The organism is Antiquaquibacter oligotrophicus (assembly GCF_020535405.1).
Classification (GTDB): domain Bacteria; phylum Actinomycetota; class Actinomycetes; order Actinomycetales; family Microbacteriaceae; genus Rhodoglobus; species Rhodoglobus oligotrophicus.
Map to the genome: position 1 here is coordinate 858,521 of NZ_CP085036.1, position 227,122 is coordinate 1,085,642.

The 227,122-nt window shown below is 65.9% G+C and carries 223 protein-coding genes, 3 tRNA genes and 1 riboswitch (2 of these 227 cut by a window edge); of the genes, 102 read left to right on the plus strand and 124 right to left on the minus strand.

The genetic code is table 11. From position 1 onward, the window contains the following. The 6 genes from LH407_RS04215 to LH407_RS04240 all read left to right on the plus strand — a co-directional run. A protein-coding gene (locus LH407_RS04215; protein ID WP_322132545.1) for a zinc-dependent alcohol dehydrogenase crosses the window boundary here: on the plus strand, nt 1–699 show its 3' portion. Its footprint begins 324 nt before the window's first position; the window shows 699 of its 1,023 coding nt (coding positions 325–1,023); its start codon lies off the left edge, out of view; its stop codon occupies nt 697–699. Continuing rightward, on the plus strand, nt 696–1,451 hold the full coding sequence (locus LH407_RS04220; RefSeq protein ID WP_322132544.1) for an SDR family oxidoreductase: 756 nt from the start codon (nt 696–698) through the stop codon (nt 1,449–1,451). The genes LH407_RS04215 and LH407_RS04220 overlap by 4 nt, the downstream gene beginning before the upstream one ends. Then, complete coding sequence (locus tag LH407_RS04225; RefSeq protein ID WP_322132543.1) at nt 1,448–2,077, plus strand: bifunctional 4-hydroxy-2-oxoglutarate aldolase/2-dehydro-3-deoxy-phosphogluconate aldolase; 630 nt, start codon at nt 1,448–1,450, stop codon at nt 2,075–2,077. The genes LH407_RS04220 and LH407_RS04225 overlap by 4 nt, the downstream gene beginning before the upstream one ends. After that, nucleotides 2,074–3,009, plus strand: a complete 936-nt coding sequence (locus LH407_RS04230; RefSeq protein WP_322132542.1) for a sugar kinase — start codon at nt 2,074–2,076, stop codon at nt 3,007–3,009. The genes LH407_RS04225 and LH407_RS04230 overlap by 4 nt, the downstream gene beginning before the upstream one ends. Nucleotides 3,010–3,081: 72 nt before the next feature. Beyond that, complete coding sequence (locus LH407_RS04235; RefSeq protein ID WP_322132541.1) at nt 3,082–4,248, plus strand: mandelate racemase/muconate lactonizing enzyme family protein; 1,167 nt, start codon at nt 3,082–3,084, stop codon at nt 4,246–4,248. A gap of 26 nt (nt 4,249–4,274) precedes the next feature. Further along, nucleotides 4,275–5,048, plus strand: a complete 774-nt coding sequence (locus tag LH407_RS04240) for a FadR/GntR family transcriptional regulator (RefSeq protein ID WP_322132540.1) — start codon at nt 4,275–4,277, stop codon at nt 5,046–5,048. Nucleotides 5,049–5,071: 23 nt separating this feature from the next. On the opposite strand, the gene LH407_RS04245 is transcribed toward LH407_RS04240, so the two are convergent. The 6 genes from LH407_RS04245 to LH407_RS04270 all read right to left on the minus strand — a co-directional run bounded on the left by LH407_RS04245 (nt 5,072) and on the right by LH407_RS04270 (nt 9,604). Next, complete coding sequence (locus LH407_RS04245; protein WP_322132539.1) at nt 5,072–5,401, minus strand: L-rhamnose mutarotase; 330 nt, start codon at nt 5,399–5,401, stop codon at nt 5,072–5,074. Further along, nucleotides 5,398–6,288, minus strand: a complete 891-nt coding sequence (locus tag LH407_RS04250; RefSeq protein WP_322132538.1) for a carbohydrate ABC transporter permease — start codon at nt 6,286–6,288, stop codon at nt 5,398–5,400. The genes LH407_RS04245 and LH407_RS04250 overlap by 4 nt, the downstream gene beginning before the upstream one ends. Next, a complete protein-coding gene (locus LH407_RS04255) occupies nt 6,275–7,219 on the minus strand; it encodes a carbohydrate ABC transporter permease (protein ID WP_322132537.1) in 945 nt (314 codons plus the stop codon). The genes LH407_RS04250 and LH407_RS04255 overlap by 14 nt, the downstream gene beginning before the upstream one ends. A gap of 26 nt (nt 7,220–7,245) precedes the next feature. Continuing rightward, nucleotides 7,246–8,604: an ABC transporter substrate-binding protein gene (locus LH407_RS04260; protein ID WP_322132536.1), complete on the minus strand. Its 1,359-nt coding sequence runs from the start codon at nt 8,602–8,604 to the stop codon at nt 7,246–7,248. Between the two features lie 126 nt (nt 8,605–8,730). Next, nucleotides 8,731–9,141: a VOC family protein gene (locus tag LH407_RS04265; RefSeq protein ID WP_322132535.1), complete on the minus strand. Its 411-nt coding sequence runs from the start codon at nt 9,139–9,141 to the stop codon at nt 8,731–8,733. 64 nt (nt 9,142–9,205) lie between these two features. Beyond that, nucleotides 9,206–9,604: a PPOX class F420-dependent oxidoreductase gene (locus LH407_RS04270; protein ID WP_322132534.1), complete on the minus strand. Its 399-nt coding sequence runs from the start codon at nt 9,602–9,604 to the stop codon at nt 9,206–9,208. A 96-nt stretch (nt 9,605–9,700) separates the two neighbouring features. Between LH407_RS04270 and LH407_RS04275 the strand changes: the two genes are divergently transcribed. The 4 genes from LH407_RS04275 to LH407_RS04290 all read left to right on the plus strand — a co-directional run bounded on the left by LH407_RS04275 (nt 9,701) and on the right by LH407_RS04290 (nt 16,014). Continuing rightward, complete coding sequence (locus LH407_RS04275; RefSeq protein ID WP_322132533.1) at nt 9,701–10,225, plus strand: PadR family transcriptional regulator; 525 nt, start codon at nt 9,701–9,703, stop codon at nt 10,223–10,225. A 70-nt stretch (nt 10,226–10,295) separates the two neighbouring features. Further along, the gene (locus tag LH407_RS04280; RefSeq protein ID WP_322132532.1) at nt 10,296–11,924 is read left to right on the plus strand and encodes an ABC1 kinase family protein; all 1,629 of its coding nucleotides are present in this window, start codon (nt 10,296–10,298) and stop codon (nt 11,922–11,924) included. A 336-nt stretch (nt 11,925–12,260) separates the two neighbouring features. Further along, nucleotides 12,261–15,593 carry an ExeM/NucH family extracellular endonuclease gene (locus LH407_RS04285; protein WP_322135035.1) on the plus strand — a complete coding sequence of 1,111 codons (3,333 nt, stop codon included), beginning with the start codon at nt 12,261–12,263 and terminating at the stop codon, nt 15,591–15,593. 67 nt (nt 15,594–15,660) lie between these two features. Continuing rightward, a complete protein-coding gene (locus LH407_RS04290) occupies nt 15,661–16,014 on the plus strand; it encodes a DUF2200 domain-containing protein (protein WP_322132530.1) in 354 nt (117 codons plus the stop codon). 272 nt (nt 16,015–16,286) lie between these two features. Here the strand turns inward: LH407_RS04290 and LH407_RS04295 are convergent, their stop codons facing one another. Further along, entirely contained in the window at nt 16,287–16,742 is a 456-nt protein-coding gene (locus LH407_RS04295) for a hypothetical protein (RefSeq protein WP_322132529.1), read from the minus strand. Nucleotides 16,743–17,421: 679 nt separating this feature from the next. Between LH407_RS04295 and LH407_RS04300 the strand changes: the two genes are divergently transcribed. Together LH407_RS04300 and LH407_RS04305 are read left to right on the plus strand one after the other, a co-directional pair. After that, nucleotides 17,422–19,059, plus strand: a complete 1,638-nt coding sequence (locus LH407_RS04300) for a DUF262 domain-containing protein (protein ID WP_322132528.1) — start codon at nt 17,422–17,424, stop codon at nt 19,057–19,059. Nucleotides 19,060–19,155: 96 nt separating this feature from the next. Beyond that, nucleotides 19,156–20,529 (plus strand): hypothetical protein, encoded by a 1,374-nt coding sequence (locus LH407_RS04305; protein ID WP_322132527.1) that lies wholly within the window; start codon nt 19,156–19,158, stop codon nt 20,527–20,529. Between the two features lie 39 nt (nt 20,530–20,568). On the opposite strand, the gene LH407_RS04310 is transcribed toward LH407_RS04305, so the two are convergent. The 5 genes from LH407_RS04310 to LH407_RS04330 all read right to left on the minus strand — a co-directional run bounded on the left by LH407_RS04310 (nt 20,569) and on the right by LH407_RS04330 (nt 24,441). Next, nucleotides 20,569–20,640, minus strand: a tRNA-Arg gene (locus LH407_RS04310). 258 nt (nt 20,641–20,898) lie between these two features. Then, nucleotides 20,899–21,636: a CHAP domain-containing protein gene (locus tag LH407_RS04315; RefSeq protein WP_322132526.1), complete on the minus strand. Its 738-nt coding sequence runs from the start codon at nt 21,634–21,636 to the stop codon at nt 20,899–20,901. Nucleotides 21,637–21,904: 268 nt separating this feature from the next. Then, nucleotides 21,905–22,402, minus strand: a complete 498-nt coding sequence (locus tag LH407_RS04320) for an HNH endonuclease (RefSeq protein ID WP_322132525.1) — start codon at nt 22,400–22,402, stop codon at nt 21,905–21,907. Nucleotides 22,403–22,741: 339 nt separating this feature from the next. Then, entirely contained in the window at nt 22,742–23,533 is a 792-nt protein-coding gene (locus LH407_RS04325; protein ID WP_322132524.1) for a C40 family peptidase, read from the minus strand. A gap of 218 nt (nt 23,534–23,751) precedes the next feature. Continuing rightward, nucleotides 23,752–24,441: a metal-dependent transcriptional regulator gene (locus LH407_RS04330; RefSeq protein WP_322132523.1), complete on the minus strand. Its 690-nt coding sequence runs from the start codon at nt 24,439–24,441 to the stop codon at nt 23,752–23,754. A 40-nt stretch (nt 24,442–24,481) separates the two neighbouring features. Between LH407_RS04330 and serC the strand changes: the two genes are divergently transcribed. Beyond that, entirely contained in the window at nt 24,482–25,582 is a 1,101-nt protein-coding gene (serC, locus tag LH407_RS04335) for a phosphoserine transaminase (RefSeq protein ID WP_322132522.1), read from the plus strand. On the opposite strand, the gene LH407_RS04340 is transcribed toward serC, so the two are convergent. Beyond that, nucleotides 25,579–25,944: a hypothetical protein gene (locus tag LH407_RS04340; protein ID WP_322132521.1), complete on the minus strand. Its 366-nt coding sequence runs from the start codon at nt 25,942–25,944 to the stop codon at nt 25,579–25,581. The two genes, serC and LH407_RS04340, sit on opposite strands and share 4 nt — an antisense overlap. 164 nt (nt 25,945–26,108) lie before the next feature. On the opposite strand from LH407_RS04340, the gene LH407_RS04345 reads away from it, so the two are divergent. Then, entirely contained in the window at nt 26,109–26,348 is a 240-nt protein-coding gene (locus LH407_RS04345) for a DUF2530 domain-containing protein (RefSeq protein ID WP_322132520.1), read from the plus strand. 3 nt (nt 26,349–26,351) lie between these two features. On the opposite strand, the gene LH407_RS04350 is transcribed toward LH407_RS04345, so the two are convergent. Together LH407_RS04350 and LH407_RS04355 are read right to left on the minus strand one after the other, a co-directional pair. Continuing rightward, nucleotides 26,352–26,888 (minus strand): DUF3027 domain-containing protein, encoded by a 537-nt coding sequence (locus LH407_RS04350; protein WP_322132519.1) that lies wholly within the window; start codon nt 26,886–26,888, stop codon nt 26,352–26,354. Beyond that, a complete protein-coding gene (locus LH407_RS04355; RefSeq protein WP_322132518.1) occupies nt 26,881–27,261 on the minus strand; it encodes a cold-shock protein in 381 nt (126 codons plus the stop codon). Before LH407_RS04355 ends, LH407_RS04350 begins: the two co-directional genes overlap by 8 nt. A 79-nt stretch (nt 27,262–27,340) precedes the next feature. Between LH407_RS04355 and LH407_RS04360 the strand changes: the two genes are divergently transcribed. Genes LH407_RS04360 through LH407_RS04370 form a run of 3 tightly spaced genes read left to right on the plus strand, consistent with a single transcriptional unit; the run spans nt 27,341 to nt 31,106 of the window. Further along, nucleotides 27,341–27,604: a multidrug ABC transporter ATPase gene (locus tag LH407_RS04360; protein WP_322132517.1), complete on the plus strand. Its 264-nt coding sequence runs from the start codon at nt 27,341–27,343 to the stop codon at nt 27,602–27,604. Further along, the gene (locus tag LH407_RS04365) at nt 27,591–29,432 is read left to right on the plus strand and encodes a helicase-associated domain-containing protein (protein WP_322132516.1); all 1,842 of its coding nucleotides are present in this window, start codon (nt 27,591–27,593) and stop codon (nt 29,430–29,432) included. The genes LH407_RS04360 and LH407_RS04365 overlap by 14 nt, the downstream gene beginning before the upstream one ends. Nucleotides 29,433–29,462: 30 nt before the next feature. Next, nucleotides 29,463–31,106 (plus strand): DNA repair helicase XPB, encoded by a 1,644-nt coding sequence (locus LH407_RS04370; protein ID WP_322132515.1) that lies wholly within the window; start codon nt 29,463–29,465, stop codon nt 31,104–31,106. Between the two features lie 62 nt (nt 31,107–31,168). Here LH407_RS04370 and LH407_RS04375 read toward each other — a convergent pair whose 3' ends face one another. Next, a complete protein-coding gene (locus LH407_RS04375; RefSeq protein ID WP_322132514.1) occupies nt 31,169–31,693 on the minus strand; it encodes a DUF1697 domain-containing protein in 525 nt (174 codons plus the stop codon). A 105-nt stretch (nt 31,694–31,798) separates the two neighbouring features. Between LH407_RS04375 and LH407_RS04380 the strand changes: the two genes are divergently transcribed. From LH407_RS04380 to LH407_RS04390, 3 genes are read left to right on the plus strand one after another with little or no spacing between them, the layout of a single operon-like run. After that, complete coding sequence (locus LH407_RS04380) at nt 31,799–32,488, plus strand: response regulator transcription factor (protein ID WP_322132513.1); 690 nt, start codon at nt 31,799–31,801, stop codon at nt 32,486–32,488. 9 nt (nt 32,489–32,497) lie between these two features. Next, nucleotides 32,498–34,195: a sensor histidine kinase gene (locus LH407_RS04385; RefSeq protein ID WP_322132512.1), complete on the plus strand. Its 1,698-nt coding sequence runs from the start codon at nt 32,498–32,500 to the stop codon at nt 34,193–34,195. Between the two features lie 38 nt (nt 34,196–34,233). Beyond that, entirely contained in the window at nt 34,234–34,524 is a 291-nt protein-coding gene (locus LH407_RS04390) for a WXG100 family type VII secretion target (protein WP_322132511.1), read from the plus strand. 56 nt (nt 34,525–34,580) lie between these two features. On the opposite strand, the gene groL is transcribed toward LH407_RS04390, so the two are convergent. Beyond that, nucleotides 34,581–36,212 carry a chaperonin GroEL gene (gene groL, locus LH407_RS04395; protein ID WP_322132510.1) on the minus strand — a complete coding sequence of 544 codons (1,632 nt, stop codon included), beginning with the start codon at nt 36,210–36,212 and terminating at the stop codon, nt 34,581–34,583. A gap of 130 nt (nt 36,213–36,342) precedes the next feature. Between groL and LH407_RS04400 the strand changes: the two genes are divergently transcribed. Continuing rightward, nucleotides 36,343–36,999: a hypothetical protein gene (locus LH407_RS04400; RefSeq protein WP_322132509.1), complete on the plus strand. Its 657-nt coding sequence runs from the start codon at nt 36,343–36,345 to the stop codon at nt 36,997–36,999. A 21-nt stretch (nt 37,000–37,020) separates the two neighbouring features. On the opposite strand, the gene LH407_RS04405 is transcribed toward LH407_RS04400, so the two are convergent. The 3 genes from LH407_RS04405 to LH407_RS04415 all read right to left on the minus strand — a co-directional run bounded on the left by LH407_RS04405 (nt 37,021) and on the right by LH407_RS04415 (nt 38,285). After that, complete coding sequence (locus LH407_RS04405) at nt 37,021–37,224, minus strand: cold-shock protein (RefSeq protein ID WP_322132508.1); 204 nt, start codon at nt 37,222–37,224, stop codon at nt 37,021–37,023. 167 nt (nt 37,225–37,391) lie between these two features. Continuing rightward, entirely contained in the window at nt 37,392–37,973 is a 582-nt protein-coding gene (locus tag LH407_RS04410) for a LytR C-terminal domain-containing protein (RefSeq protein WP_322132507.1), read from the minus strand. Between the two features lie 12 nt (nt 37,974–37,985). After that, entirely contained in the window at nt 37,986–38,285 is a 300-nt protein-coding gene (locus tag LH407_RS04415; RefSeq protein WP_322132506.1) for a DUF3263 domain-containing protein, read from the minus strand. Between the two features lie 135 nt (nt 38,286–38,420). Here LH407_RS04415 and LH407_RS04420 point away from each other — a divergent pair, with 135 nt between their 5' ends. Next, entirely contained in the window at nt 38,421–39,515 is a 1,095-nt protein-coding gene (locus LH407_RS04420; protein WP_322132505.1) for a heme/hemin ABC transporter substrate-binding protein, read from the plus strand. Between the two features lie 346 nt (nt 39,516–39,861). On the opposite strand, the gene LH407_RS04425 is transcribed toward LH407_RS04420, so the two are convergent. Together LH407_RS04425 and LH407_RS04430 are read right to left on the minus strand one after the other, a co-directional pair. Further along, nucleotides 39,862–45,018, minus strand: a complete 5,157-nt coding sequence (locus LH407_RS04425) for an HtaA domain-containing protein (protein ID WP_322132504.1) — start codon at nt 45,016–45,018, stop codon at nt 39,862–39,864. A 117-nt stretch (nt 45,019–45,135) separates the two neighbouring features. After that, nucleotides 45,136–45,603, minus strand: a complete 468-nt coding sequence (locus LH407_RS04430) for a GNAT family N-acetyltransferase (protein WP_322132503.1) — start codon at nt 45,601–45,603, stop codon at nt 45,136–45,138. Nucleotides 45,604–45,654: 51 nt separating this feature from the next. Here LH407_RS04430 and msrB point away from each other — a divergent pair, with 51 nt between their 5' ends. The 6 genes from msrB to LH407_RS04460 all read left to right on the plus strand — a co-directional run bounded on the left by msrB (nt 45,655) and on the right by LH407_RS04460 (nt 48,203). Then, nucleotides 45,655–46,056 carry a peptide-methionine (R)-S-oxide reductase MsrB gene (gene msrB, locus LH407_RS04435; RefSeq protein WP_322132502.1) on the plus strand — a complete coding sequence of 134 codons (402 nt, stop codon included), beginning with the start codon at nt 45,655–45,657 and terminating at the stop codon, nt 46,054–46,056. Between the two features lie 7 nt (nt 46,057–46,063). After that, nucleotides 46,064–46,615 (plus strand): nitroreductase family protein, encoded by a 552-nt coding sequence (locus LH407_RS04440; RefSeq protein ID WP_322132501.1) that lies wholly within the window; start codon nt 46,064–46,066, stop codon nt 46,613–46,615. 46 nt (nt 46,616–46,661) lie between these two features. Continuing rightward, nucleotides 46,662–46,735, plus strand: a tRNA-Thr gene (locus LH407_RS04445). A gap of 56 nt (nt 46,736–46,791) precedes the next feature. Beyond that, nucleotides 46,792–47,388 (plus strand): DUF998 domain-containing protein, encoded by a 597-nt coding sequence (locus tag LH407_RS04450; RefSeq protein WP_322132500.1) that lies wholly within the window; start codon nt 46,792–46,794, stop codon nt 47,386–47,388. Nucleotides 47,389–47,403: 15 nt separating this feature from the next. Then, nucleotides 47,404–47,817, plus strand: a complete 414-nt coding sequence (locus tag LH407_RS04455; protein WP_322132499.1) for a DUF5684 domain-containing protein — start codon at nt 47,404–47,406, stop codon at nt 47,815–47,817. A 119-nt stretch (nt 47,818–47,936) separates the two neighbouring features. After that, entirely contained in the window at nt 47,937–48,203 is a 267-nt protein-coding gene (locus LH407_RS04460; protein ID WP_322132498.1) for a DUF1905 domain-containing protein, read from the plus strand. Nucleotides 48,204–48,224: 21 nt separating this feature from the next. Here the strand turns inward: LH407_RS04460 and LH407_RS04465 are convergent, their stop codons facing one another. The 6 genes from LH407_RS04465 to LH407_RS04490 are packed head-to-tail and all read right to left on the minus strand — an operon-like array spanning nt 48,225 to nt 54,623. Beyond that, nucleotides 48,225–49,625 carry a sensor domain-containing diguanylate cyclase gene (locus tag LH407_RS04465; RefSeq protein ID WP_322132497.1) on the minus strand — a complete coding sequence of 467 codons (1,401 nt, stop codon included), beginning with the start codon at nt 49,623–49,625 and terminating at the stop codon, nt 48,225–48,227. Continuing rightward, the gene (locus LH407_RS04470; protein WP_322132496.1) at nt 49,622–50,416 is read right to left on the minus strand and encodes an alpha/beta fold hydrolase; all 795 of its coding nucleotides are present in this window, start codon (nt 50,414–50,416) and stop codon (nt 49,622–49,624) included. Before LH407_RS04470 ends, LH407_RS04465 begins: the two co-directional genes overlap by 4 nt. A 38-nt stretch (nt 50,417–50,454) precedes the next feature. Further along, entirely contained in the window at nt 50,455–51,108 is a 654-nt protein-coding gene (locus tag LH407_RS04475) for a dihydrofolate reductase family protein (RefSeq protein WP_322132495.1), read from the minus strand. Between the two features lie 38 nt (nt 51,109–51,146). Beyond that, the gene (locus LH407_RS04480; protein ID WP_322132494.1) at nt 51,147–51,917 is read right to left on the minus strand and encodes a hypothetical protein; all 771 of its coding nucleotides are present in this window, start codon (nt 51,915–51,917) and stop codon (nt 51,147–51,149) included. Beyond that, entirely contained in the window at nt 51,914–53,572 is a 1,659-nt protein-coding gene (locus LH407_RS04485) for an FAD-dependent oxidoreductase (protein ID WP_322132493.1), read from the minus strand. Before LH407_RS04485 ends, LH407_RS04480 begins: the two co-directional genes overlap by 4 nt. Nucleotides 53,573–53,618: 46 nt before the next feature. Beyond that, nucleotides 53,619–54,623, minus strand: a complete 1,005-nt coding sequence (locus LH407_RS04490; protein WP_322132492.1) for an Rv2578c family radical SAM protein — start codon at nt 54,621–54,623, stop codon at nt 53,619–53,621. Between the two features lie 122 nt (nt 54,624–54,745). Between LH407_RS04490 and LH407_RS04495 the strand changes: the two genes are divergently transcribed. Together LH407_RS04495 and LH407_RS04500 are read left to right on the plus strand one after the other, a co-directional pair. Then, nucleotides 54,746–55,588, plus strand: a complete 843-nt coding sequence (locus LH407_RS04495) for a glycosyltransferase (RefSeq protein ID WP_322132491.1) — start codon at nt 54,746–54,748, stop codon at nt 55,586–55,588. Beyond that, entirely contained in the window at nt 55,585–56,400 is an 816-nt protein-coding gene (locus tag LH407_RS04500; protein ID WP_322132490.1) for a putative ABC transporter permease, read from the plus strand. The genes LH407_RS04495 and LH407_RS04500 overlap by 4 nt, the downstream gene beginning before the upstream one ends. Here the strand turns inward: LH407_RS04500 and LH407_RS04505 are convergent. The 3 genes from LH407_RS04505 to LH407_RS04515 are packed head-to-tail and all read right to left on the minus strand — an operon-like array spanning nt 56,397 to nt 57,852. Next, entirely contained in the window at nt 56,397–56,711 is a 315-nt protein-coding gene (locus LH407_RS04505) for a hypothetical protein (protein WP_322132489.1), read from the minus strand. The genes LH407_RS04500 and LH407_RS04505 overlap by 4 nt on opposite strands. Then, nucleotides 56,708–57,310, minus strand: coding sequence for an Asp23/Gls24 family envelope stress response protein (locus LH407_RS04510; RefSeq protein WP_322132488.1), 603 nt, complete (start codon nt 57,308–57,310; stop codon nt 56,708–56,710). The genes LH407_RS04505 and LH407_RS04510 overlap by 4 nt, the downstream gene beginning before the upstream one ends. Next, entirely contained in the window at nt 57,307–57,852 is a 546-nt protein-coding gene (locus LH407_RS04515; RefSeq protein WP_322132487.1) for an RNA polymerase sigma factor, read from the minus strand. Before LH407_RS04515 ends, LH407_RS04510 begins: the two co-directional genes overlap by 4 nt. Nucleotides 57,853–57,974: 122 nt before the next feature. On the opposite strand from LH407_RS04515, the gene LH407_RS04520 reads away from it, so the two are divergent. The 7 genes from LH407_RS04520 (at nt 57,975) to LH407_RS04550 (ending at nt 62,267) form a co-directional block, all read left to right on the plus strand. Beyond that, nucleotides 57,975–58,397, plus strand: a complete 423-nt coding sequence (locus LH407_RS04520; protein WP_322132486.1) for an Asp23/Gls24 family envelope stress response protein — start codon at nt 57,975–57,977, stop codon at nt 58,395–58,397. Next, on the plus strand, nt 58,394–58,582 hold the full coding sequence (locus LH407_RS04525) for a hypothetical protein (protein WP_322132485.1): 189 nt from the start codon (nt 58,394–58,396) through the stop codon (nt 58,580–58,582). The genes LH407_RS04520 and LH407_RS04525 overlap by 4 nt, the downstream gene beginning before the upstream one ends. 14 nt (nt 58,583–58,596) lie before the next feature. After that, nucleotides 58,597–58,890 (plus strand): hypothetical protein, encoded by a 294-nt coding sequence (locus LH407_RS04530; protein WP_322132484.1) that lies wholly within the window; start codon nt 58,597–58,599, stop codon nt 58,888–58,890. Further along, a complete protein-coding gene (locus LH407_RS04535; RefSeq protein WP_322132483.1) occupies nt 58,887–59,453 on the plus strand; it encodes a hypothetical protein in 567 nt (188 codons plus the stop codon). Before LH407_RS04530 ends, LH407_RS04535 begins: the two co-directional genes overlap by 4 nt. Continuing rightward, nucleotides 59,450–59,998 (plus strand): hypothetical protein, encoded by a 549-nt coding sequence (locus LH407_RS04540; protein WP_322132482.1) that lies wholly within the window; start codon nt 59,450–59,452, stop codon nt 59,996–59,998. Before LH407_RS04535 ends, LH407_RS04540 begins: the two co-directional genes overlap by 4 nt. Nucleotides 59,999–60,026: 28 nt before the next feature. Beyond that, the gene (locus tag LH407_RS04545) at nt 60,027–60,200 is read left to right on the plus strand and encodes a CsbD family protein (RefSeq protein ID WP_322132481.1); all 174 of its coding nucleotides are present in this window, start codon (nt 60,027–60,029) and stop codon (nt 60,198–60,200) included. 273 nt (nt 60,201–60,473) lie between these two features. Next, entirely contained in the window at nt 60,474–62,267 is a 1,794-nt protein-coding gene (locus LH407_RS04550) for an LPXTG cell wall anchor domain-containing protein (RefSeq protein WP_322132480.1), read from the plus strand. A gap of 49 nt (nt 62,268–62,316) precedes the next feature. Here LH407_RS04550 and LH407_RS04555 read toward each other — a convergent pair whose 3' ends face one another. From LH407_RS04555 to LH407_RS04565, 3 genes are read right to left on the minus strand one after another with little or no spacing between them, the layout of a single operon-like run. Further along, nucleotides 62,317–63,474 carry an SLC13 family permease gene (locus LH407_RS04555; protein ID WP_322132479.1) on the minus strand — a complete coding sequence of 386 codons (1,158 nt, stop codon included), beginning with the start codon at nt 63,472–63,474 and terminating at the stop codon, nt 62,317–62,319. 27 nt (nt 63,475–63,501) lie between these two features. Further along, complete coding sequence (locus LH407_RS04560; RefSeq protein WP_322132478.1) at nt 63,502–63,948, minus strand: hypothetical protein; 447 nt, start codon at nt 63,946–63,948, stop codon at nt 63,502–63,504. Between the two features lie 37 nt (nt 63,949–63,985). Further along, entirely contained in the window at nt 63,986–64,903 is a 918-nt protein-coding gene (locus LH407_RS04565) for a DsbA family protein (RefSeq protein WP_322132477.1), read from the minus strand. A 216-nt stretch (nt 64,904–65,119) separates the two neighbouring features. Here LH407_RS04565 and LH407_RS04570 point away from each other — a divergent pair, with 216 nt between their 5' ends. From LH407_RS04570 to LH407_RS04585, 4 genes are read left to right on the plus strand one after another with little or no spacing between them, the layout of a single operon-like run. Then, entirely contained in the window at nt 65,120–66,214 is a 1,095-nt protein-coding gene (locus tag LH407_RS04570; RefSeq protein ID WP_322132476.1) for an ABC transporter ATP-binding protein, read from the plus strand. A 57-nt stretch (nt 66,215–66,271) separates the two neighbouring features. After that, nucleotides 66,272–67,543, plus strand: a complete 1,272-nt coding sequence (locus tag LH407_RS04575; protein ID WP_322132475.1) for a DUF4032 domain-containing protein — start codon at nt 66,272–66,274, stop codon at nt 67,541–67,543. Between the two features lie 47 nt (nt 67,544–67,590). Then, the gene (locus tag LH407_RS04580; protein ID WP_322132474.1) at nt 67,591–67,935 is read left to right on the plus strand and encodes a PadR family transcriptional regulator; all 345 of its coding nucleotides are present in this window, start codon (nt 67,591–67,593) and stop codon (nt 67,933–67,935) included. A 1-nt stretch (nt 67,936) separates the two neighbouring features. Then, complete coding sequence (locus tag LH407_RS04585; RefSeq protein WP_322132473.1) at nt 67,937–69,301, plus strand: permease prefix domain 1-containing protein; 1,365 nt, start codon at nt 67,937–67,939, stop codon at nt 69,299–69,301. Here the strand turns inward: LH407_RS04585 and rlmB are convergent, their stop codons facing one another. Together rlmB and cysS are read right to left on the minus strand one after the other, a co-directional pair. Beyond that, on the minus strand, nt 69,302–70,297 hold the full coding sequence (gene rlmB / locus LH407_RS04590) for a 23S rRNA (guanosine(2251)-2'-O)-methyltransferase RlmB (protein WP_322132472.1): 996 nt from the start codon (nt 70,295–70,297) through the stop codon (nt 69,302–69,304). Beyond that, complete coding sequence (gene cysS / locus LH407_RS04595; RefSeq protein ID WP_322132471.1) at nt 70,294–71,706, minus strand: cysteine--tRNA ligase; 1,413 nt, start codon at nt 71,704–71,706, stop codon at nt 70,294–70,296. The genes rlmB and cysS overlap by 4 nt, the downstream gene beginning before the upstream one ends. A gap of 93 nt (nt 71,707–71,799) precedes the next feature. On the opposite strand from cysS, the gene LH407_RS04600 reads away from it, so the two are divergent. Beyond that, a complete protein-coding gene (locus LH407_RS04600) occupies nt 71,800–73,035 on the plus strand; it encodes a hypothetical protein (protein ID WP_322132470.1) in 1,236 nt (411 codons plus the stop codon). 3 nt (nt 73,036–73,038) lie between these two features. Here the strand turns inward: LH407_RS04600 and ispD are convergent, their stop codons facing one another. Then, the gene (gene ispD, locus LH407_RS04605) at nt 73,039–74,169 is read right to left on the minus strand and encodes a 2-C-methyl-D-erythritol 4-phosphate cytidylyltransferase (RefSeq protein WP_322132469.1); all 1,131 of its coding nucleotides are present in this window, start codon (nt 74,167–74,169) and stop codon (nt 73,039–73,041) included. A gap of 75 nt (nt 74,170–74,244) precedes the next feature. After that, nucleotides 74,245–74,727 (minus strand): CarD family transcriptional regulator, encoded by a 483-nt coding sequence (locus LH407_RS04610; RefSeq protein ID WP_322132468.1) that lies wholly within the window; start codon nt 74,725–74,727, stop codon nt 74,245–74,247. A 98-nt stretch (nt 74,728–74,825) separates the two neighbouring features. Here LH407_RS04610 and LH407_RS04615 point away from each other — a divergent pair, with 98 nt between their 5' ends. Continuing rightward, on the plus strand, nt 74,826–75,314 hold the full coding sequence (locus LH407_RS04615; protein WP_322132467.1) for a hypothetical protein: 489 nt from the start codon (nt 74,826–74,828) through the stop codon (nt 75,312–75,314). A gap of 3 nt (nt 75,315–75,317) precedes the next feature. Here the strand turns inward: LH407_RS04615 and LH407_RS04620 are convergent, their stop codons facing one another. After that, nucleotides 75,318–75,998 (minus strand): response regulator transcription factor, encoded by a 681-nt coding sequence (locus tag LH407_RS04620; protein WP_322132466.1) that lies wholly within the window; start codon nt 75,996–75,998, stop codon nt 75,318–75,320. Between the two features lie 2 nt (nt 75,999–76,000). Beyond that, the gene (locus LH407_RS04625; protein WP_322132465.1) at nt 76,001–77,149 is read right to left on the minus strand and encodes a sensor histidine kinase; all 1,149 of its coding nucleotides are present in this window, start codon (nt 77,147–77,149) and stop codon (nt 76,001–76,003) included. A 164-nt stretch (nt 77,150–77,313) separates the two neighbouring features. Between LH407_RS04625 and phoU the strand changes: the two genes are divergently transcribed. Further along, a complete protein-coding gene (gene phoU, locus LH407_RS04630) occupies nt 77,314–77,967 on the plus strand; it encodes a phosphate signaling complex protein PhoU (RefSeq protein WP_322132464.1) in 654 nt (217 codons plus the stop codon). A 16-nt stretch (nt 77,968–77,983) separates the two neighbouring features. Next, nucleotides 77,984–78,910, plus strand: coding sequence for an alpha/beta fold hydrolase (locus LH407_RS04635; protein ID WP_322132463.1), 927 nt, complete (start codon nt 77,984–77,986; stop codon nt 78,908–78,910). Here LH407_RS04635 and LH407_RS04640 read toward each other — a convergent pair. Then, complete coding sequence (locus LH407_RS04640) at nt 78,907–82,332, minus strand: TM0106 family RecB-like putative nuclease (RefSeq protein ID WP_322132462.1); 3,426 nt, start codon at nt 82,330–82,332, stop codon at nt 78,907–78,909. The two genes, LH407_RS04635 and LH407_RS04640, sit on opposite strands and share 4 nt — an antisense overlap. A gap of 115 nt (nt 82,333–82,447) precedes the next feature. After that, nucleotides 82,448–83,659, minus strand: a complete 1,212-nt coding sequence (locus tag LH407_RS04645) for a sugar phosphate isomerase/epimerase family protein (RefSeq protein WP_322132461.1) — start codon at nt 83,657–83,659, stop codon at nt 82,448–82,450. A 215-nt stretch (nt 83,660–83,874) separates the two neighbouring features. Between LH407_RS04645 and LH407_RS04650 the strand changes: the two genes are divergently transcribed. After that, complete coding sequence (locus LH407_RS04650; RefSeq protein ID WP_322132460.1) at nt 83,875–85,224, plus strand: L-serine ammonia-lyase; 1,350 nt, start codon at nt 83,875–83,877, stop codon at nt 85,222–85,224. A 13-nt stretch (nt 85,225–85,237) separates the two neighbouring features. Here LH407_RS04650 and LH407_RS04655 read toward each other — a convergent pair whose 3' ends face one another. Continuing rightward, the gene (locus LH407_RS04655) at nt 85,238–86,263 is read right to left on the minus strand and encodes an SDR family oxidoreductase (protein WP_322132459.1); all 1,026 of its coding nucleotides are present in this window, start codon (nt 86,261–86,263) and stop codon (nt 85,238–85,240) included. 126 nt (nt 86,264–86,389) lie between these two features. Here LH407_RS04655 and LH407_RS04660 point away from each other — a divergent pair, with 126 nt between their 5' ends. After that, nucleotides 86,390–87,292, plus strand: coding sequence for a helix-turn-helix domain-containing protein (locus LH407_RS04660; protein ID WP_322132458.1), 903 nt, complete (start codon nt 86,390–86,392; stop codon nt 87,290–87,292). A gap of 11 nt (nt 87,293–87,303) precedes the next feature. Here LH407_RS04660 and LH407_RS04665 read toward each other — a convergent pair whose 3' ends face one another. Next, nucleotides 87,304–88,623 carry an HNH endonuclease signature motif containing protein gene (locus tag LH407_RS04665; protein ID WP_322132457.1) on the minus strand — a complete coding sequence of 440 codons (1,320 nt, stop codon included), beginning with the start codon at nt 88,621–88,623 and terminating at the stop codon, nt 87,304–87,306. A gap of 80 nt (nt 88,624–88,703) precedes the next feature. Beyond that, a complete protein-coding gene (locus LH407_RS04670) occupies nt 88,704–89,399 on the minus strand; it encodes a hypothetical protein (protein WP_322132456.1) in 696 nt (231 codons plus the stop codon). Nucleotides 89,400–89,755: 356 nt separating this feature from the next. Between LH407_RS04670 and LH407_RS04675 the strand changes: the two genes are divergently transcribed. Continuing rightward, nucleotides 89,756–90,922, plus strand: coding sequence for an RtcB family protein (locus tag LH407_RS04675; RefSeq protein WP_322132455.1), 1,167 nt, complete (start codon nt 89,756–89,758; stop codon nt 90,920–90,922). Nucleotides 90,923–90,963: 41 nt separating this feature from the next. Here the strand turns inward: LH407_RS04675 and LH407_RS04680 are convergent, their stop codons facing one another. Together LH407_RS04680 and LH407_RS04685 are read right to left on the minus strand one after the other, a co-directional pair. Continuing rightward, entirely contained in the window at nt 90,964–93,576 is a 2,613-nt protein-coding gene (locus LH407_RS04680) for an N-6 DNA methylase (RefSeq protein WP_322132454.1), read from the minus strand. A gap of 116 nt (nt 93,577–93,692) precedes the next feature. After that, on the minus strand, nt 93,693–94,913 hold the full coding sequence (locus LH407_RS04685; protein ID WP_322132453.1) for an exonuclease domain-containing protein: 1,221 nt from the start codon (nt 94,911–94,913) through the stop codon (nt 93,693–93,695). Between the two features lie 131 nt (nt 94,914–95,044). Between LH407_RS04685 and LH407_RS04690 the strand changes: the two genes are divergently transcribed. The 5 genes from LH407_RS04690 to LH407_RS04710 all read left to right on the plus strand — a co-directional run bounded on the left by LH407_RS04690 (nt 95,045) and on the right by LH407_RS04710 (nt 97,864). Continuing rightward, nucleotides 95,045–95,497 (plus strand): hypothetical protein, encoded by a 453-nt coding sequence (locus LH407_RS04690; protein WP_322132452.1) that lies wholly within the window; start codon nt 95,045–95,047, stop codon nt 95,495–95,497. A 181-nt stretch (nt 95,498–95,678) separates the two neighbouring features. Continuing rightward, nucleotides 95,679–96,065: a hypothetical protein gene (locus LH407_RS04695; protein ID WP_322132451.1), complete on the plus strand. Its 387-nt coding sequence runs from the start codon at nt 95,679–95,681 to the stop codon at nt 96,063–96,065. A gap of 45 nt (nt 96,066–96,110) precedes the next feature. Beyond that, nucleotides 96,111–96,923: a GIY-YIG nuclease family protein gene (locus tag LH407_RS04700; protein ID WP_322132450.1), complete on the plus strand. Its 813-nt coding sequence runs from the start codon at nt 96,111–96,113 to the stop codon at nt 96,921–96,923. A 141-nt stretch (nt 96,924–97,064) separates the two neighbouring features. Then, on the plus strand, nt 97,065–97,595 hold the full coding sequence (locus LH407_RS04705; protein WP_322132449.1) for a hypothetical protein: 531 nt from the start codon (nt 97,065–97,067) through the stop codon (nt 97,593–97,595). Between the two features lie 71 nt (nt 97,596–97,666). After that, complete coding sequence (locus tag LH407_RS04710) at nt 97,667–97,864, plus strand: PspC domain-containing protein (protein ID WP_322132448.1); 198 nt, start codon at nt 97,667–97,669, stop codon at nt 97,862–97,864. A 1-nt stretch (nt 97,865) separates the two neighbouring features. Here LH407_RS04710 and LH407_RS04715 read toward each other — a convergent pair whose 3' ends face one another. Continuing rightward, on the minus strand, nt 97,866–98,213 hold the full coding sequence (locus tag LH407_RS04715) for a hypothetical protein (RefSeq protein ID WP_322132447.1): 348 nt from the start codon (nt 98,211–98,213) through the stop codon (nt 97,866–97,868). A 92-nt stretch (nt 98,214–98,305) separates the two neighbouring features. Here LH407_RS04715 and LH407_RS04720 point away from each other — a divergent pair, with 92 nt between their 5' ends. Beyond that, on the plus strand, nt 98,306–98,494 hold the full coding sequence (locus tag LH407_RS04720; protein ID WP_322132446.1) for a hypothetical protein: 189 nt from the start codon (nt 98,306–98,308) through the stop codon (nt 98,492–98,494). On the opposite strand, the gene LH407_RS04725 is transcribed toward LH407_RS04720, so the two are convergent. From LH407_RS04725 to LH407_RS04745, 5 genes are read right to left on the minus strand one after another with little or no spacing between them, the layout of a single operon-like run. Then, complete coding sequence (locus tag LH407_RS04725) at nt 98,495–98,896, minus strand: PIN domain-containing protein (protein ID WP_322132445.1); 402 nt, start codon at nt 98,894–98,896, stop codon at nt 98,495–98,497. Continuing rightward, entirely contained in the window at nt 98,896–99,141 is a 246-nt protein-coding gene (locus tag LH407_RS04730; RefSeq protein WP_322132444.1) for an AbrB/MazE/SpoVT family DNA-binding domain-containing protein, read from the minus strand. The genes LH407_RS04725 and LH407_RS04730 overlap by 1 nt, the downstream gene beginning before the upstream one ends. Before the next feature lie 45 nt (nt 99,142–99,186). Further along, complete coding sequence (locus tag LH407_RS04735) at nt 99,187–99,930, minus strand: phosphoglyceromutase (protein ID WP_322132443.1); 744 nt, start codon at nt 99,928–99,930, stop codon at nt 99,187–99,189. Between the two features lie 3 nt (nt 99,931–99,933). After that, nucleotides 99,934–100,077, minus strand: a complete 144-nt coding sequence (locus tag LH407_RS04740; protein WP_322132442.1) for a hypothetical protein — start codon at nt 100,075–100,077, stop codon at nt 99,934–99,936. After that, nucleotides 100,074–100,757 (minus strand): SDR family NAD(P)-dependent oxidoreductase, encoded by a 684-nt coding sequence (locus LH407_RS04745; RefSeq protein ID WP_322132441.1) that lies wholly within the window; start codon nt 100,755–100,757, stop codon nt 100,074–100,076. The genes LH407_RS04740 and LH407_RS04745 overlap by 4 nt, the downstream gene beginning before the upstream one ends. A gap of 174 nt (nt 100,758–100,931) precedes the next feature. Here LH407_RS04745 and LH407_RS04750 point away from each other — a divergent pair, with 174 nt between their 5' ends. Continuing rightward, nucleotides 100,932–101,696, plus strand: a complete 765-nt coding sequence (locus LH407_RS04750) for a methyltransferase domain-containing protein (protein WP_322132440.1) — start codon at nt 100,932–100,934, stop codon at nt 101,694–101,696. Between the two features lie 4 nt (nt 101,697–101,700). Here the strand turns inward: LH407_RS04750 and LH407_RS04755 are convergent, their stop codons facing one another. Together LH407_RS04755 and LH407_RS04760 are read right to left on the minus strand one after the other, a co-directional pair. Further along, nucleotides 101,701–102,261, minus strand: coding sequence for a hypothetical protein (locus LH407_RS04755; protein WP_322132439.1), 561 nt, complete (start codon nt 102,259–102,261; stop codon nt 101,701–101,703). 49 nt (nt 102,262–102,310) lie between these two features. Further along, nucleotides 102,311–102,868, minus strand: a complete 558-nt coding sequence (locus LH407_RS04760) for a TetR/AcrR family transcriptional regulator (protein ID WP_322132438.1) — start codon at nt 102,866–102,868, stop codon at nt 102,311–102,313. Nucleotides 102,869–102,995: 127 nt separating this feature from the next. Between LH407_RS04760 and LH407_RS04765 the strand changes: the two genes are divergently transcribed. Then, nucleotides 102,996–104,450 (plus strand): MFS transporter, encoded by a 1,455-nt coding sequence (locus tag LH407_RS04765; protein WP_322132437.1) that lies wholly within the window; start codon nt 102,996–102,998, stop codon nt 104,448–104,450. Nucleotides 104,451–104,621: 171 nt separating this feature from the next. Here the strand turns inward: LH407_RS04765 and LH407_RS04770 are convergent, their stop codons facing one another. The 4 genes from LH407_RS04770 to LH407_RS04785 all read right to left on the minus strand — a co-directional run bounded on the left by LH407_RS04770 (nt 104,622) and on the right by LH407_RS04785 (nt 107,826). Further along, the gene (locus LH407_RS04770) at nt 104,622–105,764 is read right to left on the minus strand and encodes an FUSC family protein (protein WP_322132436.1); all 1,143 of its coding nucleotides are present in this window, start codon (nt 105,762–105,764) and stop codon (nt 104,622–104,624) included. 6 nt (nt 105,765–105,770) lie between these two features. Next, nucleotides 105,771–106,832, minus strand: a complete 1,062-nt coding sequence (gene ygfZ, locus LH407_RS04775; RefSeq protein WP_322132435.1) for a CAF17-like 4Fe-4S cluster assembly/insertion protein YgfZ — start codon at nt 106,830–106,832, stop codon at nt 105,771–105,773. Next, entirely contained in the window at nt 106,825–107,418 is a 594-nt protein-coding gene (locus LH407_RS04780; RefSeq protein WP_322132434.1) for an FABP family protein, read from the minus strand. The genes ygfZ and LH407_RS04780 overlap by 8 nt, the downstream gene beginning before the upstream one ends. Nucleotides 107,419–107,571: 153 nt before the next feature. Beyond that, nucleotides 107,572–107,826: a hypothetical protein gene (locus LH407_RS04785; protein WP_322132433.1), complete on the minus strand. Its 255-nt coding sequence runs from the start codon at nt 107,824–107,826 to the stop codon at nt 107,572–107,574. 51 nt (nt 107,827–107,877) lie between these two features. Here LH407_RS04785 and LH407_RS04790 point away from each other — a divergent pair, with 51 nt between their 5' ends. The 9 genes from LH407_RS04790 (at nt 107,878) to LH407_RS04830 (ending at nt 117,404) form a co-directional block, all read left to right on the plus strand. Then, nucleotides 107,878–108,564, plus strand: coding sequence for a response regulator transcription factor (locus LH407_RS04790; RefSeq protein WP_322132432.1), 687 nt, complete (start codon nt 107,878–107,880; stop codon nt 108,562–108,564). A gap of 108 nt (nt 108,565–108,672) precedes the next feature. Beyond that, a complete protein-coding gene (locus tag LH407_RS04795; protein ID WP_322132431.1) occupies nt 108,673–108,972 on the plus strand; it encodes a GIY-YIG nuclease family protein in 300 nt (99 codons plus the stop codon). A 462-nt stretch (nt 108,973–109,434) separates the two neighbouring features. After that, nucleotides 109,435–111,609: an RNA degradosome polyphosphate kinase gene (locus tag LH407_RS04800; protein WP_322132430.1), complete on the plus strand. Its 2,175-nt coding sequence runs from the start codon at nt 109,435–109,437 to the stop codon at nt 111,607–111,609. Next, nucleotides 111,606–112,532, plus strand: a complete 927-nt coding sequence (locus tag LH407_RS04805) for an NUDIX hydrolase (RefSeq protein ID WP_322132429.1) — start codon at nt 111,606–111,608, stop codon at nt 112,530–112,532. Before LH407_RS04800 ends, LH407_RS04805 begins: the two co-directional genes overlap by 4 nt. Nucleotides 112,533–112,667: 135 nt before the next feature. Then, a complete protein-coding gene (locus tag LH407_RS04810; RefSeq protein WP_322132428.1) occupies nt 112,668–113,753 on the plus strand; it encodes a phosphate ABC transporter substrate-binding protein PstS in 1,086 nt (361 codons plus the stop codon). Between the two features lie 153 nt (nt 113,754–113,906). Beyond that, complete coding sequence (gene pstC, locus LH407_RS04815; RefSeq protein WP_322132427.1) at nt 113,907–114,845, plus strand: phosphate ABC transporter permease subunit PstC; 939 nt, start codon at nt 113,907–113,909, stop codon at nt 114,843–114,845. After that, nucleotides 114,845–115,924, plus strand: a complete 1,080-nt coding sequence (gene pstA, locus LH407_RS04820) for a phosphate ABC transporter permease PstA (RefSeq protein ID WP_322132426.1) — start codon at nt 114,845–114,847, stop codon at nt 115,922–115,924. The genes pstC and pstA overlap by 1 nt, the downstream gene beginning before the upstream one ends. Before the next feature lie 29 nt (nt 115,925–115,953). Beyond that, entirely contained in the window at nt 115,954–116,733 is a 780-nt protein-coding gene (gene pstB / locus LH407_RS04825) for a phosphate ABC transporter ATP-binding protein PstB (protein ID WP_322132425.1), read from the plus strand. Nucleotides 116,734–116,738: 5 nt separating this feature from the next. Beyond that, a complete protein-coding gene (locus LH407_RS04830; protein ID WP_322132424.1) occupies nt 116,739–117,404 on the plus strand; it encodes a winged helix-turn-helix domain-containing protein in 666 nt (221 codons plus the stop codon). Here the strand turns inward: LH407_RS04830 and LH407_RS04835 are convergent. Continuing rightward, nucleotides 117,394–118,374: an SRPBCC family protein gene (locus tag LH407_RS04835; RefSeq protein ID WP_322132423.1), complete on the minus strand. Its 981-nt coding sequence runs from the start codon at nt 118,372–118,374 to the stop codon at nt 117,394–117,396. The genes LH407_RS04830 and LH407_RS04835 overlap by 11 nt on opposite strands. Nucleotides 118,375–118,402: 28 nt before the next feature. Then, nucleotides 118,403–118,741 (minus strand): ArsR/SmtB family transcription factor, encoded by a 339-nt coding sequence (locus tag LH407_RS04840; RefSeq protein ID WP_322132422.1) that lies wholly within the window; start codon nt 118,739–118,741, stop codon nt 118,403–118,405. 130 nt (nt 118,742–118,871) lie between these two features. Between LH407_RS04840 and pstS the strand changes: the two genes are divergently transcribed. Next, the gene (gene pstS, locus LH407_RS04845; RefSeq protein WP_322132421.1) at nt 118,872–119,945 is read left to right on the plus strand and encodes a phosphate ABC transporter substrate-binding protein PstS; all 1,074 of its coding nucleotides are present in this window, start codon (nt 118,872–118,874) and stop codon (nt 119,943–119,945) included. A gap of 409 nt (nt 119,946–120,354) precedes the next feature. On the opposite strand, the gene LH407_RS04850 is transcribed toward pstS, so the two are convergent. Next, nucleotides 120,355–122,154, minus strand: coding sequence for a cytochrome c biogenesis protein DipZ (locus tag LH407_RS04850; protein ID WP_322132420.1), 1,800 nt, complete (start codon nt 122,152–122,154; stop codon nt 120,355–120,357). Nucleotides 122,155–122,270: 116 nt separating this feature from the next. On the opposite strand from LH407_RS04850, the gene LH407_RS04855 reads away from it, so the two are divergent. After that, on the plus strand, nt 122,271–122,918 hold the full coding sequence (locus LH407_RS04855; protein ID WP_322132419.1) for a fasciclin domain-containing protein: 648 nt from the start codon (nt 122,271–122,273) through the stop codon (nt 122,916–122,918). A gap of 333 nt (nt 122,919–123,251) precedes the next feature. Here LH407_RS04855 and LH407_RS04860 read toward each other — a convergent pair whose 3' ends face one another. The 3 genes from LH407_RS04860 to LH407_RS04870 form a co-directional block, all read right to left on the minus strand. Further along, nucleotides 123,252–124,058, minus strand: a complete 807-nt coding sequence (locus LH407_RS04860; RefSeq protein ID WP_322132418.1) for an anti-sigma factor — start codon at nt 124,056–124,058, stop codon at nt 123,252–123,254. Then, a complete protein-coding gene (locus tag LH407_RS04865) occupies nt 124,055–124,660 on the minus strand; it encodes a sigma-70 family RNA polymerase sigma factor (protein WP_322132417.1) in 606 nt (201 codons plus the stop codon). Before LH407_RS04865 ends, LH407_RS04860 begins: the two co-directional genes overlap by 4 nt. 292 nt (nt 124,661–124,952) lie before the next feature. Beyond that, nucleotides 124,953–125,582: a DNA-directed RNA polymerase subunit beta gene (locus LH407_RS04870; RefSeq protein WP_322132416.1), complete on the minus strand. Its 630-nt coding sequence runs from the start codon at nt 125,580–125,582 to the stop codon at nt 124,953–124,955. A gap of 139 nt (nt 125,583–125,721) precedes the next feature. On the opposite strand from LH407_RS04870, the gene LH407_RS04875 reads away from it, so the two are divergent. After that, nucleotides 125,722–127,038, plus strand: coding sequence for a GNAT family N-acetyltransferase (locus tag LH407_RS04875; protein ID WP_322132415.1), 1,317 nt, complete (start codon nt 125,722–125,724; stop codon nt 127,036–127,038). A gap of 34 nt (nt 127,039–127,072) precedes the next feature. Continuing rightward, a tRNA-Lys gene (locus LH407_RS04880) sits at nt 127,073–127,145 on the plus strand. Nucleotides 127,146–127,914: 769 nt separating this feature from the next. Here LH407_RS04880 and LH407_RS04885 read toward each other — a convergent pair. Further along, nucleotides 127,915–129,051 carry a TIR domain-containing protein gene (locus tag LH407_RS04885; protein ID WP_322132414.1) on the minus strand — a complete coding sequence of 379 codons (1,137 nt, stop codon included), beginning with the start codon at nt 129,049–129,051 and terminating at the stop codon, nt 127,915–127,917. A gap of 389 nt (nt 129,052–129,440) precedes the next feature. On the opposite strand from LH407_RS04885, the gene LH407_RS04890 reads away from it, so the two are divergent. Further along, complete coding sequence (locus LH407_RS04890; RefSeq protein ID WP_322132413.1) at nt 129,441–129,659, plus strand: hypothetical protein; 219 nt, start codon at nt 129,441–129,443, stop codon at nt 129,657–129,659. Between the two features lie 21 nt (nt 129,660–129,680). Here the strand turns inward: LH407_RS04890 and LH407_RS04895 are convergent, their stop codons facing one another. From LH407_RS04895 to LH407_RS04920, 6 genes are all read right to left on the minus strand, one after another. Beyond that, entirely contained in the window at nt 129,681–130,328 is a 648-nt protein-coding gene (locus LH407_RS04895; RefSeq protein ID WP_322132412.1) for an NAD(P)H-dependent oxidoreductase, read from the minus strand. Continuing rightward, complete coding sequence (locus LH407_RS04900) at nt 130,325–130,759, minus strand: MarR family winged helix-turn-helix transcriptional regulator (RefSeq protein ID WP_322132411.1); 435 nt, start codon at nt 130,757–130,759, stop codon at nt 130,325–130,327. Before LH407_RS04900 ends, LH407_RS04895 begins: the two co-directional genes overlap by 4 nt. Nucleotides 130,760–130,985: 226 nt before the next feature. After that, nucleotides 130,986–131,753: an isocitrate lyase/PEP mutase family protein gene (locus LH407_RS04905; RefSeq protein ID WP_322132410.1), complete on the minus strand. Its 768-nt coding sequence runs from the start codon at nt 131,751–131,753 to the stop codon at nt 130,986–130,988. After that, nucleotides 131,750–132,250 carry a hypothetical protein gene (locus LH407_RS04910; protein WP_322132409.1) on the minus strand — a complete coding sequence of 167 codons (501 nt, stop codon included), beginning with the start codon at nt 132,248–132,250 and terminating at the stop codon, nt 131,750–131,752. Before LH407_RS04910 ends, LH407_RS04905 begins: the two co-directional genes overlap by 4 nt. After that, nucleotides 132,247–132,717, minus strand: a complete 471-nt coding sequence (locus LH407_RS04915) for a hypothetical protein (RefSeq protein WP_322132408.1) — start codon at nt 132,715–132,717, stop codon at nt 132,247–132,249. The genes LH407_RS04910 and LH407_RS04915 overlap by 4 nt, the downstream gene beginning before the upstream one ends. Continuing rightward, nucleotides 132,710–134,374, minus strand: a complete 1,665-nt coding sequence (locus LH407_RS04920) for a YncE family protein (protein ID WP_322132407.1) — start codon at nt 134,372–134,374, stop codon at nt 132,710–132,712. The genes LH407_RS04915 and LH407_RS04920 overlap by 8 nt, the downstream gene beginning before the upstream one ends. Before the next feature lie 95 nt (nt 134,375–134,469). On the opposite strand from LH407_RS04920, the gene LH407_RS04925 reads away from it, so the two are divergent. Beyond that, nucleotides 134,470–135,105, plus strand: a complete 636-nt coding sequence (locus LH407_RS04925; RefSeq protein WP_322132406.1) for a hypothetical protein — start codon at nt 134,470–134,472, stop codon at nt 135,103–135,105. A 67-nt stretch (nt 135,106–135,172) separates the two neighbouring features. Here LH407_RS04925 and LH407_RS04930 read toward each other — a convergent pair whose 3' ends face one another. Beyond that, nucleotides 135,173–136,036, minus strand: coding sequence for an alpha/beta hydrolase fold domain-containing protein (locus LH407_RS04930; RefSeq protein WP_322132405.1), 864 nt, complete (start codon nt 136,034–136,036; stop codon nt 135,173–135,175). A gap of 112 nt (nt 136,037–136,148) precedes the next feature. Next, on the minus strand, nt 136,149–137,150 hold the full coding sequence (locus tag LH407_RS04935) for an aldo/keto reductase (protein ID WP_322132404.1): 1,002 nt from the start codon (nt 137,148–137,150) through the stop codon (nt 136,149–136,151). Nucleotides 137,151–137,242: 92 nt separating this feature from the next. Between LH407_RS04935 and LH407_RS04940 the strand changes: the two genes are divergently transcribed. Further along, the gene (locus LH407_RS04940) at nt 137,243–137,839 is read left to right on the plus strand and encodes a TetR/AcrR family transcriptional regulator (RefSeq protein ID WP_322132403.1); all 597 of its coding nucleotides are present in this window, start codon (nt 137,243–137,245) and stop codon (nt 137,837–137,839) included. Nucleotides 137,840–137,946: 107 nt separating this feature from the next. On the opposite strand, the gene LH407_RS04945 is transcribed toward LH407_RS04940, so the two are convergent. Continuing rightward, a complete protein-coding gene (locus LH407_RS04945; protein WP_322132402.1) occupies nt 137,947–138,756 on the minus strand; it encodes a Cof-type HAD-IIB family hydrolase in 810 nt (269 codons plus the stop codon). An 80-nt stretch (nt 138,757–138,836) separates the two neighbouring features. Here LH407_RS04945 and LH407_RS04950 point away from each other — a divergent pair, with 80 nt between their 5' ends. Next, nucleotides 138,837–139,847 carry an aminotransferase class V-fold PLP-dependent enzyme gene (locus LH407_RS04950; protein WP_322132401.1) on the plus strand — a complete coding sequence of 337 codons (1,011 nt, stop codon included), beginning with the start codon at nt 138,837–138,839 and terminating at the stop codon, nt 139,845–139,847. Here LH407_RS04950 and LH407_RS04955 read toward each other — a convergent pair. The 3 genes from LH407_RS04955 to LH407_RS04965 all read right to left on the minus strand — a co-directional run bounded on the left by LH407_RS04955 (nt 139,844) and on the right by LH407_RS04965 (nt 142,233). Further along, nucleotides 139,844–140,194: a GntR family transcriptional regulator gene (locus LH407_RS04955; protein ID WP_322132400.1), complete on the minus strand. Its 351-nt coding sequence runs from the start codon at nt 140,192–140,194 to the stop codon at nt 139,844–139,846. The two genes, LH407_RS04950 and LH407_RS04955, sit on opposite strands and share 4 nt — an antisense overlap. Beyond that, entirely contained in the window at nt 140,191–141,045 is an 855-nt protein-coding gene (locus LH407_RS04960) for a hypothetical protein (protein WP_322132399.1), read from the minus strand. The genes LH407_RS04955 and LH407_RS04960 overlap by 4 nt, the downstream gene beginning before the upstream one ends. 225 nt (nt 141,046–141,270) lie before the next feature. Next, nucleotides 141,271–142,233, minus strand: a complete 963-nt coding sequence (locus LH407_RS04965; protein WP_322132398.1) for an NAD-dependent epimerase/dehydratase family protein — start codon at nt 142,231–142,233, stop codon at nt 141,271–141,273. Between the two features lie 74 nt (nt 142,234–142,307). Between LH407_RS04965 and LH407_RS04970 the strand changes: the two genes are divergently transcribed. The 5 genes from LH407_RS04970 to LH407_RS04990 all read left to right on the plus strand — a co-directional run bounded on the left by LH407_RS04970 (nt 142,308) and on the right by LH407_RS04990 (nt 149,341). Next, the gene (locus LH407_RS04970) at nt 142,308–142,631 is read left to right on the plus strand and encodes a metalloregulator ArsR/SmtB family transcription factor (RefSeq protein WP_322132397.1); all 324 of its coding nucleotides are present in this window, start codon (nt 142,308–142,310) and stop codon (nt 142,629–142,631) included. A 40-nt stretch (nt 142,632–142,671) separates the two neighbouring features. Continuing rightward, a complete protein-coding gene (locus LH407_RS04975; RefSeq protein WP_322132396.1) occupies nt 142,672–142,845 on the plus strand; it encodes a hypothetical protein in 174 nt (57 codons plus the stop codon). Nucleotides 142,846–142,996: 151 nt separating this feature from the next. Continuing rightward, nucleotides 142,997–143,287, plus strand: a complete 291-nt coding sequence (locus LH407_RS04980) for a hypothetical protein (protein WP_322132395.1) — start codon at nt 142,997–142,999, stop codon at nt 143,285–143,287. 2 nt (nt 143,288–143,289) lie between these two features. Then, nucleotides 143,290–143,874: a hypothetical protein gene (locus LH407_RS04985; protein WP_322132394.1), complete on the plus strand. Its 585-nt coding sequence runs from the start codon at nt 143,290–143,292 to the stop codon at nt 143,872–143,874. Nucleotides 143,875–144,148: 274 nt separating this feature from the next. Further along, a complete protein-coding gene (locus LH407_RS04990; RefSeq protein ID WP_322132393.1) occupies nt 144,149–149,341 on the plus strand; it encodes a cell wall-binding repeat-containing protein in 5,193 nt (1,730 codons plus the stop codon). Between the two features lie 99 nt (nt 149,342–149,440). Here the strand turns inward: LH407_RS04990 and LH407_RS04995 are convergent, their stop codons facing one another. From LH407_RS04995 to LH407_RS05015, 5 genes are all read right to left on the minus strand, one after another. Continuing rightward, a complete protein-coding gene (locus tag LH407_RS04995; RefSeq protein WP_322132392.1) occupies nt 149,441–150,778 on the minus strand; it encodes an LLM class flavin-dependent oxidoreductase in 1,338 nt (445 codons plus the stop codon). After that, complete coding sequence (locus tag LH407_RS05000; RefSeq protein WP_322132391.1) at nt 150,775–152,088, minus strand: O-acetylhomoserine aminocarboxypropyltransferase/cysteine synthase family protein; 1,314 nt, start codon at nt 152,086–152,088, stop codon at nt 150,775–150,777. The genes LH407_RS04995 and LH407_RS05000 overlap by 4 nt, the downstream gene beginning before the upstream one ends. 92 nt (nt 152,089–152,180) lie before the next feature. Next, nucleotides 152,181–153,260, minus strand: coding sequence for a VIT1/CCC1 transporter family protein (locus LH407_RS05005; protein ID WP_322132390.1), 1,080 nt, complete (start codon nt 153,258–153,260; stop codon nt 152,181–152,183). Between the two features lie 169 nt (nt 153,261–153,429). After that, entirely contained in the window at nt 153,430–154,353 is a 924-nt protein-coding gene (locus LH407_RS05010; RefSeq protein WP_322132389.1) for an aldose 1-epimerase family protein, read from the minus strand. Next, the gene (locus LH407_RS05015) at nt 154,350–155,111 is read right to left on the minus strand and encodes a DeoR/GlpR family DNA-binding transcription regulator (protein ID WP_322132388.1); all 762 of its coding nucleotides are present in this window, start codon (nt 155,109–155,111) and stop codon (nt 154,350–154,352) included. The genes LH407_RS05010 and LH407_RS05015 overlap by 4 nt, the downstream gene beginning before the upstream one ends. A 57-nt stretch (nt 155,112–155,168) precedes the next feature. Here LH407_RS05015 and galT point away from each other — a divergent pair, with 57 nt between their 5' ends. Next, on the plus strand, nt 155,169–156,272 hold the full coding sequence (gene galT / locus LH407_RS05020; RefSeq protein ID WP_322132387.1) for a galactose-1-phosphate uridylyltransferase: 1,104 nt from the start codon (nt 155,169–155,171) through the stop codon (nt 156,270–156,272). Nucleotides 156,273–156,297: 25 nt separating this feature from the next. Next, nucleotides 156,298–157,455, plus strand: a complete 1,158-nt coding sequence (galK, locus tag LH407_RS05025; RefSeq protein ID WP_322132386.1) for a galactokinase — start codon at nt 156,298–156,300, stop codon at nt 157,453–157,455. An 84-nt stretch (nt 157,456–157,539) separates the two neighbouring features. Here the strand turns inward: galK and LH407_RS05030 are convergent, their stop codons facing one another. The 4 genes from LH407_RS05030 to LH407_RS05045 form a co-directional block, all read right to left on the minus strand. Further along, nucleotides 157,540–161,040: a cell wall-binding repeat-containing protein gene (locus tag LH407_RS05030; RefSeq protein ID WP_322132385.1), complete on the minus strand. Its 3,501-nt coding sequence runs from the start codon at nt 161,038–161,040 to the stop codon at nt 157,540–157,542. Nucleotides 161,041–161,479: 439 nt separating this feature from the next. Beyond that, on the minus strand, nt 161,480–162,361 hold the full coding sequence (locus tag LH407_RS05035) for a bifunctional methylenetetrahydrofolate dehydrogenase/methenyltetrahydrofolate cyclohydrolase (RefSeq protein WP_322132384.1): 882 nt from the start codon (nt 162,359–162,361) through the stop codon (nt 161,480–161,482). Then, a complete protein-coding gene (gene glyA / locus LH407_RS05040; protein ID WP_322132383.1) occupies nt 162,361–163,644 on the minus strand; it encodes a serine hydroxymethyltransferase in 1,284 nt (427 codons plus the stop codon). The genes LH407_RS05035 and glyA overlap by 1 nt, the downstream gene beginning before the upstream one ends. 28 nt (nt 163,645–163,672) lie before the next feature. Continuing rightward, a riboswitch (ZMP/ZTP riboswitch) is annotated at nt 163,673–163,757 on the minus strand. A gap of 17 nt (nt 163,758–163,774) precedes the next feature. Next, complete coding sequence (locus tag LH407_RS05045; RefSeq protein WP_322132382.1) at nt 163,775–164,188, minus strand: Lrp/AsnC family transcriptional regulator; 414 nt, start codon at nt 164,186–164,188, stop codon at nt 163,775–163,777. A 70-nt stretch (nt 164,189–164,258) separates the two neighbouring features. Between LH407_RS05045 and LH407_RS05050 the strand changes: the two genes are divergently transcribed. Then, nucleotides 164,259–164,888, plus strand: coding sequence for a LysE family transporter (locus LH407_RS05050; RefSeq protein WP_322132381.1), 630 nt, complete (start codon nt 164,259–164,261; stop codon nt 164,886–164,888). A gap of 4 nt (nt 164,889–164,892) precedes the next feature. Here LH407_RS05050 and LH407_RS05055 read toward each other — a convergent pair whose 3' ends face one another. Further along, a complete protein-coding gene (locus LH407_RS05055) occupies nt 164,893–166,140 on the minus strand; it encodes an MFS transporter (RefSeq protein WP_322132380.1) in 1,248 nt (415 codons plus the stop codon). A 102-nt stretch (nt 166,141–166,242) separates the two neighbouring features. Between LH407_RS05055 and purU the strand changes: the two genes are divergently transcribed. The 7 genes from purU (at nt 166,243) to LH407_RS05090 (ending at nt 172,402) form a co-directional block, all read left to right on the plus strand. Beyond that, nucleotides 166,243–167,100 carry a formyltetrahydrofolate deformylase gene (purU, locus tag LH407_RS05060; protein WP_322132379.1) on the plus strand — a complete coding sequence of 286 codons (858 nt, stop codon included), beginning with the start codon at nt 166,243–166,245 and terminating at the stop codon, nt 167,098–167,100. Further along, entirely contained in the window at nt 167,097–168,227 is a 1,131-nt protein-coding gene (gene nagA, locus LH407_RS05065) for an N-acetylglucosamine-6-phosphate deacetylase (RefSeq protein WP_322132378.1), read from the plus strand. The genes purU and nagA overlap by 4 nt, the downstream gene beginning before the upstream one ends. A gap of 88 nt (nt 168,228–168,315) precedes the next feature. Beyond that, entirely contained in the window at nt 168,316–168,789 is a 474-nt protein-coding gene (locus LH407_RS05070) for an FMN-binding protein (protein ID WP_322132377.1), read from the plus strand. A gap of 12 nt (nt 168,790–168,801) precedes the next feature. Then, nucleotides 168,802–169,653, plus strand: a complete 852-nt coding sequence (locus LH407_RS05075) for an FAD:protein FMN transferase (RefSeq protein ID WP_322132376.1) — start codon at nt 168,802–168,804, stop codon at nt 169,651–169,653. Then, nucleotides 169,650–171,158, plus strand: coding sequence for an FAD-dependent oxidoreductase (locus LH407_RS05080; protein ID WP_322132375.1), 1,509 nt, complete (start codon nt 169,650–169,652; stop codon nt 171,156–171,158). Before LH407_RS05075 ends, LH407_RS05080 begins: the two co-directional genes overlap by 4 nt. A gap of 130 nt (nt 171,159–171,288) precedes the next feature. Continuing rightward, nucleotides 171,289–171,717 (plus strand): Hsp20/alpha crystallin family protein, encoded by a 429-nt coding sequence (locus LH407_RS05085; protein WP_322132374.1) that lies wholly within the window; start codon nt 171,289–171,291, stop codon nt 171,715–171,717. 112 nt (nt 171,718–171,829) lie between these two features. Then, nucleotides 171,830–172,402 (plus strand): YdeI/OmpD-associated family protein, encoded by a 573-nt coding sequence (locus LH407_RS05090; RefSeq protein WP_322132373.1) that lies wholly within the window; start codon nt 171,830–171,832, stop codon nt 172,400–172,402. 101 nt (nt 172,403–172,503) lie between these two features. On the opposite strand, the gene LH407_RS05095 is transcribed toward LH407_RS05090, so the two are convergent. Further along, the gene (locus LH407_RS05095) at nt 172,504–173,718 is read right to left on the minus strand and encodes an NADP-dependent isocitrate dehydrogenase (RefSeq protein WP_322132372.1); all 1,215 of its coding nucleotides are present in this window, start codon (nt 173,716–173,718) and stop codon (nt 172,504–172,506) included. Nucleotides 173,719–173,823: 105 nt separating this feature from the next. Between LH407_RS05095 and LH407_RS05100 the strand changes: the two genes are divergently transcribed. Further along, complete coding sequence (locus LH407_RS05100) at nt 173,824–174,276, plus strand: GNAT family N-acetyltransferase (RefSeq protein WP_322132371.1); 453 nt, start codon at nt 173,824–173,826, stop codon at nt 174,274–174,276. A gap of 17 nt (nt 174,277–174,293) precedes the next feature. After that, nucleotides 174,294–174,599: an MGMT family protein gene (locus LH407_RS05105; RefSeq protein WP_322132370.1), complete on the plus strand. Its 306-nt coding sequence runs from the start codon at nt 174,294–174,296 to the stop codon at nt 174,597–174,599. 4 nt (nt 174,600–174,603) lie between these two features. On the opposite strand, the gene ddaH is transcribed toward LH407_RS05105, so the two are convergent. Further along, nucleotides 174,604–175,815 (minus strand): dimethylargininase, encoded by a 1,212-nt coding sequence (ddaH, locus tag LH407_RS05110; protein WP_322132369.1) that lies wholly within the window; start codon nt 175,813–175,815, stop codon nt 174,604–174,606. A gap of 115 nt (nt 175,816–175,930) precedes the next feature. Beyond that, nucleotides 175,931–178,984, minus strand: a complete 3,054-nt coding sequence (locus LH407_RS05115) for a fibronectin type III domain-containing protein (protein ID WP_322132368.1) — start codon at nt 178,982–178,984, stop codon at nt 175,931–175,933. Nucleotides 178,985–179,129: 145 nt separating this feature from the next. Here LH407_RS05115 and LH407_RS05120 point away from each other — a divergent pair, with 145 nt between their 5' ends. Beyond that, nucleotides 179,130–179,834: a DUF1345 domain-containing protein gene (locus LH407_RS05120; RefSeq protein WP_322132367.1), complete on the plus strand. Its 705-nt coding sequence runs from the start codon at nt 179,130–179,132 to the stop codon at nt 179,832–179,834. Between the two features lie 12 nt (nt 179,835–179,846). Here LH407_RS05120 and LH407_RS05125 read toward each other — a convergent pair whose 3' ends face one another. From LH407_RS05125 to sucC, 9 genes are read right to left on the minus strand one after another with little or no spacing between them, the layout of a single operon-like run. Beyond that, nucleotides 179,847–179,993: a hypothetical protein gene (locus LH407_RS05125; protein ID WP_322132366.1), complete on the minus strand. Its 147-nt coding sequence runs from the start codon at nt 179,991–179,993 to the stop codon at nt 179,847–179,849. A gap of 55 nt (nt 179,994–180,048) precedes the next feature. Further along, complete coding sequence (locus LH407_RS05130; RefSeq protein WP_322132365.1) at nt 180,049–180,759, minus strand: hypothetical protein; 711 nt, start codon at nt 180,757–180,759, stop codon at nt 180,049–180,051. Nucleotides 180,760–180,793: 34 nt separating this feature from the next. Further along, nucleotides 180,794–182,398 carry a bifunctional phosphoribosylaminoimidazolecarboxamide formyltransferase/IMP cyclohydrolase gene (purH, locus tag LH407_RS05135; protein ID WP_322132364.1) on the minus strand — a complete coding sequence of 535 codons (1,605 nt, stop codon included), beginning with the start codon at nt 182,396–182,398 and terminating at the stop codon, nt 180,794–180,796. Beyond that, the gene (gene purN / locus LH407_RS05140; RefSeq protein WP_322132363.1) at nt 182,398–182,982 is read right to left on the minus strand and encodes a phosphoribosylglycinamide formyltransferase; all 585 of its coding nucleotides are present in this window, start codon (nt 182,980–182,982) and stop codon (nt 182,398–182,400) included. The genes purH and purN overlap by 1 nt, the downstream gene beginning before the upstream one ends. Before the next feature lie 9 nt (nt 182,983–182,991). Further along, nucleotides 182,992–184,203, minus strand: coding sequence for a cell division protein PerM (locus LH407_RS05145; RefSeq protein ID WP_322132362.1), 1,212 nt, complete (start codon nt 184,201–184,203; stop codon nt 182,992–182,994). 10 nt (nt 184,204–184,213) lie between these two features. Further along, nucleotides 184,214–184,696, minus strand: coding sequence for a hypothetical protein (locus LH407_RS05150; RefSeq protein WP_322132361.1), 483 nt, complete (start codon nt 184,694–184,696; stop codon nt 184,214–184,216). 44 nt (nt 184,697–184,740) lie between these two features. After that, a complete protein-coding gene (locus tag LH407_RS05155; protein WP_322132360.1) occupies nt 184,741–186,291 on the minus strand; it encodes an alpha/beta hydrolase in 1,551 nt (516 codons plus the stop codon). A 41-nt stretch (nt 186,292–186,332) separates the two neighbouring features. Then, nucleotides 186,333–187,223 (minus strand): succinate--CoA ligase subunit alpha, encoded by an 891-nt coding sequence (sucD, locus tag LH407_RS05160; protein WP_322132359.1) that lies wholly within the window; start codon nt 187,221–187,223, stop codon nt 186,333–186,335. Between the two features lie 15 nt (nt 187,224–187,238). After that, nucleotides 187,239–188,402 (minus strand): ADP-forming succinate--CoA ligase subunit beta, encoded by a 1,164-nt coding sequence (sucC, locus tag LH407_RS05165; protein ID WP_322132358.1) that lies wholly within the window; start codon nt 188,400–188,402, stop codon nt 187,239–187,241. Nucleotides 188,403–188,542: 140 nt separating this feature from the next. On the opposite strand from sucC, the gene LH407_RS05170 reads away from it, so the two are divergent. After that, nucleotides 188,543–189,298, plus strand: a complete 756-nt coding sequence (locus LH407_RS05170; protein ID WP_322132357.1) for an oxygenase MpaB family protein — start codon at nt 188,543–188,545, stop codon at nt 189,296–189,298. Here LH407_RS05170 and LH407_RS05175 read toward each other — a convergent pair. Then, nucleotides 189,295–191,592 (minus strand): ATP-dependent helicase, encoded by a 2,298-nt coding sequence (locus LH407_RS05175; RefSeq protein ID WP_322132356.1) that lies wholly within the window; start codon nt 191,590–191,592, stop codon nt 189,295–189,297. The two genes, LH407_RS05170 and LH407_RS05175, sit on opposite strands and share 4 nt — an antisense overlap. A 274-nt stretch (nt 191,593–191,866) precedes the next feature. On the opposite strand from LH407_RS05175, the gene LH407_RS05180 reads away from it, so the two are divergent. Next, the gene (locus LH407_RS05180; RefSeq protein ID WP_322132355.1) at nt 191,867–192,721 is read left to right on the plus strand and encodes an endonuclease domain-containing protein; all 855 of its coding nucleotides are present in this window, start codon (nt 191,867–191,869) and stop codon (nt 192,719–192,721) included. A 130-nt stretch (nt 192,722–192,851) separates the two neighbouring features. Here the strand turns inward: LH407_RS05180 and LH407_RS05185 are convergent, their stop codons facing one another. The 9 genes from LH407_RS05185 to LH407_RS05225 form a co-directional block, all read right to left on the minus strand. Next, nucleotides 192,852–193,331 (minus strand): hypothetical protein, encoded by a 480-nt coding sequence (locus tag LH407_RS05185; RefSeq protein WP_322132354.1) that lies wholly within the window; start codon nt 193,329–193,331, stop codon nt 192,852–192,854. Continuing rightward, complete coding sequence (locus LH407_RS05190) at nt 193,328–194,056, minus strand: hypothetical protein (protein ID WP_322132353.1); 729 nt, start codon at nt 194,054–194,056, stop codon at nt 193,328–193,330. The genes LH407_RS05185 and LH407_RS05190 overlap by 4 nt, the downstream gene beginning before the upstream one ends. 39 nt (nt 194,057–194,095) lie before the next feature. Further along, nucleotides 194,096–194,560 (minus strand): hypothetical protein, encoded by a 465-nt coding sequence (locus tag LH407_RS05195; RefSeq protein ID WP_322132352.1) that lies wholly within the window; start codon nt 194,558–194,560, stop codon nt 194,096–194,098. Continuing rightward, complete coding sequence (locus LH407_RS05200; protein WP_322132351.1) at nt 194,560–196,098, minus strand: S1C family serine protease; 1,539 nt, start codon at nt 196,096–196,098, stop codon at nt 194,560–194,562. The genes LH407_RS05195 and LH407_RS05200 overlap by 1 nt, the downstream gene beginning before the upstream one ends. Before the next feature lie 314 nt (nt 196,099–196,412). Then, nucleotides 196,413–196,544, minus strand: a complete 132-nt coding sequence (locus LH407_RS05205; RefSeq protein ID WP_322132350.1) for a hypothetical protein — start codon at nt 196,542–196,544, stop codon at nt 196,413–196,415. A gap of 75 nt (nt 196,545–196,619) precedes the next feature. Continuing rightward, nucleotides 196,620–197,294, minus strand: coding sequence for a response regulator (locus LH407_RS05210; protein ID WP_322132349.1), 675 nt, complete (start codon nt 197,292–197,294; stop codon nt 196,620–196,622). Then, nucleotides 197,291–199,333 (minus strand): sensor histidine kinase, encoded by a 2,043-nt coding sequence (locus tag LH407_RS05215; protein ID WP_322132348.1) that lies wholly within the window; start codon nt 199,331–199,333, stop codon nt 197,291–197,293. The genes LH407_RS05210 and LH407_RS05215 overlap by 4 nt, the downstream gene beginning before the upstream one ends. Continuing rightward, the gene (locus tag LH407_RS05220; protein WP_322132347.1) at nt 199,330–201,360 is read right to left on the minus strand and encodes a sensor histidine kinase; all 2,031 of its coding nucleotides are present in this window, start codon (nt 201,358–201,360) and stop codon (nt 199,330–199,332) included. The genes LH407_RS05215 and LH407_RS05220 overlap by 4 nt, the downstream gene beginning before the upstream one ends. 90 nt (nt 201,361–201,450) lie before the next feature. Further along, entirely contained in the window at nt 201,451–202,410 is a 960-nt protein-coding gene (locus tag LH407_RS05225) for a glycerophosphodiester phosphodiesterase family protein (protein ID WP_322132346.1), read from the minus strand. Between the two features lie 17 nt (nt 202,411–202,427). Here LH407_RS05225 and LH407_RS05230 point away from each other — a divergent pair, with 17 nt between their 5' ends. The 3 genes from LH407_RS05230 to LH407_RS05240 are packed head-to-tail and all read left to right on the plus strand — an operon-like array spanning nt 202,428 to nt 204,125. Next, nucleotides 202,428–202,763 carry a DUF4190 domain-containing protein gene (locus LH407_RS05230; protein WP_322132345.1) on the plus strand — a complete coding sequence of 112 codons (336 nt, stop codon included), beginning with the start codon at nt 202,428–202,430 and terminating at the stop codon, nt 202,761–202,763. Continuing rightward, on the plus strand, nt 202,753–203,286 hold the full coding sequence (locus tag LH407_RS05235) for a hypothetical protein (RefSeq protein ID WP_322132344.1): 534 nt from the start codon (nt 202,753–202,755) through the stop codon (nt 203,284–203,286). The genes LH407_RS05230 and LH407_RS05235 overlap by 11 nt, the downstream gene beginning before the upstream one ends. Before the next feature lie 32 nt (nt 203,287–203,318). Continuing rightward, a complete protein-coding gene (locus tag LH407_RS05240) occupies nt 203,319–204,125 on the plus strand; it encodes a Bax inhibitor-1/YccA family protein (RefSeq protein WP_322132343.1) in 807 nt (268 codons plus the stop codon). A gap of 183 nt (nt 204,126–204,308) precedes the next feature. On the opposite strand, the gene guaA is transcribed toward LH407_RS05240, so the two are convergent. Genes guaA through LH407_RS05275 form a run of 7 tightly spaced genes read right to left on the minus strand, consistent with a single transcriptional unit; the run spans nt 204,309 to nt 211,907 of the window. Then, on the minus strand, nt 204,309–205,883 hold the full coding sequence (guaA, locus tag LH407_RS05245) for a glutamine-hydrolyzing GMP synthase (RefSeq protein WP_322132342.1): 1,575 nt from the start codon (nt 205,881–205,883) through the stop codon (nt 204,309–204,311). Beyond that, complete coding sequence (locus LH407_RS05250) at nt 205,880–206,305, minus strand: DUF3817 domain-containing protein (RefSeq protein WP_322132341.1); 426 nt, start codon at nt 206,303–206,305, stop codon at nt 205,880–205,882. Before LH407_RS05250 ends, guaA begins: the two co-directional genes overlap by 4 nt. Nucleotides 206,306–206,309: 4 nt before the next feature. Next, nucleotides 206,310–207,083 carry an SURF1 family protein gene (locus LH407_RS05255; protein ID WP_322132340.1) on the minus strand — a complete coding sequence of 258 codons (774 nt, stop codon included), beginning with the start codon at nt 207,081–207,083 and terminating at the stop codon, nt 206,310–206,312. After that, the gene (locus tag LH407_RS05260) at nt 207,080–208,483 is read right to left on the minus strand and encodes a cation:proton antiporter (RefSeq protein WP_322132339.1); all 1,404 of its coding nucleotides are present in this window, start codon (nt 208,481–208,483) and stop codon (nt 207,080–207,082) included. The genes LH407_RS05255 and LH407_RS05260 overlap by 4 nt, the downstream gene beginning before the upstream one ends. Before the next feature lie 2 nt (nt 208,484–208,485). Next, on the minus strand, nt 208,486–209,016 hold the full coding sequence (locus tag LH407_RS05265) for a cation:proton antiporter regulatory subunit (protein WP_322132338.1): 531 nt from the start codon (nt 209,014–209,016) through the stop codon (nt 208,486–208,488). Nucleotides 209,017–209,067: 51 nt separating this feature from the next. Continuing rightward, entirely contained in the window at nt 209,068–210,783 is a 1,716-nt protein-coding gene (locus tag LH407_RS05270) for a glycerol-3-phosphate dehydrogenase/oxidase (RefSeq protein WP_322132337.1), read from the minus strand. 2 nt (nt 210,784–210,785) lie between these two features. Beyond that, complete coding sequence (locus tag LH407_RS05275) at nt 210,786–211,907, minus strand: GuaB3 family IMP dehydrogenase-related protein (RefSeq protein WP_322132336.1); 1,122 nt, start codon at nt 211,905–211,907, stop codon at nt 210,786–210,788. 69 nt (nt 211,908–211,976) lie between these two features. On the opposite strand from LH407_RS05275, the gene LH407_RS05280 reads away from it, so the two are divergent. Next, a complete protein-coding gene (locus LH407_RS05280; protein WP_322132335.1) occupies nt 211,977–214,247 on the plus strand; it encodes a rhamnan synthesis F family protein in 2,271 nt (756 codons plus the stop codon). Nucleotides 214,248–214,263: 16 nt separating this feature from the next. Here LH407_RS05280 and LH407_RS05285 read toward each other — a convergent pair whose 3' ends face one another. Beyond that, a complete protein-coding gene (locus LH407_RS05285) occupies nt 214,264–215,361 on the minus strand; it encodes a glycosyltransferase family protein (RefSeq protein WP_322132334.1) in 1,098 nt (365 codons plus the stop codon). 26 nt (nt 215,362–215,387) lie between these two features. Further along, complete coding sequence (guaB, locus tag LH407_RS05290) at nt 215,388–216,890, minus strand: IMP dehydrogenase (protein WP_322132333.1); 1,503 nt, start codon at nt 216,888–216,890, stop codon at nt 215,388–215,390. 188 nt (nt 216,891–217,078) lie between these two features. Here guaB and LH407_RS05295 point away from each other — a divergent pair, with 188 nt between their 5' ends. From LH407_RS05295 to LH407_RS05310, 4 genes are read left to right on the plus strand one after another with little or no spacing between them, the layout of a single operon-like run. Next, nucleotides 217,079–218,407 (plus strand): branched-chain amino acid ABC transporter permease, encoded by a 1,329-nt coding sequence (locus LH407_RS05295; RefSeq protein ID WP_407650638.1) that lies wholly within the window; start codon nt 217,079–217,081, stop codon nt 218,405–218,407. Nucleotides 218,408–218,420: 13 nt separating this feature from the next. After that, a complete protein-coding gene (locus LH407_RS05300) occupies nt 218,421–219,404 on the plus strand; it encodes a branched-chain amino acid ABC transporter permease (protein ID WP_322132332.1) in 984 nt (327 codons plus the stop codon). Then, nucleotides 219,394–220,365 carry an ABC transporter ATP-binding protein gene (locus LH407_RS05305; protein ID WP_407650639.1) on the plus strand — a complete coding sequence of 324 codons (972 nt, stop codon included), beginning with the start codon at nt 219,394–219,396 and terminating at the stop codon, nt 220,363–220,365. Before LH407_RS05300 ends, LH407_RS05305 begins: the two co-directional genes overlap by 11 nt. Further along, nucleotides 220,362–221,123, plus strand: a complete 762-nt coding sequence (locus tag LH407_RS05310) for an ABC transporter ATP-binding protein (RefSeq protein ID WP_322132331.1) — start codon at nt 220,362–220,364, stop codon at nt 221,121–221,123. The genes LH407_RS05305 and LH407_RS05310 overlap by 4 nt, the downstream gene beginning before the upstream one ends. Nucleotides 221,124–221,268: 145 nt before the next feature. Here the strand turns inward: LH407_RS05310 and LH407_RS05315 are convergent, their stop codons facing one another. From LH407_RS05315 to groES, 4 genes are all read right to left on the minus strand, one after another. Further along, nucleotides 221,269–222,531, minus strand: coding sequence for an ABC transporter substrate-binding protein (locus LH407_RS05315; protein WP_322132330.1), 1,263 nt, complete (start codon nt 222,529–222,531; stop codon nt 221,269–221,271). Between the two features lie 150 nt (nt 222,532–222,681). Continuing rightward, the gene (locus LH407_RS05320) at nt 222,682–223,908 is read right to left on the minus strand and encodes an ABC transporter substrate-binding protein (RefSeq protein ID WP_322132329.1); all 1,227 of its coding nucleotides are present in this window, start codon (nt 223,906–223,908) and stop codon (nt 222,682–222,684) included. 78 nt (nt 223,909–223,986) lie between these two features. Further along, entirely contained in the window at nt 223,987–224,922 is a 936-nt protein-coding gene (gene rarD, locus LH407_RS05325; protein WP_322132328.1) for an EamA family transporter RarD, read from the minus strand. A gap of 97 nt (nt 224,923–225,019) precedes the next feature. Further along, nucleotides 225,020–225,316: a co-chaperone GroES gene (gene groES, locus LH407_RS05330; RefSeq protein ID WP_322132327.1), complete on the minus strand. Its 297-nt coding sequence runs from the start codon at nt 225,314–225,316 to the stop codon at nt 225,020–225,022. A 132-nt stretch (nt 225,317–225,448) separates the two neighbouring features. Here groES and LH407_RS05335 point away from each other — a divergent pair, with 132 nt between their 5' ends. Continuing rightward, nucleotides 225,449–226,627, plus strand: coding sequence for a class I SAM-dependent methyltransferase (locus LH407_RS05335; RefSeq protein WP_322132326.1), 1,179 nt, complete (start codon nt 225,449–225,451; stop codon nt 226,625–226,627). Here LH407_RS05335 and LH407_RS05340 read toward each other — a convergent pair. Next, nucleotides 226,624–227,122, minus strand: partial view of a DUF4190 domain-containing protein gene (locus tag LH407_RS05340; protein ID WP_322132325.1) — the 3' portion only. Its footprint extends 47 nt past the window's final position; the window shows 499 of its 546 coding nt (coding positions 48–546); its start codon lies beyond the right edge, outside the window; its stop codon occupies nt 226,624–226,626. The genes LH407_RS05335 and LH407_RS05340 overlap by 4 nt on opposite strands.

Consider the following 227,122-nt stretch of genomic DNA (forward strand, 5'->3'; position numbering starts at 1 on the left):
TTCGTGGGAATCGACTCCCCCGGCTCTCTCCAGGAGCGCTGGAACGTCTCGGCCGACCTCCTCGTAGCGGTACCCGACGACCTCTCGCTCGAGAACGCGGCGCTCGCCGAGCCCGTGGCCGTCGCCGTCCACGACGTGCGGCGGTCGGAGCTGAAAGCTGGCGACCACGTCGTTGTTCTCGGCGGCGGACCCATCGGTGTGCTCATCGCCTCTGTCGCCCGCTCCGAGGGAGCCATCGTCGCCGTGAGCGAACCGGAGCCCCAGCGCCGCGAGCAGATCGCGCGACTCGGATTCGAGACGATCGACCCGCGCGAGGTTGACGCCGCCGAGTGGGTGACCGCCTGGACGGACGGCGCGGGCGCCGACGTCGTGTTCGAGGTATCGGGTGCGCCGGCGGCAGTGCTCGCCGCGACCGGGCTCGCCAAGGTCCGCGGAACCATCGTGGTTGTCGCCATTCACCCCACCCCGCGCGAGATCGACCTGCAGCGTGTGTTCTGGCGTGAGCTGCGCATCCTCGGTGCACGCGTGTACCAGCGCACCGACTTCGAGCGCGCCATCGAGCTGCTCCGCGACGGCACTATCCCCGTCGACGAGGTCATCAGCAAGATCGTTCCGCTCGATCAGATCTCCGACGGCGTCTCCGACCTGGAGAACGGCCGCGCGCTCAAGGTTCTCGTTGAGATCGGCGGTGCGGCATGACCGGCGCGTTCGACCTGAGCGGGCGCCTCGCCGTCGTCACCGGCGCGCGCCGCGGCATCGGCTATGCGATGGCGGATGCCCTCGCCGAAGCCGGTGCAGACATCATCGGTGTGAGCGCCTCCCTCACCGACGAGAGCGACATCGCCACCCAGGTGCGCTCGCGCGGGCGCAGCTTCGAGGCGATCTCGTGCGACTTCGCGGATGCCTCGGCCGTGGCATCCCTCGCAGAGTCCCTCGCCGCACGACCGATCGACATTCTCGTCAATAACGCAGGCACCATCCGTCGCGCGCCAGCAGCCGAGCACCCGCAGGAGTGGTGGGACGAGGTGCTGCAGGTTGACCTCACGAGCCCCTTCGTGCTCACCAAGGCGATCGGCGCCGGGATGCTCGAGCGCGGGTACGGCAAGGTCATCTTCACGGCGTCCCTGCTGTCGTTCCAGGGTGGCATCACGGTACCGGGTTACGCGGCCGCGAAGTCCGGCATCGCGGGGCTCACGAAGGCGCTCGCCAACGAATGGACGCAGCGCGGTGTCACCGTCAACGCCATCGCACCCGGGTACATCGCGACCGACAACACACAGGCACTGCAGGATGACCCCGACCGCTCGGAGGCGATCCTCTCCCGTATCCCCGCCGGGCGATGGGGTCGCGCGAGCGACCTCGCCGGGGCGACCGTGTTTCTCGCGGCGCCCGCATCCGACTACGTCTCGGGCATCACGCTCCCGGTCGACGGCGGCTGGTTGGGGCGATGAGTAGCCTCGGCGCTCTCGCGGGACACCGCATCGTGCCGGTGATCGTCATCGACGACGCGGGAGCGGCAGCAGACCTCGCCCACGCACTATCGGAGGGCGGGATCGGATGCGCCGAGGTGACGTTTCGCACGAACGCGGCAGCCGACGCGATCGCCGCCATGGCAGCCATCGAGGGTTTCACTGTCGGCGCCGGAACGGTGATCTCGAGCGAGCAACTGCACGCCGCTCGCGACGCGGGCGCAACGTTTGTGGTGAGCCCCGGGTTCGATGCGGGACTCGTCGATGAGACCCGGTCTCTCGGACTCGGCGTACTCCCCGGCGTCGCCACGGCGAGCGAGACGATGGCCGCCGTGAATGCCGGGTTCGACGCGGTCAAGTTCTTTCCGGCCGATCGCCTCGGCGGGCTCGCCACCATTCGCGCGCTCGCCGCGCCCTTCCCCGGTATCGGGTTCGTGCCGAGCGGCGGCGTGACGGCCGCCACCGCCCCCGAATACCTCGCAGACCCCGCGGTGCCCGCCGTCAGCGGGTCGTGGATGGCGTCGCGCGCTCACCTCGAGGCACGAGACTTCGCCACGATTGCCCGACTGAGTGCCGAAGCCACACGCGCGATCGGCGTTCGACCGTGAGCGGCGTCGTCACACTCGGCGAGACCATGGGTCTGCTCGTGGCCGAAAACCCGGGGCCGCGTCCCACCGGGTTCAGACTCGGCATGGGTGGGGCGGAAAGCAACCTCGCCATCGGACTCGCGCGACTCGGGGTCGAATCCACGTGGATCGGCAGACTCGGATCTGACAGCACCGGTGACCTCATCGCGCGAGAACTGCGCGCCGAAGGGGTCACGTCACGGATCACCGTCGACCCGGATGCCCCGACCGGGCTCATGATGAAGAGCTGGCCGGTCGCCGGCCGCACGAGAGTCGAATACCACCGCCGCGGCAGCGCCGGGAGCAGGCTCGAGCCGGACGACATCGACGAAGAGGTCGTCGGCCGGGCATCCGTCGTCCACGTCACGGGGATCACACCAGCACTCTCGGAGACGGCGGGTGCCGCGGTGGATCGCGCCATCGAAATCGCATCGGGAGCGGGCATCCCGGTCTCCCTCGACATCAACCACCGCGCGTCGCTGTGGCGTGACCGTGACGCCGGCGCGGTTTACCGCTCCCTCGCGGCGCGCTCCACCATCCTTTTCGCCGGCGACGATGAGGCGCGACTTCTCGTCGACGGCGATAGCCCGGAGCAGCTCGCGGTCGCGCTCAGCGGACTCGGGCCCACCCGGGTTCTCGTCAAGCTCGGGGCTGAGGGATGCGTCGCCCTCATCGATGGAGACCTTTTCCGTGTCCCGGCGGTACCCATCACACCGGCCGACACCGTGGGCGCGGGTGACGCCTTCGCGGCGGGGTACCTGGCCGAGTACGTCTCGGGGCTGAGCTCCGAGCAGGCGCTCGGCACCGCGGTGCTTGCTGGTGCGTTCGCGTGCCTCGGAGCTGGCGATTGGGAGAGTCTTCCGCATCGCCAGGACCTGGGTTTTCTGGACGGATCGGACCCCGTTCAACGCTAGGGATTGATCCTACGTGTGATGTATGCTGTTTAGACGCGACTGATCGTCGCGATATCGAGACCGTCAAGGGCGATGATGAAGATAACGGGATACCGCGCTCTGCGTACCTTCCACGACTGGGGTCGCCCCGTGGGCGACGTCAACGGCTTCGTGAGCTCCGGCATTACCGAGGTCCCCGTCGTTGTCCTCGAGACCGACGAAGGCATCACGGGTGTCGGCATGGGCTCCCACCAGGACATCGATCGCCTCTACCCCGCCCTCGACGGGCAGGATCCACGAGCCGTCTCCATGCTCTATGACCGGATGCTCGCGCGCGTCTTCAAAGCTGGCCACGCCGGCGCCACCTTCGGTGGACTCGGCACACTCGACATGGCGCTGTGGGACATCAAGGCCAAACTCGCGGGTGAACCCCTGTGGCGCCTGCTCGGCGGGGGTGACCGCTTCGTCGCCGGTTACGCCTCCGGGCTCGACATCGCCCTCGACGACGACCAGCTCGCCTCGTTCTACAAGACCATGGCCGAGCGCGGGTTCAGTTCGGGCAAACTCAAGGGCGGCCGCAACGTCGACGACGACAACCGTCGTCTCGGAATCATTTACGAGGAGTTGCGTCGCAACGCCGCGCACCCGGCCCTCATGCTCGACGCGAACGAATCGTGGAACCTCAAGCAGGCCGTCCGCCACATCGCGGCTGTCGAGGCCGTGCACGACCTCACGTGGATCGAAGAGCCGCTGCGTCGCTGGGATGCCGCGGGCCACGCGCGACTCACACGCTCGATCCGCGCCGCCGTCGCCACAGGCGAGAACCTCACGGGACTGGAGCAGTACACCCCGCTCTTCGACGCCGGAGCAGTCGATGTCGTACAGGCCGCGAGCGTGTGGGGCATCACGCACTTCCTTCGAGTCGCCTACGCCGCACACAGTCGTGACCTCCCGGTCAGCCCCGTCGGCCTCACCGCCAACCCGGCAGTAGCCCATGCCGCGGCCGTGATCCCCAACCATCTCTCGGCTGAAGTGCAAGACCTCGGATCGCCGCTCGGCATCACCATCGACGTCGAGTACTCCGACGGCGGCATCGTTCTCGGCGAAACCCCCGGCGTTGGCGTGACGATCGACGAGGATGAGATCGCGACCGCGGCCAAGACCGAGGCATCCTGGCTCATCAAGGAAGGCCCGCACGTGCGGCCGGATCGCGCGGGGCTGCAGCTCGTCGCCGAGCGCGCCGCGCTTCCGTTGGCCTGAAGCCTCTGACCTTTACACTGAAACCCATGAGTGAGCACGTCGCGAGTCCCGTCCCCCTGCGACGCTCCGTGCTCGGCGGCTCCGACCCGAGGACTCCCCCGGCACGATTAGGCGTCGCGGTAGTCGCCGACCTTGTCGCCGCGATCGTCACGGGTGAGCTCGAGCCCGGCGATGTACTGCCCCCCGAAAGTACCCTCAGCCAGCGATTCGGGGTGAGCCGCACCGTGATTCGCGAATCCGTCAAACGAGTCGAGGAGAAGGGTCTCGTGGTCGTCGCGCAGGGTCGCGGCACAACCGTCAACCCGCCGAGCGCGTGGAACGTGCTCGACCCCGTTGTGCTGTCCGCGCTCGTCGACCACGACGACACACTCGGTGTGCTTGACGAGCTCACGATCGTGCGCGCAAGCCTCGAAGCGTCGATGTCGGCCGAAGCCGCGCGACGCCTCAGCCCCGAGTCATCCGCCGACCTCCAGAACGCCTTCGACGAGACCGCGAAGCACCTCGGGGACTTCGACGCCTACAACGATGCGGATGCCGCGTTCCACTACCTGATCATGGAGCAGTCCGGAATCCGTCTCGCGGCGAACATCACGCGCATCCTGTTCGCCCGCGCGCGTGAGAGCGCCCGCTTCACCGGCAATCAGGGCCCGGAAGCGATGGACATCACTCTCGATGAGCACCGCAGGATTCTCGAGGCGATCCTCCAGGGTGATGCTGACGGTGCAGCCCAAGCGATGCAGGAGCACATTGCGAGCGCGTGGGCGCGACGTCGCCCGAAGGACGAGCCGAAGCGCTCCTAGCGCTGCCTGCCGCGCACGTCGGCCTAGTCGAGGTGCCAGACCTCGTCGAACTCCTGCCAGCGCACACCCTCGGGAGCGTCATCGTCGAACCCGTACTGACACGGGTCGGTGCGTGACCACCACTCGCGAGTGACGGGATCCTCCGCCATCTTGGCCTGATCGGCGTCGTAGTCCTCACCGATGTACTCGTAGTAGCCGAACAGCACATCACCGCGGACGAAGATCGTGAAGTTACGGATGCCACACTCGGTGATGGTGGCCTCGACCTGCGGCCAGACCGCGGAGTGCAATTCGAGGTACTCCTCGCGCTTCTCGGGTAGAACACGGCAAGCCATGCCGAAGCGACGAGTCATTCCTTTGTTCCTCCCGCAGTCATTCCCGAAACGAGGAAACGCTGCGAGAACAGGAATATCAGGAGAACCGGTGCAACGGCAAAAAGTGTTGCGAGAGCGAGGGTGGGAAGGTCGATCGTTGTCGACGACGCGTTGGTCGGATTGAACTGCGGCACGTTGGACAGCAGTTCGGCGATGCCGACCTGGATGGGCGCCCTGCGGCCCGGCACCATGACGTACGGCAAGAAGTAGTTGTTCCAGTTCTGCACGAAGCTGAAGAAGCCAACCAGGGCGATAACGGGCGTGGCGAGCGGCATCGCCACCTGCGCGAAAACCCGGAACTCCCCCGCGCCGTCAATACGTGCAGCGTTGAGCAGATCACGCGAGACCGTCGTCGAGAAGTAGATGTAGGTCAGGTACACCCCGAACGGGAAGAACGAGAACGGCAGAATCACCGAGAGCGGGGTTCCCACGAGTTTCACCGCGCTCAATTCGAGGAACACGGGCAGCACCAGTGCCGTGTTGGGGATCAACATCACGATGAGGGTGATGGCCAGCAGCGTACTGCGACCCTTGAACTCGGTAAGAGCTAGTGCATAGCCGGCCGGGATGCTGATCACGAGGGTGATGACGAGGGCAACAAGTGAGTAGAACGCCGCGTTGCCGAGCCACACCCAGATCAGACCGTTCTGGAAGCTCGTGAGACTCTCCCAGTTGGCGGCGAGTTGATCGAACCCGCCGAATGAGAACGGGTTGTCGAGGAGCAGCTGGCGCGCGTTTTTGGTCGGCGCGAGCAATAGCCACACGATGGGCGTGATGAAGAACAGGACGAAGCCGACAATGATGATGCCGGCAATGCCTCGGCCCGTCCACCGGAGGGCCGTCTTGGGGGCATTAGTCGCGCTCAAAGAGACCTCCACGGAACACAAAGAAGACCGACAGTCCGAGCGCGACAACAAGCAACACGAGGGAGATCGCAGCTGACCCGTTGAAGTCGTTCTGACGGAACGCGTAGAGGAACGCGAGTTGGTTGAGTGAGTAATCCTGGGGCACAACGCCGCGCGTGGCCTGCGACAGCACGCGCGGCTCAACGAAGAGTTGGGTTCCCGCGGCCAGCGACAGGATCGCCATGTACGAGATCCACTTACGAAGGAGCGGGATCTGGATGTACCAGGCCGTCGAGATCGGGCCAGATCCGTCGATACGGGCGGCCTCCATCACATCGGTGCTGATGTTGTTGAGGGCGCCGTACATGATGACGATCCATCCGCCCGCTCCGGTCCAAAACGCGATGATCGCGAGAACGATCGGCAGTGAGTCGAGTTGGACGGTCGTGACGAGGCTTTCGCTCCCGAGGGCCCTGAGAAGGAAGGACACGGGGCTCACCGTCGGGTCGAGCACAAACAGCCAGAGCATGACGCTCGCGGCCCCCGCGAGCGCGCCGGGGATGTAGAAGATGAAGCGCGATGCGTTGGAGAGCCAGCGGACGCGGATCGCATGAACGATGAGGGCGAGCAGAACAACGAAGAGCAGGAGCGCCACCAACCAGATGGCGACGTAGGCGGCGACGTGGGCCACCGCGGGAAGGAAGCGGTAGTCGGCAAAAACTCTCGCGAAGTTGTCGACACCGACAAAGGCGCCCTGCTTGGTGAACGCGAGGAAGACCGCGTACAACGCCGGGAGGATGCCGAAGAAGACGAGGAACAGCGTGTAACCACTCACGAAGAAGTACCCCGTGACGGCCTGGGCTCGGGTAGTGCTTCCGGCGCGGCCTCGGCGCACGCCGGCTGGCTGCCGCTCCGTGAGGGGAGCGGCAGCCAGCGGGGTGTTAGTACTCATCGAATCAGTTTCGGGTGGGGGTTCTCTTACTGAACGGTGTAACCGACGACGGTCGCTTCGTTCTCCATCTCGGTCTGCCAGGCGTCCGCGACATCCGCGATGGACTGACCTGCAGCGAGAGCCGGAACGACGATCTTCGAGTACGAGGTCTCAGCGCTGAAGTTGGGGAAGCCCCAGCCACTCCACACGCTCGAGGCAGCCGTGTTGATCGAGGTCTCGAAGTCTCCGGAGAAGAATCCGCTCGAGGCCTGGTCGGCGACCCACGTGTCGGCTGCCGACTGGTAGGCGGGAAGGCCACCCGTACCCGCAACCTCGGGGTCGCTCACGATGTACTCGAGGAAGGTCTTGACCGCTTCGAGGTTCTGCGAGTGGCTCGAGGCGAACCACGTTCCACCACCGACGTTGCCGGTGACCTTCTCGTCACCCTCCCAGTAGAGCGGCTCAGCGGTGCCCCACTGACCCTCGGCGGCGTTGACGCTGTCGGGGTTCTGGAACAGTGCACCCGCATACCAGGCAGGGCCGGGGATCGCGAGGAGGTTTGCCGACTTCGCAACGAACTCGGCACTGAACACACTGTCCTGGATGAGGCTGCCGTTGGCGACCATGGTGTCGAGCATCTCGGTGACGCGCACCGAGTTCGGCGCGTTCACGTCCGAGCTGAACGTGTTGCCGTCGACCTGGAAGATGGGCGCTGCGCCCGCCCAGTAGTAGACGTAGGGGCCGACGAAGCTGTCACCGACCGAACCGAGGAAGTAACCGGGGTGCTCGGTGGCAAGACGCTCGCCGAGTGCCTCGTACTCTTCCCACGTGGTGGGAACTTCGTAGCCGAACTCGTCCATGAGCTGCTGGTTGTACCAGAAGAGCACGGGGGCGAGGTCGTTGCGCAGACCCCACACGGTGTCGTCGACCGTTAGCGGGTCGAGAGCGCCGGATGTGAATCCATCGAGGAAGTCCTCATCGAAGTAGCCCTTGTTGAGGGGCGCCGCGAATGCCTGAACGCCGTTGGCCTCCTTGGACGCCCACGATGCATCGTTGTTCTGAGTCGAGAAGACGACATCCGGCCATCCCTCACCGGCCTGGTCGGCAAGCGCGATCTTGGTCTGGAAGGTCGCGGATCCGCTCGCGGAACCGTCGTCGATGACGAGGTCGACCTCGATGTCGGGGTGTGCGGCCTGGAAGGCCTCGACCGCGGGCTGACGCGTGGCGTCTGCCCAGATCGTGATGGGGCTGCCCTCTACCTGCTCGGCGATGGCAAAGCCGTAATCCTCGTTTACTTCACCCGTGCCGCCCGAGCACGCGGCGAGCATGCCGGCAACCGCTACAGCGGCGGTGGCAGCAAAGATGCGGCGGGATCGAGTGAACGGTCGGCGATGCTGTGATGACATGTCGCGTGCCTTTCTGGGTCGACGTCGTTGACGACTAGCGCGCCGGTATCGGCGTTATACGTAGTAGATCATACATGTGACGTATTCGCAATGGCGCGAAAAATCCGCGTCCTCATTGGTGGAGGTCTACTCCGGAGCGCCGTTGACGAGCCAGTTGATACCGAATCGGTCGACAAACATCCCGAACCGGTCGCCCCAGGGTGCGACCTCGAACGGCACGATGATCGTTCCGCCTGCGGTCAAGCCGTCCCAGTACCGCTGCAATTCGGTGTTGTCATCGCCGTGAAGCGAGACCGAGACGTTGTCACCGGGAGTCAAGCCCATCGAGTTCGGGACATCGGCTCCCTGGAGGATGAGGCCCGTTGGGGTTTCGAGTTGGGCGTGCATAACCTTGTCGGCCTCAGCGGGGTCATCCGCCATCTGAAACTCACCGAGGGTCATCACAGACAGCTCGCCGCCGAGCACGGACTGGTAGAACCCCATCGCTTCTCGCGCAGAGTCCCGAAAATTCAGGTACGGGTTCAGATGAATGGCCACGCTAACTCCTTCGTCAGGTCGGTCACTCCAGGATGCCACGGGGACATCGTCGCGCGGCACTGTGTTAGTCGAACATCCCCTGGCTTGCCAGCACACCCTCGATCTCGATGATGATCGCCACACGTTCGGGGTTTGGGCGGGGCTGCCGGTAGCGGCCCGCGTACAGCTCGACTGCCTCGGCGACGGATGCAGCATCCCTCGCCACGCGTGCCGTTCCCGTGATGGTGATCCACCGGCCGCCCTCGACCTGGCAGATCGTCACGTGCGGATCCCGTTCGATGTTGCGTACCTTCTGCGAGCCCCCGCCCGAGATGATGCGGGCCACGCCGTCGCGCAACGTGAAGCCGACCGGTACGACGTGAATCGAGCCGTCTTTCGCGACGGTGGAGAGTGTTGCCAAGTGGTAATCGCTGAGAAACTGTCGGGCTTCGTCGGTCAGATGGACGGTAGTGAAGTCGCGCACACCCCAGCATCCCACGCCCACCCGCCTCCCAGGTCAACGATGTATCGTTACGTATCGCTAGGTATCGCCGGATGCCGCGACGGGAAAGGACACGCCATGCGCACCACACCCCCCACCGGCTTCGATCTCTGGGAGAGCCTCGACGGCCTCCGCGAAGCCTTCGCCCCCAAGGTCGCCGCACGAATGGGGCGCGGAGACATCCGCACCGCCATCCTCGTTGCCCTCCTCGAACAGCCCATGCACGGGTACCAAATCATCCAGGCCATCGAAGCGCGCACCAACGGCGCGTGGAAGCCAAGCCCCGGATCCATCTACCCCACGCTGCAGCTCCTCGCCGACGAAGGACTCGTCACCGCCGAGCAACAGGGCGAACGCAAGGTGTACTCGCTCACCGAAAGCGGCCGCGCCGTCGCCGACGAATCGGCGGAAGGCCCCCTCCCCTGGGCGCCGCGCCGGTCGCGCGAATGGGAAGCGAAGACGGAACTCCCCAAGGCGGGCGCCAAGCTCGCACAGGCCGCAGCGCAAGTCGCCCAGTCCGGAACACGCGACCAGCAGGACCGCGCCGTCGCCGTCATCGACGAAGCACGGCGCAAGATCTACACGATCCTCGCCGAGGACTGAGGGGATGCCGAGCAGCGGCACAACTGAGCCGCCTGCCCTCCAACAACATCGCGCGCGCTACCGGCGCATCATGCGCTTCGCGACGCGTGTGCTCGTGCAAGCGTGGTGGTTCGAACTCGTGCTCCCGCGTTTCGGTCTCGCGCGTTTCGCCGCGCGGGGGCGAATCCCCCGCCTGCAGAAGGTCGCGCGACGCTTTCACGGTCTCGCCATCGAACTCGGCGGGCTGATGATCAAGGTCGGACAGTTCATGTCGTCGCGCCTCGACGTGCTCCCACCCGAGATCACTCGCGAGCTCGAGGGACTCCAAGACGAAGTCGCGCCCGAAGCGTTCGAGAGGATTCGTGCGCAGGCGGAAGCGGAGTTGGGGCTGTCACTCTCGGACGCGTTCGCCTCGTTCGACCCGGTGGCCATCGCCGCGGCATCCCTCGGCCAGGCCCACCGCGCGACACTGTCGGAGGGCCTCGCCGCCGATCTCGGTTTCACGGACGTTGTGGTCAAAGTCCAACGCCCCGGCATCGAATCGATCGTCGAGGTCGACCTCGCGGCCCTTCGGCGAGTGTCGCGGTGGCTCGCGCGTGTGCGCATCGTGTCATCGCGTGTCGATGCGCCAGCGCTGGTCGAGGAGTTCGCCGCGACGAGCCTCGAAGAGATCGACTACCTGCACGAGGGCGCAAACGCCGAGCGTTTCGAGGCCGACTTCGCTGGGGATGCGCGAGTTGCCGCGCCGACGGTCGTGTGGGAGCGCACCACTCTGCGTGTTCTCACGCTCTCGGATGTCACGGCCATCAAGATCAGCGATGTCGCGGGCCTCACCGCCGCCGGCATCAACCCCGCGGAGGTAGCTCAGGAGCTCGCACGCGCGACGTTCCAGCAGATCTTCGTCGCGGGCTTCTTCCACGCCGACCCGCACCCCGGCAACATTTTCGTCACCCCGGGGGCTACCGGCGAGCCCGGCGATTGGCGTCTCACCTACATCGACTTCGGGATGATGGGCGAGATCACCGACACCCTCCGCGCTGGGCTGCGTGACTTCATCCTCGCCGTCGTCGCCCGGGACTCGCGCGCCCTCGTCGCCTCGCTCGAACGACTCGAAGTGCTCCTGCCGTCGACGGAGACGGACGAACTGGAGCGGGCCATGTCCGCCCTGTTCGACAGGTTCGGCGGCATGGGGGTAGCGGAGCTCCAACGGGTGGACCCCCGAGAACTCGAGGTCTTCGCGGCACGATTCGGGGAAACCATCCGTTCACTGCCGTTCCAACTGCCCGAGAACTTTCTCCTGCTCATCCGCACGATCTCGCTCATCTCCGGTGTCACGAGCGCACTCAACCGCGATTTCAACATGTGGGACGCCGTCGAACCCTTCGCGCGCACCGTGTTGAACCCCGGCACGGGCGCGTTGCGGGAGTTCGGTCAGCAAGCCGTGTCGTTCGCCTCAACACTCGCGCGGCTCCCCCGCCGCGTTGACGAACTGGCGGCGAGAGTCGAACGCGGACAAGTCGCCGTGCGCACCCCGGAACTGGACCGACGGATGCGCCTCCTCCAGCGCGCCGTCAGTCGGGTCGCTTCCGCCGTCGTCTTCTCGGCGCTGCTCATCGCGGGGGTGCTCCTGCGCCCGACGGACGAGGTGCTCGGCTGGGTGCTCATGGGCGCCTCGGTGGTGCCGCTCCTCCACGTTGTGCTGGGTGGTCGCGGGCGGTAGCGCCCCCGATCGCCAGCCCGACCACGCTGGCCTGGGCATCCCTGCTATCCAAACGTTGCGGAGGATGACACGCCCTGCAGTGGCCCGCTGCATGCCCGCTCTCGGCGCGCCATCCTCCGCAACGTTGTCGATCGGCAGGCACTCGCGTCCTAGACGGATGTCGGCTCCCTGGGGTAGACCTTTCAGGTGACCCCCATTTGGGGTTCACATCCTGTTCACGAAGTGGAAACGGCGCGTGCGCATCACCGACCTAGCGTGAAAGGTCAGGGGGATTCGCGCGGTGTCGCGCACGTCTGCCCCGTGGCAACAGCCGGTCGATCACACGAGGAGCGAAACATGTCACCCAGTCGATCCATCAGAACCAGAGCCTGGTGCGTGGGGGTGATCGGGGCGGCCCTCATCGCCGCGCCCCTCGCTGCCGCGCCAGCGCACGCCGCTGAGACCGCGGTGTTCATCAACGAATTCCACTACGACAACGACGGAGCCGATGTCGGCGAAGCGATCGAAGTCGCGGCGGCACCCGGTACCGACCTCACGGGGTGGAGCATCGTGCTGTACAACGGAAGCAACGGAGCCTCCTACGGCACGCTCCCCCTGAGCGGAACCGTCGGCGCGACCGCGACGGTCGTTGTGCCGGCCCCCGGAATGCAGAACGGCTCGCCGGACGGCCTGGCGCTGGTCAACGGAACCACCGTGGTCGAGTTCCTCTCCTACGAGGGAGTCATGACCGCGACCAACGGCCCGGCATCCGGAATGACGAGCGTTGACGTAGGGGTCTCGCAGCCGTCCAACGCGCCCGTCGGCTCATCGCTGCAGCGCATCGGAACGGGGGATGTCGCATCCGCCTTCACGTGGACGGGCCCGGCCACCAGCAGCTTTGGCACCATCAACAGCGGCCAGACCTTCGCGGGCATTTCCGGTCCGGAGATCGAGGAGCCCGGCCCCGCAGTCGAAGCCACCATCGCGGAGATCCAGGGGACCGGCAGCGAAAGCCCCTTCCACGGTGACCTCGTCATCACGACGGGTATCGTCACCGCAGCCTACCCGACGGGTGGGTACAGCGGGTACTTCATCCAGACCCAGGGCACGGGAACGATCGGCGAGGGCCACGCGGCATCCGACGCCGTCTTCGTCTACTCGCCGTCGACAGTCGGCTCCGTCTCGATCGGCGACCTCGTCGAGGTCACGGGAGAGGTCGACGAGTTCAACGGACTCACCGAGGTGATCGTCGAAAGCGCCGACGACCTCACGATCGTCGATGACAACCCCGCGACCGGTGTGACGCCGGCGGCGATCGCGATCCCCGGGACCGTCGAAGGGCGCGAAGCCCTTGAAGGAATGCTTCTCGCACCGCAGGGCGACTTCACCGTCTCGAACAACTACACGACCAACCAGTACGCAGACATCGGTCTCGCGGTGGGCACGGCCCCCCTCATCCAGCCGACGGAGATCGCTCGCCCCGGCACCGCGGAGTACGCGGCTGTGGTCGCCGACAACGCGGCCCGGGCGATCACACTCGACGACGGCGCCAGCATCGACTTCCTCATCGGAGACGCCCGTAACACGCCGCTCCCCTACCTCACGACCGACGTCATCTCCGTCGGGGCACCGGTGACGTTTACGTCGCCGATGATCTTCGACTTCCGCAACAACACCTGGAAGCTGCAGCCCACGACGCAACTCACCGTCGAGAACGCAGCGACCGTGCAGACGGCGGAATTCGGTGAGATTCGAGTCGACGAGCCCGAGGATGTCGGGGGCGATGTGAGCCTCGCAAGTTTCAACGTGCTCAACTACTTCACCACCACCGGCGACGAGCTCACGGGCTGCATCTACTACCGGGATCGCAACGACAATCCCATCTCGGTTGACGAAGGATGCGACGCGCGCGGAGCCGCGAACGACGAGAACCTTGCGCGACAGCAGGTGAAGATCGTCGCCGCCATCAACGCGCTCGACGCGGACGTGGTCTCCCTCGCGGAAATCGAGAACTCGGCGGCGTTCGACACCAATCGCGACGAGGCCCTCAGCCACCTCGTGGATGCCCTCAACGCCGACCTCGACGGCGAGGTGTGGGACTTCGTTCCCTCGCCCGCCGCGGTGCCCGCCGACGAGGACGTGATCAGGAGTGCGTTCATCTACCGCAGTGCGGCGATCGCGCCGATCGGTGAGTCGAGCATCCTGCTGAACTCCCCTGCCTTCGGCAACGCACGCGAACCCCTCGCGCAAGCGTTCCGCCCGGTGGGCGGCGACGAGTCGACGACGTTCGTCGCCATCGCCAACCACTTCAAGTCGAAGAGCAGCGGAAGCGGACCGGATGCCGACCAGAACGACGGGCAGGGTGCATCCAATGCGTCCCGCGTCGCACAGGCACAAGCACTCGTAACATTCGCCGACCAGCAGGCCGCCGCGGCAGCAACCGACATGGTGTTCCTCACGGGTGACTTCAACGCGTACACACAGGAGGACCCCATGAAGGTCTTCTACGACGCCGGATACACCGACCTCGGTTCGACCACGGGCGAGTACACGTATGCGTTCCAGGGCCGGGTCGGCTCGCTCGACCACATCATCGCCTCGCCGGCAGCGGCGGCCGCGGTGACGGGTGTCGACATCTGGAACATCAACGCGGGTGAGCCGGTGGCCCTCGAGTACAGCCGTTACAACTACAACGCGACGCTGTTCTACGACGAGTCGGTGTTCCGCTCGAGCGACCACGACCCCGTGATTGTCGGCCTGGATCTCACGAGCGACACCGGGATCACCGTCGACCGCGTTGCCGGCGCCAACCGCTACGAGGTCGCGAGCAACATCTCGCAGGCCGCCTACCCGGAGACGGCGCCGGTCGTCTACGTCGCGAGCGGCGAGAACTACCCGGATGCTCTCTCCGCTGGCCCCGCGGCCGCGGCCGAGGGCGGCCCGCTCCTCCTCGTGCGCCCGAACGAACTGCCGACCGTGATCGCGAGCGAGATCGCACGGCTCCAGCCGTCGAAGATCGTTGTCGTCGGCGGGACCGCTTCGGTGAGTGAGGGTGTGTTCAACGACCTCGCGGCGCTCGCGGACGAAACGGTGCGCATCGCCGGAGCCAATCGCTACGAGGTGTCGCGCGCGGTCGCCGAGTACGCGTTCGGTGCAGCCGACGTGCCGCTCGTGTACGTGGCGACGGGCGAGAAGTTCCCGGATGCTCTGGCTGCGGGTGGAGCCGCCGGTTCCCAGGGCGCGCCCGTCGTGCTGGTGCGAGGTTCGGCAACGGACCTCGACGCTGACACGGCGACGCTGCTGGCGGACCTCGGCACCAGCGACACACGCGTGCTTGGAGGCGAGGCATCCGTGACACCCGGCGTCTTCGAGGATGTCGCGGCCCTGACCACCGCGGTGCGCCTCGGCGGTGTCGACCGCTACGAGGCGGCGCGCTCGGTCAACGCTGATGCATTCGACGCGGCCGACCGTGCCTTCGTGGCGACGGGCGCGAACTTCCCGGATGCTCTCGCGGGCTCTGCGTGGGCGGCCTCGGCTGGCGCCCCGCTGTTCTTGGCGCCGGGCACGTGTGTGACCGCGGGTGTGTTGGCCGACTTCGAGTCGCTTGGGGTTGACCACGTGACACTCCTCGGTGGCGAGGCATCCCTCTACCCGGACGTGTTCGCACTCACGCCGTGCACCGGTAGATAAGAGGTGACACGAGGGGGCGGCGGGCGCGAGCCTGTCGCCCCCTTCGTGTTGCGGCTACCCTCGAGGCATGCACCGGATCTTCGGGATGCCCGTCGCAAGCGTCTACCCCCTCTACGTGCAGAAGCTCGAGCGCAAGGGCAGGACCCAGGCCGAACTCGACGAGGTCATCCGCTGGCTGACCGGCTTCACCGATGCCGAGATCGCCGGGCACCTCGCAGCTCAGACGACATTCCAGGACTTCTTTGCGGCGGCCCACCTCAACCCGCACGCCGACCTCATCACGGGTGTGATCTGCGGCGTGCGCGTCGAACACATCGAGGACCCCCTCATGCAGAAGATCCGCTACCTCGACAAACTCGTCGACGAGCTCTACAAGGGCAAACCCATGGAGAAAGTGCTCCGGATGCCCGTGGGCGCGTAGCGCGCTGCCCCTGCTGCAGCGAGTGCTGCCAAACGGTCGCTAAAACGACCCGCAGAGCAGCCATATGGCATCACTCGGCGTGACATGAAGTCGACTGCGCATTGATGTGACGCGCCTGGGTGACTCCGCGAAGCTCTTCAATGTGCGTGCACCAGGGAGGCACTGCTGTCGGTGGGAGTTGACCGGCCACGAACCTGCGTGCGGCGTGGCTGGCGGCCTCTTCAGATGATGAAATCCCTGTGAGAACCACAGAACCGCGCAACCGACGCATGTCAGTCGCGCGTGTACTCGGCCACAACCTCATCATCCGGGTCGCCGACGTAGAAGCTAATCGAGTCGCGAATCCTGTTCAGCCAGCCCTGCCGCGAACCATTAAACGAATCCGGATCATCAATATCGAATCTAATCTCCGAGGCACTATTGACGAGGTCGATAGTGCCAGTGATGTCGGCGATCTCATTTGAGCCGATTCCGTCGCTCCATGAAGAGTTCTCGCGAGCGTGACCGAAGGGAAAAAACTCCTGCGGGGCATTCTCTAGTGTGAACGAGTTGTCACGTGAAATCGACAGTTCGGATGTGTGCCCGGTGGGAGCCACGTAAGTCCAAGTGCCTACTACCTCTTGCAGTTCAATCTCGCGAGAATCAAGGAACGAGCAGGCCGTCAGGGTCGATATTAGAACGGCGATCGCGAGGATCCCGCCGAGGCGAGTATGGCCTTGATGCATCATGCCCCGATCCAATGGGAAATACCGCACGAGATTCAACTTAGTGCGCACGAAATGCGCGATGGTCCAGGAGCCTACGCCCGCCGGGGATCGCGCGGCAGAGGCATATCAGCGACGATCTCTCGAGTCAGCGGAGAAGGTGCTGCGCTGCCTCTCGCAAAGGCGACGCCTTACGTCGTGCCCCTGGAGGGACTCGACGCCCCACCGGCACGGCCGCCACGTCGCGGTAAGCCGCAAGTGCAAGTGACTGCGAAGCGCGACCCGTCGGAACCGGCGGGGCGGGGACCCCCGGCATCCGAGGGGCCACCCACCGGCACGATGTGAAAAGCCGCCCGCAGGCGGCTTCTCACATTCGTGCCCCTGGAGGGACTCGAACCCCCAACCCTTTCCTTAGGACGGTCACGATCGCGAAACAAGAGATTGCAATCCATCGCAGTCTCTAGGCCGAGATCCGCGGGAATACGGGATTGTTGGACAGTTTTGGTCGCGCGGATTGCAAGCGATTGAAGGGGATTGCCACGGCTGTTGCCCCACGTTTGCCCCACGTTCTGCCCCACGCCGGAGATACGAGGATGTCGCCTCAACGGAGCAGCGCTGGTCTTCGAGTGGCACGCAGAAAGCCGGTTCCGCTAATCCGGACTCGTCTGCGGATAGAGTTTGGGGAATTCCCGAAGGAGATTCAGTGGCGAACGACACCGACTTCAACCATGACCAACTCGGTCACATCCTCGGGGACCAGTTGCTCGAGGTTCCACGCTTCCAGCGCGCGTACTCGTGGAAGCAGGAGAATGTCGAGGAATATTTGGCCGATCTAAAGGCCGCGAGGTCGCGTGGCGACGCGTACTTCATGGGGACTGCCGTCTTTGCTAAGCCTGCGGATCCGAAGGATCGATTACAAGTTGTCGACGGCCAGCAGCGCCTTGCAACTACAGCGGTGTTCTTCATGGCCATCCGCGATCTCCTCGCTGAGTACGGATTGGCGAAACAAGCAGAGGAGACCGAAAAACAATATCTGCGGGGATACGCGCTTTCGGCACAGGCGGAAGTCGAGAGACTGATTTTGAGCCCCAAAGACGTCCCGACCTACAACTTGCTGCTTGATGGCGACCGAGCAAACGCCGACGATGACCACCTGTTGACCGCCTGCTACGACGTCTGCCTCAATCACTTGCGGGAGGTCGCACCGACTCCAAAGGAAGTTGATCTGGTCAACGCAGTCGCGACTCAGCTCTTGACCCGCGTGCAAGTCCTAGTCGCTGTGGCTTCCGGGCTTTCCGAAGCGTACGTGATCTTTGAGACACTGAACGACCGCGGCGCAGACCTGACCACCGCAGACCTGCTCAAGAATTACCTGTTCAGCAAGGCCGGTGCACATATGCGCTACTTCGAGCACTCCTGGGTCGCGCTTGAATCGGGCTTCGATAAGGCGGACGATTTGGTGCGCTTCATCCGGTACGAGTACGCGACACGTAATGGTGCAGTGCAAGTGCGTCGGCTCTACCGCTCCATCCAGACCGAGCTCGAGCAGCCGGGCGCAGATGCTAGAAAATATGTCGAGAGGCTTTTGAAGGCTCGCGACGTGTACCGCGCGCTCCGCAACCCGGACGATGCGTATTGGTCTACTCAGGACACCGACGTTCGGGACGCACTCCTTGCGTACCGCCGATTTGGATTTGAGAGCAGTTTTCCGACACTCATGGCCGCATTTCTAAAGTGGACCAAACCCAGCGCGTCCAAATTGCTGGTCAAGCTGTCGAAGTGGTCAGTTCGTGCCCAGTTCGACGGACGAATCGGCGGACAGCAGTCCGAGGAAGCCTTCGGCACTGCCGCCGTCGCAATTACCACCGGTGCGGCAACCAACCAAAGCGCAGTTCGAACGCACCTCGCTAAATTGATCCCGACCGATTCAACCTTCAAGGCCGCCTTTGTCGCGTACGGCGCAGTTCCCACAACACGGGCGAAATACGTGCTTGCGATGCTTGACCGCGCGGCTGAGTCCAAAGCTGGCCGGGCCCCGCGGTCGGTGGACTGGGCATCTACGTCCTACAACATCGAGCATGTCTATTCGAATAGCGCAGGCAAGTCCGACCCTGACCTGAATGAGATCGTCGGAACGATAGGCAACCTCGCGATCCTTGAGAAGAAACTCAACCGGGATCTGGGTGCGAAACCATTCAGCGCCAAAAAGACCAACTACGCGACATCAGATTTTGAGCTAACCAAGAGTCTGGCGAGTGAATCAACTTGGGGCAGGGCGGAGATCGAGAAGCGAACGCGCGAACTCGCCGACCTCGCCGTTATCGCGTGGCCAGCGCACTAGGCCAGCCCGCCACCCAGCTAGACAAAGGCGATGGCGATGGCGGGACACCTCCGAGCGGCCAGTGCTCGATGTCGCGCCTGCTGAGAGAATTTGAGTATGGCAACTAGTCCCGGGTTCTACCTTGCAGTTGGGTCGGTTCTTAGCGAATCAGTCACTACGAGGATCACAACATCTGGCAGCAAGTACGTATCCAAAGCGCTGTCGTCAGGGCCGGCAAACTGGCGAAAGATCACTGAGCTCCTTGAACGCCCCGACCTCACCGGGGCGATCGTCAAGCTCACCGGTAAGGACTTTGAACGCTTACACCAGGATCGCTACCGCGATGCCGCCGCAGGGTTGTTGAACGCGCTTACGAAGGTGCCGCACATCCTCCTTGTGCACGAGGCTGTCGCAAGCGCGCCGGGACTTGAGCTGCCAAACGAACCTCTTCAAGAGAACGACGAAGGTGTGGTCGACGACGACTGGGACGACGGATCCTGGAACGATCGAGTTGCCAAAGCGTACTTCGGGACCGTGCCAGACGAAGTTCGCGCCCACGTTCAAGAGCTGTTGGCAAGTCATGGCCTGACCATGTCCACGTATAAGCGCAACGCCGAAGCCTCGGTTCTCGCTGCATCGTTCGTCGATGACTCGCAAGGCAATCTTCTGTTCCGGATCTACGTGCCGTCGGGGAGGTTGTATGAGGATGAGTTGGCGAAGCTCCTCGAACTATTTCACGACTGGCTAGGTGCGGTGAAGCATCAGACGGTGAGGCAGGAAGGGTACAGGACTCCAAGCGGACGCGTGATTGAGTTCTATGGGGAACCAGGAACGACTGCAGCCGAAATGAGTACCGAACTCCAGGAGTTCACCGCATTTCTTAGCGTTATTGACGAGCCGGAGGCTGCGGAGCGAATGCTGAACGAAATGGGCCTTGAGCCGCGGCGCGCTAGGGAACTAGTGGCAAAGTATTCGAAGGAGGCTCGCCGAGTACTGCTAGATACGAAACACGAACGAGATCGTCGAACACTCGCGATTCAACAGCAGCTTGAATCCGAACTGGTCGACGAACTGCAAGCTGTCCCTCCCGCGGAGATTGAACGCTGGGTCCAAGAGCTCGTACCTCATTCTCCTTTTGCGTCTAGCCCTTACACTCAAAAGACTCTTCCGGGATCCGCATTCCCTCAACTGGTCGTTCAACAGCAGTTCTTCCACCATGTCGAAGGCGTTGTGGCTCAGAACGTAAACGGCTCGATCACCTTCGGAACACCCGCTGACGATCTAATCAAACTGATTCGCGAGTTCGGCGGCGACTCCATGAACGCACTTGAATCTGACACGCGCGAACTTTCCGATCCTGGGGCGCCTGCACCAGCGCGGATTGGGGCCCGTCAGAGACTCAAGGACTTCCTTGTTCGGAACGGAAACCGGATCGAAGGCGCTGCGTTCGCCACGGTTTGGAAGTGGCTAGAGGGTCAACTAGGTGGCTAAGAGTCCGGGCGCGGGACTCGCGGCTTAACATCGCCTGAGTGCCCCCGACAGGACTCGAACCTGCAACCTAACGCTTAGGACGCGCACGCTCTTCCATTGAGCTACGGAGGCCAACCTTTTCCCTACCAGGGAGTTTCTTCTACCCTGCCCCATGTTTGCCCCACGAAAACACTTGAAAACCCCGGAAAACCTGAACCCGTGAGGGAACATTCTTTCCTTAGGACGGAACTGCTCTTCCATTGAGCTACAGAGGCCTGGTGCATCCAGTGTAGTTGCGCGCGACAGGCGTCGAGTGTTGCCAAACGGTCGCTAAATAAGGCGCCAGAGCAGCCAAATGGCATCACTCGGCGACAAGTCGAGCAAGCGGCCCTAGCTGGGAGGGTAGAGGAACGACACCACCGACGACGCGGGAATGGTGCGCTGGCTGTACATGCCGGGCACGTAGTTGTACTCCTCGAGCGTCACGGTGCCGTCGGCATTGACGCTCTTCACGTAGGCCACGTGGTTGCCGCCGGTGTAGGCGACCGCGCCGGCGATCGGCACGTTCGAGATGGTGCGGCCGAGCGACTCCCAGTTGTACTGCCACTGGCCGCCGTTGCCGCCGTACGGGGTGAGGTTCGACCACACCCACTTGAACGGCGGGGCAAACGAGCCCTGGTCGCGGTTGATGCGCCACGCGACGAAGTCGACACACTCGCGGTAGTAGTAATTGAGCGGCGAGAGCTGGTTGTCCATGATCTCGTAGGGCCACGGGTAGTCGTCACCCATCTCACGAGCGCCCGACGCGAGGTAGGCCTCGTTGGCCGCAGCGCGCACGGCATCCTCACTCGCCTGTGCGAGCTGCTCCGGCGTGGTGGCGCTGTAGCCGTCGCGCGTGGCGATGCTCGCCGCGATGTCGTCGCTCACCTGGATGGTCTGCGTGGTGCCGGGCGCCTTCGCCTCGATCACCTGGGTCTGCTGCGTCGCGTACGCGGGAATGGCCGCGACAGCAAACAACCCGCCTACTGCGGTCATCGTTGCGAGAACGCTCAGCGGGTTGCGCTTGGAGGGCTGGGGCCCGGATGCCCGAACCTCCCGCACCTCGGAGGTACGAAGTGTCTTCTTCACGGCCCGAACCCGTGGCTGCTTCTGCCGTGTGGGCCGCGGAGCGGCTGCCGAGAGCGCCGCCGCCTGGCGGGCCGCGCGGCGCGACTCGTGCTGAACCTGGGCAGGGGCATCCGCAGAATTACCCCGCGCTGATGCAGGGTCGAACAGGTCATCCAAGTTTCTGGATGGCGTGCGGTCAACCACGAATGCGGTTCCCTTCGGGTTCAGGACTCCGTTCGAGGGTACGCGAGGTACTCGCTCAAGTCCATTTGAGGTAATGGATTCCCTGCTAAGCCGCAGGTGCGAGGTATTCCTCCCAGTCGGGAAGCGCGCGTTCGATTCCGCGAACGAGCCACGAGGTGCCGTGCGGGGGGCGCGGCTGGCTGCGCAGGTTCCAGTTCATCTCCGCTGGTGTGCGGTCGCCTTTGATGTTGTTGCAGCGGAGGCAGCAGGCGACGAGGTTCTCCCACGTGTCCTTGCCGCCTCGCGACCGGGGCATGATGTGGTCAATGGTGTTCGCGGACCCGCCGCAGTAGCCGCAACGGTTGTTGTCGCGGCGCAGCACGCCTCGGCGCGACACGGGAACGTGGCGGCCCGTCGGGATGCGCACGTAATTTCGGAGGATGATCACGGACGGGCGTTCCCACGCGCCATCCGCCGCCCACACGGGGTGTTCGATATCGGCGGCGACGATCGTCGCCTTCTGATTCATGACGAGCACGAGCGCTCGTTTGAAGGACACGACGGCGAGCGGTTCATAGCCCGCGTTGAGTACCAGGGTTCGCAACGGTCATCCTCTCGAAGGGCCTGCACGGCTTGCAGGCGGGTTCGACAACCTCAGACCAGCTGCGCGCGCGGCGACTTCGGGGCAACAAAAAAGGCACCGTCAACTAAGACGATGCCTCATTGGAGCGCGCGGCTGACCGCGCCCTGCCCGCTGTGCCGTATGTAGAAGTAGGCACGCGCATCCACGGTTTGGATGCTGCACCTGCGACACATAGGGCTCTCCTCGTACGCAATTACTCCGAGGGCTACAGGGTAACCCAGTTTGTCGGTGCAACTGTTACGCGACGCGAAGACGTAACCCAGCCTTCACTTGGCTGGCCGTAGCGGCGTACGCGAAAACTCAGATCCCGATGCGAACGATGTAGTAGCCGCTGTCGTAGATGGGTCGCACGCGCACGACGTCACCGTAGTCGGGGGCGTCGATGAACATGCCGTCGCCGAGGTAGATGCCGTTGTGGCCGGGCAGAGTCACGATGTCGCCCGGGAGTGCTGCCTCGGTCGCAATCGGGGTGCCCATTGCGGCGATACCCGACACCGAGTGCGGAAGCGCGATACCGAACTGCGCGTACACGTAGGAGACGAAGCCGGAGCAGTCGAAACCTGCGGGGGTCGCGCCACCGTAGACATACGGAACACCCTGGTACTGCAGCGCAACACTTGCCACCGACGCGAGGTCGAAGCTCGGGTATGGCGGGTTGGCGAGCAGATCGGAGATCGAGGGCCCGGATGCCGCGACGGCGGCAGCCGCAGCAGCGGCCGCCTCTGCCTCGCGTGCTGCAGCGAGTTCCTCCGGGCTGGTCGCGCCGAAGCCATCGCGGCTTGCGGAGAGGACCGAAGCGGAACCCGCGACCGTGAGGTTCTGGGCATCCGCCTTCTTGAGGGTCTCCAGTTCGCCGGACGCCTGGATCGCTGCGTCGGGGCTACGGAACGCATACGCGGGCAATGCCACGGTGGCGAAGAGCCCGGGAACGACGAGTCCCATGACGGCGACGCTGAGGATGCCGGAGCGCACAGACTTGGCGCTCGGGCGGGAGATTCGGGGTGCAGTCGGGAGGGTGAGCTTCGAGGCGATGGCCTTGAACTGAACTGCTACTTCGGTACTGCGGTCGTGCTCGGGTCCTGCATTCGTCAAGAGGTGACCTCCTGGCGCCTCGGCAACTGTAGGTTGTTGCCCCATCCGTTCCGTATATGTATTCACGTACCTGGGTGAGACGGGCTTTGCGAGGCGCTCACCTCAGCGTCCACGATCGGGTGTCAGATCTGCGGGACCTAGCGAGTGTACGCGACCTTGCGGCGAATGTCACCTGTTCGCGTGTCATGAAAGCGCCTCAGCGCTTCAAGTGGCGCGGTTTAGCGCTCCACGAAGATGTGGACCGCGACCTCGTTCGGCAGCTCGAGTCCCTCGTCGAAACCGTCAACCTGAACCGCGACATAGGAGCCGGCGGCCGAGAATGTGGCGGATGCACCAGGCACAACTCCCGCGTTCTGCAGCTGCTGGAGCAGCTCCGGCTCGAACTGCACGGGTTCGCCCAGGCGACGGATCACGGCGGTGCGGGCATCCCCCGCAGCAACGAACTCGACGAGGTTCACGACACCGTCCATGAAGGCGGGTGCCGCCGTGCCACCCAGCTCTTCGAGGCCGGGGATCGGGTTGCCATACGGCGACTCCGTGGGGTTGCCGAGCATGTCGAGGAGTCGTCGCTCCACCTGCTCACTCATCACATGCTCCCAACGGCATGCCTCGTCGTGCACGTATGCCCAGTCGAGACCGATGACGTCGGCGAGCAGGCGCTCGGCGAGGCGATGCTTGCGCATGACGTGGACCGCGCGAGACCGCCCCTCGGTGGTGAGTTCCAGGTGGCGGTCGCCCTCGACGACAACGAGACCGTCGCGCTCCATACGCGCGATGGTCTGCGAGACCGTCGGGCCCGAGTGTCCGAGGCGCTCCGAAATGCGCGCGCGCAGGGGCACGATGTGCTCCTCCTCGAGATCGAGGATCGTGCGCAAGTACATTTCAGTGGTATCGACGAGGTCCGTCATGAGTCCAGCCTAACGTTGCGAGAACTCTAGGATTGAACGCATGCCCGGCATCAGCATTCCCTTCGAACTACTGCCCGTCGACGGACGATTCGGCTGCGGCCCCTCCAAGGTTCGCACCGAGCAGCTCGAGCACCTGGCCGCCAGCGCGACCGTGCTCGGCACATCTCACCGCCAGGCGCCGGTGAAGAACCTGGTGGGACGTGTGCGCGAAGGACTCGGCGAGTTGTTCCGCATCCCCGACGGCTACGAGGTCGTTCTCGGCAACGGCGGATCGACCGCGTTCTGGGATGCCGCCGCCTACTCGCTCATCGAGAACCGCAGCGAACACCTCACGTTTGGTGAGTTCGGTGCCAAGTTCGCCGCTGCCGCGAAGGCACCGCACCTTCAGGCACCCCGCGTCATCAACGCCGCGCCCGGCACACGGGCTGAGGTCGAACTCGACGACGTCGATGTTTACGCCTGGCCGCACAACGAGACGTCGACGGGCGTCATGGCGCCCATCTCCCGGGTTGCGGGTGACGCACTCACCGTGATCGACGGCACGTCCGCGGCTGGCGGCATCGACTTCGATGCCTCGCAGGCCGACGTCTACTACTTCGCGCCGCAGAAGAACTTCGCGAGCGATGGCGGGCTGTGGTTCGCGCTGTTCTCGCCAGCGGCTATCGAGCGTGTGGAGCGGATCGCGGCATCCGATCGCTACATCCCCGAGTTCTTGTCGCTGAAGAACGCTGTCGACAACTCGCGCCTCAACCAGACCCTCAACACTCCCGCCCTCACAACACTTCTGTTGCTCGAGAACCAGATCGACTGGATCAACGGCAACGGCGGCCTCGCGTGGGCGGATGCTCGCACCACCGAGTCGTCGCAGGCGCTGTACGACTGGGCCGAGGCATCCTCCGTCGCCACCCCGTTTGTGGCGGACCCGGCCGACCGCTCGAAGGTGGTCGTCACGATTGACTTCGACGAGTCGGTGGATGCTGCGGCCGTCGCCGCGACCCTCCGCGAGAACGGCATCGTCGATACCGAGCCCTACCGCAAGCTGGGGCGCAACCAGCTGCGCGTTGCGACGTTCGTCGCGATCGACCCGAGCGACGTGCGCGCCCTCATCACCTCGATCGATTACGTGCTCGAAAACCTCTAGCTCGTTTTCACGAAGTCCATCCACAGCACGATGGCCGGAGTGGCGGCGATGGCAACCGCGGCGAACACGATCGCGTAGACCGCTCCCCCGCTGCTGGCGATCAGCCACGCTCCGATGGCGGAAGTCACTACCGTTGCTCCCAGCGGAGCGGAAGCCCGCGACGATCTCGCAACCGCCTCGCCAACAAGGGACCCGAGCCACGCCAGCAGTCCTGCGGCGGCACCCACGACCATCCCGGCCATCACAGCAAACCCCAGGAACATTTCGTATTCGGGGTCCGCCGCTCTGGCCGCGAACGAGGCCACAACCGCGAGGACGATCCCTCCCATCGCCCCGGCGACGATAAGACCGAGTGCACGCATGACAACAACCTATGTCTCTTTGAGGCGTTGGTTTCGATGACGCCGGGCTGCGCCCGGCTACTCAACCAACAGGTACTACAGACCCCGCTAGTTGAGGAGCGCTCCGCAGGAGCGCGTCTCGAAACCTGCGCCCCCGCGCAACTCGCCGCCGCTAGGCTGCTGCCGTGAGACTGTGGCTGAAGGACTCGGAGCGTCGCCCCGACCCGGCACCCGTGGCGACGGATGACCGCAAGCCCATGCTCATCGGCATCGCACTGTGGCTCGTGGCGCTAGCCGTGCTGCTGCTGTTCATGCCCCAGCTGACCGAGGCTGGCCTCGGCGGGTGGCTCTGGACGTGCATCGCCGGCATCGCACTCGGGCTCATCGGAATCCTCTACACCCACTGGCGTGGAGGCCGGCGCTAGGGCCTAGTCCGAGCCTTCGCCCACCTCGTCGAAGACCGGCTCACGCTCATCGTCATCGTCGTCGGGTTCTTGCTCGTCGAGGTCGTCGATGTCGACACCGTCGAGATCGCCGCCGTGGAGCACGTCGTTGCCGAGCACGTCGTCCTCATCGAGTTCGTCCTCGTCCTCGTCTTCGCTGTCGCCGTCGAGGTCTTCGTCGTCCGCATCGCCGTCATCCGCGGCATCCGATGCGTTCTGCGCTTCCTGGGCCGCCTTGTACTCGGCGAGACGCTCCGACCACGGCACCCAGTCGGGCGCGAGAAGGGCACCGTCGCCGGGCAACAGTTCCGCCTCGAGGACGGTCGGGGCCTCACCGTCAATTTCGGCGAGCGACACCGTCCACGCCCAGCCGGGGTACCCGGCGAGCGCGGAATCGAAGGTCACAGTGATGCTGCCGTCCTCCTCCACCGCTTCACCGAGTAGGCGACCGATGGTGGCGTCGGGCGTGATCTCGACGAGTGCTGCGCGGGCAGCACTCACGCGCGGGGTGGGCTCAGGCATCCAGCTCGTCCGCGACCCTGCGCAGCATGGCAGCGATCTTCGCGCCGTGCGCCTTGTCGGGGTAGCGGCCACGCTTGAGTCCAGCGCCGATACCGTCCATGAGCTTGACGAGGTCCTCGATGATGATCGCCATGTCGTCGGCCGGCTTGCGGTTGATTTTCGCGAGCGACGGCGGGGCATCCAGCACCCGCACCGACAACGCTTGCGCACCGCGCTTGCCGTCGGCGATTCCGAATTCGAGGCGAGTGCCCGCCTTGGGGGTGACGCCCGCGGGCAGGGCGGAAGCGTGCAGGAAGACCTCCTGGCCATCATCGCTCGAGATGAAGCCGAAGCCCTTCTCGTCGTCGTAGAACTTGACCTTGCCGGTAGGCATGAGGGAACTCCTTAAATGCTTGTAGTGCAAGCCTAGTCCGCCAGCGGCGGGCGAGTCGGGCGTCCTCTATCCTTGGGGGGTGGCTAACGACACTCCCCCGGTTCCGCGCGCTGAGCGCGTCATCGCTTTCATGATCGCGTCCTCGGTGGGACTGGCCGTTGTCGCGCTGCTCGCGGTCGTTATCGGCACTGCAGTGGGCGTCCGCGACTTCAGCACCGGGCTGTGGCCTTTCGCGTTCGTTCTCACCCCGATCGCGCTCGTCTTCGGCTTCATCCTCCTCATCACGCTGCTCGTTTTGACGGCGGTTCGGCGCAGCCGGGCTGCGAAGGATGCCGACGGTTAACGACTCGGCGCAGCTGCTCGCTCACCAGCTGCGGTCGTCGAGCGACGAGGCCCTGCGCGAACTGCTGGCGGTTCGCGAGGTGCGGTTGACGGGCATCCGGGATTTTTTCGATCTGGCGGATGCCCTGCTCGACCCGTCGTCCGTGCGTGCCGCGCTGTCTCGACTGGACCGACCGACACTCTCCGCGTTGTCGGCCCTTGCAGCCCTGGGACACGCGACCCCGGCAGAGCTCTCGGCGCGGCTGTCGTCCCTCGGCGGTTCCGGTGAGCGCGTACCTGCCGCCCTGGTCACGGCGGAGTCACTGGCCCTCGTGGTGCGCTCCGATGACATCGTGCTCGCCGTCGCACCTGTAGCTGACGAGTTTCGCGAGTGGCCGATCCGCGGCCTGCCGGGTGTCGAGGAACTCGCGGCCGGACTGAGACCGCCCGCGGTCATTCCCGCGATGGGCGCGGAAGCCGAGTCGGTCAATGTCACCGCCGCCGAGCACGCGTTCGATACGACCGCCGCAATCGCCGAGCTCGTTGTCGCGATCGGCGACGAGGGTGCCCATGAACTCGCACGCGGGGGCCTCGCTCTGCCCGACAGCAAGCGACTGGCGTCGGCGAGTTTTGTGCCCATCGACACCATCCCGCGTCTCGTTGAAATCGCTGCCCGCGCTGGACTGATCGCGCTCGACGGTTCGACGTGGCGCGCTGAGCCGTCGTCGGCCGAATGGCTCCTGCTCGATTCGCCCCGGCGATGGGCGCGACTGGCGGGCGCGTGGCTCGAACAGGTTCCCCCGGACCTCCGCGAGGCACTGTCCGCTCTCGCCCGCGCCCAGTGGGGCGAGAAGCTCGCGCAGTACATCGCGTGGTTGTTCCCCGCGTCGGGCGAGTGGATGCGCGAGCGTGTTGCCGCGTATTCGACGGATGCCGAACTCCTCGGCATCACGGCGCGAGAGTTTCCGAGTGCGCCCGGCTCCGCGCTGCTCGTCGACGGCGTGGACGCGGCGTGTGGCGAGATGGCGCGGCTCTTCCCGTCGGCCGTTGATCGCGTCTACGTGCAGCACGATCTCACGATTGTCGCGCCGGGCCCGCTCGCGCCGGCGGTGTCGGAGCGCCTCCGCAGTTTTGCGTCGCTGGAGGCCCGAGCGCTCGCGAGCACGTGGCGGGTGTCCGGCGAGTCGCTGGACCGCGCCATCGCACGCGGTGAGACCGTGCCGGGCATCCGTGAGTTCTTGGGCGACATTTCGCTCACCGGCATCCCTCAGCCGCTCGAATACCTCCTCGCCGAGACGGAAGCGCGATTCGGGCTAGTGAGGGTGTCGCGTAACGACGTCGGCGGCACGCGCGTGCGGTCTCGAGATGCCGCGATGCTGAAGACCCTGCTCGTGGATAAGTCGGTGGCATCCCTCGGCTTCGTTGTTGACGGCGTCGATCTGGTCAGTCGATTCGACCGCGACGTCGTGTTCTTCAGCCTGCGCGATGCCCGTTACCCGGTCGCCGCCGAAGGGCCATCTGGCGAGATCGTGGTGCCGTCACGACCGCGCCGAGCGCCCGTCGTCGCGGAAGTTCCCGATACCGTCGGCGCCCTTCTGCTGCGGCTACGCGCCGACGACGAGATGTCCGATGACACGGGCGAGGCGTGGATCGCGCGGCAACTCGACATGGCCATCCGCAGCAAGCAGGCGCTTGCGGTGAGTGTGCGGATGCCCGACTCCAGCGTCGTGGACTACCTCCTCGAACCGGCGAGCGTGGCCGGGGGAAGGCTCCGCGGTCGCGACCGGCGCTCCGACCTCGAGCGAACCCTCCCGCTCGCGAGCATCGTCGCCGTCGCTCCCGCACCCTGATTCTCGGCCGCACGCGCCTAGGCTGGAGGGATGACTGACGGCCCTCTCATCGTGCAAAGCGACCGCACGGTGCTGCTCGAGGTGGCCCACCCACAGGCCGAGGATGCCCGGCACGAGCTCGCCGTGTTCGCCGAACTCGAGCGCGCACCCGAGCACATCCACACCTACCGCATCACGCGCCTCGGCCTCTGGAACGCGCGCGCCGCCGGCCACGACGCCACCGACATGCTCGCGACGCTGGAACGTTTCTCCAAGTTCCCGATCCCCCAGTCGGTCGCCGTCGACATCACCGAGACGGTGGGGCGCTACGGACGGCTCGTGATCGAACGGGACGACAACGGCACACTCCTGCTCACGGCCAAAGATCCTGCGGTCCTCAGCGAGATCACGCGCGCACGCAAAATCGCCGCACTGCTCCTCGACAAGGTCGGTGATCGTTCCTTTGTTGTGCAGGCGTGGGCGCGCGGGCAACTCAAGCAGGAGCTCCTCAAGCTCGGCTGGCCCGCGGAAGACGAGGCGGGCTACACACCGGGCACGCCGCACGAGATCGAACTCGACGAGACGTCGTGGCACCTGCGCCCCTACCAGCACCAGGCGATCGACGGTTTCGCGGCGCACGGTTCGGGCGTTGTGGTGCTGCCCTGTGGCGCAGGCAAGACCCTCGTCGGGTTGGGCGCCATGGCCGAGGAGGGTCGCACGACGCTCATCCTCGTGACCAACACCGTCTCTGCGCGGCAGTGGAAGGCGGAGATTCTCAAGCGCACCACGCTCACGGAGGAGGAAGTGGGCGAGTACTCCGGGCAGGTGAAGGAGATCAAGCCCGTCACCATCGCCACGTACCAAATCCTCACGTCGAAGCGGAAGGGCGAGTTCGCCCACCTCGCACTCCTCGACGCGCTCGACTGGGGCCTCGTCATCTACGACGAGGTGCACCTCCTCCCCGCTCCCGTCTTCAAACTCACTGCCGACCTGCAGGCGCGACGCCGCCTCGGTCTCACCGCGACCCTCGTACGCGAGGACGGCCGCGAGGGAGACGTGTTCTCCCTCATCGGACCGAAACGCTTCGACGCCCCCTGGAAGGAGATCGAGGCGCAGGGATTCATCTCGCCCGCCGAATGCTTCGAGGTGCGGGTGGATCTACCGGAGCACGAACGGCTCCAGTACGCGGCAGCAGCGGATGACGAGCGCTACCGGCTCGCGGCATCCGCCCCCGAGAAGATCCGGGTCGTGAAGGAACTCGTTGCCAAGCACGAGGGCGAGCGCATTCTCGTGATCGGGCAGTACCTCGACCAGCTTGAGGAGCTGGCGGATGCCCTCTCCGCTCCCGCTCTGACCGGCTCCACCCCGGTTGCCGAGCGTGAGCGGCTCTACCAGGAGTTCCGCGACGGGGTTACGAAGGTGCTGGTCGTTTCGAAGGTCGCGAACTTCTCGGTGGACCTCCCCGAGGCAACGGTCGCGATCCAGGTCTCGGGTTCGTTCGGGTCGCGCCAGGAGGAAGCGCAGCGACTCGGTCGCCTGCTGCGACCCAAAGAGAGCGGCATCCCTGCGAGCTTCTACACGCTTGTCGCGCGCGACACGGTGGATCAGGATTTCGCCCAAAACCGCCAGCGCTTCCTTGCCGAGCAGGGCTACAGCTACACCATTCTCGACGCTGCGGCCCTCGCCCCGGCCTAGCGGCCCGTGAGGTGCCCACTTCGGTGGGTGTTAGCTCGATGGGACCCACCGAACTGGGCACCTCACGAGGAGAGGTCGATGAGCTTGCCGATGGTGCGGAGGTTGCGAGCCGTTGCGGCAACACCGAGGCGCCTCGCGAGGGTCTCCTGGTTGAGCTCGGCCTTGCCCGCGCCATTCGTGTAGCGGAGGTGCAGTTCGCGGCCGATGACCTGCCACAGGTCGTCACTGGCGCGGACCCCGGATGCTGCGGCAAGGCCATCCGCTGAGGGCTCCGCCGACAGCATCGCGATGTACGAGAAGCGCTCGTCGATGACCTCGAAAGGATGCGCGGCGAGGGCGTCACGAAGCTCCTCCGGTGTGCGCAGCATCACCTCGCGGCGGTACCCGTACCGCGATTCGAGCTCTCGCTCGACGGAGCGTGCGAAGTCGTCCGGCTCGCCGCCGAGGTCGAGCACTGCGTTGCCTGAGGCGATGTAGGTGCGCACGTCGGCCGCGCCGAGTTCTTCGAGCATCCCCCGGAACTCGGCCATGGGGAGCTTCGCGCCGCCGACGTTGACGGCCCTGACGAAGAGTGCGTAGGTGACCACGAGACCAGTGTGCGTTACGCGGGGGCGGATTCCATTCGGCCAGCATTCAAGAATCGCTCGAACGACTCCCAGATAACGTTCAGAGAACTGTCAGAGAATGAGTGCATGACTGATGGACCGAAGATTCTGATTGTCGATGACGAACCCAACATTCGTGATCTGCTGACCACGAGCCTGCGCTTCGCTGGCTTCGCAGTCCGTGCCGTCGGAAACGGCGCCCAGGCGATCTCCGCGGTGCTCGAAGAAGAGCCCGATCTGATCATCCTCGATGTCATGCTGCCCGACATGAACGGATTCGGTGTGACCAAGCGCCTCCGGGCATCCGGCTACACCGCTCCCATCCTGTTCCTCACTGCAAAGGACGACACCGAGGACAAGATCACCGGTCTCACCGTCGGCGGCGACGACTACGTCACCAAGCCCTTCAGCCTCGACGAGATCGTGGCCCGCATCAAGGCGATCCTCCGTCGCACCATGCAGGACGACGAGGAAGCGATCATCCGTGCGGGCGACCTCACGATGGACCAGGACACCCACGAGGTGACGGTTGCCGACGAATCGGTCGACCTCTCTCCCACCGAGTTCAAGCTCCTGCGCTACCTCATGCTCAACCCCAACCGCGTGCTGTCGAAGGCGCAGATCCTCGATCACGTCTGGGAGTACGACTTCAACGGCGACGCGGGCATCGTCGAGAGCTACATCTCGTACCTCCGCCGCAAGTTGGATCAGCTCACCCCCGAGCCCCTCATCCAGACCAAGCGCGGTTTCGGGTACATGCTCAAAGCGTCCAAGTAGTCTGTCGGAGTGCACGATCTGGCCGGCTGGTGGAACAGGATCTCGCTGCGCACCAAAGTCACTGGTGTCACGGTCCTGCTGCTCACCGCCGGCCTTATCGTTGCTGGCGTGGGCACGGCGGCGGTGCTGCGCAGCTACCTCCAAGACGAGCTCGATGCGAAGATCGTCGCGGCCGCCGTCAAACTCGATGAGATCCAACCGATGGGGTCGGCGGATGATCCGCAATGCCCCACCTCGGAACTCCCCAACGAGCTCTACCTCGCCGTCGTCGACGCTCGCGGCAACATCGTCTGCAGCAACCGACCAGCGGGGTCGGCTCGACCCGAGGTCGAGGCACTGACACTCGAGACGGTCAGCCGCATCGAGGATGAGATCACCCTCCCGAGCACCGAGCCCGGCGGACAGTGGCGCGTCGGTGCCTACCCCGCGACGGACAACACGGGAACCGACTACTACACGGTCGCCCTCGGGCTCGATCTCAAGGACACCAACGGGATCGTCGCTCGGTACGCGGCGATTTTCCTCTTCTTCGGACTCACCGTGGTCATCGTGGGAGGGGCCCTCACGCGCCTCCTTGTGACCTCGACATTCGCACCGTTGCGGGATGTCGAGGCCACCGCCGCGCGGTTCGCCGCTGGCGACTTCAACCAGCGCATGTCGGGCGCTACCCCGAACACGGAGGTGGGGCGCCTCAACGCCTCCCTCAACGCCATGCTTTCGCGCATCGACAGCGCCTTCGCCGACAGGGCACGCACCATTCAGCAGATGCGACGCTTCGTCGGCGATGCCAGCCACGAACTTCGCACCCCCCTCGTTTCGGTTCGCGGTTACGCGGAGCTCTACCGCATGGGCGCGCTCACGAAACCGGAGGATGTCGCTCAGGCCATGGAACGCATCGAGAAGGAGGCCATCCGCATGGGCGGGCTGGTCGAAGACCTCCTCGAACTCGCGAGACTGGACGAAACTAAACCTCTCGCTCTCACCGAGGTTGACCTTGTTCCCCTGGCGGGGGATGCAGCGCTCGACGCGATGGCATCGTCCCCCGACCGCGTTGTCACCGTCGTCGTGATCGAACCCCCCGCGCGCACAGATTCCGAGGAACCGCCCGCCGAGGACCCGAACCCCCCGACCAAGGTGCTCGAACTCGGCGACACCAAAACGCCGACACCCTCGCGAGGCATGACGGCACTGGCAACCGGACCTATCGCCTTTGCTGGCGCCCTTCGTCGCCTCGCGCGACGCGGCGCAGCAAACCGGGCCATCCCGACGCCTCCTCACATCGAGCTACCCAAACCCGACGTGCACCTTCGCGCCGTCGTACTCGCCGAAGAGAACAAGATCCGCCAAGTGCTCGCCAACCTCATCGGTAACGCCATGCGGTTCACGCCCGCTGGTAGTCCCATCGAGATCGGTGTTGGTGTCGACCCCGAGCGCGAACGAGCGGTGCTCGCCGTGATCGACCACGGCGAGGGCATCCCGCCTCAGGTTCGCGGCAAGATTTTCGAGCGCTTCTGGCGCGCCGACAACTCGCGCACGCGAGAGACGGGCGGAAGTGGCCTGGGACTCGCGATCGTTGCCGCAATCGTCGACGCCCACAAGGGTGAGGTCGAGATCGTCGACACCCCGGGTGGCGGCGCCACCTTCCGTGTGCTGCTTCCCCTCCTCCCCAGCACGCAACCGGATGCCGAGGCCACCGTCTCGCAGTAGCGGGGTCGAGCGCTCCCGGCGCCGCCTACCGTCGAGCCATGACTCGATTCCAGGTAGACAGTGAAGCCGTTCTCAGCGCGACCGGAACGGTGCGCAACACGATCAGCCGCATCCAGGCCGAAGTTGCGGGCCTCCATGGGCAACTAACCAATCTCGAGGGTTCGTGGTCCGGTCAGGCCGCCACCGCCTTCGCGAGTGTCGTCGCCGAGTGGAAGGCAACGCAGCAGCGAGTGGAGGAGAACCTCGGCTCGATCAACCAGGCGCTGACGCTCGCCGGCCAGCAGTATGCGGAGATCGAAAGCGCCAACACGCGGCTCTTCGTGCGGTAACGCGGGAACGCAAAACGGCCGGCCCCCGAAGGGACCGGCCGTTTTACGCGTTCGGACTAAAAGTCCATGCCACCCGAGGGGTCACCCATCGGCATGGCCGGGGTCTTCTCCGGCTTGTCGGCGACGACGGCCTCGGTGGTGAGGAAGAGGCCGGCGATCGACGCTGCGTTCTGCAGCGCGGAGCGCGTGACCTTTACCGGGTCGTTGATACCTGCGGCGAGCATGTCGACGTACTCACCGGTCGCGGCGTTGAGGCCCTGACCGACGGGAAGGTTGCGCACCTTGTCGACCACAACGCCCGGCTCGAGACCGGCGTTGAGGGCGATCTGCTTGAGCGGGGCATCCACGGCGACCTTGACAATGTTCGCGCCCGTGGCCTCGTCACCGGACAGGCCGGTGATCGCTGCAGACTCGAAAGCCGTCTTGCCGGCCTGGATGAGCGCAACGCCACCACCGGCGACGATGCCCTCCTCGACGGCTGCCTTCGCGTTGCGGACGGCGTCCTCGATGCGGTGCTTGCGCTCCTTGAGCTCGACCTCGGTCGCGGCACCGGCCTTGATGACCGCAACACCGCCGGCGAGCTTCGCGAGGCGCTCCTGGAGCTTCTCGCGGTCGTAATCGCTGTCGGTGTTCTCGATCTCGGCACGGATCTGCTTCACGCGACCCGCGATGGCGTCGGGGTCACCGGCACCCTCGACGATTGTGGTCTCGTCCTTGGTGATGACAACCTTGCGGGCACGGCCGAGCAGGTCGAGGGTGGCGTTCTCAAGCTTGAGACCGACCTCCTCGGAGATGACCTGGCCACCGGTGAGGATGGCGATGTCGGCGAGCTGAGCCTTGCGACGGTCACCGAAGCCGGGAGCCTTGACGGCAACCGACTTGAAGATGCCACGGATCTTGTTCACGACGAGAGTCGCGAGCGCCTCACCGTCGACGTCCTCGGCGATGATGAGCAGCTGCTTGCCGCTCTGGATCACCTTGTCGACGATGGGAAGCAGATCCTTGATGTTGGAGATCTTGCTGTTGACGATGAGGATGTACGGGTCCTCGAAGACCGCCTCCTGGCGCTCCTGGTCGGTGACGAAGTACGCCGACAGGAAGCCCTTGTCGAAGCGCATACCCTCGGTGAGCTCGAGCTCGGTGCCGAACGTGTTCGACTCCTCGACGGTGACGACACCCTCCTTGCCGACCTTGTCGATCGCCTCTGCGATGAGCGCACCGATCTCGTTGTCTGCAGCCGAAATCGACGCGGTAGCGGCGATCTCTTCCTTGGTCTCGATCTCCTTGGCGCTCGAGACGAGCGACTCGATGACGGCGTTGGTCGCCTTCTCGATGCCGCGCTTGAGGCTGATGGGGTCGGCGCCCGCTGCGACGTTGCGGAGACCCTCGCGCACGAGTGCCTGAGCGAGGACAACGGAGGTGGTCGTACCGTCACCGGCGACGTCATCCGTCTTCTTTGCGACCTCCTTGACGAGCTCCGCACCGATCTTCTCGTACGGGTCGTCGAGTTCGATCTCCTTGGCGATCGAGACGCCATCGTTGGTGATCGTGGGGGCGCCCCACTTCTTCTCGAGGACGACGTTGCGTCCGCGCGGGCCGAGCGTGACCTTGACGGCGTCGGCCAGCGTGTTCAGGCCGCGCTCGAGGCCGCGGCGGGCCTCCTCATCGAAAGCAATGATCTTTGCCATGTGTGTTTCTCGTCCCTCCCGGACGTCGTACAAGCGAATTCTCTAGCACTCGAAACGTGCGAGTGCCAAAGGAAAAACTAGCACTCGGTAGGGTCGAGTGCAAGAAATGACGGTTGCCTAGGCTGGGTGGATGACAGAGCCGTCGAACTCCCCGTCCGCACCTTCTGGCATCACCGAATTCAAACCGACTCAGGCACAAGTTTCGCGTCTCATGCGGACGAACCTGATTCTGTACGCCGTCATCGGTCCACTCCTCGTGGTGTCGGCCACGCTGCAACTGGTCAGCGGCAATACTGTCGGCGCGATCATCGTCTTCGGCGCACTGATCATCGCCCTGCCCGTCGGCTTTGTCCTGGGAAAGCGCAATGCCTCACGCGCGCTCCTCCGGTTTGGCGACGGCACGTACGAGCTCCGTCAGACGCCGGGTGGCAAAAACTTCAGCGCTGCTGATGTCGACCAGGTCGTCGCGCTCGGCAACGCTCGATTCGCGATGTGGCCGGGAGCACCCATGCTCCTCATCGTGGGACCGACGAAACGACTATGCCTTCTCACCGGTTACCTGTGGAACACGGAACAGCTGGATGCCGTCGCTCGCGATCTCGGCAACCGCGGAGTGACCCTCGTGGATAAACCGGAGGCGCTCACTGGCGCGCAGTTGCGAGGGATAGACAAGCGTTGGATTTCGTTCTGGGAAGCGCATCCGATCGCCATCGGGCTCACCGCGGGCCTCGCCATAGTCCTGATCGTGGCGGCCGCGGTGCTGATCGCGTTCGCGGTGCTGCGCTGAGGCGACCAGGCCCGCCGAAGGCTAGGCCAGCTTGACCGACTCGGCCTGCGGACCCTTCGAGCCGGTACCGACCTCGAAAACAACCGCTTGGCCCTCCTCGAGGACCTTATAGCCGGCCATGTCGATGGCGGAGTAGTGAACGAACACGTCCTGACCTCCACCGTCCACGGTGATGAAGCCGTAGCCCTTTTCAGCGTTGAACCACTTAACGGTTCCGTTCGCCATGTGTTGCTCCCTGCTGTGAAACGTGGCTGTGTACTCGCCACAGATTCCAGATGCTAGCGGAGCAAACGCGGCAGAAAACGGGGAAACAGGCCCCGGGAGGGGCATCCGGGCAATGTTAAACACGCACGTAACACGCCCGATACGGGGCGTGTCATTTCACGCCGGAATCAGCCCTCGGCGACGGGCTGTTCGTCGTCCGCGCCGAGCACGATGGTGATGTCCGCTCCGGGGAAAGTCTCCGGCGGAACGAGGCGAACATCGCCGACGCCGAGAGCGGCTACGAGGCCACGCGCGATGCCCTCGTCCTCGGGTATGCGGTAGTAGACGATGGTTTCGTCGACGACATCGGCGGCCTGAGCGTTGGCGCGAGTGCCGATCGGCCAACCCGCGGCGGCAAGCTGGTCACCGATCGTGTTCTGGAGGCCGACCTCATTCGTACCGTTGAGCACGGTGATCGTGAAGCCGCGTGCCGGGTCGATCGCCGAGGGGTCGGTTACGGCATCCATCGTCGGCGTCGGCGTGGGTGTGGGTGTCGGCGTTTCGGCGACAGGGGCCAGGCCCAGCCCCAGATCGATGTCGAGGAAACGGCTGATGCCGAACAGGCCGCCGAAAACGAGCACACCCGTGGCCAGAGCGGCCCACGCGAACGCGATCCAACCGCGCCCCCTGCGGGCGGGCGCGCGGTGTGCGCCAACGCGGGAGAGGTCAGCGGGAACGTTGTCGAAGCGATCCGGGGGGAAAGAGGCCATAGCTAAATCGTTCTATTCCTGGTCGGGGGAAGAAATTCTGAACTCTCTGGCAGCGCGGGCACTCGTGCGAGCGTCCCGGGCCCGGAGCAGTCTCCTGACCAGCATGGGATCGTGTCGCACAGCTTCGGGCATATCGATCACGGCGTTCAGCAGTTGATAATAGCGGGCTGTGCTGAGTCCAAACTCCTCGCGGATCGCGACCTCCTTGGCTCCAGCGTGTCGCCACCACTGTCGCTCGAACGCCAGAATGCGGCGCTCCCGCTCGGGGAACTCGTCGCCATCGGCGCTGTGACGCTGCGGTTGCGCGGACATTCGACCTCCCGACCGCTCATCCTAGGCGCGCCCAAGCCTTCGGAGCGGTTGCGCCGCGCTCTGCGCTCGCTCCCAGCCAGTCGAGCCGCCACCAAGGTTAGGATGTCCTAAGTACTCCCGACTCGATTGGCCCCCATGCTCACACGCACGAGCGCGTTCCTGGCGCTCGGTGCGGTCGTCATCACGGCGCTCGCCGGATGCACCGTGCCAGCCTCCCCGGCGCACGAAACACCCGTCGCGTCCAGCGCCCCGGCCGTCCCCCTCGCCGACCTGGACATCCTCGAGGACCCGCGGAGCTATGTCGGAGAATCGACCGCGGTGCTCGCCGATCGCTCCCTCGGGACCGCGCCCGCCCCCGAACAGTCGTTACCCGTGACCGTCACATCCCGCGACCTCGACGGTGAGACAACGGTCACCGTCAACAGCACCGAGCGCATCGTCGCCATGGACATAGCCGGATCCATCGCCTCGACCGTCGCCGCCCTCGGGCTCGGGGACAAGCTCGTCGGGCGGGACATCTCGACCACCGCGCCCGAGTTAGCGGACCTCCCCCTCGTGACCTCCAACGGCCACACCGTGAACGCAGAAGCGATCCTCGCCCTGCGGCCCGACATCGTCATCACCGACGGGACGATCGGACCGATCGATGTTGTGCTCCAACTGCGAGAAGCCGGGGTGTCCGTTGTGTTCGTCGAGAACGAACCATCGTTGGCGGGAGTGGGCGAACTGGCACGACAGGTCGGCGAAACGCTCGGGGCATCCGACGCCGGTGAGGCACTCGCCGAAACGCTCGACGCCGAGATTCAGGCCAAGATCACGGAAATAGCCGAGATCGTGCCCGGCGGCGAGCCGCTTCGGATGCTCTTCCTCTACCTGCGCGGAAACTCAGGCATCTACTACCTCTTCGGTGGCGACTCCGGCGCGGACGTACTCATCGAGTCGCTCGGGGGGATCGACGTTGCGGCCGAACTCGGGTTCGAAGGACAACGCCCCATGACCGACGAGGCAATGGTGGCGGCCAACCCGGACCTCATCTTCGTGATGACGGCGGGCATCGAGAGTGTCGGCGGTGTGGACGGACTGCTGCAGTCGAAGCCCGCCATCGGGCTCACCGCCGCCGGCCAGCACCGCAGGTTCGTCGACATGGCCGACGGGGACATCCTGAGCTTTGGGCCGCGCACCGCCGGCGTGCTCGACGCACTCGCGCGTGCGGTGTACGCGCCGGAGTAGCGCGGGGGCGCAGGTTTCGAGACGCCGCTCCGCGGCTCCTCAACCAGCGGGTATTGCGGGGCGCAGGTTTGGACGCCGCTTCGCGGCTCCTCAACCAGCGGGTATTGCGGGGCGCAGGTTTCGAGACGCGCTCCTGCGGAGCGCTCCTCAACCAGCGGGGTTATTGCGGGGGGGGGGGCGGGTTTCGAGACGCGCTCCTGCGAAGCGCTCCTCAACCGGGGGTGCGACTACCTGGTGGTTGAGTAGCCGCGGCGCAGCCCGGCGTTATCGAAACCACTGCACGCCGCACCTCGGACGCACGGTTCGGCGGCTCCCGCCCCCGGCGGGGCGAGGAGCCGCCGAACGGCTACGCCTGGCGGCGGCGGAGCGTTACGATCACGATGACAGCGGCGATGATCGCCGCGAGCAGCAGACCACCGAGCACCCACGCCCACCACGGCACCGACGAATCGGCTGCGGCCGGCTCACCCGTCACACCGAGGGTCTGCTCGGGGGCGGGCAGCGGAGCGGCCTCGGCGCACTGTGCGTCCAAGGGGAGGATGGCGCTGACCGCGTCGAAGGGTTCACCCGACTCGTAGGTGCCGAAGGCTGCAGCGCCCTCCGGTAGGAGCTCGGCGGGGGCATCCATGATCACCAGCGAATCGCCGGCAAACTCGGTCGCATTCGCGAGATCGAGCTCCACGAACTCCACACCGGTGGCCTGCACGGGTTCACCCTCCTGGGTTGTGCCAGACACATCCAGTAGAAGGATGGCCGTGTCGCTGTCCACAAAACGCAGCTGCGGATTGGAAACCGTGGTGTTGAGGATGCCACCGTGCCCGGTGAACGTGATGGACCCGGCGAACGTCACCAGCCCCTCACTGGCCTCCGCGTCGTACGATCCCTCGCCGCCGCTCCACCCGAAGAGTGGTGTCTCGTAGGTGGCGCCGTCGGCGACGGTCCACTCGCCGTTCGCGATACTGCCGCTGATGTAGCTGCGGAAGGTTTCCTTGAACCCCCAGGAGAGTTCGGCGTCGGCGACGGTGCAGCCGAGTGCAGCGCGCGTAATGCGCGGGGCGATGTCGAGCTCGACACCCAGGTTGATGCTGCCCTGCATGGTGAGCGTGTGCTTGCCCGTAAGGGTGCCGGGCAGTCTCCCTGTCCAGGTGGCGACGCCGTCGGCATCGGCGTTGAGGTCGCGCGTCAACACGAGCGGCTCGGAGTAGATGACCACAAGGATGTCCTCCTCGTTGGCCTCGAAACCGGAGCCACGAACGGTGATCTCGCCGCCAGCAACAATGTCGCCGGTGCTGACGATCTCCAGACCGGTCGTCGCGGGCGGTGTTGCCGCGGGCTGGCGGCCCCCTCCGAAGGACGCAACCGTTGTTCCGCTGCTGCCGCTGCCGGCAGAGGCTGGCGCACCGATGACGAAGCTCACCGGGTCGAGTGCCGTGCCCACCGCGTAGAAGCTGGAGCCTTCGAGCGAGAACGCGGATGCCCCCGCCGCCGTGAGGAACGCTGGCACACCCGACCACGCCACGGCGTTGCCGGGGGTGCTGCGGGTTCCGGAGCTCAGGTCGAGCGTGGCGACAGCTACGGGCGACCCTCCGTTGACGGAGGCCAGCAGCGCACCGGTCGACGACGAGTCGACGCGAACGATGGGGTTGGACAGTGTCAGATCGAGGATGCCGTCGTGTCCGGTGAATCGGACGCTCCCCGAGTAATTCGACGTTCCCGTGCCGCTCGCGGCGGTGAAGGTGCCGCCCGTCGACTGTCCGAAGACGAACTCGCCCCCCTCGAAGCCTGCGCCGCTCGTTGTGATGGCACCCTTGGCGATTCCGCCTGTGATGTACGAACGGAACGACTCCTTCACACCCCAGCGCAGGGAACCGGTCGCGACGATGGGCGCGGCGACGGCCACGCTCGTCGATGCCGTCGACGGAAGGTATGCCGTCGTCGCCGGGGCGAAGTCGGCTCGCAGTGCGGCGGTGCCAGCAACCGTGGGGGTAAATCCGAGGGTTGCGCTGCCGCCGACGACGGCGCGTGTGCCGAGGAGCGTCGAACCGTTGTAGAACGACACGGTGCCCGCAGCGGCCTTGGGGGTGACCCTGGCGGTGAGCGTGACGGTGTCACCCGTGGTCACCGAGGCCGGGGAGGCCGTGAGCGTGAGGGAGGTGGCGACGGCAGGCTTCGGGATGACCGCCGCGATGACGAAGGTCAGCGGATCGAGTGCCGTGCCGGGTGTGTAGAAGGGCTGCCCGCCGAGGGAGAAAGCACCAGCGCCCTGCGACGTGAGCACGGCCGGGACATCCGCCCACGTCACGGTCGACGTCGTGTTGGAGCGTGTACCCGACGCGAGGTCGAGGGTTGCGAAGGGCACGTGCTCGCCGCCGTCGATGCGGAGGAGGAGTGTCGCGGATGTCGCGGACGTGACGTCCACGATCGGGTCGGACAGCGTCAGATCGAGGATCCCACCGTGACCCGTGAATCGCACTCCGCCCGCGTACTCGGCAGTTCCCGTCGCGGTGGCGCCGTCGAACGTACCGCCCGTGCGGCTTCCGAAGAGGAACTCGTCACCGTCGCGTCCCGTACCGAGCGTCGTGATGGTGCCCGCAGCGATGGGGCCCTCCACGTAGGTGCGGAACGATTCCTTGATTCCCCAGGTGAGCGGGTTGGTGAGGTCTGGCGACCCGACAACGATCGCGAGCTCGCCAGCAGACCCGGAGAACACCAAGGGGTTGGACGGAACGAATGTCGCGCGGAAGGCGTGGTTACCTGAGGCGAGCGGGTCGGTCTCGAGGGATGCAATACCGTCGGTCACCGGCGCTGACCCGATTTCGGTGCTCCCGTCGGTGAAGGTGACCGTGCCTGCCGCCGACGGCGACACGGTCGCCGTCAGGGTGGTGGTGTCACCGTCGATGAGACCGGTCGCGGGATCGGCCGAGAGGACGGTGGTCGTTGCCGTGCTGCCCCCGAAGCTGATCGGGGTGTACGTCTCGAAGGGAGCGTAGGCCGCACCACTACCGGGGTAGGTGTAGATGCCGTAGTTGCCGAGCTCCGGCTCGCCCGAGTAGCCCGGTGCGACCGTCAGTTCGAGGCTGAACGTTCCGTCGGCGTTGATGGGGACGCCGAGGCTGGACTGGGATCCGAGGCTCGGGAGGCTCGCGGCATCCACCACCCACTTTTGTGTGCCCACCTTGCGCTGGCTCGAGGCGACGCCGGCACTCGGCTTCCAGTTGTCGGGGAACTTACCGAACACCACATACGCCCCACCGAACTGGCCCGACAGCGGCGGGCGGGTTCCGTTGGTTGCCGGCGGCTGGGGGTTGAACCCGCTACCCGTGACCGTGATGGTCTCGCCCGCCGGTGAAATACCGGACGACTTGGAGACCGTGACGGTGGGCGTCGGAGCGAAGGAGAGCGGGGTGAACGTCTCGAATGCGGGATACGACGCACCGCTGCCCGGGTAGGTGTAGATGCCGTAGTTGCCGAGGTCGGGTTCCCCGGCGTAGCCAGGGGCAACCGGGAGCTCGAGGGTGAACGTGCCGTCGGCGTTGATCGGCACCGCGAGGCTCGACTGCGACCCGAGGCTCGGGATGCTCGACTCGTTCACCACCCACTTCTGTGCGCCCACCTTGCGCTGGCTCGAGGGCACACCGGCACTCGGCTTCCAGTTGTCGGGGAACTTGCCGAACACGACGTAGGCGCCACCGAACTGGCCCGACAGCGGCGGGCGGGTGCCGTTCGTCGCGGGCGGCTGGGGGTTGAATCCGCTCCCGGTGACGGTGATGGTCTCGCCGTTCGGCGACAGGCCAGACGACTTGGAGACCGTCACCTTGGGTACCGGCGCGAAGCTGATCGGGGTGTACGTCTCGAAGGGCGCGTAGGCCGCACCGCTACCGGGGTAGGTGTAAATGCCGTAGTTGCCGAGTTCCGGCTCGCCCGCGAAGCCGGGCGCGACCGTCAGCTCGAGGGTGAAGGAGCCGTCAGCGTTGATCGGAACGGCGAGGTTCGACTGCGACCCGAGGTTCGGGATGCTCGACCCGTTGACCACCCATTTCTGGGTTGCGACCTTACGCAGACTCGAGGAGACGCCGGCGCTCGGCTTCCAATTGTCGGGGAACTTGCCGAACACAACGTAGGCGCCACCGAACTGACCGGACAGCGGCGGGCGCGTACCCGTCGTCGCTGGCGGCTGCGGGGTGAAGCCCGTGCCGGTAACGGTGATGGTCTCGCCGCTCTGCGAGAGACCACTCGTCTTGGAGACCGAGATGGTCGGGGTGGGTGTTCCGACCTGAAGCGACAGTGACCCCGTCGAGGCTGCGTAGACGCGAGTGTTAGTGGGAGCGAAGGATGCCGTGAACTCGTGTAGACCCTGAGGGAGGGCATCCGTCTCGATCGACGCTGCTCCACCCGCAACCGGTGCCGAACCGAGCACCGTTGTGCCGCGCGAGAAGGTGACCGTGCCTGCTGCGTCGGGGGTGACGGTCGCGGTGAGCGTCGCCGTACCGCCCACGGCGGGAGTGGTCGAGGTCAGAGTGGTGGTAGTCGCGATCGCCTCGGCGAAGGTGATGGGTGTGTACGTCTCGAAGGGCGCGTACGCCGCGCCGCTACCCGGGTAGGTGTAGATGCCGTAGTTGCCCGTCTCGGGCTCGCCCGAGAAACCGGGCGCGACGGACAGCTCGAGGGAGAACGAGCCGTCGGCGTTGATCGGCACACCGAGGCTCGACTGCGACCCGAGGCTCGGGAGGCTTGCCGCGTCGACAACCCACTTCTGCGACGCGACCTTACGCAGGCTCGATGAGACACCCGCGCTCGGCTTCCAGTTGTCGGGGAACTTGCCGAACACAACATAGGCGCCGCCGAACTGACCCGACAGGGGCGGGCGTGTGCCCGACGTGGCCGGCGGGTTGGGGCTGAAACCGGTGCCCGAGATCGTGATCGTCTCCCCCGCGGGTGAGATGCCCGTCGACTTGGAGACGGAGATGGTGGGCTCGGATGGCTGGGGCTCGGGCTCGGGCTCGGGTTCCGGCTCGGGCTCCGGCTCGGGCTCGGGCTCCGGCTCGGGTTGCGGGGCCGCGAGCGTCACCGGGGTGAGGGTGTCGAGCGAGCGGTCCGTTTGGGAGAGTGCATGAGCGGCGGACGTCGCGATGACGTAACTGCCTGCGGCATCCATCGCCCCCGCCGGCACCGTGAGGGTTGTGCTGAACGAGCCGTCGGTGATCGAGGTGTGGGTTTGAGCGATCCACCCCGCACCCGGGAGCGGCGTGCCCGGCGCCCAGGTGGATGCCGACCCGAGAAGCACATACGCGCCGTTGGCAGCGCCGTCACCCGTGAACCCGGTACCGGACACCGTGAAGGTGTTCTCCACCGCGGGATCTACCGGAGTGTTGGGCGTGACACTCACGACGGGCGCGGCATCGGCGAGCGCGGGTTGCGCGGTCGCGACGAGGCTGCCGCCCAGGATGAGTGCGAAGGACAGGGTTGCTGCGAGCGTCCGTGATCGGACGGAGGCGTGACTCACGGGTGTGATTCTCCAGAGGGTGACGGCCCGAGGGTGCGGGCACCAATCACTTAGCTAAGGCTAAGCTAACTCGACTCTAGGCCGAGACGCGTTTCGCTGTCAAAGCTTTGGTAAGGATTACCTTACCGGGTCGCTGGCCCGGTACATGGAGAGATGCGGGATGCCCGCCTCCTGGTACACGTCACCGAACGCCACGAATCCGTGCCGGGCGTAGAGCGGTGCGATGTACTCCTGCGCGTGCAGGAGCATCGAGTCACCCCCGAAGTCGGCGATCGCGGCCTCCAGCAGCGCGTGCGCGAGGCCCTTCCCACGATGGTCCGCGTGCACGACGACCCGACCGACGATGCGGCGGGCATCCCGGTGTTCAGGCTCGTCGTCGAGGAGCACCCGCAGGCAGGCCACGACATCGCGACCCTCGCGCACGAAGTAGTGCACGGTTGTGGGCTCCAGGTCGCGCCAGTCGAGTTCCTCCTCGTCGATGTGCTGCTCGAGGAAGAACACGTCGGTGCGCAGCTTGAGCACCGCGTAGAGTTCATCGGTCGAGAGTTCGTCGCTGCGCCTGACGGTCACGGAACATTCGGCCACGCTCGCGAGTTTAATGGAGCACGAGAATTCTTCCCCGTTCTGGAGAACACCATGACCTACAACGTGAACAAGTCCGACGACGAGTGGCGCCAGCAGCTCTCCCCCGAGGAGTACGCGATCCTGCGCGAGGCCGCGACGGAGCGGGCGTGGACGGGTGATCTCCTCGACGAGAACCGCGAGGGTGTCTACCGCTGCAAGGGTTGCGGCCAGGAGTTGTTCCGTAGCAACGCCAAGTTCGACTCGCACTGCGGCTGGCCGAGCTTCTACATCCCTTCGGAGCAGGACGCCGTGGAGCTCGTCAAGGACACGTCGCTCGGCATGGAGCGCGTCGAGGTGCGCTGCGCGAACTGCGGTTCGCACCTTGGCCACGTCTTCGATGACGCCCCCACGACCCCTACTGGCGACCGTTTCTGCATGAACTCGGTCTCGCTCACGTTCGAGGCCGCGGAGTAGTTCGGCGGTGGCCCACCCAGCGCGCGACGCCGTCGAGCGCCGCAGGTCCCATTCGAAGGTGACGGCGGAGGCGCCGAGTCACGAGCAGCTGTTGCCGCTCGTGGCCGCGGCGGGAGGCGTCGCCGACCATGGGTCGCTGCATCCGTGGCGTCTCATCGAACTGCGTGGCGCCGACCGGGCTCGGCTCGGTGACGCGCTCGCGGAGGCCAGCGGGCTCGAGGGCAAGGATGCAGCGAAGCTCGCCGAGAAGCCGCTGCGGGCATCCCTTCTCATCGCCGTTGTCGCTGTGCACCAGCCGAGTTTCAAGGTGCCCGAGTGGGAGCAGGATGCCACGGCCGCTGGCGTCGCCCACGTGCTGAGCCTCCTCCTCGACGAGGCCGGCTGGGGTGTCATCTGGCGCACGGGAGGTCACACCCGATCGGAACCCGTTCGACGGATGCACGGCCTCGCCGACAACGAGGTGCTGCTCGGCTGGCTCTACGTCGGCGGCATCGTCCCAGACAAATCGAAGCCCGGTCGCAAGCTCATCGACCCCACCCGATACCTCACGGCGCTGTAGCGTTCGGCTGGCCGCGCCAGCGTCGGTAGGATGGTGCGCGGTTCATGCCCCCTTAGCTCAGATGGCCAGAGCATCGCTCTTGTAAAGCGAGGGTCGTCGGTTCGAATCCGACAGGGGGCTCTGAGAATGCCCGATCAGAGGTCGAGATTACGTCGACTCTCCGCCAGACTGTGTCCGTGACTCTCGAATCTGGGATCGGGATCCTGTTGAGCGTCGGCGCTCTTGCGGTCGCCGGGTTCCTCGCAGCTCTCCATGTGCTCCCCACTGGCCTCTCGCCCATCCGGAATCCTGTGAGCCAGTACGCGCTCACGAGGTATGGCCGCCTCTACCGCGGCGCGACCCTCGCGGCGGGATTCACCGGTGTCGTGGCGGCGGGGCTGCTCCTTCTTCGCTATAGCGGCGTCGCAGCGATGGTCACGACCGTTCTGCTGCTGGTTTTCGCGGTCGCGAGGCTGCTGATCGGGTTCTTCCCCATGGATGCTCCGGCTGCACCCCGCACGCGCACCGGGCGTACCCACAACTTCCTGGCATTCGCTGCTTTCGGGGCGGTAACCGCCGCGGCGTTCGTGGCAGGCGGCGCGTTCCACGACAACGGCGAACCGACCCTCGCGACCTTGTCGACCGCGGCTGGCGTCGTCATGGCGGTGGGCACGGTCGGGATGCTCGTCACGGCACGGTCGAAGCGCGGCTTCGGCCTCGCTGAGCGCTTCATCTATCTTGGCTTCATCGCATGGTTCCTCGTTGTTGGCATCTCAGCGGCGACGACCGCGTGAACTGAAAGGGAAATCATGAACTCCGGATCGGGATTCGAGTACGAGCTGTACCACACGGTCATCATTGTGATCTCGAGCGTGATCGCGTACATCTTCTACAGCCTCATGGCGTCGCGCATCTTCGCAAAAGCGGGCGTAAAGCCCTGGCAGGCGTGGGTGCCGTTCCTCGTCACCTGGCGTTTGCTGCAGCTCGGGGGTAAGCCCGGGTGGTTCCTTCTCATCGGACTCATCCCGATCGTCGGCCAGATCATTTACCTCATCCAGAGGTGGATCGCGCAGTACCGCATCGGCCTTGGACTGGAAAAAAGCGGAGTCTTCGTGATCCTCGCCATCCTGCTTGAGCCGGTGTGGTTCCTTGTCCTCGCGATCGACGGGTCAACGTGGAGCCCCAAGCACACCTCGCTTGTCCCCGAGTCGGCGAGGTCCTAGAAATATCCGTGGTTGCCCGACCAGGGCTCGTCTCGCTCGGGTAAAGCAAAGGTTCGAATCCGACGGGGGCTCTGAAAACTCGTTGTGGACAGTGTCCACATGCTGCTACCGTCCTGACTATGGCGCTGGATCACACCTTCACGACCACACTCGTCGGCGGCATGGGGCCACACAACTGGACGTGTGTCGTGATGCCGGAATCGCGCGAGATCCTCGGAACGTCGAAGGCTGCGAAAGTGCATGCGACCGTCGATGGCGCGGACTTCGACGCGACGCTACTGCCACACAAAGGTGGTCACATGCTCGCCATCAAACAGGCCATCCAGAACGAGATCGGTAAACACGCCGGCGACGACGTCACGGTCCGACTAATTGCGACCGCCTAACGAGAGCCGCAAAGGTACCGCTTAGGCAGCGATCGCGATGCGGTCTTTGCCGGACTTTTTCGCCTCGTACATGGCGTCGTCGGCCATACGCGTGAGAGTTTCCGCGTTGATGGGGGTCGGGCCGCCCGGGTCCGCTACCGCGATGCCGATGGATGCCGTCACCCCGAAGCCGTTGGGCAGCCAGTCCAGCGGCGCCCTGACCGCGGTGGCAATACGTTCCGCGATGGCACGGGATGCCGCGGCATCCGCCCCCGGGCACACCACAAGAAATTCGTCCCCTCCGAATCGACCCACGGTATCCCCCTCGCGGCGAAGCACCTCGGAGATACGGGACGCGACATCCTGCAGAACTCGGTCCCCTGCGCGGTGGCCGAGCTCGTCGTTGATGGCTTTGAAGCCATCAAGGTCGAGAAAGATGAGCGACACGGGCGCACCGGTGGTGTGAGCCTCCTCGAAGGCGTCTGCCGCGCGCTCGTCGATCGTCGTGCGGTTGACGAGTCCGGTGAGCTGGTCGTACTCGGCCGCATACCGCAACTCCGCTTGCAAGCGGATCCTGGAGAGCGCCAGACCAGCGTGACGGGCGAGCGCGCGATACAACTCCATGTATTGCTGATCGATATCGCGCGGTGTGCCGAAGAGGCACACGAAGGCGCCGAGAATCGCGTCGCCGTCGGGGATAGAGATCGCCGTGAGTGTTGAGGTTCGCGCGGCGCGCATGAGGTCACCGACTTCCTCGCTTCGCGAGTAGGCGTCCTCGATGTCCCGGATGATGAATAGTTCGTCGGGCGACAGCGCCTTGGAACCGGCCGGTCGCGACGCCCTGATCGCATCGAGCATGGGTTGGTGCTGCGCGCCCACAACAACCTGAAACTTCACGCCCTCGGGGTCGTAGGCGACCACTGCTGCGTCGATAGCGCCGAAAGCAGAGCGACCGATCTCCACGAGCATCGTCGCAAGCTCCTCCTCGGACGAGGCGGCAAGGAAGCGGGCGGCTGCATCCTGGAGCACACGCACGCGACTTTCGGAGAACTCGGCGGCTCGTTTGGCGGCGAGCATTTCGTTCTCGAAATCGCGACGGTTGCTGGCGTCGAAGACCGCAAGTCGCACACCCTGTTCGTCGGCAGTGATGACGGCGTTGACGAGCACGGGGAGATCGGTGCCGTCGGCGCGCACAAGGCGGAGGGAGACCTCCTTCAGTTCCTTCCGCAACCAGAGCTCGTCCTGGAACTGGGTGGCGTACACCGTCTGCTCCCCCGCCGCCACGAGCGAAGCAAAAGAGCGACCGACGATGTCCTCGCGCGTGTAGCCGGTCCACAGCAGGAAGGTGTCGTTGACGTGAACGACGACGTCGTCGATACCCGCTGTGAGCAGACCACACGGTGCCGCGTTGAAGAGCGCGTCGACGGAATGGAGCGGGCTCATCGCAGGTAGTCCTTGATGCTCTGAGCCACGAGATCCGGATCGGAAAGCAAAGGGACGTGACCTCGAGACGGGATCGTCACCATAGTGCTGGTCGGGATGCTGCGGTGAACGTACGCCCCCACCTCGGGCCCCGCAACGGCATCCTCGGCGATCTGCAGAACGAGCGCGGGAACCGTCACGTCACGCAGATCGCGCCGGTGGTCAGCACGGAACGTTACACGCGCGAACTGCGAGTTGATCTCCGGATCGATCGCGTAAATGCCTTCCGCGAAGTCGGCACTGAGCTCAAGCCTGTCGGGCATACCGACGATGATGGGCGCCAACGACTGCGAGAAGCTCAAGTAGTTCGTCTCCAGGGACGTCAACAGATCGTCGATCGCCTGTCGCGAGAAGCCGCCGCGGTATCCCTCATCGTCGAGGTAGCGCGGTGAGGGTGCGATGAGCACAAGTTTGCTCACGAGGTCGGGGCGCGCGTTGGCGGCAAGAACGGCGGTCATCGCACCAATCGAGTGACCCACGAGCACAACATCCGTCAGCGCGAGCGCTTCGACAATTTCGATGACGTCGTCGGCGTAACCGTGAAGTGTGTCGTACTTGGAGCGGTCGTAGACGCTCTTATCGGAGCCGCCGACACCGACCTGATCGAAGACGACCACACGGAAGTGGGGTTCGAGGGCCTCGGCGACGTACCGCCAGGTCTCACGGGTCGAACCGAACCCGTGGATGAGCACGAGTGTTGTGCCGTCCGTATTTCCGGTAACGCGAACATTGTTGCGCTTCAAAGGGTCCACGCCCAGGTGCCCTTCTCACGATGACTACTCCCCGGAGTTTACCTGGTGAAGAGGTAATGCACGACGCCGGACGGTGACGCGGTCGCTTCGACGCTGAACCGACCCTCGAGCCCTTCCTGGCCATCCCAGATCCGCACGCCTCGCCCGAGCACGATCGGCACGACAACAAGATGCAGGTGGTCGACGAGGTCCTCGTCGAGGAAAGATCTGATCGTGGTGGCTCCGCCGCCGAGGCGCACGTCGAGACCGTCCGCGAGCTCGGTGGCGAGGGCGAGGGCATCCCGGGGGCTGGCGTCTCGGAAGAGGAAGGTGGTCTCGCCCGCAGCGAAGTCGGGTCGCGGATGATGTGTGAGCACGACCACCGGCGAGTGGAACGGGGGCTCCTCCCCCCACCAGCCGCGCCAGCTGTCGTCCTGCCATGGACCGGTCTGGGGCCCGAACTTGCCACGGCCCATGATCTCCGCGCCGATGCCGTTCCAGGATGCCGCCGCAAACGCGTCATCGATTCCGCGGGTGCCCGGTCCCTGAGCCTCGGCCTCGTGGCCGGATGCTTCGACGAAGGTGCGGGTCGGGAAGAACCACTCCATGAGCCTGCCGCCCGCGTGGCCGAATGGCGCTTCCGTGGAGAGCCCCTCCCCCGTGGCGAAACCATCAAGGGAAATGGCCAGGCTGTGGACACGCAATCTGCTCATGGCAGGAGACTAGCCCACATGTTCACAACGTGAACATGTCACGAGGCGAACACGACCACCTCGTTGTTGTCGCTGTCGTACACGAAAAGGAACGCCGTCTCGTCAGGGTAGGCCTCGACGAGTTCCTCGCCGAATGAGTCCGCGCCCGCGACAAACTGAACACTCGCGGGAAAGCCGCCAGCAGCGCACTCCCCGAGAAGTGGCCCCGAGAACGACGTGGAATCCGGCTGCCGGGCATCCGATTCGTACAGTACGACGAGGCAGTCGCTGGGTGTGCCACTGGCAAAGATGCCGCCGGTACTGACGACTGAGCGCAGCCCGTGGAACACCTCAAAGGCGTACGCCGGCACGTCGCCGTTGGGGCCGCTCCGGAGGATCGAGGGGATCTCGAACCCCTCGTCCACCGCAAGTCGCGCCACCTGGGTCGCCCCCGTCTGCAGCGGATCCGTCTGCACACGCTGCACGAGCACAAGCGCGACGACCAGGACGGCCGCCAAAGCGAGGGCACCAAGGGCGATAAGCACGGTCGACCGCCGCAACCGGGATACGCGCTCGACGACACGTTCCCACCACGGGTCGGCCTCGGGCTCGGGCTCCGGCTCCGGCTGCGCGGAGACGGAGATGACCGGCACGGATGCCCCAGCATCCAGCACCTCGACGGCACCCGGCTCAATCGTGACCGAAGGCCGTCTGGCCTCTTGTAAGTCGCGCAATCGCTGGAGCGCTTGTGGGTCGCGCTCAATGTCGGCGCCGGGCCCGTAGGCCCGCCGCATCAGTGCTTCGAGTTCGCGTTCCTCCGCGTCCGTCACGTTCCCGCAGCCACCCTGGGCTCGGGTGCGACGTGGGCAAACGCGCGGTGCACGGAGGCGACGGCGCTCGACCCCTCACCGACGGCGGCTGCGACTCGTTTCATGGACCCGTTGCGCACGTCTCCCGTGGCGAAGACGAACGGCATGCTCGTCTCGAACGGCAGCGGGTCGCGACCGTGCAGCCCGAGTGTTGTCGCCGCCTCCGCGAGGGGAACGTCGGTGCCGGTGAGGAGGAAGCCGCGATCGTCTGTCGCGACGTCCTTCAGCCAACGGGTCGACGGTTCGGCGCCGATGAAGCAGAAGAGGCCACGCGCGTCGATGACTTCACCCGTGGAGAGGGTCACGCGCTCGAGCGCATCCTCACCTTCGAGGGAGGTGACCTGCGTGTGGGTGTGGACGGTCACGCGAGAGTCGTCGGCGAGCCTGTCGATGAGGTAGGCGGACATGCTGGCGTCGAGCTTGTCACCGCGTATGACGAGGTGGACGGTGCATCCGTTGGATGCGAGGAAGAGCGCGGCCTGACCGGCCGAGTTGGCCCCGCCGATCACAACGACGGTCGAGCCCGCCACCTGCTTGGCCTCGAGCGGGGTGGCGGCGTAGTAGATGCCGGCGCCCTCGAGGTCCGCCCAGCGGTCGAGCGAGAGAGCGCGGTAGGAGGCACCCGTCGCGACGATGACGGCGCGGGCGTGCACGCGTGCGCCGTCGGTGAGCGACAGCACGAGGTGGTCACCGGATGCCTCGAGCCCTTCCGCCTCGCACGGTGCGAAGACTCGCACCCCGAACTTGAGGGCCTGAAGTTGGGCCTGACCGATGAGGTCGCCGCCGCTGACTCCGAAAGGGAATCCCAGGTAGTTCTCGATGCGTGAGGTCGCCGACGCCTGACCGCCCGGGGCGATGCCGTCGAGGAGAACCGTGGACAGGCCCTCGGATGCACCGTAAATTGCGGCGGCAAGCCCGGAGGGACCCGCACCGACGACCGCGAGATCGACCGTGACATCCTCGGGCTCCTGGTAGGCGAGGCCGAGCTTCTCGGCAACCATGCCGGGTGTCGCGTTAGGGATCGGCTCGCCCTGCACCCACACGATGGGCATGTGATCGGCGGTGACACCGTTGTCGCGCAACTCGTCGGCGTGAAGGCTGCCGTCGTGCCACGTGTGCGCGAGCCCGAGACGAATCGCGTACGAGCGGAGGGCGAGCACACCGCGCGAACGCTCGGGCCCGACGATCTTGAGGGTGAGCGCCGCCGGGCCGGTCAGGAGTCCCTGGCGGCGCTTCCAGAGATCGCGGAGAAGCAGGTCGGCGAGGTCATCGTGCTCGGCCATGACGCGGCGGAATGCCGCGGTGTCGAGGGCGAGCATCCGGCCACCCTCCTTCACGCGACCGGCGAGGAACGCCCGCTGGCCGCTCAGCACGCCCAGCTCGCCCACGTAGGAGCGCGCACCGACGGTCGCCACGAGAAGTTCGGGGAACCACGCGTTCGCTGGCCGCACGATATCCACGAGACCCGTGTCGACGAGGATGAGCGGGTACCACTGCAGGCCCTCCTCGAGCACGTAGTCGCCGGGCGATGCGTCGATGGGCTCGGCGTAGGCGGAGATACGCGCCCACTGATCGTCGGTAAACGTGCCGGAGATGGTTTCGCTCGGAGAGGTCACGCTCCCATCCTCGCCGACGTCGGCTCACACACCTAGAACCCACCACTCAAAAGAGCGTCGGCTGGTTCAGTTGCTGCACTACGGCCGGTGTGCGTGCGGGAGGAGCCCACGTCGCGCGTGAGTCGAACCCGTACTCCTTCATGAGCGCGCCCATCTTCTCGCGAAGCCACTGACGGTAGGCCTTGGGTGCAGAGGACGACCCTGAATACATGGACCGGTAACGACCGACGAGCCCAGGATGCTCGCGCTCGAGCCACTGGAAAAACCACTCCCGCGCCCCGGGCCGCAAGTGCAACGCGCCGTACGTGAGGCGCGTGGCACCCGCTTCTCGGATCGACGACAGCGCAGCGCTGAGATGCGCCCTCGTATCGGTCAGGTAGGGCAGAACGGGCATAACAAACACGGAGACGTCGAAGCCCGCGTCGACGGCAGCGCGCACGGTCGCCAGCCGCGCGGCCGTCGTGGGGGTACCCGGCTCGATGCTCTGCTGGAGCTCGTCGTCGTAGACGGCTATCGACATCGCGATGTGGATGGGCACGCGGTCTGCGGCCTCAACAAGGAGAGGGAGGTCGCGGCGGAGCAGCGTTCCCTTCGTGAGGATCGAAAACGGAGTGCCGCTGTCGGCGAGCGCAGTGATGATGCCGGGCATCAGCCCGTAGCGCCCCTCCGCCCGCTGATACGGGTCCGTGTTGGTGCCGAGTGCGACGGGATCGCGATCCCATTTGGGCTTCGCGAGTTCGGCGCGCAGCACCTCGGCGACGTTGACCTTGACAACAACCTGGTTATCGAAATCGCTGCCCGCATCGAGGTCGAGGTACTTGTGTGTGTTCCGCGCGAAACAGTAGACGCAGGCGTGTGAGCACCCGCGATAGGGGTTGACGGTCCAGTCGAAGGGCATTGCGCTCTGCCCGGGCACACGGTTGAGGGCACTCTTGGCCATGACTTCGTGAAACGTCATGCCGGCAAATTCGGGAGTGCGCACCGATCGCACGAGACCAGACAACCCGATAAGCCCCTGATCTGCCGTTACCGATTGCCCGCTCCACCGCATTGCGACAGTAGAACATATGTTCGAGACGTGAGCAACCCCCGAGGTGTTACGTCGCATTCGGCCCCCGAATACGGGCGGAAGCACGTGACCCCAAGGATGGGGATGGTCGATAGGGTCGTGCCATGAGCGCGCCGACCGTCTCGATCGTCATCCCCGCCTACAACGAGGAGGATACGATCCGGCACTGCCTCATGGCGTGCATCGACCAGACCTCGCCCGCCCTCGAGATCATCGTCGTCAACAACAAGTCGACGGATGGCACGGCCGCGGCTGTTGAGGCGATGCAGGCCGCGTTCCCTGAGGCGAGCATCCGGCTCATCGAGCAAAACGATGTGCAGGGAATCACGGCCACCCGCAACGCGGGATTCAACGCTGCGGTCGGTGACGTGATCGGCCGTATCGACTCGGACTCGGCGATCATGCCGGACTGGGTCGAGCAAGTGCAGGCGGCATTCGCGGATGGCACGATCGACGCCGCGAGCGGATCCGTCGACTACTACGACATGCCCATGCGGGCCTTCGGCCACAAAGCCGACGATGCATATCGCAAGATCCAGGCGAAGCTGGCCGGCGACTACGTTTTTCTCTTCGGCAGCAATATGGCACTGCGACGCGATGCCTGGCTCGCCGTGCGTGACGAGGTGCACGACGATCGCGAGGACCTCATGCACGAGGACCTCGACCTCGCCATTCATCTCGCACTCGCGGGCAAACGAATCGCCTACGTCTCGGCGATGGAAGCGGGTATGTCCGCCCGACGGCTCGATTCGAGCCCCAAGGACTACCTCTTCTACGTGGAGCGATTCAAGCGAACGTACGAGAAGCACGGCATCCATGACGTCCGTCTGCTGGCGCCCATGGTCGTGCTGCTCGGTGTGTACCCCGCACTCCACGCGGAGCGCGCCATCTCGGGCAGGCGTGGGGCCGCCCGCACCGAACATCAACCGATCCAGGGGGAATCGTGAGTCCAGAGTTCATCGTCGGGGGCATCTACGTCGCCCTCTGGTTGTTCTTTATCTACGCGTTCGCGGGTGTGCTCGTGGAGATGCTCTACTGCTGGACCATCGAGTACCGCGGAGTGGTGGAGTCCCGATTGGGCCTGCTCTACCTCCCGTTCAACCTCCTCTACGGCGCGGGCGGCCTCATCATCACCCTCGCCCTGCTCCCCTACTTCGATAACCCGTTTGTCGTGTTCGGTCTCGGCCTCGTGGTGGGCACGGTGCTGGAGTACTTCACGAGCCTCTTCATGGAGAAGGCCTTCGGGGCGGTGTACTGGGATTACAGCAAGGAGTTCCTCAACATCCAGGGGCGTGTGTGCCTCAAGTACGCCCTCATGTGGGGCGGTCTGTCGCTTGTGCTGCTCTACGTCCTCGACGTCGTGAACGTGCAAATCCTCCTCATGATCCCCGTGTGGATCGGTCTGCCCGTGTTGGGGCTGCTCATCGTGGCCACGATCCTCTCGGTCATCCTCACCCTCCTCGCCTACCGCCGCACCGCGCAGAAAAACGCCTACCTCCGTGCGAAGCGGGACGGCAAGGATGCGACGCTGCCGAACCCCGCGTGGGCGCGCCTCGTCGACCGGCTCGTACCCGACTCGGTGCTCATCAACACGTTCCCGCGGATGAGTCTCATCACCGAGTATCAGGAGCTCAGCGGTCACCACCGCAAGCTCATCGTGTGGCTCCCCACGATCGGCAAACCGACGCAGAAGACCGTCGAGGCCGGCGAGCGCGCTCGCGACCAGGAAACGAACCGCCTGCTCGCCGCGGGGTTCTAGCTCTCGACGATTCGACTCACGCGCACGTGGACGGTGGCGCGTGTGCCGTCGGGCACGGCGTCGAGGAGTGCCGCCGAGACCGCCGCCGCAATCTCCGGTGCGCGTTCGCGCGAGTCGACGGCGATACTCGCGACGATGGCCAATGAACCGTCGGACTCGCGCACGTCCACGAGGCTCGGCGACTCGCTTCCTGCGGCGAGCTGCCGCACGGTTGTGACAATCGCGGGCCGAGCCGAGTAGAGCGCAACGACCCCCGGCACCTCGCGAGCGACCGCGTCGAGCCCTGTCGACAGGGCGCTGAGATCGGTCATGAGGGGCTCCCGTCGTCGGTGGGCAGGGCCAGGTGCACGTCAGTGACGGTCACGTCGATGCTGTCGATCGTCAATTCGGTGTGCGCCAGGAGCTGGCTGTACACGCGCTGGCGCACCGCCTCGGCGACGTCCGGAACGGGGCTGTTCAGCACCACGCTGATAGTGACGTGCACACGGATGCCCTCGCCCGGCACCGTCACGTCGCCGTCGAGTGAACACGACCCGACGACCACACCCTCCACGGAATCGCCTGCAGCACGCACGAGCTCGCGCACGGCACCCTCAGTGACGGTGAGGGTCGTGTCAGGGTTCGGGGAGGCGAGGGGGATGTCGCGTCCTGCGCGCACCTCGCGGCTGATCGAGGCGAGCAGCCCGCCGAGCCAACCCTCGTCGAGCGCGGGATGCTCGCGCACATCCTGTTCGACGAGGTCCCGGGCGAAGCCACCGACGCGTTCCATCGAGTCGAGCATCGCCTGGCATTCCGGGCTGTTGTCGATCGCCGCAATCGCTGGCGTGCGCCCGCGATCCAGGTACGCGCTCAAATCCTCGATGGTGTACCCGGTATCTCCGACACCCAGGTCAGCTCGCTCGTCCGTCATCGCCACACCTCCATTTCGCGAACGACGGTGGCCCTGGCTCGCGCAAGCTTGCCGCGCACCGTCGCCACCGACATCCCCAGTCGTTCCGCGATCTCCTCATAGCTGTAGCCACCCATCTCTTTGAGCACCCAGCACTGCCGTTGACCTTCGGGTAGCGCGTCCAGTACCGCCGAGAGCGCTTCGAGCCGCGATGAGGCCACGGCACGGGCATCCGGGGTCGAGCCTTCGTCGTCTGGCTGCTCCTCGTCGAGCTCATCGGACTGTCGGCGGGCACGGATGCTGTCCGTGGCCTTTCGCGAGACGATGCTCGTCAGCCAGGCGCGAACCTTGGACGGGTCCTGGAGCGAGGCAAGCTGCGCCCACGCGGTGATGAGCGAGTCCTGAACGACGTCATCCGCGTCGGCGACCGACTTCGTCAAGCGGATCGCGAAGGCGCGGAGAAACGGGCCGTGCCGTCGGACGAGCACCTCGAAGGCCGCCGTGTCGCCGTCTGCTGCGCGCTGCGCGAGGATGCCGTCGCTCGCCGAATCGAGAGGCGTCATCGCGCTCTCAGAATCCTCACAGCAAAAACTCCACTCCGCACCGTGACGTTCTCCGAATTCAGTACGTCTGCTCTAGGACAACGATAAACGGCCCCACAAGGGCCGACGAGCAAGGAGAGAACATGGCTGAGAAGGTCATCACCACGGCAAGCCCCATCGTCGCAGGCTCGGCAACCGGAAAGACCGTCATCGTCGACCCCGTGGTTGCCAAGATCGCGGGAATCGCAGCCCGCGAGGTTCCGGGGGTTTTCGCTCTCGGCGGCGGTGCCGCCCGAGTGGTTGGCGCCATTCGCGAGGCGATCGGCGGAGCTGACCTCGGTCAGGGAGTCAAGGTCGAGGTTGGGGAGACCCAGGTCGCCGTTGATGTGACGATCGTCGTCGCCTACCCGGAGCCCCTCCAAGTTGTGGCCGCCGACGTTCGCGCCGCTGTGGCCCGAGCGATCGAGCAGCTCGTCGGTATGGAGGTCGCCGAGATCAACGTGACCGTCTCTGACGTACACATCCCCGGCGAGGACGACACCGAGACCGAGGTGCGCGTCTCATGACCGGTGTGACCTTCGGTGTCGGAGCCGGGCTCGCTCTCGCGGCGATAGCTCTCGCCTTCGGATTCTGGGGCTTCCTGCTGGCGGTCGTTTTCGCGACCATCGGCGGGGTTGCCGGTGCCGCGGCGAGTGGTCGACTCGATCTGCGAGCCGTCGCCGATGCGGCGCGGGGTCGCCGCGGTCTCTGATGCAGGGCGGACGGGTGGCGATCACCGCCCGCGCCCTCGAGGCGGTGGCGCGGGCGGTGGCCGCCGGTCACCTCGGTGTCGCGGCATCCGACGTCGGGGTGACATTGCGTGACCGCGACGGCAGGTTGGCGGTCCGCGTGGATGCTCCGCTCGGCGTGACAACCGGAGGCCCTGGCATCCTCACGCGGGTCGGCGAGGCGCGCACCACCATCGCGCGCGACGTAACGCGGCTCACCGGCAGCCAGATCGGCTCCGTCGATATCCGCATCACAGCAGCACACATCACGAAAGGACCACGAGTCTCATGAACGAGCAGCGTCTCTACCAACGCGTGACGCGTCGAGCGCTTCACCGCTCCCGCTCGCTCGCGGTGTGCGTCGCGCTCCTGCTTCTTGCGGTGGCTGCGGCGTACGTCGCCGCGGAAGCGGTTCTGGCGGCGATCGGTCAGCCGGCTCTGCTCGCTACACCCTCCCAGATCGCAGCGGCAGTCTCGGAGCCCGGTCCCACAACGTTGGCCGTTGCGGCCGCCGCGGGAATCGTGGGGATCATCCTCGTGGTCATCGCGGTTGCGCCCGGCCGACGCCCACGACGCGTGCTCTCGCACGATCGACTTGCGGTGATCGTGGACGATTCGGTTCTCGCGAGCTCGATGTCCCGTGTTGCTCGGGGCGCGGCATCCGTCGGTCAGGGTCGTGTGCGGACCGAGGTCGGCGGTCGCCGGGCGTCCATTTCGGTGACGCCCACGAGTGGCTTCCCCGTCGATGCCGCTGCGGTCCAAGCGGCGGCGGACGATCTCACTGACCGTCTCGCCCTCCGTTCGCGTCCGCGCGTGCGGGCCGTCATCGCCGAGAGCGGGGTGGTGGGCTCATGACCTCGAGCAATCGTGTGATCAACCGGATGCTGCTGGCGCTCGTCGGCCTCGCGGCGCTGGTAGCGGCTGCCTACGTGACGGTGCGCGCGTACCCCGCCCTCATCCCGACAATCTCGATTCCCGCCCTCCCCGCGGTCGAGGGCGCGGCCCTCTGGTACCTCGCGGGAGCCAGTGGGATCGTCGTAGCGCTCTCGATCGCCTGGATCGTGACGCGGGGTCGAGGGAGCACGCATGACGTGATTCACGAGAACACGCCGTTCGGCGTCGTGGAGGTGGATGTGCGGGTCGTCTCGGATCTCGTGTCGGCGCAGCTCGCAAACCGGCAGGACATCGTCGGGGTGAGTGTGAATGCCTACCGTGTCCGCCGCGCAGCGACCCTCGCCCTCACGGTGACGGTTCGCTCGGGCGCCGACATCGAGCGAGTGCGCGATGACGTTGCGCTGGCCGTGGCCGAGGTCGACACACAACTCGAAAGCAGACTTCCGGTGGTCGTTCACATCACCGGGGCGCGCATCATCCGTGCGCGCGAGAAGCGCGTCTCCTGATCGGGACGCCCAACGAAAGGAGCCCATCATGGGTGCAGACGACAAGATCAAGAACGCAGCCGAGGATCTCATCGGCAAGGGCAAGGAGGCGGTCGGCAAGGTGACCGGTAACGACAAGCTCGTCGCCGAGGGCAAGGCCGACCAGGTGAAGGCGGCTGCGAAGGACACCGTCGAGGACGTCAAAGACGCCTTCAAGAAGTAATCCCTCAACAGAGGGCGGGGCCCGGTCGGATCTTCGACCGGGCCCCGCCCTCTTGTCCTCCTTAAGGGGGACATGCTACAGTTTCGCCACCCGCTGACCCTAGCCTGGCGGCTCAATGAGGAGCCGCCTCGTACCAAGAAGGTGATACACCCGAGGTTCGCCCCTCTCCCGATGGGTTCGCTTTCCCGGTGCCACTCGCCCATCGTCGGCCATTCGGCGTCGCACGCCCCTGGTATCCCCCGGCACGTCCGCAGTGCACGAAAGAACCCGACCATGTACAGAAACCAGTATTTGGCGACCCTCGGGGCGGTCATCCTGATTGGCGGATCGTCCGTCATCGGTGCCCTACCCGCCGTCGCCGACGAGACAGTGTCGACCGCGACAACCGTGGTGGAAGCCACCGAGACGATCGCACCCGGGACAGCTCCTGAAGCAGCGCCCGAGCCAGCACCCGAAGTAACGACCGAAGTCACGTCCGTAGAAACCGAGGCAACACTTCCGCAACCCGAGCCGGCAGCGGAACCCGTCGCAGAAGCACCCCCAGCCCAGCCGACCCCAGCCCAGCCGACCCCCGCCCAAGAGCCGGCGCAGCCGAACACGCCGTCGACGCAACGGTCCTCCCTGGACGGCGCGGTCGCGACCTCGGCCTCGGCGAGTTTCGCAGCGAAACCCGAGGATGACGGAGCGACCAAAAAGATCGCGTTCTGCCATGCCACGGCCAGCGAGACGAACCCGTTCAACTTCATCGAAACGTCGGTGAATGCGTTCTTCCAGGCGGGCCACGATACGCATCAGAACTTCGAGGACATCGTGCCGCCCTTCAGCTACGTCAAGCAGGGCGACACGATCGACTTCCCGGGTTTGAACTGGGATGCCGAGGGGCAAGCGATCTTCAACGCTGGCTGTTCGACACCCGACGATCAGCCTCTCCTCGCGACGGCGTCGGTGTCCTTCACCGCCGCGACCTGCTCATCCCCGCAACTCCTGGTGCTGGGAGCGATCACCAATGCATCCTGGGGCACCGTGACCGACCCGGAAGGGGACCTCGACTACCGTGTGGTCGCAACGGCCGACGATGGCGCCGAGTTCGCCGGAGGAGCCGGAGAGCTGGTCTTCGAAGGCCAACTCGATCCGATCGACAGCGGTCTGTCGTGCGACACCACCGAGGTCAAGAAGATTGAGTTCTGCCACGCCACGGGCAGCGAGCAGAACCCGTATGTGCTGCTCGAAACATCCGTCAACGCGTTTTTCCAGGCAGGCCACGACACTCATCAGAACTTCGAAGACATCGTGCCGCCCTTCTCCTATGTGAAGCAGGGGCAGGTGATCAACTTCCCCGGGTTGAATTGGGATGCCGAGGGACAAGCGTTCTTCGAGCAGGGATGCGGAACCGAGGTCACCCCGAAGATAGCTACCGCCGAGGTGAGCATCACCCCGGCAACGTGTGAATCCGGCGAGATGCTCGTCCTCGGGCCGGTCGTCAACGCCACGTGGGGCGAGGTTTCCGGACCCGTTGGGCCGAGCAACTACTCGGTCACCGCCACCGCGACCGGTGACGCGACATTCGAGGGAGGCCTCAGTCAGCTCACCTTCCAAGGCGAGCTCGACGGACCGCTCGACCCGACAGCTCCGCCCTGTGACCTCCCGGTGCAATCGCTCGTGCTGCCCACGGTCTCGTTCACGCAGTTCACGTGCACCTCGCAGGGCAGCATCACACTCGGAGTCGCAGAGGGCTACAACCCGGACTTCGTGCGGTTCACCGTCAACGGTGCCTCCGGCCTGACTGTGGGAACCTACCCTGCGGCGCCCGGCCTCGCCACGGTCACCGCTCAGGCCGTGGAGCCCCACCAGCTCGAACCGGAGTGGGTCAACCCGCCAGCCTTCGCGTTCGTAGCTCCGACGGCGACGGAATGTTCCACCCCGGTGGCGCCGACAAAGCCGTCGAGTACGGTGCTGGCGCATACGGGCGGTAGCGCGACTGGCCCCGCTCTCGGGATCGGCTTGGCCGTGCTTCTCGCCGGCGCAGGAGCGGTGTACCTGAGCCGACGGCGCGCCGCGCGCCACTAAAGGTTCGAGGGTCTTCGCGCGGTCACCCCAACCGTGCGGAGGCCCTCGTCTACCTGGCGACGAGCGCCAACCCCACGGTCGCCGCCGCAACGGTGAGGGGTGCAACGATGAGCCCGAGAAGCACGTAGCGAGACCAGCGGATGTCCACCCCGAGGGACTTCAGGCGCGAATGCCACAACAGGGTCGCAAGCGAAGCCCAAGGAGTAATGAGCGGACCAGCATTGACCCCGATGAGGAGAGCCGCGATGCGTTCCGGGGATCCGGCGACGGGCTCGAGCGCGAGGTAGGCCGGAAGGTTGTTCACGACGTTCGAGCCGGCCATTCCGGTGAACGAGAGCTGCAGGAGACTGAGCGGGTCGGTGCCGCTGCCAGCAACAGTGGCGAGCGCCGACGTCATCCCGAGCGAATGCCCGGCCTCGACAACGAGGAACAGGCCGGAAGCGAAAACGACCAGCTGCCAGGGGATGAGCGCGAATCGAAGAACCGATCGGCGACGAAGGGCGAAGACGACGGTAAGCAGCAGTGCGGCGGCGACGGTCGGAATCCACACCGGGATGCCCGTGACTAGAAGTGGGAGGAGCGCGATGAGCACGCCGGCGCTCCACCAGAACAACACCCTGTCCTCCGGGGTGCCCGTCGCGTGCGCGACAAAACGCCCGGTCAGCTGACGGCGGAAGATCAGGAACAAGAACACACACGGCACGACGATCGCAATGAGGGAGGGCACCGCCAAGAGCAGGAAGAACCGCCACGGGTCGGTGAACCCGAGGGCGTGGAGCGAGAGCAGGTTCGTGAGGTTCGACACGGGCAGTACGAGCGACGCCGTGTTGGCGAGCCAGACCGTGGTGAGCGCGAACGGCATCGGCGGCAGTCCGTGCGCGGCCGCCACGAGCACCACCACGGGGGTGAGGAGCACGGCGGTGGTGTCGAGGCTCAGAAACGCTGTGCTGACAACGGCGATGGCGACCACGAGGAGCCACAGCAGCCAGGTGCGTCCCCGCGCAAGCCTGGCCGTCCGCTCGGCGACGGCGCTGAAAACGCCGGCTTCCGATGCGAGTTCGGCAACAACGGTTATCGCGACGGCGAAGAGAAGGATCGGCCAGACGCGATCGGCGACGGCGAGCGCGTCCTCGGTGGGGAGGATGCCGGTGACGAGGGCAACGCCGCCGACGACCAGCAGCGCGGCCCCGAGGATCGCGAGACGCACCGACCTATTCTGCGCGCTCGTGGACAGCTACGGTGACGGGGTAGCCGCTGGCCCCGGAGTGGTGACGTACTTCTCGCGCGGCAACTCAACACGAATGTTGTCCGTCAGCACGAGCCAACCGTCCTCCTCGGGGACCGGTGCCGGATAGACCTGGAACGCTCCGAGGGGACCCGAGACGCCGAAGGGGCCACCAGGTCCACCGCATGACGTCATCGCCGTCCAGCTGGACGCCAGGGCGAGACAGAAGTGCCCTTCTCGAGTGCGCGCGAGGTAAAGGTCTATGCCGTCATACGTCGTCTCGTAGCGCACCGTCTCGGGAAGGAGGTGGCTGGTGTCTACGACATCGAACTCCGGCCCCAGTGCATCTTTCTCGGTTTGCGGTCGGTCAAAGACCAGGTAACCCGGGGTGCCACTACATGCGCTCAGAGCCAGCGCGAGAATCGCACCACTGACACCAACCCGAGCTCCCCTCATGACCCCACGGTAGCCCGCGAGCTCGGGGGACGCTAGATCAACCGTTCGGGGTCGGCGTGGGCGTCGGCGTCGGCGTCGGAGTGGTCGACTCGATGAAGGTTTCGCCCGCCGCGCTCACGACGAAGGCCTGGAAGGCAGCCAGGTCGTTGGGCGCACCCTCGTACTTCTCGCCATTAACGATGACTGTGGGTGTTCCCTCGACCTTGTCCACGTTCGAGTCCGGGAGGGGTCCGGTCAAGGCCCGCTCGGTGGATGCCGCGACCCATGGCCGGAACTCCTGCGAGCGGATGCACTCGGCGATCCCGCCGCCGGTGTCCTCGATCCCCGCGTCCCCGAGGAATTCAATGAGTTCGTCGTCGGACAGCCCCGCCGTGTTCTCTGCCGGCTGCCTCACGAAGAGCTGGAGGTGGTAGTCGTAGAACTGGTTGGGTACCGAGTCGGCGACGCAGGCCGCGGCATTGGCCGCGCGCGTCGAGTACTTCGTACCCTGCGACGCCCGGTCGAGGATCGCGATCGGGTGAATCTCGAGCGTCGCGCCGCCGTTCTCCAGGAGGCTCGAGATGTAGTCCGCGTTCGTCTCCTCGAACTGGCGGCAGATCGGGCACAGGTAGTCGACGTACATCGTGATGCTGAGCTCACCTTCGGCGCGCTCGTTCGGCACCGGATCGGCGCCGGGCTGGAGGGCGGGCGTCTCGGTCGCGAGGAAGCCTTCACCGATACGGATGCCGTCGCTGGCCATGTTCGCGGGGCCGGGGCCTTCCGGCCGCACCGAGTTGACGATCACGAGTCCCACGATCGCGATGACCGCGAGCACGGCCACAACGATGCCCCCCTGAAGGAGGAAGCGGTTGCGGCGCTCCTTCTTCTTCTGTTCCTCACGGAGCTGGCGAGCCTTTTCGCGGGCTGCCTCTCGCTGTGCGTTCTTGGAGAGCTTTGCGTCGCTGGAGTCGCTCACTCGGACCTCATTCATCGGGCGTCGGGGAAGGGCAACGCCGCCATCCGATGCATGCGTATGGTTCGCGCGCCTCGGGAATTCTAGGAGAGGTCGCTGGGAGTTGGCTAACCGAGGTCGGCCGAGCGGTGTCATACTGAGAGGTGGTGGCCTCGGCCGCCGCATCCATTCACTACGGATCGTCCGGCACGTACCTGCCGGTGAAGGAGTTAGTTTCGCATGGCATCAGTCACTTTTGATAAGGCAACCCGTCTCTACCCGGGTTCCACCCGCCCCGCTGTCGACAAGATCGACCTCGAGATCGCCGACGGCGAGTTTCTCGTTCTGGTCGGCCCCTCTGGCTGCGGAAAGTCCACCACGCTGCGTATGCTCGCCGGCCTTGAAGAGGTCAACGATGGGCACATCTTTATCGGCGACCGCGACGTGACCGACGTCCCGCCGAAGGACCGCGACATCGCGATGGTGTTCCAGAACTACGCGCTGTACCCGCACATGACGGTGGCCGAGAACATGGGCTTCGCGCTCAAGATCGCCGGCGTCAACAAGGAGGAGCGCGCCACCCGTGTGCTCGAGGCTGCGAAGTTGCTCGACTTGGAGCCCTACCTCGCGCGTAAGCCGAAGGCCCTCTCCGGTGGTCAGCGTCAGCGTGTGGCCATGGGTCGCGCGATCGTTCGTCAGCCGCAGGTCTTCCTCATGGACGAGCCCCTCTCCAACCTCGACGCGAAGCTTCGTGTGCAGACGCGTACGCAGATCGCGTCGCTGCAGCGTCGCCTCGGCGTCACGACCGTCTACGTCACGCACGACCAGACTGAGGCCCTCACCATGGGTGACCGCATCGCGGTCCTCAAGGACGGCATCCTGCAGCAGGTCGGCACCCCGCGTGACCTGTACGAGGCCCCGCAGAATGTGTTCGTCGCCGGCTTCATCGGAAGCCCCGCGATGAACCTGTTCGACGCGGACGTCGTCGACGGTGGTCTGAAGTTCGGCACGGCGACCGCCAAGGTTGACCGCGAGACACTCAGCCACACCAAGGAGTCCAAGGTCACCATCGGTGTGCGCCCGGAGGACCTCATCGTCTCGACCACCGGCGAGGGTCTCCCCGTCGAGGTCGACGTTGTCGAGGAGCTCGGCGCCGACGGCTACCTCTACGGTCACACCGAGATCGACGGCAACCGTGTCGACATCGTGGCTCGCGTCGACGGCCGTTCGCACCCGTACGCGGGTGACAAGGTTGTTGTCTCGCCCGAGCCCAACCACATTCACGTGTTCGAGTCCTCGACCGGCGAGCGCCTCAGCTCCAAGGTCGCAGCCTAGTTCGCAGTCTCGGGTGGCGCGGAACGTTCCGCGTCACCCGAGATCGAACGGATCCCGATGAGCGGCGCACTCAACATCACGTCGGCGATTGCCGACCCCGGTCTTCTCGATCTCCCCTGGAACCTCCCGCTCGAGTCGTGGCCGGAGGATGCCATCACCGCCCTACCCAAGGGCATCTCGCGCCATCTCGTGCGCTTCGCAACTCTCGGCGACTACGTTGTCGCCATCAAGGAGACCTCCTCTGAGCTCGCTCGGCGCGAGTACGAGATGCTCCGAACACTTCAACGTCTCGATGTGCCGTGTGTCGAACCCGTCGCCGTCATCACCGATCGTGTGGCGGATGACGGCGAGGAACTCGCCTCCGTGCTCGTCACACGTCACCTGCGGTTCTCGCTCCCCTACCGCGCGATCTATTCGCAGAGCCTCCGTCCGGAAACAGCGACGCGACTGGTCGATGCTCTCGCCGTACTCCTTGTGCGTCTGCACATCGTCGGCTTCTTCTGGGGTGATGTTTCGCTCTCCAACACCCTTTTCCGCCGTGACGCTGGCGCGTTTGCCGCCTACCTCGTGGATGCCGAGACGGGGCAGCTCTACGACAGGCTCTCGAACGGTCAGCGCGAGAACGATCTGGAGATCGCCCGCATCAATATTGCCGGCGAGCTTCTCGACCTTCAGGCTGGCGGTCGCCTTGAGGAGGACATCGACCCGGTCGCGATCAGTGACGGCATCGTCGATCGCTACCGCACGCTGTGGAAAGAACTGACGGGCCCCGAGCAGTTCGATCAGTCGGAGCGGTGGCGCATCAATTCGCGCATCGAGCGGCTCAACGATCTCGGTTTCGACATCGAGGAACTCGCGATCGTCACCGATGACACGGGCACCCAGGTGCGCATTCAGCCGAAGGTCGTCGACGCCGGCCATCACTCCCGCCGTCTTCTCAGGCTGACCGGACTCGACGCCCAGGAGAACCAGGCGAGGCGCCTGCTCAACGACCTGGACTCGTATCGCGCTCGCTACGGCAAGCCCGACGCCGACGAGGAAGTGGTTGCGCACGAGTGGACTGCGAAGGTCTTCGAGCCGGTCATCCGTGCTATCCCGAAGGATCTGAAGGGCAAGCTCGAGCCTGCGGAGATCTTCCACCAGTTGCTCGATCACCGTTGGTACCTGTCGCAGAACGAGAGCCGCGATGTTCCGCTCGCCGAGGCAGTGTCGAGCTACATCGATACCGTGTTGCGTCACCGGCGCGACGAGGCGACGATCTTCAACCCCGCGACGGGCACGTTCACGGCCCCCATTGACGTCGAGGGAGACTGGCGCCTCAACGTCTAGACATACCTTGAAGCACTATCCCTAGAACTGCGAGGTATAGTGGCGGCGTGAACATCGACAAGGATCTCGTCGCCGCGATGGCGACACCCCTCGTATTGGCGATCCTCGCGGAGGGTTCTAGCTACGGCTACGCGATCCTCGGGCGGGTGCGTGACCTCTCCGCCGGGGAACTCACGTGGACCGACGGCATGCTCTACCCGCTCCTCCACCGACTCGAGCGACTCGACTACGTGCGCGCCGAATGGGGCCGCTCCCCCGAGGGTCGCCGCCGCAAGTACTACGAGATCACCGAAGCGGGGCTTGCCCAGCTCGCCGAACAACGACAACAGTGGGCGACCGCCACCCGAACCCTCGACAACCTCTGGGGTCGAGAGCCCCTCCTGGGAGTGTGACATGAAGACCGACACACTTGACGAGCAGATCGCCGCATGGCGAAAGGCCCTTCTGCGCAGCGACGCGGTGACGGATGCCGACGCCGACGAACTCGAAGAACACCTCCGCGACCAGGCCTCCGACCTTGCCGCCGCTGGCCTCACGGACGACGAGGCATTCCTCATCGCGGTCCGTCGAATCGGCCAGGTTGATGCCGTCACCGCCGAATACGCGCGTGAACACGGCGACCGACTGTGGAAGCAACTGGTGACCCCGGGGCGATCCTCCGACGGCTCGACGCGTCAGTCGGTGGGCGTCATGATCGCATTTGCCGCGGTCGCGATCGTGGTTCTCCACTCCGCGAGGCTCCTCGCCATGGGCGGATACAGCGACACCCGCTTCCTCGACGAGCCCATCCAGCCGTGGTTCGGACGGAGCTTCAGCCTGTTCGTCCTCCCGGTGCTCGGGGCCTACTTCGCCTACACACGCAGGTCGAGCCTGGCTCGCGTCGGAGTCATCGCCGCAGCCACCATCGCGCTCGGTATCGCCATCAACGTCTTTCCCTACTCCAGCGACAGCTCGAGCGAAGTGATTGTCTCCCTCCACCTGCCATTCCTGCTGTGGTTCCTGATGGGCGCCCTCTACGTTCGCGACCTGCGGTCGTCGTCGGAGCGTATGGACTTTGTGAGGTTCACGGGCGAGTGGGTGATTTACGTCCTGCTCATCGTGATCGGCGGTGGCGTGCTGCTGTCGCTGACCTCCCTCGTGCTCGCGCCGATCATGCCCGATGCGATCGGCGAGATCTTCGTCTGGGTCATGCCCGCCGGTGGCGCGGCCGCGGTCATCGTCGCCGCGTGGCTCGTTGAGGCAAAAAAGAGCATGATCGAGAACCTCGCACCGGTACTCACGGCGATCTTCACGCCGCTGTTCGCCGCGCTGCTTTTGGTCGCGGCCGTCGGTTACGCCGCGCTGCGACCCGAGGACTTCAACCGCGAACTCCTCGCGGGCTTCGACGTACTCATGATCATCGTTGTAGCCCTCGTCGTCTACGGGATCTCCGCGCGACCGTCCGACCGAGCACCGGGTGTGATGGACGTGCTGCGGCTTGTCGCGGTGGTCGCCGCGATTCTGCTCGACGTGATCGTGCTGATCCTCATGTTCGCGCGAGTGGGCGACCTCGGGTTGACGCCGAACCGGGTTGCGGCGCTCGGCCTCAACATCGTTCTGCTCGTCAATCTGATCGGAACAGCGTGGTTTTCCGCACGCCACCTAGGTGGGGCGCCCATCGTGCACCTGGAGCGCTGGCAGACCGGCTATCTGCCCGTGTTCGCTGGGTGGCTCGCCCTCGTTGTGGTGGCTCTGCCACCGGCGTTCCTCTTCGGGTAACTAGCGCTTGCCCGCGCGCAGGGTAGCGATCTCGTAGAGGGTGACGCTCGCGGCGATACCGGCGTTGAGAGACTCGGTCGAGGCGCTGATCGGAATCGACACGACGGCGTCGCAGTTCTCCGTGACCAGGCGCGAGAGCCCCTTACCCTCGCTTCCCACGACAACGAGCACCGGCTCCTTGGCCAGCTGAAGGGACGGCAGCGAAACATCCCCGCCGCCGTCCAGACCGAGCACAAAAACGCCACGTTCCTTGAAGGCTTTGATCGTCTGGTTGAGGTTGGTCGCCATGGCAACCGGCGTGCGTGCTGCCGCGCCCGCTGACGTCTTCCATGCCGAGGCGGTCATACCGACCGAGCGACGCTGGGGCACAATCACACCCTGGCCGCCGAAGGCAGCAACCGAGCGGATGATCGCGCCGAGGTTACGCGGATCGGTTACGCCGTCGAGCGCCACGAAGAGCGGCACCTGGCCACGCGAGATCGTTTTGTCGAGCAGGTCCAGCGGGTTCGCGTACTCGTACGGCGGTACCTTGAGTGCGACACCCTGGTGCACCGAGTCGGCTCCGGTAAGGCGATCGAGCTCCGGGCGCATGACCTCGAGCACGGGGATCCCGCGGCCGGTGGCGATGTGCAGGATCTCCTTGATGCGCTCGTCGAACTCGATCCGAGCAGCGATGTAGAGCGTCGACGACGGGATACGGGCGCGCAGCACCTCGAGCACCGAGTTGCGGCCCGTCACGAGCTCCGACTCGTCACCGCGCTTGGGCGCGCGTTGCTGCTGCTGGGGCTTCGAACCGGTGCGCTTGGCGCTCGCCGCCTCATAACGCTCGCGCGCGGCCTTGCGCTTGCCGGCGGGGTGATACGGGCGGTCCTCCGCCTTGGGGGTCGGCTTGCGGCCCTCGAGCGCCTGGCGGCCCTGGCCGCCCGAGCCCACCTGGGGGCCCTTGCGGGCCTTACGGACGGCTCCGGCGCGCGGCTTGTTGCCGGGATTCTTCATGAGAGGCTCCATCGTGTCGCGCCGGCACCGTCCTCGACGGTGATGCCGGCTGCGGCGAGTTCGTCGCGAATGCGATCGGCTGTGGTGAAATCTTTGGCCGCGCGCGCGGCATTGCGGTCGGCGACGAGGGAGTCGACGAGGCTTGCCAGCGCGCGCTCGGCGGGCTCTGCGGCATCCGTGCGCCACTGCGGCGACAACGGGTTGATACCGAGGATTTCGGTCATGGCGAGCACCGCTCCGCGAGCGGATGCCACGGCTGCGAGGTCCTCGTCGTCGAGCGCCGTGTTGCCGGCACGAACGGTGTCGTGCAGCACCGCGATTGCCTGCGGAACGGACAGGTCGTCGTCCATCGCGTCGGCGAAGGCCTCCGGCACCTGCTCGACTCCGGAACCGGCGTACCGCGTTCCGTCGAGACGCGAGGACGCGCGCGAGAGGAAGGCTTCGATACGTTCCACGGCGGCTTCGGCCTCGAGCAGAGCGCCGTCGTGGTAGTCGATGGTCGAACGGTAGTGGGCGGTGCCGAGGTAGTACCGCACCGCGATCGGGCGCGCCATTGCCAGAAACTCGGCCGCGTAGAGGGAGTTGCCGAGCGACTTTGACATCTTCTGGCCGTTGACGTTCACCAGACCGTTGTGCACCCAGTAGCTCGCGAAGGCGTCGCCCGCCGCCGTGGTCTGGGCGAGCTCGTTCTCGTGGTGCGGGAAGCGCAGGTCAAGCCCGCCACCGTGGATGTCGAATGCCGCACCGAGGTAGCGACTCGACATCGCCGAGCACTCGATATGCCAGCCGGGGCGACCGGCACCCCAGGGAGAGGCCCAGCTTGCGCTCTCCGGCTCGCCGGTTTTGGTGCCCTTCCACAGGGCGAAGTCACGCGGATCGCGCTTGCCGCGCGGGTCGGCGTCGGTGGCCGCGACCATGTCGTCGGCCTTCTGCCGCGTGAGTTCGCCGTAGGAGGGCCACGATGCAGTGTCGAAGTAGACGTCGCCCGAGTCATCCGGCGCCGGGTATGCGTGACCACGCTCGATGAGACGCTCGATGATCGCCACCATCTGCGGGATGCTCGCCGTCGCACGCGGCTCGTACGTCGGCGGCTGGATGCCGAGCGCCGAGTAACCCGCCGAGAACTCCAGTTCGATGCGGTACGCGAGGGCCCACCATGCCTCGTGCTCGGTCGCGTTGTCGAGCACCTTGTCGTCGATGTCGGTGACGTTGCGAACGAGGGTGACATCGAACGAGCGGTAGCTCAGCCACCGGCGCCACAGGTCGTAGACGAGGGCCGAACGCAGGTGGCCGATGTGCGGCGACGACTGCACGGTCGGACCGCACACGTACATGCTCACCTTGCCGGGTTCGAGTGGAGCGAAATCCACCACGGCCTGGGCGCGGGAATCGTAGAGGCGTACGGTCACCGGGCAATTCTACTGTCGGCGTGGTTTCGCGCCTCGCGTGATCGGGTGAGAGGGGGCCTATAAAGAAGAGACCCCTTCGTGTAGCCTCACCCCATGGCTCTCCCCCGTCCGCTGGCGGTTGCTGCCGCTGCATCCGCATCCCTGACTCTTGTTCTTGCCGCGCCGTCTACCGCATTCGCCGCGGATGTCACGTGGGACGGCGATCTCGGCGTCGGCTGGGACCAGCCGGGCAACTGGGTCTCCGGTGCCGTACCTAACGCGGGCGATGCGCTGTTCTTCCCAGTAGTCGGGGTCGATGGGTACTCCGAAAACAACCTCGCCAATCCCTTCGTTGCGGATCGGCTCGACGTGAGTGGTGCTGGCGTCACCATCTCCGGGTGGCCCATTGAGATCAACCCCGCGGGAACCGTCGGCATCACCGTGACGGCAGCGGATGTCGAGATCAGCCCGGAGCTGCGACTGAACGGCGACCAGACGGTCAGTGTGTCTGCCTCGGGCGCAGTCGACTTCCCGTCGAACATCCGGGTCGAATCGGGCACAACAACCTTCGACGTCGATGGTTGGGCCTCGATCGGGCAACTTGATGGTGTCGGTTTCGCCGGAGGAGTAGTGAAGACGGGAACCGGTGTGCTCCAGGTTGTCGGTGCCGGTGGAGTCGCCGACGGAGTGCAGGTGCAGGAAGGCCTCGTACACATCGTGGGCGACGGCGCGGGCACAGCATGGGTGCTCGAGGGTGGAGCTATCTCGGGCAACGGCTCCCTCGAGCGACTCCTCGCCGACGAAGGCTGGGTTGCGCCCGGAAGTGGCGAGTACGGCGAGGGGATCGCCCAGCTCGAGATCTGGAACCAGTTCACCGCAACCGAGAACACAACGCTGGCGCTGGAGCTGGCCGCCGACGGAAGCTCCGACTCGATCGTCACACTCGAGGGAACCCAAATCGACGGTGCTGCGCTTGACCTCCTCCTCGAGCCCGACACCACCATCGGCACCGAGTTCGTGATCCTCGAGCAAGAACGCGAAGAAGGTCCCGCGTTCTTCTGGAACTTCACGACACCCGAAGGCGACCCGATCGTCGAGGGCGAGGAGTTCGAGTCGCTCGGCAACCTCTACAGCCTCGAAACCGTCGGCCGCACTGTGGTGGTCACCTATCTCGGTGCCGCACCCGTTCCGCCGTCGCCGTCACCGTCGCCGTCGACCGGTCCCGCTCCGTCCGCGCTGGCGAAAACGGGTGGCGGGCTGCCACTCGGCATCGTGGCGCTCGCGGGAGGCGTCATCCTTGCTGGGTCGCTCGGTCTTGTCGCTGTGCGTCGCGCCCGCCGCTCGGCGTAGGGACTACTGGCCGACCTTCGAGAGCAGGGCATTGGCGATGACCGCCACACCCTCGCCCTTGCCGGTGAAACCCAGACCGTCGGACGTTGTCGCGGAGACGCTCACCGGTGCACCGACGAGGCTCGTGAGGTGGCTCTCCAGCTCGGTGCGACGGGCCCCCAGTCGCGGACCGTTGGCGATGAGCTGCACCGCGACGTTGTTGACGGTGAAACCCGCACCCTCCACGAGAGCGACGGTCTCGCGAATGAACACGTCACCGTGCGCCCCAGCGAAACGGGGGTCGTCGGTTCCGAACTTGCTGCCGATATCTCCGAGGCCAGCCGCCGAGAGCAGCGCATCGCAGATGGCGTGGCACATGGCGTCGCCGTCGGAGTGACCAGAGAGGCCCACCTCGTCCGGCCAATAGAGGCCACCGAGCCACAACGGTTCGCCCGCGTCGTAGGCGTGCACGTCGACACCGATTCCCGTTCGGATCTCCCCCGTCATCTCCGCTCCCCATTCCTGTTCGGCTCGCCGGAGGTCCGCCGGCGTCGTGATCTTGAAGGCCCGGGCATCCCCGACCACCGTGGAGACCGACCCGCCGGATGCCGCGACGAGGGCCGCGTCATCCGTGTGGTCGTCCGCCGCAGACGCGTAGGCCGCTTCGAGCGCGTCGCGCGGGAAGCCCTGCGGCGTCTGCACCTGGGCGAGAACGCTGCGATCGACCGTCTCGAGCACCGTCGTACCGTCGACTCGTTTGATCGTGTCCACGACGGGCAGCACGGGGATCACGCCGCCGCCAGTGCTTTCCACGGCGTCAATCACCCGCGAGAACACCTCGCGGGGTGTGAAGGCTCGGGCTGCGTCATGTACGAGAACCGTCCGGATGCCCGCCCCAACCTCACGGAGCCCCGCTGCCACCGACCCCTGACGTGTGTGGGCTCCGGTGACCACGGTCGCGCCGGGAGCAATATGCCGCGCATCCTGCACGCGGGTCGCGGGGGCAACGATGACGAGCTGCACGTCATCCGGCACCGCGTCGATGGCGTGAGCTAGCAGCGGGCGCCCGGCGACGGTCACAAAAGCTTTCGGCACGTCGGCGCCGAGACGCGTGCCCGACCCCGCGGCAACAACGATGACGGCGACGGAGGTCATACGACCACGTTACTCACGAGTACTCTCAGCCGCACCCGCGCGCCGCAGGGGCGGCGGCGCGCCGAAAAACACTGCCTAGCTGGCGAGAACCTCGTCGAGAACGCTCGAGGCCTTCTCCTCGTCGGTCTTCTCCGCGAGCGCGAGCTCGGAGATGAGGATCTGGCGCGCCTTGGCGAGCATGCGCTTCTCGCCGGCGGAGAGTCCGCGGTCCTGGTCGCGGCGCCACAGGTCACGAACGACCTCGGAGACCTTGATGACGTCGCCCGAGGCGAGCTTCTCGAGGTTCGCCTTGTAGCGGCGGCTCCAGTTGGTGGGCTCCTCGGTGAAGGGAGCGCGGAGAACTTCGAAAACCTTGTCGAGACCCTCGCGACCGATGACGTCGCGAACGCCGACGAGGTCGACGTTGTCGGCCGGAACCTCGATGGTGAGGTCGCCCTGTGTCACGTTCAGTTTGAGGTAGAGCTTCTCCTCACCCTTGATGATGCGCTTCTTCACCTCGGTGATAGTTGCAGCGCCGTGGTGGGGATAAACGACAGTCTCGCCGACCTCAAACAACATGTAACGGGGTCCTTTCGAAGAGACCCAGTTTATCACAGGGAGCTTTCGGTAAGGCTGGCCTAACCCGCTGCACCCTCGGGCATCGCTAAGCTGTGTGTGTGTTCACTCGCTCCCGTGCCGCTCGCATTGCGGCGTCAGTCGTCATCGCCGGTGGCCTGCTCGTCGGCACGTCCGGATGCGTCTTCATCACGCCGACCGCAACGCTGAACTACTACGACCCCAGCGACGGTGTCGGTGCGACCATCGGCAAGGTGCGTGTGCTCAACATGCTCGGCATCATCAACGAGGAGGGCACCGCGATCAACCTCGTCACGGTCCTCCACAACAACGGCTCCATCACGAACGTGAACATCCAGTTCGAGGAGGACGGCGAGAAGACCACGGTCACCAAGCCGCTCCGTGGTGGCGAGACCCTCAACCTCGGTACGACCCCGGATGACGACACCATCGTCATCACCGGCTCCGACGTTGAGGCTGGCGGCCTCATCCCCGTCTACGTGCAGTACGGCGAGGAGCCCGGCGAGGAACTCATGGTTCCCGTCCTCGAGGCGACAGGCGCGTACGAGGACCTCGCGCCCGCCCGCTAAGGCCTACGCCTCGAAGCGGTAGCCCAAACCACGTACCGTCACGAGCATCGTCGGCTCCGACGGAACCTTCTCGATCTTCGACCGGATGCGCTTGATGTGCACGTCGAGGGTTTTCGTGTCACCGAAGTAGTCGGAACCCCACACACGATCGATGAGCTGGCCCCGGGTCAGCACTCGCCCGGTGTTGCGCAACAGCAACTCGAGAAGCTCGAACTCCTTGAGCGGCATCGGGGTCTCCTTGCCGTCGACGGTGACCGCGTGGCGCTCGACATCCATCCGCACCGTGCCCGCCTCGAGGATCTGGTTGTCGTCGAGTTCGGTGTCGGTGCGACGTCGCAGCACCGCCCGGATGCGCGCGAGCAATTCGCGGGTCGAGTACGGCTTGGTCACGTAGTCGTCGGCGCCGAGCTCGAGCCCGACCACGATGTCCACCTCGCTGTCCTTCGCGGTGAGCATGATGATCGGAACACTCGACACGGCACGAAGCTCGCGGCACACCTCGGTGCCCGGAAGCCCCGGCAGCATGAGGTCGAGCAGCACGAGGTCGGCACCAGCCCGATCGAACTCGGCGAGCGCAGAAGGTCCGTCGGGAGCGATCGTCGTCTCGTACCCCTCACGCTCGAGGAGGAAGGCGAGGGGTTCGCTCAGCGAGGACTCGTCCTCGACGATCAGAATGCGGGTCATGGTTATGCTCCCAGGGCTGCGCCCGAAGCACTGGCGGCCTCGGGAAGTCGGATGGTGAAAGTGGAGCCCTTGCCGGTCTGAGACCAGACACGGATGTCCCCACCGTGGTTTTGGACGACGTGTTTGACGATCGACAGCCCGAGGCCGGTGCCGCCCGTGTTGCGGCTGCGCGCCGGGTCACTGCGGAAGAACCGCTCGAACACGCGGTCGAGTTCGTCCTCCGGGATGCCCACACCCTGGTCGGTCACGGCGATCTCGACGATTCCGTCGGTCTGGGTGACACCGATACCCACACGAGAACCATCCGGGGAGTACTGGATTGCGTTGGCGATGAGGTTGTGGAGGGCGGTGACGAGCAACGTCTCGTCACCGTAGACCTCGGCACCCTTGTCGCCTCCGGACACAAGGGTTATCTTGCGGGCATCCGCCACCACGCGGTTCTGGTCGACGGCGACGGCGACCAACTGGTCGACATCGACGGGTTCGGCCCGAGTGAGCGCGTCGGCAGCCTGGAGACGGGAGAGTTCGATGATCTCCTGCGTGATGTGACCGAGCCGCTCGGACTCCTTGGTGAGGCGTTTGGCGAAGCGTGTGACCTGGTCCGGTTCATCCGATGCCGTCTCGAGCGCCTCGGCGAGGAGACTGATCGCACCGATCGGGGTCTTCAGTTCGTGACTGATGTTGGCGACAAAATCTCGTCGCACCTCCTCGAGCCGATACGACTCGGTGCGATCCTCGGCGAGAAGCAAGATGTAGCGCGAGCCGAGTCGCGCGACACGAACAAAAAGGTAGATGGCGGCATCCCCGAACGGTCCGCGGGAGACGTGCAGCTCCTCCGTGATGGGATCGCCCGTGCGACGTACCTTGTCGACGAGAGCGACGAGCTCCGGATGCACGAGCGCCTGGTTCCACACCAGACCAAACGCCATCGCACCGGGCGACGCTTTCACGACGTTGTTCGACGGGTCGATCACGACCCCGGCCGACTCGAGTGCTTCGATGACCTGGTCCACACCGTCGGGTACCGCGGTGGAGGTGACCTGAATAGCTCGGTGCCCCCGGCGGACGGCTACGAGGATAACGCCGAACACTCCGGCACCCACCAGAATGCCGAAGGCCAGAGCGGCTGCGACCAGCCACGCAGAGTCCATAGCCATTAGATTAGTTACATCCCGCAGTGCTGCGAGGGGCGTTTGTTCACCTGACAGAGCACTTCGGGTGATGTTCAACCTCCCGGCACCAATCGTTAACCTGGCGAAGGCACAGTGGGGAAGAACCGTGCGGGCTTCGTTGTGCCCGTCGCGAAGGGACTAACGTGCGCGAAGTATTCCAGCAGGAACTGCGAGAGGTGCAGGACCGGCTCGTCGAGATTTCGACCCTGGTGGCCAGCTCCATCGAGAACGCCACGCGGGCGTTCAACGAGTCGAACGTTTCCCTCGCCGAGGCGGTCATCGCCGACGACGACCAGATCGACACCGCCGCCGCCGAGCTGGACGAACTCGCGATCAACATCCTCGCCCGGCAGCAGCCCGTCGCGCGCGACCTTCGTATCGTCGTCAGCGCCCTGCGTATCTCAGCCTCGCTCGAGCGCATGGGAGACATGGCCGAGCACATCGCGCAGCTCGCGCGCTACCGGTTCCCCGACAAGGTTGTGCCCAAGTCGCTGCGCCCCACCTTCGCCGAAATGGGTGCCCTCGACGTGCAGATCGCGAAGAAGCTCGTCGAGCTGCTCAAGACCGAAGACCTGAAGATCGCCGAGGACATCCGCAACGAGGACGACAAGATCGACGCCCTCCACCTCTCCGTGTTCGACAAGGTGCTCGGTGAAACCTGGAAGGGTGCCGCCGTCGACACCGTCGACGCGACCCTCGCCTCGCGGTACCACGAGCGTTTCGCCGACCACGCGGTCTCGATCGCCAAGAAGGTGCAGTACCTCGCCACCGGCGACTGGATCCCGACAGACAGTTAGCTAGTACCGTGGTCGCGTGACCTCGGAAGACGAGCTCGATGCGCTCCAGCGTGGGGCCGAGCAACGGCTGTACGCCCACTACGGGCTGAGTTACACCGAGCGCTTCGTGAGCGCGCTCGGCACGAGCATCCGTGTTGTCGATATCGCGGGGGACCCCGCCAAGCGCCCCGTGCTCCTGTTGCACGGTATTGCGTCAGTGACGGCCGCGGCGATTCCCCTTATCCCGGCCTTTGACGGGGCGCCCGTCATCGCCGTCGATTGGCCGGGGCACGGACTCTCGGGGCCTTTCCCGTTTGCCAAGGGCACCGACCTGCGCGAGTTCACGACGGCGATCCTGGATGCCGTACTCGAGCAGACGGCGGGCGCCGTCGATGTCGTCGCCCACTCCCTCGGCGGACAGTTCGCGCTGTACTACTGCCTCGCACGGCCCGAGCGCGTTCACCGCCTTGTACTCCTTGGCGCACCGGGCGGAGCGTTTGCCGAACTTCGCCCGCCGGCGAGCATGCGATTTCTTGCGCTCCCCGGGTTCGGTGCCCGGATGCTCGGCACCGTGGTTCCGTTCGAGCAGTACAAGGCCAACAGCGCCATCACCCTGGGGGCCGGCACCGTCGACCCGTGGCCCATCGAACTCGTCGAAGTGGGGTGGTACGCGTCGCAGCGTCGCGCCTTCGCCGAGTCGTTGCCCGGGCTGTTCCGCACGATCGCGTCGGTATTCGGGGTGCGCAGGAGTGCCGTCATCCGCCACGAGGACCTCGCGACGATCACCATCCCCGTGCTGCTCGTGTGGGGAACCGACGACGTCTTTCTCTCCCCCGAGCGGGCAAGACCCTCGTGGACGCGGATGCCGCACGCCGAGCTCGTCGAGCTCGAAGCGAACCACGCGCCCTGGCTCAATCAGCCCGAGCAGGCGGCAGCCGCCGTTCACGCGTTTTTGGCCGACTAGCTGTTGTTGACCAGGCGCAGGAACCGACTCAACTCGGCGACACCCTCCGCGCTCAGCGGGAGATGGTCGAGCCCGGGCGAGTACAGCAGGTAGGCAGCCCACTGGGCGCGCGAGATCGCCACGTTGAGGCGATTGCGGCCCAGCAGGAACGACACCCCGCGAGGAACGTCCGCGGCGCTCGATGCGGCGAGGCTCACGATCGAGACCGCCGCCTGCTGACCCTGGAACTTGTCGACCGTGCCCACGGGCACACCGGCGAAACCCACGGCGGCAAGAACATTACCAATCAGCTCGACCTGTGCGTTGTAGGGCGTGACAACGATGATGTCGCTCTCGCCAAGAGCACGCGTTTCGCGACCGTCGAACCACTCCCGACCGAGGTGCTCGGCGACGAGCTCGGCCACACGCGCGGCCTCCTCCTCGGAGTGGGTGGCGTTGCCCTCGTGGGCGACAGGGACGGGGTGCAGGCCCGGGGCGACGCCGGCCAGGTGCCGGGCATCCGCACTGGGACTCGACCGCAGTCGGCCCTCATAGGCGAGATTCGATACCGGTCCTGCGACTGCCGAGTGCATTCGCCAGCTCTCGGGCAGAAAAAACCCGTACTCGGGAGGCAACACCGCGCTGCCGTCGGCCACAAAACCGAGTGCCGACTGGTCGACGGGAGCGGGATGGATGCCCTGACTCACCTGCGGCAGTTGCTGCGGGTCGCCCAACAGCACCAGACGGCGAGAAGCCACACTCACCGCGATCGTCGACGCGAGCGAGAACTGGCCTGCCTCATCGATCACGAGCAGGTCGAGTTGGCCGCGTTCGAAGCGTTTCAGGTTGGTGAAATCCCACTGGGTGCCGCCGATGACGTAACCCGTTGCGGTGTTTCGTGTCGCGAACCCGCGATGCGAGTCCTTCTCGATGACGGTGAACGGAACATTGCTGTAGTCGCCGCCCTCCGATGCCGCCTTGCCCACGATCTCGGCGGGCAGCCCCTCCTCCACCACACGCTCGAGCACGTTCTCGACAACCTTATGCGACTGGGCGACAACACCGATCTTCCAGCCGTCGCGCACGAGGTCACGGATGAGGTGCGCGGCGAGGTGCGTCTTGCCGGTGCCCGGGGGTCCCTGAACCGCGAGGTACGAGGTGGAGCGGATGGCGGCAGTGACCCGGTCTACGTCGGTGGTGTCGGCCGTGGCATCCGAGCGGGCGGGCTGTCGCCACAGCAACCTCTGGATGGCGCTGCCCTCGGCCGTGCCATCGAGGAGCGCGGCGCCGACCTCGTGGATGGCGTTCACGAGACCGCCGATGGGTGGTGGCGGGCCCGGGGTGAGCGCGAGGGGCAACTCGTCCCACGGTTCGTTGCCGCCGGAGCACGTCTCGATGACGGTGACCGACCCGTCGTCCCACGTCGTCACGTCGGAGACCCCGACGGCGAGGCGATAGGTCGCCGGGGTTTTCGGGTCGTTGTACGGGATGCCCGGCTCTGCATACACGGAGAACGCTTGCCGCGCGGAGCCCTTGCTGCCGGGGCCCCACTCCCCCGTGAGGCGCAGCTTGCGGTGACTCGCGGTGCGCGCCAACCGCCACGGCTCCACAACTTCTGCGCTCTCCACTGCAAAAATGTCGCGGCCGTCGAGCCACTCCTCGGGCTCCTCGTTGCCGAGCCTGTCGTAGTGACCCCACCAGAAGCTCTTGTTCTCGCGGCGGTGGTAGTCGACAGCCGCCGACGCCAGATCGAAAGCGATCGCGGAATCGATGTCGCCCGATTCGCGAGCAGCCGAACCCCGGGCGGCGAGGTTCTCGGCGAGTTCGGTCGGCTCGAAGGGCTGCCCACCCAGATCCTCTGGAGGGATACTGCCTGCGTGGTGTCCGTTCTCGGCTGCGCGGGCCAGAAGCCACTCGTGCAGTCGCAGGGTCGAGACGCAGTCGTACTCGTTGTAGTCGGCGATCTCCGCGAGGATGCGCTGCGCCACCTCGTGGGCATCCGCCTCTCTCGCCTCCTGGAACACGTGATACTGCTCGACGGATGCCCCCGCCGTCGTCACACCATCGTCGGCACGGAACCGCTCCCCCATGTACAAGGGCTCCAGCGCCTTGATGGAGTAGGACCGCCCGCCAACACGCACCGACTTCCGAACCAACGGATACAGGTCAACGAGCACGCCGTCGCGCAGCAGCTGGTCGACGAACGTCTCCCCCACCCCGTGCCGGGCCGCGAGGCTCAACAGGTGGGTGCGCTCATAGGACGCGTAGTGGTAAACGTGCATGGCGGGGAACTGCTCGAGCCGCTGCCGCAGCCACTCCAGGAACTCGGTGAGGGCGCGTTTCTCCTCCGCGAGGTCGTGCGCCCAGAAGGCGGTGAAGTTCTCGTCGCGATCGACGAGACCGAACAGGTAGTCGAGGTTCCACACGGGTACGCGGTCGCGCAGCTCGCTGTAGAGGGGGTCACCCTCGAAGTCGAAGAAGATGTCGCCAGCATCCGCAGCCGGGAGGTAGGCGACCTGGCGGGCCCCGTCGATCAGGCGGAACGGTGGGGGTGCGTGGGGGTCGTCGCTCGCGTGAGCTTGGAGAGCGGCCTGCTCGTGGAGGGCTGCGAAAGTGCGGGTGGGGACGTCGCATCCGTCGGGCCGCACTGGAGTCGCGGCGAGAGCGTCGATCGTGGTGATGCCCGCGTCGATGAGCTTCTCGCGTTGGCTGACACGGATGCCCGCGACAAGAAGCAGATCGCGGTGCTCGATCACGTTCGGCTCGCACACCTCGCACCGGCCGTCGATCACGTAGCGCGGGTCGCCCCACCGCACGGGGTTCGGGTCGTCGCGTCGCTCTCGCACGATCTCGAGGAGACGTTGTCTGCGGTTTCGGTAGACGGGGGCGATGTCGTCGATGTGGTGGCGCGAGGGCTCGTCGGTTCCGAGAAGCAGTTCGACGGTGTCATCGACGGGGATGCGGAGGCGCTCCAGTTGCGCGTGATACGCGGCCAACTGCAGCAGCGCCGTCACCTTGGCGCTGCGGGCGAGTTTCGTGTCCTGCACGCGGTAGCGGCCGTCGGGCTGCAGAAGGAGGAAGTCGGCGAAGCCCACGAACTCGCCGTCGAAAAACGTGGCCTGGGCGACCACGGGCACTCGGCGTTGGAGCGCATCGAGGGTGTGTGCCGCGGCCTCGGTGAGGGCATCCCGAGTCGTCGACGGTCTCGCGAGTTCGGCGACACCGTGCTCGCCGAACTGCTCCCGGTAACGGGTGAGGTGACGGGACTCGTGGTCGTCGCCGAGTGTTTTGGCGCGCTCCTGGATCGGGTCATTCTTCTCGGGCGGAACCTCGATGTTTTTGCCCAGTCGCGCGTCGAGGCGAACCACAAACGCGAACTCGCACTTCGCCGCGAGACTGAGGTCGCTCGGGGAGGTGACGACGGTGCCATCAAGAATGAACACGTCGACTCCCTCCGCACCGTCTTCGGCCCCAGGCTAGCGGGGGGTGCGGACGTTAAAGAGAAAACGCCGCCGGCCGAGTGTGCTCTCCTCCACTCGGCCGGCGGCGCGGCCTTTGCTAGCTAGCGGTCGCGCGACGGCGGGCTACGACGATCGCAGCACCGGCGAGCAGCACGAGGGCTGCGCCGAGCGCAATGCCCGGAGCCGTTTCGCTACCGGTCGCCGCGAGTGCGGGAGCCGGGAACGTGTGCGTCCACTCGGTGACGGCACCCTCCGCGATGACCCAGCCGGGGATCGCGCGAGCGGTGACCGTGACTGTGCCCGAGCCGTCGTAGGTGCCGGCAGCGATCACCGCGCCGTCCTTGACGTACTCGATGCCCTCGGTGGTCGGCACGGTGAACTTGCTACCGCTGAAGGTGACCGCGGCCGGGGTGACCTCGGTCCACGGGCCGGCGGGGATGCCGGTCAGGTACTCGAAGCCCTCGGTGGCGAAGCTGTTGCCGTCCGCGGCGAGGTCGTACTCCATGACGTAGTAGTCGATGCCCGCAGCCTGGCCGGCAGCGAGGATGTCCTGCAGCGGAACGTCGCCCTCACCGAGGTTAACGAAGGTGGGGTTGCCGGCGCCGCCGAGGTTCACGGCGTCCTTGATGTGCAGGAGCGAGATGCGGTCGCTGTACTCGCCGATCAGGTCGGCGACGTTGACGCCGGCATGGGTTGCCCAGCCGACATCGAGCTGGAAGGTGACCCACTCGGGGTTGGTTTCGGCGACGAGGATCTCCCACGCGGGCATCATGACGCCATCGTGCTCGTACATGGTCGTGAACTCGGAGGCGTGGTTGTGGCCGAAGAACTTGCCAACGCCAGCGGCGACGGAGCGCTCACCGAGGCGGTTCATGGCCTCGGCGGTGGCGAGGGTGTTCTCGTAGCTGCCGATGCCGGGGGCCGCGAAGCCGCCGGAGCCGACGTACTCCTGGCCAAGTGTGTCGACGAACTCGAGGGTCGCGTCGAACGTGTCCTCAGCGGTGTTGTAGTGCGACGACGGAACACTGAGGCCGAGGCTGTCGGTCAGTGCACGGAATTCGGTCGCGGTGTAGCCCGAGAAGGTGCCACCGAAAGGCTCGATGTTCTTGAGCCCGATCTCCGAGAGACGCTCGAGCACGGGCTCGAGGCCGTCGGCGCTCGTCCACGGGATGAGCGAGAACATCTGGATGGAGACCTGATCGGCGGGGATGAGTACCCGGTCGTCCTCTGCTGCGACTGCAGCTTGCGGCAGGAGCAGGGCGGCGGCGGCTCCTGCGACGAGCCCGGCGGTGAGTCCTCTTCGAATCACGTGTGCACTTCCTTCTTCATTGAACGTTGTGTTGAGGGGGTCCATGCGGACGCACGGTTCACCCCCCGCGGGAGTCCCCCTTACGTTCGAGACAATCAGACTTTAGATGCCATGTCAACATAAGTGCCCGTACCGGACGCGCACCTTTTGGCGACAGGATTTCATCAACCGTCTGCCCTCTCGTGTCACCAGAACGGCAGGCGTACCCTCAACACATGTCCGCGTACGTCTCGGCGTTCGAACTGTTCTCGGTCGGCGTCGGACCCTCAAGCTCGCACACCGTCGGGCCCATGCGCGCCGCCCTCGACTTCGCGACCCGCGTCGCACCACGGCGACCCGCCCGAGTCACGTGCGCGCTGTACGGCTCGCTCGGGGCCACCGGCCTCGGGCACGGAACACCCGACGCGATCGTCGCAGGACTTCAAGGACATCGTCCCGAAACCGTTGAGCCCGCGGTGGTTCGAGGCGCGTGGTCCGGGTGGCGTGACGGAGACCTGTTGGCGCTCGACGGGGTGGCGGAAGTTGTGTACTCCCGGGACGACGTGCAGTTGCAGCCGCGAGAGCGGAAGCCCGGGCATCCGAATGCGCTCACGCTGACCGCCCTCGATGCCGCGGGTGCGGTGGTCGCCGAGGAGACGTACTACTCGATCGGTGGCGGGTTCATTCGGCGTGAGGGCGAGCCACCGCCCGAGGCGGAGGACTACCCGCTCGCGTTCAGTACGGCGGCGAGTCTGCTCGCGCTGTGCGAGCTCGAAGGGCTGAGCATTGCCGAGGTGGCTCGCCGCAACGAGGAACACCGGCGGCCCGCAGCCGAAGTCGATCTCCGACTCGACGGGATTTGGCGTGCGATGGCCGACTGCATTGCGGCGGGACTCCACGCGACCGGGTCGCTGCCGGGCGCGTTGGGGGTGCGGCGGCGGGCGGCAATGATCCGCGAGCAGTTGGAGTCGGATGCTCGCAGCCCCGTGCTGCCCGGGGAGTGGCTGGCGACGTTCGCGCTGGCCGTGAACGAGGAGAACGCGTCGGGTGGGCGTGTGGTGACGGCCCCGACGAACGGCGCGGCGGGCATCCTGCCGGCGGTCGCCCAGTATTGGGCGCGATTCGTGTGCCCAACGGATGACCCGACCGCGGGTATGCGCGAGTTTCTCCTCACCGCTACCGCGCTCGGGTCGCTCTTCAAGGCCAACGCCTCGATCTCGGGTGCCGAAGGTGGGTGTCAGGCAGAGGTGGGTTCGGCGTGCGCGATGGCGGCCGGTGGGCTCACCGCGGTGATGGGTGGAACGCCGTCGCAGGTGGAGAATGCGGCGGAGATCGCGATCGAACACCACCTGGGTCTTACGTGCGACCCGGTGGGTGGGCTGGTGCAGATCCCGTGCATCGAGCGAAATGCGATCGCGGCGTCGACGGCGGTGACCGCGGCGCGGTTAGCGATGCGCGGGGATGGCTCGCACTACGTGTCGCTCGACACCGTGGTGGAGACGATGCGGCAGACCGGAATGGACATGTCGACGAAGTACAAGGAGACGAGCGAAGGCGGGCTCGCCGTAAATGTGGTGGAGTGCTGAGGTCTGCCACCCGCTAAACGAGGCCGCGCTCCACCATGCTTCGGCCGGCGGCGACGATCGCCTCCCTCGCCGGGCGGGGTGTGACCCCGAGCACCGTGCGCAGCTTCTCGTTGGAGACGCGCTTGACGTAGCCGAGATCGGCGGCGACCGGCTTGAACTCGTCGTTGAACCGCGCCGCGAGCCTCACAACGACGTTTGGAATGGTGCGCGTCGGGGTCTTGCTGGCCGCAGCGCCGAGTTCCGCGCGGAGGATGGCGCCGACCTCCTTCATGGCGATCGCCGGCTCGCCCGTGCCGACGAGGAACCGTTGGCCCGCCGCCGCCGGCGATGTCATCGCCGCGACGTGTGCGGCCGCGACATCGCGCACGTCCACGATGGGCACAAACATGTTCGGGTAGCCCGGCATCTGGCCGTTGAGGCTGTTCTGGACAATGTGGTTCGCGCCTGAAACATCCGCCCCCATGACCGGGCCCATGACCGCGACGGGCAGGATGGTCGTGAGTTCGAGGGTGGTTCCCGGCTGCCCGACGAAGTCCCACGCCGCTCGTTCGGCGAGGATCTTGCTGCGACCGTAAGCGTCGACGCCGGGGCCGTTGAGCGGTGACCAGTCGTCCTCCGTGAACACGTGGTCGAGGTGGCCGTGACCGAAGCCGACGGCGTGAAACGCGGACGTCAGCACTACTCGTCGCACCCCAGCGTCCCGTGCGGCGCGCAGCACGCGCAGTGCTCCGTCGCGGGCGGGGGCGATGACGTCGTTCTCGTCCTTCACCTTGCCGGTGTGAATGGGAGAGGCGAGGTGGATGACGTACTCGGCGCCCTCCGCGGCGTCGGGCCACCCCGCGTCCGCCATCAGCTCGGTTTCGACGAAGGACAACGCGTCACCGCGAACCATGCCCGAATCATCTAGCACCAAACGCACTGCGGGTTCCTTGCTGAGCGAACGTATGGTCGAGCGGACCGTGTGCCCTTGCTCCAGGAGCTGGATGATGACGTGTCCGGCGATGAATCCGGAGCCGCCGGTAACGAGCACGGTTGACATGGCTGTCCTCATTTCTGTTGGATGCCACGATCGTGTCTGTCTGTCGTGCCGTCACCCAGACCTCCGCCGTTACTGGTACCGCCAGGGCATACTCTCACGTAGCGGGCCGCACGTACGATCGTGGGCATGAGCTACGAGCCGAACATCCTGGGCGATTACCTTCGCGCCCGACGCGAGCTCGTCACGCCGGAGCAGGTCGGTATCCCCGTACTCGGGGTGCGGCGTGTCCCTGGGTTGCGGCGTGAGGAGGTGGCGATGCTGTCGGGCATCAGCGCCGAGTACTACCTGCGCTTGGAGCAGGGTCGCGATCGTCGACCGTCCACCCAGGTGCTCGAGGCGATCGCGAGGGTGTTGCGGCTTGATGACTCCAGCTATCTGCTCGGTCTTGTCGCGGATCGACCTTCGCGGCGACCTTCGGGGCGGCTTTCGGGGCGACGAACTCGGCCGCGACGCGAGTCGCTGCCCGCGAGTACGGAACGTTTTATCGCCGAGCTGCCGCTTCCGGCGTTTGCTGAGGGCAGGTACCTCGATGTGTTGGCCGCCAACCCACTCGCAACCGCCATATCTCCCCGGCTCGTGGTGGGCGGTAATCGTCTTCGCGATGTCTTTCTCGACGAAGCCGAGCAGGACCTCTTCTCGGATGGTGAGCGGGCTGCTGCGGCACTGCTCGCGGGTTTCCGCAGGAGTGTCGGTAACCGCGTTGATGATCCGCGCGTTGTGGAGTTGGTCGGTGAGCTTTCGCTGGCGAGCCCCGCGTTTCGCCGGTTGTGGGCCCGCCACGATGTTGCCGAACGCACTGGTGCGACCGTGCTTTTGTCTCATCCCGTTGTCGGCGAGTTGCGGTTGGACCGTGAGAAACTTTCCGTCAGCGGCACTGACGGCATCATGCTGGTGGTCTACCACGCCCAGCCGGGTTCGGAGTCTGCGGAGCGGCTCGCGCTGCTCGGGTCGATGGTGGCGGATACCACGGCTCGCGTCGGATCGGGCGTGTCCGCTAGCACCGCGCACGACGTGTCGCATCGCACCTAGTTGGCTGGTCACTAGATCAGCCGCTTCGGGATGAGTTGTCGCGGTGTTGTGTCCCCGGGATGGTCGGGTGGCGGCACGAGCCAGTATTCGGTGCCTCGCAGTTCAATTCGCCAGTGGTTGGTGTGTATCTCGACATGGTGGAACCGACATAAGGGGATGCCCTTCTTGAGCGTGGTGTTGCGGCCGTTCCAGGCCTCGGTGTGGTGGATCTCGGTCATGCTCGGTGGCCGGTCGCAGTCGGGCATGGCGCATCCGTTCCAGTGTGCGGCGAGCGCGATGCGTTGCCGCGTCGAGTGGAGCCTGCGCGTGTTTCCCACGTCGATGGGCGTGGCTTTGTCGAAGAGGATCGGGATGATGCCGGAAACGCACACGTGACGGCTTGCCGTCGCTGCACTCACGAGTGCGGGTTGGCCTTCGAAGTAGCTGGATCCTTCACCTGTCTCAAGTGACTCGAGCGCGACGTGGACGCGCACTGCGGGTGAGCGGCTTCCGAACAGCGATCCCGGGTCGACCTCAGTGCCGGATGCCCGTACGGCGAGGTCGACGATTTCTACGAGTGTGTCGACCGCGAGCTGGGAGTTGGTGCGGGTGTCGGCCATGAGCTCGTCGGCGCGAGCTTGTTCTTCTGGGTCAACGAATCGCGGGCCGCCGCGTCGCGGTGAGAGGACGGTATCGATCGCGCTCGTGATGACGGCAGCCGACTCGGGGTCGAGCAGACCTGCCAGTCTTGTCATTCCGTCGGGTTGCTGGTGCCACGTGAGGCTGCGGCGGGAGCGTCGGTGGGCTTCGAGGTCGCCGATGTTCGCTACGGCGAGCTGCTCGCGCAGGATGCGGGCGGATTTGCCCACGGATTCGGGGGTCGCGGTAGCTGCGAGGTCCACGAGATGGCCTGCCGCATCGAGAAGGTCGTCGGCCGCGACATCCGCATCGGGTGTGCCGAGCCCTGTCGCGATTGCGGCCGCCGACGCCACCGAGAGCCCTCCCCCGGTCACGGCGCTCTGCACAGGTGCGAGCCACGGTGCGTCGTCTCCGACGGCGGTGGCGACGGTTGCGAGCGCCTTTGCTTCAGCGAATGTCACACCGGCGAGCGCTTGGATCGCCTTCTCGGGGCTAGCGGCACCGAGTCGCGATGAGAGCCCGGCGTGACCAAGCGAACGATCGGACCGACGAACGATCTCGGAAGTGATGGCGAGAGTCGCGGCATCCACCTGTCGGCGTGCGGCCGTAGCTTGTCGCTCGAGCTCGAGGAGACGTTCATCCGTGACTTCGGCGAGGCCCTCCACGCACGGCAACGTCACGACGGACGGTGGGTGAGTGGTCGTTTCGGGCATGGTGCAAGTCTACCCGAACATTAGAACTGGTGTTCGAAGAAACTGCGCAATGTGGGTAAGTTTTTTTCGATTGGACGCCGCTACTCGACCCTCACGAGCGCCACGGCATTCGTGGCGGAATCCCACACCGCAACTTCCGATCCAGGCACCCCGATCGAAAAGGAGCAGTTGCCAGTGCCGTCCGCCGAGTAGCTGAAGTCTGCCCCTGCCGGGAGGTAGATGTTGCCAGCGGGCAACTCAAGAACTCCTGTTGATAACGGCGCAAGCTGTTCGGGGCATGTCTCGGGAGACTGGGCCAGCAGGTACGCAAGCGTGCCTGCGATCTGCGCGACCTCGACCGAGGTCGGCTCGCGCGCAACGACCCCCTCAGACGGTGGCGGTGCGTTGGACACCCGAAATGTGGCGAGACCGACGATCCCGCCGGCGGTGGCGACGAGCGTGATCGCACACCACGCAACCGTGCGGGTACGTGCCGGCAGACCGCGAATAGTCAGGGCCGCGATCGACGCTCCGAAAGCCGCAGTGAAGGCGACAATCCCGGGGAAACCCGCATCTCTGCCATCGAACAGGCCCAACGCTACGACGACCGTGATAGCGCCGAGAAGGATGGCAAGCAATCCGATCCCGCGAGCGGGGTGGACCCGCTGCCGCGTCGCTCGGGGGCGCCGAGGCACGTCCTTGGGGTGCGGCGCGATGTCTGGTGGCCGGTTCGAAGGAACCCAGTCACGCGGGCCGGGCGCGGGTCGCAGGTCGATGACATCCCCCAAAGTCGGCACCAGTTGACCGTCTTTCGACCAAAATCGATAGCCCCCGTGCGAGTGGCACTCCTCACCCCAACAGCACCCCGTTACCGTTTCGTTGCCACGCACGTGACGCAGCTTCGCTATGCTCGCAAGTCCGTGCCATCCGGCACGTCCCGTTTTCTGGAGGTTGAAGTGTTCGCCATCGAATGCGATAACGCGCAGGCGCACCTGATCAGTGCGCCCTACACGCGTACCCTCCAGCAGCCCATCTAGGGGCAACGGACTCACAGTCCCGCGCCCCTGATGGCCCGGGACTTCTTCTTTCGACTGTGCACGGTCGGTGACGTGTCTCGGCTTCGGGCACACCACAACACAGAATCGAAAGGACCATGGAGAAGATCAACGATCGGCTGATCAGCTGGGCGAGCATCCTGGGCGACAACGCCCTGGAGCAGGCTCGCACCACCTCGACCATGCCGTTCATCTACCCGCACGTCGCACTCATGCCGGACGCCCACCTGGGGCTCGGCGCGACGGTGGGGTCGGTGATCCCCACCCTGCACGCCGTCATGCCGGCGGCCGTGGGTGTGGACATCGGGTGCGGCATGATCGCGGTCAAGACACAGTTCACGCGCGAGCAGCTTCCGGATGACCGTAGGGCCGTCCGTGAGCAGATCGAGCGGGCCATCCCCCTGTCGGCTGGCGCCCACAACCGCAAGATTGTGGCGACGGCTGAGCCGCGCATCCAGGAGCTCACCGAGCTCGCGGAGAAGGCGGGCTTCGACCCGAGGCAGTATTCGGGCAAGTGGGAGCTGCAGCTGGGTTCGCTCGGCTCCGGCAACCACTTCATCGAGGTGTCGGTGGACGAGACGGATGCCGTCTGGCTCTTCCTGCACTCCGGCTCCCGTGGTGTCGGCAACAGGATCGCGCAGACGCACATCAAGGTGGCGAAGGCCCAGATGGAGAAGTGGTGGATCACTCTGCCCGACCCGGACCTCGCCTACCTCGTGGACGGCACACCCGAGTTCTGGAAGTACATCACCGAGCTCAGGTGGGCACAGCACTTCGCCCTGCTCAACCGTGAGGAGATGATGGACCGTGTCGTGCCGCAGGTGAGCGAGTGGATGAACGAGCCTGTCATCGAGCAGGAGCGCATCAACTGCCACCACAACTTCACACAGCAGGAGAAGCACTTCGGTAAGGACGTGTGGATCTCGCGTAAGGGAGCAATCTCGGCGCGGGAGGGCGAGCTCGGTCTGATCCCCGGATCGATGGGCACCGCCTCCTACGTGGTGGAGGGCCTCGGAAACCCCGTTGCTCTGCACTCGTCACCGCACGGTGCCGGACGTGAGTACTCGAGGTCCGCGGCACGTAAGACGTTCACCGGAGCCGACCTTCGGGCGGCAATGGAGGGCATCGAATACCGCGACACCGACGCCTTCATCGACGAGATCCCGGCGGCCTACAAGGACATCGATCGGGTGATGACGGATGCCTCGTCACTTGTTCGGGTCCGGCACACGCTGAGGCAGCTTGTCAACGTGAAGGGGGACTGAGGAGGGCTGTCCGCTCTAACGCGGGCGGACAGCCCTCTAGCTCATTGCGCCGTTGGCATTGGCGGAGTGCTATACAAAGTCTCGAGCGAGGAAAGGATCATCTCCATCGAGAAATCCTGAGTCTCCTTGCTTGCGAAGAACTTTTTCGCGCTCGTAACGACGTCTACAACCGACCGCCAATCAGTGGGAACAGGAATGAGTAGATCCCTCACGTGCTCAGGCTCGAGGTGTTGTTGCACCGCGCCGTACTCATTGATTCTCATCTGCTCTTGAGCAGCGCGTGATTGCAGGAACGAAAACACGTATGCACGAAGCTCAGGGTCGCTGACTCGAACTCTGATTGCATCGTCCGAAACGATTGCTCCGTCCAGACTTGACGATATGTACGCTATCCGCCCAATAGTTCCTGACCTTGTAACCAGTAGGTCTCCGGTACGGACCCTCACGGCTTCGAATGCTGCGAGTTGTCGGGCGCTTGCACGACTTAGGTCGATCCACTTCACGCTTTCACGTTTGTCCTGAAGCAGGGCGGACGGGGTGAAATATGGCTCAATCGAATCTCCCTGCAGTCCCGGCCGATCAACGATTATGTTGTCTGTCCGCAACCTTGGGCCCTTAAATATTCGAATACCCTGCTCCACCTGCGCCAGGGTAAGCACATCCCATTCGGGGGAATCATCGAGTTGCTGAACCATCCGCAGCGTCTCGTTCAGGTGCGGCAGATGGTACTGCGGATTGATATTGAGAGTGTCAGTCGGCAGCGCTGCTCTATCGATTGAGAAACGATACTCAGAGGGAATCAGGGTCCCCGTATGGAGATCAACGAACGCGGATAGTAATTCGTCCAGATCATGATCGATCTCATCAGTTGTCTCACCATTCGGACCAACCTTGAATATCGATCTACCCTCACTATCACGTCCGATCTTCTGTGAGATCCCCATGAAGATCGGATAGTCGCCTGCGGGCACCTCTCCGGGCTCGTATTTGCGCACCAGCACGACGCACGTACGAACGCCCGTGTCGGGCTGAAAGCTGTTCTTATGAAACGTCACGACTCCAAGCAATTGCCCCGACGAAAAGAGCATCTCTCTAGCGTTTCGATAGGTCGACGTGTCGAGAAAACTCTTCGGCATGACGATGCCGAGCTTCCCGCCGGGCTTGAGCCAATCAAGGCAGCGCTCGAAGAACAACATCTCGGGCGGTCGATGCTCAAGCGCACTCGACATGTTCGGATTGAGCACCCCACTTTCATCGGCACTCCACCTGCGTGCAAGAGCGAACTGATCAAGAACCTCCGGATCACTAATTTGACCCTCTCCAACTCCTGCAAACGGCGGATTGGTGACGATGAGATTAGGCTGCCCACGATTTGCCTTCTCCTGGATCCACGCGTCGAAGTTTTCGTAGGGGCCGAGGCTGTCGCCGCGAGTCATCCCCGCGTGGCCGTCTCCATTTAGGAGCATGGCAGTCTTGGCGATCTTCACGAGGCGGGGACTGATCTCTACTAATGACAATCTTTGGCGCAGATTCGCGAGCTGATGCTCGCGGCCCGTTGGGTTGCTTTCCGTCTCCGCGAGAATCTTCCGCCGGACGTGACGAAGCACCGCCGTGACGAAGCCACCCGAGCCACCAGCCGGGTCCAACGCGCGCACATCCCCGCCGGGGTCTAGCGCGCCGACTACGAAATCCACGATCAAGCGATTAGTGAAGAACTGGCCACGTGCCCGCTTGAGATTGACAGCGGTGTATTGCTCATACGCGCTGCCCATGATGTCCCACTCAGCGGCATCATCAAGCCTCGTCATCACCCGCCACTCCTGAAGGACCGCGACGACTTCAGTGATGGCTGAGTCAGACACTTTTATCACTTCGTGCGCATCGAAAACGGCAGGATAGTTATCGGCATACCGTCGGAACAGCGCTTGCACTCTCGCTGCAACCGATGCTCGGCCGTCGGATGAAGAGTACTCATCAGAGGTCACGTAGAAGAGCGGGTACTCTCCTGATTCGGTTTCATCTTGAGCTTTGGCGAGGATGATGCGCACCATATCCATGGTGAGGTCTTCTTCATCGCCGTCGATGCCCCGACCGTGAAGCTTGTTATTGCAGACTCGGAGCAGCCCACGAACGTCCCGAGGTCTTCGAAGGTCGGATTTCGGCGCTCGCCCGACAGCGTCCCACGTCTCGTCGACCGAAGGGACTTTGGGCGAGACCTCCAGCTCGTTCTCGGGCTGAGTCCGCCGTCGGAAAGCTTGTAGGTCATCCCCGTTGTACCAAACCCCGCCACCTGCGCTCGTATTGAAAATGTACGAGACGAGTTGATTACGACCGGAAGTTACGTCGGGTCGCTTACACTCGACGACAAACTTGATTCGCCCTTGATTGTCCAGGGTGGCGTCTCGCGCACTCAAGTACACCGCGATATCCGCACGTGTCGGGGAACCGTCGACACCCACGACCGGGTTTGCGCCTGCGAGGATCGTTACTTCGCGCCGCATCACGGACTTGGGATAGCCGTAATCAAAATGGAGCACCTTGAGGTACGTCTGCCTGACACGCTCCTCCGGAAGTGCCTCCAGGAGTTGCCCCGAGAGGAAGTCGATAATCTTCCCAGTCGCCGGATCGAAGTCGGGATCAAAGCTGATCGTCAATGTCGCCTCATGGTCGTAGTCCTAAGTGTCTCGCCAGACTACCGAGCCGCACTGTCAGAGCCTCGTTGATCCGCGGGGCATGCGGAATCCCAATCTCGTTTCTTCAGGACACCACCTCAGACGCCTAGTAACCGCCCCAACGCATCCTCACTCACCACGGGGATCCCATAGTCGCGCGCCTTCTTCGCCTTGCCGGACAGCGAGTCCGGGTCTGCAGCCACGAGCAGCTTCACCTTCTTCGTGACTCCGCTCCACGGCACGAAGCCGCGGGCGGCGAGGTCCGCCTCGATCTGCTCGCGCGGTCGGCGCATCTCACCAGTGAGCACGACTAGGTCACCGGGCGAGAGGGTGAAGTCGCCGATGCCCTGGGTGGATGGGGCCTCCGTGATGCGGGGTGCCATGGCATCCGCGATTCGGTCCGTGGGGATGTCGAGGAGATCGGCCACGGCTGCGAGGTCGGCGAGTTCGGCATCTGTGAGCACACCGTCGGCCCAGGCAACGGCGGTGAGAGCGTCGAAGTACTCGGCGTGGAGGGCGACCACCGTCGTGCGGCTGATGCCGAGGGTTTCGGCTAGGTCGACGAGGGCGTTGGTCTCGTGCACCGAGAGGTGACGGTCAAGGAGGGCACGGTCGAGGAGCGCGAGGTAGTCGGTGTGTTCGGCTGGGCCGGCGTGCTCCGGAAGCTTGAGGGTGATGCGCTCGAGGAAGCTTGCTGCCGTCGACTCCGTCGAGTACTCGGGGCGAGGCTTCCACGCGCGGGTGCCGCCCACCGTCGGAGCAAGAGGCCACGTGAAGTCGAGGGCAGCATCAATGTGCGAGTACCAGAACTCGCGCTCGATCGCGCCCATGTAGGCGGAGAGAAGCTGGGCGGTGGCGACGGCATCTACGCACGCACGGTGAGCACCGACGAGTTCGATGTCGTAGGCAGCGCAGCAGTCCGCGAGTGAACGGCCTGAACCGGGGATGCACTGCCGGGCCAACTGCATCGTGCAGAGCCAGTTCGGCTGCTGCCAGAGAGGCACGCCGGAGCGTTCGAACTCGGAGTACAAGAAGCGGGAGTCGAAGCTCGCGTTGTGGGCTACGAGCACTCGGCCCTGTAGGAGTTCGATGACATCCCCCACCACATCGGCAAAAGCGGGCGCATCCAAGATGTCTGCCGAGCGGATGCCGTGAACATGTTGCGGGCCGAGGTCACGGGCGGGGTTAATCAGGGTTTCCCAGGTCTCGGCGGTGTTCCCGAACTCGTCGACGTGGACAATGGCGAGCTCGACAACACGGTCGTGCGTGTGGGGGTTTAGGCCAGTGGTCTCTAGGTCAATTACTGCGAATCCTGGCATGTTGTGAGAGTAGTTCACTTAGGTACAACGTCGCCGCCCCGGCTTCGGGGGGCAACGACACGACGAAGCTTGGGGCATCCACGCCGATTGGTAGCCTCACTTCATCGGGTTAGGCAACGGACGGGACATAGATGTCAAACGAGGATGAGCCGCGCGAAGAAATCGAGCTAATCAGCGATGGAAGCGGAATCGCGGTTATCGGGGAGGCCGCAGCCGTCGATCGATTTCTCGCCACGGCCGGCGTTCCTTCTCGCGATCTTCAGTTGACGCAGAAACTCGGCGACGTGCTTAACGTAGGAAGTGCCGCTGTAAAGGGCGGCTCAGAGGTTGCCGCGAGCGCGGGTCGCTGGGTGAAGCTCACCGAGGAGTCCGCGAGGGCGCTGAAGCTCGGGAACGCAATGAAGGGTTCGTCGGACGGCGTGAGTCGAGCCATCGTGACGACGAGCAAGGGGAAGATCAGTAACATCCTCGAGTTCGTCAAGCCGGGATCTGTCGGTTCGATGCTCACCAATCCCGCGATTCGAGAAGAAGTCGAAGGTCGGCGACCTTGCGAAGGCCGCGAAGGCCGCAGAGCACGAGGTTGAGGAATGGCTTGCAGTGCTGGCGCGCTGCTTCCAACTCCAAGATGGACTAGCCGTTCTGGAACTTGACCGCGTTCTCGATTCAAGCCCTGATGATCTTGATCGCCACCGCGGGGCTATTCAGGCGGCACGCGCAAAGCGTCGCGACTTGATCGCCACGACAACCCAAAGACTGCTTTCCCGAATGGATGTCGCCGCGGGGAAAGCCAACAGCAAGGTGCTGCTGCACCCGCTCAAGCCCGGTGAGGTTGTTCGTTCGAGCAACGAAGTGGGCGTTGACGTGCTGGCCTTCCATCAGACACTCGGCATCGAGGCCAATCGAGAGGTGCTTGAGAAGAAGCGATGGTCGGTTGCCGCCGGCGAGGCCCGAGACGCTGTACGCGAGACTGGCACCTCTGGCTTCAATTCAACGGTCAGACTCGGCGCGGCAGGCGCCGCAGCGGTTCGAGAGTTCGGCGCCGCAACTACAGACAATGCCAAAACGACGGCGGGCAAGCTCGCCGATGGTTTGGCCAAGAAGGTGCGGCGAACCGATAGCGGCGAAGAACAGTCGTCGGACGCCGAGAAGTAATCACTCAATGACTAGTGCGACACGTATAGAGGGAGCCGCCCACCTATGGCGCTGACGCTTGGCCCGCTTCTGGTCGACGCTGGTCTTGACCCAGCGCAGGCGCTCGTGATTCGTCACGCCTTCGCACAGGAGTCCGAAGAGAGCGGGCTGACAGGGCTCCACGCAGATTCAACGCACGCCGAGATCTTCGATTACACCCGCAAACAGTCCGCTGACACGAGACGATTTCCATCTGTGCCGCCGCAATTCTGGGTGGTTTTCATCAGGGAAGGCGGGGATCAGGCCCGGTTGTGGTCCGTCGTAGAGAACCGGGGTGAAGTGTCGAACGACGGCATCATCCGAACATTCGACATAAGCGAGTCCGAGCAAATGGCCGACCTGCGCAGCCGGCTCGTTATCGGGTGGCGCTCGCCGCGCACCTGGCGGATGAATGCGAGCACCGCTTCGAGCTATCCCGTTGTCGGGATCGCGGATGCTGAACCAATCCCCTTCCCTGGCTTCGATCGCCTCGTCTTGAGCCACGCGCAACTGCAAGCCGTAATGCGCGATCACCGGTACGCTTCCTGGCGCACGGCGCTCTCCTCGGTTGTCGGGGTCTACTTAATTACAGACACTCGAGACGGGCGCCACTACGTGGGTAAAGCAGACGGCATAGAAAGCATTCGGCAACGGTGGACTGCGTACGCGACAAACGGGCACGGCGGCAACGTGGAGCTGCGCACTCTCGACCCATCAAGCTTTAGGTTCTCCCTTCTGCGCGTCTTCGACCCGGCAACACCCACCCGGGAGATCGACGCCGCCGAGAGCCACTTCAAGGACGCGTTAGACAGCCGTCGGCACGGGCTCAACCGGAACTAGGCTTCTTCGCGTTCCCGGGAGTTCAGAGCGGATGAAGCTGCGGCAGTCCGCGCATCCTCCACAGCTCGCGACGCTCACACATCTCCCCCGAACCGGTGACTTCGGTGATCAGCGCCGCCACTCCACACCTACCGTTTCCGGATGATGATCATCGACTCCGGGTACGGTCTCCACTTCTATATGTTCCGCGATGAGCGGGACCGTGAGTCAACTGAGGTGCGTATCGTGTGCCTCGACGAGAATCTCAGGCTCGTGCACTTCGCGCGGATCGCTGACACGTATCGGGGGTCATTAGACGAGCATGCAGCGGAGATTCGCGAAGCCGTCGGCCGCGAGCGAGTGAAGTACTTCGCCATCGGCCATCGACTGGGCCGTGAACTTAGTAGCACCTATGAGAACGCGTTCGACGATGACAGCGAAGTCATCAAAGACCTCGAAGCTCAAGGACGCGTGTTTCTTGGCCACCAGCTGCACGGCGACGAAACATGGGCGTCGAGCGGGCCGATGTACTTCTTCGAAAGCTATTTCATCAGTGAGAACGTCCCCCGAATTCTCATCATCCCGGGGCCGCATCCGTTCCTCGATTGCACTTGTGCCTATTGCGGACCTCGCGAAGAGAAGCGGAGGGCCGCTGCCGCCCTGCACGCGGGGAGTGAGGGGCCCCTGCCCTAACTCTCAGCTCAGGGACAAATCGGGGGTTACCCCCATGGCGCCACGCACCGCGACGTTCCTACGCTCGAAGCATGACAACTGCAGCTACTGGAGCCCTCGTCCGCCCCAAGCAGGGCCGCATGATTGCCGGCGTCTCCCTCGCCATCGCGAATCGCTTCGGCTGGAACCTCACACTCGTGCGCCTGCTCACCGCCCTCGCCGTACTGTTCACCGGCGTCGGGCTGATCATGTACATCGCGCTCTGGATCATCGTGCCGTCCGGCGTCTGACTCACCCCTCGTCGATGAGTTCCAGTAACTCCTTCGACGCCTTCGCGATGTCGTCGTGATCGAACTGCGCGGCGCGGCTCGCCAGTGAGATCACCGCGCACCGATGCACTTTCGCAAAGTCGCCGAAGGGGAAGCTGAACCGCCCCTTCGTCTCCTCGCTGGCGTCGGCATCCTCACCCAGATGCCACGACGCGAAATCGCTCCACCCGTGTTTGTCGATGTAACGGTTCTCGTCGTCGGCGCTGGGCGCGTGTTCGCTCCAGTCGTCCCGCCCGTCGCGCACGACCTTCCCCTGCTTCACGAGGGAACGAGCGTGCTCGAGCGCTTTCTTGTTCAGCGTGGCGGTCATCCGTGCTCCTTCCGAAGACGGCAACGCTAAGACCGCACCCACCCGCTGTCCACCCCTAGCGGAGCGCGCCAAATCGCGGTTGAATGCCCGCCATGACGGATGACACGCGCAACCCCGAAGCCGAAGACCCCACCCCGCCCGACGTGCCTGTCGCCCTCGGCGACAAGCACCTGCCAGAGGCGGACGGCGGCGAGATCGAGACAGACGCGGCGATGGGCGGCGAAGACACCGTCGAAGCGAATGACCTGCTCGACGGCGGCGAGGTCGAGCGCGGGGACTAGCTACGCCACGGTGGCGGCCAGGCGCATGCCGTCGACCTTGGACGCTCGACGGTCGAAGGTCACGGTGTAGTCGCACCCGGCGGCGAGACCTGTCTGTGCGAGCAAGGCGTCGGTGAACTCGACGCTGCCCCGAGTCTCATCCAGCGCCCGGCGCGCAGCATCGGCGTTCTCGATCACGAGGTCGCGGGAGTTCAGCAAGCGCCCAACGAATGTGCTGATCGACTGATCGTCGGCCTCGAACAGCCGCCGCAGCACCCACACCGACTCGACGAGTGCAATCTGGGTGACGAATCCGGGGTTCTCGGGCGTGAGTTGCTCGATCAGTTTCTCCGCGAGTGCTGCTTGCCGGGGGTCATCCTGTGTCGCGTACGTCACGAGCACGTTGGTATCGAGTCCGATCATCAGCCCAGGTAACGTTCGACGGCGGCCTCGGCGATGGCGTCACCCAGGTCCGCGTTCGATGCCGACCGCGTAGACCTGAACATGCCGCGGATGCTCGCAACGGATTCGCCCGCAGCGACGAACTCCCACGTCCCGTCGGACCGAGGCACAAACTCGACGCGGGTTCCCGCTTCGATACCGAGGCGTTCACGCACCTCGACCGGGATCGTTACCTGACCCTTACTGGTGACGGTTGCTGTGGGCATGCACTAAACCTACTCCTTACCTCACGTAAGGAGCAGGTTTCTGACCTACTTCTTGCCCTGCGCGGCGACCGCCGCGGCACCGGCAGCAGCGGCCTCGGGGTCGAGGTAGCGGCTCGGGCCGGTCGGGATGAAGTGCTCGTCGAGCTCGTAGACGAGCGGGATGCCCGTCGGAATGTTCAGCTCGGCGATGTCGTCGTCGGAGATGCCGTCGAGGTGCTTTACGAGTGCGCGGAGGCTGTTGCCGTGCGCGGTGACCAGCACCGTCTTGCCTGCGGCAAGGTCGACGGTGATGTCCGAGAACCAGTAGGGGAGCATCCGGTCGATGACGATCTTGAGGCTTTCGGTGCGGGGAATCTCGCCGTCGATGCCCTGGTACCGCTCGTCGTGCACCTGGCTGTACTCGGCGTCGTCCTCGAGCACGGGCGGCGGGGTGTCGAAGCTGCGGCGCCACGTCTGGAACAGCTCCGGGCCGTACTTTTCGAGCGTCTCAGCCTTGTCGAGACCCTGCAGCGCACCGTAGTGACGCTCGTTGAGGCGCCAGCTGCGCTTGACCGGAATCCAGAGGCGGTCGGCCTCCTCGAGGGCGAGGTTGGCGGTCTGGATGGCTCGGGTGAGGAGGCTCGTGTAGAGGATCTCGGGCTTCAGTCCCGACTCGGCGAGCAGCTGCCCGGCGCGCTTCGCCTCGGCGATGCCCTGGTCGCTGAGCCGCACATCCACCCAGCCGGTGAAGAGGTTCTTCTGGTTCCAGTCGGAGTTGCCGTGGCGGAGGAGGATCAGGGTGTAAGTCATGGGTTAAGCGTAGCGAAGGGCGGGGTGCGGCGCGTCGCGCGATGCCCGCCATACGTTGTGGAGGATGACACGCGGGGTGGACCACGGATGCTGCACCCAGCGCGGCGCGTCATCCTCCGCAACGTCGTGAGCCAGCAGCACCGTCACGGCAGTACGACCCCGCGCAGGTGGTGCCCGATCGAGATACTCTCGCCCGAGATGTTCGCGAGCGGCGACAGCAGGAACGCGGTGAGGTCGCCGATCTGCGCCGGCGAGGACTGACCAGGGCGCGCTCGTTCCACGTCGGGGCTCGGGGCATCCGTCACCAGGCCAGGGTTGATCACGTTGATGGCGACACCCGAACCGGCGACCTCATCGGCGAGGCTCTTCGCGGCGATGTTGAGGGCCGCGTTGCGCACCGTCGCGGTGATGTTGCCGGTGAGAAAAGCGTTCTGACCGCTGATGCCGACGATGCGCCCGAAGCCCTGCTCGACCATGTACGGGAGCGCCGCATTGGCCACACGGAGGAACGTGAGCGCCTTGCCCTCGACGGCACTCGCGATCTGCTCGGGGTCGGACAGGCGGGCGGGGTCGAGCTCGTGCGCGGGCGGGGCCGCGGTGATCACGACGGCGTCGAGACGGCCGTGAGTTTCGAGGATGCCGGCGAGCGCAGCATCCACGGATGCCTCATCGCTCGCGTCCAGCGCGATGCCCTCCTCTTCCTCAGGATGACGGGACGCGACGATCACAGTCGCCCCCTCCGACCGCGCCCTCCGGGCGATGGCGGAGCCGATGTACCCGGTTCCGCCGACGACGAGCACGACACGGCCGCTGAGCTGAAGGTCCATGCGCTCAACGTTAGTTGTGCCGCCCGCGTCGTTCACAGACGCGCACTTCTCCGGAGGATGTGGCCCCCAGTCACACCCGTTACCGGTTCTGGGACCAGATGCGCGCAACCCTCCGGAAAAAAGTGAAAAGGCGGGGCAGCACGTGGCCCGGGCACCGCGCGGGACAATGGGTACATGCCCATCGGCCAGGTCACCCGCGGAACGACCGGGCATAACCGCCTCCGCCGCATCGACCGGTGGATCGCGCAGCTGCCCGCGTTACGTCGGGCCGAGCATCCGATCGTCGTCGACCTGGGTTATGGGGCGTCGGCGACGACCGCGCTCGAACTGCACGAGCGGCTCGCAAAAACCCGCAGCGACGTCGAAGTGGTCGGCATCGAGATCGAGCCCGCGCGGGTCGCCGCCGCGAAGCCCTACGAGAGGCCGGGCGTCAGCTTCCGCGTTGGTGGGTTCGAGGTTCCGGGTGAGCGGCCCACCATCATCCGCGCGCTCAACGTGCTGCGCCAGTACGACGAGAGCAAGGTCGCCGGCGCGTGGGCGCTGATGGTGTCACGGCTGCAGCCCGGCGGCGTGCTCGTCGAGGGCACCTGCAACGAGGTGGGGCGCGTCGCCAGTTGGGCGGATGTCACGGCCGACGGCCCGCAGCGCTTCACGGTATCCCTGCACCTGCCGTCGCTGGAGGCGCCCAGCATCGTGGCGGAACGGCTACCGAAAGCCCTCATCCACCGCAACGTTCCCGGCGAGCGCATCCACGACTTCCTGCGCGACCTCGACCGCCAGTGGGCGACGCACGCGGGGCTCGGTGTGTACTCGCCGGTGCAGCGGTGGGTGGCATCCGTCGCGGGAATGAAGGATGCCGGGTGGCCGGTATTGGGAGGCAAGACCCGCTGGCGCCTCGGCGAGCTGACCGTGGCCTGGGACGCGGTGGCGCCGAGCTAGTCGATTAGAGGAGGCGGCCGAGCCGCCACTCTTCATCCTGCCGCGGGGCGCGAACCTTTCGGGGCGGTTTTGCGGGACGCGGCGCTCGGCGCCCCGGGAGCCAGAAGTGCCAGATCGCGAATGCCCCCAGAGCTACTCCGACCACGAAGACTGGCGACGACGGTTGGTAGGTGCTCACTTCCAGTTCAGCGGCAGGGAGATTCCACGCGATGAGCAACAGCAGGATGCTCGCGGCGATGAGGATCACCGGCACGTAATGGGCGACCCACCACCGTCGGATCGCCGGCACGAGCCGAATGGGAAGCCCTATGGTCAGGACGACCGCCGTGAGCGCGTGCGCGGGTAGGACTACGAAGAGCGCGATGGCGCCGACGACGTAGGGCCAGAAGTAGACCAGCGAGAGCAACTCGCTCCAGTCGTATGGAGCAGGGTCGGTCGGCGTGGTGAGGCTGCGCAGCTCCGCCGTTCGATAGGCGTCATCGATCAGGAGGGCAATCGCAACGAATACCAGTCCGCCGAGGCTCTGAAGGAACACGGCCCACCAGGGCCACCGGAAGTCCGACACGATCCCAGCGTAGAGCTGGGATGCGAGTTTCTTTCGCGACGCGCTAGCGCTACCGTGCCCGCAACGCGTCGATCGTGATCGCCATCACCCGGTCGCGCTGGTCGTCGTCGGCGAAGGCGGCGCTGGAGACTCCGGCGAGCATCCGCACCGCGTCCTCGATCATCACGTCATCGCGCGCGACACCGGCCGCCTGAGCCCGGGCTAGGAGCGGGCCGCCGGCCGAGTACATGGCGGCGCGGCACACGACCATCACCTCGGAGGTCTTGTTGAGCCCCTCGACGAGGGCCTGCTTGGTGCGGAGGTATTCGAGGAAGCGGTGCAGCCAAGTCTCGAGGGCGTCCCATGGCTCGAGGGACGAGACCTCGTCGGCGGCGCGCGAGAGGCCCTGCACCTCTTCTACGTAGACGGCTTCGAGCAGTGCTTCACGCGTCGGAAAGTTTCGGTACAGCGTTCCGATCCCCACGCCAGCTCGCCGCGCGATCTCCTCGAGAGAAGCACCAGCACCTTCGGCCGCGAAGACGTCGCGACCCGCGGCGATGAGCGCGTCGAAGTTGCGCCGAGCATCCGCGCGCTGCGGTCGACGCACGACATCGTCGATCGTGGTCACCGTCTCACCTCCAGGGTTGCTAAACGGAGGCACCCTCCGCTATCGTACTAAGCGGAGGCACCCTCCGAAAGGTTTACTCCATCATACGACGCCCATCCGAGGCGTCACCTTCTCGCGGAAAGCTCTCATGACGACAACAACCACCGTCTCCCCCACCGCCACCAGTGCAACCACTCGCCCGTGGCGCACCTTCCTCGTACTCGCCCTCTGCGTCGGCGGGTTCGCGACCCTCCAGAACCTCGTTGTGCCCGTGTTGCCGATCATCCAGACAGACCTCGGCACCGACACTGCCGGCGTCACCTGGACGGTCACCGCCTGGCTCATCGCCGCCGCTGTCGCCACCCCGCTCCTCGGTCGAGTCGGCGACATGGTGGGCCGCCGGCGTGTGCTCCTCATCTCCCTCGGGGGTGTGATGGTCGGCAGTGTGCTCGCCGCGATCGCCCCCAACCTCGAAGTACTTATTGCGGCGCGCATCATCCAGGGCATGGGCGGCGCGATGTTCCCGCTCGCGTTCGGTCTGCTCCGCGACGCATTCCCGCGCGAGCGCGTGCCCTCCGCGATCGGGGCGATGTCCGCACTCATTGCGATCGGCGGCGGCATCGGTGCTGTGCTCGCCGGGCCCCTGTCCGAGGCGATCGGATGGCGCGGCCTCTTCCTAGTGCTCCTCGTGCTGTCGATCCCCGGAGCCATCCTTGCGCGCACCCTCGTTCCGGAATCCCCCGAGCGCTCCCCCGGCAGGCTCAACATCCCCGCAGCGCTCCTGCTCTCCGGATGGCTCGTGGCCCTGCTTCTCCCGTTGAGCGACGGCAACGCGTGGGGCTGGAACTCGCCCCTCGTTATTGGCCTCTTCGCCCTCGCCGCAATCCTCCTCGTCGCGTGGATCATGGTCGAGTGGCGCTCGAAGGAACCGCTCGTCGACATGCGCACCATGATCAGCCCGGCGATTTGGCCGATGAATGTCGCCGCCGTGCTCGTCGGTGCGGTGATGTTCTCGGTGTTCGCCTACTTCCCGCGGTTCGTGCAGGTGCCGACCGGCACCGGGTACGGCCTCGGTGCGACGGTCGCCGAGTCAGGACTCCTCACTCTGCCGATGCTCGCGACGATGGCCGTGGCCGGGTTCTTGAGCGGGCCTTTGGGGCGGATCATCGGGTTCCGAGCGCAGATAGCTGGGGCATCCGGGCTCATTGTCGCCTCGACGATCGCGCTCGCGTTTGTGCACGCCACCACGTGGGAGGTTGCCCTGTGGGGCGCTCTGTTCGGGTTCGGACTGGGACTCGTCTACTCGGCGATCACGAGTGTGGTCGTGCAGTCGGTGAAGCCCACCGAGACGGGTGTGGCGAGCGGCATGAACGCCAACCTCCGCACCATTGGCAGTTCCCTGGGCGTCACCATCATGACCGCGATCGTCGCGGGTTCGGCGACCGGCATGGACTTCCCCACCGAGCAGGCCTACGAGACGGGCTTCCTGACGGTCGCCCTCATCGGTAGCGGTGCGATCCTCGTGACCATCGTCGGTTCAATCCTCGCGGCCCGCCGCGTGGTCGACGACACCGCCGCCATCGAGGTCCCCGTCCGGGCGTGACGCGGCGGCACGAGATACCTGGTGGTTGAGTAGCAGCGGCGCAGCCCGGCGTCATCGAAACCACCCGACGGAGTCACTCGGGGCCGCAGGTTTCGAGACGCCGCTGCGCGGCTCCTCAACCGGCGGGGTCGCGCCGCTGCGCGGCTCCTCAACCAGCGGGGTACAGCAACCTCAGTTGAGCGGGTGCTCCTCCGTGCCCGGGTGGTCTTCCACGGGTGGCAGCAGGGCGCGCGCGTCTTCGCCGTCCATTCCGGATGCCACCAGCAGATCCACGACGAAGGGCCGAAGCAACACAACGATCACGGACTCGCGCAGCGCACCGTCCGGAACGATGTGCGCCGGGTCCAGCCGACGCGCGAGGTCCTCGAAGATAGTGCGGGACGCACCGACCACACTCGGGTCCTGGATCTGCTCACCGAGGAGGTCGACTCCGTGGGCTAGCTCGGCGATCACATCAGCGAGTTCCGGCCGCTCCACCCCGTCGGAGACAAGCACCGCGATGCGCCGCGCGACCACACGCAGGTGACGTGCGGTGAGGTCCGCCCCCGCGAGGATGCGGTGCTGCGTCTGCAGTTCGGCGCGATGCCGCCGAAGCCATGGTGAGATGCTCGCAATCGACTGCGCGTTGTCGAGCGACGTCGCCCAGTTGTCGACGAGCACCTGCGTGCGGCGGAGCCGGTCGAGGGCGAGTTCGGCCGCGGTGTGGTCCGCGGCGCGCAGCGAGTCGGTGAGACCGCCGAGGCCCTCATGGAAGACGGAGAACAGGAGCCGGGCATCCCGTTTCGCCTCCTTGCGGGGGTCGCGCGGGATGAGTGCGGTCGCGGCGAGCGCCACGAGACCCGCGATCACACCGTCGATACTGCGGGTGAAAACGCCGCCGGCCGGGTCGGGCAGGAGCACCACGATCATGCCCTGCACGGCGGCGGCGATCGCGAACGCCGGGTTCGCGGAGAACCCGCGCGAGACGACGATGGTGGCGAACAGCACGATGCCCATCTGCCACGGTCCCTTGCCGAGCAGGATGACGATGACTTCACTGAGGGCGATGCCCACGGTGATGCCGACCGCCGTCTCCACCACGGCGCGGGGTTTCGCATTGCGGGCGAGGCCGAGGGTGCTGATGGTCGCGGTCACCGCAATGAGGGGAACCTGGTGCCCGAACAGGTATCGCGCGATCGAGTAGGCGGCGAGCACGGCGATGGTGAGCTGCAGTGCGGCCGGGAGGCTGTCGACACTCCGGCGCCACCCGCTGCGGACCAGCGCGCGCACACGAACAACACGACCGAGTCGTCGTAGCCGCGCGTCATCCGACACCGAGCGCTACCTCGGCCTGGTGACCGCCCCAAGGCGCGGCAGGCGGGGAATGGATGCTTCGGCTCCGGCATCCGTGGGCACGATGGTCTCTTGGGCCGCCGCGACATCCACGTCGCCCCGCACCACGAGGTCCGCGGCAGGGTCGACCGAGCGCTTGACGACGGCGAGCGCGACCGGCCCGAGCTCGTAGTGCAGCGCGGAACTGGTCACCTGCCCGACGACCGTCTCCCCGAGCAACACCTCGGACCCGACCCCGGGAAGCACCCCCTCCGAGCCGTCGAGGTGCAGCATGACGAGGCGCCGCGGCGGGTGCCCGAGGTTGTGCACCTTCGCGATGGTTTCCTGCCCGCGGTAGCAGCCCTTGTTGAGGTGCACCGCCGAACGCAGCCAGTCGAGTTCGTGCGGGATGCTGCGGTCATCGACCTCGGTCGCAAGACGCGGGCGCCACGCGGCGATCCGCACAGCCTCGAGCGCGAGCTGCCCGGCTGCGGGGAACGACGACAGGTCGGCATCCTTCGGCACAACGATCTCGCGATACGTCCACTCGGCACCCGGATGCTCGGCCGAGGTCGAATACTGATGCCCTCCGGTGACGACCTCCCGCCAGGGGTCAACCCACTCGAGCGCCACACCGTTCGGGGCGGCGGCGACCTCGGGATGCGGAGCGAACGCACCGATGGTCGTGTAGTCGGTGTCGACGGCAACCTCGACACGGAGCATGAAGCGCATACGGTCGAGCCAGGCGGCGAGCGCCTCCGTCTCGTCTCCGTCGACGAGGAGCCACGCGGTCTCGCCGTCGTCGACAACACGCATGACGTGTTCGATGCGGCCGTTCGGGCTGAGGAGCAGCGTCTCAGCCGAAACGCCGGGAGCCAATCCCGCGATCGACTGGGAGGTGAGCGAGTCCAACCAGGTCAGGCGGTCCGGGCCGCTGAGCCTGATGATGCCGCGATCGGAGAGGTCGACGATCGCGTCGCCGGAGAGAAGGGCGCGCTGCTCGCCGAGCGGGTTGCCGTAATGCTGCACGGGGTCACCCACCGCTCCCGGGCGCTGCGTGAACTCAGTCAACCTTCGCGAGCCTTCCGCTGGCGTGCGAGGCGAGGGGCCGCCCGAGGGCTGCGATGTCCCACGCCCACAGCAGATGGTCTTCGACAAAACCGTAGAGGCGGGTGGCCGCGGCGTAATCCTTCGCGCCGGCGGTGCGCACCACAGCATCCGTCGCCAGATCGATGCGGGCCTGGCGCACCTGCCCCAGGTAGAGCTCGGTGACACCCTCGGGGTGGACGATGGATGCTTCGACGTCGAAGCCGTCCTCCTTGTTGCGGAGCTCCTCCACCTCGGAGGCGGTACGGTACGGGCGGTCACCGACCGGCCCGAGCATCCCCGGCCCCGGATCCCCCGGAGTCGCAGGCCTGCTCAGACGCCAGTACCCCATCTCGGAGACGTGGCTGATGCCGTCGGAGAGACGCCATGTCGACGACGTGTAGTTGAGGTACGGCAGACCGTCGTGGGAGAAACTGATGCGCTGCCCGAACTCGAGGGTCTCCGTGGTCTCACCGTGGTTGTAGTGGACGATTCCGGTGCCCTCCCACACTCCGATCAGCCACGCGAGCGGGGCCAGTTCGGAGGGGATGTCGGAGCTGATCTCCATCACGAGAGCGTCAGCGCTGCCCGCGGAAGAGGTTGTACAGCACCACAATCGAGACGAAACCGATGGCGAGCACCGCGAGGCCCAGAAGTCCCACGAAGAACAGTTCCAGGGCGAGAAGGTTCATGGCTCCAGCGTACCCGACGGTGTACCGATACTTCAGAGCAGCGCGAGCACCCCGGTGGCTGCCGCGAGCACGACGAGGGAACCGCCGATGCTCGCCATGGTGCGCACCACAAAACCTTCCTTGCGCTGGATCGCCAGCTGCACGGCGAACGACGCAATCACCGCAACCGCGAAGGCGGTCGAAATCCACGTGACCCACTTGTCAGGGCTCGTAGTAAGAGGGATGACGATGGCGGCGATGAGAGAGGCAACCCACACCGGAAGGACGCTGAGAAGCTGCCAGGACATGGGCACGATTGTACGTGCGCATAGACTGTCCCCACGCACTCTGGAGGACTATTGGCGCAGCTGTTGATACTTACCTCTGCGGTGGACAGCGAAGTCTTTCCGGCATTGGGGCTCCTCAGCCATACAACGAAGCAGATCCCGGCATCGCCTGCTTCGCTTATTTCCGCGCCCACGTGCGATCTCATCTTCGTGGATGCTCGGCAAGATCTGGCCAGCGCCAAGTCGTTGTGCAAGATCCTCAACACCACCGGGGTCACGGTGCCGATCGTGCTCATCCTCACCGAGGGCGGGCTTACCGCGGTCTCTGCGGACTGGGGTGTTGACGACGTGATCCTCGCAGGGGCAGGGCCCGCCGAGGCGGATGCACGCATCCGGTTGGCGTTGGGTCGACAGACTCAGGATGCGTCGAACAGCAAGATTCAGGCATCCGGTGTCGTTATCGACGAGGCCTCCTACTCGGCGAAGGTGCACGGACGACCCCTGGACCTCACGTTCAAGGAGTTCGAGCTTCTGCGCTTCCTCGCCACCCACCCGTCGCGTGTGTTCACGCGTGAGCAGCTGCTCTCCGAGGTGTGGGGCTACGACTACTTCGGCGGCACGCGCACCGTCGACGTGCATGTTCGGCGTCTGCGCGCCAAGCTCGGCGACCTCGAGTCGCTCATCGGCACCGTGCGCAACGTGGGCTACCGCTTCAACGTCTACGACGACGAGGCGGAGCGCATCACCGCCGACAACTAGGCCTCGGGCGTCGCAGGTTTCGAGACGCCGCTGCGCGGCTCCTCAACCAGCGGAGTCGGCGTGTGATCCTCCACACTTTGCGGCGAAGCTGGATATGCGACGGGCTCGGTGGCGAACACTCTCCTTGTGGCGTTCATGTACATCCTGCGCTGCGCCGACGGCAGCTACTACGTGGGCAGCACCCGCAACCTCGACCATCGGATGCAGCAGCACTCCCTCGGGGCGGTCGAGGGATACACCTCGCGGCGTCTGCCCGCGGAGCTGGTGGTTGTGGAGGAGTACGAGAAGATCGGCGACGCGTACGCCCGTGAGAAGCAGGTGCAGGGTTGGGGCCGCGCGAAACGGGAGGCGCTCATTGCGTCGCACTACGACGACTTGCCGCGGTTGAGCCGGCGCCCACCGAGGTAACACGGAGGCGCAGTACCTGGTGGTTGAGTAGCCGCGGCGAAGCCCGGCGTTATCGAAACCACCACACGAAGTAACACGGGGCTCGGTTTCGAGACGCCGCTGCGCGGCTCCTCAACCAGCGGGGTATGGGCATGGCACGAGATACCTGGTGGTTGAGTAGCCGCGGCGCAGCCCGGCGTCATCGAAACCACCCGACGAAGCAACACGGGGCTCAGTTTCGAGACGCCGCTGCGCGGCTCCTCAACCAGCGGGGTAAAGCGGAGTAAAACTGCGCCGCCACCGGCGGCTCCTCTTCCAGCGGGGTCGGAATGACCTGGTGGTTGAGTAGCCGCGGCGAAGCCCGGCGTTATCGAAACCCACCACACGAAGTGACGCGGGGCTCGGTTTCGAGACGCCGCTACGCGGCTCCTCCGCCGCGAAGCTCTTCACCCGCCGTTTACGAAGCGGTGGCAGGATTACGGGATGAACAGCCCCGATCTTTCGGATGCCGCATCCGCCACAGATTCGCTCGACGAGTACGACCTCGACGAGTCGTCGAGCGTCGACGACGGCACCCTGCCGGTCGACCGCTACCTGGACCGGGAGCTGAGCTGGCTCGCCTTCAACCAGCGGGTGCTGGAACTGGCGGAGGACGACCAGCTGCCGTTGCTGGAGCGCGCCAACTTTTTGGCGATCTTCGCGAGCAATCTCGACGAGTTCTTTATGGTGCGTGTCGCGGGGCTCAAGCGCCGCATCGAGACGGGTCTTGCCGTGCCGACCAACGTCGGCACCTCGCCCATCGATGTGCTCGCCGCGGTGAGCCGCAAGGCCCACGAGCTGCAGGAGCGTCACGCGCGTGTCTTCCGCGAGCAGGTGAAGCCTGCACTCGACGCGGCCGACATCCACATCGAGACGTGGTCGGATCTCGGCGAGGCCGACCGCGCTCGCATCGACGAGATCTTCTCGACGCAGATCTTCCCCGTGCTCATGCCGCTCGCGGTGGACCCCGCGCATCCGTTCCCCTACATCTCGGGGCTTTCCCTCAACCTCAGCGTGCGTGTGCGTAACCCGAAGACGGGCAAGGAGGAGTTCGCGCGACTCAAGGTGCCGACGAACCTGCCGCGGTTCGTGGAGTTGCCGGATGATGCGAGCGGCCAGATGCGCTACATCCCCCTCGAGGACCTCATCTCGAATCACCTTGAGGAGCTCTTCCCGGGGATGGAGATCATCGCCCACCACGAGTTCCGTGTAACCCGCAACGAGGATGTAGAGATCGAGGAGGACCCGAACGAGAACCTCCTGCAGGCGCTCGAGAAGCAGCTGCTGAACCGCCGCTTCGGCCCGCCCATCCGTCTGGAGATCACGGATGACATGGACGAGGTCACTCTCGGTCTGCTGGTTCGCGAGCTCGACATCACCGAGCAGGAGGTGTACCGGCTTCCCGCGCCGCTGGACCTCGGAGGTCTGTTCCAGCTCACCCGCATCAACCGGCCGGGGCTGAAGTACCCCCGTCACATTCCGACGACGAGTGTGAGTTTGCTGCCGAAGGACAACCAGCCGCCGAACATTTTCGCGTCCATCGCCAAGCAGGACATCCTTCTGCATCACCCGTACGAGTCGTTCTCGACGAGTGTGCAGGCGTTCCTGGAGCAGGCGGCCGCCGACCCGAATGTGCTCGCCATCAAGCAGACGCTGTACCGCACGAGCGGTGACAGCCCCATCGTGGAGGCGCTCATCGCTGCGGCCGAGGCGGGCAAGGCGGTGCTCGCGCTCGTGGAGATCAAGGCGCGTTTCGATGAGACGGCGAACATCTCGTGGGCGCGCAAGCTGGAGAAGGCGGGTGTGCACGTTGTGTACGGCCTGGTCGGTCTCAAGACGCACTGCAAGCTCGCGCTCGTGGTGCGTCAGGAGGGCGGGGTGCTCCGCCACTACAGCCACATCGGCACGGGTAACTACAACCCGAAGACGAGCCGCATCTACGAAGACCTGGGTCTGCTGACGGCAAGCGACACCGTGGGCAAAGACCTCACGCGTCTCTTCAACGAGCTGTCCGGCTACGCGATCGAGAAGAAGTTCAAGCGCCTTCTGGTGGCACCGCTGCACCTGCGCAAGGGTTTGCTCAAGTGCATCAACGCCGAGATCGAGAACGCTCGCGCTGGCTTGCCGTCGGGCATCCGCATCAAGGTCAACTCGATTGTCGACGAGGCGATCATCGATGCCCTGTACCGCGCGAGCCAGGTCGGGGTGCCGGTGGAGCTTGTGGTCCGCGGCATCTGCGGTGTCATCCCGGGCCGTGAGGGGCTGAGCGAGAACATCACGGTGCGTTCGATCCTCGGCCGATACCTCGAGCACGCGCGCATTTTCTCGTTCCACAACAACGGTGACCCGCAGGTGTACATCGGTAGTTCCGACATGATGCACCGCAACCTGGACCGCCGCGTCGAGGCGCTCGTGCGCATCACCGATCCCTCGCACCTGCGCGAGCTCGACGAGATCTTCGACCTCGCGATGGCGGATGATACGTCGTCGTGGTGGCTCGATGAGACAGGAACCTGGACACGTCATTCGCGTGCGGACGATGGCTCGTTGCTTCAGGACATGCAGAATGTCCTCATGACACGAATCTCCTCCCGCAAGCGTTCGGCGTCCCTTCGGTGACCGCGCCCGTTCTTGCGGCCGGCGTGGTGTGCTGGCGAATGACGGGTGCCGACGTGAAGGTGCTTGTCGTTCACCGCACTCAGCACAAGGATGTTTCGCTCCCCAAGGGCAAGGTTGACCCGGGTGAGTTGCTGCCGCAGACGGCGCAGCGCGAGCTCCACGAGGAGACGGGCATCCTGGTGCCCCTGGGAGCACCGCTCGGTGAGGTGCACTACACACTCCCCGGCGGGCGCCCGAAGACCGTCTACTACTGGTCGGCCGAGGTCAACGATCACGACCTGGAGCTCGCCCGCTTCACCCCGAACTCCGAGATCTCGTCCCTCGAGTGGCTGCCGATCAGCAAGGCCATCAAAAAGGTCAGCTACTCGCACGACGTCGACATGATCGAGGCGCTCGCGGCTCGCATCAAGGCGGGCACCGCTCGCACCTTCCCCATTGTGATCGCACGGCACGGCAAGGCGGTGCCGCACGGCTCGTGGGACGGCCCGGATGCCACGCGCCCCCTCATGCAGCGAGGTGTCGACCAGTCCCGCACCATCGCCCCCGCCATGGCCGCTTTCGCACCGGAGAAGATCATCTCGAGCACGGCGGTGCGCTGCACCTCCACGATCGCGCCGCTCGCCCAGCTCGCGGGTCTCCCGGTGAAGGAGACGACGGCGATCAGCCAGGAGGCGTACGAGGAGGGTCAGTCGCGGGTGCCCGAGGTGGTTGCGAAACGCCTCAAGCGCAAGACGGGTGTTGTGTTGTGCAGCCACGGTCCGGTGATTCCGCAGATCGTGCGGGAGATCGCCGAGATGACCGGAACACCAGCTGGCCCCGAGCTGGATGCCGCCGCGCATCCGCAGACCGGCGATTTCTCGGTGCTGCACGTCTCGCGTCGCGGCCGCACCCTTGTCGCGGTGGAGAGTCACACCCCCAACTAGTAGTTCGCCGCAGTGTTCGCGGCGCGTTTACCCTTCGTTCACCTTCCGGGACAACCGTGGTTAACCGGGCTGCCTAGGTTCGGTCAGTGGGTCGCACCAGGCCCGTCCCGTAATCAATCCCCCGAAGGGAACATTGTGAACTTCAAGCGTCTTGGCAGCATCGCTGCCATTGCTGTCGCAGGTGCCATCGTCCTGTCGTCCTGTGCGGCGAACGAGGGCGGCTCGTCCGAGGAGACCCCCAGCGGTCTCGAGGGCACGCTCGTCGGCGCCGGCGCCTCCTCGATGGGCGCAGCCCAGGAGGCCTGGATCGCGGCGTTCCAGACCGCGAACCCCGACGTCAACATCACGTACGACCCCGCCGGTTCGGGCGCGGGCCGCGAGACCTTCATCGCCGGCGGTAGCGACTTCGCCGGCTCCGACCGTGCCTTCAAGGACGACGAGCTGGCCGGCGAGTTCGGCTCGTGCGCGCCCGACTCGGGCATCGTCGAGCTCCCCCTCTACATTTCGCCCATCGCGGTGATCTTCAACCTCGAGGGTGTCGACACGCTCGACCTCGACGCCGCCACGATCGCAGGCATTTTCGCCGGCACGATCACCACGTGGAACGACCCGGCCATCGCGTCGCAGAACGAGGGCGTCGAGCTCCCCGCGACCGCGATCACCCCGGTCCACCGTTCGGACGACTCGGGTACCACCGAGAACTTCACCGAGTACCTCGGTGCTGCCGCTCCCGACGTGTGGACCTACGAGGCCGACGGCGTGTGGCCGATCGAGTCCGGTGAGGCCGCTCAGGGCACCTCGGGTGTTGTCGACGCCGTGACCAACGGCACGGGCACCATCGGTTACGCGGATGCTTCGCGCGCCGGTGACCTCGGAACCGTTGCCGTCAAGGTCGGCGACGAGTACGTTCCGTTCTCGCCCGAGGCCGCTGCCGCCATCGTCGACGCGTCGCCATTCGTCGAGGGTCGTGAGGCGTTCGACCTCGCCATCGAGCTCGACCGCACGTCGGAAGAGGCCGGTGTCTACCCGATCGTTCTCGTGTCGTACACGATTGGTTGCGAGACCTACGCCGACGAGGCTCAGGGCGCGCTCGTGAAGGCCTACTTCACCTACCTCGCAAGCCCCGAGGGCCAGGCCGCGTCCGCCGAGGCCGCCGGTTCGGCTCCGATCTCCGAGACCCTCTTCGAGAAGGTCTCGGCTGCGATCGAGGTCATCAAGTAGCATCCCTCGTCGGGCTGCGGTGGGCGATGTGCTCGTCCACCGCAGCCCGATAGGCTGCTCCGCAGAGCACCCCACACCTCACGAATCCACCAGTCCGCACCGGAGAATCCTCCGGCAGAGACGCAGCACAGAGACGGGCGCAGGACACCACCGATGACCACCTCCTCCGCGGTTCGCAAGGCGACGATTCGCCCGGCCGACCGCATCTTCTCGACTAGCACCGTCGTCGCGGGAAGCCTCATCCTCGTCGCCCTCGCTGCGGTCGCGATCTTCCTCGTGGCCCAGTCCATCCCCGCCTTCGTCGCTGACCCCGCGACGCTGCCCACAGCCCCGTCGAGTTTCTGGGCCTACGTCGGCCCGCTGCTCTTCGGCACCGTCTGGGCGGCCGCCCTCGCGCTCCTGCTCGCGATGCCCGTCGCCCTCGGCATCGCCCTCTTCATCTCGCACTATGCGCCCCGCCGCGTCGCACAGACGCTCGGCTACGTCATCGACCTCCTCGCCGCGGTGCCCTCCGTGGTCTTCGGTCTGTGGGGCATCAAGGTGCTCGCCCCGGCCGTCACACCGCTCTACGCGTGGTTGACCGACAACCTCGGGTGGATCCCGCTGTTCACGCCGCCCGCCTCGGGCACCGGCCGCACCATCCTCACCGTCGGCATCGTGCTCGCCGTCATGATCCTGCCGATCATCACCGCGATCTGCCGCGAGGTCTTCCTGCAAACTCCCGTGCTCCACGAGGAGGCGGCCCTCGCCCTCGGCGCCACACGCTGGGAGATGATTCAGATGGCCGTGCTGCCCTTCGGTCGCCCCGGCATCATCTCCGCCGCGATGCTCGGCCTCGGTCGCGCGCTCGGCGAGACCATGGTTGTGGCCATGGTGCTCTCGCCCGCCATCGTTGTGAGCTTCGTACTCACCGGCTCGGTGAACCCCAACACGATCGCCGGAAACATCGCGCTCAGCTTCCCCGAGGCTCACGACATCGGCGTGAACACCCTCATCGCGACCGGCCTCATCCTCTTCGTGATCACCCTCGTGATCAACTCGATCGCACGCATCATCGTCAACCGCCGCAAGGCCTTCTCGGGAGCCAACTGATGAGCGCCACCGCGACAACGTCGATCACGAACTCGCTCACCACAGGGCGACTTCCGCGCTGGGCACCGTGGGCGCTCCTCGGCGGCAGCTGGGTTGTTGTCTCCGTCATCTTCGCGATGATCTCCGCCGCGATGGATGCCGAATTCAACATCGCCCTCGCGATCTTCGTGGGCACCATCGTCTTCGACGTGCTCATCTACGTCATCGCCTACCTCGTCGAGGGGCGCAGGCAAGCGACCAACCGGCTCGTGACCTCCCTGGTTGCGACCGCGTTCATCATCGCCCTGCTTCCGCTCGTCTCGCTCATCTTCACCGTCATCGTCAGCGGACTCCCGCGCTTTGACATCCAGTTCTTCTCGAGCTCAATGCGCAACGTCGTCGGTGAGGGTGGTGGCGCGCTCCACGCGATCGTCGGCACGCTCCTCATCACCGGAATGGCCGCCCTCATCTCCATCCCGGTCGGCCTGCTCACCTCGATCTACCTCGTCGAGTACGGTCGCGGTCCGCTCGCCCGCGCGATCACGTTCTTCGTCGACGTCATGACGGGTATCCCGTCGATCGTCGCCGGCCTCTTCGCGTATGCACTCTTCTCGCTGCTGTTCTCCGACCCGGGCATCCGCTTCGGTTTCGGTGGCTCGGTCGCCCTCTCGCTGCTCATGATCCCCGTAGTGGTGCGTTCGAGCGAGGAGATGCTGCGCATCGTTCCCAACGAGTTGCGCGAGGCCTCCTACGCGCTGGGTGTGCCGAAGTGGCTCACCATCCTGAAGGTTGTGATCCCAACATCCATCGCCGGAATCGCGACCGGTGTGACCCTGTCGATCGCCCGTGTCATCGGCGAGACGGCACCGCTGCTCATCATCGCGGGCTTCACCACGAACATGAACTACGACCTCTTCGCCGACCGCATGATGACGCTCCCCGTTTTCGTGTACACGCAGTACGCCAACCCCGGCACTGACGTGCAGGTCTACCTCGACCGCGCCTGGGCGGGCGCGCTCACGCTCATCCTCATCGTGATGGCGCTCAACCTCATCGCCCGCCTCATCGCCCGCATCTTCTCCCCCAAGCTCGGCCGCTAAGCGCCGTCACCCACAGAACAGGAACCCACGTGTCCAAGCGCATCGAGGTCAACGACCTGAACGTCTACTACGGCAAGTTCAAGGCCGTGGAGGATGTCTCGCTCACCATCGAGCCCCGCACCGTGACCGCTTTTATCGGCCCGTCCGGCTGCGGTAAGTCGACCTTCCTCCGCACCCTCAACCGTATGCACGAGGTCATCCCCGGTGCCTACGTCGAGGGCGAGGTGCTCATCGACGGGAACAACCTCTACGGTGCTGGCGTCGACCCGGTGCTCGTGCGTCGCCAGGTGGGCATGGTGTTCCAGCGCCCCAACCCGTTCCCTACGATGTCGATCCGCGACAACGTGCTCGCCGGTGTCAAGCTCAACAACCAGCGCATGTCGAAGTCCGACGGCGACGCTCTCGTCGAGAAGTCGCTCCAGGGCGCGAACCTCTGGAACGAGGTCAAGGACCGCCTGCACCTCCCCGGCTCCGGTCTCTCGGGTGGTCAGCAGCAGCGCTTGTGCATCGCGCGCGCGATCGCCGTCTCCCCCGAGGTCATCCTCATGGACGAGCCCTGCTCGGCACTCGACCCGATCTCGACCCTCGCCATCGAAGACCTCATCGAGGAACTCAAGACCGACTACACGATCGTGATCGTGACCCACAACATGCAGCAGGCGTCGCGTGTCTCCGACAAGACCGCCTTCTTCAACATCGCTGGCACCGGCAAGCCCGGCAAGCTCATCGAGTACGACGACACCACGACGATCTTCTCCAAGCCGAGCGTTCAGGCCACCGAGGATTACGTCTCCGGCAAGTTCGGATAAGTCGGATGCGACCGCAGCTCCTCATCGCCACGGTCGTCTCGACACGCAACCAGCCAACGGAGGCTCTCGTCACCGACCTCGCCGTCGACGGCATCGACCTCGAGTTGCACGACGACGGCGCCAACTCGCTGCTGTCGATCGGACGCTCACACCCGGATGTGGTTGTCGTGCCGACCGACGTCCACGGTGTGGATCTCCTGGACTACGTCGACGCGGTGCGCCGGACCGGGCTTCCGATCCTCGTGGCACTCGCGGATGACACGCACAAGGCCGTCGCGGTGGAAGCGCTCGATCACGGTGCCCGGTGCATCCTGGGCCTCCCGCTCGGCGCGCGCGAACTGGAGCAGCAGGCGAGACTCGCCGCCCCCGAGCCCGCGTCCCGCACGACACTCCAGGCGGGCTCCCTCACCATGGACCTGCTCTCGCACCGTGTTTCGGTCGACGGCAAGGACGTGTACCTGTCGGCGCGCGAGTTCCAGCTGCTGCAGGTACTCCTGGCTGCGGACCGCGTGATGAGCGCGGACGAGCTTGCGGAGGTGGCGTCCGACCTTCCCGCGGCCTCGGTTCAGGGCATCCGGGTGATGATCGGGCGCATCCGCCGCAAGCTCGAGGGGTCCGGCCACTCGGTGCTCGAGACCGTGCGAGGGGTGGGGTACCGCATCACGCGGTGACGAGCTCCTTCTCGAGCCGCGCGTAGCTGGCCTCCATGCCGTCGGTCATGCCGGTCGCGAGGATGAAGTCCCGCTGCTCCTTGTTGGGGTACGTGATGTACAGCGTGAGGAGCGTCACTCCGTCGGCTTCGTCCAGCGTGAGATCGTTGACGTTCGCCGGGAAGTCGGCACCCGTCATGCTCTCGGTAGACACCATGCGGCGCTCCGCGTCGACGACAACCGTCTCGCCCTCGAACCCGAACGGCTCGCCCTGCGTCTCGCCCACCGGCGCCCACGCGTAGCGGTACGGGGTACCCGCAACCGCTTGGACCTCGCACACCGTCATCTCCCAGCCGTCGGGGCCGAGCAGCCACTGCCGCATGAGCTCCGGTTCGGTGTGGGCGCGCCAGATCAGGTGCCGCGGTGCTTCGAAGGCACGCGTGATCTTGACGTGCGTGTCATCCAGAATCTCCGTCTGGGTGCCCTTGCCGAGGGCGTAGTCGCGCAGGTCGGCGAGCACGGTGTCGAGCTGACCCATCGCCTGGGTCATGCCCTCGACCTGGCCCATCGCGATGACCTGCTCGAGCGCTTCGAGGGTCGGGGACTTCGAAAGCACCGTCAGGCGTGAACCGTCTGCGATCGGTTCGATCGTCACGATCATGGTGCCGGCCGGGATGCTCGTGTCTGCGACGCCGTTCTCGTCGGCGAACGCGTCCGTGACGGTGAACGATCGCGGTGCATCCACCTCGGTGACGTCCCAGCGTCCGTAGAACTTCTGGCCCTCGGGGGAGGTCATCCAGTAGTGGATGACGCCACCCGGGCTCAGGTCGTACGCGCCGAAGGTGGCGGGGTATCCGGGCGGCCCCCAGAAGCGCTCGAGTTTGCGCGGGTCGGCGAAGGCGTCCCAGAGGCGCTCTGGCGCTACCGGGAACTCGGCGGTCAGCGTCATGCTGAGCGCCTCCGGGTCGGTGGTGACGGATGTCACGGGCATGATGTTCTCCTTCTGTGTTCGTTCTGCATCAGTTGTCGTCGGCGAGCAGTGCATCGAGGCGTCCGATGCGTGCGCGCCAGAGTTCGGCGTAGCTGTCGAGGAGGGCACGAGCACGGGCGATCGTCTCGGCGTCGCCGCGCACGATGCGCTCCCTCCCCCGGGGTTCTTTGGTCACGAGGCCTGCTCCTTCCAGCACAGCGACGTGCTTTTGGACGGCCGCGAACGACATCGTGTACGCATCCGCGAGTTCGCTCACAGAGGCTTCCCCGACGAGGGTTCGACGGAGGATGTCGCGTCGCGTCGCGTCGGCGAGGGCATGAAAGATGCGATCGACTTCCGCGTCACTGAGTTCGTTTTGTACAACCATTTGGTTGTACGTTACGACGATCGGGTGCGCGCGTCAAGCATCCGGATGACATCGGTCAGGGCATCCCGTTAACCTGGTGTTCACCTAGCTGCACAACGATGCTTAACCGCATCGCACCCGAGGGGACCACATGATTCAGCGCGGCTCAGCCGCAGCCGCCGCGGTCGTGATCGCCGCAGCACTGCTCACCGGATGCGCCGTCAACGAGATGGGCGACACCCCGAGCGACCTCGAGGGCACCATCGACGGGTCCGGCGCCAGCTCGCAGAGCGCCGCGCAAGAAGTGTGGGTCGCGGGATTCCAGCGGGCCAACGCCTACGCGAGCGTCAACTACGACCCCGTCGGTTCCGGCGCCGGGCGCACCGCCTTCCTCGCCGGCGGCTCCGACTTCGCCGGCTCCGACTCGCCCCTCAACGACAAAGAACTCGCGGGCGAACACCGCACGTGCGCCGAGGGCACCACCGCCATCGACCTGCCGCTCTACATTTCTCCCATCGCGGTTGTGTTCAACGTCGCCGGCCTCGACGAGCTTCGCCTCGACGGGCCCACCCTCGCCCGCATTTTCGCCGACGACGTCACACGCTGGGATGACCCGGCCCTCGTCGAACTCAACCCCGGCGTCGACCTGCCCGATGCGGCCATCACCGCCGTGCACCGCTCGGACGACTCCGGCACCACCACCAACTTCACCGAATACCTCGACGCCGTCGCCGCCACGGAGTGGGGGGCTGAGCCGAGTGGAACGTTCCCGTACCTGAGCGGCGAATCGGCCCTCGGAAATTCGGGAGTCGTTGCGGCAGTTGAGGGCGGCCGCGGCACGATCGGGTACGTGGATGCCTCGAAGGCCGGGCAACTGGATATTGCCAGCATCCGGGTCGGCGACGACTTCGTGCAGCCGACCGCGGACGGTGCCGCGGCCATCGTCGAACTCTCGCCGCGACTGCCGGGACGCACCGAGCACGACATCGCGCTCGACGTCGACCGCGCGTCGGAGGAGCCGGGCGTGTACCCGCTCGTGCTCATCAGCTACCTGATCGTGTGCCAGGAGTACCGCGACGCGAACACCGCAGAGCTCGTGCGCGCCTACCTCACCCACATCGCGAGTGATGCGGGCCAGGCGGATGCCCAGGACATCGCGGGCTCGGCACCCCTCGCCCCGTCGCTGCGTGCCGACGTGCAGGCGGCGATCGACTCCATCCAGTAACCCGGGGCATGCAGTACCTGGTGGTTGAGTAGCCGCGGCGCAGCCCGGCGTCATCGAAACCACCCAACGAAGTAACACGGGGCTCGGTTCCAGCGGGGTTGCGCCGCCTGCGGGTGTGGTACCTGGTGGTTGAGTAGCCGCGGCGCAGCCCGGCGTCATCGAAACCACCCGACGAAGTAACGCGGGGCTCGGTTTCGAGACGCCGCCTGCGGCGGCTCCTCAACCAGCGGGGTACGGTACGACGGCTGCAGTACCTGGTGGTTGAGTAGCCGCGGCGCAGCCCGGCGTCATCGAAACCACCCAACGAAGTAACACGGGGCTCGGTTTCGAGACGCCGCCTGCGGCGGCTCCTCAACCAGCGAGGCGGCGCCGCCTGCGGCGGCTCCTCAACCAGCGGAGCAGCGCCGCCCTACCCGAAGGTGAAGGAGTACGCCTCCACGCCGGGCGAGACCGTTACCTCGAGGGTGCCCTGCTGCGGGTCACCGAGCGGGATGAGCGAGTACGAGTTCGGTGTGCCCGACACGTCGATCGTGCGCTCCTGGTCCCCCACCTTCAGGGTCACCGTTCCCTCGCCGCCCAGCACCATCCGCACCTCGCGTGCCGTGTAGTTGAGCCGGATGCTCGCCTCCCCGCCACTCGGGGTCGCGTTCTGGAATCCGAGCTCCCACTCCCCCTGCAGCGCGAACGAGTCCTTCGGCTGGTCCTTCGGGAACCGGTAGGAGTTCACACCCGACGCGTACTCCTCATCGCCCGCGAAGTTCACCACCTTGCCGAGGCTGAGGTAGGTCTCCGGGGTGGTGGAACCGGCCTCGGGGGTGTCGTCCTCAACATCCGTCGCCGCCGGCAGCTGCACACCGGGGTCTGCGTCTTCGAGCAGCTCACGGATGAGTTTCTCGGTCGTCGCATACCCGCCCTCACCGAACTTCACGTGCCGCACGACACCGTCCGCGTCGATCAGGTAGTGGGCTGGCCAGTAACGGTTGCGGTAGTTCGTCCACGTGGAGAGGTTGTTGTCGAGCGCCACCGGGTAGGTGATGCCGAAGTTCTGGGCCCCCGCCTTGACGTTGCGGGGCTCCTTCTCGAAGGCGTACTCGGGCGAATGGATGCCGATCACCTCGAGCCCGGCATCCTTGTAGGCCTCGTTCCAGGCGACGGTGTGCGGGATACTCCGCTGGCAGTTGATGCACGAGTACGCCCAGAAGTCGATGAGCACAACCTTGCCCTTGAGGTCGGCGAGGTCGATCGGCTCATTGTTCGGGGTGTTGAACCACTCCTGGATGCCCTTGATGTCGGGCGCGGTGCCGCAACTCTCGAGTTCGCTCGCGCCGTTCGTGCACAGGTCGAGGTCTTTGTTTTGGTCGTTCTCGAGGCCACCCAGGTCGAGCTGCTCGGCGATGGCCTCGTCGCTCGCGAACTGGTCCTGCAGCACACTCGTGTAATCGGGTACGAGGCGCTGCAGGAGTTGGGGAAGATTGAAGACGAGACCCACGGCGAGCGCGATCATCACGACGCCACCGATGGTGCGGATCTTCGCCTGGTGTTTGCGGAACGTCTTCACACGCTCGGCGACGCGGCGCCCGGCGAGTGCGAAAATCAGCAGCGGTAGCGCGGCACCGATCGCGAAGCTCAACGTGAGCACGATCGTCTCCGGGCCGATGTTGCCCGTCGAACCCGCCACCGTAATCGCGGCGAGCACGGGGCCGGCACACGGCACGTAGACGGCACCGAGCGCGAGGCCGAGCACAAAACCGCCGCGCTCGGTGCCGACGTTCTTCTGCGGGATCCACGAGAACGGCTTCTCAAGGATGTGCTGGAAGGCGGGCACGATCAGCCCGACACCGATGAGCACGAGCACAACAATGCCCGCCCAGCGGAGGAAGTCCTGCGGTAGGCCGAGGAGCGCCAGGATGAGCGATCCGATCAGGGTGAAGAGACTGAAAGCCACAACGAGGCCCGCGATCACCTGGAACGGGCGCCAACGGCTGACCTTCTGCGGGGCATCCGCGTCCCGGGCGCTCATGGCGCCACCGGAAAGGAAGATCACGGGCAGCACCGGGAGGATGCACGGCGAGATGCCGGTGATGAGGCCTCCGAGGAAGCCGATGAGGGCGAGGCTGAGCACGAGAACCTCCGGGTCGAATGCGGTGTGGCCGCAGCTGCGGTCGGGAGGGTGTTCGGAACGGTTCGGAAACCGGGTTGGATTTGTCAACCCCCGGATCGAATCCAAACCGTTTCGCGTCGGATGCCGAAAAGCCTCGTGACGGTCGGCGAAAAGCCCTCCACCGGCTGGATGCCCCAGCCAGTCCTCTCACTAAGGAGCAAGTCATGCGAACCACACACCGCAACACCCTGGTCGCTCTCACGATCGCGGCCGCCGCCTTCGGCGTCACGGCCTGTTCGCCGGCGACGACCGACACGGCTGAGGAGCCGATGCCCACCCAGACCGAAGAGATGGAGACGATGGATCCGGCGGCCAACCTGGTCGGTTCCGGTTGCGCCGCCTACGCCGAGGCTGTGCCGGACGGCGCTGGCTCGATCGTCGGAATGTCTCAGGACCCGGTCGCGGTCGCGGCATCCAACAACCCGCTGCTCACCACCCTCGTCGCTGCCGTCTCCGGCCAGCTGAACCCGGATGTCGACCTCGTCGACACGCTCAACGGCTCCGAGTTCACGGTGTTCGCACCGACGGATGAGGCGTTCGCGAAGCTGCCCGCCGACACTGTGGCCGCGCTGCAGCAGCCCGAGAACGCTGAGCTTCTGACGAGCATCCTCACGTACCACGTGGTGCCCGGCCAGATTCTCCCCGCTGACATCGACGGAATGCAGGCCACCGTCAACGGTGCCGACGTCACGGTGACCGGCAGCGGCGACAACATCAAGGTCAACGACGCGAACGTGATCTGTGGCGGTGTTGCCACGGCCAACGCGACGGTGTACCTCATCGACACGGTTCTGATGCCGCCGGCTGAGTAACCAGCCCTCGGCCTTCAGGCCGGCCCGTCCTCATCTGGGGTGAGGACGGGCCTTCGACGGTCCGCCCCCCTCTCCCAGGTGGGGGGCGGACCTTTTTGTGTGCCCGGATGCGGTGCCGGCCCCCGTGTGATCTTCTCGCCCTGGTGTCGCGTCCCGCGTTCTCGCGGCGAGCAGCACCCGTCTTCGCGCACTTTTCCGGAGCATCTAGCCCGAAGTCACACCCGTTACCGGAATGCCGAGCATCCTGAGCCAACCCTCCGGAGAAGAGTGAACTGGCTCGGGGCCGGGAGGGACCTGCAGGGGGGTGAGGAGCCCCGCTAGGGAGGAGCTGCGCTACGCGCTCTCGATGACGACGATGGGGTCGGTCGTGGGCTGCTCGGATCCGCCGCGCGGCTCCACCGTGACACCCACCACGTCACCGGACCGCATCTCACCCTCGAGTACACGCCAGATGCGCGACCCGTCAGCGGTGAAGGTGCCGGCGGAGCGGGGGCCCGACTCTCCGATGTACCAGAGCTCGTAGACCTGGCTCGCGGGCAGCGCCTCGAGTCCGTCGGTGATGAGGGCGGATGCGAGAAGCTCATTCGACCACACAAGGGTGGCCGTTCCGCTCGGCAGCTCGACGGACTTACGTTGCACGTCGCTGGCCGCGTTGATCGCGGCAAAGAGGTCTGCCTGTTCTTGCTGCTGCCCGTTCTGGAACATCGTGGTCGCCACGATGCCGCCACCCGCGAGGAGGCCGATCACGGCAGCCGCGCTCGCGAGCGAGACGACGGGGCGCGCCCAACGCGAACGCGCCTTGCGCTCGGCGGGGCCGATCGCCGCTGGCCCGAAGGCGCCGGCGGCCGAGTAGGACGGCGCGGGTTCCGCGGCCAGTTGGGGCGTGGCATCCAGCTGCGCCATGATGTTCGCCTTGAGGGCTGGCGGTGGCGCCTGCGGGGGAACGGCGAGGCCGAGAAGCACCGCGGTGTCGCTCAGCTCGGTGGCCTCGGACCGTACGTCGTCGTGGTCAGGCAGGTGTGCCTCGAACGCGGCGAGGTCGTCGGCATCGAGCGCACCGAGGGCGTAGGAACCGGTGAGCGCGCTCAGGTCCGGATGCTGCGAATCGCGGCGCTCCGTGTCGTCGTTGCGATCGCTCATGATGCCACCCCCAATTCGTCTCGTAGCCGGATCATCCCGTCGCGGATGCGTGTTTTGACCGTGCCGAGCGGCACACTCAACATCGTCGCGACTTCACTGTTCGAGTAGCCGCCGTAGTATGACAGCGTGATCGCCTGCCGTTGAAGATCGGTAAGTCGCTCGAGCGCTTTGGCAACGCGAGCGTGTTCGACGCTGACCTCCACGTGCTCAGACACGTTGTCATGGCCGGGATCGAAGTCCCGGATGCCCACCCGCACGTCGCGGTCGCGAGAGGACTGCGATGCCCGAATGCGATCGATGGCCCTGCGATGGGTCATGGTGAGGATCCACGTCGCGGCGCCACCCTTGGTGGGGTCGAAGCGCGCAGCGGTCTGCCAGATTTCCAGGAACACCTCCTGCGTCACCTCCTCCGCCTGCGCGTGATCGATAAGTACTCGTTTGACCAGTCCGAAAACGCGCGGCGCCATCTCGTCGTACAGCTGGCTGAACGCGTTTTTGTCCCCCGACGCCACTCTGGCGAGCAGCGCCTGCTGGCGCTGGGCGACGGCCGCGGCTGAGTCGTCCTGGCCGAGGCTGGAATCGTGGGGCACGAGGTCAAGCATGTCAGGTCATGCCCCGGACTGGGTCTTCATGCAGGGAGTTCGGAGCGCAACCCCCTCCCGGTTTGGCGCCTGAAGATGGAGAATGCCGGGCCGCAGAACGCCTCTCGGCGCAAGGCCGTTCGAAACGGCTATTAGTGGAGCCCGGGGTTACTGCGGCCCGGCCATACCAGTCTAAACAGACGCACCGGGGTGACTATTCCACCTGTACCCACCCGCTCGTGAGGTGCCCACTTCGGTGGGTGTTTTGCGGGATGCACCCACCGAAGTCGGCACCTCAGGGAGGCTCGCCGGGCTACTCGAGGGAGTCGCTGCGGTAGAGGCGTGCGCAGGCGGTGAGTTCCTCGGCGGTGATGGTGAACCTCTCTGCGCGGGTGGTGAGCTCGGTGGCTCGGTCGGGGTTGGTGAGCTCTGCGTCGTCGGCTTCGGACGAGCATCCGGCGGACATGATGCGGCAGAAGGCCGCTGCGCGGTCGAGGGCGACCCCGAAGTCTCCGCGGAACAGCCCGCGCAGGATCTGGTCGGCGAGTTCGGTGATCTCTTCGGGGCCGGTCGGCGCTTGGGCGCCCGCGACGGCGGCGTCGATGGTGGAGAGCACCTCGGTTCCGCGCTGGAACGCGTAACTCGTCGCGGCGGGGTCCTGACGGATGACGGCGCGCAACAGGTAGATGCGCCACAGCGCGCCCGGGAGGCTGCGCGCGCCCGCGCGGGCCCAGAGCTCTGCGATCGCGTCGATTCCGTGGGAGTCGGTGTACGCCACCAGGCGGTCGAGGACGGCCGGGTCATCCGTTTCCCGCGCGCGGTTGACGAGCGCGTGGGCGGTGTCGTGGGCGACGCGGAGGATCTGGGCGGGGTCCTCACCGCCCTCGTACGTGTCGAACTTGTCGCCCGAGTACTGGGTGGGCTTGTGGAAGTCGTCGGCCATCGCCTTAAGGGTACGCCGCTAGCGTGAGGCCTCCCGCGGCTCCTTTCGCCGAGTGATGCCAATTGGCTGCTATTTCCGTTCTCAGAGCAGCCATTTGACATCACTGGGCGAGGTCAGGGCACGCGGTTACCCTCGATACATGCACCACTCACTGCCCCTCGACCCCACATCCGCCGCCGCGATCGCCGACGCCGGGCTGCGTTACGCCCTCGTCGACCCCGGTGATGAGGCGGGCGGCGTCGCGTGGGTGCGTGCGGATGTGCGCGGCTTCCACGCCGACGACGTCGACCACAAGGACGCCGTCGACAACCTCCGCGCCTTCACGGACCGCCGGATGACCGGCGTCTACGACGACACCGCTGCAAGCCCCGAGATCCCTGTCGCCACGGTGAGCTCCTGGGTCACGTCGCTGACGACCCCGGGCACCCCGGAGCAGACGCAGACGATGGATGCCTGGGCGATCAGCTCGGTGACCGTCTCCCCCACTCACCGCCGCCGCGGCATCGCGCGCGCCCTCCTCGAGGGTGAGCTGCGCACGGCGGTCGCGGGCGGGCTGCCGCTGGCCGCCCTCACCGTGTCGGAGGCGACGATCTACCGCCGTTTCGGTTTTGCGTGCGCGGTGCTCGTGGCCGACTGGTCGATCGACACCCGTCGTGCGAAGTGGACGGGCCCTGCCGCTCGCGGGCGGGTCCAGTTCGTCGAGAGGGCGGCGTTGCGTGCGCAGGCTGACGACATCGAGCGGCGGGCGCGCCGCAGCATCCCGGGCGAGGTGGACCGCTGGGGTCGCCGCTGGGACGAGTTCTTCGGCCTGACCCCTGACACCGAGAAGGAGTCGAAGGGCCTGAGGGCCGTGCGCTACGACGACGAGAACGGCGAGCCGCAGGGTTTCGCGCTGTTCAAACTCAAGGAGCATGAGTCCGATTTTTCGGCGCACACGGTGGTGGTGACCGAGTTCGTGGCGGTGACGGATGACGCGTATGCGGGCCTGTGGCGCTTCCTACTGGAGCTCGACCTGGTGACGGAGGTGCGGGCATCCTTGCGTTCCGTCGACGAGCCGCTGCGCTGGATGGTGGCCGACGCTCGTGCCGTGCGCAAGACCGCCGAGAGCGACCACCTGTGGTTGCGGGTGCTGGATGTTCCGGCGACGTTGACGTCGCGCCGCTACGCCGCTCCCGGTTCGATCGCGTTCGATGTGCGTGACGCTTTGGGTTTCGCCGCCGGCCGTTTTGTGCTGTCGACGGATGCGTCGGGCGCTGCCGCCTGCACCGCCAGCGACGCCCCCGCCGACGCCGAGGTCTCCCTCGACATCGCCGAGCTGGGCGCCCTCTTCTTGGGCGGCATCTCGGCGGCAACCCTCCGAGCCGCGGGCCGTCTCACCGCAACCCCGGATGCTGCGGCCGCCATCGACCGCCTCTTCCTCTCCCCCACACCCCCGCGCCTGGGCATCTGGTTCTAATGGGGGCTCCCACTCTCGGTACGCTTGACCTGTAGGGCCTGTAGCTCAGTTGGCAGAGCATCGGACTTTTAATCCGCGGGTCGTGGGTTCGAGCCCCACCGGGCCCACGCAGCGCAGTGGCCCATCGGGCCGCGGCGATGCGTCTCCCCGAAGTAGAAGAACCAGTCGTGGGGTCCCCATCGCGCCGGTTCCGACGCGTCGCGCCTCTCCCGGCTTGCACCAACGCGCAACCGCGACGTGGCGGCCGTGCCGATGGGGAGTCGAGCCCCACCGGGCCCACTGGTCAGGCATTCGGATAGCGAGAGACCGCGGGGACACCGAGAATGGAAATACCGGCGGAAACCCGTCCGCTATCAGGTCGTGTGGCACTCAGGGCTGCAGTAGCGGCACCCGTTCGAGTCGCTGTAGTGATACTGCTTCGCCTGGCGTACAGCGCTCGCGCAACCTGCGTGCCAGCCAAGGTCGACGCGGTTGTGCGGTAGCGGCAGACAGCCGTACGGAGTATCGAGGCGATGAACCTCGTGGTCGTTTGACCCAGACTGAGCATTCTTGTTGACGATGTAGTTCGGCACTGATCCCCATCCCTGCGCACGACGGTGTGCGCACTTGGAGCTTAGGCCCAGCCACAGACGCCACGCCCGAGGCGAGGTAGGATTTCGCACGACGACGGGGACCCGGCGCATAGCCGAGCCCCCGCCTAGACCTCACCAGTTACTTTCCAGAGCGCTTGGTGGGCTTCTCCACGACGGTCGTCCGCGGATTGCGGGCGGCCGTCGTGTGCTTTACGTAGCGGCCAGTGACGGCACTACGTGCGTGGCCCTTGCCACTCGAAGACTTGCTTGTCATGTTCACCTCCTCTCACTTGAGCTTCGCAGGTCACTCCGCTGCGGAGGCCTGCTTGAAATCATTGAACGCCTTGAGGAGCTTCATCGTGGCCTCGTAGTCAAGCGTTGCTCCCTCGTAGCGCACTTCGTACAACCCCTGCAGGTTGGACGGCAGCGTGACGCCCTTCTCCACGAGCAGAATGAAGTTCCTCTTGTAGAGCGCCATCGCGCCACCGATCTCAATCAGAACGTTGGAATTCAGCATCTTGACCTCGCTGCCCTTGTCGTCCAGAAGGCGAGTCTCAGAACCGACGTGCACGATTCCCGCGCCGCATGATCGCATGTCGTCCATGACCTTGTCAGGTACCGGCTTTGACACCGACTCCTTCTCGACGGAGACGATGGGCTCGAATCCACCGAAGGTGAGCAACTCCTTGATCTGCGCAACGATGTCGGAGTTCTTCCCGTGACTGACGAACACTCGCTTATTGTTCGCGATGCTGTTGGTCTGCACAGGTGCAACGGGAGCCGGAGGGATCGGTGACTCAACTGGGGTAGCAATCGTCGGCATCGGCGGCGCGACATCCTCCGCGGGTAGAGCCGAGTCAGTGAGTTCTGGCGATGCAGTCGAGCGACCGGACCCTTCGAGATTCACATATTGCTGGCCGTTGATCTCCTGAAGGAAGCCAGCCGCGGCAGCGTTCTCCAAGATCATGTCAAGCGCCTTGCCCGTGACTTCCGACGGCACATTCATCTCTTCGAGCACGTTCAGCGCGATAGACCGTGAAGGCACCTTGCTGCCGTCGTACTTTTCGAGAAACTGCCGAACGGCGCGCGGCTGGAGAACTGCTTCCCGGAGTGCGTCACGATCGTCACCCTCGGATGTGGGTGCCACGGCGCGTCGGCCGAGCGCGGTCAGACCGATCGTTTCGCCCTGTGCGGCGCCATCGGTAAGGCCGTACGCCACCGCTGCACCAGTGAGCATTCGGAACGTGCCGCCAGTAGGCGAGACGTTGAGCGCTGCCGCGACCATAAGAGGCCGAGTCGGTTGCTTGCCATACTCATCGCGCAGTGCCTCAGGTACGCGTAGCGCGTCGGTGATGGAGTAACTCGGCACATCTGCCTGACTCAGACGAGCCTTCCTCTTCCCGCCGCCCTGGGGTTCTTCTTCTGTGTCCCTGCTGGCCATTCTGGCCTCCCATCTGTAGCGGACAGCGCCAGCGTACACCCATGTCGCCGTGAAACGCGAGAAGGACGAACGCAAGAGCGCAGGCATATCCGCTTAGGGCTGGTAAAGACAGGCCATCTGGACATATGCACTCTTTCTCACAAGAGTCGCACGCTTCTAGTTGCTCGCAAGCAAGCGCGCTTGGACCCGAATCAAAGCGTTCTTAGTGGGGCGCGGGTCCCAATCTGCGCTTTCATGCTGATTTTTGTCTTTGCGAATCAGACGGCCGACACGCTGAAGCAGCACCACGTCAAGTCTCGGCCGTGAAACGCTTGAAGCGCGCGATGTGCTGCGCGTAGTCCGTCGGATAACAGGTGGGAATAGATCGTGTCCATGGCGACCACCGAGGCGTGACCGAGTCAGCGGCTCACCTGGTACGGCGGGAAGCCCGCCGAGAGGCAGAGGCAGAGGCAGAGGCAGAGGCAGAGGCAGAGGCAGAGGCAGAGGCAGAGGCAGAGGCAGACAACATTGTGGAAGAACTGGTCGGCGATGGCACGTCTGCGCTGAACTACATGTCCGTGTGGCTTGCCCAAGTACTTCAAGCAATCGGCCACACTGTGGGCGAATAGCCCATCAACGAACGGGCACCGTCACGCGAGCGCTGGTACCCCTGCCTTCCGCCGCACGCAAGCCGCAGCATCCCGCGACCCTAGCCGCGCCATCTGCCGCAACCACCCCTCGCGCACGCCGGGCCCCGCATGCCGCACCTCCCCGAACCGCGTCACGCCGACCGTGCGCACGCCGCAGTACCAGAGCGTCGCGCGGGCCAACGAGGTCTCGGACGCGTTGCGGTACACGAGGCGGTTCCAGAGGCGGGGTGAGTCCATGGTCATGACGATGCGGGCGGTGCGGCCGGTGAGCAGGCGGTCCCAGAGGCGGCCGGTGGGGCGGTAGCGGAACGCGAAGCCGCTCAGAAACACCCGGTCGATGAATGATTTGAGGGCGGCCGGGTAGGTGCCCCACCACTGCGGGTAGAAGAAGACGAGGTGGTCGGCCCACGTGACGTCGTCGAGGTAGGCGGCGACGGCGGGTGGGAGTGGGGCGTCGTCGGGGTGGTCTGGTCGTGGCATCCGGAGTTCGCTGCGGGTGGTGGGGGTGCCGGGCACGGGGTCGCGGGCCAGGTCGATGGTGCGCACGTCGGCGCCGGCGGTGGTGGCCGCTGCCGCGTAGCTCTCGGCGAGCGCGTGGTTGAGCGCGTCGGCGATGGGGGTTCCGATGATGACGAGGATGCGCGTCACCGCTGTGCCGCTTTCTGCAGGAGGAGCTCGTTGATGGCGTTGAGCTGCGAGTTCAGCTGGTCGGGGTCGAGGCCGGGAACCTGCCCGAGGATGTCGGTGAAGTCGCTGTCGAGTTTGCCGCCGGCGGCCTCGACGACTGCCCACGCTTGGGGTGTGAGGTCGAGCATTACCCGGCGGGCATTGCCGGGGTCGCCGGATGTGACGACCCAACCGTCCGCGACAAGTTCCGGCACGCGTTTGGATACGGCGGCTTTGGAGACGATGAGGCATTCGGCGAGTTCGGTGACGCTGGAGGTGCCGAGTTCGGCGAGGGTGGTGAGGAACCGGAAGTGGCTGAACGTCATGCCGTGGTGTTTGCGGAGGTACGCGTCGGCGTAGGCGTCGAAGTGCAGCACGACCTCGTGGAGGGTGACGGGGATGCGTGTGGCCATGGGGGTAGTCAAGCGGCTTTGTGGCCGGTTGTCAACTAGTTAACACTGTTGACACTGCCTTGTCAGCAGCCCGGAGAGCCGACGACGTGCACTTCTCCGGAGGTTTTGCCGCTGAGTCACAGGAGTCACACGCACTTCCGCGGAAACGCTGGGGTGGGCATCCGGATGCTCCGGAAAAGAGTGACAAAGCCCGCGGGGCTCCGCGCCGCGGGCGGAGTCGAGGGCGCTAGTTCAGCGCCGGCAGGTCACCCGGGATCACGCCCGATCCGTACAGGTCCTTCGCGAGATCTTGCAGCGCCAGCAGCGCAACCCGCTGCGTGAGCGGCCCGTACGAGATGCGCGCGATCCCGAGCTCCTCGTACTCGGCCGCCGTCAGTGCGCCGGGGAGCCCGATCACACTGACCGTGTTGCGGCCGAGCTCGGCGACAACCTGCTGCACGGACTCGCGATCCATGAGCCCGGGGATGAACACGAGGGATGCCCCCTCCTCCAGAAACGCTTTGCCGCGCTTGATCGCCTCCGGAAGCCGCTCGCTGAGCGGTCCGGTGCCGCGTGCGATGGCATCCGTGCGGGCGTTCAGCTGGAACGGCACACCCTCCGCTTCGGCCGCTGCGACCATGGCGCGAACGTTCGCGACCGACTCGTCAAACGGCTTCAGCCGATCCTCCACGTTGGCGCCCACGACGCCGATGCCGATCACGCGACGAATGGTTTCGGCGGGGTTGTCGTACCCGTCGTCGAGGTCCGCGGAGACGGGAAGCTCGGTGGCGCCCACGATGATCTCGACCGCGTCGAGGGCGATCTGGAGGGGCATCCCGCCGTCCGGGTAGCCGTGGCTTGCCGCGATCGAGTGGCCTGCGGTCGCGATGGCGCGCGTCTCCGGGAGGCCGGCGACGACCTTGGTGGTGATGGCATCCCACACGTTGACGACGCGGAGGATCTCGGGTGCCTGGTGGAGGTCGCGGAGGGTGGTGGCTTTCTCGATGGTGCTCATGGGTCCACGGTAGCCCGCCTCTGTCTTGCCCTCCGCGCGACCTTCAGTACCGCGAAGAACGCGATGGTCCCGAGTGTCGCGCAGGCCGCGGCCCACACGGCGCCCAGCAGGAGCGGACTGTCCCCCATCGGTAGGGCCGGGTTCGCTGTAAAGATGGCGTCGATTACGAGCAAGAAAGCGAGCGGGATGGCCAACACCCACGGCCCGAGAAACGCGGCGCCGAGCATCCCGCCGATCGATCTCCTGTTCTGCCCCATTAGATAGCTCAACAGCGCGGCAAAGCCGCCCCACCCGATGGCCAGCACTGCGAAGAGTTGAGCGGACGGTACGTAGCTGACCTCGAGGATCGAGTCATTGCCTGCCCTCCACGCGAGATCAGGCCCGGCGCTGAGCACCCATTGCATGATGAAGGCCATGATCGCTCCCGACGCGATGCCAGCCGCGAGCAAGGCGAGAAGCAACGGGCGCCAGTCGGCTGCGCGGGATGGGGATGTCACTGCTCCTCCGCCCTGCACGGCTCCGCTTCGACGTATCCTGCCCGCCCACAGGACACGGCAAGCGAGAGGGCGCGCGGGTGCTCACCGCACGTCATCATTTTGAGTTCGCTCCAGCTCCAGGAACCAAACCTTCCGGGATCGGCCCAGATGATGACGTCCGAGTCGCCGAAGACGAGCTCGACCCCGCGTTCGGAGTAGACGCTCCACGTCGCCTCTCCAGTGAAGGTCTCGTCCGTCGCCTCCCAGCAGATCTGGTCCCCGACCCACTCCCACTCACCTCCGGGTACCCCTTCGAGCGCCGCCGTGCCGTCGGCCCGGAGCAGGATCGACATGTCGTTCCCGGTCCATTGGACGGGAATATCAAAGTCGGGGTGGCCGGGGTTGGGTAGGGCGCGGCAGCCAACAAGTAGCGCCACACACATGGCTACGAGGATGCCCGCCTTGAACCACCCCAACGTCTTAGGCATTCGCGATCCCCCGTTCGCGAAGTTCCGCGATCACGCGGAGCTCGTCGGCGAAGTGTTTATCGCGTGGGTTGGCGATCAAGGTGGCGTCCTCCCAGCCATACCTCACCAGGTCATCGAGGGTCACAGAAAAGTGGGATCGGCCGAAATCTATGTCCCGCCACGGAGCCGAGATGGCGTTCTCGAACGGCACGACAGCGTGTATTTCGGGATTGAGCAGAAAGAAGCGTGAGGGGTGCCCACGCACATAGATGGGGCCCCGCGCGTCGCGAAGATCGAGCATCCACTCGGGATCCTGGAGCCGCCGTTCGTAGAGCGCTCGGTGAACCTCCCACTCCCGTTCGTGCCCGCGATATTTGGTGATCTCGGGAAAGAGACTGAGCGGACCTACTCGCCCCCGGAGGGTGACTCGCCGAATCTCGCATCCGCGAACGAACCCTGACGGGATGTCCGTGTCGAGCCCCTCAATGGTGAGGTCCTCGATCACCGCACCCGAGATCTGTGACCTTCGCATTCGCAGGCGCCTCAGGTTGAGGTCTCGAATCACGGGGCGCGCCTCGGGGTCGTCTGTGATCTCCGTGCGGCAATCCAGGAGCGTGATGCGCTCAGCAGTGATGCCGCTCAGACTCTCACCCGCCCACAACGTATGGCCCTCGAGTTGCAGCTCCGTGGCCTTTCGGGCTGACGTTGAGCTGGGCGGAATGGGCTCGGCGTGGGTCGTTGACGCCGCAAGAGGCGACGCCCCGGAGGTGCCCGCCACCCCCGCGAGCACGGTTATGTGCGGCCACTGGTGGGGTCGTCCCTGCCACAGAAGCACCTCACTGGCAAGCGGAATTACATCGACCACACCCGCAGGAACATTCACTCGCTCGACTACGTCGCGGCCTGTGGCGTCCAACACGAGGAGACCCCGATCACCCTCGGAGGCCAAGAGGTGCCCATCGGCAGTGTGGGCGAGAAGGCGAGTAGCGCCAACATCCGGCCCCACCTCACTACTACGCATCCTTGTTGTGTCGTACCAGGCGATGCTGCCCAACGGATGAAGTTCACCGTAGGTACTCTCGCGGCTGGGAAGGTAGGCCACATGTGCGCCGATCGCCAGTGCGGAGGCGGCGCGGGGAATCGCCACCGACTTCCCTGAAGGGGCGAGGTGGTGTGCCTCACGAGCCAGTCCCGCTTGGAAGCTCATGAACAGACGGGATGCCTCGTCACCGACCGTGACGTCCGGTGCAGGCACGCGCATCCGGCCCACGAGCTCCATCGACTCAGTGGACACCACGGCAACCGTCTTGCCAAAGCGCGAGGAGACACCGACTGTCGCGTTGCCGAGTGGAGTCAAGGTGCTCTGGTGAGTGCCCAATCCTCGCCGGAGTCGCCGCGTCACCGTTGCCGTAGACAGCTCGATTTCGAAGAGACCGTACGAGCACAGAAGCCATGCCCGGTCGAGCGACGGGTCACCGACGGCATCCTGGATCACCCCGCTGACGCCTTTGCCGCGCTTCCACGAACCATCGCGTGTATCGAGGATTCCGAAGCGGGCGGCTGCGTCGCCTTCGAACCAGGACACGACAACCAACCCGGCTCCCAGGGGAAGCATCCTTCCGGTGCCGACAGCGACGGATCGCTCAACCGGCAGAGGGAGGTGAGCTTCAATCCGCATTTCGAGATCGTATCGCTGCGGAATCCATCGAAGGATGTGCGTTAGCGCCAGAACCGCGCCGGGTTCCTCGAGCCGCCAACGATAGGGTCATCCACGTGACCGATCCGCCGCGCCAAACGCGACAACCCTTGATCTTTTGGGTCACGCTCGCACTGGTCCTTCTCGGTCTGGGTGTGGCCGCGTATCGTGTGGCCATTCTGAGCCCCGGGAGCCTTGTTATCGTCGTCGCGATCATTCTCGTTCTGCTGGCACTGATCGTGGTCGTTGCTGCGGTCTGGATCCGTGCCCTGCTTCGTGCCGTGAGCAACGCCTTCCCGGGAGCGATCCATATTCCGATCACGGTCGGCGCCGACCTCGCGGCGGCGAGCAGGCACGCGGCTCAGGCGCTGAGCGACGACCGTGTGCGCCTGCGGAATAACTCATACGCCGCGCTTGCATTCGATGCGGCAGGCCTCCATGTGGCGAGCGACCTGAGCGGGCAGTACGGATTTGTGCCGACGGACCGTGTCACGATCGAGGGCTTCGGTCGCACGGTCGTTGGAGCCCGCGAAATGACGAGCGTCAGACTTCTCGTCACCGTTGGGGATGACCGAATCACCCTGGAGTTCGTCCCCATGCGACTCAAAGGCAATCCGCTTCGCCAGCTCTCCCCAGACGAGTTCGTAGCCCTGGCGGATCAGTTGACCCGCGCCATGTCCGGCGCGCCTGTCGAGCCCGGCTGGCGGTTCTAGGCGTCTGTGCGCTGGCACCAAACTAGCCACGCGCACGATGCGCGGCCCATGCCGCCAGAACCCTCGATCACCCCGCGGTAATCACGTCCGCCACTCTCCGGAACGCGTCCTTCGCCTCCGGCGTCCACCCGGCTCCGACGAAGTCGTGGAACGCGTCCGCGTACACGCGGAGCGTGACATCCGTTCCCGCTTGTCGCGCCTTCTCGGCGAAGCGCTCGGCGTCGGGGAGGAAGATGTCGCGCGCACCCTGGTAGATGGCGATCGGCGGCAATCCGGCGAGCGTGTCGTTGATGGGGCTGATGAGCAAGTCGCGGGGGTCACGGCTTCCGGCCCACGCGGCGCCGGCGGCGCGAAGAACCTCGGGCACGAGCATCGGATCGGACGGCAGCACGGCCTGGATGGCGGGGTTGGACATCGTGGCATCCACCCACGGCGAGAACAGGATGAGGCCAGCGAGAGTCGTCGCCCGCTTACTGATGGCGAGCCCGAGTGCGAGGGCCGCACCCGCGGAGTCACCCGCGATAAACAGGGGTCGGCCGGTCGTGCGGGCGACTACCTCCTCGAGGAAGGCGTATCCCTCGTCGACGGTGTGCTCCGGCGCGAGGCCGTAATCGGGAACGGTGACCGTCGCGCCGGTTCCGTCGATGATCGCGGCGACGATGCGCCAGTGCGCGGGGTCCAGGCCGTGGATGTAGGAGCCACCGTGCAGGTAGATCACCTGCGTGCCGGTTGCGCCCGTCGTGGGTGTGACCGTGGTAACCGGATGCCCGGCAACAACCTGCTCCGCGACATCCATCCGTCGACGCATCGACCGCGGGATCGGCGCCGAGCCCGCGCGCTTGCGCAGGGACGCCTCGAGAGTGTGTTCGCGCGTGAAGGTTTTGCGGGAGAGGCGGACAAGCATGCCGGTGGCGCGCATGGACAGCGACATCGGGCACCTTCTCTCGCTCTAGGAGAAGTATCCCCTCGCAAGGTCGCTGAGTGTTGCCATTTGGCTGCTATCGCGGCCCTCAGAGCAGCCATATGGCAACACTCGGAGAAAGCTACGCAGCCCGCCGACGCAGCCGCGCGTCGCGGATCGCGGGCGGCTGGTAGTCCTGGTCGAGGGCGCCGACGTCCGTTCCGGGCGGCACGATCTCGTCGATCCTGTCGAGCACGTCATCGCCGAGCACAACGTCGGCACCGGCGAGGAGGTCGTCGAGGTGCTCCATCGTCCTCGCGCCGAGGAGTGCGGCGCTCACGCCGGGGTGGGCGGTCGCGAAGGCCATGGCGAGGTGGGTCATCGGGATGCCGGCATCCGCAGCGAGCGGAATCAGCTGCTCGACCACCTCGACGCGACCCTCATCGCTCATGTGACGGAAGTACTGGGCCCTCGTCAGCTCATTCGCGGCCCCACGCCGGACGCGACCGGTCAGCAACCCCTGGGCGAACGGCCCCCACACCATCACCCCCATGCCGTACTCCTCGGCGAGCGGCAGCACCTCCCGCTCGATGCCGCGATTGAGGATCGAGTACGGCGGCTGCTCGGTACGGAGAGGCTGCAGCCCCCGCCGCGCGGCAACCCACTGCCCCTGCACGATCATCGAAGCCGGTGTGGTGGACGACCCGATCGCGCGCACCTTGCCCGCCCGAACGAGGTCACTGAGCACGGAGAGCGTCTCCTCGAGGTCCGTGTTCGGGTCTGGCCGGTGCAGTTGGTAGATGTCGATGTAGTCGGTGCCGAGACGGCGCAAGGAGTTCTCGATCGCGGTGGTGATCCAGCGGCGCGAACCGCCCTGGTGGTTCGAGTCCTGGTCAAGCGGCATTCCCACCTTGGTGGCGAGGACCACGTCGTCCCGGCGCCCGACGAGGGCTTTGCCGACGACCTCCTCGGAGTCGCCGTACGCGTCGGCTGTGTCGATGAGGTTGATTCCGGCATCCATCGCAGCGTGGATGATGCGCGCCGACTCGGCTGGATCGTTGCCCATGCGCGTCGCGAACATGAGGGTGCCGAGGCCGTACCGGCTCACGGTGATGCCGGTGCGGCCGAGGGGGCGGTACTGCATGGTTTCTCCTTGCGTGGGTCGTACACTGTCTAAACGGAATGCCGTTCCGCAACTATACGGAATGCCTTTCCGCTTCTCAAGCCTGGAGAACGATGACCCCACGAGTTCAACGTGCCGACGCGCAGCGCAACACCGCTGCTCTCCTCGACGCCGCCAAGGCGACCTTCGCGACGAGCGGGGTGGATGCCCCCGCCAAACAGATCACCGACCTGGCAGGCGTTGGGGTCGGAACCCTGTATCGGCACTACCCGCGCCGCTCCGACCTCATCGTCGCCGTGCTGCAGCACGAGATCGACGAGTGCGTTACGGCAGCCGACGAACTCGCGGGCACCCTGGACCCGAGGGAGGCCTTGGTCGCGTGGATCGAGCGCTTCCGCGATTTCGTTGGCACGAAGCAGGGACTCGCAGCAGCCCTCCACTCCGGCGACGCCGCCTACGACGGCCTGCCTGAGCAACTGCTCGACCAGCTTGAGCCCGCGCTCCAGGGTCTTCTCACCCGCGCGATCGAGGGCGGGCACGCCCGCGGCGACCTGTCCGCCCGGGAGATCATGACCGCGATCGCACTGCTGTCACAACCCACGCGGGGCGCGACGGCGGGAGCGAATCAGCGCATGATCGACACCTTCATCAACGGACTCGCGACGGTAGATCCGCTAGCCCAGGCGTCGCCCCGCGCGCTCCTCGAGTAACCGCGCAGCCAACAACTCCGCGTCGATCGCGCCGAACCGCTCCAGAGTTGCGCGAGCGATGCCGTATGGCTGCTGTGACACGCGCCAGAGCAGCCATATGGCATCACTCAGCGAGAGTGCTCCCGCAGCCACCCCTCGAGGTACTGCGCCACCCCATCGTCGTGGTGGGTCGCGGTGATCACGTCCGCGGCCTGGAGCACGGCATCCTTCGCATTCGCGACCGCGATCGCGGTACCCACGGCAGCGAACGCGGGCAGGTCGTTGTAGTTATCCCCAAAGAAGTAGCAGTCACCCACCGCCACACCGAGGTCGGCCTCGAGATCCCGGATGCCCGTCCCCTTGTCGCACGCGATGCTCCCGATCTCGAGGTAGGTCTCCTTCGAGCGGTACCCGACCGCATCGGGAAGGGACACAACGAGCCGCTCCACCGCGTCGATCAATGACACCTCGCCCATGCACATGATCTTGTGCGGCGGAGCGCTGGCCATCACTCCGCCCCCCACGTAGTACTCGGCCAGCTCGTCGCGCGGCGAAACCCCGGTGTTGCTCATCTCGCGCTCCGCCCAGCGGTCCCGCGCCCACACGTACCAGTCGTCGCCGCTGTAGAAGCTGCCGTGCACGCCGAGGCTCGCGCACAGGTCGTAGATCTGTTGCGCGGCGCTCGCGGGGATCGGGGTGTTGCTGACCACACGGCCCTGGGCGGAGAGCACGAGGCCTCCGTTGTAGGCGACGATCGGGGCATCCGTCGCGCCGTAAAGGCTTTCGAGCGCGCGCAGCGACGCGGGCATGCGTGAGGAGCACAACACAAACGTGTGCCCGGCTTCGCGCACGGCGGTGATCGCCTCAATGGTGCGCGCGGAGATGGTGCGTTGCGCGTTCAGGAGGGTGCCGTCGATGTCGGAGCAGAAGACGGCCATGCGTCAAGTCTGGCGGCTCGGAGGCCAGCCTGCGTTCACTGGCCCGCGACAGGACGGATACCGCGGCGTACCCTCGCACGATGCGCGAGTTTCACGGCGAACAGTTCGAGGGTGCTCCCCTCTTCCTCAACTCGGCCACGTACGGCCTCCCCTCCCGCCGCGTCACCGAAGCTGTGACGGGTGCCCTCCGCGCGTGGGAGCTCGGCGACCTCGCGCCCATGGAGTTCGACGCGTCGGTTGCCGCGGCGCGGGGCGCGTTCGCCGCGATGGCGGGAGTTGATGCGGCGTCGGTGGCGATGGGCGGGAGCGTGTCCGAATTGCTGGGGCTCGTCGCATCCGCGCTCCCCGACGGCACACGTGTGGCGACGTTCACGGGCGAGTTCACGAGTGTGACCGCCCCGTTCGACGCGCAGCCGGGGGTGACGGTGACCGCCCTCGAACCCGGTGAACTGGAGCGCCGTGCCGGCGAGTTCGATGCGGTGGCGGTGAGTCTGGTGCAGTCGTCGGACGGACGGGTGCTCGATGTCGCCGCGCTGCGTTCATCACTCGGTTCGACCCGGGTGATCCTCGACGTCACGCAGGCGATGGGCTGGATGCAGCTGGATGTCGCGTGGGCCGACGTCATCGTGGGCGGCAGTTACAAGTGGTTGCTGTCCCCGCGCGGCGCCGCGTGGATGTCGGTGCGCGACAACCTCCAGCTCACCGCCAACTCTGCCGGGTGGTACTCCTCCGAGACGCCGTGGTCGAACACTTACCAGCTCCCCTCCCTGCAGGCCCCGGATGCTCGGCGATTCGACTCCTCACCCGCCTGGTTCACCCTCCTGGGCGCCGGCATCGCGATGCCGTGGCTGGCCTCCCTCGACGCGGCCGCGGTCCATGCCCACTGCGTCGGTTTGGCGAACTCGGTGCGCTCCGACTTGGGGCTGCCGCTGGCGGATTCGGCGATCCTCGCGCTCGACGTGCCCGACGCCGCCGCGCGACTCGCGGCAGCGGGCATCCGTGCCGCCGTGCGTGCGGGCCGCGCGCGAGTGAGCTTCCACCTCTACAACGACGAGAGTGACGTGGCGGCGCTGCTCGCGGCGCTGCGCTAACGCCGAGCCCACATGGCTCGCACCGCGGTGAGAACGTCCTCGGCGCTGGCACTAGAAGCTTTGCCTCGGGTGACCAACTCGCGGATAGCCTCGACCACAGCACCCGGGAGCACTGCCGCAGATGCTGAGACTCTCGTGCCTGAGCCCACGCGAGTCTCCACGAACCCGTCCCGCTCGAGCATTTTGTAAGCCTTCGCGACGGTGCCCGGCGCGACACCGAGATCGCTCGCGCTTTGACGAACTGTCGGGAGCCTCTCCCCCGCGCCGAGCTGCCCGGAGGCGACCAGGCCGCGGAACTGTTGGTAGATGCCGAGCGCGGAGCTCGCATCATCCGAGGACTCGTTCATGGGGATGCCGCCTCCGCCACCCGCTCGGGGCGAGCGACCGCTCTCGCCGAGCGCACCCCGACAAACAGAAGGAGGGTGAAGCCTGCCACCTCGAGCAGGGGCGCGACCCAGCCAGCCGCGGACGCCAGCGCGGCGTACCTCCACACGATCTCATAAGGCTCGCTATTGCCAACGGCGACCGATGAGAGGTTTCCTGCACGGGCGATAAACCGGAGTGCGCCCGCGAGGGCAAGAAGCGCGGCCGCGGTCGCAACGTGCACTGCCGCCGCAGCGACCGTGGTGCGCGCGCCTTGCTCCGACGCGACTGTGTCAGCGCGCAGATACGGCCGAGCCGCGTTGCGGGAGAGGAGCCCCAGTGTGACGAGCCCAAGGAGTGCGACGCTCACCAGGACGGGAACTCCGTATGACCACCCGTAGAACCACGGCCTCACGGGTTCAAGAGTGGTGTTCGGGGCGACAAGCTCTAGGTAGATGAACCGCCCATTCTCGTCGGACGACGAGGCAAGCCCGGCTGCCACGGTTGTCGCAGCAAGACCCACCAGAGTTACGCCGGCCACCACGAGACCGCGCCGAGGCCCAAAGGTCGCCCACGTACGACGGGATGTCGGCAGCATCGGCTCCTCCGGTGTGCGTGTGCCGGTTGTCATGATCGAGACCAGCACAACGCCGAGGCCGAGGGCAGCAGCGAGCAGAGGGAGCGGATAGCGCCACCAGTCGACGACGTCGACCAAGCACATTCCCACCAGGCACAGTAGATAACCACGCACGATGTTCTCGATCGCGAAGATCACGACCACCGCGACGGCGACCGCGCCGAGCATCTTCAGCTCCCGCGAGTACGTCAACGGCATTAAGGAGCGGTCAGAGCGGCGAACCCTGGTAATCACCACAGTCACGATTGTGGCGATCACGAAAGAGAAGAGTGGCAGGGAGAAAAGTGCACTGATGATCGCATTCGGATCGCTGAGTAAATCTGGCATCACTACCGCCTAACTTTGTACCCCATGTTTAGCACATTTTGTATTACGTGAGTAGTACATTCTCAGGCGGCTCGACCTGGCTCTCGTTGACCTCGCTCAACTAGCGCCGAGCGCTCCGAAAGTCCGACTTTGCCGCCCGCCATTCCGGGCCTTTCGGAAGACTCGCGCAAAGCACCCCGCCACCCGCAGGTCGTGCCACCCGAACGCGCCCTCCTCTGGGAGCGCAGCGCGAATGCTGTCCTCGCTGAACGGATGCCGCGGCCGCACGCCTTCCGGAGGCTCGGGAGCCCACGGCAGCGGCTCGCTCACACCTTCGCCGAGCATCCGGGCCTGCGCCTTCGCCACGAGCGGGACTTTCATCGTCCACTCTGTGACCTGTGCGAGCACCCGTATCGCCCACACCGGTAGCGGCACGAAGAGCGGCTTCTTTCCCGCAACGGCAGCCACACGACGCACCGCCTCCTCGAGCGGCAACTCCTCGGCGCCCATCACTGCGACCGTGGGCGCGTCGATTCGACCCTCTGCGGCCGCCAGTATCACCTCGACAAAGTCGTCAACGGGGATCGGCCGCACCATGCGGCCCCCGAGGCCAACGGTGCCGAACACGGGCCACGAGCGCACAGCGCGAGTGACGTGATCGACCATGTGGTCGCCGGGCCCGTAGATCATCGACGCCTTGAGGATGGTGTGGGCAATACCCGATTCTCGGATGATCTCCTCGGCCGCCCACTTGGTCTCGTGGTACGGCGATCCACAGTCGGGCCGCGCGCGAAGAAAGCTGACCATGATGATGCGCGCGACTCCTGCACGTCGAGCGGCCTCGACGACGGCTCGCGTGCCGCGCACGTGAACACGTTCGAAGGTTTGGTCACCGATCTGGCGGTTGATGCCAGCAGCGTGGACGACAACGTCGCACCCGGCGAAGGCGGCGGCGAGGGCATCCGGGTCATCGATCTCCACCCCGGTTCGTCGCGAGATCACTACGGTTTGGGCGGGGTCGAGCCGAGCTGCAAGGTGCCTGCCGACAAATCCGGTACCTCCGGTGATCGCGATGCGCATGGTGTGCGTCCTTGTCTATTTTGCTAAATTGCTACTTTCCTGAGCGTATCTAGCAATGGTGCTAAAGTGCAAACATGGCAGATTCGGCAAGCGACGTCTTCTCCGCTCTCGCTCACCCGACGCGTCGACAGATTCTGCAAGACCTCAAAGGCGGTGAAATGGCTGCCGGCGAGATCGCCGCTCGATTCAATACCTCCGGGCCGACGATCTCCCGCCATCTGTCGGTGCTGCGCCAGGCGGGCCTCGTCACCGAACGCCGCGACGCCAACCGCATCATCTACTCGCTCGTCGGCGATCGTCTGGCTCTCTCCGTCGGAGACTTCCTTTCCACCGTCTGTCCCGAGCAGATCGTGCTGCGCGAGGTACGCAAGCGCTCCCCTCGCGCCGCAACCACGTGACACTCGCGCAATCGCACACCGCCGCGCAATACTGATCCCCATGGACGACCTCACCGGCACCGCGGACGAGCGGATGCACCAACTCGCCACCCTCGAAGCATCCGGCCCCCTCGACGCGGCGTGGCTGCGTCGCCAGCTCGACCTCACCCTGCAGGCCTGGGCGAGCGACGAGACGGAGCTCGACATCGAGCGCGAGTCGCACACCGACTTCTGACCCCCGGTCGCAGCGCGCTCTTTTCCGGAGGGTTGGGTCTGCAGCGCCCCATTTTGGGTAACTGCTGTGACTTGAGGCCAAAAGCTCCGGAAAAGTGCGCGAAAAACCGGTCGAGGGTGAGGGGAACGGGCATCCCTGGGACAATGGGCACGTGAGTGCACCGAAGCGGCCCCCGTTCAACCCCCTGCCGATGCTGGCGGTCGGCACGGGCGCCCTCGTCGCGGCGCTCATCATGCTGCCGTCGCTGTTCACCACCGACGAGCAGATCCCCATCCCCGTCATCCTCTTCGCGATGGCGGGATTCGGACTCATCACGGGCTTCATCGAGCTACCCAAGTGGCTGCCGTACCGCAAGCGCACAACACCCGAACAGCGCAAGAAGGAGAAAGAGGAGTACCTCTTTCTCAAGTCGCAGGCCGAGAACAGCAACCTCATCAAGTAGTCATGGGCTTCTTCGACCGCACCTCGACGGTGCTCATCCAACTGAACGCTCGCCTGCAGCCGATTCACCGCGGTGACCTCGAGGATGCTCTCATCGAGCGCGTTCTGCCCACCATCCCGAAGTTCCGGGTGGCCGGCGGCGGCACGGGCGTGGACAAGGAGGGCCGCGTCACCGGGTGCGGCATCGAGGTCGTCGTTCCGAAACCGGAGCTCGAGGCATCCCTCGTCGAACTCGCGAGCGCACTGAACACGCTCGGTGTTCCCCGCGGCAGCAAACTCATCACCCCGCCGAAGCGTTCGATTCCTGTCGGCATGGCGGAGGGCATCTCGGTGAGCCTCCCGCGCATCGTCACTCCGGAACGCACGGATGCCCGGCAACTCCACCACTCGGAACCCCTCGATCACGCCCTCGACCTCCTCGGCGCTGGTCTCGGCGCGGAGGGGCGCGTCTGGTCGTGGCAGTTCCTTCCCACGGGCGCCGAGCTCGCAATCTACGGCGCCGATTCGGAACGATTGCGCGAGCTGGTCACCTCGCACCTCCCCCGCGAGGGTGACTTCGCCCGTTACCGCATCTCGGAGATCGCGTAGCACTCGGCGCGAGTTTACATCTGATGTTTTCGCATTAATGCGTTGACAGACAACAAACTGTCACCTTAAGCTGCGCGGGATGGCTCGCACGCGGACGTGGGAGAAATCGATTTTTCAACCCAATGACGGGAGGGACCATGACTGTCCTCGTGATGCGCGGTCGCCCTCACCCGTCTGACGTCTGCGTGAGAGCGCGAACATCCCGTGAAACACATCGACAGCTTGTCGAGCTTTCCGGCGCGACGATGCACCGAATGGAAGGACCCACAGCACCATGACTCCCCCAGTACAACGACACACGAAACGTTCGTGGCGTCTCCGAGCCAAGGTCGCAGCGGCCTTGGCGTTGAGCGGATCCCTGCTCTTCGCCGGCGTTGTTCCCTCGGCGACGGCCGACGTGGCTCAAGCTCCCGGCATCATCCTCCGCGGCTTCAACATGGGCCAGTCCATCGGCGGCCTCTGCGAGCTGACCCCCGGCCAGACGCCCAACGTCGACAAGGTGATGACCAACGTCGACTGGCAATCCGACGCTCAGTTCGGACTCACCGACTTCTTCATCGCGCACGCGCTCGGCAACATCACGATCCCGACGACAGGCAACTACACGTTCCGTCTGACTGCGGATGACTCCGGCCGACTCTCGATCGGCGGCGAGACGATCATCGCGAACGCCAACGGCGGCGGCACGCAGGGCACGGCGACCCTCGAGGCCGGTCTCCACACGATCCTCGTGGAGCACTACGAGGACTACTGGGGTCAGAACCTCAAGCTCGAGTGGATGAAGCCGGGTGACGGCAACTTCAGCGTTGTCCCCGCGAGCGCCTACAGCTACGACGACGAGACCATGGCACACGTCACCGCCCCCGGCATCAAGACCTGTGTCGGCACGGAAGACTCTCCCGGCGATGGCTTGCCGCTCGACGACGTCAACCCGATGTACGACCTCATCGACCTGCGCGCCGACGCGTGGGAGCCGCAGGTCACGGGCCTCGCGTGGCTCGGCGAGCAACTCATCGTGTCGACCTGGGGCGGCACCAACTACGCCGGCAACGAGGGCGGGCACGGGCAGGTCTACCTTCTCGACGGGGTCGTGGGAGACGACGTCGATGCCGAAGAGGTGACTCGCACGCTGATCGCCGACAACCTCAACGAGCCGATGGGTGTCACGGCTGTCGACGGCAAGGTGTACGTCACCGAGAAGCACCAACTTCTCGAACTGACGGATGACTCGGACGGCACCTGGGCCGAGCGCACCGTCGCCGCGTTCCCGTATGGCGGCAACTATCACGAGTTTGCTTTCGGCCTTCTCTATGACGAGGGGTACTTCTACCTCAACCTCTCGGTGGGCATTGGCGGCGGCGGATCGTCGTCCAACCCGCAGCCCGCCGACAACCGCGGCACGCACGTCAAAGTGAATGCGGCAACGGGCGAGGTCGAGTACGTCGCTGGCGGTCTTCGCACGCCCAACGGCATGACGTGGACCTCCGATGGCACGATTCTCGTTGCGGACAACCAGGGTGACTGGCTCCCCGCCTCGAAACTCATCGAAATCGAAGAGGGCGGTTTCTACAACCACTACAACACCCCGTCCGGGCCCTTCGACAACGAGGATGTTGTGCGACCGATCGTCTGGTTCCCCCAGAACGAGATCGGCAACTCCACAAGCCAGCCCGTCGAGCTGACGGATGGTCCGTTCGCCGGCCAGCTCCTCGTCGGTGACGTGACCTACGGTGGCCTCCAGCGCGTCTCGACCCAGGTTGTTGACGACGTGAAACAGGGTGTCGTGTTCCGGCACACCCAGGGTCTTGAGAGCGGCATCAACCGCACGATTCTGGGGCCGGACGGCGACATCTACTTCGGCGGACTCGGTGCCGGCGGCAACTGGGGGCAGGCCAACAAACTGCGGTACGGCCTCCAGAAGCTGAGCCCCAATGGCGACGACAACTTCGACATGCACAACGTCACGATCACCGAGTCCGGGTTCGAGATCACGTATACGAAGCCGATCTCCGAGGAGACACTCGCGACCATCGAGGACGCATACGCGGTCGAGCAGTGGCGCTACGCCCCGGTGAACGCCTACGGCGGGCCGAAGCTCAACCACGTGGATCTCACGCCGAGCAACGTCGTCGTATCCGAGGACAAGAAGACGGTGTCGTTCGACGTGGAGGGTCTGCGCGAGGATCGTGTGGCCTACATCCATTCACCGCGCCCGTTCTCCTCCGTCGACGGTGACACCCTCTGGAGCACGGAGGCCTGGTACACGATCAACGAGATTCCCGGCTACGTTCCGCCGCCCGTTGTGCCCACCGCGATCTTCGAGATGGAGGATGGCACGCAGTCCGGTTCCGCGGGAGTCGCTACGGAGCACGCCGGATACACCGGCACGGGATTCATCGACAACTTCTTCACGGGCTCGACCGCTTCGGTCGAGGTCACCGTGAACAAGGGCGGGGTCTACCAGCTCGCAACCCGCTACGCGGCCGGGCCGCATCCCGACACCAACGGACGCACCGCCAGTCTCTTTGTGAACGACGAGGCGATGGGGCAGCAGGCGTTCCCGAACACGCTCGCCTGGAACGCGTGGTCGGATTCGACGACCGAGGTCACGCTGAGCGCCGGAACCAATGTGATCGAGTACCGCGCGATGGGCGCTGACACGGGATACATCAACTTCGACAACGTCGCCCTGACGCTGCTCGAGGCTGAGGTCATCACCGTTGAGGCGGAAACCGGGCAGCTCTCGGGTGGTGCCGACATCGACACGGAGCACGCCGGCTTCTCCGGCGATGCGTTTGTTGACGGTTTCGATATCCCGACCGCGGCCGTCGATATCCCTGTGACGGTGCCGACCGCCGGCGAGTACGACGTGACCCTGCGCTACGGTGCAGGCCAGTACGGACAGAACCCGGACAGCCGAACCACGCATGTAACGATCAACGAGGGGACGGCAACACAACTGACTCTCGGGACCGCCTCGGCATGGTCCACGTGGCTCGATTCCGAGCCGTTCCGCGTCACACTCGCTGCGGGAGAGAACATCATCCGCTTCCACAACGTGCAGGGCGACACGGGCTTCATCAACCTCGACCGCATCCAGCTTGTCGCGGCCGATGTCGACCCCGACCCGGACCCTGACCCCGAGCCCGTGGCTCAGACGTTCTACCAGTGGGAGCTCGGTACGAAGACGAACGCGCAAAACGCGAACGCGTTCGGCGGCTCGACGGGAACCGGTTACGTGAACGGTTTGGACGCGAACTCGTCGGTCTCCCTCGACATCCTCGTGGAAGAGGCGGGTGAGTACGACCTCGCGTTCCGCTATGCGAATGGCGCGTCGATGAGTTCGGCACCCGCAACGGGCAGCGTGTACATCAATGACACCGAGGCTGGAGACATCGCGTTCCCCAGCACCGTTGCGAACTGGGCGAAGTGGGCCACCGAGCGCATCACCGTCGAGCTCGAGGAGGGCGTGAACACCGTCGAATACCGGGTAGAGGCCGGTGATACGGGTTCTGTGAACCTCGATCTGCTGAGTGTTCGACCGCACGGCGAGCCGATCGCCCTGTTCGACGGAAATGGTCTGGCCAACTGGCAGAACACGAACGGGAGCGCGGCGAACTGGGTGCTCGAGGATGACACGATGCGCGTCTCCGGCGGAAACATCCGCACGCTCGAGGGGTTCAGGGACTTCCGACTGGATCTGGACTTCTGGCTCCCGGTGCTCCCACCGGAAGTCACGGGACAGGACCGCGCCAACAGCGGCGTGTACCTGCAGGAGCGCTACGAAATGCAGGTGCTCGACTCGTTCGGCATCGACCCGCTGCAAACCAATGACGCGGGCTCGATCTACCTCCAGAAGGCCCCGGACGTGAATGCGGCGGCCGAGCCCGGCACGTGGCAGAACTACGTGATCGAGTTCACCGCCGCGCGGTGGGAGGGGGCGACAAAGGTCTCGAACCCGCGCGTCACCGCGTGGTGGAACGGACAGAAGATCCACGACAACATCGAGGTCTTCGGCTCCACCACCCTCGGCGAGCAGGAGGGCCCGGCAACCGGAGGCATCATGCTTCAGGATCACAGCAACCCCGTGAAGTACCGGGACATCTCGCTCGAGTTCATCGAGCCTGCCGTCGCTCCGGAGCCCGAGCCGTCGCTCGTGTACGAAGCGGAGCAGGGTGTGCGCAGCGGAGGGGCAGGCGTGGCAACGGAGCATTCCGGATACTCGGGCACGGGCTTCGTCGATCTGCTTCTCGCCCCCGGCGATGGTGTGAGGCTCAACCTCTTCGTTGCTGACGAGGGCGAGTACAACGCGACGCTGCGCTACGCCGCGGGCCCGTACGGATCGAACCCGACAACACGCACGGTGAGCGTGCGAGTCAATGACGGCGACCCCGTGCAGATCGAACTACCCACCACCTCCGCGTGGAACGTGTGGTCGGACTTCCTCCACACGCTCGACCTCAACGAAGGTGCGAACACCGTCGAGTACTACGTCGCGCCCGGAGACACGGGGTTCATCAACCCCGACCTCCTGACGCTCGAACTCGTCGGTGGCGAGGAGCCGACCGAGGTGGTCGTCGACCGCGTAGCTGGCGCCACGCGCTACGACGTCGCGGTGAACATCTCACACGGCGCCTACCCCGACACGGCTCCGGTCGTGTACGTGGCCAACGGCGAGAACTACCCCGATGCGCTGTCGGCCGGTCCGGCTGCCGCTCACGAGGGTGGTCCTCTCCTTCTGGTGCAGCCGAACGCCGTACCGTCGGCGGTTGCCGACGAGATCGCTCGACTCGACCCGGCGAAGATCGTTGTGGTCGGCGGAGTGAACTCGGTCAGCGCCCAGACCTTCACCGCCCTGTCGTCGATGGCCGACGAAGCGGTGCGGATTGCAGGTGCTGATCGGTACGAGGTCTCCCGAAACGTTGCCGAGTACGCCTTCGGTGACACTGTTCCTCTGGTCTATGTCGCGACGGGTGAAAAGTTCCCCGACGCACTGGCCGCTGGCGGTGCCGCAGGGTCGAAGGATGCACCGGTGATCCTGGTGCGCGGCTCCGCAACGGCTCTGGATGACGCGACCACGGCGCTGCTCGAAAGCCTCGGCACCACGAGCACTCGCGTGCTCGGGGGCCCGGCGACGGTGACCCCGGCCCTCTTCGACGGCATCAACTCCATCGCCGAGGCAACACGTCTCGGTGGCGCCGACCGCTATGAGGCGGCTCGCGCCATCAACATGGACGCGTTCGACGAGGCAGATCGGGCATTCATCGCGACCGGGTTGAACTTCCCGGACGCGCTGGCCGGCTCGGCGTGGGCCGCAGCACAGGGGGCGCCGATGTACGTGGTCCCGGGTTCGTGCGTCACCGCTGGTGTGCTCGCGGACCTGGACGCGCTCGGTGTCACGAACGTGACCCTCCTCGGTGGCGAGAACTCGCTGTCGCCGGAGGTGTTCGCGTTGACCGCCTGCTGACGGGCGGAACGCTAGAGCACTAGCAACAAGAGGGGGCGGTAGATCACGGACTACCGCCCCCTCTTGTGTTCGGGGACGCACTCACACCATCGCGTCCGGTTAGAAGTCGCGAAGATTGGCGCGCAGACCGCCCGGGTTGTACTCGGTGCGCAGGATTCCGCGGCGACGCAGGATCGGCACCAGTTCGTCGAGCATCCGGTGCACGGTCACGGGGTGCAGGTCGCCCCAGAAGAGCACCCCGTCGTTGTCGGCGTTCTCGCCGAGGTCTTCGATGAGGTCGGCGAGCTCCGATGCGGTGCCGACAAAACCGCTGCCGTCGCTGAGTCGCCCGAGACGCGCCATAGACGCGAGTAGCACTCGGAGTGGGGTCGTCTCCACGTCGTGCGATCCGACGAGTCGCGCGATGCTGCCACGCGAGACGTGATCGCCGAAGACGCCGAGATCGAGCGGCGCGTCGAAGTCGAGCGACGTGAGGTCAGTCTCGAGGTCGCTCGATTGCCGCTCGGCGATAGTCAGCACCGTCGCGTCATCCGGGTTCGCGGACGCCGCCACCAGACGGTCCGCTTCCTCTGCACTGCCGACGAGCACCGGTTGAATCGCGAAGAGCACGGTGACGTCGGCGGGATTCCGTCCTCGCTCGAGGGCAGCGGCGTGGATGCGCGCGCGGTAGTTCCGGATGCTCGCGGCGTCGAGTGGCGCGAGTGCCAGCTGCACGTCGGAGTTGGCGCCGGCGAAGCCGAGCCCTCGGCCAGAGCCTCCGGGCGAGACGATCACCGGCTCACCCTCGGTGAACGGCAGGGCGTTGAGGGGTCCGTCGAACTCGAAGTATTCCCCACGATGTCGCAGGGCCCGGAGCTTTGTGCCGTCGGCGTAGCGCCCCTGCGGGCGATCGGCGGTGGGGGTCGGGTCGGCAATGAGAGCGCCATCATCCCAGCTGCGCCACAAGTCACGGATCCCGCCCAGCCACTCCTCGGCGCGGTCGTATGCCGCATCGTGGGCGAGCACGGGAGCCGAACCGAAGTGTCGAGCGCTACCCGTGTCGGTGACGACGTTGAGACCCAAGCGGTGGCCGCTCAGGTGCTGCAGCGTCGCGAACTGGCGCGCCGCCGTATACGGGAGGTAGGCCGCGGGGTTGACGGTGGGCACGATACCTAAGTGCTGGGTCGCGGCGAACAGGTAGGGGGCGAGCAGGAGGGGGTCGTGCTTAGGCCCGCCGAAGGCTTGGCGCACACGGAGATCGATCGTCGACGCGCTGCCGAGGGAGGGTGCATCCTCGATGATGAGCAGGTCGAGACCCGCCTGCTCGAGATCGCGCACCGACTGTTGGTAGAGGCCGGGCGACGTCCAGCGGTAGTTCCAGTCGAGATACGGGTGACCCCAGCCATGCGGGCCAAAGCCGCGGGCGAGAAACCACCCGAAGTGCTGCTGCCGGGTCATCCGGCGGTCCGGACGGCCCCGAGGCCGCGTTCGAGGTCATCGATGAGGTCGGGCAGGTCCTCGATGCCGATCGAGACGCGCAAAGTGCCCGGCCAGATTCCCGCCTGACTGAGTTCGTCGGCGGAACGGAGGGTGTGGCTCGTCGTCGTGGGATGGAGGATGAGCGAACGCACGTCGCCGAGGTGAGTCATGTGCGTGAAGACCTCGAGAGCATTCACGAATCGACGTGCTGCGTCGATTCCTCCAGCGAGCGTGAACGAGAACACCGACCCTTGTCCGTCGGGGAGGTACTGCCGGGCGAGGCCGTGGAAAGGGCTCGACTCGAGCCCCGAGTAGTCGACGGAATGCACCTCCGGCTGCTGTTCGAGCCAGCGGGCAACGCCGAGGGCGTTGGCGGATTGGCGCGTGACCCGCAGGGAGAGTGTCTCGATGCCCTGATTGATGAGGAAGGCGTTGATGGGGGATGCCGTCGGCCCAAAGCGCAATGCGGCAACCTCGCGCAAGTAGGCGATGCGTGCCCGACCGCCGGTCCGCTCGGCGAAACTCGGACCACCCAACCGGCCGGGGCGCGTGAGCTGCGGAAACAGAGCGCCTGAGCGCTCGACGTCGAACGTGCCGTTGTCAACGATGAGCCCGCCGAGCACAGAACCGTGGCCGGCGAGGAACTTGCTTGCCGAATGGATGACGATGTCGGCCCCGTGCTCGATCGGACGCAGCAGATACGGTGTCGCGAGGGTGTTGTCGACGATGAGCGGGATGCCGTGTCGATGCGCAACACGGGCGATGACGGCGAGGTCGGTGATGTCGTTTTTCGGGTTCGGTATCGACTCGACGAACAGCGCTCTCGTGTTGTCGCGCACGGCGCGCTCCCACACCGCCTCATCGTTCGCTTCGGTCACGAAACTCGTCTCGATGCCGAGTTGTGGGAGGTTCTCGAGGAGGAAACCTCGCGAACCCTCGTAGAGGCTCGCACTCGCGAGCACGTGATCACCCGTACTGAGAAGGCCGAGAAGCGTGACGGCGAGCGCGGCCTGCCCGCTTCCGACGAGCAGTGCCTCCGCGCCGCGCTCGAGTTCGGCAACGCGCCGCTCGACGGCCTCCGCCGTGGGATTGGCGACGCGAGTGTAGGAGTACCCGTCCCCCGTTGCGAAGTGATCGGCGGCCTGGTCGAAGTCCTCGTGGACGAAACCGGCCGTGAGGTAGATCGGTGTGGCCCGCGGGCGCGGTTCGGCGACGGAGGGCGCGATCCCGCCATGGAGCTGACGGGTGGCGAACCCGAGCTCGCGCTGGGTTGGCGGATGCACGGTCATGCGGCACCCCTTCTCTCGATGCTCATCGCGACCTCGTCAGGGTGACACGAGCACGCCGAAAGGGCCCGAAATGCTAAGCAGTGTTACGAGCGCTAGCCGATGGTCGTACCGAACGCGAGCCCCAGGAGGTACGTGGCCGCAGCCGCCCCGAACCCGATGGCGAGTTGCCGCAGCGCGCGCTTGAGTGGGGATGCCCCCGAGAGCAGGCCGACAACGGTTCCCGTGGCGAGCAGCGCAAGCCCCACGAGCACCGACGCAACAACAACCGCCGTGAGACCGGTCGCACCGAACAAGTACGGGAGCACGGGGATGACGGCACCGGAGGCGAAAAAGAAGAAGCTCGAGATAGCTGCACCCCACGCCGTTCCTATGGTGTCGACATCCTCGGACGCGTCGGTTGCGGCGGGGTCCGCCTCGAGGTGCAGGGTTGCGAGCACGTCGGATGCGTGGGCCTCCGCAGCATCCGGGTCCATGCCGCGTGCCCGATACACGAGGGCGAGCTCGTTCGCGTCGACGTCGAGGTTGGGTAGCACGGCCCGCGCGGTCGGGTCGGGTTTTGCGGCGTCGATGAGTTCGAGCTGGGAGCGCACGGAAACGTACTCGCCAGCCCCCATGGAGAGGGCTCCCGCGAGGAGGCCTGCGATGCCCGTGAACAGCACGGTCGCGGGTGGCACTCCGGTCGCGCCGACACCGAGCACGAGCGCGAGATTGGAGACGAGGCCGTCGTTGGCGCCGAACACCGCCGCGCGGAACGTGCCGGAGATGCGCAGTCGCCCGCGGATCGCGAGACCTCGCACCACCTCGCCGTGGATACGCTCGTCTGCCGCCATGGCGTCGGTTGCGTCGGCGTCTTTCTCGTACGGCGAGCGCGCTTCGGCCCGCTGGGCGAGCGCGAGCACAAACACGGAGCCGAAGCTGCGCGCGAGCCAACCGAGCAGTCGAGTGCGAAGGTCGGTGCGCAACGGTGCGCCGATGTCGTCCCCGAGGAGGTCGACCCAGTGCTGCTCGTGCCGCCCCTCCGCTTCCGCGAGCGCGAGCAGGATGTCACGATCCTGCCCTTCGCGGCGTGATGCGAGATCGCGGTAGACGGCCGCCTCCGCGCGTTCGGCGGCGAGGTAGCGACGCCACCGTCGGATGTCGGCCTTGGTTCTGGTGCGCTCACGTTCGGTCATCGGATCCTCCGGTCATGGATCCGGCGCGAAGCGTTTCGAGGGTCGATGACTTCGGCCAGATCGGTGCTGGCCGAAGGTCTCGTTCGCCAGGCTCACGCCTGGTGGAGCACCGGGCCGAAGGTTCGGCCAGTATGTCGATGTCTCCGCGAGGAACTACTCCCCTTCGTTGTTACCCAGCGTACTGGATGCCCCACGCACCGTTCCAGGTGGCCCCGGGTTCGATCCAGTGGAGCCCGAGGCCCGAGTTGAACGCGTTCGGCGGCGCGGTCATGGGCTCGATGGCGACGGCGAGACCGTAACCCTCGCGCTCGCCTGCGGCATCGAACAGTGGGAACTCGCGAGTCGTGAACACCTGAACGTAGCCGTGGGCGTCGTCCTGGAGCACCCGCAGCTCGCGACCGTCGGGCGCGCGAAGGGTCGCAACGACACCCTCGACGGTAGCGACACCACCGTAGGCGGTGTCGAGTTCGAGCTCACCGACGGCCCGTCCCTCGCGCAGGTCGTAGTCACCGTCGACCGGCACCTCCGCGAGCGGGTTGAGGCGCTCATCGACGTCGAAGCGTGTTGACGCGTTCACCGTGAGCACAAGCTCTTCGGTGGGCACACCGCCGATGCGGAAGAACGGGTGGGTCCCGAGAGCGAACGGGGCGGGCGCATCCGACCGGTTGGTCGCCGTGTGGGTCACCGTCATCCCGCTGTCACTGAGGGCGTAGGTGACGATCGTCTCGACGATGAACGGGTAGCCGTGCTGGGGGTAGATCGTGGCGGCGAGGGTGACCGATGCGTCGTCCCGCGCGACGAGGCGGTACGGCGTATACCGCAGCAGACCGTGAATGGCGTTGTGCCGCGACACCTCGGTGAGGTCGAGCTGCTGCTCCTTGCCGTCGAGGGTCCACTGGCCGTCCTCGACGCGGTTCGGCCACGGCGCGAGCACGATGCCGGAACCCCACGGCGGTGTCGAGGTTGCCGGGTAGCCCGGATTGAGCGCGACACCGTCGTGCTCGAATTCGCGCAGGGCCGCGGCCACCTCGGTGATGACGGCGCGATAGCCGCCGTGTCGGATCTCGTACTGTTCGCCGGTGGGATAGGTCACGCGGCAAGCCTAACGTCGAGGGGAAGCGCTTCCAGCGTGCCCGGCGAGACCGCGCCGGCCGTCACGAGTGTGTCGAAATCGGTGAGCGGGGCGATGACGGCGAGATCCGTGACACCGATCTTGGAGGCGTCGGCGAGAAGGATGCTGCGGCTGGAGATCCCCATGGCGCGGCGCTTGATCTCCGCATCGGGGAGGTTGCGGTTGGTCGCGCCGGCCGCGGCATCGACGCCGTTGCATCCGATGTAGGCGCTGTCGAGACGCAGGGTATCGAGCATGGGTGCCGCGTAGGGTCCGACGAGCGAATGCTGCAGGGGTCGGAGCGTTCCGCCGGTGACGATGACGGTGTGGCGGGGCACCGCGGGCTCGAGTGCGAGGGCAATGGTGAGGCCGCTTGTGACGATGACGAGGTCGGTCACGTCGGTGCGCTGCACAAGCGCTTCGGCCATCGCTAGTGCGGTGCTTCCTGCATCGAGGTAGAGGCTCTCGCCACTCACCACGAGTTCTGCGGCCGCGTACCCGATGGCGCGCTTGGCCGCGGCATCCCGATCGCGGGCGGCCTCGAGCGTCGGTTCACGAAGGGTCGAGACGGGCATAGCACCCCCGTGCACGCGGATGACGGTGCCATCGCGTTCGAGCGCGCTGAGGTCTCCCCGCACGGTGACGTCGCTCACCCCGAGTTCGGCGGCGGCGTCGGTGACACGCACGAATCCGCGAGTGGCAACGAGTCGTGCGAGCGCTGCACGGCGAGCTGCGGTCATCCTGGGCCTTTCGATTTCTTTCGAAAACGCAATACGTTCTTTCGTTATCGTAATGGGATGCTCACGGGCGGAATCACCAAACACCCGACCACGCTCGCCGATGGTCGCGAACTCATCTACTACGACGACGCTGACACGACCCTCGGCCCGGAGCGGGCGACGGATGCCCGCACCCTCGACCCGCGTCCGGCCACGGCCACCATGCGCCAAGACCCCCTCACGGGCGACTGGATCTCGATCGCTGCCGCACGGCAGAACCGCGTGTTCTTGCCGCCAGCGAACCTCGACCCGCTCGCGCCGCAGTCCCCCGGCAATCCGTCCGAGGTGCCGAACCGCTATGACGTCGCCGTGTTCGAGAACCGCTCCCCCTCGTTCGGTCCGCAACTCGGCGCACTCGACCTCGAGGGTCTCGGGCTCGGGCGCACCGCGCCGTCACACGGGCGCTGCGAGGTCGTGTGCTTCAGCCCCGAGCACGAGGGCGCGTTCGGCTCCCTCAGCCGCAGCCGCGCGCGCACCGTCATCGAGGCGTGGGCCGACCGCACTGCAGCGCTCAGCGCGCTGCCCGGCGTCGAGCAGGTGTTTCCGTTCGAGAACCGCGGGGAGGCGATCGGCGTCACGCTGCAGCATCCGCACGGCCAGATCTACTCCTACCCGTATGTGACACCGCGCACTCAGCGGCTCATGGCGTCGATCGAGGAGTTCGGGCCGGGCCTGTTCGAGAGCATCCTCGAGTTCGAGCTCGCCTCCGAACGTGTTCTGCTGCAGGGCGAGCACTGGGTTGCGTTCGTGCCGTTCGCCGCACGATGGCCGCTCGAGGTCCACGTGCTCCCGCGCCGACACGTACCCGACCTTGCCGAGACGACGGAGGCCGAACGCGACGAGCTCGCGCCGTTCTACCTGCGGGTGCTGAGGGGGCTCGACGCCCTCTACGACACACCGACCCCGTACATCGCGGCGTGGCACCAGGCACCCGTGCGGCGGATGCGCGACGACATCCGACTCATGCTGCAGGTCACGAGTCCGCGGCGCGCGGCGGATAGGCTCAAGTTCCTCGCCGGGTCGGAAGCGGCCATGGGGGCGTGGATTGGGGATGTACCGCCCGAGACTCAGGCCGAGTTCATCCGGGGTGGAATCGATCGTGTCGGCGAGATCGAGTGGTGATCGCCGAGCACATGAGGGAGCAATCGTGAGTGACATCCGTGACGACGTCGTCGCCGGGTTCGAGGAGATCTACGGCTACGCGCCCGCTGGCAGTTGGTCGGCACCCGGCCGAGTGAACCTCATCGGGGAGCACACCGACTACAACCTGGGGTTCGTGCTTCCGTTTGCGATCAATCGGCGCACGATCGTCGCGCTCGGACTGCGCGAGGACAGAGTCATGCGGGTGGCCTCGGAGTTCGCCGATGAGGTGGTGGAGATCCCGCTCGGAGAGCTCACCCCCGAGCGCCTCCACGGTTGGGCCGCCTACCCCCTCGGTGTCGCCTGGGCGCTGTCGCAGTTCGGTGCCGACCTCGCGGCCGTGCCCGGCGTCGACCTCTACATCGAGTCGACCGTTCCCGTCGGCGCGGGCCTGTCGTCGTCGGCCGCCATCGAGAGTGCCGTCGCGATTGCCCTGTCTGATGTGTGGCGGCTGTCCTTCGACGCTCCCACCCTCGCCAAGGTGGGGCAGCTCGCGGAGAACAAGGCGGTCGGCGCACCCACCGGCATCATGGACCAGTCCGCGTCGCTGCTCGGCCGGCGTGACCACGCGGTGTTCCTCGACTGTCGATCGCTCGAGTCCTCGCTCGTTCCGCTCGGTTTTGACGAGGCTGGCCTCGAGATCCTTGTCATCGACACGGGCGTCTCGCACTCCCACGCCACCGGCGGCTATGCCGCCCGCCGGGCATCCTGCGAGCGAGGTGCGGCCGCCCTCGGGGTGGCGTCCCTGCGCGAGGTCAGCGTCGACGACCTGCCGCGAGCACGCGAGACACTCGACGATGAGACCTTCCGACGGGTGCGCCACATCGTGACCGAGAACCAGCGTGTGCTCGATACGGTCATCGCCCTGCGCGAGACGGGACCGCACGCGATCGGTGAGCTTCTGGATGCCTCGCACGTCTCCATGCGCGACGATTTCGAGATCTCGGTGCCCGAACTCGACCTCGCGGTGGAGACGGCACAGCTGAACGGCGCCATCGGCGCACGGATGACCGGCGGCGGGTTCGGCGGAGCGGCGATCGCCCTCGTGCCCCGGGAGAACATCTCCCGGGTACAGGTCGCCATCGATGGCGCCTTCGCCGAGCACGGATTCGCGCAACCCGGCATGTTCACGGTGACCCCGTCCGAGGGCGCGACGCGGGACTGATCGGCTCTTATCTGATCGGCTCTTAACGGGCCGATGGCCGCAGGTCCGCTGTCGCGGGCCCACGGCCATCGGTGTCCGAGAGGGTTACACGCAGGGCGTGAGCGCCTCGATGGACGGGTTGAGGCTGTTCGGTCCACCGAGCAGCGTGATGTGATCGGCGCCGAGGCTCTCGATCGCGTCGAGCGTTGCCTGGTCGACACACGCCGTCTTGACGACGAACAGAGGAGCCTCGTTGAGGGCTGCCAACACCGAACCGGCGAGCGCGTCCGGGAAGTTCAGGCCAGTGGCCAGGAACACCCGGTCGGCTTCCGTGTAGGCGTCGGCGTTGATCGACCGGGCCGCCGCGTAGCGGTCCGCGCCGTCGAGTCGCGTTGTGGGCGCGATCACGTTAGCGGCGTCGAGGATGCCGGAACTCACCGAGTTCGGACCACCGGCGACACGCAGGCTCGTGACACCCAGACCGTTCAGCAGGGTCGCGGTGTCGGAGTCGAGCGTCGGCTGGGTTCCGTTGACGAGCACAACCGGTGCGCCGATGTTGCCACCGACAGCGCCTGCGGCAAGAGCATCCGGGAAGTTCGCACCCGTTGCGAGGTAGGCGCGCTCGGCGGTGCCGAACACCTCGCTTGCGAGGTTGCGCGACACTTCGTAACGGTTCGCTCCTTCGATGCGCTCCACGGTGTCCGCCATCGTTGTCAGCTCGTTGAACACGGCCGGGGCGACGGATGCCGGGCCACCGACAACCACGATGCGCTCGGGGTCGAGCCTCGCGATCTCAGCGGACACGGATGCCGGGATCGAGGTTCCGGGAACCAGCAGCACCGGTCCACCCTCGTGCGCAGCGGCGGGGCCCGCCGAGAGCGCGTCCGGGTAGTTGATTCCGGTGGCAACGTAGACGACCGGTGCCGTCTCGGGGAACGCCTCGGTGGAGATGTTCACCGCGACGTCGTAGCGGTTCGCTCCCTCGATGCGGTCGACGAGCGGCGGCACGGGCAGGGCGTTCGTTCCGGCGGTCGCACCCCAGTACATCGCGCGGGCGATGTCGCTGAAGGCTCCGACCGGGTGGTTGCGGAAGAGCACCGACGTTCCGAAGAAGTACGTCTTGCTTCCCGTGGGACCAACAGCCGAGACGGCCGCCGGCTGCCCGACGAAGGCGGTGCGGTTGGCCTCTGGCCACCACCCCGAGATCATCATGCTCTCGGTGGTCGCTGCGTACGTCGACTCGATCACGGCGTTCGAGCCGAGGCCCGTGTAACGCACGGCCGGGTACACGAACGCGGTGTCCTGCGACCACTGCGAGAGCACGCCGTCGGGGTTCACGGTCAGCGACACGATGCCGTTTGAGCTGCTCGAGGCGCTCGATGCTCCGGCGGTGACGATGCCGAACGTGTTGGCGAAGGACGAGATCGCGGTTCCGCGACCGAGGGCCGGCTTGCCCGCGGCGAGATAGGCGTTGATGTTCGCCGTTCCCGTCGTGTTCAGGCCGCTCAGCGCGCTGCCGAGCCACAGCAGGTCGATCGTGGAGAGATCGACGGTGCCGTTGTTGACCGCGGTTCCGTTGATGGACACGAAGTCCTTGAAGCCCATCTTCGTGAGCATGTCGCGGTCGATGTTGCCACCGGTGTAGGCGATCTTGAGCGACTTGAGCGGCTTGCTCGTTCCGTCACGCAACTCCGAACCCGAGCTCGCGGTGAAGTCGACGCCGAAGACGTCTGCGACCTCGAGAGCTGCCGAGTAGCTCGCGGCATCCGGGCCGAGGATGATCTTCTCGTCCTCGAGCTGCTCGAGCGCAATGCCCTCGGCGAGCAGGGCGTTGACCGCCTGCCACTCGGCCGCGCCACGAGGCTCGAACGTGAGGTAGGTGCCCGGTGCGGGAACGGTTCCGGACGGGTCGACTGCCGAAACATCCGAACCCTCGAAGGTGAAGAGCTCGTCACCGGTCGTGCCGATCGAGTCGACGTCGGCACCCCAGAGGAGCGCGAGGCTCCACGCGGAGATGTCGTACATGTCGCCAACGCGGGCGCTGATGTCGGTTCCGTCATCGAGAAGCACGTTGGCAAGGCCGCGGAGCGGCTGGTGCATGTCGACGATGTAGGAACCCGCCGCGTAGTCCTTTCCGCCAGCGGAGAACGGAGCGGATGCCTGATCCACTTCGATTCCGTGAACGAGCAGTGACTGCACGAGACGCTGAGCATCCGTGTCGGAACGCTGCGTGCCACCCTGCGGGAGCACGTACGCACGCGGGTAGTCGGCAACGTAGACGTCGGTCTCGTCCCAGATCGACACCCATTCTGTCGGCACGTCGGGCTCGAGGTCCTCGACCGCGATGTCGGCGGGGATCTCGACCGACGGCTCGCCCGCGATTCCACGACGGAAGATCTCCATCTGGTTGTCGAGGAGGGCGGCCTTGTGATCTGTCACGTAGTCGACGATCGTCTTGATGACGACATCGGCGACCTGGATGTTGATCGCCGCACGGGCCGCGTTAGCAGCCTGGTTGGTCGAGTTCAGCGTGAGTCGGCCGAGGGGCAGCTCGACGGTGTTCGTAATAGCGCCCTGGTAGGCGACGTACTGCGGGGCGAAGATCGGGGGCCAGTCATCCCATCCCTCACGCTGGTCGCGGTAGGGGATGTTGATCTTGCCGGTGTTGGTCGTTGTCGTACCCCCGGTCGGCGACATGTACGTGTTGCCGGGGATGTTCGCCGCGGTCACGGCCTGCTCCACGGCGAGGGCTGCGGAGTAGGCGTGCGGGATGAAGAGGTCGTACTCGTAGTTCTCACCGTGCGGCGGACCACAGGGCTCGACCTGCAGCACGTTGGTGTACCCGTGCAGGTCAACGAAGTACGTCGGCTGGATGAGGCTCGACAGGTCACGGATGATGGAGGCCTCCGCGGTCGCACCCGTCACCGCATCGCGGTTGGGGTCGTATCCGAGAGCCTGCTCGCGCTGTCCGAGGGCGCGACCGTCAGGGTTGTTGGTGACCGTGAAGTACAGACGTGTGGTCGACAGCAACTCCTGAACGGCGGGCTGGGAGGCGTTGTTCACGAGCTCCTGGATGTAATTGAGTGTGGCATCCGTGCCTTCCCACTCGTTACCGTGAATGTTGCCGTTGAACCAGATCGGCACCTTGTACTCGGCCTGGAGTTCCTCATCGAGCGCCGCGGCGGTCGGGTCGTGCTTGACCATGTCGCGCCATGCGAGCTGCTGAGCAGTCTCCTCGGGCGTCTCCGGCGAGGTGAGGGTCACGAGGTAGATGTCGCGGCCGTTCGGGATGTCGGCGTTGCGCAGGTCGGTCTTGCCGACGACCTGGGCGGAGATGACGTCGCTCCCCGCCTGCAACGAGTTCAGCAGCGGTGCGATCTCGTCGTAGGGGCGGACGCCGCGGAGGTTCGATGCATCCGAGGCGAGATCGGGGAACACCTGAAGGGTGTTCTTCGTCGGGTACTGCGTCGGGAAGGTGATGCCGGCGTCAGGCCGACTGATGGGGAGAGCCGGCGGGGCAATGTCTGCCGCTGCCGGCGATCCGACGACGAGGAGGGATGCGATGAGCGCAACACTCCCGACGCCGGCGAGAACTCGTGTCTGCACGTGAGTCTCCGTTTCGTGTGCGGGTGCTTTCAGGATGGGGTGGTTACTGTCCCGTCGCACTGGATCACAGTGAGTGAGGGTCGCGTGATCGGGTAAATCGCACGATTTTCCCATTGTTGCGCAAGATAAATGCACGATTGCGGCAAGCTCTGCAACTATCGTGCTTTATTGCGCGCTGAGGCAACGGATTATTGCGAGCGATTTTTGCTGCGGGCGCGACGATTACCGCCTCACCACGAGGCGGAAAAGCGACAGTGATCCCACCGTAGGGAGCACGTGTTTCACGCGTGTGACGAGCAGATCACTTTCGTGATGCACGTAGGAAGAAGCAGCGGCTAGGCGGTGACCCAGAGGCCGAGGTACTGGAGAGCGAACCCCACGGCGAGAGCCACCGCGGCGATGGAAGCGAGAGCGAGCCACAGACGGCCCCACGAAAACCTCACGAATCCACCCTCTCTGCTGCATCGACGACGTTCTTAAGCAGCATCGCACGCGTCATAGGTCCGACGCCACCCGGGACGGGCGACAGGTGACCGGCGACCTCCCCCACGGCGGGATCGACATCGCCCACGAGGCGAGCTTTGCCGGTCTCTTCGTTCACGACCCGGGTGATTCCGACGTCGAGCACCGCGGCACCCGGCTTGACCCACTCCGGCTTGATGAGCCCGGCAACACCGACGGCAGCGACGAGGATGTCCGCCCTGCGCACATAGGACTCGAGATTGGCCGTGCGGGAGTGCGTGAGGGTGACCGTGGCATCCAGCCCCTTGCGCGTGAGCAGAAGCCCCAGCGGACGACCGACAGTCAGACCACGACCGACAACGACCACGTGCTTGCCCGAGATCGGCACGTCGTAGCGCTGGAGCATCTCGACGATGCCCGCGGGCGTGCACGGGAGGGGCGAGGTGATCTCCCCGCCGACACCGAGCACCAGCCGCCCGAGGTTGGTGGGGTGGAGGCCGTCGGCATCCTTATCCGGGTCCATGAGCTCGAGCATCGCGTTTTCGTCGATGCCGCGCGGGAGCGGAAGCTGAATGATGTAGCCGGTGACATCCGGATTCGTGTTGAGGGCGATGATCGCCGCCATCACGTCCTCCTCGGAGGCCGTGGCCGGCAGATCGACACGAATCGACTCGATGCCGACCTCGGCGCAGTCGCGGTGTTTACCCGCCACGTAGGACTGCGAGCCGGGGTCGTCGCCTACAAGGAGCGTGCCGAGTCCGGGACGGATGCCGCGAGCCTTCAGCGCAGCGATTCGCTCCCGCAACTCCTCCTTGACCGCCGCCGCCGTCGCGACGCCATCGAGTGTTGTTGCGGTCATCAGGCCCACGAACCCGGGGACGTCAGGCCGTCGTAGAGCGGGAAGTCGTTCGCGAGCTTCTCGACGCGCGCGCGCAGAGCCGCGACATCCGGCGTCGGCTTGAGGGCCGTCGCAATGATGTCGGCCACCTCAGTGAACTCGGCGTCCCCGAAGCCACGGGTCGCGAGGGCGGGCGTACCGATACGAACACCCGACGGAGTCATTGGCGGACGCGGGTCGTTCGGCACCGAGTTGCGGTTCACCGTGATGCCGACCGAGTGCAGGATGTCTTCGGCGTCCTGCCCGTGAATGGCCGAGTCACGCAGGTCGACGAGCACCAGGTGAACATCGGTTCCCCCGGTGAGCACGGCGATTCCCGCGGCCTTCGCGTCGTCCGCGGTCAGACGCTCAGCGAGGATCTGCGCGCCACGGATGGTGCGCTCCTGGCGCTCCTTGAACTCGGGCTCGGCGGCGAGCTTGAAGGCGGTCGCCTTGGCGGCGATCACGTGCATGAGCGGTCCGCCCTGCTGGCCGGGGAACACATTCGAGTTGAGCTTCTTCTGCGTCTCGAGGTCGTTGGTGAGGATGAAGCCCGAGCGCGGACCACCGATCGTCTTGTGCACGGTCGAGCTCGTGACATCCGCGAACGGCACAGGCGACGGATGCAGCCCTGCCGCAACGAGACCGGCGAAGTGCGCCATGTCCACCCACAACTTGGCCCCCACCTCGTCGGCGATGGCACGGAACGCAGCGAAGTCGAGCTGCCGAGGGTAGGCCGACCACCCGGCGATGAGCACGTGGGGCTTCACCTCGAGGGCCTTCTGGCGAACGACGTCCATGTCGACGCGGTGGGTCGTGGGGTCGACGCCGTAGGCGTGGGCCTCGTAGAGCTTGCCGGAGAAGTTGAGCTTCATGCCGTGGGTGAGGTGGCCACCCTGGTCGAGTGCAAGACCGAGGATGCGGTCACCGGGGGTGGCGATCGCCGAGAGCACTGCGGCGTTGGCCGAGGCGCCCGAGTGGGGCTGCACGTTGGCGTAGGCCGCACCGAAGAGCGACTTTGCGCGCTCGATCGCGAGCGACTCTGCGACGTCCACGAACTCGCAGCCGCCGTAGTAACGGCGCCCCGGATAACCCTCGGCGTACTTGTTGGTGAGCACGGAGCCCTGGGCCTCGAGCACCGCGCGAGGCACGAAGTTCTCGCTCGCGATCATCTCGAGAGTCGAGCGCTGACGGCCGAGCTCCTGCTCGAGAACTGCGGCGATCTCGGGATCGACGTCACTGAGGGGGGAATTGAAGGTGGACACGGGCGCTCCTTTACACGGTGAGGTTGAGGTTCGTGGCCCAGGCGTACGGCCGCGTCCGTGTTCGGGTCGCTCCCCGATGGTGTCCCATCTCAACGCCAGTTGCGACGGTTGAACTCTACCAGCCGCGACCTCAGCGCAGGGCGATGCGTGTCTCCGTCTGGGCGGCACCGCCATCACGTTTGAGGTCTCTGAGGAACCGGTCGAGAGCGGACGTGTCCTTTACTCGGACGTGCAGGTGGTAGTCCCACAGTCCGGTGACGTGGGCCGCCTCGCCCACGAGCGGGTTGCCCGCCACCCACGCGAGGAAACGATCGCGGTCGTCATCGAACTGGAGCCTCACGTCGACGTAGGCCTCGATGCCCTCCTCGGCTTCGTGTGCGGCGAGAACCGCCCGGTACCCGAGGATGATGCCGCTGGATTCGAGCTTGCGCACGCGCGCGGCCGCGGCATTGGTGCTGAGGCCAACGCGGCGACCGAGATCACTGAAGGAAATCCTGCCATCCACCGAGAGAATCGCCATGATTTCGCGATCTTTGTTATCCACACGGCGATGTTACCCGCACATACTGCGCATTTGTCGGCAACCGTAACGGCGACGGATGACACTGCCCACCATGAACAGTGCACTTGCCCTCCTCGGCGGTCTCGTCGCGGGCCTCGCCATCGCGATTCCGCTCGGTGCGATCGCAGTGCTGCTGCTCCAGGAAGGGATGCACCGCGGCTTTCGCCGCGGGCTACCGGCGGCCGCGGGTGTCGCCTCGGTGGACGTGCTCTACTGCCTCGCCGCCGCGCTCCTCGGATCGGTCGCCGCGCCCGCCGTTCGGAGCCTTGCCCCGTGGCCGGCCGTTGTCGGCGGGATCGCGCTCGTGGCCATTGCCGTGTGGAGTGTGCTGCGGCGGGCGAGCCCCGGCACCTCGGAACCGGGCAGCATTGCCACACAACCCGCAACAGGATGGATGCGCTTCTCCCTGTTTTTCGGCCTGACACTCATCAACCCGGCGACCCTCGTGTACTTCGCGGCGCTCATGACCGGCCTCGACGGCATCGCCGGTGATGCCTGGGCAGCGGTGTGCTTCATCGCGGGGGTGGGGGTTGGGTCGTTCGTGTGGCAGGCCGCGCTGGTCGCGGTGGGTGGCATCCTTCACGGCCGCATCGGGCCGAGGGCGCGGCGCATCACCACGGTGATCGGGTCGCTTGTGGTGGCCGCGCTCGGTGTGGGTCTCGTCGTGACCGCACTGCTCTGATCGCTCAGTGAGCGGTCGCCGGTGCCTGATCTTTCGGAGCCGAGCCGCGACGGGCCCGCGCGTGCAACCAGCGATCGCCGAGGAGGAGCAGCACGAGACCGGCGAGTGTGATGAGCACGTCGAGGTAGGGCAGGGTTGTGATGCTCCACACGTTGAGCACGAGGCCACCGATGAGCGCTCCCCCGCCGATCCCGATGTTGAACGCGGTGGTCTGGTAGGCGGATGCCACGTCCCGCATCCGCGCGGACGCCGTGTGCAGCATCCGCGTCTGGATCATCGCCGGCACACCGCCGAACGCGATGCTCCAGGCCACCATGGCGGCGAGCACAATCCACACCGTGGTGGGGAACAGGGCGATCACGAGCACGGACGCGGCGATTCCGAGGATCGCGGTGGCCAGCGCCAGTCGCGGGTACTTGTCGGTGAGGAGCCCCGCGATGAGCACACCGATGGCCCCCGCACCGCCGTACAGGAACAGCACACCGGCGACGGCGCCACCGTCCAGGCCGACGGGACCGATGAGGAACGGTGCGATGTACGTGTAGAAGAGGTTGTGGCCCGTCATCACCAGCAGGATGACGAGGCACAGCAGCACGATGCCCGGGATCGACTTGTCCTTGCGCAGGGGCAACTGAATCTCACCGGTAACCGGCGCGGTGATGTGCTGAACGGCGGGAAGCAGCCACATGGCGACGAAGGTCAACAGGAGCGTCACGATGGCGATGACCATGAAGGCGAGCCGCCAGCCCACCACGTGACCGATGGCGGTACCGATCGGCACCCCCAGGACGAAGGCCGCCGTCCCACCGCCGGAGACGATCGCCACGGCGCGACCGACCTGGTGTTTCGGCACGAGGTGGCCGGAGTAGGCACCGACGACCGCCCAGAACAGACCGTGCGCGAGACCGCCGAGCACACGAGCGACAACGAGCACCTCGTACGTGGGGGCGATCGCGGCGAGCACGTTCGCGAGCACAAACGCGATCGCGACAACCACAACGAGCCACTTGCGCGAAAAACGCCGGGTGAGGGTCGCCAGGGGTGCCGCCGTGAGCACAACGGTTCCGGCGAAGACAGTGATGAGGAGGCCGACCTGGGAGTCGGAGACGTCGAACTCCTCCGCGATATCGGGCAAAAGACCCGTGGGGAGGAACTCGCTCGTGACCGCCGTGAAGACGAGAAGGGACAGGGTGATGAGACCCACCCAGGGGAAGGCCTGAGTGGCGTGAGATGAAGATGCTGGCGCGCCCATGAAGGCGATGCTCCGAATCCGTGCTGTGTGGTGCGTTCGCCGCCCGCGGGATGACGCGGGCCGGCGCCATCACCCACAAGCCTACGCCGCTACTGTAGGTGCGTGACCATCGCCGCCACCCACTGGATCCTCACCCTCGTCTGCGAGGACCGCCCCGGCATCGTCCACGCCGTGAGTGGGGCGATCGTCGAGGCCGAAGGCAACATCACCGAATCCCAGCAGTTCTCGAGCGACGACACCGGTCGTTTTTTCATGCGACTCCAGGTGGAATCGGATGTCTCGCGCGAGCGTTTCGAGCAAGCCCTGGCTCCCGTCACCGAGCGCTACGAGATGAGCTGGCAACTCGACGTCGTCGGACGGCCGCTGCGCACGCTCGTGCTCGTCTCGAAGGCCGGTCACTGCCTCAACGACATCCTCTATCGGCAGCGTGCCGGGCAGCTCTCCGTCGAACTCCCCCTCGTGATGAGCAATCACCCCGACCTGGCGGGCCTCGCCCAGTTCTATGACGTTCCGTTCGAGTCGCGGCCCGTGACATCCGCCGACGAAAAGGTCGCCTTCGAGAACCGCGTGCGTGAGGTTGTCGCCGAGCACGACATCGAACTCGTGGTGCTCGCCAGGTACATGCAGATCCTGTCTCCTGAGCTGTGCGCGGAACTCGCCGGCAAGGTCATCAACATCCACCACTCCTTCCTGCCGGGCTTCAAGGGCGCGAACCCGTACAAGCAAGCGCACGCGCGAGGGGTGAAGCTCATCGGCGCGACCGCCCACTTCGTCACGAGCGACCTCGACGAGGGGCCCATCATCGAGCAGAACGTGGTGCGTGTCGACCACTCGCGTACACCGGCCGAGCTCGTCACGATCGGACAGGACGAGGAATCCCGCACCCTCACCCAGGCCGTGAAGTGGTTCTCCGAAGATCGAGTACTCCTCGACGGCGCGCGGACGATCATCTTCACATGAACACACTCATTCACTCCGCGCGCAAAGTCGACGCCTCCGGTCAGGTCGATGATTTCTGGATGCTCGTGGATGCCGGCACCATCGTGTCGGCAGGCTCCGGGCACACGCGCCCCCAGGCCGACACCGAGATCGACGCCGGCGGCCACTGGCTGACCCCGGGATTCATCGACCTCCACGGCCACGGTGGCGGCGGGTACTCCTACGACCGCGGCGCCGAGGAGTTGCTGCAAGCGCTCTCGGTGCACCGCGCCCACGGCACAACCCGCTCCGTGCTGAGTCTCGTCGCCGCCCCCGAGGAGTCGCTGCTGGCGAGCCTCGGGCTCATCGCCGACCTCGCCGAATCCGACCCGCTCGTGCTCGGGTCGCACCTCGAAGGCCCGTACCTCGCACCCGCGCATCGCGGAGCTCACAACCCCGCCTTCCTGCGCGAGCCCGACCCGGCAGATCTCGACCAGTTCATCAGCGCCGCACGCGGCACGCTGCGGCAAGTGACCCTCGCGACCGAACTCCCGAACGCGTTCGACGCCGTTGACGTGCTCGTCGAGCAGGGCATCGTCGTCGCCCTCGGGCACACCGATGCGACCTTCGAGATGGCCAAGGAGGCCTTCGACCGCGGGGTGCGATTGCTCACCCACGCGTTCAACGCGATGCCGGGCATCCACCACCGCTCCCCCGGCCCCGTGGTGGCGGCCTTCGAGGACGAGCGAGTGGTGCTGGAACTCGTGTGTGACGGGGTGCACGTGCATCCGGATGTCGTGAACCTCACCTTCGCGTCGGCCGCCGGCCGCATCGCCCTCATCACCGACTCGATGGCCGCGGCAGGTGCCGTCGACGGCAACTACCGCCTCGGCAACCTCAACGTCACCGTGCAGGGCGGCCTCGCACTTCTGAGTGGCACCAACACGATTGCGGGCTCGACCCTCACACAGGATGCGGCCCTGCGCTGCGCCCTTGCGGCGGGCATCAACGCTCCGACCGCGGTAGAGGCACTCACTCACACCCCCGCCCGCGTGCTCGGTCTCGAGGCACGGCACGGGATGCTCGCGCCCGGCTACGCCGCCGACGCGGTGTTGCTCGACCACGAGTGGCGGGTCAGCACGGTGTGGGCCGACGGAGTGCAGCTGTAATTCCTCCCCGGAGAAGTCGAGGCGACTCCAAGGTTTCTCCCATCCGGTACGGGATGCTGTACGAAGACGTTGTGAGACGAGGAGACCCATGCGCACGACCATCGCCAGACCTGCCCTAGCCGTAGCCGCCGGACTCGCCCTCGCGGGAGCGCTCGCTGGCTGCGCCGCCGAGACGCCGACCGAGACCCCCTCCACCGAGACCGACACGGGCACCACCCCCGAGACGAGCACGCCGGACACGGGAGCCGACACCGGCTCGACCGGAACCTACGCCGACGGCACCTACTCCGAGAGCGGCCAGTACCAGTCGCCCAACGGCACCGAGACGATCGACGTGACCCTGACCGTCGCGGGCGGCAACGTCACCGACGTGCAGATCGGAACCAACCCGACCAACCCCAACACCGAGTTCTACCAGGGCGAGTTCGCCGGTGGCATCGCCGAGCAGATCGTCGGCAAGAGCCTCGACAGCATCTCCGTGAGCAAAGTCGCGGGGTCGTCCCTCACGAGCGGCGGGTTCATGAAAGCCCTCGAGGCGATCAAGGCGGATGCCTCGTCCTAGGCGCACCCCGACGTGCTGAGCTTCGAGGGCATCGGAACCCTGTGGCAGGTGGAGACCGCTGAGCCGGTCGTAGCCGAGGTGGGACGTCGCATCCGCGACCGCGTCGACGCCTTCGACCTCGCCTACTCGCGGTTCCGCGACGACTCGCTCGTGAGCCGGTTGCGTGCCGCGCCCGCCTCGGTCGAACTGCCAGCGGATGCCCCGCGCCTCTTCGAGCTGTACCGAAAGCTCTACGCCGCCACCGGTGGGGCGGTCACTCCGCTCGTGGGTGCGAGCCTCGAACGTCTCGGTTACGACAGTGCATACCGACTGACGCCAGCGGGAGCTCCCGTTCCGGCACCACCGTGGGAAGACGCCATCGCCTGGGACGGGCGAACGCTCAGCGCGCTGCGACCGGTGACCGTCGACATCGGTGCGGCAGGAAAGGGCTACCTTGTCGACCTCGTGAGCGAGATGCTCGTGGATGCCGGCCACACCGAGTTCGTCGTGGACGCCAGCGGCGACCTGTACCGGCGCGGCCCGGGCACGATCCGCGTGGGGCTCGAGCATCCGGCAGACCCCACCCGCGCCATCGGAGTCGTCGAGCTCGGCACGGGTGCCGTGTGCGCGTCCGCGACCAACCGACGGGCGTGGGGTGACGGTCTGCACCACGTCATCGATCCGGTGACCGGGATGCCCGCCACCCGCGTGCTCGCAACCTGGGCGCTCGCGAGCACAGCCCTCGAAGCCGACGGCCTTGCGACCGCCCTGTTCTTCACTGAGCCGGAATACCTCACGCGCGACTTCGACTTTCAGTACGTGGTGGTCGACTCCACCGGGCGGGTAACGTACTCGCCAGACCTGACCGGGGAGATCTTCACATGAAGCAGTGGCTCGATCGCAGGCTCGGCGCGGTGCCGATGTACAAGCTCGTACTGTTCACGCTCGCGGCCATCACCATCACCGCTCTTGTGCTCTCGCTCTTCGGGCAGCTCACCTATCAGCCGCTCCCGATCCTCGCCTCCGCACTCGTGGCGGTCGGTTCGGCGGCCATCACCGGATGGCTCGCCTCCCTCATCGTGCGCCGGCCGTGGCATCCGGAGTCCTCGTGCATCACGGGTGTGCTCATCGCCCTCATCATCGTGCCGACCCTGGACCCGCTCGGGCTGCTCGGTATCGCGGTTGCGAGCACTATCGCCACCGTGTCGAAGTACGTGCTCGCATTCCGCGGAAGGCATATTCTCAACCCGGCCGCTCTCGGCGCGTGGATCATCGGGCTTGCAGGGCTCGGATTCCCGGCGTGGTGGACGGGAACCCCGTTCCTCCAGCCGGTCGTCATCGTCGGTGCGCTGCTCGTGCTGTACCGGCTTCGACGGCTCGATATGGCTCTCGTTTTTGTGGTCGTCGCGTCGGTCATCCGCATTTCGCTCGGTGTCACGCAGGGCAACGACCTCGCCTCCGTGCTGTCGTTCACCTTCCTCTCGTCGCCCATGTTCTTTTTCGTCGGGTTCATGCTCAGCGAGCCGCTCACCACACCGCCGAGGCGCTGGCAGCAGTGGCTGGTCGCCGGGATCGCGGGTGTGCTGTTCTCGGTGCCCTTCAGCATCGGGCCGATCTACTCCGACCCGCTGCTGGCGCTCCTCGTCGCGAACCTCATCGCGTTCGTTTTCGGTCAGCGCCGCGCCATCCGCATGACCTACCTCGGCAAGACGGCCGTCAACGACCGGACGTGGGAGTTGAGCTTCCAGCCGAAACATCCGGTGCACTTTGTGCCCGGCCAATACATGGAGCTGACGATCCCGCACCGCAAGACCGACTTCCGCGGGAGCCGCCGATACTTCAGCATCGCCTCCGCTCCCGACTCCGAAGCACCGATCACGTTCGCGATCACGGTTCCCTCGTCGTCGTCGAGTTTCAAGAAGGCCCTGCTCGAACTCGAACCCGGGGAAACCGTCCACGGCACGGGTGTGCACGGAGACTTCGTTTTGCCCGCGGATGTCTCGCAGCCGCTGTTGCTCGTCGCCGGCGGGATCGGCATTACCCCCTTCGCGTCACAACTCGGGTACGCGACGGACCGTGGCGAGAAGCGCGACGTCGTGGTCGTGTACGCGACGAGCACGACCGGCCCGCTCCCGTATCGTGAGCTTCTCGAGCGCACGGGAGCACGCGTGGTGCTCTTCGCACCCGAGGCACCTAGCCCCCTGCCCGCCGGTTGGGTGCACGCTGGCACGGGACGTGTGGATGCGGATGCCCTCGCCTCCGCGGTACCGGATGCCGTCCACCGCCGAACCTTCGTGTCGGGCCCACCCGGCCTCGTGAACGAGCTGCGCCGCACCCTCCGCAAGCGCGGGGTTCGTCACATCCATACCGACTACTTCAGCGGTTACTGATCTCCGCTTCTTCCCCATACAGTCACGCCGTTCGCCGGATGCGAACACGCTGGCACTCGGGCGTGCAGAGTGCTAATTTCGTCTTACTTGAGTCAAGGCGACTCAAGTTCTAGACGAAGGACAGATCATCATGGCAGTACTCTTCGACCCGTTCCGTGAGCTCGAGCGCGGCGCGACCCGACAGGGTCTCCGCCGGATGCCGATCGACCTCTATCGCGACGGCGATCACTACGTTCTCACCGCCGACCTCCCTGGTGTCGACCCGGGATCCGTCGATGTCGACGTCGACGGTCAGCTGCTCACCATCCGCGCCGAGCGGACCACACGCAGCCAGGGAGACGTGAAGTGGCTCACGCGTGAGCGCCAGGGCGGCGCCTACCTGCGTCAGCTGACGCTCGGTCAGGGAATCGACACCGCATCGATCTCCGCGAACTACGAGAACGGCGTGCTGAGCGTCGTCATCCCGGTGAGCGAGCAGGCGAAGCCGCGCAAGGTCGCAGTCTCGACCGGCACCCCCGCCGCGGAGACCGCCGAGGCCGCTGAGGTCACCGCGAGCTAGCGGCTCCCGCATCCCCGAGGTGCCCACTTCGGTTGGTTGTTTCACAAAAACACCCACCGAAGTGGGCACCTCACGTTAAGGGAGGGTCGGGTGTGGGACGTACCATCGCCCTATGGCGTCGTTTGAGGAGAAGGTCATCGTCTACGTCTCGACGACGGCCGAGTGGGAACGGTACCTCATCGACCACGGCACGGACGACGGTGTGCGCCTGAAGCTGCGCAAAAAACTGTCCTCCGCGCCCGGCATCACCTGGGACGAGGCCCTCGAGGTCGCACTGTGCCACGGCTGGATCGACGGCCAATCCAAGCGCCTCGACGACGACTACATGCTGCAGGCATTCACCCCGCGCCGGCGCAACAGCCCCTGGTCGCAACGCAACGTGGGCATCGTGGAGCGCCTCATCGCCGAGGGTCGGATGCGCGACGGCGGGCACGCCGAGATCGAGCGAGCCAAGGCCGACGGGCGGTGGGATGCCGCGTACCGGGTGAAGGACGCGGAGGTGCCCGCCGACCTGCAGGCGGCCATCGACGCCAACCCCGAGGCATCCGCGTTCTTCGCAACACTCACGAAGCAGAACCGCTGGGCGATGATCTTCCGTCTAAGTCAGCTCAAGCGCGCAGAAACCCGCGAACGAAACATCACCAAATACGTGGAGATGCTCGCCCGCGGGGAAAAGCTCTACTAAAGGTCACGGACACTCCCCACCAAAAACCCGCAGCACCACGCGACCACGGGGGCCTGGTTTCGAGACGGCGCTTTGCGCCTCCTCAACCAGCGGGAGGGTGCCTACGCCAGGCGCGCCGCGAGTGCCTTGTCGAGCGTGTCGAGGAACTCCTCGGTCGTCTCCCACTTCTGGTCCGGCCCAACGAGCAGCGCGAGGTCCTTCGTCATGTGGCCCTCTTCGACGGCCGTGATGACGACGTTCTCGAGCGTCTCGGAGAAGGCGGCGAGCTCGGGGTTGTTGTCCAGCTTGGCGCGGTGGGCAAGCCCACGGGTCCACGCGAAGATCGAGGCGATCGGGTTGGTCGACGTGGGCTTGCCCGCCTGGTGCTGGCGGTAGTGACGCGTGACCGTGCCGTGGGCTGCCTCGGCCTCGACGACCTTGCCGTCGGGCGTTGCGAGCACGGAGGTCATGAGGCCGAGCGATCCGAAGCCCTGGGCCACGGTGTCGGACTGCACGTCGCCGTCGTAGTTCTTGCACGCCCAGACGTAGCCGCCCTCCCACTTCATGGCGGAGGCCACCATGTCGTCGATGAGGCGGTGCTCGTAGGTGAGGCCGGCGGCGTCGAACTTCTCCTTGAACTCGGTGTCGAAGATCTCCTGGAAGATGTCCTTGAAGCGTCCGTCGTAGGCCTTGAGGATGGTGTTCTTGGTGGAGAGGTACACCGGGTAGTTGCGGGCGAGGCCGTAGTTGAGGGATGCCCGTGCGAAGTCGCGGATGGAGGCATCCTGGTTGTACTGCACCTGGGCGATGCCGTCGTCGGGTGCGTCGTAGACCTCGAACTTCATCGGCTCGGAGCCGTCTTCCGGTACGAACTCGACGGTGAGCTTGCCTTTGCCCTTGAAGACGAAATCGGTGGCGCGGTACTGGTCGCCGAACGCGTGACGACCGATGATGATGGGCTTGTTCCAGCCGGGCACGAGGCGCGGGATGTTGGAGATGATGATGGGCTCGCGGAAGATGACGCCGCCGAGGATGTTGCGGATGGTGCCGTTGGGCGACTTCCACATCTTTTTGAGGCCGAACTCTTCGACGCGGGCCTCGTCGGGGGTGATGGTGGCGCACTTGACGCCGACTCCGTGACGCTGGATGGCGTGGGCCGCATCGATGGTGACCTGGTCGTCGGTTGCGTCGCGGTTTTCGATGCCGAGGTCGTAGTACTCGAGCTTCACGTCGAGGTAGGGGTGGATTAGGGTGTCCTTGATCTTCTGCCAGATGATGCGTGTCATCTCGTCGCCGTCGAGTTCGACGACGGTTCCTTCTACCGTGATCTTGGACAAGCTGGTCTCCTTAGTTCGTGGCCGTGGACAGCCTACTCGGTGCCAAAAGTATCTTGATGTCAAGATAGTTTACCGCATCCCAGGTCGGCAGGTTAGCCTGGTCGCATGGGCGAGCTGAGACTTGAGGAACTGTCGGCGACCACGATCGTCGCCGCGAACAACCTGACCCTCCGACCTGGTCAGGAGCAATTCGTCACGCCTCCCACCTATGCCATCGCTGACAGTTACGTGAACCCCGCAACGTCGTGGCCGCGTGTTGTTCTCGACGGAGACCATGTGGTGGGTTTCATCCGAGGCAACTTCGATCCGGATGCCGTGCAGGAGGAATTCCGCAGCTGCGTGTGGCGCGTTTCCGTCGGCGCGGAGAACCAGGGCAAGGGCATTGGCTCCTTCGCAGTGCGGGCTCTCGCCGACGAAGCCAAGAGCCGCGGGTTCACGCAACTGACTGCCCTGTGGGAGCCGGGAGACGACGGGCCGGAGGAGTTCTTCCTCCACCTTGGCTTCGTCATCACCCAGCAGACCCAGTACGGCGAGAACCTCGGCGTCCTCACGCTCTAGCGCGGCGCTCCGTCACGGTGAATAGCGGCGACGACTTCACGGAGCGTGTGCTCGCCGTCGTGGAGGACATTCCGGCAGGCCGGGTCATGACGTACGGGGATGTGGCCGCGGCGGTGGGCTCCCGCGCGGCACGCGCCGTGGGTCGCACGATGGCCCACTTCGGGCACGAGGTTCCGTGGTGGCGCGTTGTGCGTGCGAGCGGGCATCCGGCGACGGGTCACGAGGCTCGTGCGCTCGAGCACTTCCGCGAGGAGGGCACCCCGCTCGTCGACGGCGCGGCGGGGATTCGTGTTGATCTCGCCGCGGCGAGGTACCGCCCCTAGGTCGCTAGCGGATGCGCACCGAGAGGCACGTCACGCATCCCTCGAGCTTTTCGAACTCGCTCACCTCGACGGGCACAACGCGGTATCCGAGGCTCTCGAGGAGCGCTGCCGTCTTCGGTGCCGAGGCCGAGATGAGTACCGCGTCGTGCGAAAGCACAACTACTGCCGACCCGTGCACTTCGGGCACCGCGAGGAACCGGTCGAAGATTCCCGGATGCTCGACCAGGCTCTTGTGGCCGATGACCGTGCCGTCCGGCAGCGCCGTGACGGCGCTCTTGAGGTGCAGCACTTTCTTCACCGGCACACCCACAACGCGGTAGCCGAGCGGCACGAGGATCTCGCGCAGCTGACGGATGCCCTCGCCATTGGTCCGGCCGCCGCTGCCGACGTAGATGGTGGTGCCCACCTTGAGAACGTCCCCACCGTCGAGGGTGCCCGGTGCGCTGATCTCCTCAACACGCAGACCGAGGGATGCCACGGTTTCGCGAACGTCGTCGACCTCGCCGCGGCGACTCTCGACTCCGGGGCTTGTGATGACGGCGAGGTCATCGAAGATCACCACGGTGTCTTCGACGAACACCGAGTCGGGCAGGTCGTCTGCCGCCGCCACGTCGAGCACCTCGAAACCTTCGGCGGCCAGCGCTGCAACGTACCCGTCCCACTGGCGCTCGGCGAGCTCGTGGTCGACGGGTGTGCGCTCGAGGTGCGTGAGCTCACCTTCGTCGAGTCGCGACGACGGCGGACGAACGAGCGCGACGCGGCGCTGGATGTCCCGCTTCCACGTCGTCACGAGGCGCCAGAGCGAACGTCCGAGCGTGACGGCGACAACGATGGCCGCGATCTCGAGCACGAGGTTGGTGCCGACGAGCGTGGTGAGGAGGAACTGCGTCGCCTGCTCGCTCCAGCCCTGACCGAAGCCCAGCACCGCGATGACAACTCCGAGCGTGCTCGCGAGGAGGCCGGCGACAAGCCCCGCGATTGCCGCTCCCCACCACGTGCGGAAGGCACCGATCAGACCCGCCACAACAAACAGCCCCGCGAGGATGACGCTCCCCACGATGAAGTAGTTGTTGAGCGCGATGAGGTTCTCACCCGTCGCGCCGTTGGTGACAAAAAAGACGAGGACAACCGCCACGTGAACGGCGAGCGCCGACACAACTCCGGTGATGACGGAGGCGGAGAGGCGACGGCTGAAACTGAGAGGGCGCGTGTGCATTCCGCCACCCTAGCGGCCAGAGTCTATGAACGGGCTGCGCGCCGAAGGGCCGTTCGGCACCCGCGGTGTGCGGGTCCGAACGGCCCTGGTGCGGCCATCCGCTCAGCGAGCGACTCTAGGCGTTGGCACGCCGCCGACGCGCGATCACAACCGTCGCGCCACCCAGCAGCAGAAGCGCCGCGAGCGCGAGGATGCCCTCCATCGAGCTGCCCGTCGATGCGAGCGCCTGGGGGCCTGGCGCAGCAGAGCCTCCCGCAGTCGGGATGCTCACCTGCACCCACCCGAGGATGTCGCCGTTCGCGTCATGCAGGGCAACACGGTGGTTACCCGTGAGACCGGCTGGGACGGGCAGTGCGAACGTGCCGTCGGTGACAACGTGCCACCCCGCGAACACGGGATCCGAGTGCACGTAGGCTCCGACCCACAGCCCGTTCCAGCTCCGATCGACATTCACCGTGATCACTCCGCCGGTGACGGTCGCCGTGATGCCGGAGCCCTTGTTGGCGCTCGTCGGCGTGATGGGCTGCGGGGCAGCATCCGGGGCCGTCGACCACACCGTTGCCGTTGCCGAGACCGTCGAGTACCGCTCGCCACCGATCTCGTTGGTGAAGTCGGCGCGGTACTGCACGCCGGTCGCGAGACCCGACACGGTGAGGTCCGTCGTGTTCTCGCCGTCGAGGTCGATCCACTCCGACGTTCCGGGCGCACGCAGCTGCCACTGGACGTCGGCGGCGGGCACCGCCCAGGCGCTCGCCGAGAGTTCGGTGGTGGCCGTCGATTCGATGGCGGCCCGGCTCGGCGACGACGTGATGCGCGGTGCCTGCTCACGTCCGACCACGATCACCCCTGTCGGCGTCGTGACGTAGACGACACCCTGGCCCGCGTGGGTCGAAACCGAGGTCACTCCCGATCCGAAAGCGGCGTCCGCGAAGCGTGTCGCCGTGCCCGCGAGCACATCGACCGCCGTGAAACCGCCCGCCGTGTGACCGACGATCGCGAGACCGGCCTTCGGGTCGACGGACACACCAGCTGCGCCAGCGTCGAGCGTGTAGGTACCGAGCTGGGTCATGCCACTGCGTCCGGCGAGGATCCGGAGTTCGCTGGAGGACTGACCGGTGAAGAGAACGTAGAGGTTGCCCGTCGCGGGATCGACACGCATCCGCCCGACGCCTGCGCCCACCGGGTACTGTCCGACGATTTCGCCCTCCTCCGCATCGATCGCGAGGATCACACCGACAGAGAGGGAGAAGTAGACAATGCCCGAGCCGGAATCTATTCCGATTCCGGTGATCGAGTACGGCAGCACGATGGGATCGTCGAGGAGCGGCTCACCGAGGCTTCCCGCCGCAGTCGAGTAGCCGTTGGCTGCGGTGCCGCTGCCCGTCGAGTACGCGGCGACGATCCCCGAGAGCGATGCATCGAAGCTCAGGTCGATGACCGGTCCGCCGACGTCGAACGTGCCGACGATGTCACCTGTCCCGATGTCGACACCGTTCACTCGGCCGACGCTGCCCGAAGCTTTGTCGCTCACCCAGAGAATCCCCTTGGTCTCATCGAGCGCCGACGGCCCGGAAAGCGCGGATGCGAGCTCCCCGATCTTCTGGAAGCCGAGATCGACTTTGGCCGGCGTACCCGCAGGCTCCTCCGGCGTCGTCGGCGTGCCCGGGTCGACCGGGCCGGGCCCCGCGCCGGGGCCAGGAATCGCGACACCGTCCTCGGTCACGTACTTGGAGCCGTCGCTGTACTTCGTGATGGTGAAGGCGTCGAGGGTGCCGCCGATCGGTACATCCGTGGTCGACTCCTCGTCGCCGGTTCCCCACTTGGCAGCAACGATCGACTCGTAGCGCAGGGTGTTGCCGGAGACGGTGATGCCCTGGAAGGTCGACGTGTAGCCCGCGCGCGTGACCTGGGTCGCGCCGTTCTGGGTCCAGACGTTGTTGTCCTCCGGCTGCTGGTCGTAGTACTTCGGGCCGGACACGCTCACGGCGTAGACGGGTCCCGTCGTGACGCCCGGGGTGGCCGTCGCATCCTCGTTCACGTATCCGCGCGCGTAGGTGTGGTCGTGGCCCATGAGCACGAGATCGATGTCGTTGCGCTGGAAGACGGGGAGCCACGCGGCGCGCACGTCGGCTTCGTCACGACCGGTCGCCGTCGAGAAAACGGGCTGGTGGAAGACGGCGACTGCCCACTGGTTGGGGTTGTTTGCGAGGATGCTGTCGAGCCACTCCGCCTGAACTTGCAGCCACAGCTCGGTCGGGTTCGGGCATCCGATGAGGCACGGCGGCAGCACATCGGGGGTCATGAGGGCGATGGCCTGGCTGCGGCTCGCATTGAGGGAGATGAAGCGCACACCCTGGTAGTCGGTGTAGTACGCGGTCTCGTCGAGCGCGATCTGCATCTGCTGGCGGTACGCGGCCTCCTGCTTCTGCGCGTCGGTTGTGCCCTCATTGCCGTCCCACTGGGGTCCGTTGGCGTCGTACTCGAAGTTCGACTTCCAGACCTTGAGGAACTCGTCACCGCTGTATTCGTGGTTGCCGGGCGCCGCGATCACATTGGTGGTCTGGCTGTAGCCGTCCATGGCTCCGAACCATTCCGTCCATTCGCTATCGCGGTCGGAGTTGTTGATGAGGTCGCCCGCGTTGACGGTTCCGACGGCATCCGGGTACCGCTCGTACGCCTGATCGACGACGGGCGACCACTTGGCCGCGATGTCGTTCTGGGCATCGCCGAAGTAGATGAAGGTGAACGGATCACCGGGTGTGCCCGCGGTCGTGAACCGGTAGGTGGCCGACTTCGCGGCGTCCGTTCCCACCTGGTACTCATACTCCGTGCCGGGCGTGAGCTGGTCAACAGTGGCCGAGTGGGTGCGAGTTGCGAACGACCCGGTCATGAGAGGTTCGTTGGCGTACGCGGCGGCCGTGCGCCACGTCGTGGCACCGACCTCACGGATCCACACGGTGCCGTCGGTAACGTCACCGCCCGTGCGCCACGTGAAGGATTGGCTGGTCGAGGGGTCCTGCGGCGGGGTCAGAACAACACGCTCGGGGGTGGCGTCGGATGCACTGACGGAGGTGACAGCGAGGGGCGCTGCCATCGCCGCCGTTCCGAAGAGGGTCGAGGCGACAACCGTCGTCACCGCAACCGCGGAAAGGGTGCGAAGCAAAGTCATGCGAGGGGTCCTTACGTTGTGGGAACCTCTCAACACTGGTGACGGCGCGCAAACCCGGAGTGACCGTTCGGTGACCACAGGGCGACGGGATTCTTTCGTCTCGCAAGTAGTACGGCAATAGTGGTGCCGCACGTAGGGTGAACGGATGGACGCCCACGCCCGTACCCCTCGATTCGCCTCGGACGTCGTGCGAGGATACGCGGTTCTCGCGATAGCCGTGCTGGCATCCCTCGGCATTCCGATCGTGCTGTACCTGGCCGCGAGCCCCTGGGATCAGACCTCGCTCGTCATCACAACACTCTTCCTGTCCTGGACGACCATCGGCGTGGCCACCACCACGTTGACCCTCGCGACGTTCCTGCGAGCGGATGCATCACAGCTGCGGCACTGGCTCGTGGGTACGGCGACACGAACCGCGCGGGCGCGCATTCTCGCATTCATCAATGGCGGTGGCGCCACGAGTTGGGCGGTCACCGGTTCACTCATCGCGGTGGTCGCGGTCGCGACGCTGCTGTTCCGCGGCGAAGTGGCGACACATCCGCTCGTCGCCTGGTCGGGGATCGCGGTTGTGGTCTCCTCGCTCGCCATGACCGTGTCGTCCTACGCCGTACGTTACGCGCGCGAGTACGCAACCGCCGGAGGACTGCAGTTCCCGGGCGAGGACCGCCCCGTCTTCAGCGACTTCCTCTACCTCGCCGTCATGGTGGCGACCTCGCTCGGCACCTCGGACGTCGTCGTGACCTCGTCGCGCGCACGGCGAATCGTGCTCGTGAACAGCCTCATTTCGTTCGCCTTCAACACGGTGGTGGTTGCCCTCCTGGTGGCGCTTCTCGTCACCAGACTCGCCTAAGCGCGGAGATCGTTAGGGCAGCGGTGCCTGACCCTCGGTCGGCTCGGCCTGAGGCAGAATCTCCTCGGCCTCGTCGGGCACGACGTCGCCGTCCTTCTCGACCCAGCCGTCGCCGAGGTCGGTTGGCTTCTCTTCGGGGATGGATGTCGAATCGCTCATACACCCAGTCGACCGTCGCTGATCGCCGGTGTCAAGGTCTGCCGTCGCTCAGCCATCAACACCCGTAAGAGCCCGAAGCCGAGTCGGCTAGTGAGTCGGTGATCAGTCGGAAGACAACGAGGTCGGTTCCTAATCCAAAATGCAGGTAGGTGCCGTCGCCAGCAGCAACCGCATACTCGCGATACGACCCGGTGTCCGTCGTGACGATGGCCTCGGGATACGCCGCAACGAGTTCGTCCTCCGTCGAGCCGATTCCGATCCCGCGGTTCGTTCGGGGAGCATCCGGAGACAAGCTCCCGACGTTTCCAACCGATCTGAGATCGATCCATTGAATGCCGCGACCGTCTGTGAATGCGCCATACCCGATCACCCAGCGCGGGTCGACCGGGTCGACGACCCCAGAAATGCTTCGTTGCACGGTGAAGCATTCGGAGGCCGTGGACGGCGCCCAACCGAGGTTGGCACCCGTTTGCACCCCGTCCCCGCCCAAAGTGATTGGGCCGAACGAACCCGATTCGAACGTCCAACTCGCGCTCGGGTCGGTCGACGCACTCGGAGTTGGCGCCGGAGTGGGTGTCGGCGCCACCGTTGCGGACGGCGAAGGACCTGTCGTCGGCGCCGGGTCTGCGTTGCCGCTGGTGAAGAAGACGAGTGCGACAATGACTCCCGCCAACACGAGCACTGAAAGAAGGATCGCCAAGACGACCGGGCCACGTCGTGCACCCGCGGGCCCCCTGAGGTGGTCAGGTTCACGACTATTCGTCATGTCATCAGTATGTCCTATGGGACCCACCGCACGATCAGTGGAAGAAGTGCCGCTCACCCGTGAAGTACATGGTCACGCCCGCCTGTGCAGCGGCGGCGATGACCTCCTCGTCGCGGATCGACCCGCCCGGCTGAACCACGGCGCGGACACCCGCGTCGAGCAGAATCTGAAGTCCGTCAGCGAACGGGAAGAACGCGTCGGATGCAGCAACCGAGCCCGCGGCACGATCACCCGCGCGGGTCACCGCCAACCGGCAGGAGTCGACACGATTGACCTGCCCCATTCCGACACCGACGGAGGCCCCGCCACTCGCCAGAAGGATGGCGTTGGACTTCACGGCGCGGACGGCACGCCAGGCGAACTCGAGGTCGGCCAGGGTCGCGGCATCCGCCGCCTCTCCCGCGACGAGGGACCAATCGCTCGCGGGAGCGAAGTGGGAATCGGGTTCTTGCGCGAGGAGACCACCGGAGATCTGCCGGATCTCCGCCTGTCCGCGCTGCGGGGCGGGCCAGCCGCCCGGCACTTCGAGCAGTCTCAGGTTCTTCTTGGCCTGAAGCACCTCGAGTGCGCCGGCCTCGAAACCGGGAGCGACAACAACCTCGGTGAAGATCGGCGCGATCGACTCGGCGGTCGCGCGGTCAATCGGGCGGTTGGCGGCGATGACGCCGCCAAACGCGGAAACCGGGTCACACGCGTGAGCGGCAGCATGGGCCTCGGCGAGGGTCGGCGCGGTTGCGATGCCGCACGGGTTGGCGTGTTTGATGATCGCTACCGCAGGTCCGTCGTGATCGTAGGCCGCACGCAGCGCCGCATCGGCGTCGACGTAGTTGTTGTACGACATCTCCTTGCCACCGTGCTGGGTCGCGTGCGCGATGCCCGGTGCTCCGGCGATGCGGTAGAGCGCCGCGCTCTGGTGGGAGTTCTCGCCGTAACGCAGCGGCGTCGCGAGGTCCGCGGTCACGGCGATGTTCTCGGACCATGACCCCGGGGCTTCGGAGGTGCCGGGGCGCGCAACGTTCGTCGCGAAATACTCGGCGACGGCGGTGTCGTACGCGGCAGTGTGGGCGAATGCTTCCGCCGCGAGTCGTCGACGCTGAGCGAGGGTCGTGCCACCGAGCGTGAGTGCCTTGAGCACCTGCGGGTAGCTCGCGGGCGAGGTGACGATGGCGACGTTCGCGTGGTTTTTCGCCGAGGCACGCACGAGAGCGGGCCCCCCGATGTCGATCTGCTCGATCACGTCGTTCGGTGCTGCGCCGGATGCGACGGTCTGAACGAACGGGTAGAGGTTGGAGACGACGAGCTCGAACGGCTCGATACCCATCTCGCGCAGCTCGTTCTCGTGCGATTCGAGGCGCAGGTCGGCGAGGAGACCGCCGTGAATGGAGGGGTGCAGCGTGCGGACTCGTCCGTCGAGAGACTCGGGGAACCCCGTGACCTCGGCGACCTCGGTGACCGCGAGCCCGGCATCCCGAATTGTGCTCGCTGTCGACCCCGTCGACACGATCTGCACTCCAGCACCGACAAGTGCCGTGGCGAGCTCCACGAGGTCGGTTTTGTCGCTCACGGAGACGAGGGCGCGACGGATGGGGATGACGTCCCGTTCGCGGTAGCTGGCGGGATCGTGGGTGGGGCCGGACACTACAGCTCCTCTAGCAGGCGTGGATTGTTGGCGATGTCGAGAACGGTCTGGATGAGCAGGCGCCGCTCGACGGGTTTGATGCGCTCGTGGAGTTCGGCCTCGGTGTCACCCGGCAACACGGGAATGCGCTCCTGGACGATGATCGGGCCGGTATCGACACCGTTGTCGACAACGATCACGCTCGCGCCGGTCTGCGTCGCCCCGGCCTCGATGGCATCCCGCACGGCGTGCGCTCCCGGGAACTCGGGAAGGTAGGCGGGGTGCGTGTTGATGAGGTTCGGTGCGAGAGCATCCACGACCGCGGCCGGCAGGAGCGTCATGAAGCCGCTGAGCACAACGAGGTCGGGCTCCCACTGTCGAATCTGCTCGAGGAGCTCATCCCCCCACGCCTCGCGACTGTCGAACGTCGAGCGCACGACGGAGAAGGTGGGGATTCCGAAATGCTCGGCATGCTCGAACCCGTCGGCGGGCCGATCGGCTCCGACGGCGACGACACGAGCGGGGAACTCCGCGTCCTCCGCCGCTTCGAGAAGGGCGCGGAGGTTGGAGCCGCCACCCGAAATGAGGACTACGAGCGTGAGCACCAACCCAGCCTAGGGCGTGCGCGACTCCCTGCGCGGCAGTCTGCCCGAGGCGGCGACGCCGACCGATGCAGCCACCGAGCACAGGATGGCCGCTACCCCACCGACCGCGATGGCGTTCGGCCCGACATCCGCGAGCCGACCCGGCCCGGCACCGCCGGAGGCGAGCCACGCGAGAACACCGATGATCAGCCCGGCGGCCAGCCCCATTCCGACGGATGCGACGAGCACGCGGTATCCCTCGAAGCGCCGACGGATGCCCGGCCCGAACCACGCCCCCACGAGGAACGCCGACAGGAGCGGCACCAGCAGCCCCACGAAGGCGAAGGGCGCATCCCCGGACGGGAGCGCACCGAGAAGGGGTATCGCGGGAATCGGCCCGACGCTTGTGCCGAGCGGACTCACGAGCGACCCCGTGCCGACGGCGAAGCCTGGGCCAACCAACCAGCTCGCCGTCCAGATGACGGCGACGGGAGCGAGCGCAAGCTGACCGAGGGTCACGAGTACACCACCGAGCACGTCCGTGTGGAGGCTCTCGTAGAGGGTGATGATGTCGGCGTACGACGTGACGATCGCGATGGTGGTGATCACCGCGGATGCCGCAAAGAGCAGGGCGGCGATGGCTGCTCCGCCGCGGAAGGACATGGAGACGAGGTCGCGCACGACCTGAGGAACGGCCTCGAGAATGCGCACACGTCGCGGAGCTGGGGGCAGTTCCTTCGAGACGAACACCCTCGCGATGAGCACACCGCCGCCGAAGAACAGCACCGGCAGTACCGCCGCCTGCACGAGAGAGGGTCGCGCCATCGGTTCGAGAGCGGAAGCGGCGAGAACGACGGATGCCACGACAAAAGTGCTGACCGTGACGAGGAAGCCCATCCCCCGGTACGCCGTCTCGGCCACCCGGAACCCGGCGCGGACACCGAGCAGCGCGGTGAGCATCCCGATCCCGAGCGCCGCGATGGACACGGTGAACGGCTGGTCGGCACCCGGGAGGCCGAGAGCGCCCGCGATGGCGGGATCGAGGGTGAACGTGACATCCACACCGTGACCGAGGAGCCAGATGTCGACCGCCGTGCGCCAGAAGATCAACCAGTCGGGGCCGAAGCCGAATTGCACAACCCACTGGATGCTCAGCGGAACGAGAGGGATTGCGAGGCCGATCGCCACCACGAGGAGCGCCTCGAGGGCGGCGAAGAGTGCAGTGAGGGGGCGCGAGATCACGACGACCCGATCAGTGAACGGCCGCGTTGAGCGCGATGATGATCAAACCGAAGATGGCGGAGCCGATCGCCCCAAAGATACGCACCGCCACATTGGCGCCGCGTTGCGTGAGGGCCACGAAACCCAGAACACCGAGTTGGACGGTGACGATGAGCAGAGCCAGATCGACCGCATCGTCGTCGGCGAGCACATGGAAGGCTCCGAGCACGAGAGGGATCGAGGGAAGGATGGACGCCCACAGCATGCCGTTCGAGTGCTTCATCGCGCGCCAGATCGCCGAATGCAGCGGCGACTTGGCGACGTGATTGACAATCGTGCCCGCGTAAACGTGGGCTCCCCAGAAGATGACGAGCGAGAAGACCGACAGGAACAACACCTCGACCGGGTGGGAATCCTCGTCGGACACCGCCGCGATGAGCGCCGCGAACAGGATGAGACCGTAGATGGCGTCGACCGTCACGAAGCGTTCAGCCAGCCACGCCCGGAATCCCATGCGGACTACGGTACCCGCCGCCGTGTCGGCGGCCCGTCAACGACTCAGCAGAGCGGGTCGGATGCCGGAACAACACCGCGGATGAAGTACTCGTCCACCACGTCGTCGATGCAGGCGACACCCTGGTTGTACACGGTGTGCCCCTCACCCTCGTAACTGATGAGCACACCGCTCGAGAGCTGGTCGGCAAGTGACTGCGCCCACGCGTACGGCGTGGCCGGGTCGTTGCTCGTGCCGATCACGAGGATCGGTGCGGCACCCTCCGCGTCGTAGGTCGCGGGCGGGTCGGAGACGGGAACCGGCCAGTTCGTACACAGAACGTCCAAGACCGCGTAGTCGTCGTAGGTGAAGAAGCGGCCAATCGTGGGGGCGGCGGCGTCGATCTCGGCGACACGCTCAAGCGTCGAGGCCGGATCGTCGAGGAAGTCGCCATCGGCGCACGTCACCGCCTGGTACACGTCCGTCGAGTTGCCCGAGTAACCGCCCCCGGGGAGTCGAGAGTTGTACTGATCGGCCGAGGAGAACGCCGACTCTGAGTCACCCGCCGCGAGATCCTCGAACATCTGGGTCATCGACGGCCAGTAGCCCTCGGAGTACAGGTTGAGGGCGACGGCGGTACCGATCGTGGCCTCGTCGAGTTCGCGGCCGTCTGCCGCGACGAGACCCGCCGTGCCAGCGCTCTCGATGAGGGTGCGTGCCTGCACCAGCGCCTGATCGAGGTCGCCGGAGAACGGGCATCCCGATGCCGAGAGACAGTCGGTGAGGTAGGCGCGGAAGGCGTTCTCGAAGCCGACCATTTGAGTCTTGAGCCCCTCGAAGTCACTCAGGAGGGGATCAACCGCGCCATCGAGCACCATACGCCCGACCTTCTGCGGGTAAAGCTCGGCGTAGGTGGCACCGATCTTCGTGCCGTAGGAGTAACCGAGGTAGTTGAGTTTCTCGTTGCCGAGAACCGCGCGGAGAAGGTCGAGGTCGCGCGCTGTGCTCACGGTGTCGATATTGGCCAGAAGGTCGCCCGTGCCGGTGAGGCAGGCCTGCGCGTAGTCCTCGGCCACCGCGGTGAGCTCGTCGATCCAGCCCTCCGTCTCGTAGGCGCTGTCGTACGTTCCGTAGAGAAATTCGTCGCGGTCCGCGTCATCCGTGTAACACGTGACCGCGGAAGATTGGCCAACGCCGCGAGGGTCCCAGCCCACCATGTCAAAGTCGCGCTCGAGGCCCGGGAACGAGCTGTAGGCGACGTAATCCCACCCCGAACCGCCGGGGCCACCGGGATTCACAAAAAGCGACCCCTGCGAGCGCCCCGTCGCCTCGCGCTTGACGACCGCAAGATCGATGCGGCCAGCGGTCGGTTCCTCCCACGACAGTGGTGCTGCGACCGTCGCGCACAACAGGTCTCGCTCGCACTCCGACCACGTGACGCTCTGGTGGTAGAACTCGGTGAGATCCGGCGCCACCTCTTCGCGCGTACTGGAGTCGACCGCAGTACCCGACCGATCGAACAACCACGACGGGAAGCAGGCGGAGAGGGCGAGCGCACCCGCCATGATCACGGCGAAAGCCGCCACCCGGCGAGCACGCAAACGGGGAGAACGCATACGGGGAAGGCTACAACCCCGCCCAGACGAGAAGCCTGGGTCTACAGCGCGGCGAACACCTCACGCATGAGGGATGCCGTCTCGCTCGGTGTCTTGCCGACCTTGACGCCAGCGGCCTCCAGGGCCTCCTTCTTGCCCTGAGCCGTACCCGCGCCGGAGGACACGATGGCACCGGCGTGGCCCATGGTCTTGCCCTCGGGAGCCGTGAACCCGGCAACGTAGGCGACAACCGGCTTCGTGACGTTCGCCTTGATGAAGTCGGCCGCGCGCTCCTCGGCGTCGCCGCCGATCTCGCCGATCATGACGATCGCCTTCGTCTCCGGGTCCGCCTCGAACGCGGCGAGCGCGTCGATGTGAGTTGTGCCAATGATGGGGTCGCCACCGATACCGATCGCGGTCGAGAATCCGAGGTCACGAAGCTCGTACATCATCTGGTAGGTCAGCGTTCCCGACTTCGACACGAGGCCGATCGGGCCCTTGCCCGTGATCGTCGCCGGGGTGATGCCGACGAGCGCCTCGCCCGGCGTGATGATGCCGGGGCAGTTCGGGCCGATGATGCGGGTCTTGTTGCCCTTCGCCTTGGCGTGAGCCCACGCCTCGGCGGAATCCTGAACGGGGATGCCCTCGGTGATGACCACGAGGAGCGGGATCTCGGCGTCGATCGCCTCGATCATGGCATCCTTCGCGAATGCGGGCGGCACGAACGCGATCGAGACGTCTGCACCAGTCTTTTCGATGGCCTCGGCAACCGTGCCGAAGACGAGGAGCGTGACGCCCCCGTCGTGCTCGACGGTCGTGCCGGCCTTGCGGGCGTTGACGCCGCCGACGACCTGGGTTCCGGCCTTGAGCATGAGCGCCGTGTGCTTGGTGCCCTCGCCGCCGGTGATGCCCTGGACGATGACCTTGCTGTCCTTGTTGAGGAAGATCGACATTGTGTTCGTTGCCCTTTACGCGTTAGCCAGTTCGGCTGCCTTGTCGGCGCCGGAGTCCATGGTGTCCGCCAGGGTGACCAGCGGGTTGTTTGCGGCCTCGAGGATGGCGCGGCCCTCCTCGACCTTGTTGCCGTCGAGCCGCACGACGAGCGGCTTGGTGGCCGTGTCGCCCAAAATCTCGAGAGCCTTGACGATGCCGTTGGCGACCGCGTCGCACGCGGTGATACCGCCGAACACGTTCACGAAAACACTCTTGACCTGCGGGTCACCGAGGATCACGTCGAGACCGTTGGCCATCACCTCGGCGGATGCGCCGCCACCGATGTCGAGGAAGTTGGCTGGCTTCACGCCACCGTGCTTCTCCCCCGCGTAGCTCACCACGTCGAGGGTGGACATCACGAGACCGGCACCGTTGCCGATGATGCCGACCTCACCGTCGAGCTTCACGTAGTTGAGGTCGTTGGCCTTCGCCTTCGCCTCGAGCGGGTCGGCCGCATCCTTGTCCTCGAGGGCCTCGTGCTCGGGGTGACGGAAGCCGGCGTTCTCGTCGAGCGAGACCTTGCCGTCGAGGGCGACGATGTCGCCGGAACCGGTGAGCACAAGCGGGTTGACCTCGACGAGCGTCGCATCCTCACCCGTGTAGACCTCGTAGAGCTTCACAAAAACTTCGGCGACCTTGTCGACCAGCTCGGCCGGGAACTTCGCGGCAACCGCGATCTCCTTCGCCTTCGCGAGGTCGATGCCAGAACTCGGGTCCACCTCGATGCGCGCGAGCGCATCCGGGCGCTCCTCCGCGAGCTGCTCGATCTCCATGCCACCCTCGAAGCTGCTCAGCGAGAGGTAGCTGCGGTTGGCCCGGTCGAGCAGCACCGAGAAGTAGTACTCCTGCGCGATGTCGGCGCCCTCGGCGACCATCACGCGCTTCACGACGTGACCCTTGATGTCGAGACCGAGGATCGCCTTGGCGGCCTCCTCCGCGTCATCCGGAGACTTGGCGACCTTTACGCCACCCGCCTTGCCGCGACCGCCAACCTTGACCTGAGCTTTGACGACGGTCACACCGCCGAGTTCCTCAGCGGCGGCCCGAACAGCCTCCGGGGTGTCGGCGACAATGCCCTTGAGTACGGGAACCCCGTACTTCTCGAAGAGATCCCGGGCCTGGTACTCAAAAAGATCCACGCTGCTTTTGTCCAATCGCGCGTCGGTGAGGGAAAAGACCCGGTCTCGGGCTTGGAGAGAACTCGACGTCGAGGCATCCGGGCCACAGAGAACTCTACCCGTTTCGCGTGCCCCACGCGCCCGCTGCCTAGGCTGGGGCCGTGGCACTGCGGATCACGGACGTCTCCGACGACGCGATCCTGCTCGCGGGCGGCGCCGCAGCGATCCTGCTTCACGTCGCCGACCCCGCCATCGCCCGCGGAGTGGCCCATCACAGCACCTTCGCCGAGCGTCCCCTCGACCGCCTGAACGGCACTCTCACCTACCTCGCGGTGCTCGTCTACGGAACCCCCGACGAGGCTCGCGCTGTCGCCCGCACCGTTGGCGGAGCGCACCGTTCGGTGCCGGGGGCAACGGATGCCCGCCTCCAACTCTGGGTGGCTGCAACCCTGTACGACACGGCCATGAGGGTACGAGCCCTCGTCTGGGGAGAGGACACCCCCGCCAACGCCGAAACCCTGCTCGCCGACTTCGCCGTGGTGGGGACCGCGTTAGGTGTTCCCGCCTCCGAGTGGCCAGCGAGCCGCGCGGCCTTCACGGAGTACTGGAGCACCTACGGCCTCGAGGTGGGCGACGACGCACGCTCGGTGTGCCAGGCGCTGGTGCATCCGGTGGCCGCGCCGTGGTGGATGCGGGCGGTGATGCCCACCGTTCGCGTGGTGACGGCGGGGCTGCTGCCGCCGGAGTTGCGCGACGCGTACGGCCTGCCGCACGACCAGGCACGCTTCGATCGTCTCGTGCGGAGGGCGCGGCGCTGGTACCCGCGCCTGCCGCGTCGCCTGCGTTCGTGGCCGACCCGCTTCTACCTGCGGCGGTTTAGAGCTTCTCGATCGGCACGGCCGTCCCGCGAGGGCTAGAGCTTCTCGATCGGAGCAATCTTGACGAGCAGGCGTTTGCGACCGGCAGTCTCGAACTGCACCTCCGCGACGGTCTTCGGGCCGACACCCGTCACAGCCGAGACGCGGCCCTCGCCGAAGTCGGTGTGTCGGATGCGGTCGCCCACCGCGAGGGTCAGGTCGCCGTTGTCGCGCACCTTCGCCGTGATCGGGGTCGTCCACTCCGTCTTCTGCCGCGGTGCTGGCGGCAGTTGCCCGTACGACTCGCGCATGGGCGCCGCCCGCACGCCCCGGAACCCCGAGCGGAAGCCAGAACCTCCGGAATCGCGCCACTCGATGAGCTCTCCCGGAATCTCGGCAAGATAGCGGCTCGGCATCGACACGGCGACGTCGCCGAATGAGGCACGGGACGTCGCGAGCGACACAAACAGTCGCTTGCGGGCACGGGTGATGCCGACGTAGAAGAGCCGACGCTCCTCGGCGATGCCGCCCGTCTCGTTCACCGACATGCGGTGCGGCAGCAGGTCCTCCTCGAGTCCCGTGAGGAACACGGAGTCGTACTCGAGTCCCTTCGCGGTGTGCAGCGTCATGATCGACACCGAACCGTCGTGGTCGTCGATCTCGTCGGCCGCCGAGAAGAGCGCGACATTCGTGAGAAAGTCGACGAGGGTCCCCTCGGGATTTTGCACCCGGAACTCCTTGGCCTGAGACACAAGCTCCTCGAGGTTCTCGGCGCGCGCCTCATCCTGCGGGTCACCCGAGTTCTTGAGTGCGGCGTGCAGCCCGGACCGCGTGAGCAGCGCCGTGAGGATGTCGTGGGGTGCTGCCGTCGCGACGGTCGCAGCGACCTCGTCGAGGAGCTCCCCCAGGTCGGTGATCGCCGCGGTGACCTTCGGTCCGAGGCCGAGGGATGCGGCATCCCGAAGCACCTCGCGCAGCGGAACACCCTGGCGCTCGGCCATGGCCTGCATGGCCGCCTCGGTGGCGGGGCCGATGCCGCGCTTGGGAACGTTCATGATGCGGCGCAGCGCCAGATCGTCGTCAGGGTTGGCAACCTGGATGAGATATCCGAACGCGTCCTTCACCTCGGCACGCTCGTAGAACTTGGTGCCCCCCGGGATTCGGTACGGGATCGCCGAGCGGATGAAGATCTCTTCCAGCGGTCGGGTCTGCGAGTTGGTGCGCACGAAGACGGCAATGTCGTTGTAGCTGGAACCGGCATCCCGCAGCTTTTCGATCTCGTCGGCCACGAACTGCGCCTCATCATGACCCGAGTAGCCCGTGTAGCCGATGATCTTGTCGCCGGACCCCACCACGGTGAACAGGTTCTTCGCTTTGCGGTCGAAGTTGTTGGCGATGACCGAGTTGGCGGCGTCGAGGATGTTCTGCGTCGAGCGGTAGTTCTGCTCGAGGAGGATGACCTTCGAGTTGGGGAAGTCGCGCTCGAACTCGACGATGTTGCGGATGTCCGCTCCGCGGAACGCGTAGATCGATTGGTCGCTGTCGCCGACCACGGTCAGCGATGCGCCGTCGAACGCTGACTGACCGGGCACGGCGACCGGTGCCCGCGTGAGCTCGCGCACGAGCGCGTACTGCGCGTGGTTGGTGTCCTGGTACTCGTCGACGAGCACGTGACGGAACCGACGCTGGTACAACGCGGCAACCTCGGGGAAGGCGCGGAAGAGGTAGACCGTCTCGGCGATGATGTCGTCGAAGTCGAGCGCGTTGGCCCGGCGGAGCGCCGCCGTGTACTGGCGGAAAATCTCCAGCAGCACGGCCTCCTTGGGGTCTGACATGTTCGCGTTGCGCGCGAATCCGTCGACATCCGTGAGTTCGTTCTTGAGTCGCGAGATGCGGCCGAGGGCGCCACCGACGGTGAAGCCGATGGTGTCGGCATCCAGCTCCTTGATGATGCGCTTCATGAGCGCGCGGGAGTCCGCCGTGTCGTAGATGGTGAAGCTCTGCTTCATGCCCATGGCCTCGGCCTGGCGACGCAGAATGCGAACGCACGCGGAGTGGAACGTGGAGATCCACATGCCGTCGGATTCGTCGCCGACGAGGGCACGAACACGTTCGCGCATCTCCGCCGCAGCCTTGTTGGTGAAGGTGATCGCGAGGATCTGACTCGGCCAGGCCTCACGCCACTTCAGCAGTCCCGCGATGCGCCGCGTGAGCACACTCGTTTTGCCGGAACCCGCGCCCGCGACGATGAGTAGCGACTGCCCGCGGTAGAGCACGGCCTCACGTTGCTGGGGGTTGAGGCCGGCGAGCAGGGGGTCGTCGTCCGGCGGGGGCAGAAGGGGCACGGATGACATGGCCACACAATTCTACGGACCTCCGCCGACGCCACCCGTGCCCCTGCGCTACACCCGCCCCCCTCGCACATCCCAAATGCAGGAGTATTCGCATCCCGCGCCCAAAGCATGCGGCAGGCGTCTGATTTCGGTGCTGGGCTCCTGCATTTGGGATGTGGCGACCAGTGCGTTTGGGATGTGGTGACCACTCCTCCACAGCGAAGTGTGCACGGATGTTTTTCACACCATCGGTTTCGGGCGGTTCACCCGCCTCGCGCATCTCCAGCCTTGATCGGTGCAATCAGTACGGCAGGCAATCGCGTCCCGGGGAGGACTGGCGGCGACGTTCGAACTCACACACGACGGCTTCGGTCGGGGCGCCGTGCGAGCCGCCCTTGAGGGAGGGCACATCTTTCGCGTTCGACAGGGCTGGTACGCCATCCCCGGACTAACGCCGGACGAGGTGCGAGCCGCTCGGGTCGGGGGACGACTCACCTGCCATTCGGGGCTGCGGACGATGGGATGTTGGGATGTCGGGGATCCCGACCTGCACGTCGTCGTTGACCCACGCTCCGCGCGACTTCGACGCCCCGATGACAAGTGGGCCCGGCTGTCTGGCCACAGCGACGACGTGCGCGTGCACTGGCGAGTCGCCGACTCGCCAGGTCGCCTCACCCTTCCGGCGTTGGAGTGCTTCCGGGATGCAGCGACGTGCTTGACGCGAGAACAACTTCCTGTTGTCGCCGATTCCTTCCTGCACCTCCACCCCAGCGCGCGGACGGGATGGCAGCACGCAGCGGCGTTGCTCGGGCCCCGAGCATCCGTGCTCCGATTGGCCGACGGTGTCTGTGAATCCGGCACCGAAACGATCTTCTTCGACCGGTTCCGCGACCTCGCTCCCCGCCGACAGGTGGTCATCCCGGGCGTGGGGCGGGTGGACTTCCTGCTCGGAGAACGTTTGATCACGGAGGTCGATGGCTCGGCGCATCACTCCGGCCCCGAGCAGTTCGAGGCAGACCGGCGTCGCGACGCTCTCTTGAGCGCGAGAGGTTTTCGCGTGTTGCGGTTCTCTTACCGACAGGTCACGAGCCGCTGGTTCGAGGTGGAGGCGTCGGTGCGGGCCGCGATTGCCCGCGGCGATCGCTACTAGCCGCTGCTGCATCCTGTGTCGCGCAGGTCGGATCCCAAATACAGGAGATCTGGCATCCGCCGACCGAAGTAAGCCGAATTGTGGCTGCGAAAGCGCAGAACTCCTGTATTTGGGATCGCGGCGAAGGGCGTTACTCGAGGAGGGCGATGCCGATCACGATGGAGCCGTACTCGTCGTCGGTCTGGATCCCAAACTCCACGGTTCCGTCCGTGCCGTTCACGACGGGGTAGCCGCCGATGCCATCCGATACGACGGGGTCGAAGGAGGAGAGGTTGCGCTCGTAGTACGCCGCGACCTCCTCGGCGGGGGCATCCGTCACGTACTGGATGATGGCCGTCGTCTCCGTGGTCATCGCCGCCGAGCAGCGGATACCGCCGGGCGGATCGCTCGGCCAGCCTGTCGGAAGGATGCTGATCGACGCCGGGTCGTTACCGAAGGGCTGATCCGGCCACAGCTCGTCGCAGGGACTCGTGGTGCCGATACCGCCATCGGGTTCGACGGGCAGCGGATCGATGTCACGATCCGCAGGGGTCACGGGCGCAGCACACGCTGTGATGGCGCCGAGAAGGAGGAGCGCGGATGCTGCGGCCGCCGCCGCGCGCGCGATCACGCCGCGTCCTTGAGCGTGATCCGGCTACGACCGAACGCGATCCACAGCGATGCGAGCGCGAGCCACAGCCCACCGAAGGGACCGGGAAGGCCCGGGACCGCGAGAAGCACCATCATGCCGGCGACACCCGCCGCGTACAGGGCGCTGACCGTTCCGAGCACACGGGAGAGTAGGCGCTCCTTCCACGCAAGCCAGCCGAAGGCCGCAGCTGCGACGAGCACGCCGAGCCAGGGGATGTACGGGCCAAAGTCGGTCAGCACGTAGTACACGTAGAGTCCGCTGTCGTCGAACATGCCGAACTCGTTTCCGCCGTAACCGTAGTTCGCGAGCGCGCCCTTCCACCCGTAGGCAAGTGCAAGTCCTGCCGCGCTGACGTAGAGTCCTCCGCTCACCACCTTCGCGGCTATCGACTCTGGGTACCGGTGTTCGACCCAGCGTTTCCAGCTTGCCGCGAAGACGACCATGGCGGCGACCGCGGCGAATCCGACCAAGAACCCTACGTAGTTGGTCATGCGCTCGAGTGAGGCAACGTCGTCGGCGCTCACCGTGTAGTCCTCACCCGCGGCGATGGCGAGGATTTCGCTCATCGGCCTCGTGTCGAGCACCACGGTGGCGACGAAACCGAGCAGCCCGGATACGGCACCCCATAGGGGCCAGAGACGTGCTCGTGCTGGACGAGGGGCGACGGTCGGTTCGACCGTCGCATCGGTGGTTGCGGTATTCATCGTTTCTCCTTTGTTCGAGGCCTCACGAGGCCTGGTGGTTCAGTCGCTGTATTCGCCCTGGAGAGCCCAGGTGATCGAGTAGGCGTCCTGCGGTTCGTAGTCGACGAAGTAGGAGTGCTCCGGTGGGAAGACCCCCGTGAGCAGTTCGCCGGTGTCGCTCGGGGCACGTCCATGGATGCCCAGATCGCCGAACGATTCCTCGTAGTAGTCGTAGAGCTCGCCGTAGGGCACCTCGGTGTCGATGGCGTAGTACGCGACCTCCTCGGCGGCGCTCAGGGTGGACCAACAGAACACGGCGAAATCGGGCACGGCTGGCCACTGGTCGGGCCGGAGGGTCAGCAGGCTCTCATCGGGAGAGCCGGTGTAGCCGAGGGTGGCGTAGTCGACAGCCGGGTAGGCCTCTCGGCATCGGGGGTCGATGCCGGAGGCCTCCGGTGGTGCTGCTGCCGAGCATCCGGTCAGCAGCACCACCGTCGCGGCGCCCACGAAGAGCAGCCGCTGCATTAGAACTCCGCGTAGAAGCTGCCGAGCACGCGGTCGATCGCGTCGAGGTCGCTGTCGCTGATCGCCTGGACGGCGACGGCGACCACGTAGTTGCCGGCTGTTGCGTTCGCGGTCACGACGACGTAGCTGGCTCCGCCGCCGCATCCGGTCCAGTAGGTGTAGATGCCCTGGTGGAATCCGTCGTCGTACTCGTCGGAGTCGATCTGCGAGCATCCCGCATCGGCGAGGCCCGCCGTGGACTGGTCCATGAGTTGCTGGGTCGTGAAGTCGCCGACCGCATCGGCGGATGCCACGATGCTCACACCCGGGGTGCCCCAGGTCGTGCGGTACCCGTTGAGGTCACTACTGGCCTCGACACTCGACCATGCGTTGCCCGCACCGTCGGTGTACGGCGCTCCGTCGATCTGGCTCCAGGATGCCGGCACCTCAACGGCGATCGACGCCGTGTCGTCCTGGATCCATTGGTACACACCGTCGGTACCGCCGCCGCCGAGCACGGTGACCGCTTCGACGGTGTCACCCGAGTTGACCTGGCCGCGGTAGTAGAGACCCTCGTCGGGACGGTAGAGCTCGATGTCGAGCGCGGCGTCCTGGCCGTGGGTGCGCAGCACGTCGCAGTACTCCGCGAGGGTGCCGTTCACACCCATGCTCACGCCCTGCATGCGGGTGACCAGGTCGCCCGGCTTCACACCGGCTTTGTCCGCTGCCGACCCTGCGGCGACCGAGCTGACCCAGATTCCGAGGCCGTTGCCCTCGTCGTCGGTGACTCCCTGCGCGTTGATGCCGAGGCTCAGCACGTCCTCGCCTTCGATGAGCTGGTCGAGCACGGCGAGAACTTCGTCGCGGTGGATGGCGTAGTTGTAGTCGAACTGGCTCTCGCCGGCGTAGTTGACGCCCACAACTCGACCGTCTGCGTCGACGAGGGGCCCGCCGGAGTTGCCGGGGCGGATGCGCGCATCGTGCTCGATGACGGTGTCGACGGATGCCCAGCTCGTCTCACCCTCGGACACCGACTTGGAGACGATTCCCTTGGTCAGGGTGAAGTTGGGGTCACCGAGGGGGAAGCCTGCGGAGTAGACCTCGGTGGCGGCGGGGATCTCACCCTCGTGCCAGTCGAGGTAGGGGTAGGTTCCGGCTGGCAACTGCACGACGGCGATGTCGAGGCACTCCGACGAGCCGAGCACCTGGGCGTTGAGGGTCTTCGACTGGTCGCCGCCGCGCCACACCTCGAGGGTGCCTGCTCCCACGACAACGTGGTTGTTGGTGATGGCGAGGCCGTCCGGGGAGATGAGGAAGCCCGAGCCGCGGCCGGCTCCCTCGTAACCGCCGTAGGACGGGTCGACGAAGGTGCCGACTGCTTCGAGTTGGATGGTCGCCGACTGCACATCGTCGAAGCCGACACCGGATTCGGTGGCGACGGGGGTGGGCGCGCCGCCGAAGCAGGCGCTGAGGGCGAAGGTGGATGCGAGTGCCGAAGCCACGAGCGCTCCGCGTGCGACGCGGGCCTCCCGGTTGCGGACGGAGGACGGTACCGACATGGTGATTTCTCTTTCGGATCGGGTGTACCAGCGAGCGAGGCCCAAAATGGCTGCGCCCGGTCGTCCGCCGGTGCGGTCGACATGTCGACGATGGCCGTCCCGGCGTCCTGCCCGTCAGGGTCAGCGGTCCTCACTTGTCGGGCGCGCACCCGGGCGCCGTGTCCCGCGTTAACGGGCAAGCGCCCGGGGGACCGCAGTCCTCCCGGGCGCTCCGTCGACCCGCACACCCGATTAGCGCGTCGGCGGTCGGGGGGCGGCGAGCACAACTGCGCCCGCCGCGAGCACGATGGACACGAGGAGGATGCTCAACCAGATCACTCGGGGGCCTCGCATCCTTCGCATACCGGCGCGGCACCCGGAAAGGTTCCGGGCACACGCCCGTCGACCTCGGGGGTGGGGCATCCCGAGAGCGACAGGACCACGAGCAGCGTCGCCGCTGTGGTCATGGTTCGTCCGTGCACCCATCCAGGGTCGTGCGCCCGGCGTCCCGGAGTGCAGGTGTCGGTGTCCCGAGTTGTGTCCTAACTCGCGGCGCCCTCGTCCGGTTGACCGAATCCGGCTTCGCGCGCGAGGACGATGAGTCCGCTGCGGTCGGACGCGCCGAGCTTGCCGATGATGCCGTACACGTAGTTGCGCACGGTTTTGCTCGTGAGCACGAGCGCCCTGGCGATTCGCGGGTTGTCGTATCCGCGGGCGATGAGTTCGAGCACTTCGTTTTCGCGATCGGTCAGTTCGGGGAAGGGTGAGCCTCCTGAGCTCTTGGCGCCGCTCAGGTAGGCGACGGCACGCTTGACGACGTCGGGCCCGAGGAGCATGGAGCCGTCGGCGACGGCGTGGACCGCGCGCTCGACTTCTTGGGGTGTCGCGGTCTTCAGCAGGTATCCGCGCGCGCCCGAGCGCACGGCTGCGAAGACGGACTCATCGTCGCCGAGCATCGTGAGCACGAGCACCCCGGTCTCCGGATGCTCGCGCACGATGGCTCGCGTGGCGTCGATGCCCGATCCCGTACCGAGGTCCAGGTCCATGAGTACAACGTCAGGCCTGGTCTCGCCGACGACGGCGATCGCTTCCTCGACGCTCGCGGCGGCGCCGACAACGGCGACCCCGTCGAGGGTTTCGAGCATCGACGTGATGCCGACCCTGAACAGGGGGTGGTCGTCGACCACCACGATCGAGATGGTGCGCTGCTGCGTCATGCCCCTGCCCTTCCGAAGCCAACGATGATGGTGGTGCCGACTCCCGGTTCGGAGTCGACGGTGAGCCGTGCATCCACGGCGTTCGCGCGTTCGCGCATTGATGTCAGTCCGAGCCCCGGTGATTCCGTGTGCTCGAAGCCGCGACCGTCGTCGGCGATGGCCAAACAGATGGTGCGATCGAGTTGCGTGGCGATGTCGATGGAGATGGTGCGTGCGTCGCCGTGACGCACAGCGTTGTGCACGGATTCCGCCGCGATGAAGTACGCGGCCTCACGCTGGAGAGCGGTGAGGTGTGACGCTGCCGGTGCATCGACGGTGATCGTGACGCCCGCGCCAGAGAAGTCCTCGGCGAGCGCGCGGAGTCTCGCGGCGAGATCCGGGTGATCGCCCACGGTGTCCATGGCCCGCACGATGCTCCGTACGGAGGTCAGACGCGATCGCAGGTCGTCGGTGAGTCGTTCGAGCAGGCTTCTGGCTTTGTCTGGCGAGGTTTCCACGAGGTTGGATACTCCGGCGAGGCCGAACCCGATACCGGCGAGCGCCGGCCCGATGCCGTCGTGCAGTTCGCGACGGATGACGCGGCGCTCCTCCTGGCGAACGGCGAGTACGTCGTCTCTGGCCCGTTCGAGCTCTTCATTGGCGCGTGCAAGTTGCACCGCGGCGGCCACCACCCCGGACAGCTCTTCCAGCGCCCGCACAACTCGACCGCTCACGCGGTCCCCGCGGCGGGGTGTCACGTCTATCCAGCCGAGGTGCGACGAGCCTGCACGGAGCTCGATCTGCGTGACCGTGCCGACGGGGCGTCCCACCACGGTGAGCGCCTCGTCCTCACCGACACTTCGGATGCTCACGGAGCCGAGCCGGTAGGCGTTGCGGAGGGCGTCGGCGAGTTCACGGAGTCCTTCGCTGCCCGATTCGAGGTCCCCAACCCTCTCGCCGAGGGTGCGGATGAGTTCCGTCGGTCCCGCCCCGCTGCTGTACACGAGGCGATCCACACGAACTTGCAGCCATGACCTGAGCGGTTGGATGCCGAGCGCCACGATGAGCGCTGCCGCAATTCCGACGGCGTACGGTTCCCCGTCGAGGATGCTGTTCAGCACCGAGACGAGCACGAGGTAGCCAGAGACGGCGATCACAACGAGGATCGCCCACAGCAGCACACGGTTCACCGCAACGTCGATCCCTCGAACGCGGGAACCGAGCACAATGACGAGGATGGCCGCCGGGTAGAACACTTGGCCGACGACGGGGGCGATCATCCCGAAGTCCCACACCCACCCGGGTACACCGTCGAGGTCGGGGAGGATGAGCGCCCCGTAGGAGAGCGTGAGGAAGATGTGCCCGGTCACGAGCCAGCCGAGGCCGCGTCGTTGCTCACGCCCGAGGGAGAGCCAGCGCCGGAGGATGATGACGGCGGTCACGGTGGACACGCTCACGGCGATGACCACCACGATGCCGTAGATACCGGGGAGTTGCTCCTGGTACGCGGCATCCGGGATCGCAAACGGGTTGAGCGGCCCGCCCACGGACTGCTGTGTGAATGCCGCGACGAAGCCGACGGTGGCGCACGCGACGGCGATCGCAATGAGCGCACGGTAAAGGGGCGTGATCGCGCCGATGAGGAGGAGCGGGATGATCGTCGTCATGATCGTTCCCGGGATGTAACCCCACCCCGCCGCGTGGGCCAGGAAGCCCCACAGCGGCAGGCCGGGGACCGCGAAACCGAGTAGTCCCCACTGCACCCCCAGGGCCGCGATTCCGGAGCCGATCGAATGTACGGCGAGAATGCCGGCAACGGGGTGCGGGCGGCGGGCGATGAGCAGAGCGCTCAGCGGACCGTAGATGAGGGCGACGACAACGCCGATGTCATCGAATCGGGACTGCACGATCGCGGGAGATGCCGAAAGGAAGACCCCTTCGACGGGCAGGTCTCGCAGTTCGAAGGCCCACGCGATGAGCACCGACGCGATGGCCGGCGCCCAGGATGCCACGAGCACAACGAGCGCGAGTGTCCTGCGCACGGTGGCCCGGCGCATCATGCCGGAACCTCCACGATGAGCAGCAGCCCATCCGAATCGCGCTGCGCGCGCACAACCCCGCCGAGGTCCTCGGCCCGACCGGCGATCGAGGCGACAACAACGTCCGTGTCAGAGCCGCGGGCATCGCCATCGTGGGTGAGGGTCACCACGGCGTCGCGTTGAGTGACCTCGACGTCGATCCCGATACGGGACACGCGGGGCGTGCGCCGCGCCAGGAGCACCGCCTCGGCCGCGACGTGGTACACCGCCGCCTGACGCGTGGAGTCGAGATCACACGTCTCGTTGGCGTGCACGTCGACTCGGATATCGGCCGAGCTGAAGCGCTCCCCCAACTCCGTGAGCGCCGCCTCGAGGTCACCGGCGTCGAGGGAGCCGGGGAGGAGGGTGCGAGCGAGGTCGCGAACGTCGTTGGTGCGGGCGGCGATGGAGAGCCGCACCGCGTCGATAGCAGCGCGCGCGGTGCTCGGTTCGTCCAGCGTGGAGGGAATCGCGTCGAGGTCGTCGACGGTGGCCTCGAGGGCGGGAGCCAATCCGTCGTGCAGTTCGCGGCGCACCATCCGTCGCTCCTCATCGCGGACGTCGACGATGCGGTCGCGAGCCTGTCGCGCCTCCTCGTTCACGTCGGCGAGTTGGAGGGCAACCGAGAGCACACCGGCGATGTCTTCGAGCACACGGATGGTGCGGCGGTCGACACGTTGACGCCCCCGCGCGGTCGCCGACACGACCCCGATCGTGTCGTGGGCGTTGCGCAATTGGAGTTCGGTCGCAGCACCCGGGCCCGGGATGCCCGACTCTGCCGCAACCCCGCCCACTCGCGTCGACCGTACCGAGAGGTGACCGAGTCGCAGGGTGACGAGCAGGGCGTCCACGAGTCGCTGCAGCTCGGCTCCGCTCGAGCCTTCCCCGAGCCGATCGCCGAGCGCCCGCATGAGTTGTGCCGGTTCGGCCGCTTCGCCGTACACGAGTGAGTCGACCCGTCGTTGGATCCAGCGGCGGATGGGTTCGACGGCGAGCGCGAACGCGGCAACACCCACCACGCCGGCGATCGTCGGGGCGACCGGAAGCACCGCGTTGGCGAAGAGCGCGACGGAGATGTAGGCGAGCATGAGTGCCGCGACGAGCAGGGTCCACACAATCGCCCGATTGATCGCGGCATCCAGCCCCCACAATCGCTGACCGAGGGCCAGCACGAGGATCGCAGCCGGCATGAAGAGTTGCGCGAACGGCAGGGAGAGGGGCGCGTAGTCCGAGAGGAAAAACGCGATATCGGGAAACCAGGCAAGGAGGATGGGGCTGAAAAAGGCGATGAGCATCCACTGCCCGAGAATGAGCCACCCGAGACCGCGGCGCTCCGCTGCATCCCACGTCAACCACCGGTAGAGGAGGATGACGCCCGTGACGATCGCCACCGCAACGGCCGTTCCCAAGCTCGAGTAGAACAGCACAACGATCGTGTCCTGAGCGCCGGGGGCCGTGATCGCCCACGGGTTCGGCTCGGCGTCCGGTCGCTGGCGCACGAGAGCCAGAACAACGGGGAGCACGCTGGCGACCGACCCAACGATAGCGAGCACGATCGTGCTGCGGGTTGCACGCCGACTCGTCAGCAGGAGTGGAAGAAAACTGAAGGCCGCGAGTGTTCCCGGCAACCATGCCCTGTCGAGCACATGCTGCGCGAACCACAGCCCCGGCAGTCCGGGGTAGTCGGCCGCGAGGAACGCGTACTCGTTGCCGACCGCCGCAATCGCGGCACCGACCGCGAGAACCGAGAGCACAACGGCAACCACCCCGACCTGGCGCCAGACGAGGAGAGCCGCGATAGGTGCGTAGACGATCGCGCTCAGCAGATGACTGACGACAAAGAGGTTTTCACCCACCAACGGAAGGCCGAAGCCGAGGCTGAGAGCCAAGGCGACCACACACGCGGACCAACTGAAAGCGAGCACCGCGATCGCCGCGACCCTCCGCGCCTTCGGTGCGGTGAAGTCCGGCGACGCCGCGACGCCGACCGCGTCGATCACCGTCGCCATCGTTCCTCCTCGTCGCTCCAGCATGGCGTGGGACATGTCCCGAACTCCAGAGGCGGTTGTCCTAAGACGCGAGGTACCGGGACCGGAGATTCAGTCGAGGAGCGCCCTCACCAGGTCGGGCTGATCGGCGAACACACCGTCGAGACCCGTCGCGAGCACGAGTCCGAACTCCGACTGCCAATCCCCGAACTGGGCGGGGTCTCCCGTTCGCCAGGCTGGTGCGAGGAAGCGGTTCTCGGCGCGCAGCGTCCACGTGTAGACCTCGAGACCCGCAGCGTGTGCCCGGGCCACAAGATCGGTCGCACCCGTGCCGCGCCTGTCGAGGAGCATCCTCTTGTCTACGCTGATGCCGTCGACGCGGGACGCGAGCGAGCGCAAACCCTCATCGGTGAGGTAGTCGCTGTAGGGGGCCGCGCGACGCCCGAGAAGGGCAACCTGGTCGGCCGGAGCACCCGACGATTCGAGCAGGAATACGACACGACCCGGCACCCCGCGGGCGCGAACCTTCTCCAGAACGGTGAGCTCGAAACACTCGACGATGAGGTTCTCCGGTTTCGCCCAGTCCGCGATCTCCTCGGCGAAGAGTGCATCCAGCGGCAGCCCGATCGACTCGAAGTAGGCCGCGTGTTTGAGTTCGGCGACCATAATCGCCCCGTCCGGCATGAGCGGAATCAGGTCGCGAAGTCGCAGGATGCCCCCGCCGTACGCCGCGGAATCCTCCCGCGTTTCGGGGATCCGCTCACGAGCCTCCAGCGTTGCGAGCTCCGCCCACGTGAAGTCCTCCGTGAACCACCCGGTGTGTTTGACGCCGTCGACAGTTTTGGTGGTGCGTCTGGAGGCGAACTCGCGTCGCGAGGCGACATCCGTTGTGCCGGAGATCTCGTTCTCGTGTCGCAGCACGAGGACCCCGTCGCGGGTCGCCACGATGTCGGGTTCGACGGCATCCGCCCCCAACTCGAAGGCGAGCTCATAGGCTGCTGCAGTGTGCTCGGGTCGATACCCGCTCGCGCCCCGGTGACCGATCACGAGGGGCCGTCCTCGCCGCTTCACCCCACTAGCATTCCACTATGTCGACGTGCCCCGCGTGCAGTGCCCCGCTCCAGGGGGACTGGAAGTTCTGCCTGTCCTGCGGCGCCCCGCTCCCCCAGGCCGCGCCCGCGGCGATCCGTCCCGACACAGCGGATGCCGGTCGAACGATCAACCTTCTCGCGGTCATCGCATTCGCACTCGGTGTCATCGGTGGTCCCATCGCGGCTATCTTCGGCCACATCGCAGTACGCCAGATTCGAACCTCCGGCGAGCGCGGGTTGGTACTCGCCAGGGTCGCGATCGTGCTCGGCTACGTGTGGCTCGTCGTCTGGATCGCCGCCATCGCGTGGATCATCTCGTTCAGTGTCCGCTGACCGGGTGCGCGCGTGGGTTGAACCCACCAGAAGCCTCCCGCTCCACTGGGGGCGGTACACCGATCGCTACCTGATGGGCCTCGTGCTCATCATCGCCGGCGGCATCGGTCTCCAGGCATCGAACACCTGGGCCAACTATTTCCTACTGCAGGGCGCACTCGTCTACGCCATCGGATGGTCGATCCTCCCCTCCCGGGGATGGCGGCGGGCGGTCATCGTCGCGCCAGCAACCGGCCAGCTCTGGTTGTTGCTCACCGGTCCCTACTCGGTCATGACTCTCGTTGTGCCCTATCTTGCGTGGTTGCTCGTCCGCCATCGCCCCCTGCGCAGTTACGTCACGGTCATATTGCCGATCGCGAACGGCTTCATCGTGCCCATGCTCTTTGTTGGATACGGCGGGATGCTCGGGGCGCTCGGCGTCTCCCTTGCCGTTCTCGCCATCTCCGCCTGGCTCGCGCGCCTCCTCGCGTCAACCAAGCGACCGGCACCCCCTGCTATTCCCCAGGCAAACCCGGTACCTTAGAAACACTCACCAGCCAGTCCGAAAGAGGAGAAATGGCATTCAACAACCCCGCTTTCCGCAACGAGGCGTTCACATCGCAGGGCGCCGTCGCCGCCGCGCAGGACATCTCGGCGCAGCAGCTCGACGAGATCTACAACCGTCCCTCTGCTGAGCCTCAGGGCGAGGTCATGACGGTCGAGAACACAATCCAGAAGACCGTCTTCAGCTTCGCGGTGCTGCTTGTTGGCGCCGTCGTCGGATGGTTCACCGCCGAGGCAGTGCCGTTCCTGTGGATCGGTGCCGGCCTTGTCGGCTTTGTGCTCGCCCTCGTCAACATTTTCAAGAAGGAGCCGTCGCCGGCCCTCATCCTCGCGTACTCCGCGGTTCAGGGTGTTTTTGTCGGTGGCATCTCCGCCTTCTACAACGCGGCATTCGACGGTGTGGTGCTCCAGGCCGTCATCGCCACGTTCGTTGTGGTCGGTGTGACCTTGGCCCTCTTCGCGAGTGGCAAGATCCGGGCATCCAAGCGCGCCACCAAGATCTTCCTCATCGCGATGATCGGTTACGCACTGTTCTCGGTCGTCAACCTGTTCATCATGCTCTTCGGCGGAGCTGGCGGTAACCCGTGGGGGCTGCGCGGTGACTTCACGATCGCGGGCATCCCGCTCGGGCTGATCCTGGGTGTGCTCGTGGTGATCCTCGCCGCGTACTCGCTCGTGCTCGACTTCGACTTCATCCAGAAGGGTGCACGCAACAAGGCTCCGGCCAAGTACGGCTGGACCGGTGCGTTCGGCATCATGGTCACCGTCATCTGGCTGTACCTCGAGCTGCTGCGCATGTTCGCCATCGCGCGCAACTAGCCACCACAACGACGAAGGGCCGCCCCCCTGGGGGCGGCCCTTCGTCGTTGCACCGCCGAGCGCTAGCGGTTTTCAGCCCCAGTACTGAGCGCTTGCGGACTGGGCCTTTTCGGTGAGGCTCGGGTGTGGCGGGCGTCTACGGGCGGAGCCTCACCGAAAAGGCCCGGTCCGCAAACGCGGACCTCACTCCCATTCGATGGTCCCCGGGGGCTTCGACGTGACGTCGAGCACGACCCGGTTGACGCCGGGCACCTCATTGGTGATGCGGTTGGAGATGCGGGCGAGCACGTCGTACGGCAGGCGTGTCCAGTCGGCGGTCATCGCATCCTCGGATGACACGGGCCGAAGCACGATCGGGTGACCGTAGGTCCGCCCGTCCCCCTGCACTCCCACCGATCGCACGTCGGCGAGCAGCACGACGGGGCACTGCCAGATCTCCCCGTCGAGGCCCGCGGCGGTCAGCTCGGCGCGCGCGATGGCGTCGGCCGAGCGGAGCAGATCGAGACGATCACGGGTGACCTCGCCCACGATGCGGATGCCGAGGCCTGGCCCCGGAAAGGGCTGCCGCGACACGATCATCTCGGGAAGTCCGAGTTCACGGCCGATGGCACGGACCTCGTCTTTGAAGAGGGTGCGCAGCGGCTCGACGAGTTCGAACTGAAGGTCTTCGGGCAGGCCTCCCACATTGTGGTGGCTCTTGATGTTGGCCGTGCCCGTGCCGCCACCGGATTCGACGACGTCCGGGTAGAGGGTGCCTTGTACGAGGAACTTGATCTGCTCCCCTTCGCCCTGCGCCTCGAGGACGAGTGCTTCTGCGGCGTTCTCGAAACTGCGGATGAATTCGCGGCCAATGATCTTGCGCTTCTGCTCCGGGTCGGTCACGCCGGCGAGCGCGTCAAGGAACTGGTCCCGGGCATCCACGGTGACGAGGCGAACACCCGTGGAGGCGACGTAGTCCTCCTCGACCTGGCGCCGCTCGTCCTGACGGAGCAGTCCGTGGTCGACGAAGATGCAGACGAGCTGGTCGCCCACCGCCTTGTGCACGATCGCCGCTGCCACGGCGGAGTCGACTCCACCGGACAGCCCGCAGATCACGCGCCCCGTGCCGACCTGCTCGCGAATGCGGGCGACCTGCTCTTCGATGACGTTCGCACTGTTCCAGTCGGCCGGGATGCCCGCCGCCGTGTGGAGGAAGTTCTCGATGACGCGCTGGCCGTACTCCGAGTGCTTCACTTCGGGGTGCCACTGAACGCCATACATCCGTCGCTCGTCGGAGGCGAACGCCGCTACCGGGGTGGAATCCGACGACGCGAGGACCTCGAAGCCTTCCGGTGCTTTGGACACCGAATCGCCGTGGCTCATCCACGCGGTCTGCTGCCCGGGCTGGCCGCCGAGCAGGCTGCTGTCGCCGGGCGCGAGGGTCACCTCGGTCGCGCCGTATTCGCGAAGACCGGTGTTGGCGACTTCCCCGCCGAGCTGCTGCGCCATGACCTGGAATCCGTAGCAGATGCCGAGCACGGGCACACCGAGTTCGAGGATCCCCGGGTCGAGAGTCGGCGAGCCCGGCTCGTACACACTCGATGGTCCGCCGCTGAGCACAATGCCGGCCGGCTTCTTCTCGGCGACCTCTGCCGCGGTGATCGTGTGCGGCACGATCTCGCTGTAGACGCTCGCCTCGCGCACGCGGCGCGCGATCAGTTGCGCGTACTGCGCGCCGAAGTCGACGACGAGAACGGGCCGTGCATCGGTGTCGGTCATGCTGGCACTCCTGCCGGTTGGATGCGGGCGATGGCGGCCTCGACGTCGCGGGGCACGCGACGCTCGAGGAAGAACGAGAGCAGCGGGATGATTCCGCCGAGGGCGATGAAGAGGAAACGCCCGAACGAGAAGCGGATGTAGCGCCAGAGCAGGAAGTCGCACGCGAGGTAGAGCACGTAGAGCCAGCCGTGGACGATGAGGATGAACGTCGACAGGTTGATGGCGGTGATCTGTTCCTTCGGCGTGAGCGTGAGGAAGCCGTAGGGTCCACCCAGTTCGATGTCGACCCCGAACCCGTAGCGCAGCACCATCATGAGGCACAGCAGGAGCAGGAAGGTGCCGGTGATCACCGACGAGACCTTGTACACGGAGACCGTGCGTCGGATTCGGGGGACGTCGGCAGGCCGTGGACCTTGGGGCATATGCCTATTCTACGGGCGCGTCAGCGGCGGTCTCTTCGGCTATCTCATCCTCCACCGCGTCGCGTACGAGCCGGTACCAGAGGAAGACGGCGAAGCCAGCGAAGATCACCCACTCGACGGCGTAGAACACGTTGAGGAGGTTGAGCGAGACCTCGGTGTTGGGCGGCGGTGCGTCGATCACCTCGAGCCCAGCGGGTGCGTCCTCGAGGGCGAGGTAGCCCGCGTAGACGCCGTCGGGCTCCGTCGTCCACAGGTTGATCAGTTCGGAGACGGCGAGCGCGCTGCGTACTCCGGCCTCGAAGTCCGACTGCTGGGGCGATTCGCTCGGCAGGTACCTTCCGGGGAGGGTGCCCTCCGGTGCGCTTTCGCGCAGGAGGTCGATGGCGGATGCCGCGGCATCCGCGCTCTCGGTCCACCCGAGTGCGACGGTGAGGCTCGCGCCGTCCTCCGTGACCGCGTGACCGACCACCCAGTACCCGGCGTCGCTGTGATTGGTGCGCCCCGAGAGCACGACGTAGTCGTCCGGGAGGAGAGCGGCGTTGACGGTGACCCGTTGCCCGATCGCCGTTGAGGTCATGGGCTGCTGCGGCTCGGCAATGGTGGTGAGGGGCACCACCGTCTCGGTCTGCTCCTCGGTGACCTCACCGCCCTCAAAGCTGCGCTCGAGCTGCCACTGACCCAGGGCTGCGAACGACGCGGCGATGCCGAGGGCGAGCGCGAGGGCCGCGAGCCATTTTGGCCTGCGCGCGGTGCGCCAAAAACGTGCGGAGATGCTCAATACTCTGGGTCCCTCTTGCGTTCGACGACAACGTCGGACTGCTCGGCAGCCTGCGTCGCGATGGATTCGGTGACGGGGCCGGGTCGCTCTGGCGGGTCCTCGGCGATGATGTCGAGGGTGTCCGGGGCGAGGGCGTCACCGGAGGTTTCGTTGTCGTCGGCGGTGACGGCCTCGACGAGCGCGATCGTTTCGTCGCGCATCCGGTCCCGTCCGTCCACGGCCGCCACTTTGGTGCGGGTCGGGCGAAGGATGAGCGCACCGATGCGCTCCGAGTTCACGGCAAGCACGGGCCCGATGATGGACATCGATAGAACGTACAAACCGGCGAACGGCACGAGGCGCGGATCGAGCCCCGCCGAGAGGGACAGCGTCGCGAGGATGAGCGCGAACTCCCCACGGTTCTGCAAAATCACGGTCGTGTTGATGCCGGCTTGCGGTCCCAGTCCGTTGAGCCAGGCGACAAATTGTCCAGCGAGCACGTTGAGCACGATCGTCATGGCGACCGCCGCGGCCACCGGTACGAGCACCTGACCGAATTCGGCGACGTTGAGTGCCAGCCCGAAGTTGAGGAAAAAGAAGGCGCCGAACACGTCGCGCAGCGGAAGGGCGATCTGCTCGATGCGTGCGCGGTAGCGTGTCGCCCCCAGCACGAGGCCGATGAGGAAGGCACCAATCGCGTCGGTTACTCCGAGCAGTTCCCCGATGCCGCCGAAGGCGACGGCGAGTCCGAAGAACAGGATGGTGAAGAGTTCGTCGTCTTTCGTCTTGAACAGCTTCGAGACGAATCGGCCACCCCAGCGCGCGATGCTGAACATCACCACGAGGAAGAGGAAGGCAACGCCCAGTTGCAGCACGACCGGCCACACCTCGGTTTGGCCGCTCAGCACGACACCCACGATGGCGAGGTAGATGGCGATGAAGATGTCCTCGACGACGGTCACCCCGAGGATCGTGGGGGTCTCCTTGTTCGGTAGTCGCCCGAGTTCGATGAGCAGTTTCGTCACGATCGCGCTCGACGAGGTCGCCGTCATCCCGGCGATGATGAGGGCTTCGCGTGTGCCCCACCCCACCATGAAGCCGAAGACGAAGCCGACACCGATGTTGACGAGGATGTAGGAGCCTCCGGAGATCAGCAGCTTTCCGGCGTTGCCGAAGAACTCCTCCTGGTCGAACTCGAGACCGAGGTTGAACAGGAGCAGGATGAGGCCAAACACCGCGATGAGTTCGACGTTGTGTGCGTCGAAGCTCAGCGGGAACCAGCCGGTGTACGGACTCGCCAGGAGCCCAACGACCATGTAAACCGGGATAGCCGGTAGCCCGACCAGTTTGCCCAGGCGACCGAGTACGTAGGCGATGAGGAACAGGATGCCGAGAACAAGAAGCTCTTCGCCGAGGTGCACTCCTACCCTCCCGGCGGCGCTTCTGCCGCTGCCCGCGGGGCGAGCTCACCCGAACGGTAGAACGCGAACGCTTTCGCCACCTTCTCTGGGCTGCCTGCGACAACGAGGGTGTCTCCGGGGAAGACCGTGAAGTCGTCGGACGGCGCAGGGTTTGCCGAGTCACCGCGCACGACGGCGACAACCGTGAGTCCGATCACGCCGCGGCCGGCGAGTGAGCCGAGCTTCTGACCCGCTATGTGGTCGTCGTAGTCGACGGGGAACCAGTCGATGGAGAGCCCAGGAATGGACTCGAGGCTCGAGAGCGATTCGGTGATCCGTGTGCCGCCGAGGAGTTCGGCGAGTGTGTGTGCCTCATCCTCGTCGAGGCGCAGCGACACCTTTTTGACGTCGGCGCCGTCCTCGTCGTCGGAGAAGGTGATGAGATCACTCGGGCCGGAGCGGTGGGTGATGACGCCAACCTTGCCGCCGTCATCGGTGACGAAGGTGTGCAGCACACCGACGCCGGGAAGTTTGACCCGTCGAACGTCAACCATGGATGCCCTCCCTGTCGTTCGCAGGACATCAAGTCTAAGCCGAGCTGCCCGCTAGACCTCCGGCGCCTCGAGGCGAACGCGGTCCGCCGATGCGTCGTCGGGCTGCAACTGGCTCGCGCGCTCGGCATCGACGCGGCGAAGGTAGTGCTCAACTTCGCTGTCGATTCGATCCTGATCCCAGCCGAGCGTCTCGCCCATGAGTGCAGCGGCAACGGGCGCGGCAGAGACGCCACGATCCCACGCCTCGATCGAGATCCGCGTGCGCCGCGCGAGCACGTCGTCGAGGTGCAGCGCGCCCTCGTGACTTGCGGCGTAGACGACTTCGGCGGCGAGGTAGTCGTCGGCTCCGGGCAGAGGCTCCTGCAGCTCGGGGCGCTCCCGAATGAGGTCGAGGAGTTCATCCGTCATCACGCCGTACCGGTTGAGGAGGTGCTCGATGCGCACGCGGTGCACGCCGAATGCCCTCGCGAGTTTGCTGCGCTTGTTCCACGCGGCGCGATAGCCCTCGGCACCGAGGAGTGCGACGTCTTCGGTAATGCTCTCCGAGTATTTGCCGTCGAGAGCGGCGACCGCCTCGTCGATGGCGTCCTTGGCCATGATCCGGTACGTCGTCCATTTGCCGCCGGCGACCACCACGAGCCCCGGAACGCTGTGCGCCACGATGTGCTCGCGACTGAGTTTCGAGGTCTCCTCCGACTCGCCCGCGAGAAGTGGGCGGAGTCCCGCGAAAACACCCTCGACGTCGTCACGCGTCAGCGGAACGGTGAGGATGCGATTCACGTGCTCGAGAAGGTAATCGATGTCGGCGGCCGTCGCCGCGGGGTGGGCCTTGTCGAGGTTCCAGTCGGTGTCCGTTGTGCCGATCAGCCAGTGACGGCCCCACGGGATAACGAAGAGCACACTCTTCTCCGTGCGCAGCAGCACACCGAGCTTGGATTGGAAGCGGTCCCGCGGCACGACAAGGTGGACGCCCTTCGATGCGCGCACCTTGAACTGTCCGCGTTCGCCGACCATCGCCTGCGTGTCATCTGTCCACACACCCGTCGCGTTGACAACCTGGCGCGCGCGAATCTCGAACGTCTCGCCCGTCTCACGGTCTTTCGCGGTGACCCCGACAACCCGCTCCCCCACCTTGAGGAACCCCTCGACGCGCACGCGACTTGCCACGTGCGCTCCGTAGAAACTCGCCGTGCGAGCGAGATTGGCGACGTACCGCGCGTCGTCGACCTGGGCGTCGTAGTACGCGAGCCCGCCCCGGAAGGCGTCGTGGCGCAGGCTCGGAATCGCACGCTGCAGCTGACGCTTGGTGAGGTGACGATGGTGCGGCACGCCCGGCGGGCGACCGCCCGTATAGCTGAACAGGTCGTAGAGCAGCATCCCGGCACCGACGTAGAGCCGCTCGAAGACGGGTTTCGTGAGCGGGTACAGGAACCGCACGGGCTTCACGAGGTGCGGGGCGATTCGCTGCAACAGGAGACCGCGCTCGATGAGCGCTTCGCGCACGAGTCGGAAGTCGAGCTGCTCCAGATACCGGATGCCACCGTGCACAAGCTTCGACGAGCGACTGCTGGTTCCGCTCGCCCAGTCTCTGGCCTCCACCATTCCGACACGCAGACCCCGTGTGGCGGCATCGAGGGCAGCACCGGCACCGACGATTCCGCCGCCGATCACGAGCACGTCGAGTTCTTTGCTCGAGAGTACGTCGAGCGCGGCGGCGCGCTCCTCCGGGCCCAGCTTGGTCGAACGGGTCACCGTGGTGCGCGACATAGTTACCTCGAGCTGTAGGGCGCGACGACAACCTCGACGCGCTGGAATTCCTTGAGGTCCGAGTAGCCGGTTGTTGCCATCGAACGACGCAGGGCGCCGATGAGGTTCACCTGACCGTCGGCGACGGACGACGGTCCGAACAGGATCTCGTCGAGCGGCGCGAGACTGCCGACCTGCACACGGTTGCCCCTCGGAAGCTCGGAGTGATGTGCTTCAGCACCCCAGTGCCAACCCCGGCCGGGAGCATCCGTCGCCCGCGCGAGCGTGCTACCGAGCATGACGGCATCCGCGCCTACGGCGATCGCCTTCACGATGTCGCCGCTCGTTCCCAGACCGCCGTCCGCGATGACGTGCACGTACCGGCCGCCTGATTCGTCCATGTAGTCGCGGCGAGCGCCAGCGACGTCGGCGACCGCGGTCGCCATGGGCGCGTGGATGCCGAGGCTCGCGCGCGTCGTCGATGCGGCGCCGCCCCCGAACCCGACGAGCACACCGGCAGCACCCGTGCGCATGAGGTGGAGCGCCGCCGTATAGGTTGCGGCACCGCCGACGACGACGGGTACGTCGAGTTCGTAGATGAACTTCTTGAGGTTGAGGGGTTCGACGGTTTTGGAGACGTGCTCGGCGCTCACCGTCGTACCGCGAATGACGAAGAGGTCGACGCCCGCGTCGACGACGGTCTTGTAGTGCTCCTGGGTGCGCTGCGGGCTGAGGGCTCCCGCCACCGGCACTCCGGATGCCCGGATCTCCGCGATTCGGGCCTTGATGAGCTCGGGCTTGATCGGTTCCGCGTAGATGGCCTGCATCCGCGCGGTCGCCGCGGAGGCGTCGAGACCACTGATCTCCTCGAGGAGCGGCTCGGGGTTCTCGTAGCGGGTCCAGAGTCCTTCGAGGTCGAGCACACCGAGTCCACCGAGCTGACCCATACGAATGGCGGTCGCGGGGCTTACCACGGAGTCCATCGGTGCGGCGAGTACAGGGATGTCGAAGGTGTAGGCATCGATGGTCCAGCTGACCGAGACATCCTGCGGGTCGCGCGTGCGCCGGGAGGGCACCACGGCGATGTCGTCGAAGGCGTACACGCGGCGTGCGCGCTTGGCGCGCCCGATCTCGATGTCACTCACCCGACAAGCCTACCGGCGTCCCGTCCACAGGCCCTGCGAGCGCTTTTGAATGCACCTCAGAAGCGGCTTATGATGAGCGGGCATCAATACGAGAAGAAGTCGACATTAGGCGCGCCGGAAAGGACCAACGAGCCAGTGATACTGAGCGGAACGCCGAAGCGCCTCGGCATCTACTTCTTCTACGATCCGCACGGTGTGGTCGACGACTACGTCATCACGTTCCTTGAGGGCATGATGCCCTCGCTGACCCGACTCGTGGTTGTCGTCAACGGCAAGCTCACACGCGAGGGACGCGAACGATTCGAAAAGGTCGGCGCAGACCCCGTCGTCGTTCGGCCCAACGAGGGTTTCGATGTGTGGGCCTACAAGGCGGGTATCGATCTCGTGGGGTGGGACGCCCTCGCGGAATACGACGAACTCATCATGGTCAACTTCACGATCATGGGCCCGGTCGGATCCTTCGAGCCGATGTTCACCGAGATGGACTCGCGCGACGTCGACTTCTGGGGCATCACCATCCACAACGGCGCCGAGTTCGACCCGTGGGACAAGATGCCCGACGGGTCGGTCGACGTGCACCTGCAGTCCCACTTCATCGCGGTGCGTCGACGGATGCTCGCGAGTCCCGAATTCCGGCGGTACTGGGACACCATGGTGCCCATCGAAACCTACGAGGACTCGATCGCGCGCCACGAGGCCCTCTTCACCCCTCGCTTCGCCGACATGGGTTTCACCTGGGACTACTACGTGGACACCTCGGATCTCATCGGCGAGATGTACTACCCGCTCTTCAACACTCCCGTCGACCTCATCGTCAATCGACGCAGTCCGATCTTCAAACGCAAGACCTTCATCGCCGCGCCGGAGTTGTACCTCGACGAAAATTCGAACCGACCAGCGCGCGACCTCCTCGACTACCTCGCCGAATCTGGCGACTACGACGTCGACCTGATCTGGCGACACGTCATCCGCAGCGGTAACCACTTCGACGTGGCCACCGCGCTCAATCTGTTTACGGTCATCAACTCTCACGGCCCCGCCGAAACCGCGAGCACGACCACCGTCGGAGCAATCGTCGGCGTGGAATCCGCGGCCGACCTCGAGCGACGACTGCGGGACCTCGAGGCGCTGCCCGCGTCCGCGAAGCTCCTTCTCGTGCATCCGATCGACGCTCCGGGACTCGAGGATGCCGAGGCGCTGCTGTCGACGGGCCGCTGGGCCGATGCCGTGGTGAAAACCATCCCAGTGCAGAGTGACCCGTGGTCGGTGCTAGAGCACTACGACGGCGAGCTGAAGGGCACCGACCTCATCTGCATCGTCGACCCGGCGGAGCGGGGCTCGTTCCCGTACAGCAACGGCACCGCCGCCGACCGCAACACAACCGAGGCCGTTCTCGCGAGCCCCGCCTACGTCTCTCGGGTCATCGAGCTGTTTGATCGCAACCCGCTGCTGGGCCTCGCGGTGCCTCCGCGTTCCCTTCACAGTGACTACTACGGCAACTACGGTCACGAGTGGGCGGACTCGTTCGCCGATGTCGCCGAGCTGCTGAGCGACCTCGAGGTCGAGACACCGATCGACAAGTGGAAGAGCCCGCTGTCCCCGGCCGAGGGCAAGGCGTGGGTGCGCGGATCGATTCTCGACAGCGACTTCTTCTCACGGGCCCGCGATAGCGCAGACTCCGCCGCCGTGCTCGAGAAGTCGACCCCCTTCATCGCACAGGCCCTGGGATTTTTCTCGAGTGTGATCATGCCCGACGGTGTCGCCTCGAATCTCATCACCAACGCGACCCACATGCTTCGCCGCAACAATCAGCGGTTCGGCATCGGCGTCGGCGACAGGTTCTCCGCCTTCGAATTCCGCCTGCAGGCCCGCCAGTTCGGCCCCAACACCGATTGGGCACTCGCACCGACAAAGGCGTACCTCTACATCGACACGGGGGACGGTTTCTCGCAGCGGAGCGCGGTGTCCGCCGAAGCACAACCGGTGCTGGGTTCCGCTGGGCTCGAGTTCCGCTTCGACGTGCCGCCCGGAACCAAGGCCGTGCGCTTCGACCCGACCGAAGGACTCGGGTGTATCTGCATCGGAACCAGGGCGACAACGGAGTCCGGCCAGACCGTGGCGCTTCGCCCGGTGAACGGCACCCGGCGCGGTCGCTTCGACGTTTTCGAGACGGCGGACCCCTCCTACGTCGGCTACTCCTGGCCCCGACGGGAACGTCAGCTCATCGTCACTATGGAGAGCATGACGGTGCTCCGTCCGCCTTTTGCCGGGGAGTTCCGCCGGGGCTTCTGGGGTGCTGCCTGGTACAAACTCCGGCGGGCGCTCGGCCGTATCGGTTGAGCGCGGATGCCGCGAGCTACGTCTCGCGAGCGTCCGAGGTCAACTCCGCGATATCCCCCTGGAGCTTCAGCACCAGGCGGTAGAGGTCGCGGTGGAGCGCGATGAGTGACGACAGCTGCCGGGCATCCTCGGGGCTCAGCGATGCCACGCCCGCGCGCACCACGCGCTCGTCGTTCAGGAGCGCGTCGAGGCGCGTCGACAGACGCCAGCGCTCGGCGTGCTCGGGGCGACGGTCGGTGGCGAAGTCGCGGGCCGTGTCGAATCCGCCCGTGATCTCGGCTACGAGCTGCTGAGCCGCGAGCTGCCGTCCCTCTTTGCGGCCGCTGAAGCTGTCGTGTGCTGCTGCGGCGATTGTCTCGTCTGTGAGCCACCCCGGTCCCCCGAAGTGGTCGTAGAGGTAGACGGGGATTCCCATCGACAACGCGTACTGCACGGTTTTTCCGATCGTGAGCACGGCGTCGACATCGCTCAAGGTCTCCGGGGTCACGCGCACGGGCCCGTCGTCTGCTCCGAGGAAGACCACCTCGATGCCGAGCTCCGCGAGCGCATCGGCGGCCTCTCGCACCTCGGCCGGTGCGTGATTGGAGACCACGAGAATACGCCGCAGGGCGGAAACCGGATCCCGCACCGCATCAGCAAAGGCGTCCGGCGCCGGATTGTCGAAGACCTCGAGGTTTTCGGCGGTGAGGCCGAACTCCTTCAGTCGCTCTACCGTTGTCGACGACATCCCCATGGAGAGCGCCGCGAGCTGATTTTCGATGCCGGCGTGCCTCGGCAACTCGACGTCCATAAAACTCGAGAGGTGGTGCCAGATCATGGGCGCGTCCACGCCCCCGGCCTCGAGGCGACGCAGCAGACCGGGAGGAAGGATGCTGTGCTGCACCCAGATCAGGTCGTACGCTTCGCCGAACTCCGCGTCGAGGTCTGCAACATGGAGCGTGAGCCGACCCCACGACGGAAGCTTCTGAATCTCACCCAACATGGGCTCGCCGAGATCGTGTGTGTACACGTCGACGTACCAGTCACGCGCGAGGAAGTGTTCGATGAGTTCGAGCGTCACGACTTCCGACCCAGCGAGATTCCGCAGGTGGTTCGTGGTGATCAATACTCGCATCGCCACCAGCCTAGGGCGCGGACTCGCTAGCGGCGGTAGTTGGGTGCCTCGACGACCATCTGAATGTCGTGCGGGTGCGATTCTTTGAGTCCCGCCGCCGTGATGCGCACGAACTTGCCCTTCGTGCGCAGCTCATCGATCGTGCGCGCTCCCGTGTAGAACATCGACTGACGCAGTCCACCGAGGAGCTGGTACACAACTGAAGACACCGGACCGCGGTAGGGAACCTGGCCCTCGATGCCCTCGGCGATGAGCTGCTCGTCGGAGGGAACGTCTGCCTGGAAGTAGCGGTCGCGGGAGTAGGACGTCTTCTTGCCGCGAGTCTGGAGCGCCCCGAGTGAGCCCATTCCCCGGTAGCTCTTGAACTGCTTGCCGTTGACGAAGATGAGGTCACCGGGGCTCTCGTCGGTCCCTGCCAGCAGCGAGCCCAACATCACTGTCTCGGCGCCGGCGACGAGCGCTTTGGCGATGTCGCCGGAGTACTGCAAGCCCCCATCGGCGATAACCGGGATGCCTCGCTCACGAGCCGCGAGCGATGCCTCGTACACGGCCGTCACCTGGGGAACACCGACACCCGCCACAACACGCGTCGTGCAGATGGAGCCGGGGCCAACCCCGACCTTGACGGCGTCCGCGCCAGCGTCCACGAGCGCCTGGGCGCCAGAACGCGTGGCGACGTTACCGCCGATCACGTCAATGTCGGCGAATGCGCTGTCGGACTTGATCCGGCGGATGATGTCGAGCACACCCGCGGAGTCGCCGTTGGCGGTGTCGACGACGATGACGTCGACACCGGCGTCACGCAGGGCGCCGGCACGATCCCACGCGTCGCCGAAGAACCCGATCGCGGCGCCGACACGTAGACGACCCTCCGAGTCCTTCGTCGCGTTGGGGTACTTCTCCGACTTGTCGAAGTCCTTGACAGTAATAAGGCCCGTGAGGCGACCCGCCTCGTCGACGAGCGGAAGCTTCTCGATCTTGTGCTGGTGGAAGATGGCGATTGCCGAGTCCGGGTCGATGCCTTCGCGTGCGGTGATGAGGGGCATCCGCGTCATGACATCGCGAACGAGTGTCGTGTCGCGCTCGAACGGCGAGACGAACTTCATGTCGCGATTGGTGATGATGCCGACGAGGGTGCCGTCGCCCTCGACCACGGGAAGGCCCGAGACGCGGAACTGGCCACACAGGGCGTCCACCTCGGCGACCGTTGCGTCGGGAGTGGTCGTCACCGGGTTGGTGATCATGCCCGACTCGCTGCGCTTGACCTTGTCGACGTACGCCGCCTGGTCCTCGATGGAGAGGTTGCGATGCAGCACACCGAGTCCGCCATTGCGCGCCATCGCGATGGCCATACGGGACTCGGTGACCGTGTCCATCGCAGAAGAAATAAGAGGAGAGGCCACGCGGATGCGCCGCGTTAGACGCGAGCTAGTGTCCGCCTCGCTCGGAATGACGTCCGTGTGTCCCGGTAGGAGCATGACGTCGTCGTAGGTAAGTCCGATGAATCCGAACGGATCAGGCTGGTCCATGTACCCCTCGCGCGTGCGGTAGAAATTTGTCGGTTAATGCTAACGCCCTTGCCACGTGGCACATTCCCGTGCAAGATTCCCAGAACCATAGGTGCCTCCCACCCGAAACACGGGAGACATATATCGGAGCTAGTGTCGTTCGGGTTAACGTGCGACGCAGGTCCAAGCCGCGTCCAGCTGGAGGTTGTGTGAATACGGCAAATGCAGTCCGCGGGCGACGATCGGCGAAGGCCCTTCTCGTCGTCTTCATTGCGGCGCTCGGGGCGGCCCTGACCTTCGGCGCGGGCACAGCCAGCGCGGACGAAGTCGACCTCGACATCTACGACTACCGCATCAGCGGCAACGTGAAGCTCAACAGCGAGCCCCTCGAAGACGTTCGACTCACGATCGCCGGCAACGGCCATGAAGTCGAGGTCGAGACGGATGCCGACGGCCGTTGGTCGGTCGGTGTGCCGAGCAACGAGGGCCCCTACTCCGTCACCCTCGACGAGTCCACGCTGCCCGAGGGCATCGCGGTGGTCGACGAATCCGGCGAGGACCCCACCCCCAATGTGAGGGACGTGGAGATCGGCCCGAGTGGATCAACCGTCGCCAACTTCTTCATCGGCCGGGGTGAACGCAACACAACAACCTTCGCCGATCAGCTCATCGAACGCATCGTCAACGGCCTGAACTTCGGGCTGATGCTCGCGCTCGCCGCGATCGGTTTGTCGCTCGTGTTCGGAACGACGGGCCTGTCAAACTTCGCACACGGTGAGATGGTCACGTTCGGCGCACTCATGGCGCTTCTGTTCTCCACCGTCATCGACTTCCCCATATGGGTGGCTATACCCATAGCCGTCATACTGTCGGCGATCTTCGGGTACACGATGGACCTGGGACTGTGGCGTCCGTTGCGTAAACGCGGCCTCGGCATCGTCCAACTCATGATCGTGAGTATCGGCCTCTCCCTCGCGTTGCGCTACGTCTTCCAGCTCTTTGTCGGCGGTGGAACCGAACAACTCGAAGGATCAACCGCACCGGACATCGAGATCTGGGGTCCCATCAAGCTCAGCGTCATCGACATGGTGAGTATGGCGACGTCGATCATCGTCATCCTCGCCTTCGCGTGGTGGCTGCAGCGGACCCGCATCGGCAAGGCAACACGCGCCGTCTCGGACAACCCGTCCCTCGCGGCGGCGAGCGGCATCGATGTCGACTTCGTTGTACGCGTCGTGTGGATCGTCGCTGCGGCCCTCGCGGGCCTCGCCGGTGTGCTGTGGGCCTACTTCCGCCCGGGCATCAAGTGGGACATGGGAACGAGCATCCTGCTCCTCATCTTTGCCGCGGTCACCCTCGGAGGCCTCGGAACCGCGTTCGGCGCACTCATCGGTGCTCTCGTGGTCGGAATGCTCGTCGAGGTCTCGAGCCTCTGGATCCCGTCCGATCTCAAGTACGTCGGCGCCCTCGTGGTGCTCATCGTGATCCTTCTCTTCCGACCGCAGGGAATCCTCGGTCGACGAGAGCGGATCGGTTAGGAAGGCGACGACCATGAACTTTCTCCAGATCCTTTCGAACACCGCGGGCCAGATCTTCAGCCCGACGACGATCGGCTTCGCATTGGCGGCCCTCGGTCTCGCCGTCCACTTCGGCTTCACCGGACTCCTCAACATGGGTGTCGCCGGCTTTATGGCGGTCGGTGCCTACGGCTTCGCGATTTCGATCCTCACCTTCGGCATGCCGTGGTGGGTCGCGATCCTCATTGGACTCGGCGCGGCCGTGATCTTCGCGCTCATCCTCGGAATCCCGACGCTGCGACTGCGTGGTGACTACCTCGCCATCGTGACGATCGCGGCGGCCGAAGTTGTGCGACTGCTCTTCTTGACTACGGCGTTCACGCCCGTGACGGGTTCCGCAGACGGTCTCTCCGGCTTCCAGCGGGACTTCCGGGCGTCGAACCCGCTGCCCGAGGGCGGACCCTACGGTTTCGGCCCCTGGATGTACTCGCGCGACCAGTGGTGGGTCATCATCGTGGGCCTCATCGTGCTCGCCATTGCGATTCTCTTCGTGTGGTCGCTCATGCGTAGCCCGTGGGGTCGCGTGATCAAGGGCATCCGCGAGGACGAGGATGCCGTGCGTGCGCTCGGCAAAAACGTGTTCTCGTTCAAGATGCAGGCGCTCATCATCGGTGGTGTCATCACGGCGCTCGGTGGCATCGTCATCGCACTCGGCACAAACGTCAACCCGAACGTGTACGTCACCTCGCAGACGTTCTTCATCTACACCGCACTCCTCCTCGGTGGCGCGGCGACGATCTTCGGCCCGATCCTCGGCGCCGTTCTCTTCTGGGTCGTGAGGGCCTTCCTCTCGAACCTGCTTCCCGCGCTCGCGAGCGCCGGGGTGCTTCCGTTCCTCTCGGGCGAGCAGGCCCAGATGATGGTCTTCATCCTCATCGGTGTCGCGCTCATGCTCCTCGTGATCTTCCGACCGCAGGGCATCCTGGGCAACAAGAAGGAGCTGACCTTTGTCAAGTGAATCCGTTGCTCCCGTAAGCCGTCCGAAGACGACGGGCCTGCACAAGGGCGCGGTCCGGCCGGGCGTCGAGAAGGTCGATCCGATCATTGTCGCGGACGGCATCAAGCGTCAGTTCGGCGGCCTCACCGCAGTCGACGTCGAGCACCTGGAGATCCCGCGCGGAGCGATCACCGCTCTCATCGGACCGAACGGTGCCGGCAAGACCACGCTGTTCAACCTCCTCACGGGCTTCGATGAGCCGAACGAGGGCACATGGATGTTCGAGGGGAACTCCCTCGCACGTGTGCCCGCCTTCAAGGTTGCGCGCCGCGGACTCGTCCGCACGTTCCAGCTCACGAAGGCGCTCGGCCTGCTCACAGTGCTCGAGAACATGAAGCTCGGAGCCAGCGGTCAGCGCGGTGAGAACTTCTTCCGCTCGCTCTTCCCGGCGTTCTGGCGCAAGCAGGACGAGGAGATCGAGGAGAAGGCTCGCGTCATCCTGCAGAAGTTCAAGCTCGACGCGAAGGAAGCCGACTTTGCCGCTTCCCTGTCCGGCGGTCAGCGCAAGCTCCTCGAAATGGCTCGAGCGCTCATGATGGACCCCACCCTCGTCATGCTCGACGAGCCGATGGCAGGGGTGAACCCGGCCCTTACGCAGTCACTCCTCGACCACATCCTGGACCTCAAGGACCAGGGGATGACGGTGCTCTTCGTCGAACACGACATGCACATGGTCCGCCACATCGCCGACTGGGTTGTCGTTATGGCGGAGGGCAAGGTTGTCGCCGAGGGGCCGCCCGACACGGTCATGCAGGATCAGGCCGTGATCGACGCCTACCTCGGCTCACACCAGGACGTCGACCTCGGAGTCGTGACGGGTCGCCACGAGGGCGAACTGCCCCCTGAGGCTGCCGACCTCCTCGCGGAGGTCGAGGAGCTCGACGAAGCCATCTCCAGCGATGAGAGCGAGTCCACGAAATGACCGACACCACGAGCGCGACGGCGAGCACGCCGGTGACCGGCGAACCGGTCGTGAAGGTGACCGACCTCGTTGCGGGCTACCTGCCCGGCGTCAACATCCTCAACGGGGCCAACCTCGTCGCACAGCAGGGCGAGCTCATCGGCATCATCGGGCCGAACGGAGCGGGAAAGTCGACGCTCCTCAAGGCGATCTTCGGCCAGGTGAAGATTCGCAGCGGAAGCATCACACTCCGCGGTGACGAGATCGGCGGCCTCAAGGCCAACAAGCTCGTCGCACGCGGCGTTGGGTTTGTGCCGCAGACGAACAACGTCTTCCCGAGCCTGACGATCGCTGAGAACCTCCAGATGGGGCTCTTCCAGCGCCCGAAGGTCTACCAGGAGCGTCTCGAGTTTGTCACGGGCATCTTTGCCGAACTCGGCAAGCGCCTGAACCAGCGTGCGGGCTCGCTCTCCGGTGGTGAGCGTCAGATGGTCGCCATGTCGCGCGCCCTCATGATGGACCCGCAGGTGCTGCTGCTCGACGAGCCATCGGCCGGACTCTCCCCCGCCCGTCAGGATGACGCGTTCCTGCGCGTCTCGGAGATCAACAAGGCCGGCGTCACGACGATCATGGTCGAGCAGAACGCTCGCCGCTGCCTCCAGATCTGCGACCGCGGTTATGTGCTCGACCAGGGCCGCGACGCATACTCCGGCACCGGGCGTGAGCTGCTGAATGACCCCAAGGTCATCGGCCTCTACCTCGGAACCCTGGGGGCCTAGCCAGCAACGTCAAGGCCCGCTCTCCCTTCCGGGAGGGCGGGCCTTTTTTGGTGCGCGTATGCTGCCGATTCTCCGCGGTGGCACGAAAGGTGGGCGGCATACGAAAGGGCCGCGACCCGGAGGTCGCGGCCCTTCCTTGAGTTACTTACTCAGCAGCGGAGTAGGTGTTGTCCTCACCGTACTGGTAGATGCCGATCGACGCCTCGGTCGGGTCGCCGACCTCGTCGAACGTGATCGGACCGGAGATGCCGTCGTAGTCGGCGACGCCTCCACCGTTGATGATGTCGGCGCACTCGGCGAACGTGCTGCACTTCTCGCCGTCACCCGAACCACCCGAAACCTCCTGCAGCTTCGCTGCAACCTCGACCGGGTCGGTCGAGCCAGCGGCGAGAGCCGCGAGAGCGAGCAGGACAACCGCGTCGTACGACTCTGCGGCGTAGCTGAACTCGTCGAGCTCGTCGTTGCCCTCTTCGACCCAGAAGTCGTTGAGCGCGGTGGTGAAGTCGGTGATCGTGTCGATCGAGAGACCCGGAAGCGTTCCCTTGGCGCCCGCGAGGGTGCCGGCGGGGAAGTCCTCACCGAAGTTGGAGAGGTTTCCGTCAACGAAGTAGAGCTTCTCGGCGGGGAAGCTCGCGGTGATCTCGGGGATCATCGTGGCGACCTCTTCGAAGGTGATGAGGGCGATCGCGTCGGGGCTCGCGGCGAGCACCTCGCTGATCTGGGCCGAGAAGTTCGTGTCACCCGTGTTGTAGGTGGCCTCGGCGACGACCTCACCACCGGCGGCCTCGAAGGCCTCCTTGGTGAAGGATGCCAGTCCGGTGCCGTACGAGTCGTTGAGCACGATCATTCCGAGCGTCTCGTTGCCGTCCTCGGCGATGAGGTTACCGAGAACCTCACCCTGGAGAACGTCCGACGGAGCGGTACGGAAGTACAGGTCCTTGTCGTCGTAGGTCGTGAACTCCGCCGAGGTGTTGGCGGGCGAGAACTGGATGACGTTGGCGCCGACGACCTGGTCGATGAACTGCAGCGACGTGCCGGACGAAGCCGCACCGATGATGGCGCCGACGTCCTCACCGAGGAGACGCGGGATCTCGGTCTCGTACGCCTTGTTGTCGGTGTCACCCGAGTCGCCCTGGACGAGGTCGATCGTGATGCCCTTGGCAGCCTCGTTGATCTCGGCGGCGGCGTACTCGGTACCTGCGATCTCGGGCGGGCCGAGGAAGGCGAGGTTACCGGTGACGGGCAGCGCCGTACCGATCTTGAACGTGAGGTCCTCGGCGGGGCCGGAGCCGCCGCCATCGGACGGCGCGCAGCCGGTCAGGACGAGCGCGGTAGCGCCGGCCAGTGCCACGCCGCTGATGACCGCGCGCTTGGTGCGCGATCCAGCAGCCGATGAAAATACACCCATGATGCTCCTTGGTGATAGGACGATGCGCATGGCTGTGCCATGCATGTCATGCAACCGTATGCAGGGATTGGTCTCTGCACAATACGACCGTGTTACGACCCTGTAACGCACCCGAATCGTTACAATTCGTGTCTTTAACGCACGAGATCGTCAGTCTTGGACCCGCGAGAAGACGCCAGAACGATTGGCGACGAACACACCGATCTGGGCTCCTGTCGGGTCGCCGTCCTCATTAAAATCGACCGTCCCAGAGATTCCCTCGTAGTCGATGGTCTCCCCTTGAAGAATCGCGGCGGCACACGGAGTGAATGAGGTGCAGACCGTTCCTTCCCCGTCGCCGCCCGAAACCTCGAGGAGGGCATCCGCGATCTTCTGGCCCTCCGTCGAGTCGGCGCGAAGCGCTGCGAGCGCAAGAAGGATGACGGCGTCGTAGGTCTCGGCAGACCAGCGGTACTGCGACAGAGAGCCGTCGATCTCACGAAGTCGGTCGGTGAAGTCGGTGAGCGCGGAATAGTCGGGACCCGCCCGCGTCGCGGTCGCGCCCTGGAGGGTGCCCTCGGGGAAGTCGGCTGAGTAGTCGCCGGGCGGCAGGCCGACGAAGTACAGCTGGTCCCCACGGAAGCCAGCGGCATCGAGCGCCGAGACGGCGTCCTTGCCGAACGGCGAAACGACGGCAACGGCATCCGGTGACGCCGCGGCGATCTCGGCCGCCGCTGCGTCGACGGAGCCGCCCTCGGCGATCGGCACATCGGCGACGACCCGCATTCCGAGACGTTCGAGTCCGATGCGCACCGCGTTCGGGAGCTTGTCTCCGCAAGCACCACCCTGGGACAGGATCCCGACCGTTGTGGCTTTGCCCGCTGCGAGCCGCCCAGCGAAGACGTCGGCTTCGAGTGTGCACGGGGGCGCCGTACGCCAGTAGAAGCCCTGGTCGTCATAGTTCGTGAAGTCTGGTGAGGAGTTCGCGGGCGACACCAGCGGGATGCCCGCAGCAACGACCTTGTCGAGGATCTTGCGCGAGACCCCGTCTGACAGCGGCCCGACGAACGCGTCAACGGGTAGGGCCATGAGCTCGTCGGCCGATGCGACCCCCGTATCCGAGCTGCTGTCCGCCGCGTCCCGGAACTCTGCGGTGACGGTGATGGGCGTTCCGGCGGCGGCGATGTCTGCCACGGCGAGGCCTACGGCGGCACGCGTGGCGGGACCCCAGTCCGCGATGATGCCCGTTTCGGGCAGTAGGGCGCCGATGGTCAGGTCGAGGGGCGCGCGCGGTGTCGGCGTCGGGGTGGGAGCCGGTTCGGCCGGAGAACAGGCCGCGAGGCCGACCATGGAGCCGATAACGATGGCCACGAGGGCGGCGCGGAATTGCCGTGTCACGACAGCCCTCCCTTGCGCTTCGTCAGTCGTGCGCACACCACCATAGTGAAACGCGCGCGCTCAGCGATTGAGGGAGATTCAGGGCTCCGGCTCTACCGCGGGAAGGTCGGAGCGAGAGCGGTGGCGAATGACGTCGACCGTCAGGATGGCCAGGGCGAGCCAGACAATCCCGAAGCCGATCCACCGTTCGAGTGGCATCGCCTCCCCCAGGATCCACACGCCGATGATGAGCTGAAGGACGGGGGCGATGTACTGCACGAGTCCCAAATAGACCAACGGCAGACGCCGGGCCGCCGCTGCGAACAAGAGGAGCGGGATCGCCGTGATCGCTCCGACGCTGAGCATCACGGCGGTGTGCAGGGGCGACTCGGTACCGATCGTGAGGCCGACGGTAACCTGCACAAAAACGAGCGCGACAACGGCGAGAGGACTGAGAACGAGGGTCTCCATGGTCAGTCCGCCAATGGCATCCACCTTCGGGCCCACCTGCTTCTTGACGAGCCCATACAGGCCGAAACTCGCCGCGAGGCTCAAGGCGATCCAGGGGAACGCCCCGTATCCGATGGCCAACACGAGAACGGCGATCGCGCTGATACCGACGGCGAGCCATTGGAGGGGCCTGAGACGCTCACGAAGAACGAGGACACCCAGCAACACCGTCACGATCGGGTTGGTGAAGTAACCGAGGGATGCCTCGACGACGTGCCCGGTCAGTGTTGCCGCGATGAACACGGACCAGTTCACGAGGATGAACACCGCCGCAATAGCGAGCGTGAGCACAACGCGGCGGTCGCGTGCGAGCGCCGCGAAGCGCTGCCACCCACGGGTTACCGTCAGGAGCAGCGCGCAGAAGACGAGCGAGAAGACGATGCGCCACGCGACGATCTCGACCGGGCCCGACGGGATGAGGAGCACAAAGGCGAGCGGGAGAACGCCCCACAGAAGGTAGGCAGAGAGCGCGAACGCGAGTCCCGAGCCAGTGACGCGATCGGGAACGGGTGGGGCGGTTGACACCTCAACAGCCTAGGCGCGCCAGAGAACGCACCAGGGCCCGGGATCGCTCCCGGGCCCTGGCTGGCAGGAATCTGCCGAAACTGTGCTGAATACGCGACTAGCGGACGACAACCGCGAGAACGTCGCGCGCCGACAGAACGAGGTACTCCTCGCCGCCGTACTTGACCTCGGTGCCACCGTACTTGGAGTAGATGACCTTGTCGCCAACGGCGATGTCGAGCGGAACGCGGTTTCCGTTGTCGTCGATACGGCCGGGGCCAACGGCCACGACCTCGCCCTCCTGGGGCTTCTCCTTGGCAGTGTCAGGGATGACCAGACCCGATGCCGTGGTCTGCTCTGCGTCGACCTGCTGGATGACGATGCGATCTTCGAGCGGCTTGATGGACACCGACACGGCGTACCTCTTTCTAGAAACTCTGGTTGGCACACTCCCTGTGAGAGTGCCAGAACCACTATAGAGGGTTGTTGGCACTCGCTCAACGTGAGTGCCAACGTTCGTTTCAGCCCGGCGCGGTAGCGTCGGAGCATGGATGCCACGGAGCTGCGCGAACTTCTCTCGCTCGAGGGGCTACGGCTCCTCGATTCGCTCCCCCAGTGGGACAGCGCGGCGGACGTCGTGCGCACGGTGTCCGCGCTGCGACGCGAGGGGCATCCACCCGCCCGAGTCGCAGCGGCGCTCGCGCAATCGCGTCTACGATCCCGCGCCGAGACAAAATTCGGCCCGTTTGCCGAGCGCATGCTCTTCACCGAGGCTGGCCTCGAGCAGGCCACCCGACTCTCCGTCGCCGCGCAGCACGCTGGGCGATTCCAGCGTGCCGGTATCGGATGGGTCGCCGATCTCGGCTGCGGGATCGGCGCGGACGCCATGGCGCTCGCCTCCCTCGACATCGAAGTGACCGCCGTGGAACGCGACGAAGTCACCGCCGCCGTTGCCGCCTACAACCTCGCGCCGTGGTCGAACGCGCGCGTCGAACACGGCACGGCAGAGGAGGCAGACCTCGCGGGGATCGGCGGTGTCTACCTCGACCCCGCACGCAGGGACGGAGTGAAGCGGCTCGCCAACCCCGCTGATTGGTCACCGTCCCTCGACTTCGCCTTCGACCTCGCCACGAGACTGCCCACCGGAGTCAAACTCGGACCGGGTATCGACCGCGACCTCATCCCCGACGACGCCGAGGCGCAGTGGGTCTCCGTCGACCGGGATGTGGTCGAGCTCGGCCTGTGGTTCGGTGCTGTCGCCCGCGCGGGCATCCGGCGTTCCGCGCTCGTCATCGGCTCGCACGGCGTAGCGGAGCTCTCCGCGGAGCGCGACAGCGAGGATGAACCCGTGGGAACACTCGGCGAGTACGTCTATGAGCCGGATGGCGCCGTCATCCGGGCTCGCCTCATCGGGGATCTCGCGCGCTCGCTGGGCGGCCGGATGCTCTCCCCTACGATCGCGTATCTGACCGCCGACACCGCCGTGCAGACACCCTTCGCCTCCGCGTTCCGGGTCGTCGAGGAGTTTCCTCTCGACAAGCGGACACTCAAGAAGGAGCTTGCCGCGCGGGAGATCGGCACCCTCGAGATCAAAAAACGGGGTGTCGACATTGACCCCGCGACATTCCGTTCGTCACTCGGGCTCGCCGGCTCCGAGTCGGCGACGCTCATCCTCACGAGGGTGGGCGAGCGTCGCCGAGCGCTCCTCGCGGAGCGCGTGGGCTAGTAGCCCATGTAGCCGGAGCTCGAGAAGCCGAGCACGAGGAAGAACACGAAGAACAGGATCACGAAGAGCCCGAGCACAACGCCGATGTAGCCGGTGATGAGGCCCGTCAGCCAGAAGGCCTTCGCGTACGGTTGGCGACGCTGAGCCAGGTGACCGGTGATCACCGCGGCGATGGCGGGAAGAAGGCCGATCCAGAGGAAGCTCAAGAGGATGCTCGCGATGCCGAGGATCATCGACGTGATCGACAGACCCTGAGCCGGCCCGGGGGCGGCGGGAGCATAGGCCTGGGCGTACGGCTGCTGGTACTGGGGCTGCCCGTAAGGCTGCGCCGGTGGCTGCGTGCCGTAGGCCGGTTGGGGCGTCGGCGCCGCGGGCGGCGGGGTCGGTGCCGCGGGCGGCGGAGTGGCTGCAGCGGGCTGCTCGGGCGCGGGCGTCGCGGGTGCTGCAGCGGGAGCCGCGGGAGTGGGCTCTACGGGTGGCACCGCCGCGGCATCC

Bases quoted from the DNA above. Each gene is read 5' to 3' on its own strand.
- LH407_RS04220 (WP_322132544.1), top strand. From the start codon at position 696: ATGACCGGCGCGTTCGACCTGAGCGGGCGCCTCGCCGTCGTCACCGGC.
- LH407_RS04225 (WP_322132543.1), top strand. From the start codon at position 1,448: ATGAGTAGCCTCGGCGCTCTCGCGGGACACCGCATCGTGCCGGTGATC.
- LH407_RS04235 (WP_322132541.1), top strand. From the start codon at position 3,082: ATGATGAAGATAACGGGATACCGCGCTCTGCGTACCTTCCACGACTGG.
- LH407_RS04240 (WP_322132540.1), top strand. From the start codon at position 4,275: ATGAGTGAGCACGTCGCGAGTCCCGTCCCCCTGCGACGCTCCGTGCTC.
- LH407_RS04245 (WP_322132539.1), bottom strand. From the start codon at position 5,401: ATGACTCGTCGCTTCGGCATGGCTTGCCGTGTTCTACCCGAGAAGCGC.
- LH407_RS04255 (WP_322132537.1), bottom strand. From the start codon at position 7,219: ATGAGTACTAACACCCCGCTGGCTGCCGCTCCCCTCACGGAGCGGCAG.
- LH407_RS04260 (WP_322132536.1), bottom strand. From the start codon at position 8,604: ATGTCATCACAGCATCGCCGACCGTTCACTCGATCCCGCCGCATCTTT.
- LH407_RS04275 (WP_322132533.1), top strand. From the start codon at position 9,701: ATGCGCACCACACCCCCCACCGGCTTCGATCTCTGGGAGAGCCTCGAC.
- LH407_RS04280 (WP_322132532.1), top strand. From the start codon at position 10,296: ATGCGCTTCGCGACGCGTGTGCTCGTGCAAGCGTGGTGGTTCGAACTC.
- LH407_RS04285 (WP_322135035.1), top strand. From the start codon at position 12,261: ATGTCACCCAGTCGATCCATCAGAACCAGAGCCTGGTGCGTGGGGGTG.
- LH407_RS04290 (WP_322132530.1), top strand. From the start codon at position 15,661: ATGCACCGGATCTTCGGGATGCCCGTCGCAAGCGTCTACCCCCTCTAC.
- LH407_RS04295 (WP_322132529.1), bottom strand. From the start codon at position 16,742: ATGATGCATCAAGGCCATACTCGCCTCGGCGGGATCCTCGCGATCGCC.
- LH407_RS04305 (WP_322132527.1), top strand. From the start codon at position 19,156: ATGGCAACTAGTCCCGGGTTCTACCTTGCAGTTGGGTCGGTTCTTAGC.
- LH407_RS04330 (WP_322132523.1), bottom strand. From the start codon at position 24,441: ATGACGGACCTCGTCGATACCACTGAAATGTACTTGCGCACGATCCTC.
- serC (WP_322132522.1), top strand. From the start codon at position 24,482: ATGCCCGGCATCAGCATTCCCTTCGAACTACTGCCCGTCGACGGACGA.
- LH407_RS04340 (WP_322132521.1), bottom strand. From the start codon at position 25,944: ATGCGTGCACTCGGTCTTATCGTCGCCGGGGCGATGGGAGGGATCGTC.
- LH407_RS04350 (WP_322132519.1), bottom strand. From the start codon at position 26,888: ATGCCTGAGCCCACCCCGCGCGTGAGTGCTGCCCGCGCAGCACTCGTC.
- LH407_RS04355 (WP_322132518.1), bottom strand. From the start codon at position 27,261: ATGCCTACCGGCAAGGTCAAGTTCTACGACGACGAGAAGGGCTTCGGC.
- LH407_RS04365 (WP_322132516.1), top strand. From the start codon at position 27,591: ATGCCGACGGTTAACGACTCGGCGCAGCTGCTCGCTCACCAGCTGCGG.
- LH407_RS04370 (WP_322132515.1), top strand. From the start codon at position 29,463: ATGACTGACGGCCCTCTCATCGTGCAAAGCGACCGCACGGTGCTGCTC.
- LH407_RS04380 (WP_322132513.1), top strand. From the start codon at position 31,799: ATGACTGATGGACCGAAGATTCTGATTGTCGATGACGAACCCAACATT.
- LH407_RS04390 (WP_322132511.1), top strand. From the start codon at position 34,234: ATGACTCGATTCCAGGTAGACAGTGAAGCCGTTCTCAGCGCGACCGGA.
- groL (WP_322132510.1), bottom strand. From the start codon at position 36,212: ATGGCAAAGATCATTGCTTTCGATGAGGAGGCCCGCCGCGGCCTCGAG.
- LH407_RS04400 (WP_322132509.1), top strand. From the start codon at position 36,343: ATGACAGAGCCGTCGAACTCCCCGTCCGCACCTTCTGGCATCACCGAA.
- LH407_RS04405 (WP_322132508.1), bottom strand. From the start codon at position 37,224: ATGGCGAACGGAACCGTTAAGTGGTTCAACGCTGAAAAGGGCTACGGC.
- LH407_RS04410 (WP_322132507.1), bottom strand. From the start codon at position 37,973: ATGGCCTCTTTCCCCCCGGATCGCTTCGACAACGTTCCCGCTGACCTC.
- LH407_RS04415 (WP_322132506.1), bottom strand. From the start codon at position 38,285: ATGTCCGCGCAACCGCAGCGTCACAGCGCCGATGGCGACGAGTTCCCC.
- LH407_RS04420 (WP_322132505.1), top strand. From the start codon at position 38,421: ATGCTCACACGCACGAGCGCGTTCCTGGCGCTCGGTGCGGTCGTCATC.
- msrB (WP_322132502.1), top strand. From the start codon at position 45,655: ATGACCTACAACGTGAACAAGTCCGACGACGAGTGGCGCCAGCAGCTC.
- LH407_RS04455 (WP_322132499.1), top strand. From the start codon at position 47,404: ATGAACTCCGGATCGGGATTCGAGTACGAGCTGTACCACACGGTCATC.
- LH407_RS04460 (WP_322132498.1), top strand. From the start codon at position 47,937: ATGGCGCTGGATCACACCTTCACGACCACACTCGTCGGCGGCATGGGG.
- LH407_RS04465 (WP_322132497.1), bottom strand. From the start codon at position 49,625: ATGAGCCCGCTCCATTCCGTCGACGCGCTCTTCAACGCGGCACCGTGT.
- LH407_RS04475 (WP_322132495.1), bottom strand. From the start codon at position 51,108: ATGAGCAGATTGCGTGTCCACAGCCTGGCCATTTCCCTTGATGGTTTC.
- LH407_RS04490 (WP_322132492.1), bottom strand. From the start codon at position 54,623: ATGCGGTGGAGCGGGCAATCGGTAACGGCAGATCAGGGGCTTATCGGG.
- LH407_RS04495 (WP_322132491.1), top strand. From the start codon at position 54,746: ATGAGCGCGCCGACCGTCTCGATCGTCATCCCCGCCTACAACGAGGAG.
- LH407_RS04505 (WP_322132489.1), bottom strand. From the start codon at position 56,711: ATGACCGATCTCAGCGCCCTGTCGACAGGGCTCGACGCGGTCGCTCGC.
- LH407_RS04510 (WP_322132488.1), bottom strand. From the start codon at position 57,310: ATGACGGACGAGCGAGCTGACCTGGGTGTCGGAGATACCGGGTACACC.
- LH407_RS04515 (WP_322132487.1), bottom strand. From the start codon at position 57,852: ATGACGCCTCTCGATTCGGCGAGCGACGGCATCCTCGCGCAGCGCGCA.
- LH407_RS04520 (WP_322132486.1), top strand. From the start codon at position 57,975: ATGGCTGAGAAGGTCATCACCACGGCAAGCCCCATCGTCGCAGGCTCG.
- LH407_RS04525 (WP_322132485.1), top strand. From the start codon at position 58,394: ATGACCGGTGTGACCTTCGGTGTCGGAGCCGGGCTCGCTCTCGCGGCG.
- LH407_RS04535 (WP_322132483.1), top strand. From the start codon at position 58,887: ATGAACGAGCAGCGTCTCTACCAACGCGTGACGCGTCGAGCGCTTCAC.
- LH407_RS04540 (WP_322132482.1), top strand. From the start codon at position 59,450: ATGACCTCGAGCAATCGTGTGATCAACCGGATGCTGCTGGCGCTCGTC.
- LH407_RS04545 (WP_322132481.1), top strand. From the start codon at position 60,027: ATGGGTGCAGACGACAAGATCAAGAACGCAGCCGAGGATCTCATCGGC.
- LH407_RS04550 (WP_322132480.1), top strand. From the start codon at position 60,474: ATGTACAGAAACCAGTATTTGGCGACCCTCGGGGCGGTCATCCTGATT.
- LH407_RS04560 (WP_322132478.1), bottom strand. From the start codon at position 63,948: ATGAGGGGAGCTCGGGTTGGTGTCAGTGGTGCGATTCTCGCGCTGGCT.
- LH407_RS04570 (WP_322132476.1), top strand. From the start codon at position 65,120: ATGGCATCAGTCACTTTTGATAAGGCAACCCGTCTCTACCCGGGTTCC.
- LH407_RS04575 (WP_322132475.1), top strand. From the start codon at position 66,272: ATGAGCGGCGCACTCAACATCACGTCGGCGATTGCCGACCCCGGTCTT.
- LH407_RS04585 (WP_322132473.1), top strand. From the start codon at position 67,937: ATGAAGACCGACACACTTGACGAGCAGATCGCCGCATGGCGAAAGGCC.
- rlmB (WP_322132472.1), bottom strand. From the start codon at position 70,297: ATGAAGAATCCCGGCAACAAGCCGCGCGCCGGAGCCGTCCGTAAGGCC.
- LH407_RS04600 (WP_322132470.1), top strand. From the start codon at position 71,800: ATGGCTCTCCCCCGTCCGCTGGCGGTTGCTGCCGCTGCATCCGCATCC.
- ispD (WP_322132469.1), bottom strand. From the start codon at position 74,169: ATGACCTCCGTCGCCGTCATCGTTGTTGCCGCGGGGTCGGGCACGCGT.
- LH407_RS04610 (WP_322132468.1), bottom strand. From the start codon at position 74,727: ATGTTGTTTGAGGTCGGCGAGACTGTCGTTTATCCCCACCACGGCGCT.
- LH407_RS04620 (WP_322132466.1), bottom strand. From the start codon at position 75,998: ATGACCCGCATTCTGATCGTCGAGGACGAGTCCTCGCTGAGCGAACCC.
- LH407_RS04625 (WP_322132465.1), bottom strand. From the start codon at position 77,149: ATGGACTCTGCGTGGCTGGTCGCAGCCGCTCTGGCCTTCGGCATTCTG.
- LH407_RS04650 (WP_322132460.1), top strand. From the start codon at position 83,875: ATGTCCGCGTACGTCTCGGCGTTCGAACTGTTCTCGGTCGGCGTCGGA.
- LH407_RS04655 (WP_322132459.1), bottom strand. From the start codon at position 86,263: ATGTCAACCGTGCTCGTTACCGGCGGCTCCGGATTCATCGCCGGACAC.
- LH407_RS04660 (WP_322132458.1), top strand. From the start codon at position 86,390: ATGAGCTACGAGCCGAACATCCTGGGCGATTACCTTCGCGCCCGACGC.
- LH407_RS04665 (WP_322132457.1), bottom strand. From the start codon at position 88,623: ATGCCCGAAACGACCACTCACCCACCGTCCGTCGTGACGTTGCCGTGC.
- LH407_RS04675 (WP_322132455.1), top strand. From the start codon at position 89,756: ATGGAGAAGATCAACGATCGGCTGATCAGCTGGGCGAGCATCCTGGGC.
- LH407_RS04685 (WP_322132453.1), bottom strand. From the start codon at position 94,913: ATGCCAGGATTCGCAGTAATTGACCTAGAGACCACTGGCCTAAACCCC.
- LH407_RS04690 (WP_322132452.1), top strand. From the start codon at position 95,045: ATGTCAAACGAGGATGAGCCGCGCGAAGAAATCGAGCTAATCAGCGAT.
- LH407_RS04695 (WP_322132451.1), top strand. From the start codon at position 95,679: ATGGATGTCGCCGCGGGGAAAGCCAACAGCAAGGTGCTGCTGCACCCG.
- LH407_RS04700 (WP_322132450.1), top strand. From the start codon at position 96,111: ATGGCGCTGACGCTTGGCCCGCTTCTGGTCGACGCTGGTCTTGACCCA.
- LH407_RS04705 (WP_322132449.1), top strand. From the start codon at position 97,065: ATGATGATCATCGACTCCGGGTACGGTCTCCACTTCTATATGTTCCGC.
- LH407_RS04710 (WP_322132448.1), top strand. From the start codon at position 97,667: ATGACAACTGCAGCTACTGGAGCCCTCGTCCGCCCCAAGCAGGGCCGC.
- LH407_RS04715 (WP_322132447.1), bottom strand. From the start codon at position 98,213: ATGACCGCCACGCTGAACAAGAAAGCGCTCGAGCACGCTCGTTCCCTC.
- LH407_RS04720 (WP_322132446.1), top strand. From the start codon at position 98,306: ATGACGGATGACACGCGCAACCCCGAAGCCGAAGACCCCACCCCGCCC.
- LH407_RS04725 (WP_322132445.1), bottom strand. From the start codon at position 98,896: ATGATCGGACTCGATACCAACGTGCTCGTGACGTACGCGACACAGGAT.
- LH407_RS04730 (WP_322132444.1), bottom strand. From the start codon at position 99,141: ATGCCCACAGCAACCGTCACCAGTAAGGGTCAGGTAACGATCCCGGTC.
- LH407_RS04735 (WP_322132443.1), bottom strand. From the start codon at position 99,930: ATGACTTACACCCTGATCCTCCTCCGCCACGGCAACTCCGACTGGAAC.
- LH407_RS04745 (WP_322132441.1), bottom strand. From the start codon at position 100,757: ATGGACCTTCAGCTCAGCGGCCGTGTCGTGCTCGTCGTCGGCGGAACC.
- LH407_RS04750 (WP_322132440.1), top strand. From the start codon at position 100,932: ATGCCCATCGGCCAGGTCACCCGCGGAACGACCGGGCATAACCGCCTC.
- LH407_RS04765 (WP_322132437.1), top strand. From the start codon at position 102,996: ATGACGACAACAACCACCGTCTCCCCCACCGCCACCAGTGCAACCACT.
- LH407_RS04785 (WP_322132433.1), bottom strand. From the start codon at position 107,826: ATGTCCTGGCAGCTTCTCAGCGTCCTTCCGGTGTGGGTTGCCTCTCTC.
- LH407_RS04800 (WP_322132430.1), top strand. From the start codon at position 109,435: ATGAACAGCCCCGATCTTTCGGATGCCGCATCCGCCACAGATTCGCTC.
- pstC (WP_322132427.1), top strand. From the start codon at position 113,907: ATGACCACCTCCTCCGCGGTTCGCAAGGCGACGATTCGCCCGGCCGAC.
- pstA (WP_322132426.1), top strand. From the start codon at position 114,845: ATGAGCGCCACCGCGACAACGTCGATCACGAACTCGCTCACCACAGGG.
- LH407_RS04830 (WP_322132424.1), top strand. From the start codon at position 116,739: ATGCGACCGCAGCTCCTCATCGCCACGGTCGTCTCGACACGCAACCAG.
- LH407_RS04835 (WP_322132423.1), bottom strand. From the start codon at position 118,374: ATGCCCGTGACATCCGTCACCACCGACCCGGAGGCGCTCAGCATGACG.
- LH407_RS04840 (WP_322132422.1), bottom strand. From the start codon at position 118,741: ATGGTTGTACAAAACGAACTCAGTGACGCGGAAGTCGATCGCATCTTT.
- pstS (WP_322132421.1), top strand. From the start codon at position 118,872: ATGATTCAGCGCGGCTCAGCCGCAGCCGCCGCGGTCGTGATCGCCGCA.
- LH407_RS04855 (WP_322132419.1), top strand. From the start codon at position 122,271: ATGCGAACCACACACCGCAACACCCTGGTCGCTCTCACGATCGCGGCC.
- LH407_RS04860 (WP_322132418.1), bottom strand. From the start codon at position 124,058: ATGAGCGATCGCAACGACGACACGGAGCGCCGCGATTCGCAGCATCCG.
- LH407_RS04865 (WP_322132417.1), bottom strand. From the start codon at position 124,660: ATGCTTGACCTCGTGCCCCACGATTCCAGCCTCGGCCAGGACGACTCA.
- LH407_RS04870 (WP_322132416.1), bottom strand. From the start codon at position 125,582: ATGGCCGACGACTTCCACAAGCCCACCCAGTACTCGGGCGACAAGTTC.
- LH407_RS04875 (WP_322132415.1), top strand. From the start codon at position 125,722: ATGCACCACTCACTGCCCCTCGACCCCACATCCGCCGCCGCGATCGCC.
- LH407_RS04885 (WP_322132414.1), bottom strand. From the start codon at position 129,051: ATGGCCAGCAGGGACACAGAAGAAGAACCCCAGGGCGGCGGGAAGAGG.
- LH407_RS04900 (WP_322132411.1), bottom strand. From the start codon at position 130,759: ATGGCCACACGCATCCCCGTCACCCTCCACGAGGTCGTGCTGCACTTC.
- LH407_RS04905 (WP_322132410.1), bottom strand. From the start codon at position 131,753: ATGAGCACCATCGAGAAAGCCACCACCCTCCGCGACCTCCACCAGGCA.
- LH407_RS04915 (WP_322132408.1), bottom strand. From the start codon at position 132,717: ATGCCTAAGACGTTGGGGTGGTTCAAGGCGGGCATCCTCGTAGCCATG.
- LH407_RS04920 (WP_322132407.1), bottom strand. From the start codon at position 134,374: ATGCGGATTGAAGCTCACCTCCCTCTGCCGGTTGAGCGATCCGTCGCT.
- LH407_RS04930 (WP_322132405.1), bottom strand. From the start codon at position 136,036: ATGTCGCTGTCCATGCGCGCCACCGGCATGCTTGTCCGCCTCTCCCGC.
- LH407_RS04935 (WP_322132404.1), bottom strand. From the start codon at position 137,150: ATGCAGTACCGCCCCCTCGGCCGCACCGGCATCACCGTGAGCCGGTAC.
- LH407_RS04940 (WP_322132403.1), top strand. From the start codon at position 137,243: ATGACCCCACGAGTTCAACGTGCCGACGCGCAGCGCAACACCGCTGCT.
- LH407_RS04945 (WP_322132402.1), bottom strand. From the start codon at position 138,756: ATGGCCGTCTTCTGCTCCGACATCGACGGCACCCTCCTGAACGCGCAA.
- LH407_RS04950 (WP_322132401.1), top strand. From the start codon at position 138,837: ATGCGCGAGTTTCACGGCGAACAGTTCGAGGGTGCTCCCCTCTTCCTC.
- LH407_RS04955 (WP_322132400.1), bottom strand. From the start codon at position 140,194: ATGAACGAGTCCTCGGATGATGCGAGCTCCGCGCTCGGCATCTACCAA.
- LH407_RS04960 (WP_322132399.1), bottom strand. From the start codon at position 141,045: ATGCCGTTGACGTACTCGCGGGAGCTGAAGATGCTCGGCGCGGTCGCC.
- LH407_RS04965 (WP_322132398.1), bottom strand. From the start codon at position 142,233: ATGCGCATCGCGATCACCGGAGGTACCGGATTTGTCGGCAGGCACCTT.
- LH407_RS04970 (WP_322132397.1), top strand. From the start codon at position 142,308: ATGGCAGATTCGGCAAGCGACGTCTTCTCCGCTCTCGCTCACCCGACG.
- LH407_RS04975 (WP_322132396.1), top strand. From the start codon at position 142,672: ATGGACGACCTCACCGGCACCGCGGACGAGCGGATGCACCAACTCGCC.
- LH407_RS04985 (WP_322132394.1), top strand. From the start codon at position 143,290: ATGGGCTTCTTCGACCGCACCTCGACGGTGCTCATCCAACTGAACGCT.
- LH407_RS04990 (WP_322132393.1), top strand. From the start codon at position 144,149: ATGACTCCCCCAGTACAACGACACACGAAACGTTCGTGGCGTCTCCGA.
- LH407_RS04995 (WP_322132392.1), bottom strand. From the start codon at position 150,778: ATGACCCGGCAGCAGCACTTCGGGTGGTTTCTCGCCCGCGGCTTTGGC.
- LH407_RS05000 (WP_322132391.1), bottom strand. From the start codon at position 152,088: ATGACCGTGCATCCGCCAACCCAGCGCGAGCTCGGGTTCGCCACCCGT.
- LH407_RS05005 (WP_322132390.1), bottom strand. From the start codon at position 153,260: ATGACCGAACGTGAGCGCACCAGAACCAAGGCCGACATCCGACGGTGG.
- LH407_RS05015 (WP_322132388.1), bottom strand. From the start codon at position 155,111: ATGACCGCAGCTCGCCGTGCAGCGCTCGCACGACTCGTTGCCACTCGC.
- galT (WP_322132387.1), top strand. From the start codon at position 155,169: ATGCTCACGGGCGGAATCACCAAACACCCGACCACGCTCGCCGATGGT.
- LH407_RS05035 (WP_322132384.1), bottom strand. From the start codon at position 162,361: ATGACCGCAACAACACTCGATGGCGTCGCGACGGCGGCGGCGGTCAAG.
- LH407_RS05050 (WP_322132381.1), top strand. From the start codon at position 164,259: ATGAACAGTGCACTTGCCCTCCTCGGCGGTCTCGTCGCGGGCCTCGCC.
- LH407_RS05055 (WP_322132380.1), bottom strand. From the start codon at position 166,140: ATGGGCGCGCCAGCATCTTCATCTCACGCCACTCAGGCCTTCCCCTGG.
- nagA (WP_322132378.1), top strand. From the start codon at position 167,097: ATGAACACACTCATTCACTCCGCGCGCAAAGTCGACGCCTCCGGTCAG.
- LH407_RS05070 (WP_322132377.1), top strand. From the start codon at position 168,316: ATGCGCACGACCATCGCCAGACCTGCCCTAGCCGTAGCCGCCGGACTC.
- LH407_RS05080 (WP_322132375.1), top strand. From the start codon at position 169,650: ATGAAGCAGTGGCTCGATCGCAGGCTCGGCGCGGTGCCGATGTACAAG.
- LH407_RS05085 (WP_322132374.1), top strand. From the start codon at position 171,289: ATGGCAGTACTCTTCGACCCGTTCCGTGAGCTCGAGCGCGGCGCGACC.
- LH407_RS05090 (WP_322132373.1), top strand. From the start codon at position 171,830: ATGGCGTCGTTTGAGGAGAAGGTCATCGTCTACGTCTCGACGACGGCC.
- LH407_RS05100 (WP_322132371.1), top strand. From the start codon at position 173,824: ATGGGCGAGCTGAGACTTGAGGAACTGTCGGCGACCACGATCGTCGCC.
- ddaH (WP_322132369.1), bottom strand. From the start codon at position 175,815: ATGCACACGCGCCCTCTCAGTTTCAGCCGTCGCCTCTCCGCCTCCGTC.
- LH407_RS05115 (WP_322132368.1), bottom strand. From the start codon at position 178,984: ATGACTTTGCTTCGCACCCTTTCCGCGGTTGCGGTGACGACGGTTGTC.
- LH407_RS05120 (WP_322132367.1), top strand. From the start codon at position 179,130: ATGGACGCCCACGCCCGTACCCCTCGATTCGCCTCGGACGTCGTGCGA.
- LH407_RS05125 (WP_322132366.1), bottom strand. From the start codon at position 179,993: ATGAGCGATTCGACATCCATCCCCGAAGAGAAGCCAACCGACCTCGGC.
- LH407_RS05130 (WP_322132365.1), bottom strand. From the start codon at position 180,759: ATGACGAATAGTCGTGAACCTGACCACCTCAGGGGGCCCGCGGGTGCA.
- LH407_RS05150 (WP_322132361.1), bottom strand. From the start codon at position 184,696: ATGGGATTCCGGGCGTGGCTGGCTGAACGCTTCGTGACGGTCGACGCC.
- LH407_RS05155 (WP_322132360.1), bottom strand. From the start codon at position 186,291: ATGCGTTCTCCCCGTTTGCGTGCTCGCCGGGTGGCGGCTTTCGCCGTG.
- sucD (WP_322132359.1), bottom strand. From the start codon at position 187,223: ATGTCGATCTTCCTCAACAAGGACAGCAAGGTCATCGTCCAGGGCATC.
- LH407_RS05175 (WP_322132356.1), bottom strand. From the start codon at position 191,592: ATGTCATCCGTGCCCCTTCTGCCCCCGCCGGACGACGACCCCCTGCTC.
- LH407_RS05190 (WP_322132353.1), bottom strand. From the start codon at position 194,056: ATGAATACCGCAACCACCGATGCGACGGTCGAACCGACCGTCGCCCCT.
- LH407_RS05195 (WP_322132352.1), bottom strand. From the start codon at position 194,560: ATGCAGCGGCTGCTCTTCGTGGGCGCCGCGACGGTGGTGCTGCTGACC.
- LH407_RS05200 (WP_322132351.1), bottom strand. From the start codon at position 196,098: ATGTCGGTACCGTCCTCCGTCCGCAACCGGGAGGCCCGCGTCGCACGC.
- LH407_RS05205 (WP_322132350.1), bottom strand. From the start codon at position 196,544: ATGACCACAGCGGCGACGCTGCTCGTGGTCCTGTCGCTCTCGGGATGC.
- LH407_RS05210 (WP_322132349.1), bottom strand. From the start codon at position 197,294: ATGACGCAGCAGCGCACCATCTCGATCGTGGTGGTCGACGACCACCCC.
- LH407_RS05215 (WP_322132348.1), bottom strand. From the start codon at position 199,333: ATGATGCGCCGGGCCACCGTGCGCAGGACACTCGCGCTCGTTGTGCTC.
- LH407_RS05220 (WP_322132347.1), bottom strand. From the start codon at position 201,360: ATGGCGACGGTGATCGACGCGGTCGGCGTCGCGGCGTCGCCGGACTTC.
- LH407_RS05230 (WP_322132345.1), top strand. From the start codon at position 202,428: ATGTCGACGTGCCCCGCGTGCAGTGCCCCGCTCCAGGGGGACTGGAAG.
- LH407_RS05240 (WP_322132343.1), top strand. From the start codon at position 203,319: ATGGCATTCAACAACCCCGCTTTCCGCAACGAGGCGTTCACATCGCAG.
- guaA (WP_322132342.1), bottom strand. From the start codon at position 205,883: ATGACCGACACCGATGCACGGCCCGTTCTCGTCGTCGACTTCGGCGCG.
- LH407_RS05250 (WP_322132341.1), bottom strand. From the start codon at position 206,305: ATGCCCCAAGGTCCACGGCCTGCCGACGTCCCCCGAATCCGACGCACG.
- LH407_RS05265 (WP_322132338.1), bottom strand. From the start codon at position 209,016: ATGGTTGACGTTCGACGGGTCAAACTTCCCGGCGTCGGTGTGCTGCAC.
- LH407_RS05270 (WP_322132337.1), bottom strand. From the start codon at position 210,783: ATGTCGCGCACCACGGTGACCCGTTCGACCAAGCTGGGCCCGGAGGAG.
- LH407_RS05280 (WP_322132335.1), top strand. From the start codon at position 211,977: ATGATGAGCGGGCATCAATACGAGAAGAAGTCGACATTAGGCGCGCCG.
- LH407_RS05285 (WP_322132334.1), bottom strand. From the start codon at position 215,361: ATGCGAGTATTGATCACCACGAACCACCTGCGGAATCTCGCTGGGTCG.
- guaB (WP_322132333.1), bottom strand. From the start codon at position 216,890: ATGGACCAGCCTGATCCGTTCGGATTCATCGGACTTACCTACGACGAC.
- LH407_RS05300 (WP_322132332.1), top strand. From the start codon at position 218,421: ATGAACTTTCTCCAGATCCTTTCGAACACCGCGGGCCAGATCTTCAGC.
- LH407_RS05310 (WP_322132331.1), top strand. From the start codon at position 220,362: ATGACCGACACCACGAGCGCGACGGCGAGCACGCCGGTGACCGGCGAA.
- LH407_RS05315 (WP_322132330.1), bottom strand. From the start codon at position 222,531: ATGGGTGTATTTTCATCGGCTGCTGGATCGCGCACCAAGCGCGCGGTC.
- LH407_RS05335 (WP_322132326.1), top strand. From the start codon at position 225,449: ATGGATGCCACGGAGCTGCGCGAACTTCTCTCGCTCGAGGGGCTACGG.